The sequence below is a fragment of the Mesorhizobium sp. NFR06 genome (assembly GCF_900115245.1).
Lineage (GTDB): Bacteria > Pseudomonadota > Alphaproteobacteria > Rhizobiales > Rhizobiaceae > Mesorhizobium.
In genome coordinates, this window is sequence record NZ_FOVT01000014.1 from 1 (window position 1) to 183,318 (window position 183,318).

At 62.5% G+C, this 183,318-nt stretch carries 186 protein-coding genes, 2 tRNA genes and 3 pseudogenes; 123 read left to right on the top strand and 68 right to left on the bottom strand.

The window, feature by feature from the left end:
* The 35 genes and pseudogenes from tuf to F3H96_RS22270 form a co-directional block, all read left to right on the top strand.
* Positions 1–339, top strand: a pseudogene (gene tuf, locus F3H96_RS22100) (elongation factor Tu); the annotation flags it as partial.
* A gap of 69 nt (positions 340–408) precedes the next feature.
* Positions 409–717 carry a 30S ribosomal protein S10 gene (rpsJ, locus tag F3H96_RS22105; protein ID WP_006205468.1) on the top strand — a complete coding sequence of 103 codons (309 nt, stop codon included), beginning with the start codon at positions 409–411 and terminating at the stop codon, positions 715–717.
* 62 nt (positions 718–779) lie between these two features.
* Complete coding sequence (gene rplC, locus F3H96_RS22110) at positions 780–1,496, top strand: 50S ribosomal protein L3 (protein ID WP_149803839.1); 717 nt, start codon at positions 780–782, stop codon at positions 1,494–1,496.
* A complete protein-coding gene (gene rplD, locus F3H96_RS22115; protein WP_149803840.1) occupies positions 1,496–2,116 on the top strand; it encodes a 50S ribosomal protein L4 in 621 nt (206 codons plus the stop codon). Before rplC ends, rplD begins: the two co-directional genes overlap by 1 nt.
* On the top strand, positions 2,113–2,406 hold the full coding sequence (locus F3H96_RS22120) for a 50S ribosomal protein L23 (RefSeq protein ID WP_040983033.1): 294 nt from the start codon (positions 2,113–2,115) through the stop codon (positions 2,404–2,406). The genes rplD and F3H96_RS22120 overlap by 4 nt, the downstream gene beginning before the upstream one ends.
* Before the next feature lie 22 nt (positions 2,407–2,428).
* Entirely contained in the window at positions 2,429–3,262 is an 834-nt protein-coding gene (gene rplB / locus F3H96_RS22125; protein ID WP_149803841.1) for a 50S ribosomal protein L2, read from the top strand.
* Between the two features lie 16 nt (positions 3,263–3,278).
* Entirely contained in the window at positions 3,279–3,557 is a 279-nt protein-coding gene (rpsS, locus tag F3H96_RS22130) for a 30S ribosomal protein S19 (protein ID WP_006205463.1), read from the top strand.
* Positions 3,558–3,559: 2 nt separating this feature from the next.
* The gene (rplV, locus tag F3H96_RS22135; protein WP_010909277.1) at positions 3,560–3,949 is read left to right on the top strand and encodes a 50S ribosomal protein L22; all 390 of its coding nucleotides are present in this window, start codon (positions 3,560–3,562) and stop codon (positions 3,947–3,949) included.
* Positions 3,949–4,674, top strand: coding sequence for a 30S ribosomal protein S3 (gene rpsC, locus F3H96_RS22140; RefSeq protein WP_149803842.1), 726 nt, complete (start codon positions 3,949–3,951; stop codon positions 4,672–4,674). The genes rplV and rpsC overlap by 1 nt, the downstream gene beginning before the upstream one ends.
* A 27-nt stretch (positions 4,675–4,701) precedes the next feature.
* The gene (gene rplP / locus F3H96_RS22145) at positions 4,702–5,115 is read left to right on the top strand and encodes a 50S ribosomal protein L16 (RefSeq protein ID WP_027170364.1); all 414 of its coding nucleotides are present in this window, start codon (positions 4,702–4,704) and stop codon (positions 5,113–5,115) included.
* Between the two features lie 14 nt (positions 5,116–5,129).
* Positions 5,130–5,330, top strand: a complete 201-nt coding sequence (gene rpmC, locus F3H96_RS22150) for a 50S ribosomal protein L29 (RefSeq protein ID WP_042642190.1) — start codon at positions 5,130–5,132, stop codon at positions 5,328–5,330.
* A gap of 4 nt (positions 5,331–5,334) precedes the next feature.
* Positions 5,335–5,574 carry a 30S ribosomal protein S17 gene (gene rpsQ, locus F3H96_RS22155; RefSeq protein WP_023675136.1) on the top strand — a complete coding sequence of 80 codons (240 nt, stop codon included), beginning with the start codon at positions 5,335–5,337 and terminating at the stop codon, positions 5,572–5,574.
* An 82-nt stretch (positions 5,575–5,656) separates the two neighbouring features.
* On the top strand, positions 5,657–6,025 hold the full coding sequence (rplN, locus tag F3H96_RS22160; RefSeq protein ID WP_006205457.1) for a 50S ribosomal protein L14: 369 nt from the start codon (positions 5,657–5,659) through the stop codon (positions 6,023–6,025).
* A 12-nt stretch (positions 6,026–6,037) separates the two neighbouring features.
* The gene (gene rplX / locus F3H96_RS22165) at positions 6,038–6,352 is read left to right on the top strand and encodes a 50S ribosomal protein L24 (protein WP_128260681.1); all 315 of its coding nucleotides are present in this window, start codon (positions 6,038–6,040) and stop codon (positions 6,350–6,352) included.
* Positions 6,345–6,923 (top strand): 50S ribosomal protein L5, encoded by a 579-nt coding sequence (gene rplE, locus F3H96_RS22170; protein ID WP_149803843.1) that lies wholly within the window; start codon positions 6,345–6,347, stop codon positions 6,921–6,923. Before rplX ends, rplE begins: the two co-directional genes overlap by 8 nt.
* A gap of 26 nt (positions 6,924–6,949) precedes the next feature.
* Entirely contained in the window at positions 6,950–7,255 is a 306-nt protein-coding gene (gene rpsN, locus F3H96_RS22175) for a 30S ribosomal protein S14 (protein ID WP_140815879.1), read from the top strand.
* Positions 7,256–7,267: 12 nt separating this feature from the next.
* Positions 7,268–7,666, top strand: a complete 399-nt coding sequence (gene rpsH, locus F3H96_RS22180) for a 30S ribosomal protein S8 (RefSeq protein ID WP_066989600.1) — start codon at positions 7,268–7,270, stop codon at positions 7,664–7,666.
* Between the two features lie 90 nt (positions 7,667–7,756).
* Positions 7,757–8,290 carry a 50S ribosomal protein L6 gene (gene rplF, locus F3H96_RS22185; RefSeq protein WP_149803844.1) on the top strand — a complete coding sequence of 178 codons (534 nt, stop codon included), beginning with the start codon at positions 7,757–7,759 and terminating at the stop codon, positions 8,288–8,290.
* Positions 8,291–8,378: 88 nt separating this feature from the next.
* Positions 8,379–8,741, top strand: coding sequence for a 50S ribosomal protein L18 (gene rplR / locus F3H96_RS22190; RefSeq protein ID WP_149803845.1), 363 nt, complete (start codon positions 8,379–8,381; stop codon positions 8,739–8,741).
* A gap of 150 nt (positions 8,742–8,891) precedes the next feature.
* Entirely contained in the window at positions 8,892–9,461 is a 570-nt protein-coding gene (gene rpsE, locus F3H96_RS22195; protein WP_027046810.1) for a 30S ribosomal protein S5, read from the top strand.
* Between the two features lie 25 nt (positions 9,462–9,486).
* Entirely contained in the window at positions 9,487–9,684 is a 198-nt protein-coding gene (gene rpmD / locus F3H96_RS22200) for a 50S ribosomal protein L30 (protein ID WP_027170355.1), read from the top strand.
* A 22-nt stretch (positions 9,685–9,706) separates the two neighbouring features.
* Positions 9,707–10,180 carry a 50S ribosomal protein L15 gene (gene rplO, locus F3H96_RS22205; protein WP_149803846.1) on the top strand — a complete coding sequence of 158 codons (474 nt, stop codon included), beginning with the start codon at positions 9,707–9,709 and terminating at the stop codon, positions 10,178–10,180.
* Positions 10,181–10,371: 191 nt separating this feature from the next.
* Positions 10,372–11,712, top strand: a complete 1,341-nt coding sequence (gene secY, locus F3H96_RS22210; protein ID WP_149803847.1) for a preprotein translocase subunit SecY — start codon at positions 10,372–10,374, stop codon at positions 11,710–11,712.
* Positions 11,709–12,299: an adenylate kinase gene (locus F3H96_RS22215; protein WP_149803848.1), complete on the top strand. Its 591-nt coding sequence runs from the start codon at positions 11,709–11,711 to the stop codon at positions 12,297–12,299. Before secY ends, F3H96_RS22215 begins: the two co-directional genes overlap by 4 nt.
* 209 nt (positions 12,300–12,508) lie before the next feature.
* Positions 12,509–12,877: a 30S ribosomal protein S13 gene (gene rpsM / locus F3H96_RS22220; RefSeq protein ID WP_027170351.1), complete on the top strand. Its 369-nt coding sequence runs from the start codon at positions 12,509–12,511 to the stop codon at positions 12,875–12,877.
* A 158-nt stretch (positions 12,878–13,035) separates the two neighbouring features.
* A complete protein-coding gene (rpsK, locus tag F3H96_RS22225; RefSeq protein ID WP_006205444.1) occupies positions 13,036–13,425 on the top strand; it encodes a 30S ribosomal protein S11 in 390 nt (129 codons plus the stop codon).
* Between the two features lie 98 nt (positions 13,426–13,523).
* Positions 13,524–14,534 carry a DNA-directed RNA polymerase subunit alpha gene (locus tag F3H96_RS22230; protein WP_040994640.1) on the top strand — a complete coding sequence of 337 codons (1,011 nt, stop codon included), beginning with the start codon at positions 13,524–13,526 and terminating at the stop codon, positions 14,532–14,534.
* A gap of 143 nt (positions 14,535–14,677) precedes the next feature.
* Entirely contained in the window at positions 14,678–15,109 is a 432-nt protein-coding gene (gene rplQ, locus F3H96_RS22235) for a 50S ribosomal protein L17 (RefSeq protein ID WP_149803849.1), read from the top strand.
* Positions 15,110–15,422: 313 nt separating this feature from the next.
* A complete protein-coding gene (locus F3H96_RS22240) occupies positions 15,423–16,916 on the top strand; it encodes a DegQ family serine endoprotease (RefSeq protein ID WP_149803850.1) in 1,494 nt (497 codons plus the stop codon).
* Positions 16,917–16,955: 39 nt separating this feature from the next.
* Positions 16,956–18,266 carry a replication-associated recombination protein A gene (locus F3H96_RS22245; protein ID WP_149803851.1) on the top strand — a complete coding sequence of 437 codons (1,311 nt, stop codon included), beginning with the start codon at positions 16,956–16,958 and terminating at the stop codon, positions 18,264–18,266.
* Between the two features lie 287 nt (positions 18,267–18,553).
* Positions 18,554–19,381, top strand: a complete 828-nt coding sequence (locus F3H96_RS22250; RefSeq protein WP_149803852.1) for an aspartyl/asparaginyl beta-hydroxylase domain-containing protein — start codon at positions 18,554–18,556, stop codon at positions 19,379–19,381.
* A 116-nt stretch (positions 19,382–19,497) separates the two neighbouring features.
* The gene (locus F3H96_RS22255; RefSeq protein ID WP_149803853.1) at positions 19,498–20,484 is read left to right on the top strand and encodes an RluA family pseudouridine synthase; all 987 of its coding nucleotides are present in this window, start codon (positions 19,498–19,500) and stop codon (positions 20,482–20,484) included.
* Positions 20,481–21,401: a DMT family transporter gene (locus F3H96_RS22260; RefSeq protein ID WP_149803854.1), complete on the top strand. Its 921-nt coding sequence runs from the start codon at positions 20,481–20,483 to the stop codon at positions 21,399–21,401. Before F3H96_RS22255 ends, F3H96_RS22260 begins: the two co-directional genes overlap by 4 nt.
* A 10-nt stretch (positions 21,402–21,411) precedes the next feature.
* Positions 21,412–22,203 carry an ATP12 family chaperone protein gene (locus F3H96_RS22265; RefSeq protein WP_149803855.1) on the top strand — a complete coding sequence of 264 codons (792 nt, stop codon included), beginning with the start codon at positions 21,412–21,414 and terminating at the stop codon, positions 22,201–22,203.
* A gap of 304 nt (positions 22,204–22,507) precedes the next feature.
* The gene (locus F3H96_RS22270; RefSeq protein WP_149803856.1) at positions 22,508–24,397 is read left to right on the top strand and encodes an MFS transporter; all 1,890 of its coding nucleotides are present in this window, start codon (positions 22,508–22,510) and stop codon (positions 24,395–24,397) included.
* Positions 24,398–24,479: 82 nt separating this feature from the next.
* On the opposite strand, the gene F3H96_RS22275 is transcribed toward F3H96_RS22270, so the two are convergent.
* Positions 24,480–24,671, bottom strand: coding sequence for a DUF2735 domain-containing protein (locus F3H96_RS22275; RefSeq protein ID WP_149803857.1), 192 nt, complete (start codon positions 24,669–24,671; stop codon positions 24,480–24,482).
* Positions 24,672–24,982: 311 nt separating this feature from the next.
* Here F3H96_RS22275 and F3H96_RS22280 point away from each other — a divergent pair, with 311 nt between their 5' ends.
* A complete protein-coding gene (locus tag F3H96_RS22280) occupies positions 24,983–26,023 on the top strand; it encodes a glutamine synthetase beta-grasp domain-containing protein (protein WP_149803858.1) in 1,041 nt (346 codons plus the stop codon).
* A gap of 289 nt (positions 26,024–26,312) precedes the next feature.
* Here F3H96_RS22280 and glnA read toward each other — a convergent pair whose 3' ends face one another.
* Together glnA and F3H96_RS22290 are read right to left on the bottom strand one after the other, a co-directional pair.
* On the bottom strand, positions 26,313–27,722 hold the full coding sequence (gene glnA, locus F3H96_RS22285; RefSeq protein ID WP_149803859.1) for a type I glutamate--ammonia ligase: 1,410 nt from the start codon (positions 27,720–27,722) through the stop codon (positions 26,313–26,315).
* A gap of 46 nt (positions 27,723–27,768) precedes the next feature.
* The gene (locus F3H96_RS22290) at positions 27,769–28,107 is read right to left on the bottom strand and encodes a P-II family nitrogen regulator (protein WP_018428041.1); all 339 of its coding nucleotides are present in this window, start codon (positions 28,105–28,107) and stop codon (positions 27,769–27,771) included.
* 348 nt (positions 28,108–28,455) lie between these two features.
* On the opposite strand from F3H96_RS22290, the gene F3H96_RS22295 reads away from it, so the two are divergent.
* On the top strand, positions 28,456–29,973 hold the full coding sequence (locus tag F3H96_RS22295; RefSeq protein ID WP_149803995.1) for an NAD(P)H-hydrate dehydratase: 1,518 nt from the start codon (positions 28,456–28,458) through the stop codon (positions 29,971–29,973).
* A gap of 95 nt (positions 29,974–30,068) precedes the next feature.
* Here the strand turns inward: F3H96_RS22295 and waaF are convergent, their stop codons facing one another.
* Genes waaF through F3H96_RS22310 form a run of 3 tightly spaced genes read right to left on the bottom strand, consistent with a single transcriptional unit; the run spans position 30,069 to position 33,680 of the window.
* Positions 30,069–31,091 (bottom strand): lipopolysaccharide heptosyltransferase II, encoded by a 1,023-nt coding sequence (gene waaF, locus F3H96_RS22300; protein WP_149803860.1) that lies wholly within the window; start codon positions 31,089–31,091, stop codon positions 30,069–30,071.
* Between the two features lie 60 nt (positions 31,092–31,151).
* Positions 31,152–32,093 (bottom strand): glycosyltransferase, encoded by a 942-nt coding sequence (locus F3H96_RS22305; RefSeq protein ID WP_149803861.1) that lies wholly within the window; start codon positions 32,091–32,093, stop codon positions 31,152–31,154.
* A 54-nt stretch (positions 32,094–32,147) separates the two neighbouring features.
* Positions 32,148–33,680 carry an acyl-CoA carboxylase subunit beta gene (locus F3H96_RS22310; protein ID WP_149803862.1) on the bottom strand — a complete coding sequence of 511 codons (1,533 nt, stop codon included), beginning with the start codon at positions 33,678–33,680 and terminating at the stop codon, positions 32,148–32,150.
* 386 nt (positions 33,681–34,066) lie between these two features.
* Between F3H96_RS22310 and F3H96_RS22315 the strand changes: the two genes are divergently transcribed.
* Positions 34,067–35,521, top strand: coding sequence for a DEAD/DEAH box helicase (locus F3H96_RS22315; protein WP_149803863.1), 1,455 nt, complete (start codon positions 34,067–34,069; stop codon positions 35,519–35,521).
* Between the two features lie 56 nt (positions 35,522–35,577).
* Here F3H96_RS22315 and F3H96_RS22320 read toward each other — a convergent pair whose 3' ends face one another.
* The gene (locus tag F3H96_RS22320) at positions 35,578–36,567 is read right to left on the bottom strand and encodes an alpha/beta fold hydrolase (RefSeq protein ID WP_149803864.1); all 990 of its coding nucleotides are present in this window, start codon (positions 36,565–36,567) and stop codon (positions 35,578–35,580) included.
* 69 nt (positions 36,568–36,636) lie between these two features.
* Positions 36,637–37,485 (bottom strand): SDR family oxidoreductase, encoded by an 849-nt coding sequence (locus F3H96_RS22325; protein WP_149803865.1) that lies wholly within the window; start codon positions 37,483–37,485, stop codon positions 36,637–36,639.
* Positions 37,486–37,676: 191 nt separating this feature from the next.
* Between F3H96_RS22325 and F3H96_RS22330 the strand changes: the two genes are divergently transcribed.
* From F3H96_RS22330 to F3H96_RS22350, 5 genes are all read left to right on the top strand, one after another.
* Positions 37,677–38,711: a cysteine synthase A gene (locus F3H96_RS22330; protein ID WP_149803866.1), complete on the top strand. Its 1,035-nt coding sequence runs from the start codon at positions 37,677–37,679 to the stop codon at positions 38,709–38,711.
* Entirely contained in the window at positions 38,711–39,454 is a 744-nt protein-coding gene (locus tag F3H96_RS22335; protein WP_149803996.1) for an alanyl-tRNA editing protein, read from the top strand. The genes F3H96_RS22330 and F3H96_RS22335 overlap by 1 nt, the downstream gene beginning before the upstream one ends.
* A 139-nt stretch (positions 39,455–39,593) precedes the next feature.
* The gene (gene sseA, locus F3H96_RS22340; protein WP_149803867.1) at positions 39,594–40,445 is read left to right on the top strand and encodes a 3-mercaptopyruvate sulfurtransferase; all 852 of its coding nucleotides are present in this window, start codon (positions 39,594–39,596) and stop codon (positions 40,443–40,445) included.
* Positions 40,445–41,008, top strand: a complete 564-nt coding sequence (locus F3H96_RS22345; RefSeq protein WP_149803868.1) for a GNAT family N-acetyltransferase — start codon at positions 40,445–40,447, stop codon at positions 41,006–41,008. The genes sseA and F3H96_RS22345 overlap by 1 nt, the downstream gene beginning before the upstream one ends.
* A 284-nt stretch (positions 41,009–41,292) precedes the next feature.
* Positions 41,293–41,760, top strand: a complete 468-nt coding sequence (locus F3H96_RS22350; protein ID WP_149803869.1) for a DUF1203 domain-containing protein — start codon at positions 41,293–41,295, stop codon at positions 41,758–41,760.
* A 428-nt stretch (positions 41,761–42,188) separates the two neighbouring features.
* Here F3H96_RS22350 and ald read toward each other — a convergent pair whose 3' ends face one another.
* Complete coding sequence (gene ald, locus F3H96_RS22355) at positions 42,189–43,304, bottom strand: alanine dehydrogenase (RefSeq protein WP_149803870.1); 1,116 nt, start codon at positions 43,302–43,304, stop codon at positions 42,189–42,191.
* Between the two features lie 213 nt (positions 43,305–43,517).
* Between ald and F3H96_RS22360 the strand changes: the two genes are divergently transcribed.
* Positions 43,518–43,991, top strand: coding sequence for an Lrp/AsnC family transcriptional regulator (locus tag F3H96_RS22360; RefSeq protein ID WP_149803871.1), 474 nt, complete (start codon positions 43,518–43,520; stop codon positions 43,989–43,991).
* 6 nt (positions 43,992–43,997) lie between these two features.
* Here the strand turns inward: F3H96_RS22360 and F3H96_RS22365 are convergent, their stop codons facing one another.
* Positions 43,998–44,657 (bottom strand): 5-formyltetrahydrofolate cyclo-ligase, encoded by a 660-nt coding sequence (locus F3H96_RS22365; protein WP_149803872.1) that lies wholly within the window; start codon positions 44,655–44,657, stop codon positions 43,998–44,000.
* Positions 44,658–44,826: 169 nt separating this feature from the next.
* Between F3H96_RS22365 and F3H96_RS22370 the strand changes: the two genes are divergently transcribed.
* The 7 genes from F3H96_RS22370 (at position 44,827) to kdsA (ending at position 51,093) form a co-directional block, all read left to right on the top strand.
* Positions 44,827–46,092, top strand: coding sequence for an NAD(P)/FAD-dependent oxidoreductase (locus F3H96_RS22370; RefSeq protein ID WP_149803873.1), 1,266 nt, complete (start codon positions 44,827–44,829; stop codon positions 46,090–46,092).
* A gap of 140 nt (positions 46,093–46,232) precedes the next feature.
* A complete protein-coding gene (locus F3H96_RS22375; RefSeq protein WP_149803874.1) occupies positions 46,233–48,221 on the top strand; it encodes a bifunctional 2',3'-cyclic-nucleotide 2'-phosphodiesterase/3'-nucleotidase in 1,989 nt (662 codons plus the stop codon).
* 50 nt (positions 48,222–48,271) lie between these two features.
* Positions 48,272–48,778: a hypothetical protein gene (locus F3H96_RS22380; RefSeq protein ID WP_149803875.1), complete on the top strand. Its 507-nt coding sequence runs from the start codon at positions 48,272–48,274 to the stop codon at positions 48,776–48,778.
* Between the two features lie 8 nt (positions 48,779–48,786).
* Positions 48,787–48,915, top strand: coding sequence for a hypothetical protein (locus tag F3H96_RS31545; protein ID WP_280177786.1), 129 nt, complete (start codon positions 48,787–48,789; stop codon positions 48,913–48,915).
* Positions 48,916–49,015: 100 nt separating this feature from the next.
* A complete protein-coding gene (locus tag F3H96_RS22385; RefSeq protein ID WP_149803876.1) occupies positions 49,016–49,330 on the top strand; it encodes a Dabb family protein in 315 nt (104 codons plus the stop codon).
* A 45-nt stretch (positions 49,331–49,375) separates the two neighbouring features.
* The gene (locus tag F3H96_RS22390) at positions 49,376–50,251 is read left to right on the top strand and encodes a VOC family protein (protein ID WP_149803877.1); all 876 of its coding nucleotides are present in this window, start codon (positions 49,376–49,378) and stop codon (positions 50,249–50,251) included.
* The gene (kdsA, locus tag F3H96_RS22395) at positions 50,248–51,093 is read left to right on the top strand and encodes a 3-deoxy-8-phosphooctulonate synthase (RefSeq protein ID WP_149803878.1); all 846 of its coding nucleotides are present in this window, start codon (positions 50,248–50,250) and stop codon (positions 51,091–51,093) included. The genes F3H96_RS22390 and kdsA overlap by 4 nt, the downstream gene beginning before the upstream one ends.
* Before the next feature lie 11 nt (positions 51,094–51,104).
* On the opposite strand, the gene F3H96_RS22400 is transcribed toward kdsA, so the two are convergent.
* Complete coding sequence (locus F3H96_RS22400) at positions 51,105–51,743, bottom strand: hypothetical protein (RefSeq protein ID WP_149803879.1); 639 nt, start codon at positions 51,741–51,743, stop codon at positions 51,105–51,107.
* 192 nt (positions 51,744–51,935) lie between these two features.
* On the opposite strand from F3H96_RS22400, the gene F3H96_RS22405 reads away from it, so the two are divergent.
* From F3H96_RS22405 to F3H96_RS22465, 13 genes are all read left to right on the top strand, one after another.
* On the top strand, positions 51,936–52,142 hold the full coding sequence (locus tag F3H96_RS22405; protein ID WP_149803880.1) for a dodecin family protein: 207 nt from the start codon (positions 51,936–51,938) through the stop codon (positions 52,140–52,142).
* Positions 52,143–52,214: 72 nt separating this feature from the next.
* Positions 52,215–52,580: a PRC-barrel domain-containing protein gene (locus F3H96_RS22410; RefSeq protein WP_149803881.1), complete on the top strand. Its 366-nt coding sequence runs from the start codon at positions 52,215–52,217 to the stop codon at positions 52,578–52,580.
* Positions 52,581–52,962: 382 nt separating this feature from the next.
* A complete protein-coding gene (eno, locus tag F3H96_RS22415; protein WP_149803882.1) occupies positions 52,963–54,237 on the top strand; it encodes a phosphopyruvate hydratase in 1,275 nt (424 codons plus the stop codon).
* Between the two features lie 157 nt (positions 54,238–54,394).
* Positions 54,395–54,718, top strand: a complete 324-nt coding sequence (locus F3H96_RS22420) for a septum formation initiator family protein (protein WP_149803883.1) — start codon at positions 54,395–54,397, stop codon at positions 54,716–54,718.
* A gap of 175 nt (positions 54,719–54,893) precedes the next feature.
* A complete protein-coding gene (pdhA, locus tag F3H96_RS22425; protein ID WP_149803884.1) occupies positions 54,894–55,931 on the top strand; it encodes a pyruvate dehydrogenase (acetyl-transferring) E1 component subunit alpha in 1,038 nt (345 codons plus the stop codon).
* Positions 55,932–55,945: 14 nt separating this feature from the next.
* On the top strand, positions 55,946–57,337 hold the full coding sequence (locus tag F3H96_RS22430) for a pyruvate dehydrogenase complex E1 component subunit beta (RefSeq protein ID WP_149803885.1): 1,392 nt from the start codon (positions 55,946–55,948) through the stop codon (positions 57,335–57,337).
* Between the two features lie 18 nt (positions 57,338–57,355).
* Positions 57,356–58,732, top strand: coding sequence for a pyruvate dehydrogenase complex dihydrolipoamide acetyltransferase (locus tag F3H96_RS22435; protein WP_149803886.1), 1,377 nt, complete (start codon positions 57,356–57,358; stop codon positions 58,730–58,732).
* Positions 58,733–58,746: 14 nt separating this feature from the next.
* Positions 58,747–59,172, top strand: a complete 426-nt coding sequence (locus F3H96_RS22440; protein ID WP_149803887.1) for a hypothetical protein — start codon at positions 58,747–58,749, stop codon at positions 59,170–59,172.
* Positions 59,169–59,807: an SGNH/GDSL hydrolase family protein gene (locus F3H96_RS22445; RefSeq protein WP_149803888.1), complete on the top strand. Its 639-nt coding sequence runs from the start codon at positions 59,169–59,171 to the stop codon at positions 59,805–59,807. Before F3H96_RS22440 ends, F3H96_RS22445 begins: the two co-directional genes overlap by 4 nt.
* Before the next feature lie 27 nt (positions 59,808–59,834).
* Entirely contained in the window at positions 59,835–61,283 is a 1,449-nt protein-coding gene (gene lpdA / locus F3H96_RS22450) for a dihydrolipoyl dehydrogenase (RefSeq protein WP_149803889.1), read from the top strand.
* Positions 61,284–61,421: 138 nt separating this feature from the next.
* The gene (locus tag F3H96_RS22455) at positions 61,422–61,679 is read left to right on the top strand and encodes a GlsB/YeaQ/YmgE family stress response membrane protein (protein ID WP_149803890.1); all 258 of its coding nucleotides are present in this window, start codon (positions 61,422–61,424) and stop codon (positions 61,677–61,679) included.
* A gap of 131 nt (positions 61,680–61,810) precedes the next feature.
* A complete protein-coding gene (gene lipA, locus F3H96_RS22460) occupies positions 61,811–62,776 on the top strand; it encodes a lipoyl synthase (RefSeq protein WP_149803891.1) in 966 nt (321 codons plus the stop codon).
* A gap of 6 nt (positions 62,777–62,782) precedes the next feature.
* On the top strand, positions 62,783–63,238 hold the full coding sequence (locus F3H96_RS22465; RefSeq protein ID WP_149803892.1) for a type II toxin-antitoxin system RatA family toxin: 456 nt from the start codon (positions 62,783–62,785) through the stop codon (positions 63,236–63,238).
* Here F3H96_RS22465 and F3H96_RS22470 read toward each other — a convergent pair.
* Together F3H96_RS22470 and F3H96_RS22475 are read right to left on the bottom strand one after the other, a co-directional pair.
* Positions 63,235–63,723, bottom strand: a complete 489-nt coding sequence (locus F3H96_RS22470; RefSeq protein WP_149803893.1) for a CinA family protein — start codon at positions 63,721–63,723, stop codon at positions 63,235–63,237. The two genes, F3H96_RS22465 and F3H96_RS22470, sit on opposite strands and share 4 nt — an antisense overlap.
* Positions 63,720–64,949, bottom strand: a complete 1,230-nt coding sequence (locus F3H96_RS22475; protein ID WP_149803894.1) for a bifunctional 2-C-methyl-D-erythritol 4-phosphate cytidylyltransferase/2-C-methyl-D-erythritol 2,4-cyclodiphosphate synthase — start codon at positions 64,947–64,949, stop codon at positions 63,720–63,722. The genes F3H96_RS22470 and F3H96_RS22475 overlap by 4 nt, the downstream gene beginning before the upstream one ends.
* Before the next feature lie 140 nt (positions 64,950–65,089).
* Here F3H96_RS22475 and dusB point away from each other — a divergent pair, with 140 nt between their 5' ends.
* The 8 genes from dusB (at position 65,090) to hflX (ending at position 75,322) form a co-directional block, all read left to right on the top strand.
* Positions 65,090–66,118, top strand: a complete 1,029-nt coding sequence (gene dusB / locus F3H96_RS22480; protein WP_149803895.1) for a tRNA dihydrouridine synthase DusB — start codon at positions 65,090–65,092, stop codon at positions 66,116–66,118.
* Positions 66,115–67,254 carry a nitrogen regulation protein NR(II) gene (locus tag F3H96_RS22485; protein ID WP_149803896.1) on the top strand — a complete coding sequence of 380 codons (1,140 nt, stop codon included), beginning with the start codon at positions 66,115–66,117 and terminating at the stop codon, positions 67,252–67,254. The genes dusB and F3H96_RS22485 overlap by 4 nt, the downstream gene beginning before the upstream one ends.
* The gene (gene ntrC, locus F3H96_RS22490) at positions 67,251–68,711 is read left to right on the top strand and encodes a nitrogen regulation protein NR(I) (RefSeq protein ID WP_149803897.1); all 1,461 of its coding nucleotides are present in this window, start codon (positions 67,251–67,253) and stop codon (positions 68,709–68,711) included. Before F3H96_RS22485 ends, ntrC begins: the two co-directional genes overlap by 4 nt.
* A gap of 132 nt (positions 68,712–68,843) precedes the next feature.
* Positions 68,844–71,135, top strand: a complete 2,292-nt coding sequence (locus F3H96_RS22495; protein WP_149803898.1) for a PAS domain-containing sensor histidine kinase — start codon at positions 68,844–68,846, stop codon at positions 71,133–71,135.
* Positions 71,125–72,486, top strand: a complete 1,362-nt coding sequence (locus tag F3H96_RS22500) for a sigma-54 dependent transcriptional regulator (RefSeq protein WP_149803899.1) — start codon at positions 71,125–71,127, stop codon at positions 72,484–72,486. The genes F3H96_RS22495 and F3H96_RS22500 overlap by 11 nt, the downstream gene beginning before the upstream one ends.
* A 194-nt stretch (positions 72,487–72,680) precedes the next feature.
* Complete coding sequence (locus tag F3H96_RS22505; protein WP_149803900.1) at positions 72,681–73,544, top strand: D-amino-acid transaminase; 864 nt, start codon at positions 72,681–72,683, stop codon at positions 73,542–73,544.
* 143 nt (positions 73,545–73,687) lie between these two features.
* Positions 73,688–73,933 (top strand): RNA chaperone Hfq, encoded by a 246-nt coding sequence (gene hfq, locus F3H96_RS22510; RefSeq protein ID WP_006202172.1) that lies wholly within the window; start codon positions 73,688–73,690, stop codon positions 73,931–73,933.
* On the top strand, positions 73,934–75,322 hold the full coding sequence (gene hflX, locus F3H96_RS22515; protein WP_149803901.1) for a GTPase HflX: 1,389 nt from the start codon (positions 73,934–73,936) through the stop codon (positions 75,320–75,322). It begins immediately after the preceding gene.
* An 8-nt stretch (positions 75,323–75,330) separates the two neighbouring features.
* Here hflX and mazG read toward each other — a convergent pair whose 3' ends face one another.
* Positions 75,331–76,155, bottom strand: coding sequence for a nucleoside triphosphate pyrophosphohydrolase (mazG, locus tag F3H96_RS22520; protein WP_149803902.1), 825 nt, complete (start codon positions 76,153–76,155; stop codon positions 75,331–75,333).
* Positions 76,156–76,347: 192 nt separating this feature from the next.
* Positions 76,348–77,532, bottom strand: coding sequence for an amino acid aminotransferase (locus F3H96_RS22525; RefSeq protein ID WP_149803903.1), 1,185 nt, complete (start codon positions 77,530–77,532; stop codon positions 76,348–76,350).
* Positions 77,533–77,712: 180 nt separating this feature from the next.
* Between F3H96_RS22525 and F3H96_RS22530 the strand changes: the two genes are divergently transcribed.
* From F3H96_RS22530 to F3H96_RS22550, 5 genes are all read left to right on the top strand, one after another.
* Positions 77,713–78,234, top strand: coding sequence for a sigma-70 family RNA polymerase sigma factor (locus F3H96_RS22530; protein WP_244620107.1), 522 nt, complete (start codon positions 77,713–77,715; stop codon positions 78,232–78,234).
* Complete coding sequence (locus tag F3H96_RS22535; protein WP_149803905.1) at positions 78,231–79,004, top strand: anti-sigma factor; 774 nt, start codon at positions 78,231–78,233, stop codon at positions 79,002–79,004. Before F3H96_RS22530 ends, F3H96_RS22535 begins: the two co-directional genes overlap by 4 nt.
* A gap of 36 nt (positions 79,005–79,040) precedes the next feature.
* Complete coding sequence (locus tag F3H96_RS22540) at positions 79,041–79,757, top strand: Bax inhibitor-1/YccA family protein (protein WP_149803906.1); 717 nt, start codon at positions 79,041–79,043, stop codon at positions 79,755–79,757.
* A gap of 162 nt (positions 79,758–79,919) precedes the next feature.
* Positions 79,920–80,795, top strand: a complete 876-nt coding sequence (locus tag F3H96_RS22545) for an aldose 1-epimerase family protein (RefSeq protein ID WP_149803907.1) — start codon at positions 79,920–79,922, stop codon at positions 80,793–80,795.
* 3 nt (positions 80,796–80,798) lie between these two features.
* A complete protein-coding gene (locus tag F3H96_RS22550) occupies positions 80,799–81,209 on the top strand; it encodes a hypothetical protein (RefSeq protein ID WP_149803908.1) in 411 nt (136 codons plus the stop codon).
* Here F3H96_RS22550 and F3H96_RS31225 read toward each other — a convergent pair.
* From F3H96_RS31225 to F3H96_RS22595, 10 genes are all read right to left on the bottom strand, one after another.
* Positions 81,206–81,475, bottom strand: a complete 270-nt coding sequence (locus F3H96_RS31225) for a class I SAM-dependent methyltransferase (RefSeq protein WP_244620108.1) — start codon at positions 81,473–81,475, stop codon at positions 81,206–81,208. The two genes, F3H96_RS22550 and F3H96_RS31225, sit on opposite strands and share 4 nt — an antisense overlap.
* Positions 81,450–81,776, bottom strand: coding sequence for a hypothetical protein (locus tag F3H96_RS31635; protein ID WP_348530080.1), 327 nt, complete (start codon positions 81,774–81,776; stop codon positions 81,450–81,452). Before F3H96_RS31635 ends, F3H96_RS31225 begins: the two co-directional genes overlap by 26 nt.
* Positions 81,697–82,167: a VOC family protein gene (locus F3H96_RS22560; RefSeq protein ID WP_149803909.1), complete on the bottom strand. Its 471-nt coding sequence runs from the start codon at positions 82,165–82,167 to the stop codon at positions 81,697–81,699. Before F3H96_RS22560 ends, F3H96_RS31635 begins: the two co-directional genes overlap by 80 nt.
* Positions 82,168–82,209: 42 nt before the next feature.
* Positions 82,210–83,028, bottom strand: a complete 819-nt coding sequence (locus F3H96_RS22565; protein WP_149803910.1) for an MBL fold metallo-hydrolase — start codon at positions 83,026–83,028, stop codon at positions 82,210–82,212.
* A 3-nt stretch (positions 83,029–83,031) separates the two neighbouring features.
* The gene (locus F3H96_RS22570) at positions 83,032–83,826 is read right to left on the bottom strand and encodes a TatD family hydrolase (RefSeq protein WP_149803911.1); all 795 of its coding nucleotides are present in this window, start codon (positions 83,824–83,826) and stop codon (positions 83,032–83,034) included.
* On the bottom strand, positions 83,826–85,370 hold the full coding sequence (gene metG, locus F3H96_RS22575; RefSeq protein WP_149803912.1) for a methionine--tRNA ligase: 1,545 nt from the start codon (positions 85,368–85,370) through the stop codon (positions 83,826–83,828). The genes F3H96_RS22570 and metG overlap by 1 nt, the downstream gene beginning before the upstream one ends.
* A gap of 83 nt (positions 85,371–85,453) precedes the next feature.
* Positions 85,454–86,509: a DNA polymerase III subunit delta' gene (locus tag F3H96_RS22580; protein WP_149803913.1), complete on the bottom strand. Its 1,056-nt coding sequence runs from the start codon at positions 86,507–86,509 to the stop codon at positions 85,454–85,456.
* Positions 86,506–87,180, bottom strand: a complete 675-nt coding sequence (tmk, locus tag F3H96_RS22585; protein ID WP_149803914.1) for a dTMP kinase — start codon at positions 87,178–87,180, stop codon at positions 86,506–86,508. Before tmk ends, F3H96_RS22580 begins: the two co-directional genes overlap by 4 nt.
* A 72-nt stretch (positions 87,181–87,252) precedes the next feature.
* Positions 87,253–88,431 carry a D-alanyl-D-alanine carboxypeptidase family protein gene (locus tag F3H96_RS22590; protein WP_149803915.1) on the bottom strand — a complete coding sequence of 393 codons (1,179 nt, stop codon included), beginning with the start codon at positions 88,429–88,431 and terminating at the stop codon, positions 87,253–87,255.
* An 83-nt stretch (positions 88,432–88,514) separates the two neighbouring features.
* Positions 88,515–89,768: a septal ring lytic transglycosylase RlpA family protein gene (locus F3H96_RS22595; RefSeq protein ID WP_149803916.1), complete on the bottom strand. Its 1,254-nt coding sequence runs from the start codon at positions 89,766–89,768 to the stop codon at positions 88,515–88,517.
* 720 nt (positions 89,769–90,488) lie between these two features.
* On the opposite strand from F3H96_RS22595, the gene F3H96_RS22600 reads away from it, so the two are divergent.
* From F3H96_RS22600 to rimO, 5 genes are all read left to right on the top strand, one after another.
* Positions 90,489–91,139, top strand: a complete 651-nt coding sequence (locus F3H96_RS22600; RefSeq protein ID WP_149803917.1) for an outer membrane protein — start codon at positions 90,489–90,491, stop codon at positions 91,137–91,139.
* Positions 91,140–91,660: 521 nt separating this feature from the next.
* Positions 91,661–91,750, top strand: a tRNA-Ser gene (locus tag F3H96_RS22610).
* Positions 91,751–91,925: 175 nt separating this feature from the next.
* The gene (locus tag F3H96_RS22615) at positions 91,926–92,333 is read left to right on the top strand and encodes a DUF930 domain-containing protein (RefSeq protein WP_188131497.1); all 408 of its coding nucleotides are present in this window, start codon (positions 91,926–91,928) and stop codon (positions 92,331–92,333) included.
* A gap of 166 nt (positions 92,334–92,499) precedes the next feature.
* A complete protein-coding gene (locus tag F3H96_RS22620) occupies positions 92,500–93,186 on the top strand; it encodes a TerC family protein (RefSeq protein WP_149803918.1) in 687 nt (228 codons plus the stop codon).
* Positions 93,187–93,367: 181 nt separating this feature from the next.
* Complete coding sequence (gene rimO, locus F3H96_RS22625) at positions 93,368–94,681, top strand: 30S ribosomal protein S12 methylthiotransferase RimO (RefSeq protein WP_149803919.1); 1,314 nt, start codon at positions 93,368–93,370, stop codon at positions 94,679–94,681.
* Between the two features lie 206 nt (positions 94,682–94,887).
* Here rimO and F3H96_RS22630 read toward each other — a convergent pair whose 3' ends face one another.
* The 10 genes from F3H96_RS22630 to F3H96_RS22675 all read right to left on the bottom strand — a co-directional run bounded on the left by F3H96_RS22630 (position 94,888) and on the right by F3H96_RS22675 (position 106,306).
* Positions 94,888–96,816, bottom strand: a complete 1,929-nt coding sequence (locus tag F3H96_RS22630) for an adenylate/guanylate cyclase domain-containing protein (RefSeq protein ID WP_149803920.1) — start codon at positions 96,814–96,816, stop codon at positions 94,888–94,890.
* Positions 96,817–97,038: 222 nt separating this feature from the next.
* Complete coding sequence (locus tag F3H96_RS22635) at positions 97,039–97,482, bottom strand: hypothetical protein (protein WP_149803921.1); 444 nt, start codon at positions 97,480–97,482, stop codon at positions 97,039–97,041.
* 324 nt (positions 97,483–97,806) lie between these two features.
* The gene (locus F3H96_RS22640) at positions 97,807–98,874 is read right to left on the bottom strand and encodes a BMP family ABC transporter substrate-binding protein (RefSeq protein WP_149803922.1); all 1,068 of its coding nucleotides are present in this window, start codon (positions 98,872–98,874) and stop codon (positions 97,807–97,809) included.
* Between the two features lie 51 nt (positions 98,875–98,925).
* Positions 98,926–99,846, bottom strand: a complete 921-nt coding sequence (locus F3H96_RS22645; RefSeq protein ID WP_149803923.1) for an ABC transporter permease — start codon at positions 99,844–99,846, stop codon at positions 98,926–98,928.
* Complete coding sequence (locus F3H96_RS22650) at positions 99,846–100,976, bottom strand: ABC transporter permease (RefSeq protein WP_149803924.1); 1,131 nt, start codon at positions 100,974–100,976, stop codon at positions 99,846–99,848. Before F3H96_RS22650 ends, F3H96_RS22645 begins: the two co-directional genes overlap by 1 nt.
* A complete protein-coding gene (locus tag F3H96_RS22655; protein ID WP_188131498.1) occupies positions 100,973–102,550 on the bottom strand; it encodes an ABC transporter ATP-binding protein in 1,578 nt (525 codons plus the stop codon). Before F3H96_RS22655 ends, F3H96_RS22650 begins: the two co-directional genes overlap by 4 nt.
* A 309-nt stretch (positions 102,551–102,859) precedes the next feature.
* Positions 102,860–103,837, bottom strand: a complete 978-nt coding sequence (locus tag F3H96_RS22660) for a quinone oxidoreductase (RefSeq protein WP_149803926.1) — start codon at positions 103,835–103,837, stop codon at positions 102,860–102,862.
* A 136-nt stretch (positions 103,838–103,973) separates the two neighbouring features.
* Positions 103,974–104,792 carry a phosphatidylcholine synthase gene (pcsA, locus tag F3H96_RS22665; RefSeq protein WP_188131499.1) on the bottom strand — a complete coding sequence of 273 codons (819 nt, stop codon included), beginning with the start codon at positions 104,790–104,792 and terminating at the stop codon, positions 103,974–103,976.
* Positions 104,789–105,403, bottom strand: coding sequence for a DUF1326 domain-containing protein (locus F3H96_RS22670; protein ID WP_149803927.1), 615 nt, complete (start codon positions 105,401–105,403; stop codon positions 104,789–104,791). The genes pcsA and F3H96_RS22670 overlap by 4 nt, the downstream gene beginning before the upstream one ends.
* 12 nt (positions 105,404–105,415) lie before the next feature.
* The gene (locus tag F3H96_RS22675) at positions 105,416–106,306 is read right to left on the bottom strand and encodes a DUF2182 domain-containing protein (protein WP_149803928.1); all 891 of its coding nucleotides are present in this window, start codon (positions 106,304–106,306) and stop codon (positions 105,416–105,418) included.
* Between the two features lie 120 nt (positions 106,307–106,426).
* Here F3H96_RS22675 and F3H96_RS22680 point away from each other — a divergent pair, with 120 nt between their 5' ends.
* The gene (locus F3H96_RS22680) at positions 106,427–107,638 is read left to right on the top strand and encodes a UbiH/UbiF family hydroxylase (protein ID WP_149803929.1); all 1,212 of its coding nucleotides are present in this window, start codon (positions 106,427–106,429) and stop codon (positions 107,636–107,638) included.
* 179 nt (positions 107,639–107,817) lie between these two features.
* On the top strand, positions 107,818–108,141 hold the full coding sequence (hspQ, locus tag F3H96_RS22685; RefSeq protein ID WP_188131500.1) for a heat shock protein HspQ: 324 nt from the start codon (positions 107,818–107,820) through the stop codon (positions 108,139–108,141).
* Between the two features lie 122 nt (positions 108,142–108,263).
* Here hspQ and F3H96_RS22690 read toward each other — a convergent pair whose 3' ends face one another.
* Positions 108,264–108,884, bottom strand: coding sequence for an invasion associated locus B family protein (locus tag F3H96_RS22690; protein ID WP_149803931.1), 621 nt, complete (start codon positions 108,882–108,884; stop codon positions 108,264–108,266).
* 282 nt (positions 108,885–109,166) lie between these two features.
* On the opposite strand from F3H96_RS22690, the gene F3H96_RS22695 reads away from it, so the two are divergent.
* Positions 109,167–110,987 carry an extracellular solute-binding protein gene (locus tag F3H96_RS22695; RefSeq protein ID WP_149803932.1) on the top strand — a complete coding sequence of 607 codons (1,821 nt, stop codon included), beginning with the start codon at positions 109,167–109,169 and terminating at the stop codon, positions 110,985–110,987.
* A 39-nt stretch (positions 110,988–111,026) separates the two neighbouring features.
* Positions 111,027–111,710, top strand: coding sequence for a DsbA family protein (locus tag F3H96_RS22700; RefSeq protein WP_149803933.1), 684 nt, complete (start codon positions 111,027–111,029; stop codon positions 111,708–111,710).
* Positions 111,711–111,780: 70 nt separating this feature from the next.
* On the opposite strand, the gene F3H96_RS22705 is transcribed toward F3H96_RS22700, so the two are convergent.
* Positions 111,781–112,017, bottom strand: a complete 237-nt coding sequence (locus tag F3H96_RS22705) for a hypothetical protein (protein WP_149803934.1) — start codon at positions 112,015–112,017, stop codon at positions 111,781–111,783.
* 512 nt (positions 112,018–112,529) lie between these two features.
* On the opposite strand from F3H96_RS22705, the gene F3H96_RS22710 reads away from it, so the two are divergent.
* The gene (locus F3H96_RS22710; RefSeq protein WP_188131501.1) at positions 112,530–114,422 is read left to right on the top strand and encodes an ABC transporter ATP-binding protein/permease; all 1,893 of its coding nucleotides are present in this window, start codon (positions 112,530–112,532) and stop codon (positions 114,420–114,422) included.
* A 279-nt stretch (positions 114,423–114,701) separates the two neighbouring features.
* Positions 114,702–116,066: a magnesium transporter gene (gene mgtE / locus F3H96_RS22715; RefSeq protein ID WP_149803936.1), complete on the top strand. Its 1,365-nt coding sequence runs from the start codon at positions 114,702–114,704 to the stop codon at positions 116,064–116,066.
* 49 nt (positions 116,067–116,115) lie between these two features.
* On the opposite strand, the gene F3H96_RS22720 is transcribed toward mgtE, so the two are convergent.
* The 4 genes from F3H96_RS22720 to rpiA form a co-directional block, all read right to left on the bottom strand.
* Positions 116,116–117,261 carry a serine hydrolase domain-containing protein gene (locus tag F3H96_RS22720; RefSeq protein ID WP_149803937.1) on the bottom strand — a complete coding sequence of 382 codons (1,146 nt, stop codon included), beginning with the start codon at positions 117,259–117,261 and terminating at the stop codon, positions 116,116–116,118.
* Positions 117,262–117,285: 24 nt separating this feature from the next.
* Positions 117,286–118,674, bottom strand: coding sequence for a glutathione-disulfide reductase (gene gor / locus F3H96_RS22725; protein ID WP_149803938.1), 1,389 nt, complete (start codon positions 118,672–118,674; stop codon positions 117,286–117,288).
* A 119-nt stretch (positions 118,675–118,793) separates the two neighbouring features.
* A complete protein-coding gene (locus F3H96_RS22730) occupies positions 118,794–119,411 on the bottom strand; it encodes a DUF2059 domain-containing protein (protein WP_149803939.1) in 618 nt (205 codons plus the stop codon).
* On the bottom strand, positions 119,398–120,129 hold the full coding sequence (gene rpiA / locus F3H96_RS22735) for a ribose-5-phosphate isomerase RpiA (protein ID WP_149803940.1): 732 nt from the start codon (positions 120,127–120,129) through the stop codon (positions 119,398–119,400). Before rpiA ends, F3H96_RS22730 begins: the two co-directional genes overlap by 14 nt.
* 158 nt (positions 120,130–120,287) lie before the next feature.
* On the opposite strand from rpiA, the gene F3H96_RS22740 reads away from it, so the two are divergent.
* Both F3H96_RS22740 and F3H96_RS22745 read left to right on the top strand, forming a co-directional pair.
* On the top strand, positions 120,288–120,968 hold the full coding sequence (locus F3H96_RS22740; RefSeq protein WP_149803941.1) for a phosphoglycolate phosphatase: 681 nt from the start codon (positions 120,288–120,290) through the stop codon (positions 120,966–120,968).
* Between the two features lie 127 nt (positions 120,969–121,095).
* Positions 121,096–121,170: transfer RNA gene (locus F3H96_RS22745), tRNA-Val, on the top strand.
* A 146-nt stretch (positions 121,171–121,316) separates the two neighbouring features.
* Here F3H96_RS22745 and F3H96_RS31640 read toward each other — a convergent pair.
* Positions 121,317–121,718 (bottom strand): DUF4411 family protein, encoded by a 402-nt coding sequence (locus tag F3H96_RS31640; RefSeq protein WP_149803942.1) that lies wholly within the window; start codon positions 121,716–121,718, stop codon positions 121,317–121,319.
* Here F3H96_RS31640 and F3H96_RS22755 point away from each other — a divergent pair.
* The gene (locus F3H96_RS22755; RefSeq protein WP_149803943.1) at positions 121,717–123,468 is read left to right on the top strand and encodes an adenylate/guanylate cyclase domain-containing protein; all 1,752 of its coding nucleotides are present in this window, start codon (positions 121,717–121,719) and stop codon (positions 123,466–123,468) included. The two genes, F3H96_RS31640 and F3H96_RS22755, sit on opposite strands and share 2 nt — an antisense overlap.
* 87 nt (positions 123,469–123,555) lie before the next feature.
* Here F3H96_RS22755 and F3H96_RS31240 read toward each other — a convergent pair whose 3' ends face one another.
* The 4 genes from F3H96_RS31240 to F3H96_RS22770 all read right to left on the bottom strand — a co-directional run bounded on the left by F3H96_RS31240 (position 123,556) and on the right by F3H96_RS22770 (position 129,532).
* Positions 123,556–123,864 (bottom strand): terminase small subunit, encoded by a 309-nt coding sequence (locus tag F3H96_RS31240; protein ID WP_149803944.1) that lies wholly within the window; start codon positions 123,862–123,864, stop codon positions 123,556–123,558.
* 204 nt (positions 123,865–124,068) lie between these two features.
* Positions 124,069–124,239 (bottom strand): hypothetical protein, encoded by a 171-nt coding sequence (locus F3H96_RS30655; protein WP_188131503.1) that lies wholly within the window; start codon positions 124,237–124,239, stop codon positions 124,069–124,071.
* 99 nt (positions 124,240–124,338) lie between these two features.
* Positions 124,339–125,862 (bottom strand): MBL fold metallo-hydrolase, encoded by a 1,524-nt coding sequence (locus tag F3H96_RS22765; protein ID WP_149803945.1) that lies wholly within the window; start codon positions 125,860–125,862, stop codon positions 124,339–124,341.
* A complete protein-coding gene (locus F3H96_RS22770; RefSeq protein ID WP_149803946.1) occupies positions 125,855–129,532 on the bottom strand; it encodes a S8 family serine peptidase in 3,678 nt (1,225 codons plus the stop codon). The genes F3H96_RS22765 and F3H96_RS22770 overlap by 8 nt, the downstream gene beginning before the upstream one ends.
* Before the next feature lie 575 nt (positions 129,533–130,107).
* Between F3H96_RS22770 and F3H96_RS22775 the strand changes: the two genes are divergently transcribed.
* Positions 130,108–130,791 (top strand): Crp/Fnr family transcriptional regulator, encoded by a 684-nt coding sequence (locus tag F3H96_RS22775; RefSeq protein WP_149803947.1) that lies wholly within the window; start codon positions 130,108–130,110, stop codon positions 130,789–130,791.
* 60 nt (positions 130,792–130,851) lie between these two features.
* On the opposite strand, the gene F3H96_RS22780 is transcribed toward F3H96_RS22775, so the two are convergent.
* Positions 130,852–135,078, bottom strand: coding sequence for a cytochrome P450 (locus F3H96_RS22780; protein ID WP_149803948.1), 4,227 nt, complete (start codon positions 135,076–135,078; stop codon positions 130,852–130,854).
* Between the two features lie 119 nt (positions 135,079–135,197).
* A complete protein-coding gene (locus tag F3H96_RS22785; protein ID WP_149803949.1) occupies positions 135,198–136,979 on the bottom strand; it encodes an adenylate/guanylate cyclase domain-containing protein in 1,782 nt (593 codons plus the stop codon).
* 416 nt (positions 136,980–137,395) lie between these two features.
* On the opposite strand from F3H96_RS22785, the gene F3H96_RS22790 reads away from it, so the two are divergent.
* Together F3H96_RS22790 and F3H96_RS31245 are read left to right on the top strand one after the other, a co-directional pair.
* Entirely contained in the window at positions 137,396–137,653 is a 258-nt protein-coding gene (locus tag F3H96_RS22790) for a PepSY domain-containing protein (protein WP_149803950.1), read from the top strand.
* 273 nt (positions 137,654–137,926) lie between these two features.
* On the top strand, positions 137,927–138,124 hold the full coding sequence (locus F3H96_RS31245) for a hypothetical protein (RefSeq protein ID WP_244620111.1): 198 nt from the start codon (positions 137,927–137,929) through the stop codon (positions 138,122–138,124).
* A 59-nt stretch (positions 138,125–138,183) separates the two neighbouring features.
* Here the strand turns inward: F3H96_RS31245 and F3H96_RS22800 are convergent, their stop codons facing one another.
* Both F3H96_RS22800 and F3H96_RS22805 read right to left on the bottom strand, forming a co-directional pair.
* Complete coding sequence (locus F3H96_RS22800; protein ID WP_149803951.1) at positions 138,184–140,064, bottom strand: murein L,D-transpeptidase; 1,881 nt, start codon at positions 140,062–140,064, stop codon at positions 138,184–138,186.
* A 213-nt stretch (positions 140,065–140,277) separates the two neighbouring features.
* Entirely contained in the window at positions 140,278–141,024 is a 747-nt protein-coding gene (locus F3H96_RS22805) for a 3-oxoacyl-ACP reductase family protein (RefSeq protein WP_149803952.1), read from the bottom strand.
* 114 nt (positions 141,025–141,138) lie between these two features.
* Here F3H96_RS22805 and F3H96_RS22810 point away from each other — a divergent pair, with 114 nt between their 5' ends.
* The 3 genes from F3H96_RS22810 (at position 141,139) to plsY (ending at position 142,913) form a co-directional block, all read left to right on the top strand.
* On the top strand, positions 141,139–141,750 hold the full coding sequence (locus F3H96_RS22810) for a TetR/AcrR family transcriptional regulator (RefSeq protein WP_149803953.1): 612 nt from the start codon (positions 141,139–141,141) through the stop codon (positions 141,748–141,750).
* A 72-nt stretch (positions 141,751–141,822) separates the two neighbouring features.
* Positions 141,823–142,224, top strand: a complete 402-nt coding sequence (locus F3H96_RS22815) for a rhodanese-like domain-containing protein (protein WP_149803954.1) — start codon at positions 141,823–141,825, stop codon at positions 142,222–142,224.
* Between the two features lie 38 nt (positions 142,225–142,262).
* A complete protein-coding gene (gene plsY / locus F3H96_RS22820) occupies positions 142,263–142,913 on the top strand; it encodes a glycerol-3-phosphate 1-O-acyltransferase PlsY (protein WP_149803955.1) in 651 nt (216 codons plus the stop codon).
* A gap of 18 nt (positions 142,914–142,931) precedes the next feature.
* On the opposite strand, the gene F3H96_RS22825 is transcribed toward plsY, so the two are convergent.
* Positions 142,932–143,840: an alpha/beta hydrolase gene (locus tag F3H96_RS22825; RefSeq protein ID WP_149803956.1), complete on the bottom strand. Its 909-nt coding sequence runs from the start codon at positions 143,838–143,840 to the stop codon at positions 142,932–142,934.
* 47 nt (positions 143,841–143,887) lie between these two features.
* On the opposite strand from F3H96_RS22825, the gene F3H96_RS22830 reads away from it, so the two are divergent.
* Positions 143,888–144,340: a MarR family transcriptional regulator gene (locus tag F3H96_RS22830; protein ID WP_149803957.1), complete on the top strand. Its 453-nt coding sequence runs from the start codon at positions 143,888–143,890 to the stop codon at positions 144,338–144,340.
* A 37-nt stretch (positions 144,341–144,377) separates the two neighbouring features.
* Here F3H96_RS22830 and F3H96_RS22835 read toward each other — a convergent pair whose 3' ends face one another.
* Together F3H96_RS22835 and F3H96_RS22840 are read right to left on the bottom strand one after the other, a co-directional pair.
* Positions 144,378–144,989: a pyridoxamine 5'-phosphate oxidase family protein gene (locus F3H96_RS22835; RefSeq protein ID WP_149803958.1), complete on the bottom strand. Its 612-nt coding sequence runs from the start codon at positions 144,987–144,989 to the stop codon at positions 144,378–144,380.
* Positions 144,990–145,082: 93 nt separating this feature from the next.
* Positions 145,083–145,436, bottom strand: coding sequence for a DUF971 domain-containing protein (locus F3H96_RS22840; RefSeq protein WP_149803959.1), 354 nt, complete (start codon positions 145,434–145,436; stop codon positions 145,083–145,085).
* A 196-nt stretch (positions 145,437–145,632) separates the two neighbouring features.
* Here F3H96_RS22840 and moaA point away from each other — a divergent pair, with 196 nt between their 5' ends.
* The 13 genes from moaA to F3H96_RS22905 all read left to right on the top strand — a co-directional run bounded on the left by moaA (position 145,633) and on the right by F3H96_RS22905 (position 155,357).
* On the top strand, positions 145,633–146,628 hold the full coding sequence (gene moaA / locus F3H96_RS22845) for a GTP 3',8-cyclase MoaA (RefSeq protein WP_149803960.1): 996 nt from the start codon (positions 145,633–145,635) through the stop codon (positions 146,626–146,628).
* A gap of 53 nt (positions 146,629–146,681) precedes the next feature.
* Positions 146,682–147,176, top strand: a complete 495-nt coding sequence (locus F3H96_RS22850) for a hypothetical protein (protein WP_149803961.1) — start codon at positions 146,682–146,684, stop codon at positions 147,174–147,176.
* A 114-nt stretch (positions 147,177–147,290) separates the two neighbouring features.
* A complete protein-coding gene (locus F3H96_RS22855) occupies positions 147,291–147,647 on the top strand; it encodes a hypothetical protein (protein ID WP_149803962.1) in 357 nt (118 codons plus the stop codon).
* A gap of 124 nt (positions 147,648–147,771) precedes the next feature.
* Complete coding sequence (locus F3H96_RS22860) at positions 147,772–148,692, top strand: DMT family transporter (RefSeq protein ID WP_149803963.1); 921 nt, start codon at positions 147,772–147,774, stop codon at positions 148,690–148,692.
* Positions 148,693–148,697: 5 nt separating this feature from the next.
* A complete protein-coding gene (mobA, locus tag F3H96_RS22865) occupies positions 148,698–149,330 on the top strand; it encodes a molybdenum cofactor guanylyltransferase MobA (RefSeq protein ID WP_149803964.1) in 633 nt (210 codons plus the stop codon).
* A complete protein-coding gene (gene mobB, locus F3H96_RS22870) occupies positions 149,327–149,842 on the top strand; it encodes a molybdopterin-guanine dinucleotide biosynthesis protein B (RefSeq protein ID WP_149803965.1) in 516 nt (171 codons plus the stop codon). The genes mobA and mobB overlap by 4 nt, the downstream gene beginning before the upstream one ends.
* Positions 149,843–149,995: 153 nt before the next feature.
* Entirely contained in the window at positions 149,996–150,781 is a 786-nt protein-coding gene (locus F3H96_RS22875; RefSeq protein WP_149803966.1) for an ABC transporter substrate-binding protein, read from the top strand.
* Between the two features lie 77 nt (positions 150,782–150,858).
* On the top strand, positions 150,859–151,575 hold the full coding sequence (locus F3H96_RS22880; RefSeq protein WP_149803967.1) for an ABC transporter permease: 717 nt from the start codon (positions 150,859–150,861) through the stop codon (positions 151,573–151,575).
* Positions 151,572–152,396: an ABC transporter permease gene (locus tag F3H96_RS22885; RefSeq protein ID WP_149803968.1), complete on the top strand. Its 825-nt coding sequence runs from the start codon at positions 151,572–151,574 to the stop codon at positions 152,394–152,396. Before F3H96_RS22880 ends, F3H96_RS22885 begins: the two co-directional genes overlap by 4 nt.
* A gap of 211 nt (positions 152,397–152,607) precedes the next feature.
* A complete protein-coding gene (locus F3H96_RS22890) occupies positions 152,608–153,477 on the top strand; it encodes an NAD(P)-dependent oxidoreductase (RefSeq protein ID WP_149803969.1) in 870 nt (289 codons plus the stop codon).
* A gap of 6 nt (positions 153,478–153,483) precedes the next feature.
* A complete protein-coding gene (locus F3H96_RS22895; protein WP_149803970.1) occupies positions 153,484–154,188 on the top strand; it encodes a DNA alkylation repair protein in 705 nt (234 codons plus the stop codon).
* Entirely contained in the window at positions 154,148–154,726 is a 579-nt protein-coding gene (locus F3H96_RS22900) for a GNAT family N-acetyltransferase (protein WP_149803971.1), read from the top strand. The genes F3H96_RS22895 and F3H96_RS22900 overlap by 41 nt, the downstream gene beginning before the upstream one ends.
* A gap of 58 nt (positions 154,727–154,784) precedes the next feature.
* Entirely contained in the window at positions 154,785–155,357 is a 573-nt protein-coding gene (locus F3H96_RS22905; RefSeq protein WP_149803972.1) for a DUF3299 domain-containing protein, read from the top strand.
* 31 nt (positions 155,358–155,388) lie between these two features.
* Here F3H96_RS22905 and F3H96_RS22910 read toward each other — a convergent pair whose 3' ends face one another.
* From F3H96_RS22910 to F3H96_RS22925, 4 genes are all read right to left on the bottom strand, one after another.
* Positions 155,389–155,880, bottom strand: coding sequence for an Lrp/AsnC family transcriptional regulator (locus tag F3H96_RS22910; protein ID WP_006205209.1), 492 nt, complete (start codon positions 155,878–155,880; stop codon positions 155,389–155,391).
* A gap of 107 nt (positions 155,881–155,987) precedes the next feature.
* Complete coding sequence (locus F3H96_RS22915; RefSeq protein WP_149803973.1) at positions 155,988–156,626, bottom strand: uracil-DNA glycosylase family protein; 639 nt, start codon at positions 156,624–156,626, stop codon at positions 155,988–155,990.
* A gap of 9 nt (positions 156,627–156,635) precedes the next feature.
* Positions 156,636–157,247 (bottom strand): glutathione S-transferase, encoded by a 612-nt coding sequence (locus tag F3H96_RS22920; RefSeq protein WP_149803974.1) that lies wholly within the window; start codon positions 157,245–157,247, stop codon positions 156,636–156,638.
* Positions 157,248–157,293: 46 nt separating this feature from the next.
* A complete protein-coding gene (locus F3H96_RS22925; RefSeq protein ID WP_149803975.1) occupies positions 157,294–157,917 on the bottom strand; it encodes a thermonuclease family protein in 624 nt (207 codons plus the stop codon).
* A 76-nt stretch (positions 157,918–157,993) separates the two neighbouring features.
* Between F3H96_RS22925 and F3H96_RS22930 the strand changes: the two genes are divergently transcribed.
* Positions 157,994–159,517, top strand: a complete 1,524-nt coding sequence (locus F3H96_RS22930) for a HAMP domain-containing sensor histidine kinase (RefSeq protein WP_149803976.1) — start codon at positions 157,994–157,996, stop codon at positions 159,515–159,517.
* A gap of 112 nt (positions 159,518–159,629) precedes the next feature.
* Here F3H96_RS22930 and F3H96_RS22935 read toward each other — a convergent pair whose 3' ends face one another.
* The gene (locus tag F3H96_RS22935; RefSeq protein WP_149803977.1) at positions 159,630–160,625 is read right to left on the bottom strand and encodes a nicotinate-nucleotide--dimethylbenzimidazole phosphoribosyltransferase; all 996 of its coding nucleotides are present in this window, start codon (positions 160,623–160,625) and stop codon (positions 159,630–159,632) included.
* A 166-nt stretch (positions 160,626–160,791) separates the two neighbouring features.
* Here F3H96_RS22935 and F3H96_RS22940 point away from each other — a divergent pair, with 166 nt between their 5' ends.
* Entirely contained in the window at positions 160,792–161,022 is a 231-nt protein-coding gene (locus F3H96_RS22940) for a DUF1289 domain-containing protein (RefSeq protein WP_149803978.1), read from the top strand.
* 10 nt (positions 161,023–161,032) lie between these two features.
* Positions 161,033–161,737 carry a TIGR02281 family clan AA aspartic protease gene (locus tag F3H96_RS22945; protein WP_149803979.1) on the top strand — a complete coding sequence of 235 codons (705 nt, stop codon included), beginning with the start codon at positions 161,033–161,035 and terminating at the stop codon, positions 161,735–161,737.
* A 106-nt stretch (positions 161,738–161,843) separates the two neighbouring features.
* Here F3H96_RS22945 and dusA read toward each other — a convergent pair whose 3' ends face one another.
* A complete protein-coding gene (gene dusA / locus F3H96_RS22950) occupies positions 161,844–162,842 on the bottom strand; it encodes a tRNA dihydrouridine(20/20a) synthase DusA (protein ID WP_149803980.1) in 999 nt (332 codons plus the stop codon).
* A gap of 115 nt (positions 162,843–162,957) precedes the next feature.
* On the opposite strand from dusA, the gene F3H96_RS22955 reads away from it, so the two are divergent.
* Both F3H96_RS22955 and F3H96_RS22960 read left to right on the top strand, forming a co-directional pair.
* Entirely contained in the window at positions 162,958–164,019 is a 1,062-nt protein-coding gene (locus F3H96_RS22955) for a site-specific integrase (RefSeq protein ID WP_149803981.1), read from the top strand.
* A gap of 311 nt (positions 164,020–164,330) precedes the next feature.
* Complete coding sequence (locus tag F3H96_RS22960; RefSeq protein ID WP_149803982.1) at positions 164,331–164,978, top strand: hypothetical protein; 648 nt, start codon at positions 164,331–164,333, stop codon at positions 164,976–164,978.
* A gap of 307 nt (positions 164,979–165,285) precedes the next feature.
* Here F3H96_RS22960 and F3H96_RS22970 read toward each other — a convergent pair whose 3' ends face one another.
* The 4 genes from F3H96_RS22970 to F3H96_RS22985 all read right to left on the bottom strand — a co-directional run bounded on the left by F3H96_RS22970 (position 165,286) and on the right by F3H96_RS22985 (position 171,295).
* Positions 165,286–165,774, bottom strand: a complete 489-nt coding sequence (locus tag F3H96_RS22970; RefSeq protein WP_149803983.1) for a hypothetical protein — start codon at positions 165,772–165,774, stop codon at positions 165,286–165,288.
* A 252-nt stretch (positions 165,775–166,026) separates the two neighbouring features.
* Complete coding sequence (locus F3H96_RS22975) at positions 166,027–168,393, bottom strand: hypothetical protein (RefSeq protein ID WP_188131504.1); 2,367 nt, start codon at positions 168,391–168,393, stop codon at positions 166,027–166,029.
* Between the two features lie 2,150 nt (positions 168,394–170,543).
* Positions 170,544–171,014 (bottom strand): hypothetical protein, encoded by a 471-nt coding sequence (locus F3H96_RS22980; RefSeq protein WP_149803985.1) that lies wholly within the window; start codon positions 171,012–171,014, stop codon positions 170,544–170,546.
* Positions 171,014–171,295: a hypothetical protein gene (locus F3H96_RS22985; protein WP_149803986.1), complete on the bottom strand. Its 282-nt coding sequence runs from the start codon at positions 171,293–171,295 to the stop codon at positions 171,014–171,016. The genes F3H96_RS22980 and F3H96_RS22985 overlap by 1 nt, the downstream gene beginning before the upstream one ends.
* A gap of 352 nt (positions 171,296–171,647) precedes the next feature.
* On the opposite strand from F3H96_RS22985, the gene F3H96_RS22990 reads away from it, so the two are divergent.
* From F3H96_RS22990 to F3H96_RS23005, 4 genes are all read left to right on the top strand, one after another.
* On the top strand, positions 171,648–172,574 hold the full coding sequence (locus F3H96_RS22990; RefSeq protein WP_149803987.1) for an integrase family protein: 927 nt from the start codon (positions 171,648–171,650) through the stop codon (positions 172,572–172,574).
* 79 nt (positions 172,575–172,653) lie between these two features.
* Complete coding sequence (locus F3H96_RS22995; RefSeq protein WP_149803988.1) at positions 172,654–174,864, top strand: P-loop NTPase fold protein; 2,211 nt, start codon at positions 172,654–172,656, stop codon at positions 174,862–174,864.
* A gap of 115 nt (positions 174,865–174,979) precedes the next feature.
* Complete coding sequence (locus F3H96_RS23000; protein ID WP_149803989.1) at positions 174,980–175,375, top strand: hypothetical protein; 396 nt, start codon at positions 174,980–174,982, stop codon at positions 175,373–175,375.
* A 13-nt stretch (positions 175,376–175,388) separates the two neighbouring features.
* Positions 175,389–175,919 (top strand): hypothetical protein, encoded by a 531-nt coding sequence (locus F3H96_RS23005; RefSeq protein ID WP_244620112.1) that lies wholly within the window; start codon positions 175,389–175,391, stop codon positions 175,917–175,919.
* Here the strand turns inward: F3H96_RS23005 and F3H96_RS23010 are convergent.
* From F3H96_RS23010 to F3H96_RS23020, 3 genes are all read right to left on the bottom strand, one after another.
* Complete coding sequence (locus F3H96_RS23010; RefSeq protein WP_149803991.1) at positions 175,871–176,164, bottom strand: hypothetical protein; 294 nt, start codon at positions 176,162–176,164, stop codon at positions 175,871–175,873. The two genes, F3H96_RS23005 and F3H96_RS23010, sit on opposite strands and share 49 nt — an antisense overlap.
* Positions 176,165–176,957: 793 nt before the next feature.
* The gene (locus F3H96_RS23015; RefSeq protein WP_280177787.1) at positions 176,958–177,443 is read right to left on the bottom strand and encodes a helix-turn-helix transcriptional regulator; all 486 of its coding nucleotides are present in this window, start codon (positions 177,441–177,443) and stop codon (positions 176,958–176,960) included.
* 153 nt (positions 177,444–177,596) lie between these two features.
* Entirely contained in the window at positions 177,597–178,484 is an 888-nt protein-coding gene (locus F3H96_RS23020; RefSeq protein WP_244620114.1) for a hypothetical protein, read from the bottom strand.
* A 364-nt stretch (positions 178,485–178,848) separates the two neighbouring features.
* Here F3H96_RS23020 and F3H96_RS23025 point away from each other — a divergent pair, with 364 nt between their 5' ends.
* The 3 genes from F3H96_RS23025 (at position 178,849) to F3H96_RS23035 (ending at position 181,185) form a co-directional block, all read left to right on the top strand.
* Positions 178,849–179,229: a transposase gene (locus F3H96_RS23025; protein WP_244620115.1), complete on the top strand. Its 381-nt coding sequence runs from the start codon at positions 178,849–178,851 to the stop codon at positions 179,227–179,229.
* A complete protein-coding gene (tnpB, locus tag F3H96_RS23030; RefSeq protein WP_149803993.1) occupies positions 179,226–179,582 on the top strand; it encodes an IS66 family insertion sequence element accessory protein TnpB in 357 nt (118 codons plus the stop codon). The genes F3H96_RS23025 and tnpB overlap by 4 nt, the downstream gene beginning before the upstream one ends.
* Positions 179,583–179,652: 70 nt before the next feature.
* The gene (locus F3H96_RS23035) at positions 179,653–181,185 is read left to right on the top strand and encodes an IS66 family transposase (RefSeq protein ID WP_149803994.1); all 1,533 of its coding nucleotides are present in this window, start codon (positions 179,653–179,655) and stop codon (positions 181,183–181,185) included.
* A gap of 1,333 nt (positions 181,186–182,518) precedes the next feature.
* Here F3H96_RS23035 and F3H96_RS31250 read toward each other — a convergent pair.
* A pseudogene (locus F3H96_RS31250) lies at positions 182,519–182,704 on the bottom strand (IS110 family transposase); the annotation flags it as partial.
* A gap of 146 nt (positions 182,705–182,850) precedes the next feature.
* A pseudogene (locus F3H96_RS31645) lies at positions 182,851–183,318 on the bottom strand (hypothetical protein); the annotation flags it as partial.

A 183,318-nucleotide genomic window follows, 5' to 3' on the forward strand; every position in this document is an offset into this window, starting at 1 on the left:
GACCGTGAAGGCGTGGAGCGCGGCCAGGTTCTGGCCAAGCCGGGTTCGGTGAAGCCGCACAAGAAGTTCGTGGCCGAAGCCTACATCCTGACCAAGGACGAGGGCGGCCGTCACACGCCGTTCTTCACCAACTACCGTCCGCAGTTCTACTTCCGCACCACCGACGTGACGGGCATCGTGACGCTGCCGGCGGGCACCGAGATGGTCATGCCCGGCGACAACATCACCGTCGACGTCGAGCTGATCGTGCCGATCGCGATGGAAGAGAAGCTGCGCTTCGCCATCCGTGAAGGCGGCCGCACCGTCGGTGCCGGCATCGTCGTCACCATCAAAGAGTAATTTCGACTGAAACCGATCTGTCGCGGGCGCGGGAGTTGCCCGCGCCGCGCCAGAACAAGGAATTGACGCATGAACGGACAGAATATCCGCATCCGCCTTAAGGCGTTTGACCACCGGGTGCTCGACGCCTCGACGCGCGAAATCGTGTCGACCGCCAAGCGCACCGGCGCCAACGTCCGCGGCCCCATTCCGCTGCCGACGCGGATCGAAAAATTCACGGTCAACCGGTCGCCCCACGTCGACAAGAAGAGCCGCGAGCAGTTCGAGATGCGCACGCACAAGCGTCTGCTCGACATCGTCGATCCGACCCCGCAGACGGTCGATGCTTTGATGAAGCTCGATCTGGCCGCCGGTGTCGACGTCGAGATCAAGCTCTAAGGGAATTTGAGAGCGCGGTAAGGGGCGGTGCCCCTGGCCCGGAACTCTAAAGGATTGAACCGATGCGTTCAGGTGTGATTGCAAAGAAGGTGGGAATGACCCGCATCTACAACGATGCCGGCGAACACGTTCCCGTCACCGTTCTTCAGATGGAGAACTGCCAGGTCGTGGCCCAGCGCACGCAGGAGAAGAACGGCTACACCGCCGTCCAGCTCGGCGTTGGCCTTGCCAAGGTGAAGAACACGTCGAAGGCGATGCGCGGCCATTTCGCCGCCGCTTCCGTCGAGCCCAAGGCGAAGCTCGCGGAGTTCCGCGTCTCCGCCGACAACATGATCGACGTCGGTGCCGAACTCACCGTCGAGCATTTCGTCGCCGGCCAGAAGGTCGACGTCACCGGCACTTCGACCGGTAAGGGTTTTCAGGGTGTCATCAAGCGGCATCACATGGGTGGCGGCCGCGCGACCCACGGTAACTCGGTCTCGCACCGCACGCACGGCTCGACTGGCCAGCGCCAGGACCCCGGCAAGGTGTTCAAGGGCAAGAAGATGGCCGGCCACATGGGCGACACCCGCGTGACCACGCAGAATGTCGAGGTCGTCTCGACGGACGCCAACCGTGGCCTGATCCTGATCCGCGGCGCGGTTCCGGGAGTGAAGGGCGCCTGGATCCTGGTTCGCGACGCGGCCAAAGTTGCGCTGCCGGCCAACGCGCCGAAGCCTGCCGCGATCCGTGCCGCTGCCGCCAAGAACGAAGCCCCGGCCACTGAGGGAGCGGAATAATGGACCTCAAGATCACAACGCTAGGCGGCAAGGACGCCGGCAAGGTGAAACTCTCCGAGGAGATTTTCGGCCTTGACCCGCGCGAGGACATCCTGCAGCGCGTCGTGCGCTGGCAGCTCGCCAAGAAGCAGCAGGGCACGCACAAGGCCAAGGGCCGCGCCGAAATCGCGCGCACCGGCGCCAAGATGTACAAGCAGAAGGGTACGGGCCGGGCCCGTCACCACTCGGCTCGCGCTCCGCAGTTCCGCGGCGGCGGCAAGGCGCACGGCCCGGTCGTGCGCAGCCATGAGCATGAGCTGCCCAAGAAGGTGCGCGCGCTGGGCTTGAAGCATGCTCTCTCGGCCAAGGCCAAGAGCGCTTCGCTCATCATTGTCGACGAGCTGAAGCTGACCGAAGCCAAGACCAAGGCGCTGGCGACGAACCTAGAGACGCTGGGGCTGACCAACGCCCTGGTGATCGGCGGCGCCGAGCTTGACCAGAACTTCAAGCTGGCCGCGACCAACATTCCCAGCATCGACGTGCTGCCCATCCAGGGCATCAACGTCTACGACATTCTGCGCCGCGGCACGCTGGTCCTTTCGAAGGCCGCCGTCGAGGCTCTCGAGGAGCGCTTCAAATGACCGACCTTCGTCACTACGACGTGATCGTCTCGCCGGCGATCACCGAAAAGTCGACCATGGCTTCCGAGCAGAACCAGGTCGTCTTCAACGTCGCCAAGAAGGCGTCGAAGCCGGAAATCAAGGCTGCCGTGGAAGCTCTCTTCGGCGTCAAGGTGACGGCTGTGAACACGCTCGTCCGCAAGGGCAAGATCAAGCGCTTCCGCGGCACGGTTGGCCGCCAGGGCGACGTCAAGAAGGCGGTTGTGACGCTGGCCGACGGCCAGTCGATCGACGTCGCGACGGGTCTCTGAGCAAGGCCGCGAGGACAGGACAATGGCACTCAAGAAATTCAACCCGGTAACGCCGAGCACCCGCCAACTGGTCATCGTCGACCGCTCGGGCCTCTACAAGGGCAAGCCCGTCAAGGGCCTGACCGAAGGCCTGACCAAGTCGGGCGGCCGCAACAATTACGGCCGCATCACGGCCCGCTTCATCGGCGGCGGTCACAAGCGTTCGTACCGCATCATCGACTTCAAGCGTAAGAAGTACGACGTCGTCGGCACGGTCGAGCGTATCGAATACGATCCGAACCGCACCGCCTTCATTGCGCTGATCAAGTATGACGACGGCGAGCTGTCCTACATCCTGGCCCCGCAGCGTCTGGCTGCCGGCGACAAGATCGTGGCCGGCGAAGCGGTCGACGTGAAGCCGGGCAACGCGATGCCGCTGGCCGCGATGCCGGTCGGCACGATCGTCCACAACATCGAGCTGAAGCCGGGCAAGGGCGGCCAGGTCGCGCGTTCGGCAGGCGGCTACGCCCAGCTCGTCGGTCGCGACCAGGGCATGGCGATCCTGCGCCTGAACTCGGGCGAGCAACGCGTCGTGCACGGCTCCTGCATGGCCACCGTCGGCGCCGTGTCGAACCCCGACCACGGCAACATCAACGACGGCAAGGCCGGTCGCACCGTGTGGCGCGGCAAGCGCCCGCACAATCGCGGCGTGGCCATGAACCCGGTCGACCATCCGCACGGCGGCGGCGAAGGCCGCACCTCGGGCGGCCGGCATCCGGTTTCGCCCTGGGGCAAGCCGACCAAGGGCAAGAAGACGCGGTCCAACAAGGCGACCGACAAGTTCATCCTGCGCTCGCGCCATCAGCGCAAGAGCTAAGAAGAGGTAACGCCAAGTGACTCGTTCGATTTGGAAAGGCCCCTTCATCGACGGCTACCTTCTCAAGAAGGTGGACAAGGTTCGTGAAGGCGGTCGCAATGAGGTGATCAAGATGTGGAGCCGTCGCTCCACCATCCTGCCGCAGTTCGTCGGCTTCACCTTCGGTGTCTACAACGGCCAGAAGCATGTCCCGGTCTCGGTGAACGAGGACATGGTCGGTCACAAGTTCGGTGAATTCGCTCCGACCCGGACCTATTACGGTCACGGCGCGGATAAGAAGGCGAAGAGGAAATAATCATGGGCAAGGCCAAAGCTCCGCGCAGGCTTGCTGATAACGAGGCGCGTGCCGTTCTGCGCACGATCCGTATCAGCCCGCAGAAGCTGAACCTGGTTGCCGCGCTGATCCGCGGCAAGAAGGTCGCGACTGCGCTTTCCGACCTCGAATTCTCGGCCAAGCGGATTTCCGGCACGGTCAAGAAGACGCTGGAATCGGCGATCGCCAACGCGGAAAACAACCACGACCTCGACGTCGACGCGCTTGTCGTGGCGGAAGCCTATGTCGGCAAGTCGATCGTCATGAAGCGTTTCCACGCTCGTGGTCGCGGTCGCGCCAGCCGTATCGAGAAGCCGTTCTCGCACCTCACGATCGTCGTTCGTGAAGTCGAGGAAAAAGGGGAGGCCGCATAATGGGCCAGAAAGTCAATCCGATCGGGCTGCGTCTCGGCATCAACCGCACCTGGGATTCGCGCTGGTTCGCGAACACCGGCGAGTACGGCCAGCTGCTGCACGAGGACCTCAAGATCCGCAAGTATCTCGAGAAGGAACTCAAGCAGGCCGCGATCTCCAAGGTCGTGATCGAGCGCCCGCACAAGAAGTGCCGCGTCACCATCCACGCCGCGCGCCCGGGTCTGATCATCGGCAAGAAGGGCGCCGACATCGAGAAGCTGCGCAAGAAGCTGACCGAGATGACGAAGTCGGAAACGCACCTCAACATCGTTGAAGTGCGCAAGCCGGAGATCGACGCCACGCTGGTCGCGCAGTCGATCGCCCAGCAGCTTGAGCGCCGCATTGCGTTCCGCCGCGCCATGAAGCGTGCCGTTCAGTCGGCCATGCGTCTCGGCGCCGAAGGCATCCGCATCAACTGCTCCGGTCGTCTCGGCGGCGCCGAAATCGCGCGCATGGAGTGGTACCGCGAAGGCCGCGTGCCGCTGCACACCCTGCGTGCCGATGTCGACTACGGCACGGCCGAGGCGAACACGGCTTACGGCATCTGCGGCGTCAAGGTGTGGGTGTTCAAGGGCGAGATCCTCGAGCACGACCCGATGGCTTCGGAGCGTCGCGCCACCGAGGGTGATGCCGCGCATGGCGGTGGCGGCGAGCGCGAACGCGGCCGTCGTCGCGAGAACGCCTGAGACATTTGAGAATTTGGAGTTAGAACGATGCTGCAGCCAAAGCGCACAAAGTTCCGCAAGCAGTTCAAGGGCCGTATCCACGGTACCGCCAAGGGCGGCACCAATCTGGATTTCGGCGGTTTCGGGCTGAAGGCGCTTGAGCCGAACCGCGTCACCGCGCGTGAGATCGAGGCGGCCCGCCGCGCGATCACCCGTGAGATGAAGCGCGCCGGCCGCGTCTGGATCCGGGTTTTCCCGGATCTGCCGGTCACCTCGAAGCCGACCGAAGTGCGCATGGGTAAGGGCAAGGGTGCCGTCGACTACTGGGCGGCGCGCGTCAAGCCTGGCCGTATCATGTTCGAGATCGACGGCGTGAGCGAGGAGACGGCGCGTGAGGCGCTGCGCCTCGGCGCCGCCAAGCTCTCGGTCAAGACGCGCTTCGTACAGCGCATCGCAGAATAAGGACGGGCTGAATCATGAAAGCCGAAGACATCCGGACCAAGACCCAGGATCAGCTGACCGACGACCTGGCCGCCCTCAAGAAGGAGCAGTTCAACCTGCGCTTCCAGAAGGCCACCGGCCAGCTCGAGAAGACCGCGCGCGTGAAGCAGGTCCGCAAGGACATCGCGCGCATCAAGACCATCGCCGCGGAAAAAGCCGCGGCCAAGAAGGGTTAAGACCATGCCAAAGCGCATCCTGCAGGGCACCGTCGTCAGCGACAAGAACGAGAAGACGGTCGTCGTCAAGGTCGAGCGTCGCTTCACGCATCCCGTGATGAAGAAGACCGTGCGCATGACCAAGAAGTACAAGGCGCACGACGAGAACAACGCCCACAAGGTCGGCGACCAGGTGTTCATCCAGGAATCGAAGCCGATTTCGAAGGACAAGCGCTGGGTGGTCGTCTCTTCGGATCAGGCTTGATCCGGGCGAACGAACCGAATTTTGGACAGACCGGGGAGGGGTGAAGAACCCGTCCCGTTAGAAAAGAAGAAGGCGGCCAGTCATGATTCAGATGCAAACAAACCTCGACGTCGCGGACAATTCCGGCGCCCGTCGTGTCATGTGCATCAAGGTGCTGGGCGGCTCGAAGCGGAAGTACGCCTCCGTTGGCGACATCATCGTGGTGTCGATCAAGGAAGCCATTCCGCGCGGCCGCGTTAAGAAGGGCGATGTGATGAAGGCGGTCGTGGTTCGCACGGCCAAGGACATCCGCCGCCCGGACGGCAGCGTGATCCGTTTCGACAAGAACGCGGCTGTTCTCGTCGACAATAAGAAAGAGCCGATCGGCACCCGTATCTTCGGACCGGTTCCGCGCGAGCTGCGCGCCAAGAACCACATGAAGATCATCTCGCTCGCGCCTGAAGTGCTGTAAGGAGCCGGACCAATGCAAAAGATCAGAAAAGGCGACAAGGTCGTCGTGCTTGCCGGCAAGGACAAGGGCCGTTCGGGCGAAGTCCTGTCGGTGCAGCCGAAGGAAGACACCGCGGTCGTCCGCGGCGTGAACCTCATTCGCCGTCACCAGAAGCAGACCCAGTCCCAAGAGGGCGGGATCATCACCAAGGAAGCGCCAATCCACCTGTCGAATATCGCGCTGGCCGACCCCAAGGACGGCAAGCCGACCCGCGTCGGCTTCACTGTCCAGAAGGATGGCAAGAAGGTGCGCGTCGCCAAGCGTTCGGGAGAAGTCATCAATGGCTAAGGCTGAAACCAAGCAGGCGACTGCCAAGAACGAGCCGCGCCTCAAGAAGGTCTACAACGAGACCATCCGCAAGGCGCTGCAGGAGCAGTTCGGCTACGACAACGACATGCAGGTTCCGCGCATCGACAAGATCGTGCTGAACATGGGCGTCGGCGAAGCGACCGCGGACTCCAAGAAGCCTTCGGTCGCGGCCGAGGATCTTGCGCTGATCGCCGGCCAGAAGGCCGTCGTCACCCGCGCCCGCAACTCGATTGCCGGCTTCAAGGTGCGCGAGAACATGCCGATCGGCGCCAAGGTCACGCTGCGCAAGGAACGCATGTATGAGTTCCTCGACCGCCTCGTGAACATCGCGCTGCCGCGCGTTCGCGACTTCCGCGGACTGAACCCGAAGAGCTTTGACGGCCGTGGCAACTACGCCATGGGCATCAAGGAACACATCGTGTTCCCGGAGATCAACTACGACAAGGTTGATCAGGTCTGGGGCATGGACGTCATCGTTTGTACGACGGCGAAGACGGACGACGAGGCCAGGGCGCTGCTCAAGGCCTTCAACTTCCCCTTCCGCCAGTAACGGCAGCGAAAAAGGAAAAATCTGAAATGGCAAAGACCAGCTCAGTCGAGAAGAACAACAGGCGCCGCAAGCTTGCCGACCAGTACGGTCCCAAGCGCGCTGCACTGAAAGCGATCATCATGGATCAGTCCAAGCCGATGGAAGAGCGCTTCCGCGCCCAGCTGAAGCTTTCGGCGCTGCCGCGCAATTCGGCCAAGATCCGTATCCGCAACCGCTGCGAAGTGACGGGCCGCCCGCGCGCCTATTATCGCAAGCTCAAGCTTTCGCGTATCGCGCTTCGTGATCTCGGCAATACCGGCCAGATCCCGGGCCTGGTCAAGTCGAGCTGGTAAGGAGACACTGAGATGTCATTGAGCGATCCTCTCGGCGATATGCTGACCCGCATCCGCAACGCCTATGGCCGCAAGAAGTCGAGCGTCTCGACTCCGGCCTCGCGCCTGCGCGCCCGCGTCCTCGAAGTGCTGAAGTCGGAAGGCTATATCCGCGACTACAGCCAGACCGATTTCGAAAACGGCAAGTCGGAAATCGAGATCGAGCTGAAGTATTTCGACGGCGCCCCGGTCGTGCGCGAGATCGAGCGTGTCTCGAAGCCTGGCCGCCGCGTCTATGTCTCGGCCAAATCGATCCCGCACGTCGCCAACGGCCTCGGCATCGCCATCCTTTCGACGCCGAAGGGCGTCATGGCCGACCATGAAGCGCGCGAGCAGAATGTCGGTGGCGAGATCCTCTGCCAGATCTTCTGATCGGGCACGAGATTGATGAATGGGCTTCGGTTCTCGGGATCGCGCCCGGGAACTGGAACCTGAAACGAAAGAAGTGACGAGGACAACCAAATGTCTCGTATCGGAAAGAAACCCGTTTCGCTGCCGCAGGGCGTGACCGCGTCTGTCAACGGCCAGACCGTGACGGCGAAGGGCCCCAAGGGCGAGCTGAAGTTCGTGGTGAACGACGAAGTGCTGGTGAAGATGGAGAACAATGAGATCTCCGTCGAGCCGCGCGACCAGACCAAGAACGCCCGCTCCAAGTGGGGCATGTCGCGAACGCAGATCGTCAACATCCTGCAGGGCGTGAAGGACGGCTTCGAGAAGAAGCTCGAGATCACCGGCGTCGGCTATCGCGCGGCGTTGCAGGGCAAGAACCTGCAGCTGGCGCTCGGCTTCAGCCACGATGTGGTCTACGAGACGCCGCAAGGCATCACGATCGCCGTGCCGAAGCCGACCGAAATCACGGTTTCCGGGATCGACAAGCAGCAGGTCGGCCAGGTCGCTGCCGAGATCCGCGAATATCGCGGCCCCGAGCCCTACAAGGGCAAGGGCGTGCGCTATGCCGACGAGCGCATCGTGCGCAAGGAAGGCAAGAAGAAGTAAGACTTATGAACGCCGCGGGGAGCGGCCGCGGGAGGCTCGGCCTACCGCATAGGGTTGCCCCCGTCTTCTGAAGGCAAGGAATTCAACTATGGCTAGCCCCAAAGAAATCATCCAGCGCCGTGCGCAGCGCGTACGTCGCCAGCTCAAGAAAGTCGCCGGCGAGCGTCCGCGGCTTTCGGTGCACCGCACCTCGAAGAACATCTACGTCCAGGTCATCGACGACGCGAACGGCCACACGTTGGCTGCTGCCTCGACGCTCGAGAAGGATCTCAAGGGTTCGCTCAAGACCGGCGCCGACACCGCTGCCGCCGCTGCCGTCGGCAAGCTGATCGCCGAGCGCGCCGTCAAGGCCGGCGTCAAGGAAGTCGTCTTCGACCGCGGTCCGTATATCTATCACGGCCGCGTCAAGGCGCTGGCAGAGGCTGCCCGCGAAGGTGGCCTCAGCTTCTGATGCATGATACCCGACCGGGAGGTCGGCGCCGCGAAAAGGTGCAGACTTTTCGGACAAGATCATGCAAAGGAGAAATTCACCGCTGACGACCCAAAACGTGGCGTCGGCAAACAGCAACCCGTGCTTCCGGAAAAGAACAAGGACTAGGATATGGCACAGGAACGTAGAGAAGGCGGCCGCGGCCGAGAGCGTGAACGCGAAGAGCGTGACGACGGCATGGTGGACAAGCTCGTCCATATCAACCGCGTCGCCAAGGTGGTTAAGGGTGGTCGTCGCTTCGGCTTCGCCGCTCTCGTCGTCGTCGGCGACCAGAAGGGCCGCGTCGGCTTCGGCCATGGCAAGGCGCGCGAAGTGCCGGAAGCGATCCGCAAGGCGACCGAGTCGGCAAAGCGCGACATGATCTTCGTGCCGCTGCGTTCGGGCCGTACGCTGCATCACGACGTCGAGGGCCGCTGGGGCGCCGGACGCGTTCTGCTGCGCGCCGCGAAGCAGGGCACCGGCATCATCGCCGGTGGTCCGATGCGCGCCGTCTTCGAGACGCTTGGCATGCATGACGTCGTCGCCAAGTCGATGGGCTCGTCGAACCCCTACAACATGGTTCGCGCCACCTTCGACGCGCTGAAGAGCCAGATGCATCCGAAGGATGTGGCTGCCGCGCGCGGCATCAAGTACTCGACCCTTCAGGCCCGCCGCGGCACCGCCGTTGCGGCTGAAGAATAGTCGACGCTGACCAGGGATTTCGACCATGGCCAAGAAAGCTACCAAGACCATCACCGTCGAGCAGATCGGCTCGCCGATCCGCCGGCCGAAGGAGCAGCGCGCGACGCTGGTCGGCCTCGGCCTGAACAAGATGCACAAGCGGCGCACGCTGGAAGACACTCCTTCCGTGCGCGGCATGATCGCCGCCGTCCAGCACCTCGTCCGCGTCGTGGACGAGGCCTGAACGGAAGCGCAGGAGAAGCAACATGAAACTCAACGATCTGCGTGACAAGGACGGCGCCACGCACTCCAGGAAGCGTCTCGGTCGCGGCATCGGCTCCGGCTCGGGCAAGACCGGCGGTCGCGGCGTCAAGGGCCAGAAGGCCCGCTCGGGTGTTGCCATCAACGGCTTCGAGGGTGGCCAGATGCCGCTCTACCGGCGCCTGCCGAAGCGCGGCTTCAACAACCTGTTCGGCAAGAGCTTCGCGGTAGTGTCGCTGGCCAAGATCCAGGCCGCGATCGACGCCAAGAAGATCGATGCCAAGGAAACCGTGACGGCCGAGGCCCTGGTTGCCGCCGGTGTCATCCGCCGCGCCAAGGACGGCGTGCGCGTTCTCTCCGACGGCGAGCTCAAGGCCAAGCTCTCCTTCGACATCGCCGGCGCCTCCAAGGCCGCGATCGAGAAGATCGAGAAGGCCGGCGGTTCGGTGAAGTTGCCGGAAGCGGCCGCCGCCGAGTAACGGCGATTTGAAGTGCGGCCGACCGGAATGACTTCGCATTTTCCGTCGAACCGCGCTTTGTTCAGTTGAATTGGGCGGCCGCGTCAACGCGGCCGCTTGCATGTTTACGGTCCGGAGCTTATCTCGTGAGCTTCGGTGACACGCGCCGCCTGAGCTGCGGGCATCGAGCGTGACCCAGTGGAGAATCAGGCATGGCTTCGGCTGCTGAACAACTAGCCTCCAATCTGAATTTTGCGGCCTTCGCCAAGGCCGAGGATCTGAAGAAGCGCATCTGGTTCACGATCGGCGCGCTGCTCGTCTACCGCCTTGGCACCTATATCCCGCTTCCCGGCATCAACCCCGACGCTTTCGCCCAGGCCTTCTCCTCGCAGAGCAAGGGCGTGCTGGGCATGTTCAACATGTTTGCCGGCGGCGCCGTGCAGCGCATGGCGATCTTTGCGCTGGGCATCATGCCTTACATCTCCGCCTCCATCATCATGCAGCTGATGACCTCGGTCATCCCGTCGCTGGAATCGCTGAAGAAGGAAGGCGAGCAGGGCCGCAAGATCATCAACCAGTACACGCGCTACGGCACCGTGCTGCTGGCACTGATCCAGGCCTACGGCATTTCGATCGGCCTCGAGGGCGGCAACGGCATCGTCAACGATCCCGGCATGTTCTTCCGCATCTCGACCGTCGTCACCCTGGTCGGCGGCACCATGTTCCTGATGTGGCTCGGCGAGCAGATCACGGCGCGCGGCATCGGCAACGGCATTTCGCTGATCATCTTCTCCGGCATCGTCGCCGGCCTGCCGCGGGCGATCTCCGGCACGCTGGAACTCGGCCGCACCGGGGCTTTGTCGACCGGCCTCATCCTGGCGATCATCGTGCTCGCCATCATCGTCATTGCGCTGATCGTCTTCTTCGAGCGTGCGCAGCGTCGCCTGCTCATCCAGTATCCGAAGCGACAGGTCGGCAACCGCATGTTCCAGGGCGATACCTCGCACCTGCCGCTGAAGCTCAACACCTCGGGTGTCATCCCGCCGATCTTCGCGTCATCGCTGCTGCTGCTGCCGGCGACCGTTGCCGGCTTCTCACAGGCGACCAACCTGCCGGCCTGGGCAAGCACGATCCTGGCCTCGCTCGGCCACGGTCAGCCGCTCTACATGATCTTCTACGCAGGCATGATCGTCTTCTTTGCCTTCTTCTACACGGCGATCGTCTTCAACCCGAAGGACACGGCCGACCAGCTCAAGAAGCATTCCGGCTTCATCCCGGGCTATCGTCCGGGCGAGCGCACCGCCGAATATATCGACTATGTTCTGACGCGCATCACCGTCATCGGCGCCATCTACCTGGTGCTTGTCTGTCTGCTGCCGGAGTTCCTGATTTCGGCGACTGGCGTACCTTTCTACCTCGGTGGCACATCGCTTCTGATTGTGGTCAGTGTCACGCTCGACACGGTGGCGCAGATTCAGGGTCACCTGATCGCGCACCAGTATGAGGGGCTGATCAAGAAGTCGAAGTTGCGCGGGGGGAAGAGGAGCAGATGAGGCTGATATTGCTTGGGCCGCCAGGGGCGGGCAAGGGGACGCAAGCACAAAGACTGGTAGAAAAACACGGCATACCCCAGCTCTCGACGGGCGACATGCTGCGTGCCGCCGTCCAGGCCGGAACCGAGGTCGGCAAGCGCGCCAAGGCGGTGATGGATGCCGGTGAATTGGTCTCGGACGCGATCGTCAACGCCATCGTCGCCGAACGCATCGATCAGCCGGATTGCGCCAGGGGTTTCATCCTCGACGGCTATCCGCGCACGCTGGTGCAGGCCGACGCGGTCGAAGCCATGCTTGCCGAACGCGGCATTGCGCTGGACACCGTCATTGAGCTGGTCGTCGACGACAAAGCGCTGGTCGGCCGAATCGTCAAGCGCGCCGAGGATGCCAAGGCCGCCGGCCAGCCAGTGCGCAAGGACGACAACCCGGCGGTTTTCGAAGAACGGCTGCGCGAATACTACAAAAAGACGGCGCCGCTGATCGGCTACTACTACGCCAAAGGCAAGCTCAAGACTGTCGACGGCATGGCCGGTATCGATGCGGTGACCTCCGAGATCGGCAACGTGCTCGCCGCGGCGGCGAGGTAGGCCGGGCCGACAATTAAAGATTGCGCTTGACTGAAGTGGGCCGTTGGGGTATGGCGGCCCGTCTTCCTATCAGGCATGGACTTTGCTTGCCCTTGCGGGCAAGGCGGTCGCTTTGAACCAGGAAACTCCCGCAAGGGCCGGCCTCCACCGGACGCGGGGCAACTTCGATAGCGCCGGCTTGTCCGGCCCATATGGAGAAAGAGAAGAAAATGGCTCGTATAGCCGGCGTCAACATTCCGACCAACAAGCGCGTCGTCATCGCGCTTCAGTACATTCACGGCATCGGCAAGAAGTTTGCCCAGGAGATCGTCGACAAGGTCGGCATCCCGGCCGACCGTCGCGTCAACCAGCTGACCGACGCGGAAGTGCTGCAGATCCGCGAGACGATCGACCGCGACTACCAGGTCGAAGGCGACCTGCGCCGCGAAGTCTCGATGAACATCAAGCGGCTCATGGACCTCGGCTGCTATCGCGGCCTGCGTCACCGCCGCTCGCTGCCGGTCCGCGGCCAGCGCACGCATACCAATGCGCGCACCCGCAAGGGCCCGGCCAAGGCAATCGCCGGCAAGAAGAAGTAATTAGGGGAATATGGGAGTAGGGGAGTAAGGCAGTAGGGAATAGTCCGAGAATCGGATCGTTCATTTCCCTGCTCCCTTACTTCCCTATTCCCCTACTCCCTTACCAAGGTGGAGCCGCTGGCATTACGGCGGTGTAGAGATCAACTGAAAGGACTACCATGGCCAAGGAAGCCGCTCGTGTTCGCCGTCGCGAACGCAAGAACATCTCGTCGGGCGTTGCCCACGTCAATTCGACCTTTAACAACACCATGATCACCATCACCGACGCGCAGGGCAATTCGATAGCCTGGTCGTCGGCCGGCGCCCAGGGCTTCAAGGGTTCGCGCAAATCGACCCCGTTCGCTGCTCAGATGGCCGCTGAGGACGTCGCCAAGAAGGCGCAGGAACACGGCATGCGCATGCTCGAGGTCGAGGTCTGCGGACCCGGCTCCGGTCGTGAATCGGCTCTCCGCGCGTTGCAGGCGGCAGGCTTCACCATCACCTCGATCCGTGACGTGACGCCGATCCCGCACAATGGCTGCCGTCCGCGCAAGAAGCGCCGCGTCTGATTTTTTAAACGCCGCGCGAACGCCAGGGCGTTCCTCCGCGGTTTTCCGTGTCGCCCGCCACGATTGGATGGTGGCGGGGCAAAGGAAGGAAGATATTTATGATCCAGAAAAACTGGCAGGAACTGATCAAGCCGAACAAGATCGAGTTCTCGTCGAAGAAGAAGACGCTGACCACGCTGGTGGCCGAGCCGCTCGAACGCGGCTTTGGCCTGACGCTGGGCAACGCGCTGCGGCGCGTGCTTCTGTCTTCGCTGCGCGGCGCGGCTGTGACTGCCGTGCAGATCGACGGCGTTCTGCATGAATTCTCGTCCATCGCCGGCGTGCGCGAGGACGTGACCGACATTGTGCTCAACATCAAGGAAATCGCCATCCGCATGGAAGGCGATGGGCCCAAGCGCATGGTCGTTCGCAAGCAGGGCCCTGGCGCCGTGCTGGCAGGCGACATCCAGACCGTCGGCGACGTCGAGATCCTCAACCCCGACCACGTCATCTGCACGCTGGACGAGGGCGCCGAGATCCGCATGGAGTTCACCGTCGACACCGGCAAGGGCTACGTGCCGGCCGAGCGCAACCGCGCCGAGGACGCGCCGATCGGCCTGATCCCGGTCGACAGCCTCTATTCGCCGGTCAAGAAGGTCTCCTACAAGGTCGAGAACACCCGCGAGGGCCAGGTTCTCGATTATGACAAGCTGACCATGACCATCGAGACCAACGGTTCGATCTCGGGTGAGGACGCGGTGGCTTTCGCCGCCCGCATCCTGCAGGACCAGCTCGCTTTGTTCGTCAACTTCGACGAACCGCAGAAGGAAGTCGCCACCGAAGCCGTCACCGAGCTCGCCTTCAACCCGGCGCTGCTCAAGAAGGTCGACGAGCTCGAGCTTTCGGTGCGTTCGGCCAACTGCCTGAAGAACGACAACATCGTCTACATCGGCGACCTGATCCAGAAGACCGAAGCCGAGATGCTGCGCACCCCGAACTTCGGTCGCAAGTCGCTGAACGAGATCAAGGAAGTGCTGGCGGCGATGGGCCTCCATCTCGGCATGGAAGTGCCGGACTGGCCGCCGGAAAACATCGAAGACCTCGCCAAGCGTTACGAAGATCAATACTGAGCGGTGAATTGAGAATGGTGAAATGGTGAATGGTCGCCGGGTGGCGGCTTCGGAGAGGTAGAGCCCTTCCATTCACCATTCACCGTTGACCATTCACAAACGAAACAGCCGGGCCAACCGCCCACAACACCAGGAGAAGAGCCATGCGCCATGGTTTTAAGGGCCGCCGGTTCGCCCGCAGCATCAGCCATCGCAAGTCGATGTTCGCCAATCTCGCCGTCTCGCTGATCGAGCATGAGCAGATCGTCACCACCCTGCCGAAGGCTAAGGACCTGCGTCCGATCGTCGAGAAGCTGGTGACGCTCGGCAAGCGCGGCGACCTGCACGCCCGCCGCCAGGTGATCGCGCAGATCGGCAATGAAGGCGTCGTCAAGCGCCTGTTCGACACCATCGCCCCGCGCTACGCCACCCGCAACGGCGGCTATCTGCGCATCATGAAGGCGGGCTTCCGCCAGGGCGACAACGCCGCGATGGCGGTCATCGAATTCGTCGACCGCGACACCTCGGCCAAGGGGGCTGCCGACCGCGCCCGCCTCGAGGCGGAAGGCGCCAACGAGGAAGCCGCGGCCGCCTGAGGCCAAGCGTTTTCATCAATGACTTGAAGGGGCCTGCGGGCCCCTTTTGCGTTCGCGGTTAGCGAAGCATATCCAAATAGTCCTGGCCCGTGACCGCCAAACGAAGGTCCAAGGGAGACAAGCGTCCCGGCATGCCGGTCGTGAGAAAATCGCGAAACGAAGCAGGCTGCTTTTTGATCATATTGACGACGGCAGCCGATTGCAGATCCGGCGATAGCCGGTTACTGGCTGAAAATAATTCGATTTCATCGCCTTAGCCTTTCATTCCGCACAATCGTGGGGACAATGGCGCCCGATTTGGAAGGATTCGAAAATGCGCCTCAAACGACTGTTTCTTGTTGCGGTTTGCGCGCTGGCCAGCTTCGCCGCGACACCAGCCGCAAGACAGGCCTGGGCCGAGGATGCCGCCAAGCCGGCCGATCCTGGCCTCTCCGACGTGCTGACCGATCTCTTGCATGGTGTCGAAGGCGAGAACGGCACGTCCGGGCCCGACAAGCGCGTGCCGTTCGGCCGCGAGGAGGTGCAATTGTCCTTCGCGCCGCTGGTCAAGCAGACGGCGCCCGCTGTCGTCAACGTCTATGCCTCGCAGACCGCCAAGGTGGTCTCGCCATTCGAAGGCGATCCCTTCTTCGAGGAGTTCTTCGGCCGCGCCCAGCCGCGCGCGCAGTCTTCGCTGGGCTCAGGTGTGCTGGTCGATCCGAGCGGCGTGATCGTCACCAACTACCACGTCATCAAGGATGCCGATGAGGTGAAGGTCGCGACCGCCGACGGACGTGAGTTCACATCAAAGGTCATGCTCAAGGACGAGACGCTCGACCTCGCCGTGCTCAAGATTTCGGCCGACAAGCCGTTCCCGGTGATCGCCATCGGCGATTCCGACGCGCTCGAGGTCGGCGATCTTGTGCTGGCTATCGGCAATCCGTTCGGTGTCGGCCAGACCACCACCAGCGGCATCGTTTCGGCTCTCGCGCGCAGTCACATCGGCGTTTCGGATTCGGGCTATTTCATCCAGACCGATGCCGCCATCAACCCCGGCAACTCCGGTGGCGCGCTGATCAACATGGGCGGCCAACTGGTCGGCATCAATACGGCGATATACAGCCGCAGCGGCGGCTCTATCGGCATCGGCTTCGCCATTCCCTCGAACATGGTGCGCGCCTTTGCCGACGCCGCCAAGGCCGGTCTCGACTTCTTCGAGCGGCCCTATGTCGGCGCCGAGTTCGAATTGGTGACCCCGCAGATCGCTGAATCGCTCGGCATGGAGAAGCCGACCGGCGCATTGGTGTCGTCCGTGGACGCCGCGGGACCTGCCGGCAAGGCGGGGCTGAAGGCGGGCGACGTCATCCTGTCGCTCAACAACACCCCGGTCGAAAGCATCGAGGCGCTCGACTATCGCATGGCGACGCTGTCGATCGGCACCAAGGCGACCTTCGCCGTGCTGAGCAAGGGCCAGCAGGCAACGCTCGAAATCCCGCTGGAGCGCGCGCCCGAAGGCGCCAAGCCCAGCGAGGTGACCTTGCGTGGCCGTAGTCCCTTTTCCGGCGCCAAGGTAGCGGAACTGTCGCCTAGGCTTGCCCAGCGCCTTGGCCTTCGCACCGATCTCAAAGGCGTCACCGTGGTCGACATCAACCGCGATTCCCCGGCCGCCGATTTCGGCTTCCAGGCCGGCGATATCGTGCGCGAGGTGAACGGAACCACCATCGACACCGCGGCAACGCTGGCACAGGTCGCCCAGCAGGACACGCGCTGGTGGCGCTTTACCGTCGAGCGTGGCGGGCAGATACTGCGCCAGGTATTGCGTTATTGAGGCGATCCAAGGGATCGTCCTCCAGCTTCGAAGACGTGCATGGCGGATCTCTTCAGCGCAGATGAACCGGAAAAGCCGTCGCCTGGCCGGCCGCTTGCCGACCGGCTGCGCCCGAAGAACCTCGGCGAGGTCGTCGGCCAGGAGCATCTGACCGGCCCCGACGGCGCCCTGACCAGACTGATTGAGTCCGGCTCGCTCGGCTCGATGATCTTCTGGGGCCCGCCCGGCACCGGCAAGACAACGGTGGCCCGGCTGCTGGCCGGCGAAACCAATCTCGCCTTCGAGCAGATATCGGCGGTGTTTTCCGGCGTCGCCGACCTCAAGAAGGTCTTCGAGACGGCCAAGCTGAGGCGCGCCAACGGCCGCCAGACATTGCTCTTCGTCGACGAGATCCATCGCTTCAACCGCGCCCAGCAGGATGGCTTCCTGCCCGTGATGGAAGACGGCACAGTGGTGTTGGTCGGCGCCACCACGGAGAACCCGTCCTTCGAGCTGAACGCGGCGCTTCTGTCCCGCGCCCGCGTGCTCGTGTTCCGTTCGCTGGGCGAAGAAAGCATCGCCAAGCTTCTGGCGCGCGCAGAAGAGACCGAGGGCAGGGCGCTGCCGCTCGATGAAGAGGCGCGCGCCATGCTCATCCGCATGGCCGATGGCGACGGCCGCGCCTCGCTGACGCTGGCCGAGGAAGTCTGGCGCGCCGCCAAAAAAGGCGAAGTGTTCGGCCCGGAAGGCCTGCAGCGCGTCATCCAGCGCCGCGCGCCGATCTACGACAAGGGCCAGGACGGCCACTACAATCTGATCTCGGCGCTGCATAAATCAGTGCGCGGCTCCGATCCTGATGCCGCCCTCTATTACCTCGCCCGTATGTTCGATGCCGGCGAGGATCCGCTCTATCTCGGCCGCCGGCTGGTGCGCATGGCGGTGGAGGATATCGGGCTCGCCGATCCCCAAGCGCTTGTCGTCGCCAATGCGGCCAAGGACGCCTATGACTATCTGGGCTCGCCAGAGGGCGAGCTCGCCTTCGCCCAGGCCGCCGTCTATCTCGCCACCGCGCCGAAATCGAATGCCGTCTACACGGCCTTCAAGGCTGCGACCGCGGCCGCCAAGGAGTTCGGCTCGCTGCTGCCGCCGAAGCATATCCTCAATGCGCCGACCAAGCTGATGAAAGAGGAGGATTACGGCGCCGGCTATCGTTACGACCATGACGAGCCGGATGCGTTTTCGGGCCAGGATTATTTTCCGGAAAAGATGGGCCGCCGCACTTTCTACGATCCGCCGGAGCGCGGTTTCGAGCGCGATATCCGCAAGCGGCTGGAATACTGGGCAAAGCTGCGCGGCGAACGGAACGGCTGAGTTGCGCGGCCCGGCCGTCGGCATATTTCGAAGCGAGATTTCACCGTGGGCTTCGAATCCCTGGTCGGCAATCCGATCCCACGCAAAGATGGGACAGGCTCGGCCTGCCGGCGGCGCACTGAGTTGAAGTGGAGTTGCATACTCCAAATATTTGGCTAGCCGGCCGCCGGAGCCGAGCGACCGGCATTGTGCCGGGAAACAAAAAATCCTATCAAGGCGCACGGCTGGCGGGGGTCAGTGCCGTGATTGGCTCATGGAAACAGGATCGCGCACCCGCGCGCAACGCAATGACAAAGCAAACCGTCAAGACCCTTCGCAAGGCTGCGATTGCAGTCGTGGTTCTCGCGCTGGCCTTCTATTTCATCCCCATCCTGACGACGATCTGGGTCGTCTGTGGCTTGATCGACGTCATGCGCAACGACCAGAAGGACCGGAACCTTTTCGAGCGCTATTTCCTCGGCAACGGCCTGTTTACCTGGCTGCTTTCGCCGTTCAACCTGATCGTCGACCTGCTCTGCTACCGCAATCCCGGCGTGTGGAAGCCGGAGCAGTTTCCGGAGGATTATCAGCGCGAGATCAACGAGGTCTTGGGCGTCTTCAAGGCGCGCAAGGATGAGATCATCGCCGACATCGACGCCAATTTCGGTGCCGGCCGGCGCGGCATGTACGTCTACCAGTGGTACGGCAAGCACAAGATCGACAACGTTCCCGAATTCAACAAGGATTACAAATACATCAAGACGATAGCTGTATCGGTTTTCAGCAAGCGCGAATCCACGTCCTGGCATTTCGGTCCGCTCCGGCTCAGCCTGCGCATCCTCTACAATCTGATTCCGGTGAAGGCGGAGATATTCGTTCAGTGCGGCAGCAAGAAGAACTACTGGTACGACAACCCGCTGTTCATCTTCGACGACACGCTGTTTCACCGCTCGGTCAACGAATATGACGGCCGTCGCTACTGTGTCTTCGTCGACATCATCCGTCCGTCCCCGTTCCCGAGGCTGATCGCTGGCCTTCTCGCGATCGTCTCGGTCAGCGTCGAACGCATCAATTCCGTCTTCTACAAGAACTGGAAGATGATCGGCTCGTCCAAGCCCAAGGCAGCCGCCAACTGAGGCATCCGCGGCGCAGCAATGCTTTTTGGCGTGATCTTTGTACGGTTCTGGGTCTTTGGCTCGCAACCGGCCCGTCTTAGTGCTATGGCGCCGCTTTCAAATGGAAAAGCGTATCCATGGCAGGTGTTGAACAGATCACGGTGGAGGCCGGCGAGGCGGGCATGCGGCTCGACCGCTGGTTCAAGGTCCATTTTCCGGGCCTTGGCTTTGGCCATCTGCAGAAGCTTCTGCGCTCCGGCCAGGTCCGCGTCGACGGCGGCAGGGTAAAGGCCGATACGCGCGTCGAGCCTGGTCAGACGGTGCGCATTCCGCCGCTCGACGTCGACAAGAAAGGCGACGCTCCGCTCACCGGCCACTCGATCCGCAACCAGGGCGATGCCGACGTGCTCGCCAAGATGCTTTTGCACGAGGACCCGAAGGTCTTCGTCTTCAACAAGCCGGCGGGCTTGGCCGTGCAGGGCGGCTCGGGCGTCACGCGCAATGTCGACGACATGCTTGAGGCCTGGCGCAATCAGAAGGGCGAGAAGCCGCGCCTCGTTCACCGCCTCGACCGCGACACGTCAGGCGTGCTGGTCGTGGCCCGCACCCGTCTTGCCGCCATGAAGCTGTCGGAAGCGTTCCGGGCGCGCGAGACGAAGAAGACCTATTGGGCGCTGGTCAAGGGCGTGCCGCCGAAGCGCGAGGACAAGATCTCGACCTGGCTGATCAAGGAGGCGACGCCCGACGGCGACCGCGTGCGCGTGGCCGCGCATGGTGAAAAAGGCGCCGATCACGCCGTCTCCTACTACCGGGTCGTCGAGCAGGCGGCGCAGACGATGACCTGGCTGGAGATGGAGCCCTATACCGGCCGCACCCACCAGCTTCGCGTCCATGCCGCCTATATCGGCTGCCCGATCATCGGCGACCCGAAATATTTCGAGGCCGACACCAATTGGGATTTTCCGGGCGGCATTCAAAACCGGCTGCACCTGCATGCCCGCCGCATCGTCATTCCACATCCCGACAAGGGCATCATCGACGTGACCGCGCCGATCCCGCCGCATATGCGCCAGAGTTGGAACCTTATCGGCTTCGACGAGCAGGGCGCGGAGCACGACGGTTGAGCGGCTCCGCCGACACCCTCGACCGCCGCGATGCGGTCGACCTGGCGGCGGCGGCGATCATGGTCGGCCTGACCTTCTCCTGGGGGCTGAACTACGTCGCGGCCAAGGTCTCCTACGCCGGCTATGACCCGGTTTTCGTCTCGATCGCGCGTTCGATCATCGGCGGTTCCTGCGTGCTCGCCTGGTGCCGGCTGCGCGGCATCAAGCTGTTCGATGCGGACGGCACGCTAACCGCCGGCGTCGCCGTGGGTGTGCTCTTCGGCGTCGAATTCCTCTGTCTCTACATCGGGCTCGAATACACGACCGTTGCCCGCAACACGCTCTTGGTCAACACCATGCCGTTCTGGGTGTTGATCGGCGGCCATTTCCTGCTCGGCGAACGCATCAATGCGCGCAAGCTCGGCGGTCTTGTTCTCGCCTTTTGCGGCCTGGTAGCGGTGTTCTTCGACGGCATCGTCGCCGGCAACGACGCCACGCTGATGGGCGATCTGCTCAGTCTCGGCTCCGGCGTTCTCTGGGCGATGACCAGCATCGTCATCAAGCGGTCGAAGCTGGTCGAGACGAGCGCCGAAAAACTGTTGCTGTATCAGCTTGCCGGCGCCGCCATTGTCGGAATGCTGGTTATGCCTTTCGCCGGCCCGCCGATCCGAGCGGTTGCCACCTTGCCGACACTGGCGCTCATGTTTCAGTCTTTCTATATTGTGGCCTTCACCTATGTGTTGTGGTTCTGGCTGCTCAGGCGCTATCCGGCGGCAAGCCTGTCCAGCTTCGCCTTCCTGTCGCCGGTGTTCGGTGTGCTGTGCGGCGCGGTGCTTTTGGGCGAGCCGCCGACACTGAGGATTTTCCTGGCGCTTGGCCTGATCGCGGCCGGGCTGATGATCGTCAACCGGCCGTCGCGCAAACAGGTCCCTGCATAAGGAGTTCGATATGCGCGACATCCTCAACGACCTCGAAGCCGGAAAGCAGCTTTCCGATCCGGATCCCGTGCGCCGCGCACAGATCCAGATGAAGACGCCGCTGCCGAAGCGCTTCTACAAGACTGCTTCGGCTGTGCCGGTCGAAAATGGCTTTGCCGTGCATCTCGACGGCAGGCCGGTGCGCACGCCGGGCAAGGCCCTGATGGTGCTGCCGACCGAAAAGGCCGCCGAGCTGGTGGCCGATGAATTCAGGGCGCAGGGCGAGGTCATCGATCCCGTGACGATGCCGGTCATGCGGCTTGCCAACACCGCCATCGACGGCGTCGCCTCCGATCCGCAAGCGGTGCTGGAGGATGTCCTGCGCTTCGCCTCGTCCGATCTGCTCTGCTATCGGGCCGACGCTCCGCTAGGCCTGGTCGACCGTCAGAACAAGCTATGGGATCCGGTGCTGGACTGGGCGCGCAGCCGCCTCGGCGCGCGCTTCAACCTCGCCGAAGGCGTCATCCATGTCGAGCAGCCGCGCGAAGCCATCGCCGTCCTCGGCGCGCATCTTGACCAGCGTTCCGAGCCGATGCGGCTGGCCGCCATCCATGTCATGACGGCGCTGACCGGTTCGGCTCTGCTGGCGCTGGCTGTCGATTTCGGCGAGCTCGACGGCGAGGAAGCCTGGGCCGCCGGCCATGTCGACGAGGACTGGCAGATCGAGCACTGGGGCCAGGATGCAGAAGCCGTCGCGCGCCGCTCGGCCCGCAAACGCGACATGATGGCGGCGGTCAGCCTGCTCGAGGCGCTGCAGGCCTGAGCAATTCCAGGAATAGTGCGCAGTGGTCAGGCTCGGCGACCTCGCATCGACCTTCCGTCCGGAATTACGCGGAACAACCTGGGATGGATCATCGCCCACCAGCGCTGAGCATCTCCAGGCGCCGCGCGGCTTTCGCACTGCACCTAATACCAAAGTCATAATCCCATCGTCGCGGTGCCTTTCGCCCGCCCTTTCTGTCATTTTTTCCGTCGTTGGCTGCGGTTTTCGAGTCCGCGTTCGCAGGAGCGCGGACAGTGGCGCGCGGCCATCGAGGACAGACGGGATCTCACGGGAGGAAATTTCAATGGCAATGGCTTCAACCGCCGGCAGAACCAGCCGCGGCATGACGCGGGAGGAGAAGAAAGTCATCTTCGCCTCCTCGCTCGGCACCGTTTTCGAATGGTACGATTTCTATCTTTACGGCTCGCTGGCCGCGTTCATCGGCGCGACCTTCTTCAGCCCGACCATCCCCGAGGCAACCCGCAACATTTTCGCGCTGCTGGCCTTTGCCGCCGGCTTCCTCGTTCGCCCGTTCGGCGCGCTGGTGTTCGGCCGCATCGGCGACCTGGTCGGCCGCAAGTACACCTTCCTCGTCACCATGACCATCATGGGTCTGTCGACCTTCCTGGTCGGCCTGCTGCCGGGCTATGCCAGCTTGGGCATCGCGGCGCCGGTGATCCTGATCGGGCTGCGCATGCTGCAGGGCCTTGCGCTCGGCGGCGAATATGGCGGTGCCGCTACCTATGTCGCCGAGCACGCGCCCGACGACCGCCGCGGTTATTACACGTCCTGGATCCAGACGACGGCGACGCTCGGCCTGTTCCTGTCGCTGATCGTGATCCTGATCGTCCAGGGTTCGCTGAGCAAGGAAACCTATGCTGCCTGGGGCTGGCGCATTCCCTTCATAGTCTCGTTCGTGCTGCTCGGCATCTCGATCTGGATCCGGCTGTCGCTTTCGGAATCGCCGACTTTCCAGCGCATGAAGGATGAAGGCAAGGGCTCCAAGGCGCCACTGTCTGAAGCCTTCGGCCAGTGGAAGAATGCCAAGATCGCGCTTTTGGCGCTGCTCGGCCTCACCGCGGGCCAGGCCGTTATCTGGTACAACGGCCAGTTCTACGCGCTGTTCTTCCTGCAGAACGTGCTGAAGGTCGATCCGCAGTCGGTCAACATCATGATCGCCATCGCGCTCGCCGTCGGCTCGATCTTCTTCGTCGTGTTCGGCTGGCTGTCCGACAAGATCGGCCGCAAGCCGATCATCATGGCCGGCCTCGCTTTGGGAATCGTGTGCACCTTCCCGCTGTTCAAGGCACTGACCTGGGCCGCCAATCCGGCCCTGGCCACCGCCCAGCAGAACACGCGGGCGACGGTGACGGCGGCACCCGGCGACTGCAGGTTCCAGTTCAATCCGGTCGGCACGGCGAAATTCACCACATCCTGCGATATCGCGACCTCCTTCCTGACCAAGAATTCGGTGCCTTACGACGTCGTTTCGACGGCAGCACCTGGCACGGCGGCCACGGTCAAGATCGGCAACGAGACGGTGGAGTCCTACGACGCCGTCGCCGCCGGCGACCAAGCCAAGGCCAAGGAGGCCGTCTTCCAGAAGGCGGTCAACACGTCCTTGCGGGATGGCGGCTATCCGCTGAAGCGTGGAGCGGCCAAGGTGCCGGATCAGAAACTCGACGCTTTCATCGCGGCCAATCCGGAGTTGAAGCTCGACGCCGCAGCCATCCGTGGTGGCGAGAAGACGACGGTTCCGACAGACAAGGCGATCGCCGACAAGCTGCTGACCAAGGACGAGGCGGCCGGCGCGCCCGAAGTCACCGTCTACAACATTCCGGGCGGCGGTCCGTTCGCCATGGTCGCCGATCCGGCAGCCATCAACTGGCCGCTGACGATCGCCATATTGTTCATCCTGGTGGTGTTCGTGACCATGGTCTACGGACCGATCGCCGCGATCCTGGTCGAGATGTTCCCGACCCGCATTCGCTACACCGGCATGTCGCTGCCTTACCACATCGGCAACGGCTGGTTCGGCGGCCTGCTGCCGGCGACGGTGTTCGCGCTCAGCGCCTATAAGGGCGATATCTACTACGGCCTCTGGTATCCGGTGATCATCGCGGCGATGTCGCTCGTCATCGGCATGATATTCGTCAGGGACACCCTCGGTACTGACCTTCACGCCAAGCAGTAGCCGATCGACCCTCTGCAAACACAAGCCCGGCGTGAGCGATCACGCCGGGCTTTTTCATTGTCGAAACCTGAAAGAGGGGAGGTCAGCTTTTGCGCTGGCTTTCTTCCTCGATAGCCGCTTCGTGGTACCAGCCGTCGAAGTCCGCATGCTCGCCGCGGAGCGCAGCAAGTTCTGCCGCGAATTTCGCCTTGGCGCCTAAATTTAAGGCAGACTTGCGTGCTGCCAGCGGGAACATCAGGACTTTTGCCGACGGGCGCGGTTGCATGACTTGCATTGGCTGCCCTCCTTGCTTTCCAGGGGCCTATCGATTCAGCTTTCCGCCAAAATAGGTTCTGCGATTCCTTTAGGCAATATGCCTACGAAAAGATCATATTTTGCCTATGATTTAAGCAAAACCGTCGACTGAGCGATCCGAACGCATTGCTGAGATGGCTGAGCAAAATCAACGCCTTGCCAAGAACATTTTGCCGCACCCGCCGAGAGGCGAGTGGCATACGATTTGCTTTTTAACGATCGGCAGGCCGGCTTGGCCCGGCCATGCGTTGATGCCGCCATGGTGGCGTCCAAGCAACGAGAGGCACTGGAATGACCAAATACAAGCTCGAGTATATCTGGCTCGACGGCTACACCCCGACCCCCAATCTGCGCGGCAAGACCCAGATCAAGGAGTTTGCCGAGTTCCCGACGCTCGAGCAGCTGCCGCTGTGGGGCTTCGATGGTTCCTCCACCAACCAGGCCGAGGGCCGCAGCTCCGACTGCGTGCTGAAGCCGGTCGCGCTTTATCCGGATCCCGCCCGCACCAACGGCATCCTGGTCATGTGCGAAGTCATGATGCCCGACGGCGTCACCCCGCATGAATCGAACAGCCGCGCGACCATCCTCGACGACGAGGATGCATGGTTCGGCTTCGAGCAGGAGTATTTCTTCTACAAGGACGGTCGTCCGCTCGGCTTCCCCGAGAGCGGCTATCCGGCGCCGCAGGGCCCGTATTACACCGGCGTCGGCTACAAGAATGTCGGCGACGTCGCCCGCCAGATCGTCGAGGAGCATCTCGACCTCTGCCTGGCCGCCGGCATCAATCACGAAGGCATCAATGCCGAAGTGGCGAAGGGCCAGTGGGAGTTCCAGATTTTCGGCAAGGGCTCCAAGAAGGCCGCCGACCAGATCTGGATGGCGCGCTACCTGCTGCTGCGCCTGACCGAAAAATACGGCATCGACATCGAGTTCCATTGCAAGCCGCTCGGCGACACCGACTGGAACGGCTCGGGCATGCACTGCAACTTCTCGACCAAGTATATGCGCGAAGTCGGCGGCAAGGCCTATTTCGAGGCGCTGATGGCGCAGTTCGAAAAGAACCTGATGGATCATATCGCCGTCTACGGCCCGGACAACGACAAGCGCCTGACCGGCAAGCATGAGACCGCGCCGTGGAACAAGTTTTCCTACGGTGTCGCCGACCGCGGTGCCTCGATCCGCGTGCCGCACTCCTTCGTCAAGAACGACTACAAGGGCTATCTGGAAGATCGCCGCCCGAACTCGCAGGGCGACCCCTACCAGATCGCCTCGCAGGTGCTGAAGACAATCTCGCAGGTTTCGACCGACGCGAAGGTTTCGGCCGCCGCCTGATCGCTTTCATGGTTCGGGCTTGCAGGCCCGCTGCGTGATCGGAATGACAAAGGCCCCGGTGGAAAACGCCGGGGCCTTTTTTGGTTATCCTCGCCGAAGTGGCGCGACGCCTGCCGCTTTGAATCTGCGCAGAAACGTTCGCTCGCGGGCCTAGAGACGGATTCCGGGTCGATTCGACCTGAAATCAGCGTCCAGGAAAACACCACGGAGCGCGAAACCCGTCTCCGAAATGAAAAGCCCTTGGAGGCGGCTACCTCCAAGGGCTTGATTTCAGCGTCCGATCAGAAGCTTAGACCGAATAGTACATGTCGTACTCGACCGGGTGCGGGGTCATCTCGAAGCGCATGACTTCCGCCATCTTCAGCTCGATGTAGGAATCGATCTGGTCGTCGTCGAAGACGCCGCCGGCCTTCAGGAAGCCGCGGTCCTTGTCGAGGTTCTGCAGCGCCTCGCGCAGCGAGCCGCAGACGGTCGGGATCTTCTTCAGCTCCTTCGGCGGCAGGTCGTAAAGATCCTTGTCCATTGGCTGTCCCGGGTGGATCTTGTTCTTGATGCCGTCGAGGCCGGCCATCAGCATGGCGGCGAAGCCGAGATAGGGGTTCGCGCCCGGATCGGGGAAGCGGACCTCGACGCGCTTCGACTTCGGCGAAGAGCCGAACGGAATGCGGCAGGAGGCCGAGCGGTTGCGCGCCGAATAAGCAAGCAGCACCGGCGCTTCGTAACCCGGCACCAGACGCTTGTAGGAGTTGGTGAGCGGGTTGGTGAAGGCGTTGATCGCCTTGGCGTGCTTGATGATGCCGCCGATGTAATAGAGGCAGGTCTCCGACAGACCGGCATATTCGTTGCCGGCGAAGGTCGGCTTGCCGCCCTTCCAGATCGACTGGTGCACGTGCATGCCCGAGCCGTTGTCGCCGAACACCGGCTTCGGCATGAAGGTGGCCGTCTTGCCGTAGGCGTTGGCGACTTGGTGCACGACATACTTGTAGATCAGCATTTTGTCGGCGTTGCGCACCAGCGTGTCGAACTTGATGCCGAGCTCGTGCTGGGCGGCCGCGACCTCATGGTGATGCTTTTCGACGCGCACGCCCATTTCGGCGAGCACGGTCAGCATTTCAGAACGCATGTCCTGGCACGAATCGACCGGCGGCACCGGGAAATAGCCGCCCTTGATGCGCGGACGGTGGCCGAGATTACCGGTCTCGTAGTCGGTGTCGTCATTGGACGGCAATTCGGTCGAGTCCAGCCGGAAGCCGGTGTTGTACGGATCGGCCTTGTACTTGACGTCGTCGAACACGAAGAACTCGGCCTCGGGGCCGACATAGATGGTGTCGCCGATGCCCTCCGACTTCATATAGGCCTCGGCCTTCTTGGCGGTGCCGCGCGGATCGCGGTTGTAGGCCTCGCCGGAGATCGGATCGAGGATGTCGCACAGGATGACCATGGTCGACTGGGCGAAGAACGGATCCATATGGACGGTGTCGGTATCCGGCATCAGCACCATGTCGGACTCGTTGATCGCTTTCCAGCCGGCGATCGAGGAGCCATCGAACATGACGCCGTCGGCGAACATGTCCTCCTCGACCTCGACGACATCCATCGTCACATGCTGCAGCTTGCCCCGCGGATCGGTGAAGCGCAGGTCGACGAATTTCACGTCGTTATCCTTAATCTGCTTCATGATGTCTTTGGCTGTCGTCATGTTGTTTCTTCCCTGTGTGATGACGTCCGGAATGGTGAAGGGTCGGTCAGATGGCGTCGATGCCGGTCTCGCCGGTGCGGATGCGCACCACTTCCTCTATATTTGAGACGAAGATCTTTCCATCGCCGATGCGGCCCGTTTGCGCCGCTTTGCGGATAGCCTCGATGGCGCCTTCGACAGCCTCGTCGCCGAGCACCACCTCGATCTTCACCTTGGGCAGGAAGTCGACGACATATTCGGCGCCGCGATAGAGTTCGGTATGTCCCTTCTGACGGCCGAAACCCTTGGCCTCGGTGACGGTGATGCCTTGCAGTCCGGCCTCCTGAAGCGCTTCCTTCACTTCGTCCAGCTTGAATGGCTTGATGATCGCTTCGATCTTTTTCATGTAGAAAGTGGCCTCCACTGCCAAGAAGACGGGTTGTGTGCCCCGCTTGCGCCTTCATCTAGCACGAACTGTGCCAACCCAGAGGAATACAGACGGCGCAGGGCGTTTTCGATCCCGTGCCGCGTTCGGATGTAAATTCGCGTCATCCGCTGCATCGGATGCGTCATGGACGCCCAAACCTATTACATCGCTCCTCCCCGCGTCTGCGCAAAAAATGGGCAGACAGCGCAATTTCCAGGCAGAACCCCCCTCGGATGCGACCGTATTTGCAGGACGATGCGCGGTCGCGATGGTTTGCGTCGAACCGAAAACTGGACAATGCTTGATCGCATGATGATCGGCAATCCCATGCGCAATGAACTTCTGTCGCCAACCGAAATGGCCGAGGCCGACAAGTTGGCGATAGCGGCCGGGCCGCTCGACGGCTACGGATTGATGCAACGCGCCGGCGAGGCGGTCGCCGCGGTCGTGCTGGCGCGCTACCCAGGCGCGACGAGGGTGCATGTGCTGTGCGGCCCCGGCAACAATGGCGGCGACGGTTATGTCGTGGCGCGGTTGCTGGCCGAGGCCGGCGTCGATGTGGTCCTGTGGGCGTCGGGCGAACCGCGGACAGGCAGCGACGCCGCGCGGGCGGCCGCCGACTGTCGGATCGAGCGAAAGCCGTTATCGGCCTTTCAGGCGGAACCCGGCTCGCTCGTCGTCGATGCGCTCTATGGAGCCGGCCTGTCAAAGCCCCTCTCGGGCGATGCCGCCAAGGCGGTTCAGGCAGTGACGGAACTCGATCTGCCGGTGGTGGCCGTCGACCTGCCTTCGGGCGTTTCCGGCGACAGCGGCGACGTTCTCGGCTCGGCCTTTCGCGCGATCCTCACGGTGACCTTCGCACGAAAAAAGCCCGGGCACCTGCTTCTGCCCGGCCGCGAGCGATGCGGCGAGACCGTAGTGGCCGACATCGGCATTCGTGACGAGATTATCGACGAGGTCGCGCCACGTGCCTTCGAGAACCGGCCCGGGCTCTGGATCGCGAACTTTCCCGTGCCGGCGGTCGACGCGCATAAATACAAGCGCGGTCATACCGGCGTCTTTTCGGGCGGGCCATCGGCAACGGGCGCGGCGCGCCTTTCTGCGCTTGCGGCGGCAAGAAGCGGGGCAGGAGCCGTCACCGTGCTCTCGCCGGCAAACGCCATGCAAGTCAACGCGGCGCATCTCACCTCGATCATGCTGCGCAAGGTCGACGCGATCGAGGACGTCCACGACGTTATCGGCGATCGCCGGCCGTCCACCTTTGTCCTCGGCCCCGGCTTCGGCATCGGTGACAAGGCGCGTGATTTCACCCTTGCCGTGCTCGCCAAGAAACGCCAGGGCGGCCGCGGCGAGGGCCTTGTGCTCGACGCCGACGGCATCACGTCCTTTCGCAATGCGGCCTCGACGCTGTTCGAGGCAGCCGGCAGGCCGGACGCGCCGGCATTGATCATGACGCCGCATGAGGGCGAGTTCGGCAGGCTGTTTGCGGACATTGCCGGCGACAAGGCCCTATCGAAACTGGCCAAGGCGCGCGCCGCCGCGCAGCGCTCCAACGCCGTGATCGTCTATAAGGGCGCCGACAGCGTGATCGCATCGCCGGATGGTCGCGCGGCGATCAACAGCAATGGCGCTGCCTGGCTTGCCACGGCCGGCTCGGGCGACGTGCTGGCGGGCATTATCGCGGGCTCGCTTGCCCAGGGCATGCCGGCTTTCGAGGCGGCTTGCGCCGGGGTCTGGATTCATGCCGAAGCCGGCCGTCGCTTTGGGCCGGGTTTGATAGCCGAGGACCTGCCTCTGGCCATGGTGCCGGTTCTCCGCGAACTGATGGAGAGCACTGCCCGATGAGAGGTTGGTGTTCCTCGTCGCGGTCTTTCCCTTGGCCGCTTCGCTCAGACCGGAGGTGAATGCCGGCTTTGGCGAGGCCCCAGAGGATCGGGTTTTCAGGCTTCCTGCTTGCGGCGCGCCTGCGCAACAGCGTCGGCCAAAGCTGCAAGAACCCGTTCCTCGCTGACGCCGCGCGTATCGTAAACCCAGCTCGGCGTCGAAATTGGCGGCTCGAGAAACCTGACCTGGTCGTTCACCGGTCCGGTCTCATAGGAGCGGTTCGATCCGAAGATAAGCACACAAGGTCCGCCCAAAGCCGCGGCTGCATGGCACAGCCCGCCGTCGACGCCGAGGAACACGGTCGAGGCAGCAATCTGGCATATGGCATCGGTGAGTTGCGGTGTCGACGTGAAATCCACTGCCTCCGGGAACTCGGCGCGGATCCGGCCGGCGGCCTCGCGTTCGCGCGGACCGCCGACGATCCATACCGACCAGCCGCGCCTTGCGTGGTCCTGCGCTACCGATGTGAAACGCTCCGCCGGCCATGAGCGAAAGTTGGTGAACGCCGAGGTGTAAAGCGCCAGCGCCGGCCGCGCCGGATCGATCCCGTGCCGGGCGCGCCAATCCGAAACTTCCTCGGCCGAAACCGCCATTTGCGGCGGAGGCAGACGCATGTCGTCGGCAGGCTTCTCGCCCAGCATCGCGATCGCGCAGACTTGCTCGAACAATCTCGTCTTGCGCGGGCCGAACGCCACGAAGCTCTTCAGCCAGCCGGCCGGCAGGCGGTTGACCATGCCGAACTGGAACTCGCGCGGATAGCCGATGCGTTCGGGTATGCCGGCGAGCCATGGCACAAGCGCCGCCTTGGTGCTGCTGGTGAGCATGTAGGCTGCCTGGTAAACCTCCTCGCGAAGTTCACGCGCCAGGCGTGCCCGTTCTTTCAGCCCCGGCTTCCAATGTTTCTCCACGATCCAGGTCTTGCGAATATGCGGCATGAGCCGCGCCAGCGGCGCGGCAAGAGGCGAGGTGGCAACGTCGATCGGATGCCCAGGAAATTTCTCGGCGAGGATCTGGATCGCCGAGTGGCAACGGATGAAATCACCGATCGCCGGCAGGCAGAAGACGAGGATGGGACGCAACAAACGCTACCTTTTCGATCCGGAACAGTCGCTGCCGATGGCAAGCATGACGGTGATTTGTCACGGAAGCGCTTCGCCATCAAGGATGCGGGCATAGAGTTGCAGATAGGCTTTCGCCGCCTTCTGGATCGGAAACCGGTCTGCCGCGGATTCGCGGCATCTTTGCGCCGACAAACCGCCGATTTCGCCGAACCCGCGCGCGAACTCCTCGTCCGTGTCGAAGAAGCGCCCGGTATCGGCATCGACGGTTTCGGGCAGCGCGCCATGCGCCGTCGTCAAAACCGGCGTACCGCACAGCATGGATTCGACCGGCGCGTTGCCGAAAGGCTCTTCCCAGGAAATCGGGTTCAGAAAAGCCTTGGTCTCGCCCAACAGGCGTACCTTCGGTTCGCCGTCGACCATGCCGTGGTAGCGGAAGCGGGACGACAGGCTTTTGAAGAAGACGCCCTCGCGGCGGGTCTTGCTGCGGCCAAGCAGCTTCCAGCGCGAACCGCCGGCGATATCGAGCTTGAAATCATACTTTTTCGCGAGGTCCACCGCTCGGTTGAGGCCCTTTCCGGCCCGCGCGATGGCTGCCATGAAAAACAGATGGTCGTTCTTCGAAGGCGCCAGCCGATAGGCGTCCACCGGAAACCCATTGTAGACGAAGGTCTTGCGGCCATGCAGCTCGGCATGGCGGGCGCTGATGAAGCTCCAGTTCGGCTGCGGCCTCGGGTAATCCGGCAGATGGCCGCGTTCCGTATTGAGCGTCGGAAAGGGAACCTCAACCTTCCAGGCATGGAGATGGACGATGTCGGTGTCCCTGGGAACAGCCGCGCGGCATTCGTCATTGGTGACGGCGTGGCGGACCTCGCACATCGGATGCGACGATCCCGGGCCGGCGATCAACGTCACCTGATGCCCCATCTTGACCATCTCCGTGGTCAGCCATTCGACCTGCCGCTGGATGCCGCCATAGCCTTTGCACGGAATAAGGCCCTGGGCCGCAAGCGCTATTCGCATTTCGTCTCCGCGCTCATGTTAGCGGTTGTCATCCTTTCGGCCGATGGAGATATTTCACAAGGGAATGTTGTCGTGCTTCTTCCAAGGGTTCTGCATGTCCTTGTTGCGCAGCATGCGCAGCGCCCGCGCCAGGCGGCGGCGCGTCGAGTGCGGCATGATCACCTCATCGACATAGCCGCGTTCCGCGGCGACGAAGGGCGACAGGAAACGATCCTCGTAAGCCTTTGTATGAGCAGCGATCTTCTCCGGATCGCCGATGTCCTTGCGATAGATGATCTCGACCGCGCCCCTTGCGCCCATCACCGCGATCTGCGCCGTCGGCCAGGCGTAGTTCATGTCGCCGCGCAGATGCTTGGACGCCATGACGTCATAAGCGCCGCCATAGGCCTTGCGGGTGATGACGGTAATCTTCGGCACGGTCGCCTCGGCATAGGCGAACAGCAGCTTGGCGCCATGCTTGATCAGCCCGCCATATTCCTGTGCGGTACCCGGCAGGAAGCCCGGGACGTCGACGAAGGTGACGATCGGGATGGAGAAGCAATCGCAGAAACGCACGAAGCGTGCCGCCTTGCGGCTCGCATCCGAATCTAGCACGCCCGCCAGCACCATCGGCTGGTTGGCGACGAAGCCGACCGTACGTCCTTCGACCCGGCCGAAGCCGGTGACGATGTTTTTGGCAAAGCTCTGCTGGATCTCGAAGAAATCGCCTTCGTCGGCAACCTTCAGGATCAGTTCCTTGATGTCATAGGGCTTGTTGGCATTGTCGGGGATCAGCCGATCAAGCGAAAGGTCATGGTCCGTCACCGACTGATAGCACTCGATCTCAGGGATCTCGGCGGTATTGGACGCCGGCAGCAGGTCGACCAGCCGCCGCATCTGCAACAGCGCCTCGACGTCGTTGTCATAGGCGCCGTCGGCGATGGAAGATTTTGTCGTGTGGACCGAAGCGCCGCCGAGGCTCTCGGCGGTTACCGTCTCGTTGGTCACCGTCTTCACCACGTCAGGCCCGGTCACGAACATGTAGGAGGTGTCGCGCACCATGAAGATGAAGTCGGTCATGGCCGGCGAATAGACGTCGCCGCCGGCGCAAGGCCCCATGATCAGCGAAATCTGCGGGATGACACCGGAGGCGAGCACGTTGCGCTGAAAAATCTCGGCATAGCCGCCGAGCGCGGCCACGCCTTCCTGAATGCGGGCGCCGCCGGCGTCATAGAGGCCGATAATCGGCGCGCGGTTGCGCAGCGCCATCTCCTGAACCTTGACCACCTTTTCGGCATGCGCTTCCGACAGCGAGCCGCCGAACACGGTAAAATCCTTGGCGAAGAGATAGACCGGCCTGCCGTTGACGGTGCCCCAGCCGGTGACGACGCCGTCGCCGGCGATCTTGGTCTTCTCCATGCCGAAATCTGTCGAGCGGTGCTCGACATACATGTCGAACTCCTCGAACGAACCTTCGTCGAGGAAGACCGCGATCCGCTCGCGGGCGGTGAGCTTGCCCTTCTTGTGCTGGGCTTCGATGCGGTCCTTGCCGCCGCCCATGCGGGCGATCTCGCGGCGGCGCTCGAGTTCCTTCAGCACGTCTTTCATTGCCCGGTTCCCCGTTCGATCGGTGGTTTGTGGTAATCGCGAGGGCAGGGGAGCGCAAGCGCTGCCATCGGTCTGTTTTTGCTGCATTGCAACATGCGGCCCTTGCTTTTCGGGCCGGACTCGTCCATATGCAGCCCTATAGGCGCTTGGGCCGGACCTTCCGGCTTTCTCCACGAATGAGACTGGTTGCGTCTGTTTTCCCTCTTTCCGGTGAATCGGCAAGGTGGCGAAAGAGCCCCGGGGCATGATGCCCGCGGGCACGACAGCGCAGCCGCGCGGACACATCCAGTCCGCCGCCTTGTCGTTTCCTGATAATTTTTCGACGGCAGGTTGCGCCCTGCCGCCATTGATGTTTGCGGCCATGCGCCGCGTGAAAGAAGAATATTTTGACCAACGAAAACACTTTGCCCGGCACGGGCACTGCGGAACTCTCCGGTTTCGCCGCGCTTGGCATCACCGGTGCGCTGCTCAAGGCCACCATTGCCGCGGGCTTCACCGAGCCGAAGCCGATCCAGATGCAGGCGATCCCGCCGCAGTTGGAAGGCCGCGACATTTTCGGCATCGCCCAGACGGGTTCCGGCAAGACGGCCGCCTTCGCGCTGCCGATCTTGTCGCGGATCATCGGTCTGGGCACCAAGCGTCGGCCGAAGACGGCGCGCGCGCTGATCCTGGCCCCGACGCGCGAACTGGCCGTGCAGATCGAGGAGACCATTAAGATCCTTGCCAAGGGCGCGCATGTCTCGACCGCGCTCGTTCTCGGCGGTGTCTCGCGCTTCAGCCAGGTGAAGAAGATCGGCCCCGGCGTCGATGTCCTGATCGCCACGCCGGGCCGGCTCACGGACCTCGTGCGAGAGGGCGACCTCATCCTTGCCGACACCAAATGGCTCGTCCTCGATGAGGGTGACCGCATGCTCGACATGGGCTTCATCAACGACGTCAAGCGCATCGCCAAGGCGACCGCGCCGGACCGCCAGACGGCGCTGTTTTCAGCCACCATGCCGGACGAGATCGCCGAGCTCGCCAAGGGCCTTTTGAAGAACCCGGTTCGCGTCGAGGTCGCGCCGCAAAGCACGGCCGCCGCCGAGATCGTGCAGAGCTTGGTGCTTGCCCGCACCAAGCAGAAGCGGCAGGTGCTGTCGAAGATGCTGGGCGACGAGGCGATGCGCTCGGTGATCGTGTTCTCGCGCACCAAGCACGGCGCCGACCGCGTCACCAAGGACCTTGCCCGCGACGGCTTCAACGCCGCCGTCATCCACGGCAACAAGTCGCAGAACGCGCGCCAGAAGGCGCTCAACGATTTCCGCGACGGCGCGGTTCGCATCCTGGTCGCGACCGATATCGCCGCGCGCGGCATCGACGTGCCCGGCATCAGCCATGTCGTGAACTTCGACCTGCCGGACGAGGCGGAAAGCTACGTCCATCGCATCGGCCGCACGGGCCGCAACGGCAGGGATGGCATTGCCATCACGCTTTGCGATCCTTCGGAGAACGCCAAGCTGCGGCAAGTCGAGCGCATCATCCGCATGAAGCTGCCGGTCATCGCCGATCATCTGGGCAGCCCGGATCCGCAGCGCGATCCCCGGGAAAAGACCGAGCGTCATTTCGAACCGGCCAACGACCGCGAGCATCATGGCGGCCGTCGCGACGGTCGCCGCCCGGGCAACGGCGACACGAAGCGTTTCGCAAGCCAGCCGCAGGGCGAGCGCGGGCCGAAGCCGCAGGGCGAACGTACGGCTGCGGCCAAGCCGAATGGCGAGCGCAAGCCCGACGGCTTCAAACGCTTCAAAGGCAACAACAAGCGCCGCTTCGGCGGCAAGCGTCCGGCAAACCGGGCAGCTTGAGCTCGCCAGACGAGAGGAATGGAACGGCCGGAGCGGTGCTCCGGCCGTTTCTCGTTTCACTGGCCTGATTGCTGCTGCATCAGCGCCTTCACCCACACCACGATACGCTGGGTCAGGAAGGCTGTGGTCTGTGGCGACAGCGCATCGCCGGCAATGACGTGATCGTCCCGATCGCCGGTGTCGTCGACCGGCACCAGCTCGTGCGGACCACCCCAGCGCCCGGCGATCTCGCGCGTGCGGTCTGGCCGCACCACCTTGTCGGAATCCGAGAAGATGAACAGGGCGGGGATCGTCGCCTTCTCGACCGGCGCCTCATAGGCGAGATTGGTGAGCGCCGCCATCGGCAGCACCGCGGCCATCGGATATTTGGTGGTCCAGAACTTTTCATGCAGCGCATTGCGAGCACTGAAGCTGCGCTCCTTGCCGCCGACCAGCTCGGCGATCTGTTTGCCCCAGGGCAGGGTGAGGATCTCGGCGCCTGACGCCCTGACGCCGAAATTTGGCGAGATGAACGCGATCGCCGCGACGTCGTCGGATGCGCCTGCTTGTGTTGCGGCCCGTGCCGCCAGCGAGCCGCCGGTCGAGGTGGCAACAACGATCACCCTGTCGCCGATGGCGCGACCGATGGCCAGAGCCTCCTCATAGTCGTTGACCCAGGCATTAACGCTGCCTTCGGCCATGGCCGCGCCATCCTGGCCGTGACCGGTCAGGCGCGTGTAGAAGAGGTTGGCGTCCAGTTCATCGGCAATGTCGTCCGGCAAGGGGCGAACCTCGCCCTTCGAGGCTGAAAAGCCATGGATGTAGACGATGGCCAAAGGCGTCTTGGCATGAACCATCGGGTTCGCCCAGATGATCTCCTTATCGAGCCCGTCGCGGATGTTGGGCACGGCAGCCTCTTCACGCGCCAGATAGGCCTGCGGATCTTCGCCGATCACCGACGGATTGAAGCGGATTGTCGTATCGACCGGCACCCGCGGGCCGAGGAAGAACCCAGCGACCAGGATGACGGCAAGGCCAAGCACCGCAAGCACGATCCGTCGCCCCATCGCAGTCTCCAGGCAATCATTCTCAACCTATGGCCGTGCCCGCACGCAGGCAATCGCGGTTTCGCCGACTCATCTTGCCTTGTCGCGGGACGGATCTTTTGCGCCGTGCAGCTTGCGATCGAAATATAACGGCCGTCTCCACCAACTGGTGGTAGCTCCGATGACGAAGCGGCCGATCGGCCGCGGCAGCAGGCCAAGCAGCTTCAACGGCCAGCTTATGTGATACGGGAAGGTGACTTCGAAGCTACCCTTCCTGATACCGCGCGCCATGCGGCGCGACGCACGATGCACCGGCATGAGGCCTGGCATCGGCAGCATATTCTTTTCCGTCAGCGGCGTGTCGATGAACCCCGGATTGATCACCTGAACGCGGATGTTGAGCTTGTCGAAGTCGTATTTCAGCGACTCCGCCAGGATGTTGATCGCGGCCTTGGTGCCGCCATAAGCTGCTGTGGTCGGCCAGCCGGAATAGGCGGTGACCGATCCGACCAAAACGATATGGCCGCGTCCGCGCCCACGCATGTAGTCGACCACTGGCACCACACCGTTGACGATACCGAAATAGTTCACGGCGAAGGAGCGGTGGAAATCGCGCACCACCAGGTTCTCGCCGGGGGTGGCTATGTAGTTGCCGGCGTTGAACACGGCAAGCACGATCGGGCCCATCTGCTCCTCGATCGCGGCGACGGTGCGTGCCATGCCGTGCTCGTCGGTCACATCGCAGGGAAAGGACTTCACATGTCCCGACATTTGCGCCGTTTCGACGATCAGCGTGTCGACCGGGTCTTCCGGCAGGGCGGTCACCGCGACCGCATAACCTTGATTGGCGAGATCCTTGGCTAATGCGCGTCCAAGGCCGCTGCTGCCGCCCGTGATCCAGGCGACACCGTCCTTCGGATTGGCCCGGTAGAGTGTCATGCGATGCCTTGCGAATGTTCGCGCTTGCTGTAGCGGTGCAGAAATCGAATGAAAAGAGCGGTTCGTGCGCTCAGTGTTAAATGATCGCGAGCAATGCAGCGTCCGGAATGCGACTGGACCAGGCAAAATCTTGCCTTGAAACCGCAGCGCCCGGTTTCTAGGGTCTCGCCGCACACATGAAGGAATCCCGCATGCCCCGTTCTGTGATCGAAGCGATCGGCAACACGCCCCTGATCCGGCTCAACAAGGCTTCGGAAGCGACCGGCTGTGAGATCCTCGGCAAGGCCGAATTCATGAATCCGGGGCAATCGGTGAAAGATAGAGCCGGCCTGTTCATCATCCGCGATGCCGAGCAGCGCGGGCTCCTGAAGCCCGGCGGGGTCATCGTCGAAGGCACTGCCGGCAACACCGGCATCGGCTTGACGCTGGTCGCCAAGGCGCTCGGCTACCGCACCGTCATCGTCATCCCCGACACGCAGAGCCAGGAAAAGAAGGACGTGATCAAGATCCTGGGCGCGGAGCTCATCGAAGTGCCGGCCGTGCCCTACAAGAACCCCAACAATTACATAAAACTGTCGGGCCGCCTTGCCGAGCAACTGGCGCGCTCCGAACCCAACGGCGCGATCTGGGCCAACCAGTTCGACAATGTCGCCAACCGCGACGGTCATATCCGCACGACTGCGCAGGAGATCTGGGCCCAGACAGGCGGCAAGATCGACGGCTTCGTTTCGGCGGTAGGCTCCGGCGGCACGCTTGCCGGTGTCGCGCTCGGGCTGAAGGGCCAGAACAAGGACGTCAAGATCGCGCTCGCCGATCCGCTGGGCGCCGCGCTCTACAGTTTCTACACCAGCGGCGAGTTGAAGTCCGACGGCAACTCGATCACCGAAGGCATCGGGCAGGGCCGCATCACCGCCAATCTGGAAGACTTCACGCCGGACTTCTCCTACCAGGTCCCGGACGAGGAAGCATTGCCGATCATCTTCGACCTGATCCAGGAGGAAGGGCTCTGCGTCGGCGGCTCGACCGGCATCAATATCGCCGGCGCCATCCGGCTGGCGCGCGACCTCGGACCTGGCCACACCATCGTGACGATCCTTGCCGACTACGGCACGCGCTACCAGTCCAAGCTCTTCAATCCGGAATTCCTGCGCGGCAAGAACCTTCCGGTACCGGGCTGGATGGAAGAGAAGACCGATATTTCGGTCCCGTTCGAAAAGGTGGCATGATGGCACGGACGACCGAAGCGCTGTTTCGCGACGACGCCTATCAGAGGACGGCGCAGGCCGAGGTCGTCTCGATCAACGATCGTGGCGGCATCCTTCTCGACCGTACAGTCTTTTACGCAACGTCCGGCGGGCAGCCGGGCGACACCGGGACGTTCGAGCGCGAAGGTGGCGGCCGCATCGCGATCGCCGCCACCATCACCGGCGAGACCAAGGACGAGATCATCCACGTGCCGGCGTCGGACCAGGCGCTGCCCGCGGTCGGCGAAAGACTGAAGCTGTTGATCGACTGGGAGCGGCGCCACCTTCTGATGCGCATGCACTCCGCCTGCCATCTGCTGACGGTCGTCTGCCCGTTCCCGATCACCGGAGCGGCCGTTGCCGAGGATGACAGCCGTGTCGATTTCGACATTCCCGACGCTTCCTTCACCAAGGAGGACGTGACGGTTCGCCTGATGGAGCTGGTGCGCGCCGATCATCCGATCTTCACCCGGCTGATCACCGACGAGGAGCTCGCCGCCAATCCCGGCCTGGTCAAATCGAAGAACGTCCGTCCACCCGTCGGCACCGGCAAGATCCGCCTGGTCTGCATCGGCGGGAACGGCGCGATCGACAGCCAGCCCTGTGGCGGTACCCATGTGAAGTCGACCGGCGAAGTCGGTGAGATCCATATCGGCAAGATCGAGAAGAAGGGCCGCGAGAACCGGCGCTTCCGCCTCCGCTTCGGACCGATGCCGGCGAATTGAGGCTAGAGCTGGATGATTTCGGGTCGAACGACCCTAAATCTGAATCGGTCTCTAAATCAAAGAGATAGAGTATGATGCCGCCCGAAAACCGTTCCACACTTTTCGACGTCATGCTCTAGGGCCGGGTAGGGAGAAAAGAATGGCGCAGGACAGTCCTTTCATCGTCGACGCCGACTGGCTGCAGAAGCGGCTTGGCGAGCCCGGCCTCACCATCATCGACGCCTCCTGGTATCTGCCGGCGCAAAAGCGCGACGCCCGCGCCGAGTACGATGCCGCGCATATTCCCGGCGCGCGCTTCCTCGATCAGGATGCGGTTTCCGATCCGGATTCGAAACTGCCGCACACCCTGGCGTCGCCGCAGCACTTCGCCCAATATGTCGGCGCCATGGGCGTTTCTGCCGACGACACCATCGTCGTCTATGACGGTCCGGGCCTGTTCTCGGCGCCACGCGCCTGGTGGATGTTCCGGGTCATGGGCGTCGTTCAGGTCTACATTTTGAACGGCGGCATTGACCGCTGGAAGGCCGAGGGACGACCCGTGACGGCTCAGCCGACAAAGATCGCGCCGAGCGTTTTCTATGCCGATTTCGATGCGGGCCGGGTCGTCGGCCTCGACGAGATGCGCAGAATCGTCGCCGCTCGCGAGAGCCAAATCGCCGACGCGCGCTCGGCCGGCCGCTTTGCCGGGACCGATCCCGAGCCGCGCCCAGGCGTCCGTTCGGGCCATATGCCCGGCGCGCATAACATTCCGGTTACGGCACTTGCCGAGAATGGCGAGCTGTTGCCCAAGGACCGCCTGCGCAAGGTGATCGAGGATGCCGGCATCGACCTGTCGAAGCCGGTCGTCACGTCCTGTGGCTCGGGCATCACGGCGGCCGCGATCACATTGGCGCTCGAGACGCTTGGCCATACCGACAACCGGCTCTACGACGGTTCCTGGACAGAATGGGGCGGTCTCAGCGACACGCCGGTGGTGACGGGGAAAGAATGATGGAAAACGGCGAGCAAAAAGATATCGACGTCACCGTCACGTTCCTGGAGATGCATGCCGCGCCGGCGGTATCTCCGCCAATTCCCTACAACCGTCAGATCGCGCTGTTGAAGACAAAAGACATTCCGCTCCATTTCTACCGCTATCTGATGGATCGCGTCGGGCGCAAATGGCATTGGGTCAACGTGCTCAGGCTCAGCGATGAGGAACTTGCCGCCGGCCTGCACCGGGAGGACCGTGATATCAGAGTGCTCTATCTCGACGGTGCTCCCGCCGGCTTCTTCGACCTCAAGCCGCATCTGCCGGAGGAAGTGGAGCTCGCCTATTTCGGCATGATGGAACATGCGCACGGCCAGGGTATCGGCCGCTGGTTCCTTGGCGCGGCCATCTCGGCGGCTTGGGCGCATGGGCCGAAGCGCGTCACCGTGCAGACCTGCACGCTCGACCATCCGGCGGCTCTTCCGCTATACCAGAAACTCGGCTTCACCCCGGTGGCGCAGAAGAAGGAAGTCGTGCATCCGCTGACCTTCGCTGAGCGCGCGGCCAGCGTCATGCGACCCTAAAGCGGGTCGCGCTGAAACGGATTCAGGCGATGCGTCTTAGATCTTTTGTTTGATGCAAGTCGTTGTCCCGGAACCGCCGCACACTTCTGAGCGACATGCAGTAGAGCCGGCGAAGGCGCCGAGCCCACTCCGCTACACACCTTTTCCGGAATTGCTCTGAACCTGAACATGCCACGGCTCCAACGCAACGGGGCTTTCGTATGCGCTGGCTGCCAGTCAGGAATCGGGTGGGAGTCACAAAGGCAGAGGCATATTTTCCGGACCTCGACACCGGAGATTTTGCCATGAGCATCCAGTTCAAAGCCTTGCCGACCGAAGCCGTGCGTGCCTTGCAGCGGGGAGGGCCCGATGCCTATGGCCGCACCCCCGAGCACCGGATTTCCGACGGCGACGGTGTCCCTTGCAGGCACTGCATGAAGAACGTTGGCGAGGGCGAAGGCTACCTCATCCTTGCTTATCGGCCATTCCCGGACCTGCAGCCTTATGCCGAAACCGGCCCGATCTTCCTGCATGCCGAGGAATGTAAGCGCGCCACGGAAGCGGATGCGCTGCCGGAGATGCTAGCAAGCAGCGACTATATCGTCAGGGGCTACGGCAAGGACGATCGCATCGTCTACGGCAGCGGCGCCGTCACGCCGACGGGCGACATCGTCGCGCGTGCCGAAATGCTGCTTGGGCGCGACGACATCGCCTACATCCACGTCCGCTCGGCGCGGAACAATTGCTATCAATGCCGCATCGAGCGCGCATGACCCAAAAAAAAGCCCGCCGATAATCTGGCGGGCCGTTGGAGGGTCTTTGACAGAAGCTGTCGGCAAGCGCTGTCCGGGCCGGGCTGGCCGTCCCGGCAAGCAGCTCAGGCCGCCAGTAACGGTGCGTGTCTAGGCGTCTTTCGCGCCGAGCGAATGTGAAACATTTCACACAAGGACGTATAATGGTCGCCGAGATGGGACCGGGCGCGTTTCAAGACTGTCGTATTCTCGTCGTACTACTGCGCTAAAAATCAATCGTTGATGATTTGTCGACCGCGGATGGACTGGCGGCAGATCGCAACACCGAGGAAGCGGGGCTTTTGCTCCGCTTTTTTGTTGCCCGGATTTTTTCGGTCCAGTTTTCGCAAAACGAAAAAGCCCGCCGGAATGACCCGGCGGGCGCGACTTGAGGAAGCTCTGCGGACCCGTCAGGCGGCAAGCACCGCCTTCGGCTCGACCATTTCGTAGCCGAGCGCTTCGGCGACGGCACGGTTGGTGATCTTGCCCTTATGGACATTGAGGCCGTTGCGAAGGTGATGGTCGTCGATCAACGCCTTCAGACCCTTGTCGGCGAGCTGCAGGCCGTAATGCAGCGTCGCATTGTTGAGCGCGTGCGCCGAAGTGACCGGCACGGCGCCAGGCATGTTGGCGACGCAGTAGTGGATGACACCATCGACCTCGTAGGTCGGATCGGCATGGGTCGTGGCGTGCGAGGTCTCGAAGCAGCCGCCCTGGTCGATGGCGACGTCGACCAGCACCGAGCCCTTCTTCATGCCCGAGAGCATTTCACGGGTGACGAGCTTGGGTGCGGCGGCGCCCGGAATCAGTACGGCGCCGATGACGACGTCGGCCGAGAAGCATTCTTCTTCCAGGGCTTCGACCGTCGAGTAGCGCGTATGGACGCGGCCGCCGAAAATGTCGTCGAGCTGGCGCAGGCGCGGGATCGAGCGGTCGATGATGGTGACGTCGGCGCCAAGGCCGGCGGCCATCTTGGCGGCATGCAGGCCGACGACGCCGCCGCCGAGCACGGTGACCTTCCCGGGCAACACGCCGGGCACGCCGCCGAGCAGCACGCCACGGCCGCCATTGGCCTTCTGCAGCGCCGTCGCGCCGGCCTGGATCGACAGCCGGCCGGCAACTTCCGACATCGGCGCGAGCAACGGCAAGCCGCCACGGTCGTCGGTCACGGTTTCATAGGCAATGGCGGTGACGCCTGAGGCGAGAAGACCCTTGGTCTGCTCCGGGTCCGGAGCCAGGTGGAGGTAGGTGTAGAGGATCTGGCCGTCGCGCAGCTGCACCCATTCGTTGGGCTGCGGCTCCTTGACCTTGACGATCATGTCCGACTTGGCGAACACGTCGGCGGCCGTCTTGGCGATGGTGGCGCCGGCGGCGCGGTAGGCGTTGTCGTCGGCGCCGATGCCGGCGCCGGCGCCAGTCTCGACCAGCACTTCGTGGCCATGCGCGACATATTCGCGGACCGAGCCGGGCGTCAGTCCGACGCGATATTCATGGTTCTTGATTTCCCTGGGGCAGCCGACGCGCATTGTTCTTCTCCTGTCCGGCCCTTGAGAGGGCGCTCTCCCTGTCATTTCATGCATGGCATCGGCCCGGAAACCGCCGCGCGACTTCCGGCGACATGCACTAGACGCAGTCAACCACGAATCGTTCCGTATGTGTTTGCGAATGCACTTGCGGCATTGGCCGTTGTTCGATAATCGTTGCGCAGAATGTCAGAATATTCGCAGGATTCACGAAAAATGCGGCTCGACAGGATCGATATCGCCATTCTGGAAACTTTGCAGAAGGATGGCCGGATCCCCAACGCGGCGCTTGCCGAGAAGGTCGGCCTTTCCCAATCGGCCTGTTCGCGCAGGCTCGACAATCTGGAGAAAACCGGAACCATCCGCGGCTATCACGCGCGGCTCTCCAACTCCGCGCTTGGCCATCAGATGACGGCGATCGTGCACATATCGCTGTCGGGCCAATTCGAAAAGACGCTGTCGGATTTCGAGGCGGCGATCAAGCGCTGTCCGAACGTGCTGTCCTGTCATTTGATGTCAGGCGAATACGACTACATCCTGCGCATCGCGGCCAAGGACCTCGTCGACTACGAACGCATCCATAAGGAGTGGCTGTCGGCCATGCCGCATGTGACGAAGATCAACTCGTCCTTCGCGCTGCGCGAGATCGTGGACCGTACGGCGGTCGGACTGCGGCCGGAGATGGCCTAAGTGTTGCTAAGCGCCGGCCGCCTCCGTCACAACCGCGCTCATCGGGATGTCGTGCGGCTGCGGATAGATGGTGGCGATGCGCTGCAGTTCGTAGCCGACGCCGATGATCAGCGGCTTGAACGGCATGGCGGCCAGCGTGCGATCGAAGAAGCCGCCGCCATAGCCTAGACGATAATTTGCCGGATCAATGCCGACGATCGGCGAGATGACGATGTCCGGTAGCACCGGATCGCCCTCGGCCGGGATCGGAATGTTCCAGATGCCCTTTTCCAACCGGTCACCCTGTTTGTAGGCACGGAAGATCAGGGGGCGTCCTTTCTCCACGACGATGGGCAATGCGGTGCGACCGCCGCGCTCATTGACGGACGCCATCCATGGCCGCAAATCCGGCTCGCCGCGGAACGGCCAGTAAAGACTCACCATGCGGTCGACTATGTCACCGATCAGCGCATCGAGGCGATCCGCAATGCGCGCCGACATTGCGGAGCGGGCGTCCGCCGAAACCGCAAGTCGGGCACCGATCAGTCTCTCGCGCTCCGCCTTGCGCCAGCGCCTGACATCGGTCCAGTCGGTGAGCGGCATCTGATAGGCCGGGTCGAGCTCGTGCATGAAACAAGGTGGCGAGGCGTATTGGGTCGGGCCTTCGTCATCGCAGTGGTCGGTCATGCTGCACTCCTGTCATTCTGCTCCACGCTATACCCGGTGCTCCGAAAGCGACATGCGCGTTCACGACACCGGGCGACGACTCCGGGGCAGGGGAGCGGGCAACAGCAATGTTGTTGCAGTGCACAACAACGCTTACATTCTGGACAGGTTGGTTTGGCGAGGTGACCAAATGGAAGAAGCCAAGCATAACGTCGTTGTGGTCGGCGCCGGCTTCGGCGGCCTCGAACTCACCCGCGCGCTGGCCGGAGCGCCGGTGCGCATCACGATGATCGACAAGCGCAACCACCATCTTTTTCAGCCGCTGCTCTACCAGGTCGCAACCACGTCGCTTGCAACTTCGGAGGTCGCCTGGCCGATTCGCCATCTGCTGCGGAGGCGCAAGGACGTGACGACCCTTCTGGGCAATGTCACCGGCGTCGACCGCGCCGGCAGGCGCGTGCTGCTCGAGGACGGCAGCTCTATTCGCTACGACACGCTGGTGCTCGCCACCGGCGCGCGCCATGCCTATTTCGGCCACGACGAATGGGAGCCCTACGCGCCGGGGCTGAAGACGCTCGAGGATGCCACGACGATCCGGCGCCGCATCCTGCTCGCTTTCGAACAGGCGGAGCGTGAACCCGACCCGGCCAGGTGGCAGGCGCTGTTGACGCTGGTCATCGTCGGCGGCGGGCCGACCGGCGTCGAGCTCGCCGGCACCATTGTCGAGCTCGCGCATGACACGTTGCGCGGCGAGTTCCGCAACATCGACACGCGGCAGGCGCGGGTCGTGCTGATTGAGGCCGGCGACCGGATCCTGGCCAATTTTGCGCCGCGGCTTTCCGACTATGCCCGCAAGGCGCTGGAGCGGCTCGGCGTCACGGTCGAGCTCGGACGGCCCGTAACTCAACTGGATGCCGACGGCGTCGTCTTCGGCGACCAACAGCTTCCGGCAAGGACGATCATCTGGGCAGCGGGCGTTGCCGCTTCGCCGGCCGCCGAATGGCTGGGGGCGCCGGCCGATCGGGCGGGCAGGGTGCTGGTCGAGCCCGACCTCACCGTGCCGGGCAGCCCCGACATTTTCGTCATCGGCGATACGGCGCATCTGTTGCGTCCCGACGGGAAGCCGGTGCCCGGCGTGGCGCCGGCGGCCAAGCAGGAAGGCAAGCATGTTGCCACGACGATCAAGGCCCGGCTTGCCGGCGATACGGCGTCCCGCCCGTTCCGCTATCGGCACGACGGCGACCTGGCGACGATCGGCAAGCGTGCCGCCGCGATCGATTTTGGCTGGATCAAGCTCACCGGCTGGCTTGCCTGGTGGCTCTGGGGCATAGCGCACATCTATTTCCTGATCGACTTCCGCAACCGCCTGGCGGTCTCGCTTAGCTGGCTATGGATATATTTTACCGGTCAGCGCAGCGCGCGGCTGATCACCCAGGGCACCGACGACAAGAGCTGATTTGATCGCCGTCGCCGGCTTCATCGACGCGTCACCTTCTCGTGATCGAAAGGTTTTCCGCGCGCATGGACTCAAGGCGCCGTCAGCGCCATGCTCCGCCGTGGGGCAGGGGTTATCGCGTTGTCGAAGTGGAGAAGAAAATGTCGCGACTGCCCGCCTTCCGCCCCGAATTCTCCCGTCGCGAATTCCTGGCCGGTGCGGCCGCGACCGGGGCGCTGATCATGCTGCATCCGTTCTCCGCCCACGCCGCGGACGATCAGGCGCATCTCAGGATCATGGAGACGACTGACATCCATGTGAACCTGCTGCCTTATGATTACTACGCCGACAAAGCGAACGACACGATGGGTCTGTCCCGAACGGCCTCGCTGATCGGCGCGGTGCGCAAGGAAGCGACCAATTCAATGCTGATAGACAATGGCGACCTTCTACAAGGCAGCCCGATGGGCGACTATGTCGCCTATGAGAAGGGCATGAAGGACGGCGACCTGCATCCGGTCATGAAGGGAATGAACCTGCTCGGCTACGAATGCTCGACGCTCGGCAACCACGAGTTCAACTACGGCCTGTCCTTCCTCGACAAGGTTCTGGCCGGCGCCAATTTCCCCTTTGTCTGCGCGAACCTGATCCGCGGCACCACGCTTGCCGCGAACCCGCGCGACGACAAGCTCTATCTCAAGCCCTATGTCATCCTCGACAGGAAGATCAAGGACGGGTCGGGGGTCGAGCGGCCGATTCGGATCGGCGTCATCGGCTTCGTGCCGCCGCAGATCATGGTCTGGGACATGAAGAACCTCGAAGGCAATGTTCAGACGCGTGACATCGTCGAGGCGGCCAAGGCCTGGGTGCCGCAAATAAGGGAAGAAGGCGCCGACATTGTCATCGCGCTTTCGCATTCGGGCATCGACATCAAACAGGGCGACAAGATGGAGAACGCCTCCTTCTTCGTCGCCGGCGTCGAGGGGATCGACGCTGTCTTCACCGGCCACCAGCATCTGGTCTTCCCCGGCAAGAAGGATTTCCAGGCGCTCGAAGGCGTCGATACCGAAAAGGGCACGCTGCAAGGCAAGCCGGCCGTCATGGGCGGTTTCTGGGGCTCGCACATGGGTCTCGTCGACCTGCTTTTGGAGCGCGACGGCTCGAAATGGCGGGTCGTCTCGGCGACGTCTGAGGCACGGCCGATCTATGAGCGCGTCGACAACAAGAACAAGGCAACGGTTGGCGACGACAAACGCATCATAGCGGCGCTCGAGCAGGACCATCAGGCAACCCTTGCCTATGTACGCCGCCCGGTCGGCAAGACATCGGCGCCGCTCTATTCCTTTTTCGCCCTGGTGGCCGACGATCCGTCCGTGCAGATCGTCAACCGGGCGCAGAGCTGGTATCTCGAGGAGATATTGAAGCGCACGCAATGGAAAGACGTGCCGTTGCTGTCGGCGGCGGCACCCTTCAAGGCGGGCGGACGCAACGGCGCCGACTACTACACCGACGTTCCCAAGGGCGATATCGCCATCAAGAACGTCGCCGATCTCTACCTCTATCCGAACACGGTGCGTGCGGTCGAGATCACCGGCGCCCAGGTGAAGGAATGGCTGGAGATGTCGGCCGGCATCTTCAACCACATCGAGCCGGGCAAGGCGGATCAGTCGCTCATCAACACCGACTTCCCGTCCTACAATTTCGACGTCATCGACGGCGTCACCTACCGGATCGACCTTTCGCAGCCGCCGAAATACGATGCCAAGGGTGGCGTCGCGAACGCCGGCTCCAATCGCATTGTCGACCTGAAATTCAACGGCAAAGCTATTGATCCGGCAGCAAAATTCGTCGTTGCCACCAACAATTACCGCGCTGGCGGCGGCGGCAATTTCCCCGACATCAACGCTTCGAAGATCATCTACGAGGCGCCGGACACCAATCGTGACGTAATCGTGCGCTACATCATCAGCGAGGGCACGATCAACCCGTCGGCGGACGACAACTGGTCGTTTATGCCGCTGCCCGGCACCAGCGTGGTCTTCGAGACCGGGCCGAGGGCCAAGGATTTCATAACCGAGGTGAAATCCCTCAAGATCGAGCCCGCAGGCGACGTCGAGGCAGGCTTTGCCAAATACCGCATAGAGCTTTGATGCCCATAGAGCGTTGGCGCGGCCGTCCGCAGCGCCAAAGTTAGGGCGAAGTGTCGGTGATTGGCCGGCCCTGGAAACGCCGGTTGGATCGACGTGCCGAGCAGATCGTTGGCGACCGTTGGCCACGGTATTCCTGCTTCAGCGGCGCTGCCGAGATTGCGGCAAGCGCCGGCGCCGTTGCGATGACGGCACGTTTCATGGAAGCCTCGCACGCCTGGGCCTGTCGGCGCTTCAAAGCCCCGCCGGCATTGACTGCAAGCGAAATGCCTGCCGCGCCCCCTGTTGCCAGGGCTCGCGCCAGTGGCGCTGCCGAGATTGCGGCAAGCGCCGGCGCCGTTGCGATGACGGCACGTTTCATGGAAGCCTCGCACGCCTGGGCCTGTCGGCGCTTCACTGCCGCGCCGGCATTGACTGCAAGCGAAATGCCTGCCGCGCCCCCTGTTGCCAGGGCTCGCGCCAGTGGCGCTGCCGACGGAAAATCGGCCCTCGCGCAAAAAGCAGTGAAATGGGACAATCGCCGCCGCCCCGCTCTGGTTCCAGCGATCCGCATGCTGTAGTTTCAGCCATGCGCTATGTGATCGTCATCGTCGCCGTCACCTTCTTCCTGATCTGGGACGGCCTCTACCATCATGGCTACTATCTCGATGCGACCGTGCGCGAGATGTCACGCATCGTGCGCTACGTCATGGGGTAAATTTCGCTCGTCTCGCACCGCGGGCGCGACATCGTTGCCGGTTGACGCTCGGGCATTGCTCCCACAAAACACCGCTGGACCGACGATCAGGGAGGCTGGATTGATCCGGCACATCGTTTTCTTCAGCGTGCGGCGCAGGGAAGATGTCGAGGCCGTACGCTCGGGCCTGCAGGCGCTCGGCACGATTCCGCATTCGACGCATTTCGAAGTGACGCTCAACACCAAGGTCGATCTCTTCTCCAACGCGATCGACGTGGTCGTCTACGCCGAGTTCCAGGACGAGGCGGCCCTTGCCGCCTACAAGGCGCATCCCATCTATGCAGACACCACCAGCAAGGTGAAGCCGCTGCGCGAACTGCGCTATTCGGCGGATGTCGTAGCCGCGCCTGAGCCAAAGGCAATTCGCTTCGCTTAAGCCGGGCCTTGAACCGGTTTCCGGAATGGGGCACACCGCGCCGGTATGATCGAAACTTCGACCCATCCGCTCGACCATCTGGTCCTGCCCACGCTGAGCCTCGAGGTCGCAAGGCAGCGCCTCTCGCTGCTCGGCTTTGTCGTCGCGCCGACCGGCGTCCACCCTTTCGGGACAGAGAACGCTTGCGTTTTTTTCGCCGACGGCACCTATCTCGAGCCGTTGGCCATCGGCGATGAAAAAACAGCCGGCCAGGCGATAGGCGAAGGCAATGTCTTCGTCGCGCGCGACCGCCTTTACCGCAACAGGCTTGGCGACGAGGGCTTTTCGGCGATCGTGTTCGGGACCGCCGATGCCGATGCCGATCATGCGCGCTATGTCGAGGCGGGAGTATCGGCGGGAGGCATGCTGAGCTTTTCGCGCGCCTTTACCGACGCCACGGGCAAAAGCGACATGGCATCGTTCAAACTGGCTTTTGCGGCCGATCGAAAGGCGACGGACGCTTTCCTGTTCGCCTGCCAGCGCATCAACGCGCCGAGGATCGACCGCACGGCCCTGCAAGCGCACGCCAACGGGGCGACCGGCATCGCCGAGATCGTTGCGGTCAGCGACAGGCCGTCGGGCCAGGCCGGCCTGCTATCGACCGCCGCAGGCCAGGGCGCGAACGACGGTGACGAGATTCTATTGCCCAACGCGACCCTGACCGTACTGACGCCCGACGCTTTTGCCTCGCGCTTTGGTTTTTCGCCAGGGCGCGCCCCGGACCTGCGATTCAAGGCCGTGGTTTTCGCGGTCCGCAGCATCGCCGCCGCCACACGCCTACTTGCCGCCGCGGCGATCGATCACAACATGAGCGGCAAAGATGTCGTCGTTGCGCCGGCGCCCGGTCAGGGCGCCACCTTCATCTTCCGGGAGATCCCATGAGCAAGCCCCTGGCGCCCAATTCATCGGTAACCGTCGGCAAGGTCGTTTTCGCCAACGATGCGCCGCTGTCGCTGATCGCCGGCCCTTGCCAGCTTGAATCGCGCCAGCACGCCTTCGACATGGCCGGCGCGCTGAAGGAACTGACGGAACGGCTGGGTATCGGCCTCGTTTACAAGACCAGCTATGACAAGGCCAATCGAACCTCTCTGTCGGCAACGCGCGGCAGCGGTCTCGATGCTGCGATGCCGATCTTCGACGATCTTCGCAAGGCGTTCTCGCTGCCGGTGCTGACCGACGTCCATACCGAGGAGCAATGTGCGATCGTCGCTCCCCATGTCGATGTCCTGCAGATCCCGGCCTTCCTGTCGCGGCAGACCGACATGCTTGTCGCCGCGGCCAAAACCGGCAAGGTCATCAACGTGAAGAAGGGCCAGTTCCTTGCGCCCTGGGATATGAAGAACGTGGTCGCCAAGATCACCGGCTCCGGCAATGCGAACGTGCTGGCCACCGAGCGCGGCGTCTCCTTCGGCTACAACACGCTGGTCTCGGACATGCGCGCGCTGCCGGTCATGGCCGAGATCGGCGCGCCGGTGATCTTCGACGCGACCCATTCCGTGCAGCAGCCGGGCGGGCAGGGCGGCTCCTCCGGCGGCGAGCGGCGCTTTGTCGAAACGCTCGCGCGCGCGGCCGTTGCCGTCGGCGTCTCCGGCGTCTTCATCGAAACCCATCAGGATCCGGACAACTCGACGTCGTCCGACGGGCCCAACATGGTGCCCCTCAAGGATATGCCGGCGCTGCTGGAAAAGCTGATGGCCTTCGACCGCATCGCCAAAGGGCGCTAAATCTCGCCCCCTCATTCGTTACCGCTGTCACCTTGCATGTCGATTGCGAAAGCGGCGTAGTAATTCAGCCCCGGCATGGGTGCGCTGACGGTCAGGATCCATCGCACATTGCCGTGCACCCGTTCGTATATCGGTGGCCCTTTGGAGGCCAGCGCATCGGGCGGTATCTGGAAGGCGAAGGGAATGCCTGCGCTCGACCGGACAGACGCGCATGGCACGACGATCTTCTCCTGCCACCTGAGTTCTTCCTTGTAGGTCGATCTCTGGGTGCCGCTGGTGTTCACAACCGGCCCGCCGACCCGGTAGGTGCGGATGCACCTCAGTTGCACCGTGTAGTCGCCGCCCGGTGCCGGGTCGCGGCTTGATCGCAGCAAACCTTCAAAGCGCCTGCCGGCCGTTGCGGGGCCGACAACGAGTGTCGTCCGGCCGAACTTGCGAACCCGCAGCGTGTCGCGGATCGCCTTCGACAGCGAGTATAGCGCGATCAGAATGAATAGGACCGGGACGAAGATCAGCGGATTGAACTCGCGATCGTTGAGGTCGAAATCGAGCGGAAGCGCGAAGTACCAGACGATCAATATGCCGATCAGGCCCATGCCACCGGCAAAGAAATATCCGCTGGATGCATTGGCGGCGTTGGCGTCGATCATTGGCGCCGGCGCTTGCGCCGTAACTTGCCGCCGATTGCGTTTTCCGCCCATCCGCCAACCCCTGGCGCGACACTGCCATGCAGCGCGGCCGGATGACAATGGCAACCTGGCCGCAATCTCTCACTGCTTGTGGCTGCAAAAGGTCGGTTGTAGGCTCGCCTTTGCAACTGAGCGCCTTGGCAGGAGGAAGCCATGTCTGTCGCCCGCGTCACCGAGATCACGTCGTCGTCCAACAAGAGCTTTCAGGATGCGATCGAGAAGGGTATCGCCCGTGCCGCGAAAACCCTGAAGAACGTCGAGGGCGCGTGGATCCAGGACCAGAAGATCGTCGTCCAGGACGGCAAGATCGCTGCCTATCGGGTCAACATGAAGGTCACCTTCATCCTCATGGACAGCTAAGCGGAAGTCGGGAACCTTCACCCGCTCCTCTCATTGTCCATTGAGGCACATCAACCCGAGAGGAGTTCCACCATGACCACCCCGTCAGGGCATACCGAAGCCATCGCTGCGTCGCGCGTCATTGGCACGACCGTCTATAACACCGAGGGAAACAGGATCGGCAGCATCGAGGATGTCATGCTCGACAAGATGTCGAACGGCATCATGTTCGCAGTGATCGGCTTCGGCGGCTTCCTTGGCATGGGCGAGAAATACCACGCGGTGCCGTGGGCGACCCTCGACTATGACGAGGACAAGGGCGGCTACGTCGTCCCGTTTACGAAGGAGCAGCTTCAAGCCGCGCCCGCATACTCGATCAAGCAGTTGACCGGCGCTGACGGCGAAGCGGCCCGCGACGCCTCTTTCCAATATTATCACGTGAAGCCCTATTGGCACTGACCGGCCAAAGCAGGAATCGAAAAGGCCCCCGGCAAAGCGGGGGCCTTGAGGTTTTGGCGCTACTGCACCACCTGGAGGGTCGATAATTCTACCGAGCTTTGCCGGGACTTCTGATCGTCGCATGACGTCAAAAACGCCGCCGCAATCAGGAACAAACTCACGATACCGCTCAACTGGGACATGGCGAAACTCCTCCTGTTTCGCCCCGCGCGAATGCAACCATAGACGAGAAGGTCGCGCGGCGCGCATGACTTATGATGACAGAAATTTGCGCTTCGTGAATCGGGCTCTCGGCAATAATTGCGGGCCCGCCGATTGCCTTTTGCTCCGCTTTGGCTAAGAGGGGCGCGACGCTTCAATCGATCAATCGGGGACATCGCAAATGACCGCCATCATCGACATTGTCGGGCGTGAAATACTGGACAGCCGTGGCAATCCGACCGTCGAGGTCGACGTGGTGCTGGAGGACGGCTCGATGGGCCGCGCCGCGGTGCCGTCGGGTGCGTCGACCGGCGCGCATGAAGCGGTCGAGGTGCGCGACGGCGGACCGCGCTATCTCGGCAAGGGGGTGCAGCGCGCGGTCGAGGCCGTGAACGGCGAACTGTTCGAAGCAATCGGCGGCATGGAAGCCGAGAACCAGATCCATATCGACCAGACGATGATCGAGCTCGACGGTACACCGAACAAGAGTCGCCTCGGCGCCAACGCCATCCTGGGCGTGTCGCTGGCGGTCGCCAAGGCAGCCGCGGAAGCCGCCGGCCTGCCGCTCTATCGCTATGTCGGCGGCGCCAAGGCGCAGGTGCTGCCGGTGCCGATGATGAACATCATCAATGGCGGCGCGCATGCCGACAACCCGATCGACTTCCAGGAATTCATGATCCTGCCGGTCGGCGCGCCGACGCTGCGCGACGGCGTGCGCTGGGGCTCGGAAATCTTCCACACGCTGCGCAAGAAGCTCAAGGATGCCGGCCACAACACCAATGTCGGCGACGAGGGTGGTTTCGCCCCCAACCTGAAGAGTGCGCCCTCGGCGCTCGATTTCATCATGGAATCGATCGAGAAAGCCGGCTTCAAGCCGGGCGAGGATGTCGCGCTCGGCCTCGACTGCGCGGCGACCGAATTCTTCAAGGACGGCAACTACGTCTATGAGGGCGAGAAGAAGACGCGCGATCCGAAGGCGCAGGCGAAATACCTTGCCAAGCTCGCCGCCGACTATCCGATCATCACCATCGAGGACGGGCTTGCCGAGGACGACTGGGAAGGCTGGAAGATCCTGACCGACCTGATCGGCAAGAAGACCCAGCTCGTCGGCGACGATCTCTTCGTCACCAATACGGCGCGGCTGCGCGACGGCATCCGCATGGGCGTCGCCAATTCGATCCTGGTCAAGGTCAACCAGATCGGCTCGCTGACCGAGACGCTGGACGCCGTCGAAACCGCGCACAAGGCCGGCTACACCGCCGTCATGTCGCACCGTTCGGGCGAGACCGAGGACTCGACCATCGCCGATCTCGCGGTCGCCACCAATTGCGGGCAGATCAAGACCGGCTCGCTGTCGCGCTCGGACCGCACCGCCAAATACAACCAGCTCATCCGCATCGAGGAAGAGCTCGGCAAGCAGGCCCGCTACGCCGGCAAGTCGGTGATCAAGGGCTGATCCGGCTTCATTCGAGCAATTCGAGAGGGCGGGTTGTTCCCGCCCTTTTCATTTTCTGCGCGCCTCGAACCAGCCGACCGTAACCGTCCATTAAGCACAATTGGGCGAAATAGGACTCAGATGGTCGCTTGCGTTCGCGGCCGCGAGGGTTCGGGTGATGTGGACACGTCAGCACAAGCAGCGAAACACCGGCAGGTTGATCATTCCCTCGCTTTGCGCGCTCTTCCTGGCCTATTTCGGCTTCCATGCCTATCACGGCGAGTTCGGCATCTATTCCAAATACCGGTTTGAGGCGCAGAAGGTCGAATTGCAGGCTCAGCTCGACGCCGTCAAGGCGCGCCGTGTCGACTTCGAGCGCCGCGTCCAGCTGTTGCATGAAGGCACGCTGGAGAAGGATATGCTTGACGAGCAGGCCCGAAAGGCGCTCAATCTCTCGCAGCCGGACGAAATCACCATCATGCTGCCCGCCTCGACGAAATAACCGAATTTCGGTTAATCGATTTTATTTGCAACGATTCTAATCGCTTAGATGCATGTCTGCCATGCATTTTTCAGCATGGCGCAATGCATCCTTGCGTGTTAGCTTCCCTCAAATCGGTGGGGAGGCGATCGATCTCCCTGAATGTCCGCAAAGAGACGCCAACAGGGAGTGACGCATGGCCACCGCCGCCAAAAAAGCGCCCGCCAAATCCAAATCCGACAAACAGCCAAATCTGTCAGCGCCCAAGCCGGCTGATTTCACCAAGGAAGAAGAGCTGTCCGCCTACCGGCACATGCTCTTGATCCGCCGCTTCGAAGAGAAGGCCGGCCAACTCTACGGCATGGGCTTCATCGGCGGCTTCTGCCACCTCTATATCGGCCAGGAGGCCGTCGTCACCGGCATGAAGATGGCGCTGATCGAAGGCGACCAGATGATTACCGCCTATCGCGACCATGGCCACATGCTGGCGATGGAACTGTCGCCGCGCGGCGTCATGGCCGAGCTCACCGGGCGCCGCGGCGGCCTGTCGAAGGGCAAAGGCGGCTCCATGCACATGTTCTCCAAGGAGAAGCATTTCTATGGCGGCCACGGCATCGTCGGCGCGCAGGTCTCGCTCGGCACCGGCCTGGCCTTCGCCAACCGCTACCGCGACAACAAGAACGTTTCGCTGACCTATTTCGGCGACGGCGCCGCCAACCAGGGCCAGGTCTATGAAAGCTTCAACATGGCCTCGCTGTGGAAGCTGCCGGTGATCTACATCATCGAGAACAACCGCTACGCCATGGGCACGTCGGTGTCGCGCTCGTCGGCCGAGACCGACTTCTCGCATCGCGGCGCTTCGTTCAAGATTCCGGGCATCCAGGTCGACGGCATGGATGTCCGCGCCGTGAAGTCGGCGGCCGATCTCGCCACCGAATGGTGCCGTGCCGGCAATGGCCCGCTGATCCTCGAGATGCAGACCTACCGCTATCGCGGCCATTCGATGTCCGACCCCGCGAAGTATCGCTCCAAGGAAGAAGTGCAGAAGATGCGCTCCGAGCACGACCCGATCGAGCAGGTCCGGGTGCGGCTGCTCGACAAGAAGTGGGCGAGCGAAGACGAGCTCAAGGCCGTCGACAAGGGGGTTCGCGACATCGTCGCCGACGCCGCGGAATTTGCCCAGAACGACGCCGAGCCGGATCCGTCCGAGCTCTGGACCGACATCGTGCTCTAAGGGAGGGCAAGGACATGCCGATCGAAATTCTCATGCCCGCGCTCTCGCCGACGATGGAAGAGGGCAATCTTTCCAAATGGCTGAAAAACGAAGGCGACAAGGTGGTCGCCGGCGACGTCATTGCCGAGATCGAAACCGACAAGGCGACGATGGAAGTCGAAGCCGTCGATGAAGGCACTCTTGCCAAGATCGTGGTGCCAGCCGGCACCGAAGGCGTGAAGGTCAACGCGGTGATCGCCGTGCTTGCGGTCGATGGTGAAGACGTCGACAAGGCCGGCGAAGGCATTGGCGAGGAGCCGGCCATGGCCGAAACAGCCGCTCCGGCGCCCGCGCCTGCCGCGGCCAAGAGCGACGCTGCGGCCGCCGTTGCTGCCGCGCCCAAAACCGAAGTCGCCGCCGATCCGGACATTCCGGCCGGAACCGAAATGGTCTCTACCACCGTACGCGAGGCGCTTCGCGACGCGATGGCCGAGGAAATGCGCCGCGACGGCGATGTCTTCGTCATGGGCGAGGAGGTTGCCGAGTACCAAGGCGCCTACAAGATCACGCAGGGCCTGCTGCAGGAATTCGGGCCGCGCCGCGTGGTCGATACCCCGATCACCGAGCACGGCTTTGCCGGCGTCGGCGTCGGTGCCGCGATGGCCGGGCTGAAGCCGATCGTCGAATTCATGACCTTCAACTTCGCCATGCAGGCGATCGACCAGATCATCAACTCGGCGGCGAAGACCCTTTACATGTCCGGCGGCCAGATGGGCGCGCCGATCGTCTTCCGCGGCCCGAACGGCGCGGCCGCCCGCGTCGCTGCGCAGCACTCGCAGTGCTATGCCGCGTGGTACAGCCATATCCCGGGCCTGAAGGTGGTGATGCCGTATACGGCGGCGGACGCCAAGGGCCTGCTCAAGGCGGCGATCCGCGATCCGAACCCGGTCATCTTCCTCGAGAACGAAATCCTGTACGGCCAGTCCTTCGACGTGCCCAAGCTCGACGATTTCGTGCTGCCGATTGGCAAGGCACGTATCCACAAGCAGGGCAAGGATGTCACCTTGGTCTCCTTCGGCATCGGCATGACCTACGCGGTCAAGGCGGAAGCCGAGCTGCGTGGCATGGGCATCGATGCGGAGATCATCGATCTCAGGTCCATCCGTCCGCTCGATTTCGACACGATCATCGCCTCGGTAAAAAAGACCAACCGTCTTGTGGTGGTGGAAGAAGGTTTTCCGCAAAGCTCGGTCGGCGACCACATCGCCAACCAGGTCTCGCAGCGCGCCTTCGACTTCCTCGATGCGCCGGTGATCACCGTCGCCGGCAAGGACGTGCCGATGCCTTATGCGGCGAACCTCGAAAAGCTGGCCTTGCCCAATGTCGGCGAGGTCGTCGAGGCGGTCAAAGCCGTCACCTATCGCTGAGTCGGTCGGGAGGGAAAAATGCCAATCAACATCACGATGCCGGCCCTCTCTCCGACCATGGAAGAGGGCAATCTTTCCAAGTGGTTGGTCAAGGAAGGCGACAAGGTCTCGCCGGGCGACGTGATCGCCGAGATCGAAACCGACAAGGCGACGATGGAAGTCGAAGCCGTCGATGAAGGCACGGTCGCCAAGCTGGTGGTTCCAGCCGGCACCGAAGGCGTCAAGGTCAACGCGCTGATCGCCATCCTGGCCGGGGAAGGCGAGGATGCCGGAGCCGCGGCCAAGAGCGGCGGCGACGCCGCGCCCAAGGCTGAGGCCGCCAAGACGGAAGCACCGAAGGCCGATGGGCCCAAGGAAGCGCCCAAGGCGGCGGCCGCCGCGGCACCTGCACCGGCGAAGGCCGGGCCCGCTCCGGTCGCCAACGGCCACGCCGCCGGTGAACGCGTGTTCGCGTCGCCGCTCGCCCGCCGCATCGCCAAGGATGCCGGCCTCGACGTGGCCGCGCTGAGCGGTTCCGGTCCGCATGGCCGCGTGGTGAAGGCTGATGTCGAAACGGCGATTTCCTCAGGCGGCGCCAAAGCCGCTCCCGCGGCGAAGGCTCCGGCTGGCGCGCCCGCGGGTGCTCCGGCCGCTGCAGCGAAAGCGATGTCGGACGACCAGGTGCTGAAACTGTTCGCCGAAGGCTCCTACGAGCTCGTGCCGCACGACAATATGCGCAAGACCATCGCGCGCCGCCTGGTCGAGGCGAAGTCCACCATCCCGCATTTCTATTTGACGCTCGACTGCGAGCTCGATGCGCTGCTTGCGCTGCGCACGCAGTTGAATGCGGCAGCGCCGATGAAGAAGACCGACAAGGGCGAGGTTCCGGCCTACAAGCTCTCGGTCAACGACATGGTGATCAAGGCCATGGCGATGGCGCTGATGGCGGTGCCGGATGCCAATGCCTCGTGGACCGACAGCGCCATGGTCAAGCACAAGCACGCCGATGTCGGCGTCGCCGTGTCGATCCCCGGCGGCCTGATCACGCCGATCATCCGCGATGCCGACGAAAAGACGCTGTCGGTCATCTCCAACGAGATGAAGGACCTGGCCAGCCGCGCCAGGAGCCGCAAGCTGAAGCCGGAGGAATATCAGGGCGGTACGACGGCGGTGTCCAATCTGGGCATGTTCGGCGTCAAGGACTTTGCCGCCGTCATCAACCCGCCGCATGCCACGATTTTGGCCGTCGGCGCGGGCGAGGAGCGGGCGGTGGTGAAGAACGGCGAGATCAAGATTGCCACCGTCATGTCGGTGACCTTGTCCACCGATCACCGTGCCGTCGACGGCGCGCTCGGCGCCGAACTGCTCGGCGCCTTCAAGCGCATGATCGAAAACCCGATGGGCATGCTGGTGTAAGAAGGAAAAAGGCGGTGCGGAAATTCTTCACCAGCCTTTTCGCCTTCATCCTTTCCGGTTTCGCCGGCGGGCTGGTGGCTGAGGAACTCGCCGTCGCCACCGGCGCCGAGGAAGAATACATCGTCGTTTTCATGGTCTCGGTGTTGGTGACCCTTGTCGTCACCGTCGTCTTCTTCATGGCGCAGTTCATGGCCGATCCGGCCATGGCCGTCGCCAAGGCGGCAAAGTGGTCGCTGATCGTGTTTGCCGTGCTGCTCACTCTGGTGGTCGGCGCGGTGCTCTACACCGACGCCAGCACACAGGTGATCAAGCGCGACGTGCCGATGGTGGCCGGGCTGCTACTGCCCGGCATCGTCACGATCGTCGTGCAGTGGCTCTTCGTGCGCTGGCGGGTGGGGCGCGCCCACACAGGTTTTGGTAGAAGCGGGGCAAACGCGTGAAGACAATTCTGTGCTACGGTGACTCCCTGACCTGGGGCTATGACGCCGCCAGCCTCGGCCGCCATGCGCTGGAGGACCGCTGGCCGAGCGTGCTTGGGGCTGAGCTTGGTGACGACGTCGAGGTCGTCGCCGAAGGTCTCAACGGCCGCACCACGGCCTTCGACGACCATCTGGCCGGCGCCGATCGCAACGGCGCCCGCATCCTGCCGACGATCCTGACGAGCCATGCGCCGCTTGATCTCGTCATCGTCATGCTCGGCTCCAACGACATGAAGCCGTGGATCCACGGCAACCCGGTCGCCGCCAAGCAGGGCATGGAGCGGCTGATCAACATCGTGCGCGGCCACGACTATCCGTTCGACTGGCCGGCGCCGCAGATGCTTATCGTCGCGCCACCCGCCGTGACACGCACCGACAATGCCGAGTTCAAGGAAATGTTCGCCGGCGGCGACGACGCCTCCAAGCGCCTGGCGCCGCAATACTCCCTGCTTGCCGACGAGGCCGGTTGCGGCTTTTTCGACGCCGGCACGGTCGCTACCACCACGCCGCTCGACGGCGTCCATCTCGACGCGGAAAACACGCGGCGGATCGGCGCGGCGCTGGCGCCGCTCGTGCGCGTCATGCTCTCACTCTAACCCTCAGAAAGATCAGGGAGAAAACCCGTGGCTGAATCCTACGACGTCATCATCATCGGCTCCGGCCCCGGCGGCTATGTCACGGCGGTGCGTTCCGCCCAGCTCGGCTTCAAGACGGCGATCGTCGAGCGCGAGCATCTTGGCGGCATCTGCCTCAACTGGGGTTGCATCCCGACCAAGGCGCTGCTGCGCTCGGCCGAGATCATGCATTATTCGGACCACCTCAAGGATTACGGCCTGAAGCTCGAAGGCGGCAAGGTCAGCCCCGACACGGCCGCCGTGGTCGACCGTTCGCGCAAAGTGTCGCTCAGGCTCAACACCGGCGTCGGCTTTCTGATGAAGAAGAACAAGGTCGACGTCATCTGGGGCGAGGCCAAGCTTTCCAAGCCGGGCGAGGTCGTTGTCTCCAAGTCGAGCAAGAAACCGATGGAACCGCAGCCGCCGGTGCCGAAAGGCGTCAAGGGTGAGGGCACCTATACCGCCAAGCACATCATCCTGGCGACCGGCGCCAGGCCGCGCGCGCTGCCCGGCATCGAGCCGGACGGCAAGCTGATCTGGACCTATTTCGAAGCGATGGTGCCGAAGGAAATGCCGAAATCGATGCTCGTCATGGGCTCGGGCGCCATCGGTATCGAATTCGCCTCCTTCTACCGCACGATGGGTGCGGATGTGACGGTGGTCGAGCTGCTGCCGGCGGTGATGCCGGTCGAGGACGCCGAGGTCTCGAAATTCGCGCAAAAGCAGTTCGAGAAGCAGGGCATGAAGATCATCCTGGAAGCCAAGGTGACCAAGGTTGAAAAGGGCGCCAATTCGGTCACCGCGCATGTCGAGATGAAGGATGGCAAGGTCGAGAAGATCACCGCCGACCGCATGATCTCCGCCGTCGGTGTGCAAGGTAACATCGAGAACCTCGGCCTCGAGGCGCTGGGCGTCAAGACGGAGCGCGGCTGCATCGTCGTCGACGGCTACGGCAAGACCAACGTGCCGGGCATCTATGCCATCGGCGATGTCGCCGGACCGCCAATGCTCGCGCACAAGGCCGAGCATGAGGGCGTGGTCTGCATCGAAAAGATCGCCAATTTCCCTGGCGTGCATGCCACCGACAAATTGAAGATCCCGGGCTGCACCTATTGCAACCCGCAGGTCGCCTCGGTCGGTTTGACCGAAGCGAAGGCCAAGGCCGAAGGCAAGGATATCCGCGTCGGCCGTTTCCCCTTCAGCGCCAACGGCAAGGCGATCGCGCTCGGCGAGGACCAGGGCTTCGTCAAGACCATCTTCGACAGGAAGACCGGACAGCTTCTCGGCGCCCACATGGTCGGCGCCGAGGTGACCGAGCTCATCCAGGGTTTTGTCGTGGCGATGAACCTGGAGACGACCGAGGAAGAGCTGATGCACACGATCTTCCCGCACCCGACGCTGTCGGAGATGATGAAGGAGAGCGTGCTCGACGCCTATGGCCGCGCTTTGAACGCATGATGAATCGCCAACCGGTGATAGATTGCCAATCCATGCTAACTTGGTTGCGCGAGACTCATACGCGGCAGCCGGAAGGTCCTGACGGCAAGGCAGCTCGTTTCCGGCTGCATTTTCATCTGACACAGGAGGACTTGGCACATGCATTTGAATGGCGTCGGCTGGATCGCAGCCATCATCGTCGGAGGCTTGGCGGGCTGGCTCGCCGAGATGATCATGAAGAGCAACACCGGCATCTTCATGAACATCATCATGGGTGTCGTCGGCGCGGTGGTGCTGAACGCGATCCTGCAGGCTCTCAACATCCAGTCCTTCGGCGTCGGCTGGGTGGCTTATCTGATCACCGGCTTCATCGGCGCCTGCCTGCTGATCTTCGTGGGTCGGCTGGTGCGCCGCTGATCGCCGGCAGGTCCTGCTATGCGAAAAAGGCCGTGGCGGCATGCGCCGGCGCGGCCTTTTTCTTTGCCTCGAAAAGTCCTAGATGACGAAAGACAGCCGGCTGCCGGAAGCGCGGCCGCGAAGGGTTTGAGATGGTCACAGTCGTAGACACGATCGCCAACCGGCCGCGCCAGCGGCATCCCGAGAAGGCGCACAGGCCCGACCAGGAAGTGCTGCGCAAGCCGGACTGGATCCGCGTCAAGGCGCCGGTCTCGAAGGGCTATGCCGAGACGCGCGAGATCGTGAAGTCGCACAAGCTGGTCACGGTGTGCGAGGAGGCCGGCTGCCCGAATATCGGCGAATGCTGGGATAAGAAGCACGCCACCTTCATGATCATGGGCGAGATCTGCACGCGTGCCTGCGCCTTCTGCAACGTCGCGACCGGCATCCCGACCGCGCTCGATCCGGACGAGCCAACGCGTGTGGCGCATGCCGTCAAGCAGATGGGGCTGAGCCATGTCGTCATCACCTCCGTCGACCGCGACGATCTTGCCGACGGCGGCGCGCAGCATTTCGCCGACGTCATCCGCGCCATCCGCGCGGCAACGCCATTGACAACGATCGAAATCCTGACGCCCGACTTCCTGCGCAAGGATGGCGCGGTCGAGATCGTCGTTGCGGCCAAGCCCGACGTCTTCAACCATAATCTCGAAACCGTGCCGTCGAACTATCTGACGGTTCGGCCCGGCGCCCGCTATTTCCATTCGATCCGGCTGCTGCAGCGGGTCAAGGAACTCGACCCGTCGATCTTCACCAAATCCGGCATCATGGTCGGCCTCGGCGAAGAGCGGAACGAGGTACTGCAACTGATGGACGACCTGCGTTCGGCCAATGTCGACTTCATGACCATCGGTCAGTACCTGCAGCCGTCCAAGAAACACCATCCGGTGATCCGATTCATCACGCCGGACGAGTTCAAATCCTACGAGACGGTCGGCAAGACCAAGGGCTTCCTGTTGATGGCGTCGAGCCCGCTGACGCGCTCCTCGCACCATGCCGGCGAGGATTTCGCCAGGTTGCGGGCTGCGCGCGAGGCGCAGCTCAAGAAGGCCAGCTGACCTTCAATGCCGAAATTCGAGGCGACACGCCGCGTCGCGCATACGCCGCAGGAGATGTTCGCGCTGGTGGCGGACATCGAGACCTACCCGCAATTCCTGCCGCTTTGTGAATCGCTCTCCGTGCGCTCGCGCAAGGAGCGGGACGGCCGCACCATCCTCGTCGCCGACATGAGCATCGGCTACAAAGCGATCCGCGAGACCTTTACGACGCAGGTGCTGCTCAATCCGGCCGAGCATGCCATCGACGTCAAATACATCGACGGCCCGTTCAAATATCTCAGCAATATCTGGCGCTTCGATCCCGCCGAAGGCGGCTGCGAAGTGCATTTCTTCATCGACTACGAATTCAAGAGCCGCATCCTGGGCGCGGTGATGGGAACGATGTTCGACCGTGCCTTCCGCATGTTCTCGGAGGCCTTCGAGAAGCGCGCCGACATCATCTACGGGGCAAAGCCGACCTAATCCTTGCCAAGTGCACGCAACCCGAGTTGCAGCGCGTGCCGCACCGTCTCGTGCCGGATGAATTCGCGGCCCTTGTGACCGAACAACTGCCGTTCCGCGACGATCGGCTGTCCCGCAAGCGCTATTCCGAACCAGACGAGGCCGACCGGCTTTTCCGCCGAGCCGCCGCTCGGACCGGCTATGCCGGTAACCGCAAGCGAGAGGCGCGCTTGCGAATGCGCGAGCGCTCCAGCCGCCATCTCCGCCACCGTCTCGCGCGAAACCGCGCCATGCGCGTCGAGCGTGGCGGCGGAGACGCCGAGCATCTCCATCTTGGCTTCGTTGGAATAGGTGATGAAGCCGCGATCGACCACCGCGGAGGACCCGGCGATGTCGGTCAGCGCGGCGATGATCAGGCCGCCGGTGCAGCTTTCGGCCGTCGCCAGCATGATGCCGCGCTGCTGGCACGCCTCGAGCAACGCGACAGCAAGTTCGGCGTTGCTCATGCCGGCACCTCGCCCGGATAGACGACGCTTGCCGTGGCGATCGCCGCGATGCCTTCGCCGCGCCCGACAAAGCCGAGCTTCTCGTTCGTCGTCGCTTTCACCGAAATGCGCTCGGCCGCAATGCCGAGCATGGCGGAAAGCGCTTCCGTCATTGCCGCGCGGTGCGGCCCGACGCGCGGCGCCTCGCAGATCAGCGTGATGTCGGCATTGGCGATGCGGCCGCCGCGCTCGCGCACCAGCCTCGCCGCATGCTCGACGAAGATCTTCGAGGCCGCACCTTTCCATTGCGGGTCCGATGGCGGGAAATGCGTGCCGATGTCGCCTGCGCCGCAGGTGGCGAGCAGCGCATCGGTCAACGCATGCAGCCCGACATCGGCGTCGGAATGGCCGGAGAGTTTTCGCTCATAGGGAATGGCGATGCCGCAAAGCGTCACGTGGTCGCCGGGCTCGAAAGCGTGCACGTCATAGCCGTTGCCGGTGCGGATGTCCGGGAAACGCTGTTGAACGCTGGAAAGCCGCTGGTCGGCCAATGCGATATCCCTTGCCCAGGTGAGCTTGACGTTGTCCGGTGATCCAGGGACGATCTTGACTGGAATATGCGCCCATTCTGCAATGGCAGCATCGTCGGTGAATTCGGTTTTGCCCAGATGATGCGCCTTCTCGTGCGCGGCGAGCAGCGGCCAGAACGGAAAGCCTTGTGGTGTTTGCGCGGCGTGAAGGCCGGCCCTCGACACCGTCTCATCGATCATGCCGGCAGCTGATTCCCGTTTCAGCGTGTCGGCAACCGGGAGCGCCGGCAGCGCCCCCTGGCGCTCGCCGATGGCTTCGATCGTGCGGTCGATCAGCCCGGCGTCGACGAACGGGCGCACGGCGTCATGGACCAGCACCTTTCCGGGCGCCTTGTCCCTCAGCGCCAGGAGCCCAAGCCGGACGGAGGCCTGGCGGGACGAGCCGCCGACGACGGTGATGAGACGTTCGGCGTGTGCGCCCACCGCGCGCTGCAAAAGCTCGGCATCGTCGGCATGGATGGCAACGACAACGGGACCGATGAGCGGATGCGAGAGGAAAATGTCCAGCGTATGGGCGATGACGGCACGGCCGCCGATGCGCTGATATTGCTTCGGGCCGTCGGCCTGTCCGGCGCGCGCGCCACGGCCGGCGGCGACGATCACCACCCCAATTCCGCCGCTCGGGCCAGACGCCTGTTTTTCGCTTGCCTCGCTCATTCCGATCGGTCCTAGTCGGGGTGATGGCCGAAGGCCAGCATTTTCCAAAATGCGCCTTAATGTGACGTCATTGCGCGTTGCACAATGCGATACTTCTGGCTAGAGAATGTGCAACGATCGAACATGCTTGGTTTTTGTGCATGGCTGAACTGTCCATATTGGCATCGCCACTCGACATCGGCGGCGTGAGAATCCGCAACCGCGTTTTTCTAGCGCCGATGTCCGGCATCACCGACGAACCGTTCCGGCGCCGCGCCCACGCGCACGGCGCCGGGCTGGTCGTGTCGGAAATGGTGGCGAGCGGCGAACTGGCCAAGGGCAGGGCAGGCTGCGACTTGCGCATCCGCCATTCCGGCCTGCCGGTGCATATGGTGCAGCTCGCTGGCCGCGAGGCCGCTCATATGGGTGAGGGCGCAAGAATCGCGGTCGGCGAGGGCGCCGATATCATCGACATCAATATGGGCTGCCCTGCGAAGAAGGTCACCGGCGGCTACGCCGGTTCGGCGCTGATGCGCGATCTCGACCATGCGCTGTCGCTGATCGAGGCGGTGGTCGGTGCGGTCTCGGTGCCAGTGACGGTCAAGATGCGCCTCGGTTGGGACGAAAGCGCGCTCAACGCGCCGATGCTGGCACGCCGCGCCGAACAGGCCGGCGTCCAGATGGTGACCGTGCATGGCCGCACGCGCTGCCAGTTCTATCAGGGCAGGGCCGACTGGCGTGCGATCGCTCGCGTCAAGGAAGCCGTGTCGATTCCAGTCGTGGCCAATGGCGATGTTGGCTCGCCGGAAGAAGCGGCGACGATACTCGAACAGTCCGGCGCCGATGCCGTGATGATAGGCCGCGCCCATTACGGCGCGCCATGGATAGCCGGCGGCATTGCCACGGCCGCGGCCGGAACCGGCGCACAAGGCATTCCGCAAACGCCGCAGGCGCTCGCCGACTACATCATCGAGCATTACGAGGACATGCTCTCGCTCTACGGCATCGAAAGCGGGCTGCGCCAGGCGCGCAAGCATCTGGGATGGTATCTCGACAGTCATGCTCCAGTTGTTTGTGCAGAACAGCGCAAATGCATGCTTACGTCCTTCGAGCCGGACGAAGTCGTCGCCGGGCTGCGCCGCTTGTTCGCTCACGGCTCGTCATCGATCAGCCTGCGGAGCGCGGCATGAAGGCAAACGTCCCGCAGCCGACCGATGTGGCGGATGCCGCCAATATCGTGCTCAACACCATCCGCCGCCCGGTGATCATGGTCGATCCCGACGGTTTCATCACTTTCGCCAATGCGGATGCCGAGGATTTCTTCCGCTCCAGCGCATCCATGCTCGCCCGCAACACGCTCTCCAAGCTGGTGCCGTTCGGCAGCCCGCTGCTGACGCTGGTCGACCAGGTGCGCGAGCGCCGCGCGCCGGTCAACGAATACCGCGTCGACGTGTCGTCGCCGCGCCTTGGCATCGAGAAGATGGTCGACCTCTACGTCGCGCCGGTGCCGGAGTTTCCGGGTTCCGTCGTCGTCATGTTCCAGGAACGGTCGATGGCCGACAAGATCGACCGCCAGATGACGCATCGCGGTGCCGCGCGTTCTGTCACCGGCCTTGCCGCGATGCTGGCGCATGAGATCAAGAACCCGCTCTCCGGCATCCGCGGCGCCGCCCAATTGCTCGAGCTTTCCGCTTCCGACGAAGACCGCGCGCTGACCCGTCTGATCACCGACGAGACCGACCGCATCGTCTCGCTTGTCGATCGCATGGAAGTGTTTTCCGACGAGCGGCCGATCGAGCGCTACCCGGTCAACATCCATGTTGTGCTGGATCATGTGAAAGCGATTGCCAAGAACGGTTTTGCCAAGCGGATCAAGATTTTGGAGGAATATGATCCATCGTTGCCTCCGGTCTTTGCCAACCGCGACCAGCTGATCCAGGTCTTCCTCAATCTGGTCAAGAACGCCGCCGAGGCGATCGGCGCCGACCCTCAGGGCGAGATCATGCTCTCCACGGCCTTTCGGCCCGGTATCCGCGTTTCCGTGCCTGGCACGCAGGACCGTGTCTCGCTGCCGCTGGAATTCTGCGTGCACGACAACGGGCCCGGCGTTTCCGAGGACCTTCTGCCGATCCTGTTCGATCCGTTCATAACCACCAAGCCGAACGGCTCCGGCCTTGGGCTGGCCCTCGTCGCCAAGATCGTCGGCGAGCATGGCGGCATCATCGAATGCGATTCGACGCCGCGCGGAACCACCTTCCGCGTTCTGATGCCGGCCTGGAAGGAGGCCCCGCACGGCACCGACGAAGCTGAAGGAGACCGCAAATGACTGCTCGCGGCAATATTCTTGTCGCCGACGACGATGCGGCCATCCGCACCGTGCTCAACCAGGCGCTGTCGCGCGTCGGCCACGAGGTGCGTGTCACCTCGAACGCCTCGACGCTGTGGCGCTGGGTGGCGGCGGGCGAGGGCGATCTCGTCATCACCGACGTCGTGATGCCGGACGAAAACGCTTTCGACATGCTGCCGCGCATCAAGAAGGCGCGGCCCGAATTGCCGGTCATCGTCATGAGCGCGCAAAACACCTTCATGACCGCCATCCGCGCCTCCGAGACCGGCGCCTATGAATATCTGCCGAAACCGTTCGACCTGACGGAACTGCTCAACATCGTCAACCGGGCGCTGGCCGAGCCAAAGCGGCCGAAGCTCGATTCGCGTGCGGAAGATCAGCCCGAGACGATGCCGCTGGTCGGCCGCTCAGCCGCCATGCAGGACATCTACCGCATGCTGGCGCGCATGATGCAGACCGATCTCACGGTCATGATCAGCGGCGAGTCCGGCACCGGCAAGGAGCTGGTGGCGCGTGCGCTGCACGAATATGGCCGCCGGCGCGGCGGCCCGTTCGTGGCCATCAACATGGCGGCGATCCCGCGCGACCTCATCGAATCGGAGCTGTTCGGCCACGAGAAAGGCGCCTTCACCGGTGCCCAGAACCGCTCCAGCGGCCGCTTCGAACAGGCCGAGGGCGGCACGCTGTTCCTCGATGAGATCGGCGACATGCCGATGGAAGCGCAGACCCGCCTGCTGCGCGTGCTGCAACAGGGTGAATATACCACGGTCGGCGGCCGCACGCCGATCAAGACCGACGTGCGCATCGTCGCCGCCACCAACAAGGATCTGCGCACCCTGATCAACCAGGGCCTGTTTCGCGAAGACCTGTTCTATCGCCTCAATGTCGTGCCGCTGAGGCTGCCGGCGCTGCGTGAGCGTTCCGAGGACATTCCCGATCTGGTGCGGCACTTCTTCAAGCAGGGCGCCAGCGAGGGCTTGCAGACCAAGCGCATTTCCTCCGGCGGCATCGAGCTCATGAAGCGCTATCCCTGGCCGGGTAATGTGCGCGAACTGGAAAACCTGGTGCGCCGATTGGCCGCCCTCTACTCGCAGGACGAGATTTCGTCAGAAATCATCGAATCCGAGCTGAAGACCGGCGAAAGGCCGGTCGTGCCGGACGGCGGCGCGCTTATCCCCGACGATCTGTCGATCGGTCAGGCGGTCGAGCATTTCCTGCAGCGTTACTTCGCCTCCTTTGCCGGCGAATTGCCGCCGGCCGGGCTGTACCAGCGTATTCTTGCCGAGGTCGAATATCCGCTGGTTTTGGCCTCGATGACGGCCACGCGCGGCAACCAGATCAAGGCTGCGGAGCTCCTGGGCCTCAACCGCAACACGCTGCGCAAGAAGATCCGCGAGCTTGGCGTCAACGTCTACAAATCGTCCAGGCAGCCGTAACGTCACCTTTCGGTGAGTTGGCTCCTTTGGTCGAATTGGCGGGGGAAAGATTTTCGTCCCGGCCACACTTGTTGCATAATCGCCACAATGCGTTGCATACATCCGACGCAATGACCGACTCTGTACCGCGACATGGCAGCTGAGGCTCCGACCCTGAACCAAACGCTTTTCAGCCAGACCGGCACACGTGACGGCCGGCGGTTGCTGGCGCTGCCCGGCGTGGTCGCTGTCGCCGGCGCGGTGATCACGGCGGCGATCTCGTTTGCGATCCTGGTCGGCGCGACGCCGATCGCGCCGACCGCAGGCACGACCTGGACCCTGGTCGCGGCCAATGCAGTCTTTGTTCTGTTGCTGATCGCGTTGATCGCTCGCGAGGTGCGTCGCATTGTCCTGGCGCGGCGCCACGGCAGGGCTGCCTCGCGGCTGCATGTGCGCATCGTCGCGATGTTCGCCCTGGTCGCCGCCATTCCGGCGATCCTGGTGGCGATCATTGCATCGATCACGCTCGATATCGGCCTCGACCGCTGGTTCGAGCTTCGCACCAAGACCATTGTCAATTCGTCGCTGTCGATCGCCGACGCCTATGTGCAGGAAAACGCGCGCAATCTTCAGGGCACGACCCTGTCGATGGCCTATGACCTCGATTCCTCGCGCACGCTTTACGGCCTCGACCGGACCGGCTTCCTCGATCTCATGAACAAGGAGGCAGTCGGCCGCTCGCTGGCGCATGCGGCGCTGATCAAGCCCGACGGCTCTTTCGTCATGAGCGCCAAGACCGACGCCGACTTCGCCATGCCGGAGCCGCCGCCGGGCGCGGTCGAGACGGCCGCCGACGGCAAACCGGTGCTGATCGAGCCGCGGACCCGCAATATCATGGGCGCCATCGTCAAGCTGCGCGAGATCGAGGGCCTTTACCTCTACACGATCCGGCTGGTCGATCCCGAGGTGATCAGGGCGCGCCAGATCGTCAAATCCAACACCGACGAATACCGCAATCTCGAAGACAACCGCCGGACCTCGCAGATTGCCTTTGCGCTGCCTTATCTGTCGCTTACCCTGATCATCACGCTGTCGGCGATCTGGACCGGCATTGCGGTTGCCGATCGGATCGTGCGGCCGATTCGCCAGCTGATCGGCGCCGCCGATGAGGTGGCGACCGGCAATCTCGATGTTGCCGTTCCGGTGCGCCAGTCCGATGGCGACGTCGCCTCGCTCGGCGAGACCTTCAACAACATGATCCTGGAGCTCAAATCGCAACGCAACGAGCTCCTGTCGGCCAAGGACCTGATCGACGAGCGCCGGCGCTTCTCCGAGGCGGTGCTCGCCGGCGTCACCGCCGGCGTTATCGGCGTCGACCCCTACGGCATCATCACCATCGTCAACCGCTCGGCCGAAACCATGCTGGCGATTTCGGCGAATGCGACGCTCGGCCAGAACCTTTCCTCGGTGCTGCCTCTTGTCGGCCGCGTCTTCGAGATAGGGCGGCAGTCCGGCAAGCCGGTCTATCGGGAGCAGGTGACCTTCTTCCGCACGGGTCTGGAACGCACGTTCAATGTCCAGGTCACCGTCGAGTCCGGCGACGACGGCGAGGAAGAGAAGTCCTATGTGGTCACCGTCGACGACATCACCGACCTCGTCCAGGCGCAGCGCTCGTCGGCCTGGGCGGACGTGGCGCGGCGCATCGCGCATGAGATCAAGAACCCGCTGACGCCGATCCAGCTCTCGGCCGAGCGCATCAGGCGCCGCTACGGCAAGGTCATCACCGAGGACCGCGAGGTCTTCGACCAGTGCACCGATACCATCATCCGCCAGGTCGAGGACATCGGCCGCATGGTCGACGAATTCTCGGCCTTTGCCCGCATGCCGAAGCCGGAGATGAAGGCGATCGACCTGCGTGAATCGCTGCGCGAGGCGTCCTTCCTGGTCGAGGTCAGCCGCTCCGACATCGCCTTCCAGCGCGACTTCGGCAGCGAACCGTTGAAAGGCACCTTCGACAGCCGCCTGATGGCGCAGGCCTTCGGCAACGTCATCAAGAACGCCGCCGAGGCGATCGACGGACTTGATGCGCAAGACCGTTCGGACGGCACAATCCGGATTCAAGCCGGGCGCCAAGATGGCGCCATACGAATCGACGTTATGGACAACGGCAAGGGGCTGCCGCGCGAGAATCGCCAGAGGCTTCTCGAGCCCTATATGACGACGCGAGAGAAGGGCACGGGGCTTGGTCTCGCTATCGTCAAGAAGATCGTGGAGGACCATGGCGGACGTCTCGAATTGCACGACGCGCCTGCGGATTTCCACGGCGGCCGGGGCGCGATGATCTCGATCATCCTGCCCCCGGCAACGGTCGTAGCCGCGCCGCCACGCGGTGAAGGTCGAAGCGAACACGAAAGAGAAACTGAAAAGGTCGGTAATGGCGTCTGACATTCTCATCGTCGATGACGAGGAAGACATCCGCGAACTTGTCGCCGGTATATTGAGCGACGAGGGTCACGAAACCCGCACTGCACATGATGCCGACAGCGCGCTTGCGGCAATTGCCGACCGCGCGCCGCGGCTGATTTTCCTCGACATCTGGCTGCAGGGCTCGCGCCTCGATGGCCTGGCGCTGCTCGACGAGATCAAGACCATGCATCCGAGCATGGCGGTGGTGATGATCTCCGGTCACGGCAACATCGAAACGGCGGTTTCAGCCATCCGGCGCGGCGCGTACGACTTCATCGAGAAGCCGTTCAAGGCCGATCGCCTCATCCTGATCGCCGAGCGCGCGCTGGAGACGTCCAAGTTGCGGCGCGAGGTCTCCGACCTCAAGCAGCGCAGCGGCGAAACCTTCGACCTGATCGGCATGTCGTCGGCGATGAGCCAGTTGCGGCAGACCATCGAGCGTGTCGCGCCGACCAACAGCCGTGTGATGATTGTCGGCCCGTCCGGCTCCGGCAAGGAACTGACGGCACGCGCCATCCATGCGCTTTCGTCGCGCAAGGCGGGTCCGTTCGTCACTCTGAGTGCCGCCACCATCACGCCCGAGCGCATGGAGATCGAACTCTTCGGCACCGAATCGAACGGCACCGAACGCAAGGTCGGCGCGCTGGAAGAGGCGCATCGCGGCATCCTCTACATCGACGAGGTCGCCGATATGCCGCGCGAGACGCAGAACAAGATCCTGCGCGTGCTGGTCGAGCAGCAATTCGAGCGGGTGGGCGGCACCAAGCGCGTCAAGGTCGATGTCCGCATCATATCCTCGACCTCGCAGAACCTCGAAGCGATGATCGCCGACGGCCGCTTCCGCGAGGACCTTTACCATCGCCTTGCGGTGGTCCCTGTCATCGTGCCGGGGCTTGCCGAACGGCGCGAGGACATTCCCTATCTCGTCGACAATTTCATGAAGCAGATCGCGCGCCAGGCCGGTATCAGGCCGCGCCGCATCGGTGACGATGCGCTGGCCGTGCTGCAGGCGCACAACTGGCCCGGCAACGTTCGCCAGTTGCGCAACAATGTCGAGCGATTGATGATCCTGGCGCGCGGCGAGGAAGCGGATGCGCCGATCACCGCCGACCTTTTGCCCTCCGAGATCGGAGATGTCATGCCACGCACGCCCAACCAGTCCGATCAGCACATCATGGCGCTGCCGTTGCGCGAGGCACGCGAACAATTCGAGAAGGACTACCTGATCGCCCAGATCAACCGCTTCGGCGGCAACATCTCGAAGACCGCCGAATTCATCGGCATGGAACGCTCGGCGCTCCACCGCAAGCTGAAGTCGCTTGGTGTCTAATGCTTGATGCCGAAAAGTATGAAGCGGTTTCCGGGCGCCATCATGCTCTATCTTTTTGATTTGGAGCCGGATGATTCCATGTCTGCTCGACCTGAAATCATCCGGTTCTAGGGGGTCTCTCTTGGCCCACGTGATTGTCCATTACGGCCGCGGCGGAATCGCCTAAGAAAGCCGGACGTTTTCCCGAGGGGCCCATGCCGCGCATTGCCTATGTCAACGGGCGCTACGTCGTCCACGCTCAAGCCAGCGTCCACATCGAGGACCGCGGCTACCAGTTCGCCGACGGCGTCTACGAGGTCTGCGAGGTGGCGCGCGGCCATATCGTCGACATGCCGCGCCACCTTGCCCGGCTCAAACGTTCGCTGAAGGAGCTGTCGATCGCCTGGCCGGTCTCGGAAGGCGTCCTGCCGATGCTGGTGCGCGAGGTGGTCAACCGCAACGGCGTGGTCAACGGCCTTGTCTATGTGCAGGTTACGCGCGGCGTTGCCAGCCGCGAGTTCGTGTTTCCGCCGCCTGGCACCCGGCCCGCCCTGGTCATAACCGCCAGGAAAGCCGACCCGGCCGCGGCGGCGAAGCGGGTGGAGACCGGCATCAAGGTCATCACGGTGCCGGAGAATCGCTGGGACCGCGTCGACATCAAGAGCACCGGCCTTTTGCCCAATGTGCTCGCCAAGCAGAAAGCCAAGGAAGCTGGCGCCCAGGAAGCCTGGTTCGTCGACGTCGACGGCAACGTCAAGGAGGGCGGTTCGTCCAACGCCTGGATCGTCACCCGGGACGGCGTCCTCGTGACCCGGCCGGCCGAGCATGGCATCCTGCGCGGCATCACCCGCACGACGCTCTTCGATGTCGCAGCCAGGCTTGGCCTCAAGATCGAGGAGCGCGGTTTTTCGGTCGCTGAAGCCAAGGCGGCCAGGGAGGCGTTCATCAGCTCGGCGACGACAATCGCCATGCCGGTGGTCGAAATTGACGGCATGCCGATCGCAAATGGCCATCCGGGTTCCATGACACTTTCGTTGCGGCGGGCCTTTTTTGACGTTGCGGAAAAAAGTCCAGCCTGATAACCGCACAACTGGAATGAACCTCAACTATCTCGTTCTGCTTGCCTTTGTATCGGCAAGAGGGGGTTTGCGCGCTTGACAGGTGCCGCGTAATTTGGCGCATTGGCCCGCAAACCGAAGGGGATCGGCGAAAGACAAGAAAAATGGCGGAACGATCGCAAAACCTTCAGGACCTGTTCCTGAATTCAGTTCGCAAGAGCAAAAATCCACTTACCATCTTCCTCATCAATGGCGTGAAGCTGACGGGCGTCGTCACTTCGTTCGACAATTTTTGTGTGTTGTTGCGGCGTGACGGGCACTCCCAGCTCGTCTACAAGCACGCCATTTCCACGATCATGCCGAGCCAGCCGGTTCAGATGTTCGATGGCGAGGAAAGCCAGGGCGCCTGATTGGCACGTGACAAGGACGCGGACCGCAGCGTTCGCGGAAAGCCAGGACATCAACTCGGGCCGGAAGCCAAGGATCCGACCCGAGCCGTTGTCATTGTGCCGGTGCTTACCCGCCAGCCGCGCGGCGATGAAGAAACGAGCCGTCCGCGTCTGAGCCGCTCGGCGGACGCCCGCCACGACGAGGCGGTCGGGCTTGCCAGCGCCATCGACCTCAATCCGGTTCATACCGCGGTCGTGACGGTCGCCGACCCGCGGCCGGCGACGCTCCTCGGCAGCGGCAAGGTGGCCGAATTTGCCGACATCGTGAAGGAGCGTAGGGCGGAATTGGTCATCGTGGACCATCCGCTGACGCCGGTGCAGCAGCGCAATCTCGAGAAGGAACTGAACGCCAAGGTGCTCGACCGCACCGGGCTGATTCTCGAGATCTTCGGCGAACGGGCGCGCACCAAGGAAGGCACGCTGCAGGTCGAGCTCGCGCATCTCAACTACCAGAAGGGCCGGCTGGTTCGGAGCTGGACCCACCTCGAGCGGCAACGCGGCGGCGCCGGTTTCCTCGGCGGTCCTGGCGAAACCCAGATCGAATCCGATCGCCGCATCCTGCAGGACAAAATCACCAAGCTGAAGCACGAGCTGGAAACGGTGCGGCGCACACGCGACCTGCACCGCGCCAAGCGCAAGAAGGTGCCGTTCCCTGTGATCGCGATCGTCGGCTACACCAATGCCGGCAAGTCGACGCTGTTCAACCGGCTGACCGGGGCAGGGGTGCTGGCCGAGGACATGCTGTTTGCGACGCTTGATCCGACGTTGCGCCGCGTGCGGCTGCCGCACGGCACGCCGGTCATCCTGTCGGACACGGTCGGCTTCATCTCCGACCTGCCGACGCATCTTGTCGCCGCCTTCCGGGCGACGCTGGAAGAGGTGGTCGAGGCCGACCTGGTGCTGCATCTGCGCGACATCTCCGATCCCGATACGGCCGCCCAGGCGGAAGATGTCGAGCGCATCCTCGGCGATCTCGGCGTCGATGCCGCGGACACGAACCGCGTGATCGAGGTCTGGAACAAGATCGACTTGCTCGACGAAGGCAACCGGGAGCGGCTGCTTGCCGAAGGGGCAAGCGGCAAGGCGCCGCCAATTGCCATATCCGCAGCGACCGGCGAAGGGATCGACACGCTGAAGGCCGTCATCGAGACACGCGTGTCGGGTGAGCTGGAAACGATGACGGTGACGTTGAGCCCGGCCCAGCTCGGTCAGGTCGACTGGCTGTACCGCAACGGCGACGTCGTTTCGCGCACCGACAATGAAGACGGCAGCGTCACCCTTTCGCTGATGGCCACGCACAGCGCCAGGCAGGAAATCGCGAGCCGCCTGCATCGCAAGAACAGCAGCTAACCGGCTGTCTATTTTGCGCTTTTGGCCTGCTGCCAGAGCGCTTCCATTTCGTCGAGCGTTGCCTTCTCCAGGGAACTCCCCGACGCTTCCAGGGCTTGCTCGACATAGTGGAAGCGCGAACGGAACTTTTCGTTGGTGCCGCTGAGCGCAGCTTCCGAATCGAGCTTGAGGTGGCGGCCGAGGTTGACGATGGCAAACAGCATGTCGCCGAATTCGTCCTTGATGGGTGCCGCATCGCCCCCAGCCAGCGCCTCGCGCAACTCGCCGATCTCTTCCTCGATCTTGTCGAGGATGGGTGCAGCCTCGCTCCAGTCGAAGCCGACGCGCGCGGCTTTCTCCTGCAGCTTCAGGGCGCGCGTCAGGGCAGGGAGCGCTACCGGCACGCTGTCGAGATAGCCCTTGCCGTGATCCTCGGGATCGAGCCCGCGCGCGAGGCGGGCGTCGCGCTTCTCGGCTTTTTCGACCGCCTTGATCTTCTCCCACATGCCCTTGGCCATACCGGCGCTGCGCGCCTTCTCGTCGCCGAAGACATGCGGATGGCGGCGAATCATCTTGGTGGTGATGGCTTCGACGACATCGCCGAATCCGAACTCGCCGATCTCCTCGGCCATCTGCGCGTGATAGACGACCTGCAGCAACAGATCGCCCAGTTCCTCGCGCAGATCGTCGAAGTCGCCGCGCGCGATCGCATCGGCCACCTCATAGGCTTCCTCGATCGTATAAGGTGCGATCGTCGAGAAATCCTGCTCGATATCCCAGGGGCAGCCGGTCTTCGGCGCCCGGAGCGCCGCCATGATCTCGATCAGCCGGGAAATGTCCTTGGAGGGCGTCATGGGTCGAGTCTATCGCGCGGCCGGCGCACGACCAATCCTGGTCGGACGCTGAAGCGGGTTGTCCACAGCAGTTGGGGACCAGAGCATGATGCCGAAAAGTGTGAAGCGGTATTCGAACGACATCATGCTCTATCTCTTTGATTTAGAGCCGGCTTCAGATTTCAGGTCGATTCGACCTGAAATCATCCGGCTCTAGTCGAGCACCGAGACGATCGCCTTGGCGAGATCGTCCATGCCGTCCTCCGGCAGGCCAGCCACGTTGATGCGGCTGTCGCCCACCATATAGACGGCGTGCTCGGTGCGCAGGCGTTCGACCTGCGCCTCGGTCAGCCCAAGCCTGGAAAACATGCCGCGATGGCTGGCGACGAAATCGAAGCGGTCGGAGTTCGATTGACGCCTGAGCGCTTCGGCGAAGGCGACGCGCAGCCTCAGCATACGCAGGCGCATCTCCTCGAGTTCGGTCTCCCAGTCTTTCTTGAGCGCGGCGTCTTCGAGCACCATGCGCACCGCCGCCGCGCCATGATCAGGCGGCATCGAATAAAGCGCGCGCGCGGCCGCCAGCATCTGGCTCATCGCCACATCGGCCTGGGCGCCGTCCTTGGCCAAGATCATCGCAGCACCCACGCGGTCGCGATAAACGGCAAAGTTCTTCGAACAGCTCGAGGCGACGACCATTTCCGGCACCTTGTCGGCAAGGAGCCGCAGACCCGCGGCGTCGGCGTCGAGCCCCTCGCCAAAGCCCTGATAGGCAATGTCGACGAACGGCAGCAGTCCGCGCTCCAGCAGCACATCGGCGACCTTGGCCCATTGCGCGGTAGCGAGGTTGGCGCCGGTCGGGTTGTGGCAGCAGCCATGCAGCAGCACGACATCGCCGCTGCGGGCCGTCTCGAGCGCCGTCAGCATCTCGTCGAAACGGACGGCACCCGAAGCGGCATCGAAATAAGGATAGTCGCGAACCTTAAGGCCGGCGGCGCGCATCACCGGCAGATGGTTCGGCCAGGTCGGATCCGACAGCCAGACCGTCGCGCCGGCCCGCGTGCGCTGCAGAAGCTCGGCCACCAGCCTGAGCGCGCCCGATCCACCTGGCGCCTGCGCGGCACGGATGCGCGAATGGTCCGCCTTGTCGCCAAAGGCAAGCTTGATCATGGCGGCGTTGAAAGCGATATCGCCGGCAAGGCCGAGATAGGTCTTGGTGTCCTGGCTCGCCAGCAGCCGCTTCTCGGCCTCGCGCACGGCGCGCATCACCGGCGTCCTGCCGTCGATGTCCTTGTAGACGCCAACACCGAGGTCGACTTTGCCGGGCCGCGGGTCGTTGCGATAAAGGCCGATCAGGGCAAGGATCTTATCGGCGGGTGCGGGCTGCAAGGTCTCGAACATCGATAGCACTCCAATGGCGGCGGAGTGATACGCAAATCTGTCTTGCTTCGCCAGCATTTCCTCCGGTGGTTGCCCGTACGCGCTTAGGCAGGGTCCGGCGCAACGTCCGCCAGGCCGAAAAAGAAATAGGGCAAGGATTAAAATCCCCACATGCTCCGTAAACAGGGCATGAAACGGTCGATGGCACGCTTCGATATTGTCGGGCAGTTGGGATCGCTGCGGCGTTACGCGCGCTCGCTGACGCGCGACGGCACTGACGCCGAGGATCTGGTCCATGACGCGCTGGTGCGCGCCTATGAGCGGCGCGCGACCTTTCGCTCGGGCGGCAATCTGCGCGCCTGGCTTCTGGCGATCGTGCACAACATCTTCATCGACCGCATGCGTTCGCGCCGCTCCGAGGCAGCGCGCATCGAACAGGCCGGCCTTGTCGCCGACCAGAGCATGCCGGCATCTCAGGACCACTCGGTGCGCCTGTCGCAGGTCCGGGAAGCGTTTCTTTCGCTGCCGGAGGAACAGCGCTCCGCCCTGCATCTCGTCGCCATCGAAGGGCTTTCCTATCAGCAAGCCGCCGAAGTCGTCGGCGTGCCGCTTGGAACCTTGATGTCGCGCATCGGCCGCGCGCGTGCGGCGCTGCGCGAGATGGAGGAGGGCGCGCCGCTGAAAGCCAGGTCCCATCTCAGGATCGTGGGAGACGATCAATGACTGCCATGGTCGATCCCGTGACCGATGCCGACCTCGACGCCTATGTCGACGATCAGCTGGACGTCGCCCGCCGCATCGAGGTCGAGGCGTTCCTGTCGGCGCGCCCGGAAGTGGCGGCGCGTGTGATGTTCGATCTCAGGACGCGCGACGAACTGCGCGTGGCGCTTGCCGGTCCCGTCGGCATGGCGCGTCCGGCCACCACCGAAGCGGCGCGACGGCTGGAAAGAGCGCTTGCCAGGGGTCGCATCCTTGCCGTGCTGCAGCGAGCCGCGGCCGCCGCCGTGCTGGTCGCGGCAGGCTGGCTGGCCAACAGTATGTTCGGGCCGATCGCGGTGACCAAGGTGGTCGCCTCGACGCAGCCGCCGGCCTATGTCGAGGATGCGGTCAGGGCGCACCGGACGACTTTGGTGCGCGAGACGATGCCCTCGCAGCAGGAAGCGCCAGGCTACAATGCCGATGAGATCCGCGCCGCGACCGCGATCGTCATGCCGTCGCTGCCCGACGACTGGAAGATCCGCGACGTCCAGGTCTATCCCTCGCAATTCGGGCCAAGCGTCGAAGTGGCGGTCGAGACCAAGGACCTCGGTCTTGTCTCGCTGTTCGCTATCAGGCCGGGCACGTTCGATGTGGTGAAGCCAACGGTCGCGCCCTCCGACGACATTTCGTCGGCCTATTTCCAGATCGGCGAGGTTGCCTATGCGGTGGTCGGACGCAGCGACGCCGGCAATCTCGACCGTGCCGCCGAGAAACTTGCCAAAACTCTTTACTGAGAAACCGACGCTCTACTGAGAACCAAGGAGAACCAAATGAACACCCCCAATCTGGGTTACCGCGTCGGCGCCGGCGCCCAGGCCGGAGCCGTCTATGACGAAGGCCTGCGCAAACACATGCTGCGCGTCTACAACTATATGGGCCTCGGCCTTGTCGTCACCGGCCTCGTCGCCTTTTTCGTGGCCTCGACGCCAGCACTCTATGTGCCGATCTTCTCCAGCCCGCTGAAATGGGTGGTGATGCTGGCGCCGCTGGCCTTCGTCATGCTCTTCTCGTTCAAGATACAGACCATGTCGGCTGCGAGCGCGCAGGCGATGTTCTGGGCCTTCTGCGCGGTCATGGGCCTGTCGCTCGCCTCCGTGTTCCTGGTCTTCACCTCGACCAGCATCGCGCGCACCTTCTTCATCGCCGCCACGATGTTCGGCGCCACCAGCCTCTACGGCTACACGACCAGGCGTGACCTGACGCAGTTCTCGTCCTTCCTGATCATGGGCCTGATCGGCGTGGTGATCGCGAGCCTGGTCAACCTGTTCCTCGGTTCGACCGCGCTGCAGTTCGCCATCTCGGTGATCGGCATTGCCGTCTTCATCGGCCTCACCGCCTGGGACACGCAGACGATCAAGGAGCAGTATGCGGAGAACTTCGATGCAGAATCGCAGCAGAAGCTCGCCGTCTTCGGCGCCTTCTCGCTCTACCTGAACTTCATCAACATCTTCCAGCTGCTGCTGAATTTCACCGGCGAGCGCGAATAACCCGGACCGTAGCAGGCAACACTGCTGATCTGGCGTGGCCGGAGGGGAACCTCCGGCCATTTTTTGGGGCGGCTACAAGGTTGCGCGGCACGCCCTAAGCCTTGAGTTCATGCTCGGGCATTTGCTAGCCTTGCCGGCACGCCACCAGCCTCGCGAGGATCCATGGAACAGCTGACGCTTCAAGCTGAGGGCATTTCGGCGACCATCGTCGGGCAGGGGGCTGAGCTGGTCTCGCTGCGCGATGCGGACGGCACCGAGCTTCTGTGGCAGGCAGGCTCCGCCTGGCGCCGTCATTCGCCGGTCCTGTTCCCGATCGTCGGCCGGCTGAAGGGCGATCGGCTGCTGCATCGCGGGCAAAGCTATCCGATGACGCAGCACGGCTTTGCCCGCGACCGGCGTTTTGATTGGGCGGAGCAGGGGCCGACCTCCTGCACATTGGTGCTGACGGATGACGCCGAGACGTGGACGCACTACCCGTTCGCCTTTCGCCTGGCCATCGGCTACGACCTGAAACCCCGGCAACTCGGCGTCACCTTCGACATCGCCAACACCGGAGACCAACCTTTGCCGGCCTCGATCGGCGCGCATCCGGCATTCAACTGGCCGCTGCTGCCCGAACTGCCCAAGGAAGCCTATCGGCTGACCTTCGCCGACGATGAACCGGCGCCGGTCCGCCGCCTCAAGGACGGCCTGCTGCTGGCAACACCGCAACCTACGCCCATCGAGGGAAAGACTCTCCCACTTTCCGAGAAACTGTTCGACGACGACGCGGTCATCCTCGACCGGCCGGCCAGCACCAGCGTGCGCTATGGCGCTGATCGCGGGCCGGCGATCGAAATATCATGGCAGGGATTCAACGAGCTGGGTATCTGGTCCAAGCCCGGCGGCGCGCCGTTCCTGTGCATCGAGCCCTGGCACGGCGTCGCCAGTCCCGTCGATTTCGACGGCGAATTCGCCGATAAGCCGGGCGTGATGATGATCGAGCCGGGCGCCCAGCGCGTGCTGAGCTACCGGATCGGCCTCAGCCAGGAGCCATAAGGCATGGCATATGCCATCAAGGCCGAGATCGATGAACCGCAAGCCGAGACGTTCGTCTTCGCCGCCCACAAAACCATGTATGGCGGCAAGCACATCGCCGAAGGCGACGTCATCTTCCTGTTCGCCAGCGAGAACGAAGGCGGGCAGGGGCTTGTCGCGCGGGGCGTGGTGACCTCTTCCAAGGCAATTGCAAAACGACCGGACCTCGAGCGCCAGACGCCATTGGTCAGCGTTTCTATCCGCCGCACCGTCCTGGCGATCAAACGGCTGGGCCGTGACGAGCTCAAGCGGTTCAAGGATTGGAAGGACGGACGGCCGGAGACCGAACTCAATTTCAAGTTCTATCGCCAGGCGACGAACAAGATCGTCGGCATCGCGGACGAGACGGCGGCGTTTCTCGAAGGGTTTTTCTAGGACCGCAAGCCGCAACCCAATTCGATTTCCTTCAAAGGATCGCCACCATCGATGAAGAGCCTGCCGCCCGGCTTCAGCGCGGCCTTGATCCGCTTCAGCGCCGCCTGGCTTGCTTCAGGGTGACGCCCGTCAAGCGCGCCGACCCGCATGGCAAAGGCGATGTCGAAGGGAGCGTCACCGGAATTCAAGGCGAAATCCTCGATCGCAACACACCTGAAATCGAGGCTGCCTGCGGCCATTTCATTGGACGATCCCGCCCGCGCCAATCGGACTGCCTTCTCCGAACGATCGAATCGCCAGGACGAATCCGTCACCGATCCGCTTCGCGACGGCACGAGCGGCAACGCCAGGGCCGCACCCGATCTCCAGCACCCGAAGTCCCGCCTCCAACGGAAGTGCTTCGATGAATTCAGATATCCGTGCAGAGATTTGAGGAGCCATGAGGAAAGCCGGATTTAGGCCTGCCGGACGATCGTGCCGATCACGTTCACGAGTAGCCGGGCAGTGCGCTGATGCGCAAGAGCTCGGTGCGGTTGAGGCAAGGGGCGGCGTGACACATCCATCCATCTTCGCAGCCCATATAGAAAAGTCGCATAAGATAGATTATGGAACTATCGTATCTCGCACGAGAGCGAATGAAGATCTTGCGGCCCTCCGGATCGGACGCGATCATGCTGCGCGGACCTGAGGCAGGATCGATATCTCGCAACACCGGAATTTCGGCCCTAAGCAGTTTGTCGCGCACCTCGTCGAGATCGGCGATATCGACGCCGATCATAACCCCCGGTGAGACGGCGTCATCACCCGGATATATTTCAAGCACGATCCCGACATTGGTGGCTGCCAGGTGCGATCGCCCGGAACCATGTTGCTCCTGGGTGAAATCGAACCCGAGCCGGCGATAGACCTCTGCCGTGAGTTCGACGTCGCGGGCAAAGAGCGTCACAAAGCTGATCATTGTCCGGGTTCGTTTGTTTAGCTGACTGGCTGATCGGCTCCATCACTTTGATTCATAAGGGATTTCAATCACCATGCCGTCATAGGCCGGCACCACGTGCTCCGGAGTCTCGGCCATCACTGCGGCATAGTCCAGCGGCACATGCATGTGCGTCAGCACGGCATTTCTTGGCGCCAGCTTCTCAATCCATTCCAGCGCCTGACCAAGCGACAGATGGCTGGGATGGGTATGGTACTGAAGCGCGTCGATCACAAGTGTGTCGAGGTCGCGCAAGCGCTCGGCGGTGGCGGCCGGGAAGTCGCTGATATCCGGGCAGTAGGCAAGCCCGCCGGCGCGGAAGCCAAGCGAAATGATATCGCCATGGATCTGCGGCAGCGGCTCGAGGATGAGGGCGCCCCCCTCGCCATCGATCACCACTGGACCCGCGTGATCGATGATGTGAGGCTTGACGATCGGTGGATACGAGCTGCCCGGCGGCGTCTCGAAGCAATAGCCGAAAGCCTGGCGCAGCCGTTCCATCGTCGGTTCGTCGGCGTGGATGTCGATGCGGCGCCGCTGCTCGTGCACATAGCCGCGCAAATCGTCGATGCCATGGATGTGGTCGGCATGCGGGTGCGTGTAGACGACCGCATCGATGCGCTTGACTGAGGCGAGCAGCATCTGCTCACGGAAATCCGGGCCGGTGTCGACGACGACCGTGGTGCGCGCGCCATTGGCGGCAATCCGCTCGACCAAGGCCGCCGTGCGCATGCGCCGGTTCTTCGGATTCTTAGGATCGCAATTGCCCCAGTCGCCGGTGATGCGCGGCGTGCCGGGCGATGAGCCGCAGCCAAGAACCGTAAAGCGCAGCCGGTCGCTCATGGCTCAGCCGGCCGCCATGTCAGCACGCGGCATCTTGGTGAACAGCCTAAAGAAGTTTCCGGTGGTGATATCGGCGATGTCGGCCTCGCTGACGCCGACGGTCTCGGCAAGCACCTTGGCGGTGTTCGCAACATAGGCCGGTTCGTTGCGTTTTCCCCGATGCGGGATCGGCGCGAGGTAGGGCGCGTCGGTCTCGACCAGCAGCCGGTCGCGCGGCACGTCGGCCGCGATGGCGCGCAGCTCTGCGGAATTCTTGAAGGTCAGGATGCCGGAAAAGGAGACATAGCCCCCCAGCGCCACCCCGACTTCGGCCAGCCTGCGTCCGGACGAAAAACAGTGCAGGATGAACGGGAAGGCGCCCTTCCCTGTTTCGTCCTCGAGGATCGAAGCCATGTCGTCGTCGGCATCGCGTGAGTGGATGACCAGCGGCAGGCCGGTCCGGCGCGCGGCGGCGATGTGGGTGCGGAACCCTTGAGCCTGCGCATCGCGCGGCGCGCGATCGTAGAAGTAATCGAGCCCGGCCTCGCCGATCGCCACCACCTTGGGGTGGCCGGAAAGCCGCACCAGCTCGTCAGCGGTGACGTCGAGCTCTTCCGCCGCATTGTGCGGATGGGTGCCGACCGAGCAATATACTTCATTGAAAGATTCCGCGATTTCAAGGATTTGCTGAAACTTCCTTACGCGCGTCGAGATCGTCACCATGCGGCCTATCCCGGCGGCGAGGGCACGGGCGACGACAGCCGCCCGCTCCTCGGCGAAGTCCGGAAAGTCGAGATGGCAATGGCTGTCGACCAGCATCAGGCGTCCTGCTCGACATAACGCGGAAACACGCCCTCGGGCGCCGGCAATGCCGTACCGGGCACCAGCGCGTGGTCGGCATGGATGTGCGCGAAATCGCGCCTGCCCGCGGGCACGGCGAGAAGATCGAGCAGCTTGGCGGCCGATCCAGGAATGAAGGGCTGGCAAAGCACGGTCACCCGGCGCACGACCTCGGCCGTCGTCCACAGCACCGTTTCCATGCGCTTCGGATTGGTCTTGCGCAGCGCCCACGGCTCCTGGGAAGCGAAATACCGATCCGCTTCCGCCACCACGCCGAAGATCGCAGCCAGCGCCAGGTGGATGCCCTGCTCCGCCATCGCCCGGCGCGAGATGGCGAGCGCCTCGACGGCCTGGTCGAGGATCGCCGTGTCGGCTTCGGTAAGGTCGCTGCGCGCTGGCACCTTGCCGCTGCAGTTCTTGGCGATCATCGACAGCGAACGCTGCGCCAGATTGCCGAGACCGTTGGCAAGGTCGGCGTTGGTGCGGTTGACGATTGCTTCATGGCTGTAGTTGCCGTCCTGGCCGAACGGCACCTCGCGCAGGAAGAAATAGCGCACCTGGTCGACGCCGTAGTGCTCCACCATGGTGAAAGGATCGATGACGTTGCCGACCGACTTCGACATCTTCTCGCCGCGGTTGAACAGGAAACCGTGGCCGAAGACGCGCTTCGGCAGCGGGATGCCCGCGGACATCAGGAAGGCCGGCCAATAGATGGCGTGAAAGCGCACGATGTCCTTGCCGATGATGTGCGCGTCGGCTGGCCAGAACCGCCATTTCTCATCTTTTTCATCGGGATAACCGACGCCGGTGATGTAATTTGTCAAGGCATCGACCCACACATACATCACATGCTTTTCGTCGCCCGGCACGGGCACGCCCCAGTCGAAAGTGGTGCGCGAGATCGACAGGTCCTTCAGCCCCGACTTGACGAACCTCATCACCTCGTTGCGGCGCTCGGCCGGACCGATGAAATCGGGCTGGCTTTCGTAAAGGGCGATGAGCTTGTCCTGATAAGCGGAAAGCCGGAAGAAATAGCTTTCCTCCTCGACCCATTCGACAGGCGTCCCTTGCGGTCCATAACGCACATTGTCGGCGCGGACTTCGGTCTCTTCCTCGCCGTAATAGGCCTCGTCGCGCACCGAGTACCAGCCGGCATAGCCGCCCTTGTAAATGTCGCCATTGGCGGCCATCGCCTTCCAGAGCGCTTGCGAGGACGCATAATGCCGCTCCTCGGTGGTGCGGATGAAATCGTTGTTGGAGGCGTTGAGCGCGGTTGCCATGCGACCGAACTCGGCCGAGTTGCGGTCGGCGAGCTCGCGCGGCGAAACGCCTTCCTTGCGCGCCGTCTGCAGCATCTTGATGCCGTGCTCGTCAGTGCCGGTCAGGAAGAACACGTCCTTGCCGTCGAGCCGCTGGAAGCGGGCAAGCGCGTCGGTGGCGATCAGCTCATAGGCATGGCCTATATGCGGCTTGCCGTTCGGATAGGAAATCGCTGTCGTGATGTAGAATGTGTCGCGTGACATGGATGAACCGTCATGAATGTCTGAATGTGAGTTGTGGCGGTGGATATCGCATCGGGACGGCGATTGCCATCCTGATGAGGCCGTCACATTCGCATCACAGAATTCAGGCGGTCGATCATGGTCAGGGCGTGCTGCTTCTTGTCGAGATTGTAGGTCTCGGCCTCAGATATCGTGTTCAGCGCCTCGTGCCAAGCCTCCGACAGGGTTTTGGCCCTGGCGAGATCGCCGGCCAACGCCGCTTCGCTGGCGGCGGCCGAAAGCAGATCGAGCGCGCGGCGGTTGAAGATGTCGAACTGGATCGCCTGATCGCGTCCCGCCACGGCCTCGGCAAGGCGGTGGGCGCCGGCAATGTCCGGCTTCCTGGCCGCTACCAGCGCATCGAGCGCGCCGGCGATCTCCAGCCCGCCATATTGGGTGAGCAGGATCGCGTTACGGGCGCTGCCCCCTGCCCGCTCGGCAAGTGCCGCGCGCGCTGCCGGATCGTCCGGCGGCGGCGGTTCGACATTGTCCAGCACCGCCATCAGCTCGTCGGCGGCCAAAGGCGCCAGCCGCACCATCTGGCAGCGCGAGCGGATCGTCGGCAACAGGCTGCCCGGCGCATGCACGATCAGGATGAACAGCGTGCGCGCCGGCGGCTCTTCGAGATTCTTGAGCAAGGCATTGGCGGCGTTGGTGTTCATGTCGTCGGCCGGATCGACGATGACGATGCGGTAGCTGCCGTCATGCGAGGTCATCGACAGGAAGCGGCTCACCCTGCGGATCTCGTCGACGGTCAGCACCGTCTTGAAGCTCTTGGTCTTGTCGTTGGCCGGACGGGTGAGATGCAGCACCGAAGGATGCGCGCCCGTAGCGATCTGGCGAGACAGAGAGGAAGCCGGATCGGGAATGGCGAGCCTGTCGGGCGCCACCTTGAAATCCGGATGCCTCAGAAGATGGTGCGCCAGGTGGAACGCTAGCGTCGCCTTGCCGATGCCGTGCGGCCCGGCAAAAATCAGCGCATGCGGCAGCTTGCCCGAACGGTATGCGGCGGCAAGCATCGCCGCAACGGACGCGTGGCCGATCAGCCGCGGCGTTTCAGCCGGTTCGGGCACGCCGTCCAGCGTGTCGTGCTGTTCTGGGGCAATGCGTTCGAAGATCATGCCGGCGCCGTCTGCTTCCTTTGCGTCGGCACCCGCTTTTCCAGCGCCGCGAAGACGGCGGCGGTGACGACGTGCTCCACCGTATCGGGATCAGCGGAGGCGTCGACGACGATGCAGCGCTCCGGCTCCGCCTCGGCGATGGCTAGGAAAGCCTCGCGGCGACGCCGGTGAATGGCCAAAGTCTCCTTTTCAAAGCGGTCGGCGGCGTCACCGGCGCCGCGCCGCGCGGCGGCCCGCTTCAGGCCTTCCGCGGGATCGATGTCGAAGATCAGCGTCATGTCCGGCATCATGCCGTTGATGGCGACCGCTTCCAGCGCCTGCATGAAATCGGTATCGAGGCCGCCCGTGACACCCTGGTAGACGCGCGAGGAATCGATGAAGCGGTCGCACAGCACGATCGAGCCGTGCTCGACCGCCGGCCGGATGACCTGCTCGACATGGTCGGACCGAGCGGCGGCAAACAGGATTGCCTCCATCTTCGGGCCGAACGGTTCGGCGGCGCCGGACAGAAGCACATGCCTTACGGCCTCGGCCCCGGGCGATCCGCCCGGTTCGCGGGTGACCAGAACTTCGTATTTCTTGGCGCGCATGCGCCGCGCCAGCCGCGCGATCTGCGTCGACTTGCCTGCTCCTTCGCCGCCCTCGAAGGTGATGAAAAATCCGCTCGCCAATCGAGACTGCCTTTGCCCGTTCTGGCCGCTGTCATAGCTCCCGTCCGACAAAAGGTCCACGAACTTGCCCGATCACAAATGTTTCTGTCGCAGCCAGCCGACAGCGAGTTCCTTGGCCGCGTCGAGCGCACGCTGCGGCAGCGTCCCAACCTTCACCGACTCGGCGGCATAAAGCGGCGTCCGCTGGCTGAGCGTGTCGCCTATCCAAACGCGCAGCTCTCCGACAGGTTGCCCCTCCTCGACCGGCGCCGCCACCGGACCCTCGTAGACGATTTTGGCGGTCAGCTTGTCGCGGTTGGCGATCGGCAGAAAGATGTCCACCGCACCCTTTGCTTTCAAGGCCAGGCCGGACTTGGCGCCGCCGAAGACCTGGGCTTCGCCGACCACCTCGTCCTTGGCGAAGATCTCGGTCTTCTGGAAGGAACGCGAGCCCCAGTCGAGCAGCTTGCGCGCCTCCTCCGAGCGTTCGCGGTCATTCGCCAGGCCGGTGAGTGCGGCGATCACGCGCGTGCCGTTGTGGCTGACGGTGCCGACTAGGCCGAAGCCCGCCTGCTCGCTGGCGCCGGCCACGAAGCCGTCTGCTTCGATGCCCATGGCGATCAGCGGATTGCGGTTCCTCTGCGAGATCTTGTTCCAGGTGAAATCCGGCTGGCCGTAATAGTGGAAGAACTCCGGATAGTCGCGCCACAGATGCAGCGCCAGCATCGTCAGCTCCCGCACCGTGGTCTGCTGGCCGTCGGCCGGCAGGCCGGTCGAATTGACGAAGGTCGATTTCGAGAGGCCGAGTTGGCGCGCGCGATCGGTCATCTGCGCGGCGAAATTCGCTTCGGATCCTGCAATGCCCTCGGCGAGCACGATACAGCCGTCATTGGCGGCCTGCACCGTCACGCCCTGGATCAGGTCCTCGACGCGGACATCGGATTTGAGCTTGGCGAACATGGTCGAGGTCCCGGACGGCGCGCCGCCGGTGCGCCAGGCGTTTTCGCTGACGACGAAAGTGTCGTCGAGCGTGATGCGCTTCGACTTGATGGCGTTGAAGACCATTTCCATCGTCATCAGCTTGGCCATCGAAGCCGGCGGGATCGGCTTGTCCGGGTCCTTGGCGAAGAGCACCGTGCCGGTGTCGGCATCGATCATGAAGGCTTGCGTCGCCTTGGTCTCGAAAAGCTGCGCGCTCGCCGGAACGGAGCAAATGAGCATCAGCACCAATCCCAGAAGTGCGGCGAAAGGCGGAAGAGCGCGCAACAGCATGAAATATCGACCCGTTAGCCGCATTTGGCCCGGTCAGGCTATCAGGGTTTTTTCAGTCGAACCAACCGAGCGCGCGAAATTGATCAGTTTCGCACAACCAAAGCGTCCGGCGCCCCGTGCGACCAGGCTGCCTGCAGCAGGTCGTCGATGCTGCCATGGCCATCCGGATAGACATTGACCGCATACCAGTCATTGCCGTCGAGTTCGGTCCGCTGGATTTCAGTCTTGCCGAACGGCTCGAGCGCCGCAGCCACGCGCTTTGCTTCGGCGGCGTCATCGAAGGAGCCGGCCGCGACATAGTCGAGAGCCGGCGTCTGCTCCTGCCGGTTCGATTTCTTCCACGACTGCAGGATGTCGGCCGGCGACATGCCACTGCTGTCGAGGACGGCGAAGACGTCGGCGCGATTGACGCGCTCATCCGCGTAAGACAGCGAGGCCATGGCAAAGGGCGAGTTCGGCGGCAGCCTGAACTGCGGCCGCTCCGGCACGATCGGCCCGAAATCCGGCAAAGTGACGTCGCTGGCGCCCGGCGCCTGCGCCGACATCGCCGGTTGCTCCGACAGCCCCGGCTGCGCGGCGAACGCCTGGCCCGAATTGGTCAACTGGCCGGGGAACGGCACGGCTGCCGGAGGCGCGTCCGTCTGCATGCTGGGCGACGGACCATTCATGGCGACCATCACGCCGGTCGGCAGGCCGTCGGACGGATCAGGCCGCCTATTGCCCGGATGGTAGGATGCCATCAGATACTGGTCGTCATTGCCATCGAGCGGTGCCCGGCCGACATATTCGACCTTCACCTTTGCGGTGCCGACCTTGTCATAGTCGAGCATTTGCGCGGCTCGCTCCGAGACGTCGATGATGCGGCCTTCATGATAAGGGCCGCGGTCGTTGACGCGCACGATGACCGAGCTGCCGGTCTCCAGATTGGTAACGCGGGCGTAGCTCGGCAGCGGCATGGTCGGATGCGCCGCCGTGAGTTGGGCCGTGTCATAGACTTCGCCATTGGCGGTCAGCCGGCCATGGAAGGCATCGCCGTACCACGACGCCAGGCCGACTTTTGCGTACTTCCTGTCTTCCTTGGGATAGTACCACTTGCCGCGCACCTGATACGGCTTGCCGAGCTGGTCGCGGCCGCCGCCGCGCCGCATGAACTGGACACGCGGGCTCGCCTTCACGCCATATTCGGATTCGGCAAAATATTCCTTGGAGCGGGGCCTCTTGTCGACCATCCCCTTCGGTTGAGGTTGCGACGCACAGGCAGCCAGCAGCAGGCCCGAAAGGGCGCACAGGGCGAAAGCAGAAGCGCGACGAAGACGCGGGCGCGCCGAAGTCTGCATGTTTTCGATTGTCCCCTACAGTCTCGCCGCCATCCTACGGAGCAAAAGGCCCACGACACGAAGCCGGCAACACCTTGATCCCCAATCCCTTTGTGCACAGGAATTGCTTATCACGATGTTAATCGATTATGGCCGCAACAGGGCGAGATTATGGCGCGGATGTAGGCAGGAGGATTGCCGAACAGCGAAGCTCGTTTCCAGGCGTCACGACGCTCACGACCGTCAGGCGTCCGGGCCAACCCGATCGAGTTGCCGGCGATGCCATTTAGTGCCGCCCCGTCCGTAGCATTTAGTTGCAAAGCGTAGCAGCCTGTTCACCGGCCGTTCTCTGCCTAGACTGAAAAAGCCCGCCACCGTGAGGCAGCGGGCGCGAGTTCGGGAGGAGTCTAAGGGGCAGCGTCCCCTTTTTGCCCCTCGACGATGGTACGCCTCGGTTAGCTGGATAAAAGCTCGCAGCGGTTGAAGCCCGGCATATTCAAGCTGCGTGACTTTTCTGCCACAGAGAATTTTAGCAACTTGCGAAACAAGCCCTCCTGTCGGCGTTTGTCGTGCAGCCCTCCGCCAGCGGCAGCACGAACGCGGTGCTCCGCTGTGGCCTCCGCGCATCTCTCGAAGGGATAATTGCATCTTCCGATTGTGTCGCGTTGACAATTGGCAGATCCGGAAGCTAGCCATCCCTCACCTGAGGCAATGAACTCATGGGCAACTTAGGGGCTACCAATGAAACAGATTATTCTTGCTACCGCGCTCGTCCTCGCCACCGGCACGGCCTATGCAGCTGACGTACTTCAGGGGGCGCCGGTTGCTGCTTCCTTTGACTGGACCGGCGCCTATATCGGCGTGAACGCTGGCGGTGGTTTCGGCACCTTCAAACACGAGGTCACCGGCAGCCCCACGAGTATCGATGTCAGCTCAAGCGGCTTTTTGGGCGGTGTTCAGGCCGGCTACAATTGGCAATCCGGCCAAGTGGTTTATGGCGTAGAGACCGACTTCCAGGGCGCCGACATCAAAGGTGATCTTTCCTTTCCTGTCACCCTCTTGAAGACAAAGGTCGATTGGTTCGGCACGCTGCGTGCTCGCATAGGCTTTACCCCTGTCGACCGCTTTATGGTTTACGGTACCGGCGGTCTCGCCTACGGCCATTTTGAAACTGAGATTAACAATGGAGCAATCAGCGGCTCCAAGACCAAGGCCGGCTGGACGGTCGGTGCCGGCGCTGAATACGCCATCAATACCAACTGGACGATCAAATCCGAATATCTCTATACCGATCTCGGCAAGGCAGATGTTATCGACCTTGGCCCCCCCAACACTTTGACGGACAAGATCGCCTTCCACACCGTTCGCGTCGGCCTGAACTACAAGTTCTGATCTCTTCGCCGATCACGACAAACATGGAGCCCCGGTATCGCCCGGGGCTTTTTGTTGCAGGGGCGATATCAAAGGCGAAGCTGTACCTGTGGTAGACCATGAATGCACAAAGGCGACATGGCCGGAAATCCCCCAACATTGCCTGGAGCGCGTAGAGGCGAAGTCGTCGTCCTCCGCAGTCGCAATGACATCCCAGCAATAGAGAAGCCCGCCACCGTGGGCAGCAGGCCGTCTTTTTGACGTTGCTCGACCAGCCCAAGGACGGCTCCTGGTCGTCGCCACGGCCGGCGTTCACCCGAAGGTGGCGAGCGAGCGCTTGGGAAACTCGACGGTTGGCATCACGCTGGACCTTTATTCACACGTCATGCCGGCAATGCAGGCCGACGCCACCGAGCAAGTTGACGCCGCGTTGCAGGCAGCTATAAGCAGCGATCGAAAAGCCAAATAGTTGCAAGTTGCGTAGTAACCGCCCATTTCAGCCGTTTAGCCAAGGCTGAAAAGCGCAATCAAAGCAACGAGTTGGAGGGATGGCCGAGCGGTTTAAGGCACCGGTCTTGAAAACCGGCGTGGGCGCAAGTTCACCGTGGGTTCGAATCCCACTCCCTCCGCCAAACACCGCCAGTTATCCTCTCTAGCCCGCTGTTACCGCAGATCACCGCGCGCACACCAAGCGGCATAGAAAGCCGCCGATTCTAGCTACAGCCCGATATATCTTGATGTTCGCCCGCGCGGCACTTGCAGTCAACGATCGGTGAAACAGCGTTTATTTGATTTCTCAGACAAAATATGCTGCTTCTCGCGCCCATGAAAAAGCTCTGCCTGATGGCTCTGGCGTCGTTGGCGCTGGTTTGGCCGGCCAAGGCGATGGACAACGCGTTGCGCGCCGGCCTCTTGAAACTCGATCCGCAGACTCGTCTCGAGCAGCGTTGCGACGCCGAGGTGCTCGACCGGATCAGTCACGACGACCGCAACTACAAGGCCGACCGCGTCGTGGCCTACGCCTTCGCCACGCCGCAGATGAGCGCCGACGCCATCAGGAGTTCTGGCGCCGCCTTCCGCAGCAAGGGGCAATGGTACCGGCTGAACTTCAAGTGCCAGACGGCGCCGGACCACATGGAAGTGCTGCAATTTCGCTACAAGATCGGCGACGAGATCCCTGAATCGGATTGGGCGAAATACAATCTCTACGACTAGTTTTTCGACGTTCCATGATCGGTCGCCGATCGGGAAATCCTATTTCCCCGCTCGTCACGAGCCATTTTCGGATGATGCCGAAACCTGCGTCTTGACGCCCGCGGACCATGCCTTTAGGGCCGTCTCGGTACAGGCGACGCTCATTTCAGGCAAGGATTTCTAGTCTATGGAAATATTCACTGCCACGGGCCTTTCAGCTCTCTTCCAGGTCGTCGCAATCGATCTCGCGCTCGCCGGCGACAACGCGATTGTGATCGGCCTCGCGGCGGCCGGCCTTCCCGCCGACCAGCGCAAGCGCGCCATTCTTGTCGGCATCGCGGCAGCCACTGTCCTGCGCATCGTCTTTGCCCTGATCACGCAATGGTTGCTGAGCATCGGCCCGATGCTGCTCATCGCCGGCGGACTTCTGCTTCTGTGGGTGTGCTGGAAAATGTGGCGCGAACTGCGCGTCAGCCACGAGGAAGAGCGCGACGCGACCGAAGCGCTGTCCAACGGCGACTACAACAAGGATGGCAAGATCGCCGGCAAAGCGCCACGCAAGAGCTTCTCGCAGGCCGCCTGGCAGATCGTCATTGCCGACGTTTCGATGTCGCTCGACAACGTGCTCGCCGTCGCGGGCGCCGCCATGAAGCATCCGACGGTGCTGGTCATCGGACTGGCTTTGTCGATCGCGCTGATGGGGTTTGCCGCATCCTTTGTCGCGCGCCTGCTGCATAAATATCGCTGGATAGCCTATATCGGCCTGCTGATCATCCTCTACGTCGCGGTGAATATGCTTCTGGGCGGCGCCGTGCAGCAGTTTCCCGACCATTTTGCTTTCCTGGCGCCATGGTTCGGATCGAACGGCCACTGACGCTTTTTCAAGGCGAGAGGCTGCCGCGCCGCCTCAGCGCTGGTCGACAGGCAGGTTTGCTTCTCTGCCGAAGCATGCTATTGCGCCGCGCGAAATGGCTCGAAGCCACGCGCCGTAGATCGATCTGCAGAGCCTGAGGCTCAATCCTCGATCTCGCTCTCACCTCTTGGAAAACAAGTTCATGTCCGCCCCACGCGTCAGTTTCGTCAGTCTTGGATGCCCGAAGGCGCTCGTCGATTCCGAGCGCATCATCACGCGGCTGCGCGCCGAAGGTTACGAGATCGCGCGCAAGCATGACGGCGCCGACCTTGTCGTGGTCAACACCTGCGGCTTCCTCGATTCCGCGCGCGACGAGTCGCTCAACGCCATCGGCTCGGCCCTTTCGGAAAATGGGCGTGTCATCGTCACCGGCTGCCTCGGCGCCGAGCCCGACGTGATCCGCGAGAAGCATCCGAACGTTCTCGCGATCACTAGCCCGCAGGCCTATGAGAGCGTGATGGCGGCCGTGCACGAAGCGGCTCCGCCCAGCCACGATCCCTATATCGACTTGCTGCCGCCGCAGGGCGTGAAGCTCACGCCGCGCCACTACGCCTATCTGAAGATTTCCGAAGGCTGCAACAACCGCTGCACCTTTTGCATCATCCCGGCGCTGCGCGGCGATCTCGTCTCGCGCCCCGCTGCGGATGTGCTGCGCGAGGCCGAGAAGCTGGCCAAGGCGGGCGTCAAGGAGATCCTCGTCATCTCGCAGGACACCAGCGCCTACGGCGTCGACATCAAATATCAAACCAGCATGTTCGGCGACCGCGAGGTGCGGGCGAAGTTCCTCGACCTTGCCGAGGAGCTCGGCAAGCTCGGCATCTGGGTACGCATGCATTATGTGTATCCGTATCCGCATGTCGCAGACGTCATTCCGCTGATGGCGGAGGGAAGAATCCTCCCTTATCTCGACATCCCCTTGCAGCATGCCTCGCCGCAGGTGCTGAAGAACATGCGCCGCCCCGCCCATGGCGAAAAGACGCTGGAGCGCATCCGCGGCTGGCGCGACGTCTGCCCCGACCTTGCGATCCGCTCGACCTTCATCGTCGGCTTTCCCGGCGAGACGGAAGACGATTTCCAGCTGCTGCTCGACTGGTTGGACGAAGCGAAAATCGACCGCGCCGGCTGCTTCAAATACGAGCCGGTCAAGGGCGCGCGTTCCAACGATCTCGGCCTGGAGCAGGTGCCGCAGGAGGTCAAGGAAGCGCGCTGGCACCGTTTCATGCAGCGCCAGCAAAAGATCTCGGCATCGCAGCTCGCCAAGAAGGTCGGCAAACGCCTGCCGGTGCTGATCGACGAGGCGAACGGCACCTCCGGCAAGGGTCGCACCAAATACGATGCGCCGGAAATCGACGGGTCGGTGCACATCCAGTCGCGGCGGCCGCTGCGCGCCGGCGACATCGTCACGGTCAAGATCGACCGCGCGGATGCCTACGATCTTTACGGATCGGCGGTCTGATAGCCGGAGAGCACACACTTCTAACATTGTGGCTAATTAAACGGCGCGCCATGATCGCCGTTCGAAGCGTCCGCTAAGCGCCACGTCCCGCCATTCATCGTTTGGCCAGTGAACTGTCGCTTTCGACGTACGGCGGTCTTTCCTAGCTACGCGCGCCGTTCGCGCTGGCGATCAGCGGCTCACGTCTCCCTATGCGCCGAGCTGTCCTATGGCTGTCCGAGAGGCTGCGCCTCCCCCGTCTCGCATTCCGGCAGTCGCACTGGTTTGGCCAGCTTTGCCAGTGCCTCGGGCTTGGCGCAAAGCGGAAAGCCGGCGAGCGGCATTATCTCGATGAAACGACCGCGCTCCGTCTTGCTCAAGCTGTATTCATTGACCATGCCCTCGACGGTCAGGTCCGGATACCGTTTGAGGGTTTCCTTGACCGAAGCATTCGCCTCATCGATTCGATCCAGAGCCGCAAAGGAGCTGCTACGCATCATCCACTCCCATTTGCCGTAGTTATCGGTCGTCTTGCGCTCCAGCATCTTCAAGGCGTCCTCATAACGGCCAGCCATGAAATAGGCAGTGGAGTAGAAACCGGTTGCCCACATCGGGTAATTCGGGTCGAGCCGTATGACTTGGTCGACCAACTGAGCGCCGCGTTCGGGTTCGTCGAAGGCTGACGCAAAGCCGGAATAGAATGTCAGGATTTCGGCCGAACCGGGAGCGAGGCGGAGGGCCGTGTCCAGCTCGACCTTGGCGCGGGCGTTGTCGCCCTTGTCTTTGAGGCTCATGCCAAAAACCGCGTGCGCCTCGGCGTCGCTCGGATCAAGCCGCACCGCGCGTTCGGCCACATCGGCAGCCGCCTTGATCTCGCTCTCGGGATTGATACCGAAGCCAGCCAATATGTTATGAGCATGATAGAGTTCCACCCAGGCGCGGGCGAACTCCGGGTCCAGCTCGACAGCGAGGTTGAGCAGCCTGATGGCCTCTTCCTCATCCGCTACGGTAATCTTTTCAATCCTTTCGGTTCCGAGCAGATAGTAGTCATAGACAGTCAAGTTGTCCGGCCGTTTGCGCTTCGCTGCAGCCCGCCCCGCTCCTTGAATCAGCCCCACGCCGTTGCCGAGGCGGTTGGTGACCTGCTCGGCGATCTCGGTTTGCACGGCGAATACGTCCTCAGCAGGTCTGTCCCATCGCTCCGACCACAGATGGCTGCCGGTTTTTGCATCGATCAACTGCGCGGTGATCCGCAGCCGATCGCCTTGGCGCTGGATCGAGCCTTCCAGCACATAGCCGACGTCGAGCGCGCTCGCGACCTGGCGGACATCCACCGACTTGCCTTTGTACGCTTGCGTCGAATTGCGTGCCACGACGTCGAGTTCGGGAAACTGCGCGAGATCGGTGATGATGTCTTCGGTGAGGCCATCGGCCAGACGGCCGGTGGCCTCGTCGCCGCCAAAGTTGTTGAAGGGCAGCACTGCGACCGACGGCTTGGCACCCAGAGCAGCTGAATGAAAGAACCACCATATCCCGCCGCCGCCCAGCAGAGCAAGTAGCACGATGGCCGCCGCCGCCCCAACCCTGCCCGGCATCGCCTCACGCAAGGTCCAGCGCGGCAGCTTGTTATCGAGCCTCAGCCGGTACATCCGCACCGGACGGGTGATATTCTTTACTTGTTGCTCGCCAGCGAAATCGAGGGACCAATCAAGTTTGCCTTGCAGATGGTCAAAGGCTGTGCCCGACACGATGACGCCGCCAGCATCAGCGAGTTGCTGCAATCGCGCGGCGACATTGACGCCATCGCCATAGACATCATCGTCCACCAGCGCCACATCGCCCAGATTGATCCCGATACGGAAGACAGTGCGCTCAGGCTCCGGCATTCCCGCATTGCGCGCCGCCGCCGCGCTTTGGATCTGCGCTGCGCAGGCAACCGCGTCGACCACGCTCTCGAAGACAACCAGCGCGCCGTCTCCCATCAGCTTGATGAGGCGGCCATGGTGCTGGGAGATGGCGGGGTCGAATAGCTCGGCACGAACTGATTTCAATCGCTCAATGGTGCCGGCCTCATCGGCCTCCATCGCCTTGGAGTAGCCGACCATATCGGCCGCCAGGATCGCCAGCAGCTTCCGATTGAGAGGGGGAACCGCCATATGCGCCTCTTTATGGCAGAACCCTACACCCATGGAAGCGCCGGAGCCAGAACGCGCCGTTGGCCGCGCGGTGAATGACCGCTCGTCAGCCGTTCCTGACTTTCGACCGGGTGCGGATGAACGTCTTCAACGTCAAAGCTGACACTTAGCCGGCGGACGACCCATGCTGATGGAGAGGGCGCCCTGCGGCGCCCTCAGCCCTTTGGTTCTGGCAGCGTCTCGTCAGAGCTTCATCGCCTCGATTGCAGCCAGGGAACGGTCGATCACCTGATCGAGTATCTCGTCGAGGCGCTTGCCGGTCGAGTCGGCCGCGACCGCCGACAGCCGCGCGGCAAATCCTAAATGGTAGTCGACGAACCACTCCGGGCGCGGCTCCGGCTCCGGAAACGGTCCCCACCACGGAGGAAGCTTCGGGATCTTCGGTCGCGTGGGGCACCAGTCGTCGAGATCGCTCACCAGCGCCTTCATATCGAGCCCGCCTCGCTCGGCCACCCAGGCGTAGCGGACAAATTCCTCAGCGACCGCGGCGCCCAGTTCGTGCGGCGGAAGCGGCTGCGGGTTGAGTGCGACCCGCACAAGTCCAGCCTGTGGTCCGCGCGGGATGACATCGTAGATGGCGGGAAAGCGTTTTCCGATAATTGCCAGAAGTTTTTTATTCAATTGCATAAGACCTCCTTCTGCGAGCGAGTGTCACGCCAGCTGATTTCGTCTGATTTGCACGATCATCGTGGAAGTAAAGGTCACTGTCGTATGTGAAAGCGGTCACGGATCCGCCACCGAATATTGGGCCGATCTCTTAGCGGCGCGAATTCATAAAAATATGAAGTGATTTTTATCTTAATACCTGGCGTTCAGGACCTCTGCGTTCCTTTGTCGGCTGGCAAAAAGGCCAGCTCAGCTCCGCCTTGGCAGGAAAATCTTGCCGATCGATATTGCAAACGAATGAGGGCGCCATGAGGCGCCCTCTCCAGTTCGAAACATCCGCGCGGCCTATTGCGGCAGCTTGTCGTCGATGCCTTTGACATAGAAGTTCATGCCGAGCAGCGTGCCGTCATCGGCAACCTCGCCGTCCTTCAGCCACGGCGAGCCGTCCTGCTTGGACACCGGACCGGTGAAGGGGTTCCAGCCGCCGGCGATCTTCTTCTCCGTGGCCTCCGCCATCGCCTTCACATCGTCGGGCATGTTGGTGAACGGAGCGAGCTTGACCGCGCCGTCCTTGATGCCAAGCCAGACATTGTCCGGCTTCCAGGTGCCGTCGAGAGCAGCCTGGACGCGGCTGATATAATACGGGCCCCATTCGTCGGTCAGCGCGGTCAGCTGCGCGTTCGGCGCGAACTTGATCATGTCCGACGACTGGCCGAAACCGTGCAGCTTGCGCTCTTCCGCAACTTGCAGGGCGGCCGTGGAATCGGTGTGCTGGACGATGATGTCGGCGCCCTGGTCGAACAGCGCCTTGGCGGCGTCGGCTTCCTTGCCCGGATCGAACCAGGAGTTCACCCACACGATCTTGACCTTGAAGTCGGGATTGATCGACTGCGCGCCGAGGATGAAGGAGTTGATGCCCATCACCACTTCCGGGATCGGGAAGGAGACGATGTAGCCGGCAAGGCCCTTCTTCGATTCCTTCGCCGCGATCTGGCCAAGCACATAGCGGCCTTCATAGAAACGGGCGTTGTAGATGCCGAGATTGGGGCCGGTCTTGAAGCCGGTGGCATGCTCGAACATCACTTTGGGGAACTTCTTGGCGACCTTCACCTCGGCATCCATGAAGCCGAAGGAGGTGCCGAAGATGATCTTGCAGTTCTCGCGCGCCAGACGCTCGAAAGCGCGGTCGGCGTCGGGACCTTCCGAGACGTTTTCCAGATAGGCGGTCTCGACCTTGTCGCCGAGCGCTTTCTCGACCTCGAGACGGCCCTGATCGTGCTGGTAGGAATAGCCGAAGTCGCCGATCGGACCCGTATAGACCCAGCAGGCCTTCAGCTTGCCGGCGGCCTCGGCGGTTGCCGCCAGCGACAGCGCCGCAGCCGTGGTCATCAATGCAATAAGCAGTTTTTTCATTGTGTTACCTCTCTGAGTTAAGCCTTGGAGCTTCCCGTCTTTTTGTTGTCGTCAACGATCCGGAACGAATGGCTGCCCCAACGAAGCCGGCGTGTTCATCATCGTCAGCCGCTTGTTGCGCGAGATTAGAACGAGAACCACGATGGTTGCCAGATAGGGCAGCGAAGAAAGAAACTGCGAAGGCACGGGAATGCCAAAAGCCTGTGCATGAAGTTGGCCGATCCAAACCGCGCCGAAGATATAGGCGCCGGCCAGCACCCGCCACGGACGCCACGAGGCGAACACCACCAGCGCCAGCGCGATCCAGCCGCGGCCAGCGCTCATGTTCTCTACCCATTGCGGCGTGTAGACCAGCGACAGGTGCCCGCCGGCAAGGCCGGCGCAGGCGCCGCCAAAGATCACGGAGAGATAACGGTAGCGGATGACCTTGATGCCGAGCGCGTGCGCCGACGTATGGCTGTCGCCGATCGAGCGCAGGGTCAGGCCGGTGCGCGTCTTGAACAGGAACCACATCACCGCCGCGGTGAGTGCGATCGAGATGTAGAAGACCGGATCCTGGCCGAAGATCAGCCTGCCGACGACCGGGATCGAGCTGATCCCTGGAATGTCGAGATTAGGCAATCTCACGCCCGGCTGGCCGACGAAGCTGGTGCCGATCATGCCCGACAGGCCGAGACCGAGCAGCGTCAGCGACAGGCCGGTCGCCACCTGATTGGTCGCCAGCGACAGCGTCATGACGGCAAACAGCAGCGAGAACAGCGCGCCGACAATGATGGCGGCAAGCAGGCCGATCCAGGGCGATCCGGTGAGGTAGCCGGCGCCGAAGCCGCCGACCGCACCCATGATCATCATGCCCTCGACGCCGAGATTGAGCACGCCGGAGCGCTCGACGACCAACTCGCCGATCGCCGCGATCAAAAGCGGCGTCGCGGCGGTCGCGATGGTCAAAAGGATGTTGACGGTGATGTCCATCAGCGGGCCTCCTCGAGCTTCGGCGCTGCTTCGAGATCGGCCGCGCCATTCGGCTTCGTCAGCGCCAGGCCGACCAGGCGGATGCGGTAGTGGATGAGGGTGTCGCAGCCGAGCACGAAAAACAAAAGCATGCCCTGGAAGACGCGCGCCACCTTGTCGGAGATGCCGAGCGCGCTCTGCACCGCTTCGCCGCCGAGATAGGTCAGCGCCAGCACCAGGCCCGCGGCCACGATGCCCAGCGGATTGAGCCGACCGAGAAAGGCGACGATGATGGCGGTGAAGCCGTAGCCGGGCGAGATCACAGGCTGCAGCTGGCCGATGGCGCCGGAAACCTCCGAGATGCCCGCCAGGCCGGCCAGCGCCCCGGACAGAAGGAAGGCGAAGAACACCATCCGGCTGAAGCCGAAGCCGGCGAAGCGCCCTGCCCTTGGGCTCGACCCCAGCACGCGCACCTCGAAGCCTTTCAGCATGCGGCTCATCATCAGCCAGACCAGCACGGCGGCAACCAGTGCGAAGACGAAGCCCCAGTTGGCGCGGCCGGCATCGGGCATCAGCTCCGGCAGCACGGCCGAATCGCCGAACTGGATGGTCTGCGGAAAACCGTGGCTTTGCGGATCGCGCCACGGGCCGCGCACCATCCAGTCGAGGAAGAGCTGCGCGACATAGACCAGCATCAGGCTGGTCAGGATCTCATTGGTGCTGAAGCGTGTCTTCAAAAGCGCCGGGATGGATGCATAGAGCGCGCCGCCAAACATAGCGAGCAAAAGCATCAGCGGCAGCACCAGCGGGCCTTCGAACCCGGGAAACAGCACCGGGATGATCGAGCCGAAGATGGCGCCGAAAATGAACTGGCCCTCGGCGCCGATGTTCCAGATGTTGGCCCTGTAGCAGACCGACAGGCCGACCGCGATCAGGATGAGGGGTGCTGCCTTGATCGCCAGCTCATGCAACTGCCAGACCTGGCTGACCGGCTCGACGAAATAGATCTCGAAGGCACTGAACGGATTGACGCCGAGCAATGCGAAGAGAACCGCGCCGGCGATCATCGTCAGCACGAAGGCGATGAAAGGCGACAGCACCGAGAACAGCGCCGAGCGCTGCGGACGTTTGATCAGTTCGATGCGCATCATGCCACCTCCAGGCTGTGTTCGGCATGGCCGGGCTCGGCGCCGCCCATCAAGAGGCCGACCTTCTCGAAAGTCGCCTCGGCGATCGGCAGCGGGGTCGACAGTTCTCCGTTGTGCATGACGGCAATCGCGTCCGACAGTTCGAACAACTCGTCGAGATCCTGGCTAATGACGAGGACCGCGGAACCGCTGCGAGCAAGCTCGATCAGCGCCTGGCGGATGTGAGCGGCGGCGCCGGCATCCACGCCCCAGGTCGGCTGGTTGACCACCATCACGCTCGGCTTGCGGTCGAGCTCGCGGCCGACGATGAATTTCTGAAGATTGCCGCCCGATAGCGCCGCCGCCTCAGGGTCCGGCGCGCTCTTGCGCACATCCATGGCTGTGATGATGCGCTGGGCGGCGCTATAGACGGCGCCGTTCTTGACCATGCCGCCCGAGCCAACGAAAGCCTTGCCGTCGGTGGCGTGGCGAGAAAGCAGCAGGTTCTCCGAAAGCTTCATGCGCGGCGCAGCACCATGGCCGAGGCGCTCTTCCGGCACGAAGGCTGCCCCCATCAGCCGGCGGCCGGTGATCGACAGGCCTCCGGCGTCCTTGCCACGAATGCGCACGGAACCGGCATCCTGCTGTAGCACTTCGCCGGAGACGGATTCGAAGAACTCGCCCTGGCCGTTGCCGGCGACGCCGGCGATGCCGATCACTTCGCCGGCACGCACGGCGAGGTTGATGTTCTTGAGCGGAATGGCGAAGGGCGTCGCCGGCTTGCGGGTAAGGCCGCGGATCTCCAGCAATGCCGGCGCGGTGTCGATGCCTTCCGCCGGCGCGCGCACCACGGCCTTCACCTCACTGCCGACCATCATGCGGGCCAGCGATGCGGCGGTCTCCTGGCGCGGATTGCAGTGGCCGACAACCTTGCCGTGGCGCAGCACCGTGGCGTGGTCGCAGATGCGTTTGACCTCTTCCAGCCGGTGCGAGATATAGAGGATCGACTTGCCTTCCGAGCGCAGCCTTTCCAGCGTTTCGAACAGCTTGTCGGCTTCCTGCGGCGTCAGCACCGAGGTCGGCTCATCGAGGATGATCAGTTGCGGCGTCTGCAGCAGGCAGCGGATGATCTCGATGCGCTGGCGTTCGCCGACGGAGAGGTCCCCGACCAGCGATTCCGGATCGAGCGGCAGGCCGTAGCTGAAGGAAAGCGCCCTCGCCTTCGCGGCAATCGTGCTGATCGGCGAACCATCATTGAGCGAAAGCGCGATGTTCTCGGCCGCCGTCAGCGCCTCGAACAGCGAGAAATGCTGGAACACCATGCCGATGCCGAGCTTCTTCGCCACGCCCGGGCTGGTGATCTTGACCGGCATGCCGTCCCAGAAGATCTCGCCCGCATTTGGCTCGAGCGATCCGAACAGCATTTTGACCAGCGTCGACTTGCCGGCGCCGTTCTCGCCAAGCAACGCGTGGATCTCGCCCCTGGCAATGTTCAGATCAATGTGATTGCACGCGGTCAGCGTGCCGAAAATCTTGGTAAGGCCACGAACCTCGAGCAGGTTCGCCCCGTCATGATTTGCACTCACAGTGCCTCCCATCCAGTTTCCCGGACATGTTCTGTGTTCCCGAAAGCATGGTATGCGCGGCCGGCTCCCATCGGAAAGCAGCACCCTACTTGAAAGAGCTTCAAGAATTTCAGCGGAAACTCAAGGGGTAACATAGCCCTGTTGAGAACGCCGGCAAAGCCGGAGCGGTTTTTCAGGTGAGCTGCGCCTTCTGACGCGGCAAGCCACTGAAAAAAAGGCAGTCGGCCGGAGCATGATGCCGAAGAGTGTGAAGCGGTTTTCCGTCCGGAATTGCAACAGAATAAAGGGATTTGAGCGTTTCACCGTGAACGGTGAAACGCTTTAGGGAATGAGGATGCTCGTTCCCGTCGTCTTGCGGGCCTCGAGATCCGTCTGCGCCTTTGCCGCGTCCTTCAGCGCATAGCGCTGGTTGATCTTGATCTCGACGGCGCCGCTCTTGACCACGTCGAAAAGCGCTTCAGCCGACTTCACAAGATCCTCGCGCCTGGCGTTGTAGACGAAGATCGTCGGCCGGGTCGCATAGAGCGAGCCTTTCTGTGCCAGCAGCGATACGGAGAAAGGCGGGATCGGTCCGGACGACTGGCCGAAGCTGACGAACATGCCGAGCGGCCGCAGGCAATCGAGCGATGCCGGGAAAGTGTCCGCGCCAACGGAATCGTAGACGACATCGCATTTTTTGCCGCCGGTAAGCGCCGCAACGCCGGCGACGAAATCCTGCTCCTTGTAGTTGATGACGTGATCGAAGCCATGCGCCCGGGCGAGCTCGATCTTCTCGGCGGAGCTCGCGGTGCCGATGACGGTCGCGCCGAGATGCTTTGCCCATTGGCCGAGAATCAGGCCGACGCCGCCGGCAGCCGCATGGTAGAGGATCGTGTCGCCGGCCTTCACGGGAAACGTGCGGCGCAAGAGATATTCGGCCGTCATTCCCTTCAGCATCATCGCCGCGGCCTGCTCGTCGCTGATGCCGTCCGGCACCTTGACCACGCGCTCGGCGGCGATCACCCGTTGCTCGCAATAGGCCCCGACATTGACGGCATAGGCGATGCGGTCGCCGGGCTTCAGCCAGTCGACGCCGGTGCCGAGCGCCACGACGACGCCCGCCGCCTCGCCGCCTGGGATCAGCGGAAAGCCGCCTGGCGGCGGATAAAGCCCGGAACGGTGGTAGACGTCGATGAAGTTGAGGCCGATCGCGGTGTGCCGGATCAGGATCTGGCCTTCTCCGGGCCGGCCGGGGTCGGCATCCTCGTAAGTCAGGACCTCAGGGCCGCCGTGGGCGTGAATGCGGATTGCCTTGGACATCGCTCAACTCTCTGGAGGGTACGGACAGGATCTGGGGCATGATCCCGAAAGGGAGAACCGATTTCGGAAAAGATCACGCTCCGATAGACAGCTAGGTCAGCATGACGATGCAATCAAAAATTATCCTGATCCAGGGTCAGGACTTCTTGGCGCCAAGATTGGGAAACATCTGCATGACGCCCCCGATGCAGGCGAGATAGAGCCCGGTGATCGTGATGCCGATCTTGGTAAAGTCGCCGACCTGCTCGCCGAGCACGCCGATCTTGTCATAGAAGGCAGCAAGCGCCGCCTGCGCCAGGGCCAGCGCGCCGAAGGCGCACCACAAAAGCGTCATGCCGAGATTGAGCGGCCTGAGCCGAACCACGCGCACCGGATGGATGAAGTTGATCGGCAGGAAGGTCAAGATGCCGGCAACCACCACCACGGCAAAGGAAACCCATTGCCCCGGCTCGATGACGAAGAGCGTGAAAACCACCATGTTCCAGACGACCGGGAATCCTTTGAAAAAGTTCTCCTTCGTCTTCATGCCGGTGTCGGCATAGTAGATCGCGCTGGAGACGACGATGATGGCCGCCGACAGGAAGGACAGGTTCTCGCCCATGAAGCCGCGCTGATACAGCGCGAAGGCGGGAATGAGCACGTAAGTGACGTAGTCGATGATGTTGTCGAGGAGTTCGCCCGACCATGTCGGCAGGATCTCCTTGACCTCGAGCTTCCTGGCGATCGGGCCGTCGATGCCGTCGACGAACAGGGCCAGTCCCAGCCACCAGAACATCGCCGTCCAGCGCTCTTCGCTCGCCGCCACCAGCGACAGGAACGCGAGGAACGATCCTGACGCGGTAAGCAAATGCACGGAGAACGCGCGCGCCTGCGGCCACGTCACCTTCTTTTTCGGCAGCGGGAGCCGCTCCGCGAACTTCTTCGCCGCCTTCCTGGCCCCTGTGTTCTTGCTCACGGTCCCCGCCAGTCCAGCTTGCAGATTTCGGCCGAGCGGCCGGCAAAATTCCAGTTGCGGCCGAAGGCGCGCATCTTGCTCTTGTCGGACTTCGCCACGATGATTTCCGGCGCGATCCAATATTCGGAATTGGTGATCACCGTTTCCTTCTCGCGGTCCTTGCCTTGTATAGGCGTCACCGCGCCATCGATGATCTTCGGTATCTGGAAAACGCGCGTCTTGTCACGCGTCTCGTAGGTGATTGGCACCTGCTCGACGCCGAGGAATTTGCCGACCAGGATCGAAAGCAGCGACGTGGTGCCGCCGGCCTTGCCGGTGAATATCTTCGTCAACGCCTTCACCGCGTACACCGAGGCGCGCTTGTCGATGAACAGGCCGGCGCTCCAGTTGCCGCGGCTCATATAGCCGGGGATTTCCATCACCAGCCCGAGATTGAGGCCCGAAAGGTCGACCTCGCCGAAATGCCCCGCGTCGATGCGGAATCCCGCCCAGGTCTGGCAGTAGCCTTCGGTCGGCGGATGGCTGCCGAGCGACAGCACACAGGGACAGAAAACCGTGCAATTGCAGGAGAGTACCAGCTCCCCTTTCATTGCCCAGCTTTGGTCGGTCATCGAATTCTCCCCTTACGCCGAAACTAATAGCAGGGCAGCCGCCCACACAAGCAGTATCGCACCGGCAACCCGGCTGGCCACCCTGCCGGTGGTCTGTTTTTCGATCAGGGTGAAGAGGCCGATCAACGCCATCCAGAAGACGTTCATCGCGCCGACGGCAAACATCACCAGCATCAGCGCCCAGCAGCAACCGAGGCACCACACGCCCTGCTCCACGCCCAAACGGAAGATGCGGCCCGGTTTGGCGCTCCAGTTGGCGAACAGGATCGAGAACGGGTTGCGGCACTTGTCCAGGCATGCCTGTTTCAGGCCGCTGAATTGATAGAAGCCGGCAACGATGAGCGTGGCAGCGCCGGCGAAGCCGACGGCAGGATCGAGCATCCGGCCGGAATTGGCAAAGGCGTAGACCGCGAGTGTCAACACTGCGAAAGCCACGGATGCGCCAAGCCAGGTGGTGAGGTATCCGCAAACAAGCACCAGCGGATGAACGCTCGGCTCGCCCTTGATTCTGGCCGTGTCGGCGATTTCGCAATAGGTGCGGATCAGCGGCGCCGCCGAAGGCAACATCGTCGCCACGGCCATCAGGAACCACAGCAGCACAAGTGCTGGCGCTTGCATGCCGGTCGGGCCGGCAAGCGGCGACGGCGCAAGGCAAAGCGCGAAGAACCGGTCCAGAAAATCCGGCAACGGCAGACTCGGCAGATTTTTCAGCAGCGTGTCGCCCGGTGCCCCGACAAGGCGACTTTCAGCGCCGCGGATCGCCATCGCGCCGAGAAGAAACCAGGCGAAGGCGATGCCGATGCCGATTGTAAGCATGACCGCGAAGCGTGGGTTGCGCGCCACGCCCGCCGTCGCGCGGCCGGCGCGGTCGAGATGGCTGAAATCATGCTCCTGGCTGCTCATTGCAATCGAATGGGCTGAATCGCCACGTTGATCAAGCCGGCTGATCTGACCTATATCCGCGATATAGGCTCGACGGGTGGTCTCTCCCGACGGGTCTGCCTCTTATCGTGGAAGCCCGGCGTGGAGCACAACGACAAAGCCCGCATCCTGGTTGCCGGCAGCGGTCCGGCCGGCCTGATCGCGGCGCTCGGCTTCGCCGGAGCCGGCTTCGACGTGGCGCTGGTCGGCCCGGATGCCAACAGCGCCGATGGCCGCACCACGGCCCTCATGAATCCGGCGCTGAAAGTCCTCGACCGGCTGGGCGTTCTCGCCGAACTGGCGCCGCAGGCCGCACCGCTCAAAGTGATGCGAATCGTCGACGCCACCCGGCGGCTGATCCGAAGTCCAACCGTGACATTTCGCGCCAGCGAGATCGGCGAGGAGCAGTTCGGGCTCAATCTCCCAAACAAAGTTCTTATCCCCATCCTCGCCAGGGCCGTCTCAGCTCATGGCGGCGTCAAATGGCTGAAATCCATCGTTGAATCATGGCGCCTCGACGCCGATCGGGCCCATGCCCGGTTGGCCGACGGCAGCGAAGTCTCCGCGTCGCTGGCGGTCGCAGCCGACGGTCGCCTGTCTCCGGCTCGGGAAGCCGCCGGTATCCGCGCCTCCGCGCGGCCCTATCCGCAGTCGGCGCTCGTCCTCAATTTCGGCCATCGCAGTGAGCACGGCTTCGTTTCGACCGAATTCCACACCGAGATGGGGCCGTTCACGCAGGTGCCGCTGCCGGGCAGGCGCTCGAGCCTCGTCTGGGTGGTGAAACCGGAGACGGCACAGGAACTTGCGGCACTCGACGACGCAACCTTGTCCGGACGTATCGAGGAGCAGATGCAGTCGATGCTTGGCCGGGTTTCGGTGGAGCCTGGTCGCCAAGTCTATCCCTTGTCGGCGGCTTCGCCCGGCCGCTTCGCGCAAAACCGTGTGGCGCTGGTCGGAGAGGCTGCGCATGTGTTTCCGCCAATCGGTGCCCAAGGCCTCAACCTTGGCATCAGGGATATCGACGATCTGATTGGAATCGCCAGCGAAAACCGCGACGACCCCGGCTCGCGCAGGGCTCTCGCCGCCTATGATATCAGGCGCCGTCCCGACATTTGGGCGCGCAGCGGCGCGGTGAACCTGCTCAACATGTCGCTGCTGTCCGACATGCTGCCGGCGCAACTGGCGCGCAGCGCCGGTCTCAATGCGCTGGGCTCCTTCGCGCCGCTGCGCGCCTTCTTCATGCGCGAGGGATTGCGGCCCGGCAGCGGCTTTCGCGCGATCGCCGGCGGTTGGCGCAGACAGGCCGGGCATTAGAGCAGAAGCCGAAACGTGTGAAACGGTTGGCTCGGCGCCTTCGCGGCGTTGAATTGAGGCAGCGCCCGTGCAAATAGGCAACACCCAAAAGTCGGAGTCGATTTTTGGCGGCAGAGCGCGTAATTTCAAGATGTTAGGGGGCTTTTTGCGTCGAGCAAGGGCGCCCGATGGTGAGCGATATGAAAACGGCCAAATTCGCAATCGGACAAGTGGTTCGCCACAGGCTGTTTCCGTTCCGCGGCGTGATCTTCGACGTCGATCCCGAATTCGCCAACACCGAGGAATGGTACGAAGCCATTCCCGCCGACGTGCGTCCGCGCAAGGACCAACCATTCTACCATCTTCTGGCGGAGAATTCGGAGACCGAATACATCGCCTATGTGTCCGAGCAGAACCTGCTCGAGGACCGGTCCGGCGAGCCGGTGCGGCACCCGCAGATCGGCGAGATGTTCGACAAGTTGCCGGACGGCCGCTACGAGCCCAAGCGTCAGTCGAAGCACTGAAGCTCTGAAACATTGCCGGTGTGAACGGCTTTCCGTTCGCGTCGAGACATCGGACGTGGCGGCGACAATAAAAAAGCGGGGCGACCTGCCCCGCTTTTTCTTTCCCGGAAGGCGCTCGGCGATCAGTTCGCGGTCTTGGCCTTGTTCTGCTCGTCCTTGAGCTTCTTGGCGAAATCCTGATTGTTCTTGGCAACGAAGTCCTGCAGCTTCTTCTGCCGGTCCTCGATGTCCGATTGCTGCAGCGGCGGGCCGTCATAGGCGCCGCTGAAGCCGCTGAGCGCGATCTTGATCGGATTTGGCTGGTTCTGGAAGTTGATCGACGTCAACGTGATCCCCTGCCCCTTCTTGAAGGACGCGATGAGCTGGTCGCTCAGCGGCACTTCCGCAACGCAACGATCCGGGAAGCAGATCACATAGTCGAGCTTCTGCGCCTTGCCGGCATCGATCTGCAGGGCGATGCCGGGGGGAACGAGACGGCCGGTCGGAACCGTGACCTGGAAGACCTTGCGGTTCACCTTGCCCTTGAGCTCGATTAGGCTGACGCCGGTGACGAGCTGGCCGTTGCCGGCGGTGACGATGTTCTGCACATTGCAGATGTCGACGTCTTCCTGCTTGGTGCAGGCCTTGAACCAACCCTGGGGGATCTGTGGCTGCTGCTGAGCCGAGGCGGTGAAAAGCCCGGCGCCCAGAACGCCGACCACGCCTGCGGCCAGCACCGAAAGGCGGTACGCGTTGATCGTCATATGGTGCACTTTCCTCTCAAATGATCCCGGGGACCGGCTTCTTCGTGCCGTGTGGTCCAGCTACCTGTTGCCCAAATGAGGCAACAGGATGACTTCGGAGCGCGTGTTACACTGCCGGCGGCCCCGAATCCAGCCCGGTTTCCGCGATTTCTTCGTGGTTTCATACCCCGACGGCGAGCGTCACCGGCCGAACCCGATTCGCTTTGGCCGCCGATTCAATCGGGTAACGAAATGCTCTAGGGTGCATGGCGAATCACAAAGCCGCCCGGCAAGGAGATGGTCATGGACCGCGTTCTCGTTCGGCTGATCGCCGCGACCTCGTTTCTGGCTCTTTCGCTCCTTCCGGCACAGTCGGAGCCGAAGCACGGCATCGCCATGCAAGGCGAGCCGGCGCTGCCGCCCGACTACCAGCATTTCGACTACGTCAATCCGGACGCCCCGAAAGGCGGAAACGTCACCTATTGCGTCGTCGGCTCTTTCGACAACCTCAACCCATTCATCCTGAAAAGCCTGCGCACCACGGCGCGCGGCATGATCGACACCGTTTACGGCAATCTCGTCTTCGAGCCGCTGATGCAGCGCAACTATGACGAGCCTTTCAGTCTCTACGGACTGCTTGCCGACAGCGCCGACATGGATCCGGAGCGCAAGAGCATCGAGTTCCACCTCAACCCCAGCGCAAAGTGGTCGGACGGCCAGCCGGTGACGCCGGAGGACGTGCTGTTCACCTATGACGTTTTCAAAGACAAGGGCCGCCCGCCCTACAGCGACCGCATGAGCATGGTCGCCAAGCTGGAGAAGACCGGCGACCACAGCGTGAAATTCACCTTCAACGACAAGGCCAATCGCGAATTCCCGCTGATCATCGCGCTAACGCCGATCGTCCCGAAGCATGCCTTCGACAAGGACACGTTCGACAAGACGACGCTAAAACCACTGATCGGCAGCGGGCCCTATGTCGTCGACAAGATGCAGCCAGGCCAGCGCATCGTCTTCAAGCGCAATCCTGACTACTGGGGCAAGGACGTGCCGTCGAAGCGCGGCTTCGACAATTTCGACCGGATCACCATAGAGTACTTTCTCAACGCCAATGCCAAGACGGAGGCATTCAAGAAAGGAATCTGCGCCCTCGATGACGAGACCGATCCCGTCAAGCGCGAGCGCGACATCGACTTTCCGGCCTTCCGAAGGGGCGATGTGAAGGAAGAATATTTCAATACCGGCATTCCCCCTGTCGTCACCGGCTTCCTCTTCAACACCAGGCTGCCGAAGTTTTCCAATCCGGTCGTGCGGCGCGCGCTCGGCATGCTCTACGACTTCGAATGGGCGAACAAGAACCTGTTCGGCGGCAAGTTCAACCGCACCATGAGCTATTGGCAGAACTCCGAGCTGTCCGCGCTCGGCCATCCGGCGGACGAACGGGAGAAGGCGCTGCTTGCCCCCTACCCCGGCCGCGTGCCGCCGGACGTGATGGATGGAACCTGGCGTCCGCCCGTGACGGATGGTTCGGGCCAGGATCGCAAGGTGCTCAAAACCGCCTTCGAATTGCTGAAGAGCGCGGGCTTCCACGTGCAGGACGGCAAGCTGCTCGACCCGCAGGGCGACCCTTTCGGCTTCGAGATCCTGACCTCATCGCAGGATGAGGAGCGGCTGGCCGCCATCTACCAGCGCACGCTGGAAAAGATCGGCATCGATGTCGGCATCCGCACGCTCGACGGCGACCAGATCCAGTCGCGCAAGCAGCGCTACGACTTCGAGGTGCTGATCGGCACCAGCGGCTTCAGCAATTCGTTGTCGCCCGGCAGCGAGCAGGTCGGCCGCTGGGGATCGGTCGCCGCGAAGACGGAAGGATCGTTCAATCTCGCAGGGGTCGCCGATCCGGCGATCGACGCGTCGATCGACGCGATGCTGAACGCCCGCACCAAGCAAGACTATGTCGCTGCGGTGCGCGTCCTCGACCGGCTGCTGATCTCGGGCAACTATATCGTGCCGATGCAATACAACACCCAGCAATGGCTCGCTTACTGGAGCTATCTGGAACATCCGCAAAAGACCCCCATATTCGGCTATCAGCTGCCGACCTGGTGGCGAAAGCCCAACTGACGCAAGCTCAACCCAACCGCGACCAAACAGGAGACGAGCATGAGCGCCGAGAACTCCATCACCGTCGATGTGGTGTCCGATGTCGTCTGCCCCTGGTGCTTCATCGGCCAGAAGCGGCTGGACAAGGCCATTGCCGCCGCGAGCGACGTTGAAGTGCATGTCCGCTGGCGCCCATTCCAGCTCGATGCGACCATCCCGCCCGGCGGCATGGATCGCCGCCAATATATGCTCGGCAAATTCGGCAGCGAGGAACGCGTCCGCCAGATCCATGCCCGCATCGAGCCGCTTGGCGAGGCTGAAGGCATCAGCTTCGCCTTTGGCGCCATCAAGGTCGCGCCAAATACCCTCGACGCGCATCGGGTCATCCGCTGGGCGGGCGCTGCCGGCGAGGGCGTGCAGAACCGGCTGGTGCGTCGCCTCTTCCAGCTGAATTTCGAGGAAGGCGCCAATCTCGGCGACCATGCGGTGCTCGCCCAAGCCGCCGGCGCGGCCGGCATGGATGCATCGGTGGTCGAGACGCTGCTGCCGACCGATGCCGATGTCGAGGCCGTGCGCAACGAGATCGCCACCGCCTCGCGCATGGGCATCACCGGCGTGCCCTGCTTCTTGCTTGAAGGCAAATATGCCGTGATGGGCGCGCAGGATGCCGACACGCTCGCCGACGCCATTCGCCAGGTCGCCCAAGCCAAGGCGCGCGGCGAACTGGAAACCGCCGCGGGCTGAGTGTTATCGCGCCATTCAGAGTCGCCGCTCGCTTTCCTGTCAATGCGCCGCCGCCCTCGGGGCCCCATTGTCATTGTAGCGCCTGTCCGCCGAGGGCGGCGTCTTTCACCCTGGCACAGACGATGCAAATGGCCGGCAAGCGGATTTTGAACCTGTCGGGAACCGAACAGGGCTCGCCGACCCTGACTTTCAATTCGATGCTGGCGCTGAAGGCCCGAACGACTTTGCCGGCAGCTATCAGCTCAAGACCGGGTCCAAGGCGAACAGCGCCAATTTCAACCTCGATTCCGGTGCCATGGTGGGCCATGTCCGCTTCAGCGGCGGCGAGGTTGTCATCGACAAATACGACGCGACGACCAAGACAATCTCAGGCCATTTCGCCGCCTCCGGGATAGTCGAATCGGGCAAGCCTGAAGAGCTGACGGCCGGTAAATTTTCGGGCATTCGGTAACGGCGCAGTAGTCATTGAGGCCGACCAGCACCTCTTTTTCGTTCACAAACCCGTGTTTTTCCCTTCCCTAAGGGAAGCTTGCCGCTGGTTGGCTCAATCGCCTTTAACGCGCTGGAATAAAAGCCGAAATCAGCGTGACAGGCGCGCCGCTCGGCACCGACTTCTGTGGCCTTCATGCCACGGCGGGTAACCCTGTTCACATTCACCGGCAGAAAATTAATGGAAAATGATCAATTGGTGTTACCCTGTGTAACAAAACTAAGAAAGGTTTGGGCGGGATCGTGACTGGGGTCGGTAGACCGCGACGTACAGTACCGGAGCAAACAACCAACGAGGCAAAGACCTCGTCCCTGACGCCGGTATCGTCGATGCGTACATTCTGGGGGCTGATGCGAGCCTACTGGTTCTCCAACCGGTGGAAGGAAGCCTGGACGCTCACCCTCGTCATCGCGCTGTTGACGGCACTTTCCAGCAAGGCCGGCGTCTGGTTCGCAGTGGCGTTGGGCGAGCTGGGCAATTCGATCGCCTTCCTCCACGATGCGGCCAACACCCACCCGTTGCAGACAATCCTGACCAATGCCGGCATACTGGTGCTGCTGGTTGTGCTGAAGGATGCCGGTTTCACCGGCGTGCGCAATCTCGTTTCAACGACCTTGCACCGGAAATGGCGCGGCTGGCTGAACAACCAATTCAACCAGGCCCTGCTCGACGGCAACCATACCCATTTCCATGCCCAGCATGGTTCGGCCGCGGGCGGCATCGTCGCACCCGATAACATCGACCAGCGCATCCAGGAATCCATCAAGGACATGACCGGCGGCGCTATCGGTCTCGCCATGGGCGTGCTGGGCGTGGCGACGTCGCTCTACTTTATCGGCGAAAACCTGATCGGGTCCTCGGTCGAGGTCAAAGGGCTGGAATTCCTGGGCAGCTACGGCACCGCGGTGCTGGCTTTCCTTGCCGTCGCCACTTACGTGCCGCTGAACACCTGGATCGCGGTCAAGCTCGGGCGTCTGCTCGAGCGGCTCAATGTCCGCATGCAGCAGGCGGAGGGCAGCTACCGCAGCGAACTGACGACATTCCTGCGCCGCAGCTTCCACGTCGCAGCCTCGCATGGCGAGGGCGTGCAAAAGTCGATGCATGACAGGCTCTATGTCGATATCGACAAAACTTGGGGGCGGCTCAATATCGTCAACACCAGCTACACGTCGTTCGAGCTGATCTACAATTTCGTCGGTGCCCGTATTGTCGCCTACGGACCGGGGCTCGTGTCGTTCATCCACAACCGCTTCGACTACAAAGGTTATATCACCGGCTCCGAAATGGTCGCTCAGCTCATCAGCCAGTGCTCGTGGTTCATCCATGTGATGCCGGCGATTGCGACGCTGCGGGCCAACAGCCAGCGCGTGACCGAACTCGCCAACGCCATCGAGAACGTCCAGCGCCCACGCGAATTCTATCAGCAGACCGGCCGCTCCGACTTCAGCTACGCCACCCAAAACCCTGTCTTCGGCCTGACCATCCAGAAGCTCGAACTGGCGCATCAGGGCGAGGACGCAACGCCTTTCCTCAGCGCCGCGAACCTGCGCTTCCGCCGCGGCGAATGGACCTTCCTCAAGGGCGAATCCGGCTGCGGCAAGACCTCTTTGATCAAAGCGATCAATGGCCTGTGGCCTTACGGCCGCGGCACCATCGTATTCCCCGAAGGCGTGACGAGCTTCTATGCCGCGCAGGAGGTCAAGCTGCAGCAGGTCTCGCTGAAGCAGCTCGTCTGCCTGCCGGGTTCCGAAAGCGATCACAGCGACACGCTTGTGGCGGCGGCGTTGCACAAAGCCGGCCTCGGCGACTTCATCGAACACCTGGCCGACGAGAGCCGCGAAGGCAAGATCTGGGATCAGGTGCTTTCGGGTGGCCAGAAGCAGAAGCTCGTGGTTGCGCGCATCATCCTGCAGCAGCCGGGGCTGCTCTTCCTCGATGAAGCGACCGGCGCGCTCGATCCCGAAGGCAAGATCGCCTTCCACCAGGCGATCAAGGACAATTGCCCGCACGTCACCGTGATCAGCGTGATGCACGAAGCGGTGCCGCCACGCTCGCTGTCCGGCGAGGAATTCTACCACAGCGTGGTCTCGATCGCCGATGCGGTCGCGACCAAGAAGCCGCTCGCCCCCAGCCTGCCGCGCGAGCTCACGACCATCCTCACCCAGCCGCCTCGCCCAGCCGAGGACAAGTGGCTGCGCTTCCGCCGGCTGAAGCAGAAATAGCAATCAGGCCAAGCCCTTGGGCGGAGTTGCGACTCTGCGTCCGGCGCTCTTGATCACAGTATCGCGATCCCCCCGCGCTGCGCCCGTTTTGGCGCTCTTTGCGATTGACTCGGCGGAAACCGCTCCTATGTTGCGCTCGCTCGCAGAATTCCCAAACCGAAACCCGCGAGCAGAAAGGTCAACCCGCCATGCCTGGCGACAGTCACAGTCGAACGCAACCGCCGTCCGCCCTGACGTGACCTGACGGCTCACGTCCTGCCGGACGGCAAGGAGTGAGCCATGAACGAATTCGCCCCCGTATTGGACGACGAAGCTGTCGCCGTCGCCCGTGTACTCGCCAACGACCACGTCGCCGACGTCGTCGAGGCCCTCAACCACGAACCTCGCGAGACGGCCATCGAGCTGCTCTGCGCGGTGCCATTCGAGCGGCTGGTCGAGATTTTCGACCAGCCGGAACTCGAAGCCGCGCCGGAGCTCGCGGAAGCCCTGCCGCGTCCGAAGGCGAGCAAGCTTTTGACCGCCATGTCGGTCGACCGCGCCGCCGACATTCTGCGCGAGCTGGACGAGCCGGCCCGCTCGGAGCTGCTCGGCGCTCTGGCCCCGCCGCTGCGCACGACGCTGCTTTCCATCCTGGGATATCCACAAGGCAGTGCCGCCTCGATCATGACGACGGAATTCGTCAGCGTGCCTTCGGATTGGACCGTCGGGCGCACGCTCGACTACATCCGCAAGGTCGAGCGCACGCGCGAAACCATCTACGCCATCTACATCGTCGATCCGGAGACGCAGCTTCTGCTGCGCTCCACCGGATTGCGCCGGCTGATCACCGGCAACGCCGAGGATTCGATCCTGTCGGTGGCGCCCGATCGCATGCCGGTGACGGTGACGCCGCTGACCGATCGCGAGAACCTGGCCCAGACCATCTCCAAATACGACCTGCTCGCCCTGCCGGTGGTCGACCACGGCAAGATCCTCGGCATCGTCACCATCGACGACATCATCGACACGATGATCGAGGAGACGACCGAGGACGTGCATCGTTTCGGCGGCATGGAAGCGCTCGACGAACCCTATATGAAGATGGGTTTCCTCGCCATGATCCAGAAGCGCGCGGGATGGCTCTGCGCGCTGTTCCTCAGCGAGATGCTGACGGCCAACGCCATGCAGAGCTACGAAGGCGAATTGGAGAAGGCGATCGTGCTGACGCTGTTCATCCCGCTGATCATGAGCTCCGGCGGCAATTCCGGCTCGCAGGCGACGTCGCTCGTCATCCGCGCGCTGGCGTTGCGCGAGATCGGCCTTGGCGACTGGTGGCGGGTGGCGTTGCGCGAGTTGCCGACCGGCCTTGTGCTCGGCTCGATCCTCGGCGTCGTCGGCATCTGTCGCATCACGCTCTGGCAGTATTTCGGCTTCTACGACTACGGTCCGCACTGGCTGCTGATCGCCGCAACGGTGGGCGCGGCGCTGATCGGCATCGTCACCTTCGGCTCGCTGTCCGGATCCATGTTGCCCTTCGCGCTGAAGCGCATCGGCTTCGACCCGGCGAGCGCCTCGGCGCCATTCGTCGCCACGCTGGTCGATGTCACCGGGCTGGTGATCTACTTCTCGGTGGCGCTGGTGATCCTCCGCGGCACGCTGCTTTAGCCTGAATTCGAACCGTCGCCGGCATACCCGCGGCGGTTCGCTCATCGTTCTAGACGCCGTAAATCGCGTCGCGCACCGCATCCGGAAACGCACCGGCCATGCCGGCGATCGCGGTGTTGGTAAGCAAGACCACGGTCAGGTCGCGCGTCGGATCGACGAACCAGGAATGACCATAGACACCGCCCCATCGCCATGTGCCGCGGGCCTGCGGCGTCTGCGCGGCGGCCGGGTCGCGCAGGACAGCGAAGCCCAGCCCCCAACCCCAGCCGGCTCTTGTCGTCTCGATGCCGGCGATAGCGTCGGCCGTCATTGCCCTGGTGGTTTCCGGGCGAACGACGGCCCCTCCGCCGGTTCGAATCGTTTCGAGGAATGTCAGCACATCGGCCGCGGTGCCATTCATGCCGGCGCCGCCCGAAGCAAACGACGCCGGGTCGAAGGTACGTGCCGGAGCCAGGGAGATCAGGCCGTCGCCAAAAGGCACAAGATGATGTTCGCCCATCCTGACAGGTCCGGACGGATCGTCCGCGTAAGGGGTCGCCAAACGATTCTCGTCGCGCACGCCAAAGCCGCTGTCGCTCATGCCGAGCGGTTCGACGACCAGGCGATCGACGAGATCCGGCAGCGAGACCCCGGCTGCCCTGGCCATGATCTCACCCAGCACGTCTATCGCCACTGAATAGGCCCAGCGCGTGCCCGGCGCATAGGCGAGCGGCACTGAAGCGATGCGCGCGAGGTTGTCGGCCATGGACAGTCCAGGCTGGTCCAGGCCGTCCGAGACGCGGGCGCGCTCATAGGCGTTTCCGGTCGGCTGGGCGAAGCCATAAGCGAGGCCAGCCGTGTGTGTGAGCAATTGCCGAACCGTGATCACCTTCTCTTCGCCGTTCGGCATTCTGGGGCGAAATTCGGGGACGAATTTGGCGACCGGATCGTGAAGAGCGAGCCGGCCGGCCTCGACCAACGCCAGCGCCGCCACGGCGACAATCGGCTTGGTCACGGATGACAGCCGGAAGATGGTGCCCTCGGTCATCGGCTTGCCCTGCTCGCGGTCGGCGAGGCCGAAGCCGCGGCGATAGAGCGTGTCGCCGCGCTGGGCGACCAGGATCACACCGCCAACGACGCGCTGCTCTTCGATGGCCGCGTCGATGACGCAGTCGATGCGCCGGCCGAAATCGCGGTCGAGCGGGGCGGCAGACATGGTCGACGACTCCGAAGTATGCTCCTACACGCGTTCGCCGTTCTTCACGCGGTAGGTCGGCTTGTAAATCGTCACCAGTTCCTCGGCCGCGGTCGGATGCACGGCCATCGTGCGGTCGAAATCGTCCTTGGTCAGCCCCGCCTTCAACGGGATGCCGAGAAGTTGCGCCATCTCGCCGGCATCCGGCCCCAGGATGTGGGCGCCCAACACCTTGCGTGTCGAGCCATCGACCACCAGTTTCATCAGCATCTTCTCGTCACGGCCGGAGAGCGTGTGCCGCATCGGACGGAAGGAGGCGCGATAGATCTCGACGTCCGAATAGCGCCTGATCGCGTCGTCTTCCGACAGGCCGACAGTGCCGATCTCCGGCTGCGAGAACACCGCCGTCGCAATCGTCTCGTGATCCGGCGCGGTCGGGTTGTTCTTGAAGGCGGTCTCGATGAAGCACATCGCTTCGTGGATGGCGACAGGCGTCAGTTGCACGCGATGGGTGACGTCGCCGATCGCCCAGACATTGTCGAGATTGGTGCGCGAATATTGGTCGACCATAATTGCGCCCGTCTTGCTGAGTTCGATGCCGATACCTTCCAGGCCCATATTCTCGGTGTTGGGGATTCGCCCGATTGCCAGCATCACCTGATCGACCGCCAGCGTCTGCCCAGTGCTGAGCAGCACGTCCAACCTGCCCTGCGGTGTCTTGCGCACCGATTCCGAAACCGCGTGGCAGAGGATCTTGATGCCCTTCTTCTCCATGGTTTCGTGCAGCGAGCGGCGCAGGTCCATGTCGAAACGGCTCAGGATCTCCTGGCCGCGATAAACCAGCGTGGTGTCGACGCCCAGGCCGTGGAAGATATTGGCGAATTCGACGGCGATGTAGCCGCCGCCTTCTATCATGATCGCTTTCGGCAATTGCTTGAGGTCGAAGGCCTCGTTGGAGAAGATGCAATATTCGTGGCCGGAAAGCGCCGGGTGCGGCGCCGGGCGCCCGCCGGTGGCAATCAGGATCTTGTCGGCGCTGACGGTGCGGTCCTCGGCGGTCAGATATATGGCATGCTGATCCACCAGCACGGCGCGCGAGTGAAAGGTCTCGCCGCCCACGCCTTCGACATTCTCCTTGTAGATCGCTTCGAGCCGCGCGATCTCCTTGTCCTTGTTGGCAACCAGCGTCGGCCAGTCGAAGCTCGCCTCGGGCACGGTCCAGCCGTAGCCGGCGGCGTCGGCGAAGTGTTCGGGAAATTGCGAGGCGTAGACATAGAGCTTCTTCGGCACGCAGCCGCGGATGACGCAGGTGCCGCCGAAGCGATATTCTTCCGCGATGGCGACGCGCTTGCCCAGCGCCGCCGCCATCCGGGCAGCCCTCACCCCGCCGGAGCCGCCGCCGATGACGAACAGATCATAGTCATAGCCGGCCATCGTGATGGGCTCCTGCGGATGAGAAAGACGGGGCACAGGTAGGCTGCAAAACGACAAAAGAAAAGCCCGGGCAAACCCGGGCTTTGTGGTCCAGTGGCAGCCGGCAGGTCTGAAGCCGGTCAGTTCGCGGAATTGTCGGCCGGCGCCGATCCGTCAGCCGGGGCCGAATTGTCGGCCGGCGCGGAACCATCGGCGGGAGCGTTGGCATCCGGAGCCGGCGCTGCCGGCGCCGCCGCCTTGGCGGCGGCCGCGAGCGTCTCGCCAACCTGCTGGGCGAGATCGCGGGCAACACCGTTCTGCCAGATGTCGGCCGCCTTCACCAGGTCACGCGTCACCTTCGGACCGCTGTCCAGCAACTTCTTGCCGGCGTCCGAATTGTAGAACGCGGCGATGTCGTTGAGGTCCTTCTCGGAGAACACCTTGGCGTATGCGAGCGCCGCTTCCTTCTCGAGGTCGGCGCGGCGCGAGGCCAGAGCGAGCGCCTTCTCGGTCACGGTCTTGCCGATCAGCTCCTGCATGTCGGGGTTCTTCTGGATAAGCTGCGACTCCAGAGCGGCGGCAGCCTGCGGCAGGATGTTGTCGAACGAATCCGTGGCATGGATCGCCGCGACAGCCGCGCGCGCGGCCTTCAGGTGCGATTCGCTGACGTCCTGAGCAAACACCGGCGAGGACAGCGCAAGCACTGCCGAGGCCGCCAGAAGCATCGAAAGGCGGCGAACCCGTTTATGCAACATCATGGTCGATAGAACTCCCTGGTTTTCGGGCGGCATGGACGGTTTGGATGCCGTCGCCGCCGGCGATGATGGCCGTTGACGCCAGCCCGATGAAAAGACCGTGCTCGACAACGCCTGGAATGGCGAAGAGAGCTTTCGAAAGCGCTCTTGTATCCGGAATGCGGCCAAAAGATGCATCGAGGATAAAGTGGCCGCCGTCTGTAACAAATGGCTGGCTTCCCGTCATCCTCAATGTCACCGGGCCGGAAAGGCGGAGCTTCGCCGCGGCGGCGCCGATCGCGATCTCCGTGGCGCGCAGGCCGAATTTGTTGACCTCGATCGGCAGCGGGAACCGGCCGAGGGTCTCGACCATCTTGGACTTGTCGGCGATGACGATCATGCGGTCGGACGCCGCCGCGACGATCTTTTCGCGCAGCAGCGCGCCGCCGCCACCCTTGATCAGGGTCAGATCCGGATCGACCTCGTCGGCGCCGTCGACGGTGAGGTCGAGCTCGGGCGTCTCTTCGAGCGTCGACAACGGCACGCCGAGCTCGCGGCAGAGTGCCGCGGTGCGCTCCGAGGTCGGCACGCCCACCACCTCAAGGCCGGTCGCGATCTTCTCGGCCAGCAGCCGCACGAACTCTTCCGCTGTGGTGCCGGTGCCGATGCCGAGCCGCATGCCGCTGCCGACATGGGCAAGCGCTGCCCTCGCGGCCTCGACTTTCAACTGCCTTGCGTCCATCCGGAGCCTCGATTTTGCGGGTTTCGCGCGCCTCCTAGCATTTTTGCCTGTCCCGTCAAAGGCCATCAAAGGCGCCGCTGTGGACCGATCGAGGCTTCTTGCTTGAACCCGGTCCAACCTGTATCGGCTGCGGCAACCCAACTGCCGCAGGACCGCCCATGACCCGCCCGATCATCGTGTTCGACCTCGACGGAACCCTGGTCGATACGGCGCCGGACCTGCTCGACAGCCTCAATCACAGCCTGGCGGCAAGCGATCTGGCCGCTGTCGACGAGGCCGGCTTCAGGCGCTTCGTCGGCCATGGCGGCCGCGTCATGATCGAACGCGCCCATGCCGCGCAAAACAAGGCGCTGGTGGCCAAAGAGCACGACCGGCTGCTGAAGCTGTTCCTCGACCATTACACGCTGAACATTCCCGGCAAGTCTCGCCCCTACTCCGGCGTCATTGCCGCGCTCGACCATCTTCAGGCCGCCGGCTACTTGATGGCGATCTGCACCAACAAATATGAAGCCAATTCCGTGGCGCTGATCGGCGCGCTTGGCATGTCGAAATACTTTGCCGCGATCTGCGGCCAGGACACGTTCGCCTTCCGCAAGCCCGACCCGCGCCATCTCACCGAGACGATCAGACTGGCCGGCGGCGATCCGCACAACGCCTTGATGGTCGGCGATTCGCAGACCGACATCGACACCGCCAAGGCCGCCGGCATTCCCGTCGTCGCAGTAGATTTCGGCTACACCGACCGCCATGTGCGCGAATTCGAACCGACGCTGGTGATCTCGCATTTCGACACGCTGACGCCGGAAACGGCGCAACGGCTGATCATGGCGGCGCGGTGAGTGGCGGTTCGGGTTGGGCCGTAAGAAATCCGCAAACCGACCCGCGCGATAAGGTTGCCGCATCGCCTTGACTTCGCGCACCCGCCTCCCTTATATCGCGGCTCGCTTTGGCCTTCGGGCTACGGGCGGGCGATTAGCTCAGCGGGAGAGCACACCCTTCACACGGGTGGGGTCGCAGGTTCAATCCCTGCATCGCCCACCATCCAACTTTACCAAATAAATCAAGTACTTGATGGCACTAGCCAAGAGGGCCAAAACCGGGGTAGCTTTCGCTAATGTCGGCACCGGGTCGCCACTAGTTTTCCCCACCGCGACAGCCTGCCGCACCCTCAGATAAGTTAGCATCGACTAAGCCCGCCTCCATGACGTGGAGAAGTCGAGCGTTCGGATCAGCTCAAAGCTGTCAATCCAGCGAAGGCCGAGACCGTTGCAAACATCAGGGATTTTTCGGTTTGCTCGTTGAGCGGCTGGTTTCGAGACCTCTACCGTCACGACAAGCCGCCCAACGAACAGGCTCACTTTAATGGCTGCGATCAGGCGCATACCAGTTATTCGTGATCGTCGAGTTTTGACCCAAAGTAGCCTTCGGCAGCACCGCGGACCACAAACCACGCCATGTGAGGAATGGCCAAAGGGACGTGGTAAGTTGACCGCTGCCGGCGCCGGCACTGCACGCTCGCATTCGAGGTAGGACTGGAATACGCTCGCCGCCCGGAGCTTCGACCTATGGGAGAGGCAGGACACGAGCATGGAGCGACGCCTCACCGCAATCCTTGCTGCCGACGTCGTCGGCTACAGCCGCCTCATGGGAGCCGACGAGGTTGGCACGCTTGCACGGCTGAAGAGGCTTCGCGCCGAAGTGATCGAGCCCAAGATCACAGAGTCGCACGGACGCATCGTCGGTTCCGCTGGCGACAGCCTTCTTGTCGAATTCGCCAGCGCAGTCCACGCGGTGCAGTGTGCGGTCGAAGCCCAGGAGGGATTGGCCGCTCACAATGCAAGTTTGCCCGAAGGCAAGCGCATGACTTTCCGCATGGGCGTGAATTTGGGCGACGTGATTGCAGAGGACGATACGATCTACGGTGATGGCGTAAACATCGCCGCGCGGCTCGAGAAGCTTGCAGAACCTGGCGGCGTCTGCGTCGCGAGCAACGTTTACGAGCAGGTCAAAGGCAAACTGGATTATGCCTACACCGACCTCGGTAGCCAGCAGGTCCACAACATCGTGGACGCGGTGCGCGCCTATCGGGTCAGTCGAGCAAAACCCACTTCGGAATTCTCGAAAAGGGATACGCTGGCGCTTCCCGAAAAACCGTCCATCGCGGTCTTGCCATTCGACAACCTAAGTGGCGACCCCGAGCAGGGCTACTTCGCTGACGGCATGGTGGAGGAGATCATCACCGCGCTGTCCCGGACGCGCTGGTTGTTCGTCATCGCGCGCAACTCGAGCTTTACCTACAAGGGCCGGGCAGTGGACATTAAGCAGGTCGGACGCGAGCTTGGCGTGCGCTACGTGCTTGAAGGGAGCGTGCGAAAGGCGGCAAGCAGGGTTCGCATCACCGGGCAGCTTATCGACGCGACAACGGGAGTACATCTATGGGCCGACCGTTTCGATGGCGGGCTGGAGGACGTTTTTGACCTGCAGGAGGAAGTGACCCGCAGCGTCGTCGGAGCGATCGGTCCGAAGCTGGAACAGGCAGAGATCGAGCGGGCCAAGCGCAAGCCGACCGAGCACCTTGACGCTTACGACTACTATCTGCGCGGCATAGCAAGTCTTCATCAGTTGACCAGGGAATCCAACGCAGACGCCCTTCAGTTGTTTTACAAAGCCATCGAACTCGACCCTGAATTCGCCTCGGCATACGGCATGGCCGCGTTGTGTGCCGTCATGCGCAAGGCGAACGGCTGGGTGGCCGATCGTGAGCAGGAAACCGTCGAGACAGAACGCCTGGCTCTGAAGGCAGTGGATTTGGGCAGGGATGACGCGATCGCGCTCTCACTCGGCGGGGAAGCGCTCGCGTTTGTCGTGGGCAACTACAATAGCGGGGCAGCGTTCATTGATCGCGCGCTTGGGCTCAATCCGAACCTGGCTACTGCGTGGCTATTCAGCGGCTGGGTAAGAGCCGACCTCGGCGATACGGAAACCGCCCTCCAGCACCTGGCCACTGCGATACGCATGAGCCCAGTCGACCCGTTCATGTTCGATATGCTTAATGCGGTTGCAGTGGCTCATCTGTTAGCTGGTCGATTTGAGGAGGCATCATCTTGGGCGGAAAGGTCGTTGCGGGAAAAGCCGGACTTTTTGGCGTCGTTGCGCTTTGCGGCTGCAAGCTATGCTCACGCTGGCCGAACCGAGGATGCGCAAAAGGTGGTGAGCCGAATTCTCGCCCTCGATCCTAGCCAACGAATTTCCAATCTTGCCGACGTCGTTTCAATCAGGCGTGCGGCCGATATGGCTCTGCTTTCAGAAGGTTTGCGAAAGGCTGGCCTGCCGGAATAGCGCTGCCAGGCTGGCGCATCGATCGCGAGTTGGGAAACGCACCGAGATCGCAAAGACCGCACCGTGGGTGGCCTCGGCCCTCGCACGCTAACGATGTGCACAAATCGCCATAGGGGGCGCTGATGGGTTTTTGGTGTCGCGCGCCAGCTTGAGCATAACATCGAGTTCAGCAACCAGATCGTCGACCGTGATCTCCGAGCGCCTCGCAGCCGCAGCCTGCAACTCGCCGATCCGCGATTGAACCTGAACATTTCTGAACAAGCGTGCGGCTGCAGCCTCGGCCACGTTTCCGCGCGAAGCATAGCCAGCCTCGATGTAAGCGCGAGATTTTGGGAGGCCCTCGGCGAGGGCAAGACAGAAGCGCTCTTGTCTGATGTTCAGGTTGCTCTTGCTCATAATACCGCAGGTGGCGAATGGCCGGGGATCTTGCGCTGGATGATCGACGGCTACCTTGACTGGCAACCTAACGGCCTTGTACAGCCCGCCAGCGTCGTCAATCCCTGCATCGCCCACCATCCAACTTGCTGAATATGTTGGATGATCCAGCCCACGAAACTCACAAGCATCGCTGCCGGCGCGGTTGGGCATGGATTGCCGTGCCTAGATCAGCCCTCTCCTCACATTCATTCGCGTCACCGCCGTCACCAGAATGGCGCCGGTCATGAAATAGAGCGTGGCGACGATGTGGCCCTGATGGAAATGCAGCCCGGCGAACAGCAGGGCCATGACCACGGCAAGGAAGGCGATGACGCGGGAGAATGCATCGGGCATGGGGCGACCTATCAAGCAAAGTGGATGGCCGCCCTCATTCAGCCGATCGCTCCATAGATCGATTTTCGATTTTTCGCAATCGTCCGGTGCCCGCCACGCTCAGACCAGATCCACTTCGACCCAAAGTCCACCCGGCCCCCGGGCAGGATCGCGCGGAACACTGCGCACCGCCTGGATCGAACCGGACGGCGCGGCAAAAGCCGGCTTCCCGTTGTTGTCCGCCAGCCAGGCATCGTCGGCGCGGATGACGCGCCCCTTGGTCTTTGTCTCGAGCGCGGTCAGGATGCCGTCATAAGGCATCTCGCCCCAATGCACTTTCACCGCGTCGATCTTGCTGGTGGGGATGAAGGCCGACAGGTCGGCGCTTGTCAGCAGGTCAAAACCCTGTTTCTGCGGCGTGGCGTTCTGGCTGCCGTGATGGGCGACCTTGAGATAGACGGTGCGCGCCAGAAGATCGGCTGACGTGACGGTGCCCTGCTCCACCGGCCATTTCAGGTCCTTCCAGCTCAGCCAGTTGCCGATCTGGGCGTCGCCCGGGAACAGCAGCACCCGGCCCGTATCGATGAATTCGAAGGCAAGCACCAGGCTGGTGTTGTTGACGCCGCGGTCGAGTTGCAAGGCAAGGTCGGCGGCAATCCCCATCCAGTCGGCGTCGATGCGCCGCCAGGACTGGTCGCGGTCTTCCATGGGGGCCGCGGCCGAAACCGGCCCGGAATAATGCTTGCGGACATAAATGCCGATATCGATGGCGGGGTCGCTGCCCTTGTCGCCGTTCAGGGCCGCGGAAAGCGGCGTGCCGACATTGCGTTCGAACGGACTGAGTTCGTCGACACAGCCGGTGTCGGCCGCCTCGTTGATCTTGAGGGCGCTCATCAGGGCCCGCGCGAACGGGCCGCCGTCGGCAAGGGGAAACATCTCGCTCGCCTTCTCCTCCAGCCGAAGTGCTGCCTTGTCGCGCGGCGGGCCGAGCACGTAGATGCGAAGGTTGGGCAATCCGTCGACCGACAGCGGCGGCCCGCCGGGCTCGAAATAGGTTGGCGACCGCTTTTGCGAAAGCCTGGCCGCCGCGTCGCGGGCCGAGCGCACCCGCTCGCCGGCGGCGCCGAACTGGAAGCCGAGCACGGATTGCAGGCCGTCGCGGACGCCGGCCATGTAAGGGCTGAGCTGCTGCATGCCGTCGAGCTTCTGACCCACGCCTTGCAGCGCGGAGAGCGCCTGGCCCTTGAACTTGTCGAGTTCCGCGGCTTCGGCGTCTGCGGGATTTTCGGTCCACGCCATCCAGACATCGCCGACGACGAAATCCTCGAAAAGGTCCTTCGCGGTCAGGAACCCGGAAACATGGTCCCAGTGTTCGTGGGTGACGACGAGAATGTCGATCTTGCCGCCGGTCTCTTTCCTGAGATCGGCGACGATGTCGCCGACCAGCGTCGGGCCGCCGGTGATCGAAACATGGATGCCGCAATCGATGAGCATGCGGAATGGCGTTCCGTCCGCCTTTTTGAAGGTGAGCAGATGGCAATCGCCGATGCCCTGGCAGTAGTGCCGAACGGTGACACCCGATGCCTGTGCCGCCGCGGGAGCCGTTTTTGCCGGCCTGGTCCTCGTCACTGCCCGTTTAGACATGGTCCTCATCTCCGTCGCTGGCATGCAGCAGGGCAAAGGGCTCCGACACTTCGCCGCCGAAATAGAGGGCCCTCAGCGGTGACAGATAATTGGCCGCCATCGTCCCGGCCTGACGTTTCTGCCGGTCCGCGCTGCCGGTATTCTTGATGACCGAGTAGCGGATTTCCTCGAAGCCCTCGCGCGGATCGATGATGATCGTGGCGCCGCCGCGGAACCAGAAGAAGCCGTCGCCGTTCGTCATGCCTTGCGGCATCGGCGTACCGTCGAGCGAGACCGGAATGCGCTGCTGGATGACGGTCACGACCTCGACGCGGAACGAGCCGTCCGGCTCGACGCGGCGCGTCGGGCGCACGCTGTAGATGTCGAAGGTCGTCTCGCCTTTCTTCGGCGGGTGCATGACGGTGCCGTCCTCGTTGTAGCGCGGCAGATCGGGCAGCAGGCCGAATTGCTTGTAGAGGTCCGGATTGGTGGCGAAGGCCTTGTGCATCGCCTTCCACAGTGTGTAGCGGTTCTTGTCGTTGAGCGCGAAGATCTCGGCCCGCTTCAGTTTCTGGTTCCAGCCGAGGTCGATCTTGCTGAGCAACCCTTTCAGCCAGACCGGCGACGGATCCTCGGGGGCGCTCCAGGCGAGCGTCTCCTCCGAGATGGTGCGAACGTCGCGCGGCAAGAGCTTCCATTTGCGGAACGATTCCAGGAAAGCCAGGCGGTAGTGCAGCGAATCGTCGGGATAGGCGTCGCGGTCGGCGGTGATCAGCGCGCGCAGATATTCGCCGAAGGTGATATCGACGGCCGGGCAATAGTCGAGCGCGCGGATGCACATGGTCAGCATCTGCTTCGCGGTCTTGGCGACCTCGTCGGTCAGGCGCTCGACCAGGCTCGGATGCAGGGTTCCCGCCGGCAGGATGCCGGAGCCGCCTGTGGCAAGCTGGATCAGGTCGTCGGTCCGCCGATCGGCGATCGCGAGGAAGGCCTGGTAGACGGCGAAGACCAGGATCGAGCCGCGGTCATGAGCTTCGAAAGTCTTGTCGTAGTCGAGATCGGCCATGCCGGCGCCGCCATATTCGCGCAACGGCCCGGCCCGGCCGCTGCCTTCCCCGAACTGCTTGGCGATACCCGAAAGCAGCGACGCTGCCGACAATTCGCCCCTTGCCTTGCCGATTTCGAAGCTGACCAGTTCCTTCAGGGTGAAATGCTGGAACAGCGCGACGATATCGGCGAAGGCCTCGTGGAAGGCCGGCACATCGGGGTTGGATGCTTCCTGGAAGCGGCGATGCAGCCCGTCGAGCAGCGCGTGCGACATCTCATGCGCGACGATGTCGCTGGACAGGCAGGAAAAGACCGTCGTTCCGGGCGTGGTGACGTCGCCCTGGTTGCTGGTCGCCGGGAAATAGCCGAACAGCAGCGCCTTCTTTTCCGGGCTGTAATAGGCATTCTCGGCGCGCAGCGCATGCGGATAGATGCGCAGGCGCGGCACATAATGCGCCTTCACCGTCATGTCGCCGCCGCGGCCGCGCGCCTCGGCGTAGTGCGGCGCCCACAACGCCCGTCGGCCAAGCGCGCGTTCGAAATGGCCGATCGTGGTCATGGCGACAGCGTAGACCATCTGCTGGTGAAATTGCGGATTGCCCTCCGAAGGCGGCAGGCCGTCCTGCGCCAAGAGCATTTTGCCGTTGAGGTCGACCGGGTCGTAGACGCGGTCCGACGCGGGATCGACATCGACCACCTCGAGATATTCGCCGATCGGGCCGGGCAGCAACGGCCTGTCGGTCGCCGGCTCGTCGTCCCACGGCACGGAAAGCGTCGCCTGGTAGACGGAAACCGAATCCAGCCGCTTGGCGACCGATGGATCGAGCGCGTAAATGCGCAGGCGGCGTTGCGGCGGCGGCAGCGGTCGCGGCTTGCGCTTGATGGCCGGCGCAGGGCTGATGACCGGCGCCGGAACGGCCGCGCCGGCGCCCGGCCGGCCGAGCCACCCTTCCAGAAAGGCCTTGAGCGGCTTTGACGGGTTGCCCTGGTCGAGCGCCGCTTCGAGATAGCGGTTGCGCGCCGCGGCCGGGATCTTGTCCGGATCGCCGTCCGGATCGGCAATCGCTTGTTCGATTGCCGCCGTGCCTTGCGCCATCTGCGTCAGTTCCAGCGCAAACATCATTCGCTGCCGTTGCGTCGCCGGCGGTGGCGGCGCCAACGAGTTCCCTCCGGTCAGCAAGTCCAGCCAGCTCCACGTGTAGGTGGCGGGCGCGAGCTTCGCGAGGTTTGCCGCCGCCGGCGGCTGAAAGTCCAGCGCATCGAGAGCCCGCAACACCCCCTGCCCGATCTTCTGCCTTGTCTCCGCCGCATTCATTTTGGCCGTCGATTTCAGGGCGTTGGCGAACAATGCCTTGCGTACCGCCTCGATACGCATCCAAGGCTGGGGATAATTCTTCACCACCTCCCAATGCTCGGCCAGCCAAAGCGCGGCAGCGGCAGCGACCTGCGGGGTCGCTGCCGAAGTGCCGCTGCCGTCCATGTCGACCACCTTGCGACAATCGATCTCGGCCCAGGGCACGTTTGGCGTGTAGGCTCCCAGCGCCGTGTCCATCTTGGAGGGCGGCCCGTAATTGCCCTGCATTGTGCCGATGCCGAGGCCGGTGTAGGCGCGGCCGTCGCCCATCACGCCGCATACCGCGAGCACGCGGTTGTAGCGCGCGGGATAAACGATGCTGCGCGGTGTGATGGCAAAATTGTTGCCGGCCGCCGTGACCATGACCAGGCCGTGGTCATAGGCAAGGTTGACGGCGTCGACGAGAGCCTGCGAGGCAAGACCGCCCATGCTCATCGACAGCACATGCGCGCCCTGCTGGCGCGCATAGTCGATGCCTTGCACCATGGTGCCGGTGGTCAGCCGCACCACCCAGTCGGCGATGCGCACCGGCAGGACTTTCGCCAGCGGCGCGCCGCCGATGAAATCGGTGAAGCCCGGCCAGTGCGGCGACGTGCCGTCGAGCTTGTTGCCGGCAAGCAGGCTGAGCGTTCCGGTGCCGTGGCCGCGGTTGCTGGTCAGCGTGCCGGCCGGAGCATGGTCGGCGGCATTGTTCGGACCGGTTCCGTCATCGACGAAATTGCGCTGCTGCGCCGCGAGAAGCCCGGCCGGAATGGTTTGGTGCCCCGGATCGAAACCTGTATCGAGATGGGCGATGGTGATGTTGGCCTGCTTGGCGCCCACCCTGTTGCGCGCCGCCATCAACTGGCTGAAGTCCGGCGCGGCATTCCAGGCGACCCTGCCCGCGACCGTCGCCTGGTCCCCGCTCGGATCCTGATCGTCGAAAATGCATGCCGGAGCCGCGCTTGCCGCCATGCCACGGTCGCCGCCGCTGTCCTTGTAATCCCATTGCTGCAGGATATCGGGCTCAACCGCGAGCACTTCCGCGCCCGCGGCTGCCAGCACCGGGTTCTGGGCGATGAAGTCGTGGGCGTGGTCCCAAGGATTGTCGGTATCGGCGGCCTGCGTGGCCAACCGCAGCCAGGTGGCGCCGCGGCCCGCGGCCGCGGCCTGATTTGCGCCGCCGGCGCCAGGCGGGAGGGAGAGGATCGGTTCGGCGTCGATCCCGCCGATCCGGGGCGGCCCGCCTCGCACCGACAGCCCCGCATCATCGCCAAGAACCTTTACAAGGAGTCCCTTCACGGCTGCCATGGCGTGCCCCCTCCCCTAAGGAAACCATGGCGCCGACCGGCCGTTATAGTCAAGCCAAGGGTTCCTGCCATACTTCGTTTGATCTCTTTGCCAACTAGGCAATCATGGCGATTGTCTTTCAACGCAAAGACTGTCGCTACGTGAACTACACGTCTCTAAAATAACAATCCCTCCGCCCGACACGCATATCTGTGAGCATCTTCACAGACGCCGACCGGTTTTTCGCGCGCAGATGCCCTCACGGCGGTGGCGACGGCCTCTGTTGCCGGACTCCAGCCGATGCGGATTTTTTGAGAGGGATTTTCGATCACCTAGCCATTTTCAGATTTGCTGTCCGCGCGCCGGGTACCTCCCGCCCAGGCGCGTGGACGGCGTTTCCAAGGATCGGCCCGCAACCGCCAGTGCGCCCGGTCTCCTTACAGTTTGCCGGCTGATCTAATTTTCGGCGAGCCGGGACATCGGAAATGCTGTCCCCCGCCCGCCGAATTCGGCCAGCCACCATAGAAGGAGACGACGCTTTGATCGAGCACGCACTTATCCTACAATTTCCGCTTAACGAGAGGCGGAATCGTATCATGGCTACAAACGGCGCGGACGATAGCAACCTGCCGCGCCTGGCGCGCATCGACCCGCGCCAGTTCGATCTGCTGTTCGCGGGCTGCAAGCTGGAGCGCTATGCCGCCGGCCAGCATTTGTTCGTCCAGGAGGACGCGTCCGACCGCATCTATGGCGTCATGAGCGGGACTGTCGAGATTTCGATCTATTCGCCGGGCGGGCAGAAGCTGGTGGCCAATATCGAGCTGTCGCGCAGCCTTATCGGGGAGATCGGGGCGCTGGACGGACGTCCGCGCACGGCAACCGCCATCTGCCTCACGGCATGCGAGCTGGTTTCGCTGAGCCGAACACAACTCTTTGATCGCATTGAGAAAAACCCACCACTGGCGCGCGCCATGATCGAGCTTCTGTGCACGCGGTTGCGCTGGGTCAGCGGCGAGCTTGGCGATCAGGCCTTCTTCGGCATCGAGGCCAGGCTGGCGAAGCGGCTGGTGTTCCTGAGCGGCGTCATGGCCGACTCCGCCGGCTGGATTCCGATTTCGCAATCAGAGCTCGGCGAATTCCTCGGCGCGACCCGCGAATCGGTCAACAAGACGCTCAACGACTGGCGCAGCCGGCAGATGATCGCCATCAAGCGCGGCGGGCTGCGCATCACCAATGCCGCCGCGCTCGCCCAGATCGCCGAATCGCAGGACGACGACTGAGCGATTTCAGGATGGTTCGTCGATTCCACGAAACCACGGACCGCTTTGAGCGCCCCTCGATCAGAGCCGCGAGATCAGATAGCGCAGCGCCGAGCGGCTCGGCATGAAGAAATAGCCCCCGCCCTTCGTGGTAACGAACTGCGGCACATCCTTGAGCACGGTGACCTTTTCCCAGGACGGGATCGAGAACCGCCCGCCGCCGCCGCGCGCGCCGATCGTCGGGTCCGTCTCGCCCACCAGGCCCTGGAACGAGTTCGACGAGACCCATGTCTGCTGGATGAACTCGTATTGGCGCTCGATGTCGGCGTTGAGACACATGAACAGCAGGCCCCTCTCGATCTTTCCGCCTTTTTCCTTCTTCTGATAGGTGCGGCCGACGCGCAGGATGCGGTGGCGCTTGCCGATCCTGATCTGCGTCTCGCGATCCTCGCCGAGCGAATCGCGCGGGTTGGAACGGCGAATGTGGGAGCCGAGCGGACAAGCATGCCCTTGCGGATCCTCGGCGCCGAGCGCGAAATCATTGTCGACGCCGCGTCCCGGGCGTCCATTCGGATTGCGCACCAGCGAGCTCCCGTCCTGCCAGCGGCCGAGCATCTTTGCCGCCACCCAATGCGGTGTGACGGCCGCGTCGCCGGTTTCGTCGCCGACCTGAACGGCGGCCTTCCTGCAATAATCGTCAAACAATTCGACATGCTGTTCGAACTGGCGCATGACGAGGAAAGTGCCGTTGCGGCCGAAATCGCGCGGCGGAGGCGGTTGCCCCGGTATCTGACGGTTGCGACGCACCTGCGACAGGATGCCGGTGCGGTCCAGCACCGCCTTCACGGAGGGCGAAGCCGGGTAGAAGCCATGCTCGTCGCGATAGCCGAACAGGAACTCGCCGGGTGCCAGCAGATGCATTGGCGCGGCTCCTTTGGCGGCGCGCTGCGTGCCGCGAACGATCGGCTGCGAGACGCCGTCGACGAAGCCGAAATGCTCGACCGCCCGCTTGCCGTCGCGCCGCACCATCAGCGGCAGCTCGGCAGCCACGGACATCCCGGCGCCTATCGTCTGTCGCTTCATGGCCGCGACCTCGGCTTTCAACGCAGCCGGCGTCTCGGCGTAGCAGACGATGACCACGTCGACGGGCTTGTCGGGCGAGCCCCACTGCCATTTGTCGGGGGCGTCAGGGCCGGTGTCGTTGAGGATGCGGCTGCGCTCGGGCGTGCCCATGCCTTGGCGGAAGGCAACCGGGAACGTGTCCAACGGTTGGTCGTCGACACCACCTTCCAGTCCGAGCCGCCGCAAGCCGTTGGGGCCGAACGCCACGGTCATCGCGCGGCCGGCGGGCACGCCGTCGCCAAAGCTGGTTTTGTCGATGACGACGTCTAGCCAGGCCTTGCGCTTCGTTGCCGGCAAACCTTCCGGCACCTGGATCGCAAGCATATGCGCATGGCCGAGCGCGCCGAACGGTCCGAAGAAGATGGATTGGATTTCTCCGGATTCCAGTTCCTCGAGGGCCGAAGACGGAGGTTCAGGCAGGCTGGTCGCGTCCGCCGGCCGCGCTTGCGGGCGCGGCAGGGAACCGAACAGGCTCAGCCAGTCGCGCGCCTCGTTGCCGGTGGCCGAAGCGATGCCGCGCCTGATCCTCGAGTTGATGCGGATGCGCGTTGTGTTGAGGTGCGGATAGGCGGTGTACCAGAACAGCGTCGGCACTTGCTGGCGCCGCGCCCAGCGCTTGAAGCGATCGCCGTCGCGCGCGCCGTCCAGAAACAGCCAGCGCGTGCGCGGATAGCCTTCGGTGTTGCTCCACACGCCGGTCAGGCCAGCCGAGGCCTTGGCAATGAAATCCTCGAGATAGCTTTCCCAACTGCCTCCGTAATTGGAGAAGAACACCAGCCGGTCGGTGCCGGGCAGCAGCACCCAGCGGGCGAAATGAATAGTGTTGATGGTGGCGAGAAAGCCGGGCTTGAACACCTTCTGCGCCGATATCGAGATCAGGTAGAAGGAGAGCCTCAGCGCCAGCCTTCGTAAGATGCCCGGCTTCATCGTCGAGATCGCCGTCAGGTTGTTCTGCGCGGTGTGATCCTCGTTGGCGAGGATCTTCTCGAGCGCGCGAATGTCGACCGGCGTGCTTGCCGGTTGGTCCTTGTCCTCGAGCCGCCGCAACGCCAGGAAGCAAAGGCCCACGACCAGCGCGAGAATGGCCAGCAGGCCGAGCACCGAAAGCAGAAGCGCGGTGCCGGCGATCGCGATGTTGGTGAAGGTGACGCCATGCGGATTTCCGAACACCAGCACATAGGTCATGCGCCAGCAGGCCAGGACGACGATCGCGACGGTGGCGAACATCGCAGGCGTCAGCAGCGTTGTCGTCAGCGCCCGCGACCAGTGACCGGGTGGCCTTTCCAGCAGGCTTTCGGCGGGCTCGAACGCCCAGCCGAACTGCCCGAGGCACCGGACATGCCGGCGCGCCTCGGCAAGCACATCCATCGCATTGCCGCTGCCCGTGCGCGGCTTTTCGACGATCTCACGCACGCTGTCGGCGAGCCTAGCTTCAGCAAGGATGCGGCGCACCGAATGCCCCGGCGTGCCGGAAAAAACCAGCCCGGCGGCGCTGCCGAAGGACGGCGATATCTCGATATGGTGCCTCTTGAGAAAGTCCTCCAGCGAGCCGCCGTCCGCCAGGCCGCACGCATCCCTGAAAATCGGCCACAACCGGTGGCCGATGGTTTGCGCGATGGCGGCAATGACATCGTCGGAGCTGCCGTCGCCGGAGATTTCGAACACCAGCGCGCCGGTTTTGAGCCCCGATTTTTGATCCTTGCCTGTCGGAGCGACGGCCAGGCTGGTGAAATGAATGGTGCCGACCTTGTCGAGCGCGCCGCGCAACTCGCCGATCGCCGGATTGCCGAGGCCGGCGACCTTGTCGCGCACGGCATCAAGCGGCATCGAACGGTCGATCGGGCAGACCACGGTCACCATCGACTGGTCGGCGGTGCGGCAAAGCTGCGAGCGTTCGAAATCGACCTTGAGGCTTGCCGGGTAGGCGCCGACATTGACCGTCTTGCCGGCCCTGCCCCGCGCGCGGGCCAGCTTCGGCTTGCTGAACAGGGCGCGAACGCATTCGCCGATCTGGATGCGGGCGATTTCGGCGCCGATGCACAGGTGGATGCCATGGCCGAAGACCATGTAGTCGCGGTGCGGGCGCGATGTATCGAATTCGTTCGGGCGCTGCACGATTTCGGGATCGAACATCGCTGAAAGCGTCGCCGGCATCACCACCGTTCCGGCCTTCACCAGACGCTCGCGGCGCGTGCCCTTGCCGATGACCGCGTCACGCCTGGTATAGCGCCAGGGCCCGATCCAGATCGGTTTGAAACGCATGGCTTCCATGATCGCCCGGTCGAGCTTGCCGGTATCGCCGGCGGCGATAGCCTCATCCACGGCCTGCCGCGCATCGGTTCGCGACAGGATCACATCCAGGCAATTGCCGCCTGCCAGCACATTGGTCGGCACGAAGCCGGCGACCATGCCGAGCATGATGGAATGAATGTCGGGCAGCGACAGGCGGCCCTGGTCCATCAGCGCGACAAGGCGTGCCAGCGGCCGGTCGTCCTCGCCTGCCTTTTCCCTGACCGCGGCGATCGAGCGGTCGATGACTTTGATCAGCCGGTCGCCGGCCACCACGGCAAGCTGGCGCGTGGTGGGGTTTGCCGTCGGATCGGAAAAGAACAGCGCGCTGAGCGCGATCGACCAGTCGGCGAACTCGATTTCATCGTCGATCGCCAAGCCGAAATAATCGCGGCAGATGCGCACCGGCACGATCTTCATCAATCCGGCGATGGCATCGAAGCCGGGGCTGGCGCGGGTCATGATGTCGCGCGAATGGCGCTCGGCGATCGGCCTGACGGCGGCTTCGACTTCGGCCGGCGGAAAAGCGCTCAGCACCGCCGATTTCATCTGCCGGTACGCGGCGCCGTCCTGCATGCCAAGAATGAAATTCGAGCCTCGGGCCAGCTCGGCCATTTCCGGCCCGTAGGGCGTCTCGAACTCGTCCCCGCGCTCCAATATGTCGCGAACATCCGCGCCCTTGGTGACGAGCAGGAAGTTGCCAAAGCCTAGATTCGGCCAGAAACGGCGCAGCAGCGCCAGCAACCAGCGCGGATCGCCGAGAAGAAGGCCGGCGATGCGGGAAGCAATTCCGTCCTTGGAGCGCAATCGATCGATGTCGAACGGCGGCATCTCGGCGACCGGGCGCTGGCTCTTCTGGGCGGCCCGGACGGCGTCGAAATACTTCATGGTGATCATGCGCGCTCAAGCCCCCCGGCTGTCCACGTCGATGCAATGCCGGCATCTGTCTGGCCTAGGTTTGCATCGGTCCGACGTATGTGAATTCGGTCACAGTCATCTGTTGTCGGCCCCGGCGATCATGCGTAGGACTTGGCCCGATCGAAATTGGCGATCAGGAAATTGTTCCTTGCCGGGTCGACGAACGGTATCCAGCGTATCCTCTGCTCGGAAAAATCGGGATGCCTGGTCATGAAAATGGCGAGCTCCCGCGCCGCCTCGTCGCGACGGCCGCTTCTCATCAGGGCGCCTATCTTCAGGAATCTGGCGTAAAAATAGCCTGGCGACAGGTTGAGCGAGCGCTCGGCGGTGGCGATCGCGGCCGGCCAGTCCTCGACGAAGCAATAGGCGGCGGCCAGTTCCCCCAGATTGTGGAACCGATAGAGGTCGAACGGGCTCAACCGCTCCGTATCGAGGAAAAAAGGGATGGCGCCGGTCGCGTCGCCAAGCAAAAGGCGCGCGCTGCCCATGGCCGAGCGGGCGAAGGCGAAGCTCGGATTGATGTGGATCGCCTCAGTGAGGTGTTCGGCCGCCAGCGCCGGAAGGCCACGCATAATGTCGGCCGCGCCGAGATACGCATGCGGGCGCGCATCGAGGCTGTCCATCAGAAGCGCCTTGCGCGCCAGCGTCTCGACTTTCTCCAGGTCGTCGCTGTCGCCGAAGCGCAGCCAGGCCCGCCAGAAATACCACCATGCGAGTTCGTTCAGCACGGCGCTCGAATTCGGGTCCTCCCGATAGGCTTTTTCGAAGAATTCGAGCGCGAGATCGGTGTCGCTTCGGGTGCGCCGGTTCATGTGCCAGCGGCCGCGCCTTACCAACTGCCAGGTTTCCAGGCTTTCCCACGGCACCTGGAAGGTGCGGGCCTGCTCGGCGCGATCGACCTCCTTGTCGAGGATCGAGACGATCTCGCTGCCGATCTGGTCGCGCAGGCTGAAGATATCGACAAGATCGCGGTCGAAGCGTTGCGACCAGACAAGGCGCCCGTTCGAGGTATCGGTGAGCGATGCGTTGAGGCGGATCTGCCTGTCCTGGTGCGCCAACGTGCCGCCGACGATGTAGCGAGCGCCGAGCGCGTTGCCGATGAGCTTTGTGCCCAGGCTGTCGTCGCGAAACTGAAAGCTGGAACCCTTGGCGATGACCGAAAGCCAACGCGTGTTGGAAAGACCGTAAATGATGTCCTCGGCGATACCGTCCGCCATGTAGCCGACGTCGGGTTCGCTGCCGTTGCCCTGGAACGGCAGCACCGCGATCGCCGGAGGCCCGATGGGACCGGGCTTATAGTGACCGGGCGCGCTGGGGATGGAAACGAAGGAAGCCGCCGCGACAGGCCCATTGCCGCCGCGACCGGCTATCAGGACCCGCACCGGCAGGGCGATGTTCTTCAGGCTGAACTCGCCGAGATCGGTGAAGACCGCCGCGGTCTTGTCCTTCACGTGGTGCCATGTCGTCGCCGAGATGGCGACGCCGTCATGCGGCGCGAATTCCTGAAGCCGGGCGGCAATGTTGACGTCGTCGCCGTAGAGACGGCCCTCGCGGACAATGACATCGCCGGTGTTGATCCCGGCGCGAAACGGCATGCGCATTTCCTCGGCGACCGTGGAATTCAGCGCCATGATCCGGGCCTGAAAATCGAAAGCCGCCCGCAAGGCTTCGATCGGGTTGCCGAATTCGGCCATGATGCTGTCGCCGGCATCGCCGAACGTTCGTCCGCCAAATGCGCCGCAACTGCCGGCGATGATGTCGCGCCTCTCCTCGAAGGCGGCGACAGCCAACTCGTCGTCGATGCCCATCAGCCGCGAGAACCCTACGGCATCGATCGAAATGATTGTCGCAAGCTGACGGGTATAGTTCCGTTCAGCCATGATTGAGCCCCCAGTCCCCGCTTCCAGTCCAGAGCAGGCGACCTGTGCTCAAAAAACACACTCGCCGCCCGCCGACGGATGTCCCCCGGCAGGCCGGCGCTAAGTTGCCACCCTGTTATGCTCGGAATTCTATCAGGGTCTTGCGGAAAGCTCTACCACGAACAGCTAATGTGGCGAATCCGCGATCCGGCGCATGGTTAGTCATTCCTTCCGTCGACTGGCGCATTCGCGCCACGCTGCTACTTCTTGAAATTACGCATTCTTTCGCATCTGAAAATACTGAATCGGTTTCTGCCCGGCGAAGTTCGGCCGCATCGAGGCCGGCGCTTTGCGGGGCGTTTTTCTACGCTGCGGAACCAATCCTCCCGCATGCGAGTTTCTCAGCGCATCCATGCCAACGAGATTTGAGGGCTCTCATGCGCACTGTTGTTTTGGCAACCGGTATCGCGGTTCTCCTTGCCGACGGGCCGGCCCTCGCGGCGGATGACCAGCCAGTGCCGCCGCAAAACGCCAAGAAACTCTCGGACATCATCGCCAAGGTCGAGCATCGTAACGACTTTCGCTACGTGAAGGAGGTCGGTTGGGATAGCGACGGTTATACCGTCACCTACTACACGACGGACAAGGCCAAGGTCCAAATCACCTACGATCCGATCACCGGCGAGTCCAAGTAGCAGGTCTTGCGGTCGTCATGGCATTCCGAAGGGCCGGTATTCCGCGTCTCTGCGGCGGGCCTGAGTCGACGCCGCCGTGACACCGGCCTCCCGCACTTGCATCGCCAAGACTTTGGTGGCTGACTGCGCGCGGTGATTGCGGGCACGGTGCACGGCAATGATCGGCCACGTCCTGAAGCGCATCCTGATGGTGCTCGCCGGCTATCTGGTCGCGGTGCTGGTCGGGTTGATCCGCAGACGCTGGTCTTCGCCTTGATAGCCGAGTTCTTTTCGTTGCGAGGCTTTTGGCTGCACATGCTGTTCGGCGCTGCCGCGGCGGCTGCCGGTTTCATGCTGATCTTGCCAGACGCCGCCGATGATCCCGAACGCTGGGGCGACATGGGCATCATCGCCGGCGCCGGCCTCGTGGCCGGCCTGATCTACTGGCTGATCGCCGGGCGAGACGCCGGCTTCCGCCGGCCACTCGTTTAAGCGTCAGGCTCGGCGGCTTCGCCGTAGCCTGCCGTCCGCAATTGCATGAACAACAGCGCTCAGCTTGACGGCGTGCGCACCGCTTCGGTCGCGTCGAGCGCCTGCATCAACTTGGCGTCGCGGCCATAGACGTCGTCGAAATACTCGACCTTGCCGGACATATCCGGCCATGCGGTGAAATAGGCGACATAGACCGGGATGACGCGCGTGACATTCTCTGTCGAATGCCCGTGCTTCAGCTTCTCGGCAATATCGTCGACGGAGGTGCCGAGCACCGCAGCGGCCATGCCGCGCGGATCCTGCAGACGGACGCAGCCATGGCTGAGCGCGCGCATATCGCGCGCGAAGAACGACTTTTGCGGCGTGTCGTGCATGTAGATGGCGTGCTTGTTGGGGAAGAGGATCTTCAATTCGCCCAGCGCGTTGGCCTCGCTCGGCTGCTGGCGCACGCTGAACGGGATGTTGGCGCCGTAGGCGCCCCAATCGACCGCCGAGGACGGGATGCGCTTGCCACGCGAATCCGTCACCTCGTAGCCGGCGCGGTCGAGATAGCCGGGATCGCTGCGCAGCCTCGGCAACATCTCGTTGACGATGATCGACTGCGGCACGCCCCAATAAGGATGGAAGTCGACCTGCTTGATCTGGTTGTAGAAGAAGGCGGTCTGGTTGGTGACCCGGCCAATGACTGCACGGGTCTTCAACTTCTCCTCGCCATTGTCGATATAGCTGGCGGTGAAAGCGGGCTGGTTGATGAAGACGCGCGGACTGCCGAGGTCCGACGGCAACCAGCGCAGTTCTTCGAGCGCCACCTTGACCTTCGCGATCTTGTCGGCCTTTGACGTGCCGGCCAGCGAAGCCACCGTGCGCGGGCCGATGACGCCGTCGCCCTTCATGCCGGCCCGCTGCTGCACTGCCTTGATCACCGGCACCAGATCGGGTTCGTAGACTTCGCTCTTGCCCAGCCTGGCAAGGACCTCGCCATAGTTGCCGCCCATCGCGTCGTCGAGATTGCGGGCAATCAGCGTCAGCAACTTAGGCAGTTCAGGGCTGCTCTCACCGGGCTTGAGCAGCAGCTTGGGATCGACGACGATCTCGTTTTCCTCGCTGGCCTCGAGCGCTTCCAGTTCGACGCGCAGCGCTTGATACTCGGCGTTCTGCGGGTGCCGCGATTCCAGATAGGTGCGAACCTCCTGGGTATGCGCCAGCGTCTTCAGCACGCCCTCGAAATCGAGCGGCTTGGCCGGAAAATCATAATAGCCGGTCATCCGGTTGGGGTCGACGCGACCGCTCTGCGCGTCATGGGCATAGCGCAGCACGCGCGCCGACAGCGCCATCTCGAAGTGGACCAGTTCCTTGGTGCGCTCTGCCGGCGTGGCGGACGTCGCGGCAGTTGGAACATCGACGGAGTAGTCGGCCGGCGACAGGCCATAGCTTGCCGCCTCGCCCAGGACGCGCACCGCATCCTGCGCCCTGCTGTTGGCGGCATTGTCGCTCACCCAGATGAAATCGGGATTGGCTGAATAATAGGCAATCAGAGCCTTGGCGATGTCGGGCTCGGCAAACAATTCGTAGTCGCTCAAGCCGACCACGGCATCGTGGAAGCCATTGCTCGTCACCGAGGACACAAAGGCGGCGTCTTGCGCGGTCGCGGGTTGCGGTGCCGGCAGCAGCGCCTTGAAGTCGACGCGCACAAGCCTGTCGGCCCTGTAGGTGCTGTAGGTCGGGCTGCTGATTCTGGCGCCGCCGTCACCTCCTTCATCGCCGGGTCGAATCTTGCGCGGCTTCGGCGGCGGCGGAAATTCGCCCTGCGGATCGTGCCGGATGCCGCCACCGAACAGCAAGTCGAAAAGCCCTTGCGCGCTTGCCTGCTGCTGCCCGAAGGCAAGCGTCGCCGCGATCGCAATCGGCGCGAGGGCCTTTTTGTTCCCGAGGATTTTCATGCTTCACCCGCACCGGTTGAAACCGGTTCCCGTTCCGCGCCGCTGGACGGTCCCGCCCTCCGCATGGCGGATGTATGACGTGACTATACCGATTCATACTGATTTCGTTAAGCTTCCATAAATTTGCGAGGCCGTGTTGCAGAACGGTTTCACATCATCGTGAGACCCGAAGCAGCGCCGGGTTTCGCAAGCTCGCCAAAGCATCGAGGACAATCAGGCGTTGGCACCGCCGTCTATGGTCAACGAGGCTCCGGTGACGAAGCGGCCTTCAGGGCTCGCCAGCCAGGCCACCATTCCCGCGATCTCCTCCGCCTCACCGAATCGCGGCACCGCCATTTTCCGGCGCTGGTGCTCCGCATGCGGCCCATCGGCGGGGTTCATGTCGGTGTCGGTCGAGCCCGGATGGACGATGTTGGCGGTGATGCCGCGCGGACCGAGATCGCGTGCCAGGGCCTTCGTCAATCCGATCAGCGCCGCCTTGCTGGTCGAATAGGCGCTGAGACCTGGATCCGTCACGCGCTCGGCCAGGTTGCTGCCGATCGAGATGATCCGGCCGCCATCCGCCATATGCCGCGCGGCGGCCTTGGAGGCGACGAAGGGGGCCCTGAGATTGACCTCCATGCTTTCATCGAAATCGGCGAGCGACAGCGTGCCGATCGGTGCAGCGCGCCAGATGCCGGCGCTGTTGACCAGGATGTCGAGCCGCCCAAACGCATCCATCGCCTGGTCGATGGCGCGCTCGATCGCCTGGGCATCGCGACCATCGGCCCGGATTGCCATGGCGCGCCCGCCAGCCGCCTCGATCTCGTCGACGACGGCGCGCGCCTGCGCCTCGCCGTTCACATAGGTCAGCGCGACGCTCGCGCCGTCACGCGCGAGTCTTTTCGCGACCGCCGCGCCGATACCACGGCTGCCGCCGGTCACGAATGCGGCCTTGCCGCGCAACTGGTTGGATGACATCCGATTCTCCTATTCTGTAACGATCGATACATAATTATCTGCCAAGCTTGCCCGGTACCGTCAAGTAATTTATGTATCGATCAACACAGAAATGAAGCGAACCAGAAGGACAGCATGTCGGAAAGAGGCCGCCCGCGAAGCTTTGACCGAGCCTCCGCCTTGCGCCGGGCGATGGTGGTTTTCTGGGCCAAGGGCTATGAGGGCTCCTCGCTCAGCGATCTGACCGCGGCGATGGGCATCAATTCGCCCAGCCTCTACGCCGCCTTCGGCAGCAAGGAGGCGCTCTTCCTCGAAGCAATCGACCTCTATACGCGCAGCGAGGGTTCCGACATCTGGTCGACGCTCGAAGAAGCCCCGACCGCGCGGCTTGCGATCGAGGGATTTTTGACCCAGACGGCCAAGGCCTATTCACAGACCGACCGCCCGCAAGGCTGCCTGATCGCGCTTGGCGCCCTGCATCAGGACTCAAGCCAGGGGCTGATCTGCCAGGATCTGCGCCGCCGTCGCGCCGAAAACCACACCGCGCTCGAAAGGCGCCTGCAGCGGGCCGTGGCGGAGGGAGAGTTGGCCGAGAATTTTGATTGCAAGAGCGCGGCTACCTTTTTCGCCACCGTTCAGCATGGCATGTCGATCCAGGCGCGCGACGGCGCAACGCATTCGGCGCTCATGGCAACCGTCAACGGCGCCATGGCGGCATGGACAGCGATGGCCGGCCCTCACGCTTGACCCCGTGACAAACGGAAGGCTTTGTGATCGAAATTTCGGCGGTCGCGAGGACCGTGGCCAGGAGGGTTTGCCGTGAAGAAAGGTTATCGCCAGCTTCTCGACGAGGCGAATGCCGAGATCGAAGTCGTCTCGCCGGAGGAAGCGGCGGGGCTGCTTGAAGACGACGATACGATCTTCGTCGATCTGCGCGATCCTCGCGAGGTCGAGCGCGACGGCAGGATTCCCGGCGCCAGGCATGTGACGCGCGGCATGCTGGAATTCTGGATCGATCCCGAAAGCCCCTATCACAAGCCGTTCTTCGCCTCGGGCAAGACCTTCGTCTTCTTCTGCGCCGGCGGCTGGCGCTCGGCTTTAGCCACCAAGACGGCGCAGGACATGGGCCTGACGCCAGTCAAGCACATCCTCGGCGGCTACACCGCCTGGAAGGCGGCCGGCCTCCCGGTCGAGCCTGGGCAGAAGAAAAAGGCCGACTGATCTCGGTTTTCCGCAACGCCTGGAAACGATCGACGCCAATGGTTTTCTGGATAGCGAGTGCGGTTGGCCTAGCGGTCGCTTACCTCCTCGGCGCCACGCCCTCCGGCTATCTGGCCGGCAAATTGCTCAAGGGCATCGACATAAGGGAGCATGGTTCCAAGTCCACCGGCGCGACCAACGTGCTCAGAACGTTGGGTAAATGGCCCGCGCTGGCGGTGCTGCTCATCGATGTGCTGAAGGGCGCGGCCGCCATCGTCCTTGCCCACTGGTTTTATCCCTTCGTAATATCGTCCGCCACGTCCCCGACGGCGCTTGACCCGCGGATGCCCTGGGCTGTTTGCCTAGCCGGGCTTGCCGTGTTGCTGGGGCATGGCCGGTCGATCTGGCTGAATTTCACAGGCGGAAAATCCGCCGCGACGGGCCTGGGCGTGTTGCTGGCGATGTCCTGGCCGGTAGGATTGGGCGCCGCGACGGCATTTGCCGTCACGCTCGCACTCTTCCGAATTGTGTCCCTCAGCTCGATGCTGGCGGCACTTACGGCGGTCGTGCTTGTCTGCACGCTGGAACAACCCCTGCCCTATCGGCTGCTGGTGGTCGCGGGCAGCCTCTACGTGATCGCACGCCATCGCGCCAATATCCAGCGGCTGCTGGCCGGGACAGAGCCGCGCCTTGGCCGCAGCCTGGGATAGGCGCACCTCGCACCTAATTTAGTGCAGGGTCGCTTCCCGCTGCCCGCTCACGAAATCGACCGCACGCGCGACGACATCCCTGTCGGCGAGGATGCGGCGGTGGCCCAGTCCATCGGCCCAGTGCAGGTGGACATGCTCGCCCGCGCCCGCATAACGCCTCGCATGGTCGGCATGGACCTCGCGATCGTCCGGCGCGTGGATGATCAGCGTCGGCACCGGCGCCTCGGCAAGCTGGCGATCGCCGGTGAATTCGCTGAGCGGCCGACCCGACAGATGCTTCACCCGATCGGCCATGGCGATGCGCGAGCGTGGCCCGACATTAAGCTTGTGGCTGAAATCGTCGAAGATCGCGGGGAGCGAGCTCGGCGCAGCGATCAGCACCAGCTTTTGCGCCGCCAGCGGCGGCACGCCCTTGACCGATGCCGCCACGGCATTGGCGGCAATCGCGCCGCCGAAGGAATGGCCGACGACAGCGGCAAAGGGGCCGAACCACTCGCCGGCCACTCGCGCTGCATCGACCGCTGTCACCATGTTGAGATGGCGGCCGAGCGAATGGCCGTGCCCGGGCAGGTCGAGCGAGACGACCTTGTAGCCTGCGCGACGGAACCCTTCGATCAGGGCGCGCATATATTCGGTGCGCGAGCGCCAGCCGTGGATGACAAGCACGGTCCCGCGGGATTCCCTGCCCGGCTCCGGCCGGAATTCATGCACGGCGACGCAATCCGTCCTGGTCTTCAGCCGGTGATGACGCGCTTCTGCCATGAAGGATGAGGCACGCTCCACGGCGCGGCGTTCGCCTTCGCTCAGCGCCCTGACATTGGGAGTGCGGCAAAACAATTCGAACGCGGCGCGCCCGCCGAGACGCGGCGCGACATGCTCGGCCGCACCAAAAACGCCCCGGATGACCTTCATTCCAAATGATGCCATATTGGCAGTCCATCCATTCGTTCAAGCATGAACATAATAGTTCAAACATGAACATTAAGCAAGAGCTGCCCTGGGACAACCCGCGTTTTCGCAACTGGGTCGCGGTGGCGCGCGCCTGCCATGTGCTGGAGCGAACGCTGGCGATAAAGCTCGCCCCGCTCGACCTCAAGCCGGCGCAGCTCGACGTGCTGATGAACCTCTACCGCCATCCCGGCATGTCGCAGCACGATCTTGCCCGCAAGCTCTTGGTCGGCCGCTCCAACATCACCATGCTGTTGCCGCAGCTTGAATCACGCGGCCTGCTGCTCCGCGAGGGCGACGAGAAAGACAAGCGGGTGCTGCGGCTGAACCTGACCGAAGCCGGCGAAGCGCTGCTGATGAAGGCGCTGAAGGTTCACATGGCGCTGATCGAGAAGGCGATGAGCCAGTCGACGCCGGAACAATGCGACATGATCGGCGAGCAGATGCGCAAGATCGCCGACGTTCTGAAGGAAGCCTGACGCGGGCGTCCGCCGCCTGATTCGAATATCAATGCACTTACCACATCGTCTTTTTCGCCCGCTCCGGCCATTCCCTGTCGTAGGTCTCGCCGTCGATGTTCTTGCGGCTGGTAACCTCGAGGATCTGGCCTGGCGTCGGCAGCGACTTCTGGTCGACGTGCTTGGCCGGATTCCACAGCTCGGAGCGCACGATGGCGCGGGCGCATTGGAAATAGACCGTGTCGACGTCGATGACCGTGACCGAGCGGGCCGGTTTGCCGTCGACCATGAAGGAAGCGCAAAGCTCGGCATCGGTCGTGATGCGGGCGCGGCCGTTGACACGCAGCGTGGTGCCCGAGCCGGGCACCAGAAAGAGCAACCCGACGCGTGGATCGCGAATGATGTTCTTCAGCGAATCGGCGCGGTTGTTGCCGCGCCTGTCGGGCATCATCAGCGTCTTTTCATCTACAAGCCGCACGAAGCCGGCAAGGTCGCCGCGCGGCGAGCAGTCGAGCCCCTCCGGCCCGCTGGTCGCCAGCGCCACGAAGGGCGACGCTTCGATGAAGGCGGCATATTCGGGGATCACGTGGTCGAGTTCCTTGACGACCGAGGCTTCACCTGGCAGCCCGTAAAGGGCCTCGAGTTGTTCGACCGACGTGATGAGCGACATCTTTCGCCTCCTGACTCTTTTGCCGGCGCTGCTCTATGTCCATGACGCTTTGACGACAGCCGGATCGCCGCAATTGGACTTCCACACGCCAGGCTAGCGATCGCGGCTGAGCCCCTTTTCGGTCAGCTCGGCGAGATAGGCGTTCCAGCGTTCCTCCTTCTCGTGGCCGAGCGTGTGAAGATAGTTCCAGGTGAAGATGCCGGTGTCGTGGAAATCATCGAAGGTGATGCGCACCGCGTAGTTGCCGACCGGCTCGATCTTTAGGATCGCGACGTTGCGCTTGCCGGGCACGGTCACCCGCTGCTCCGGCGAATGGCCCTGCACTTCCGCCGATGGCGAGACCACGCGCAGGAACTCGGCCGGCAGCTCGAATGCCTGGTGACCCGGAAAGGTCACGGTCAACAGCTTGCGGTCCTTCGAGACCCTGAGTTCCTTCGGCGCCGTCATGTTTTTTCCTGCACAAGATTGCGCCCTTCCCTACGCCGCTTCGCGCGCCACGGGAAGGTGATGGATGACAGCCGACACGCGATGTCGGTCGGGGAATGTTACCAAAGATCAAGACCTTCTATCTTGAATGCGGGACTGGATCGTATCACATAGCCATATATAACGAAGCTGCTCAGGCCACGGGAAACGCTTGCAAATGGACATGATCGACCCCTTCGGTCGCACGATCAGCTATCTGCGCGTGTCGGTTACCGATCGCTGCGATTTCCGCTGCACCTATTGCATGGCCGAGGACATGACCTTCCTGCCCAAGAAGGATCTCCTGTCGCTCGAGGAGCTTGACCGGCTCTGCACCGTTTTCATCGAAAAGGGCGTGAGAAAGCTCAGGCTGACCGGCGGCGAGCCGCTGGTGCGCAAGAACATCATGCATCTGGTGCGCCAGCTGTCGCGCCATCTCGATAGCGGCGCGCTGGAAGAGCTGACGCTCACCACCAACGGCTCGCAACTGTCGCGCTTTGCCGCTGAGCTCGCCGATTGCGGCGTGAAGCGCATCAATGTCTCGCTCGACACGCTGGACACCGAGAAATTCCACCAGATCACGCGCTGGGGCAATCTCGGCAAGGTGATGGAGGGCATCGACGCCGCGCAAAAGGCCGGGCTCAAGGTCAAGCTCAACGCCGTGGCGCTGCGCGACTTCAACGACGCCGAGATCCCCGAAATGTTGCGCTGGGCGCATGGTCGCGGCATGGACCTCACCCTCATCGAGACCATGCCGATGGGCGAGATCGACGCCGACCGCACCGACCAGTACCTGCCGCTGTCGCTGCTGCGCGCCTCGCTGGAGCGCCAGTTCACCCTTTCCGATATCCCCTACAAGACGGGCGGCCCCGCCCGCTATGTCCATGTCGCCGAGACCGGCGGCCGGCTCGGCTTCATCACGCCGATGACGCATAATTTCTGCGAAAGCTGCAACCGCGTGCGCCTGACCTGCACCGGCACGCTCTATATGTGCCTTGGCCAGGAGGACGCCGCCGACCTGAGAGCCCCGTTGCGTGCCTCCGAAGGCAACGAGCTGCTCGATGCGGCAATCGACGAGGCCATCGGCCGCAAGCCCAAGGGTCATGATTTCATCATCGACCGCCGCACCAGCCGTCCCTCGGTATCGCGCCACATGAGTGTCACCGGCGGCTGATTTTTCCTCTGCGATGGTGCATGATCGCCTCCGGTCATCGGCCAAGAGGGATTATGCAACGTCTTCAGCGCATCGGCTGGTCGTCACTGGTGGCTATTGTGTCCCTGTCGACAGTCATGACGATAGCGGCAACCGCCAAGCCGTTCACTTACGTGAATGCGCGGTTCGGCCAGTCATGTACACTTCCGGAAGAAATCTTCGACAACGCGATGCCCGAGCCGGAAAATGGCGACGGGCAACAATGGCTTAGCGCCGATGGCGCAAGCTTGACCTGTTCCGGCATCTACAATGTCGACAACGACACCCCGCAGGGTTTCGTCGATGAGGAGAAAGCCAGCACCGAACCGGGCTACAGGATCGCCTACAGCAAGACCGGCAAGAACTGGGCGGTGCTTTCAGGCACCAAGGATGGCAGGGTCTTCTACGAGCGGCGCCTGTTCGGAAAGGACGACGTCATCCGCACCGTCTGGATCGAATACCCGGCCTCGCTCAGGACAAAATACGATCCACTGGTCGACGCCATCGCCAAGAGCCTGCGCGGCCCTTGAGGCAGCCGGGGTCACACTGCAAATAAAGCCCTCCCGCAGGCTGCCGCCCGATTTACCGCACGCTGGTTCCGGCCTAGCCTCCAAGCGCATTTTTCGCTCTTAGGGGGAGTACATATGCGCGCCTTGGTGCTTTCACTTGCAATGCTTGGAGTTGCTTCCATGCCGGCCGCGGCTCAGTCGATCGGCGGCACCTATACCGTCATCGGCACCAATTTCGACGGCTCGAAATATGGTGGCGAGGCGACGATCACGCTGACCAGCGACACGACCTGCACGATCCACTGGGAAACCGGCGGCTCTACCTCGGACGGTATCTGCATGCGCAACGACAATGCGTTTTCCGCCGGCTATGCCATGGGCAAGGAAATCGGTCTCGTCGTCTACAAGATCGAGAAGGACGGGTCCCTGCATGGGCTGTGGACCATCGCCGGCCAGAACGGCAACGGAACCGAAGTGCTAACGCCCAAATAAGCCTCGGGATCTCGGCAGATCGATCGTTTCAGGCCGCGCAGAACTTCGTGGCCCATGTCTTTGCCGTTGCTGTTTTCCGGTCGCCTGCTAGACGCTTGAGCCAAAATAAAATCCGGAAACGCCTTTGCCCCTCTCGCCAAATCTGCGCGGCGCGCTGTTCATGGTCGTTGCCATGGTCGGCTTCACCTTGAACGACGCGATCACCAAATTCTCTTCCGAATCGATGAACATGGCGCAGGTCATGCTGGTGCGCGGCGCCTTCGCGTCGCTCTTCGTCGGCCTGCTTGCCTGGCGGCGCGGCGCGCTGGCCAATCCGGCCGCCATGCTGCAGCCCATGGTGGCGATGCGCGTGGCGGGCGAAGCCGGCGCGACGGTGTCGTTTCTGATCGCACTTGCGCATTTGCCGATCGCCAATGTCTCGGCCGTGTTGCAAGCGCTGCCACTGGCGGTGACCATGGGCGCGGCGTTGGTGTTCAGCGAAGGTGTCGGCTGGCGACGCTGGATTGCCATTGCCGTCGGCTTCGCCGGCGTGCTGATCATCGTGCGGCCCGGTTTCGAAGGGTTTAGCGTCTACTCGCTGCTGGCATTGACCAGCGTTGCCTGTTGCGCGGTGCGCGACCTTGCCACCAAACGCATCCCGCAGGCGATTCCGACCATGCTGGTGTCTGCCGCGGCCGCGCTTGCCATGACCATGCTGGGCGCGCTGCTGTTGTCGCCGATGGGCGGCTGGACGCCGATGAGCGGCCGGGCGACCGCGCTGCTGGCGCTGGCTGCGGTGCTGGTGCTGATCGGCTATCAGTTCATCATCATGGCGATGCGCTCGGGCGACATCTCCTTCATCGCGCCGTTCCGCTACACCGCGCTGTTGTGGTCGATCCTGCTCGGCCTCGTCATTTTCAGTGACATGCCCGACCCGCCGATGATCGTCGGCGCCGCCATCATCATCGGCTCCGGCCTCTATGCGCTCTACCGTGAGCGCATCGTTGGTCGCAGGCAGCCTGCGGCGGAAAGCGCTGGACCCGACATGGCGCCGGACGGCATATAGGCCTGATGGACCGAAGTGTCGCAGGGATCATTCTGGCGGGAGGCAAGTCGCGTCGAATGGGCGGCGGCGACAAACCGTTGCTTTCGTTGGGCAAAACCAGTCTTATCGACCATGTCGCAGCGCGATTGAGGCCACAGGTCGCGACCCTGGCGCTCAACGCGAACGGCGATCCGGCGCGATTTGCCGGCATGCAGCTGCCGGTGATCGAAGATACGGTGCAGGGCTACGCCGGGCCGCTGGCAGGCATTCTCGCCGGTCTGGAATGGGCTGCCGGACAAGCAGGCTGCCAGCGGCTGGTGGCTGCCGCCGGCGACACCCCCTTTTTCCCAGGCGATCTCGTCGACCGGCTCGCCGCGGCAGTACAGCGGCAACCGCACGCGATCGCCGTCGCCAGTTCGGGCGGCAGACCACACCCCACCTTTGCGCTCTGGCCTCTCGGCCTGCGCGACGCCTTGCGGCATTTCCTGGTCGACGAGGACAACCGACGGGTTTCGGCCTTCATGGAGAGCCACGGCCATGTCGAGGTGGAATTCCCCATGATCGAGGCCGGCGGCCAAAAGATCGACCCGTTCTTCAACATCAACACGCCGGACGACCTTGCGACGGCGAAAACTCTGTTGCAAAGCCTCCGGCCATGACACGCGTGTTCGGCATTACCGGCTGGAAGAATTCCGGCAAGACGACTTTGACGGAAAAGCTGGTCACCGAACTGGTGGGGCGTGGCTGGACGGTGTCGACGGTGAAGCACGCTCATCATGACTTCGATATCGACAAGCCGGGTGCCGACAGTTTTCGCCATCGCCAGGCTGGCGCGACGGAGGTCGCCATCGTGTCCGACCGGCGCTGGGCGCTGATGCACGAATTGCGCAACGAAGACGAGCCGACGCTGGACGATATCCTCGCCCGGTTGGCGCCAGCCGACATCGTTCTCGTCGAAGGCTACAAGCGCGAGGCGCATAAGAAGATCGAGGCAAGGCGGATGGAGGCCAAGGACCGGACGCCGCTTTCAGCCAACGATCCCAACATTGTCGCGATCGCCGCCGACTTTGGCGTCGAAGGCGAAAAGCTGCCGGTCTTCGATCTCGACGACACGAAATCGATTGCCGACTTTGTCGAGCGCAGCACAGGCCTGGTGGCTCGAACCAAGTAACGCTGCGGCAGACGGCGATTGTCGTTTGCCGTTGATTTGCTGTTGCTTTTTTCTCGCAAAGAGTGGGAGTATCCGCTGCAGCGGGGCGGTCAAGAAACCGCCGCCCACAAGAGCCGCACGGGACAGCGGCCATGACACTATGAGAGGATTATCATGCGTATTGCACTGCGTATCGCGCTCGCCGCTTCGGCCGCGCTGCTGACACTTGGCGTCGCCCAGGCTCAGGAAAAGACCCTGAGGATCGGCACCGAAGGCGCGTACCCGCCCTTCAACAACCTGACTTCGGACGGCCAGCTGGTCGGCTTCGACATCGATATCGCCAAGGCCCTTTGTGACGAAATGAAGGTGAAATGCACCTTCGTCGCGCAGGATTGGGACGGCATCATCCCGGCGCTGCAGGCCGGCAAGTTCGACGCCATCGTCGCCTCGATGTCGATCACGCCCGAGCGCCAGGAAAAGGTCGACTTCACCCACAAATACTACAACACCCCGTCGGCCATCGCCGTGCCGAAGGATTCGCCGCTCAAGGGCGTGACGAAGGAAGACCTCGCCGGCAAGAATATCGGCGTCGCCACCACGACCACGCACTACAACTATGCCTCCAAGACCTACACGGACAGCACCATCAAGGGCTATCCGAGCAGCCCCGAGGAACAGGCCGACCTCGCCAATGGCCGTCTCGACGCCATCGAGGACGATATCGTCGTGCTGCAGCAGTGGCTGGATACGCCGGACGGCGCCTGCTGCAAGATCCTCGGCCAGCCCTCGCCGCAGCCGGTGGAGATTTTCGGACCGGGCGCCGGCATTGCCGTGCGCAAGGGCGAGACCGATCTGGTCAACAAGCTGAATGCTGCCATCGACGCCATCCGAAAGAACGGAAAGTACAAGGAAATCAACGACAAGTACTTCAAGTTCGACGTCTACGGCGCCGAATCCTGATCGATAAGCCAAGGGCGGCGAGAAACCCTCGCCGCCCTTAAATCCTTCCGGGATCGCCACGGAGACACCACCCGTCAATGCCGGCCCAAAGCATTTGGACACTTCTCAGCTGGGGACCGGATGGCTGGAGTGACGACATTGCGTCTGGCGTTCTGGTCACCATTGCGCTGGCGCTTGCCACGTTGCCGATTGGCCTGGTGATCGGCTTTTTCGTCGCCTTCGCCAAGCAGCATGAAGAGCCGTCGCTGCGCTTGGCCGGCAACATCTACACCACGGTTTTTCGCGGACTGCCCGAACTGGTGACGCTGTTCCTGTTCTTCTTCGGCATGCCGCTTCTGCTGCAACATGTCGTGCGCCTGTTCAATCCGGAGGCGACGATCGACGTCAACAGCTTCGTCGCCGGCATGATCGTGCTGTCGCTGATCTTTTCCTCCTACGCCAGCGAGGTCTTTCTCTCCGCGTTTCGTGCCATTCCAAAAGGCCAATATGAGGGCGGCTATGCCATTGGCCTGTCGAAATGGCAGACGATGCGGCTGGTGGTCCTGCCGCAGTTGATACGCATCGCTTTCCCCGGCCTGGAAAATTGCTGGCTGAGCTTGCTCAAGGACACGTCTCTGGTCTCGGTGGTCAATCTCGCGGAGACCTTGCGGCAATCGGGCGTCGCGGCGCGCGTCACCAAGCATTCCTTCCTCTTCTACAGCGTTGCGGCGCTGATCTTCCTGGCGCTGGCCGTCCTGTCGTCGATCGCCACGGGCTACATATTGCGCTACCTCGGGCGGAGGGAAGCGCGATGAGCGTCACCCAGGCCATCGCCATCGACAAGCCGCCTCCGCCGGCGCGCGGCTGGCCGCGCGCCCGTATCCTCGGCTACGCACTGGTCGGTTTCTGGGTTCTTTTCGGCGCCGGCATCGTGGCCTATCTGGTCTATGCGTGGAACGCCGAGTTCTTCGCCAGATACACTCCAGCCTATCTGCAGGGCCTTGGAACCACCCTGTCTCTGGTGGCCATATCGATGGTCCTAGGCGCAGCCCTGTCGCTTGCGGTCGCCTATGGCCGCATGTCGAAGAACCGGATCCTGTCCGGGCTCGCCTACTGCTATGTCTATTTCTTCCGCGGCACGCCGCTGCTCGTGCAGACCTACCTGGTCTATTACGGCGTCGGCTCGTTCCGGCCCGAGCTCGAAACCGTCGGGCTGTGGTGGTTCTTCCGCGAAGCCTTCTATTGCGCTGTCTTTGCCTTCTCGCTCAACACCGCTGCCTATCAGGCCGAAATCCTGCGCGGCGCCATAGAAAGCGTGCCGCGCGGCCAATGGGAAGGGGCTGCCTCGCTTGGCCTGCACAAATTGCAGACGCTGCGCAAAGTGGTCCTGCCGCAGGCGATCATCGTCGCCCTCAGGCCCTACGGCAACGAACTCATCCTGATGATCAAGGCATCGGCGATCGTCGCCATCATCACGGTCTATGACCTGATGGGCAACGCCAAGCTCGCCTACGCAAAGTCCTTCGACATCCAGGCCTATATCTGGGTGGCGATGGTCTATCTGGTGATGGTCGAGATCCTGCGCCACGGCGTCGAATGGATCGAGCGCCGGATCACCATCCACCTGCATCGCTAAGCAATTCCAGGAAAAGTGTGACACGGTTTTCCGTCCGGAATTGCGTCAAAACAAGGAGATAGAGCGGATTTCCGTTTCCGTGAAACGGTAGAACGCTCTGGTGCTGTGCATCGGCCTGCACCAGTCGATACGGCTCTCCGCGCCTTGACGAATTTTTCGCATGGCCTAGACCTTGCGCCACTGAAATCTCTGATTGTTGGAAGGCAGGTTTATGGCATCGGTTGCATTTCTCGGTCTTGGCGTCATGGGCTATCCGATGGCCGGGCACCTCAGGAACAAGGGCGGTCACGACGTCACGGTCTACAACCGCACCAAGGCAAAGGCCGAGCAATGGGCGGCCCAGCACGGCGGCAAAGTGGCGCTGACGCCGGCCGAGGCGGCCGAGGGCAAGGACTTCGTCTTCTCCTGCGTCGGCAATGACGACGATTTGCGCTCGGTGACGACAGGTCCGAACGGCGCCTTCGCCGCAATGAAGAACGGCGCCGTCTTCATCGACAACACCACCGCGTCGGCCGAGGTCGCGCGCGAATTGGCCGAAGCCGCCGAAAAGGCCGGCTTCTCCTTCCTCGACGCGCCGGTGTCAGGCGGCCAGGCCGGCGCCGAGAACGGGGTGCTGACCGTCATGGTCGGCGGCTCACAGGCCGCCTTCGACAGGGCCAGGCCGGTCATCGACGCTTATGCCCGCATGGTCGGCCTGATGGGCTCAGCCGGCGCCGGCCAGTTGACGAAAATGATCAACCAGATCGCCATCGCCGGTCTCGTCCAGGGGCTGGCCGAAGGCATCCATTTCGGCAAGAAGGCCGGGCTCGACATCGAGAAAGTGATCGAGGTGATCTCCAAGGGCGCCGCCGGCTCGTGGCAGATGGAAAACCGCCACAAGACGATGAATGCCGGAAAATACGATTTCGGCTTTGCCGTCGACTGGATGCGCAAGGATCTCGGTATCTGCCTGGCGGAGGCCAACCGCAACGGCGCCAAGCTGCCGGTGACGGCACTTGTCGACCAGTTCTACAAGGATGTGCAGGACATGGGCGGCAAGCGCTGGGACACGTCCTCGCTGCTTGCGCGCCTGGAAAAATAGACGACGATGGCCCTGCCCGACCCGAGCTGGAGCGCCGACGACGTCGTCGCGCATTTGCGCTCGATCGGCACCGAGAAGAACCGAGCGGGCATGGCGCGCTTTGGCATCAACACCGCAAATGCGCTCGGCGTCGGCAATTCCGACCTGCGGCCGCTGGCGCGCAGACTGAAGAAGAACCACGAGCGATCGCTGCTGCTGTGGAATAGCGGCGTTCGGGAAGCGCGGCTGATGGCGGCCTTCACCGGCGAGCCGAAGAAAGTCGACATCGGTCAATGCCGGCGCTGGGCCGCCGATTTCGACAGCTGGGAGATCGTCGACACCGTCGCCGACCTGTTTGCCGAAACGCCGTTCTGGCGCCAACTGATTGACGAGTTTGCCGAGGACGAACGTGAATTCGTGCGGCGTACCGCCTTTGCCATGCTGGCCTGGAGCGCGGTGCATTTGAAGAAAGAGCCGGACGCTACCTTCCTCGCCTATTTGCCGCTGATCGAGAAACATGCCGGCGATCCGCGCAATTTCGTCCGCAAGGCGCTGAACTGGGCGCTGCGGCAGATCGGCAAGCGCTCGATGAGCTTGCACGCCCCTGCTCTTGCGCTGGCCGGAAAGCTGGCGGCATCGTCGGACAAGACGACGCGCTGGATCGGCAAGGATGCGGTGAAGGAACTGACGGATGCCAAACAACTCGCAAGGCTCGCAGCCGCAAAAGCCTGACCTTGCCGGAATCCGCTTTGTCGAGGTGACGCAAACGACACGAGGCCGTTTTGAGGACCTGTTCGAGCAGCCCGGTGCGCCGAAATATTGCTGGTGCATGGCCTGGCGCCACTCCGGCCGCGAGCATATCCAGAACGATGAGAAGAAGCGCATGATGATGGCGCTGATCGAAGCCGGTACTCCGGTCGGCATCGTCGCTGAGCTCGATGGCAGAACAGCCGGCTGGTGTTCGGTCGCGCCGCGCGAGACCTATCGCAGGCTTTCGAAACGGCAGGACGACAGCGAGACCGGCATCTGGTCGATCGTCTGCTTCTATGTGCCGAGGGCACTGCGCGGCGGGGGGCTGGCCTCCGCGCTGCTCGATGCGGCGATCGACCATGCTTTCGCCAAGGGCGCGCGCATCGTCGAGGCCTATCCCGTCGACGAGGCCGCGCCGAGCTATCGCTTCATGGGTTTTCGCGACATGTTCGCCGCCCGTGGGTTTCAAGAGATCGGCCCGGCCGGCACACGACGGCATGTGGTGCGGCTGAGCCGATGATGCTGGCCACGACGCTTTTACTCGATTCGGCATAGGGACTGGCGGAGGATGGAGGACCATGAACAAGCGTTTCAGATCCTGTGCAACGCTGATGGCCATGCTCGTCTTTGCTGCCACCGGAGCCGATGCCGCGGGCGATGTCGCGCACATCTTCTGGAAGGATCTGCGCCCCGCGACGCAGGCCGTCGCCGAGGACGCGAACCTGCCGATGATCGCGGCAAAACTGCCCGACCACGGCGAGACGCTGTCGCTCAATCTGCAGGACAAGACCATTCAGATAGCCGGCTATGCATTGCCGGTCGATCGCGACGGCGATCTCGTCTACCAGTTCCTGCTGGTGCCATGGATCGGCGCCTGCAGCCACATGCCGACGCCGCCGCCGAACCAGATCGTGCTGGTCACGCCGGCGCATCCCTACAAGATGGCGAAAGCATACGAGCCGGTTTCAGTCACCGGCGTGCTGCAGCCCGGCCTAGAGAAGAGCCAGCTTTTCATCCTCGATGGCGTCTCGATCGTCCAGTCCGGCTACACGGTGCGCAAGGCTGAGGTGGCAGGTGTCGACACCGTGCCGGACACCGTCACGTTGCCGGTCAACTCGCCGTGGAATTTCCTCAACAAAAAGAAGAACTAAACTCGCCGCATCACACAGTTGCGCGAAGCGATCACGCGGCGTTTGCGCCCGATTCCTTGTCGAGCACCATGTAGTCGAGCGGGATTTCCGTCGTGTATTTGATCTGCTCCATGGCGAAGGAGGACGACACGTCGCGGATCTCGATCTTGGCGATCAGCCGCTTGTAGAAGGCGTCGTAGGCGGCGATGTCCGGCACCACCACGCGCAGCAGATAGTCGACGTCGCCGCTCATACGGTAGAACTCGACCACCTCCGGAAACTCCTGGATGACCTCGGAGAAGCGCCGCAGCCATTCGTGGCTGTGCGAATTGGTGCGGATCGACACGAAGACGGTGACCCGCACATTGACCTTCTCATGGTCGAGGATGGCGACGCGCCGCTTGATGACGCCCTCTTCCTCGAGCTTCTGGATGCGCCGCCAGCACGGCGTGGTCGAGAGGCCGACTTTCTTGGCAACATCGGCGACCGCGAGCGTCGCGTCCTCCTGCAGGAGGCGGAGAATTTTTCTGTCGAGGCGATCCATGGGAAGCTCCAGGGGAATAGTTTGGCTATAGTCCCTTTTATCGGAGCCTTTCACAAGAAAGAAATTCTGCCAGTGGCGGCAAAAGCGAGTGATTTCTTGCAGGATGCCTATTCGATGCGATAGCGGATTTCCGACCTCAGGAAGGGCAGCAAATCCATTTCGAACCAGGGATTCTTCTTCAACCATCCGGTATTTCGCCACGACGGATGCGGCAGCGGCAGCACTTTCGGGCCACCGCCCTGCGCATCCCAAACGTTGCGCCAGTTCCTGACCGTTTCCGTCAATGACGCGCCGCGCGCGGCGGCCATATGCCAGGATTGCGCATAGCCGCCGATGGTCAAGATCAGGTCGATCTGCGGCATCAGCGCCATCAGCTGCGCACGCCAGGCCGGCGCGCACTCGCGGCGTGGCGGCAGGTCACCACCCTTGGCGTCCTGGCCCGGAAAGCAAAAACCCATCGGGACGATGGCGAAGTTTTCGGTGTCGTAGAACTCCTGCGCGCTGACCCCGAGCCAACTCCTCAGCCGATCTCCCGAGGCATCGGTGAACGGCATGCCGGAGAGATGAACCTTGGTGCCTGGCGCCTGACCGGCCAACAGGATGCGCGCGGTCGAGGACGGCAGCAACACCGGTCGTGGCTCATGCGGCAAAGGGCTCCCGATCGGCTGCTCGGCGCAGATCCGGCAGGCCCGCACCCTTGTGGTGAGAGTCTCCAGCGCTTCGCGCGTGTCAGGCAACCTGTCCAACTCTGTCGCTCAGGCCGTTGCGCTTGGCCGGCTGGTCAGCGCGCCATACCAGCGCAGCACATTGGTGCAGTCCTCCGGCACCTTGATGCGCGCCGGTTTCATGAAATCGATGGCGATCATGCCGGTGATATCGGCGACCGAATAGGCATCGCCGGCGGCGAATTCCCGCGCCGCCAACTCATTGTCGAGCAGGTGCAGGAATTCGATTGCCTTCGGCTTGTTGGCTTCGCCCCATTCCGGAATTTGCGGCACCTCCCATTCCTTCATCGCCGGATGGATATGCCGGAACGCGGCGGTGACGCTGGACATCAGGTTCAGCTCCATGCGTCTTTGCCACATCTCGACCATGGCTTTGCCGAGCCCGCCCTTGCCGAACAGCGCGGGCTCGGGGTGCAACTCCTCGAAATAGCGGCAAATGGCGATCGATTCGGTGATGATGGTGCCGTCATCGAGCTCGAGCACAGGCAGGCGTCGTAGCGGATTGCGCCGTGCCACCTGTTCGCCGCGATGCTCCAGCGCGCCCATGTCGACAGGCACCAGCGGAACCGTAAGCCCCTTCTCCGCGAGGAAGACGCGCACGCGCCTGGGATTTGGCGCGCGACCACCGTCGAACAGCTTCATTCCATCCTCCAGGTTCTTCGCCGATCATAGAGCGCGGGGCCATCCATCACCAGAAGTGAAAAATTTCGCGCAACGCATCGCCGAACGAGGCCAGCATGCCGTGCTTTCGCTCGACCGGCGCATCGTGATGGCTGTCGCGCCAGTCCTGGGGCACCGCGAAGATGCCTGCCCAGATGCCGGCCTTGGCCGCTCTGGCCGCCGCTTCCTCGGTCTCGAAGTCGCCGAAGGCAACCGCCCACCCGGCCTGCACCTGGGCGCGGTTGAGGTCGGTGTCACCAGCCCTGCAGTCGCCGAGCAGGCGGCCGTAGCGGTCGCGCTGCCAGCCGCTGCAGGAAACGGGCCGGCCCGCGATCAGCCGCACCAGCGACTGCCGGGCCAGCTTGCCGCAGGGATAGTCGGCGCCGGCCTTTTGGCAAGTCTGCTGATATTCCGGAGCGTCGATGCCGCGCATGCGGATGCGCTCGGCCGCGAGCGTCATCGAATCGCCGTCATTGACGATCGCCGTACCTTGCTCCTTGCGCGTCTCGAAGCGGTCGAGGCGTGCCGCCACCAGGATCAGCAGTCCGAGCACAAGGACGGCCAGTCCGTAGTCCAGCAGCCTGCGCCATAGGCTTCGCGGCGGGCTTGCCGCATAGCGCCGGCGCAGTCCGCGCGGCCCGAAACGGCTCATATGGCAAACAGTCTCTTAATCATTCGAACGTAGCTTAACGAACTGAAAATCGCTGCGCGCAGAAATTGAACTTGGCATGCCTTTGCTACGCTCGAACACAGCGGATAAATTCATTGTGGACCGTCGCAAACCGCACCGCAACAGCGATGTGGCGCGCGCGGTGCGCAAGACGCGCGACCGACTTTCGCAGCAGGCAGGCAGCCTGGACTTCGACCGTGAACTGCTGAAACTGCATGCGCGCGCCATGGTGGTCAGCGCGGTCGCGATGCCGCTGCTCGTGCTTGCCGTTGCGGCCATCGGCCGGCTGGCGGGCCTGGACGACCAGATCACCATCTGGGCCTTGTCGACGCTGCTTTGCTACGCGATCGTCGCTTTCATGGCGCGCCGCGTGGAGCGAACCGAAGCAGCCGAACTCGAGCCGGCGCAAACGCGCCGCGACTTCCTGATCGGCCATTTTCTGTGCGGCCTCGGCTGGGCATGGTTCGCCTGGATCGGCTGCGACACATGCCAGATCGACCAGTTCCACGTGGCCAAGGCGATGGTGCTCCTGATCGCCATGACGACGACCGCCGTGATGGCCTCCTCGCTTGGCGGCGCCCTGTTCGCGACCTTCGCCATTCCCGTTGCCGTTTACGTCTACACCATCGCGCGCCAGTGGACGCCGATCGAAGCCACGATGGCGGCGCTCCTCATCGCGGCACTTCCTTTCTTCGGCTATGTCGCGCGCCATCTCAATCAGGCCTCGTTGATGGTGCTCTCATTCCGCTCGGAGAAAGACGCGCTGATTGCCGAGGTGGAGACGGCGAAATCGATGTCTGACGAGGCAAGGCGGCGCGCCGAGGACGCCAATCTGGCCAAATCGCGCTTTCTCGCCTCGATGAGCCACGAACTCAGGACGCCGCTCAACGCTATTCTTGGCTTCTCCGAGGTGATGGCCAATGAAGTGCTGGGGCCGATGAACAATCCGACCTACCGCGACTATGCCCATGACGTGCATGAGTCCGGCCAGCATCTGCTCGACCTGATCAACGAGATCCTCGACCTCTCGCGCATCGAGGCCGGCCGCTACCAGCTCAACGAGGAGCCGGTGATCCTGCTGACGATTGTCGAGGATTGCTGCCACATGATGGAGCTGCGCGCCCGCAACAAGGACATCCGCGTCATTCAGGAATTCGAGGAGACGCTGCCGCGCCTGTTCGCCGACGAGCGCGCCGTCAGGCAGATCACGCTCAACCTTCTGTCCAACGCGATCAAGTTCACCCCGTCAGGCGGCGAGGTGCGCGTGCGCGTCGGCTGGACGGCTGGCGGCGGCCAGTACATTTCGGTCAGGGACAACGGCCCGGGCATACCGGAAGAGGAGATCCCGGTCGTGCTCTCCGCCTTCGGCCAGGGTTCGATCGCCATCAAGAGCGCCGAACAGGGAACCGGCCTCGGCCTGCCGATCGTGCAGGGCCTGCTTGCCATGCATGGCGGCGAGTTCGAGCTCCACTCCAAACTGCGCGAGGGCACCGAGGCGATCGCCATCTTCCCGCTGAGCCGGGTGATGGAGGAACTGCCGGCGTTGCCGACCAAAGCTGTCGTCACGCGCGGGCGCCGCTGATCCGCCGGCTCTAGAGCAATTCCAGGAAAAGTGTGATACGGTTTTCCGTCAGGAATTGCGTCAAAACAAAGAGATGGAGCGTTTCGCCGTTTCCGTGAAACGGTAAAATGCTCTAACGCCGGACAGCCACCGCCATGCCGGAACTGGTCAGCGCCGCGGCCTTGACGATACCGGCGGCGAGCGCAGCCCCTACCCCTTCGCCATGACCGATCCCGAAATCGAGCAGCGGCCGCAGTCCGAGCTTCACGGCCGCCTTGGCGTGTCCGGGCTCGGGCGACAGGCTCGCAAGCAGACAATGATCGAGCGCGCCGGGATTGGCCGCATGCAGGACGGCGGCGGCGGCGGTCGCCGCGAAACCGTCGAGCAGGACGGGGATCTTCTCCATGCGGGCGGCGAGAATGGCGCCGCAGATCGCCGCGAACTCGCGTCCGCCCACCCGTCGCAAGGCCTCGAGCGGATCGCCGAGACCGGAACCATGAAACGCCAGCGCCCGGTCCACGACCTCGGCCTTGCGCGCCATCATCGCCGCATCGGCGCCCGATCCGGGACCAACCCAGTCGACGCCATTGCCGCCGAACAGGGCGGCGCAAAGCGTGGCGGCGATGGTTGAATTACCGACCCCTAGATCGCCGAGACACAGAAAGTCGGCGCCGCCGGCGACCGCCTCCATGCCGAAGGCCATGGTCGCCGCGCAACCGCGCTCGTCGAGCGCGGCCTCCTCGGCAATGTCGCCCGTGGCAATATCCAGTGCCAGGTCGAAGACTTTCAGGCCGAGATCGTTGGCGATGCAGACCTGGTTGATCGCGGCCCCGCCAGCGGCGCATAGCTCGACTTCATTGGCGGTCGCCGCGACGGGCCGCGGCGAAATGCCGTGCCTGACGGCGCCGTGATTGCCGGCGAAGATCGCCACCAGCGGCCGGTTGATCGCCGGCGGCGCGCGCCCGCTCCAGGCGGCAACCCAGGCCGCGATGTCCTCGATGCGGCCGAGCGATTCTTTCGGCTTCTCCGATTTGGCAAACAGCGTGCGGACACGGGAATCCGCCGTGTCATCGGCGGGCGGCAGCGCCGCCAGAAGGCTTCGGAAATCGTCGAAAGGCGTTGCGGTCATTTATGTCGGTCGCAGGTTCGTTGCGGAAGTCGCAAGCGGCATAGCCGCCTTCTCCGGCCGGCACAACCGCTTGCCGATGCCGCGAAAGCGTTGCCTTGCGGCGCAATGCGAAGGGCTTGCATTGGTGTTGCGGTTGCACCATGTGGAATAAAGGCAAGAGAACAGCATGACCGCCATCGAATCCCCCTGCATCCTGGTCTGCTCGATCGACATGAAAACCGGCTTCTGCTTCGGTTGCGGCCGCACGCGCGACGAGATTTCCGGCTGGCTCACGATGACCCCCGACATGCGCCGGACGGTGATGGCCGACCTGCCGGCACGGCTGGAAACGGTCGAGCGGCGGCCGCGCCGCGAAACCCGGCGTACCCGCATGGCGCGCGAGCGCGGCGTTTTGTGAGAAAGAACCGATGAACCGGCTGTTCTGGATCGTGATGGCGGTGCTCGGCGTCGGGCTGGTGCTGCTCATGCTCAACAATTCCGCCGGCCGCACTTTCGGCATCGACAACAATGATTTCGGCCGGCTGATCTGGGTCGGCGTGCTGGTCATGGTGATCGGCGCGAGCCTGCTCCGCTCCGGCCGGCCGATGGGCGACATGGCGCGCAATCTGGGCGTCTGGGCCGCGTTCGTGCTCGTGCTCATCGCCGGCTACCAGTATCGCTACGAGCTGCAGGACGTCGCCAGCCGCGTGACCGCCGGCCTTGTCCCGGGCAGCCCGCTGGCCCTGGGCGTGGAGAATGGCCGCCCGACCGTCACGCTCGATAAAGCCGGCAATGGCCATTTCGAGGCCCGCATCCTGGTCAACGGCACGCCGGTGCGGGCCGTGGTCGACACCGGTGCGACCAGCACCGTGCTGATGGCCGAAGATGCGCAAGCGGCGGGTTTCAACCCGGCGGCGCTCAGCTACAGCGTGGACGTCGCCACCGCCAACGGCATGGCGCGCGCGGCGACGGTCAAGACCGACGAGGTGGCGATCGGCGGCATCGTGCGCAAGGATATGCTGGTGATGGTCGCCGCGCCCGGCATGCTCGAGCAAAGCCTGCTCGGCATGAACTTCATCGGTTCGTTGTCGGGCTTCGACGTGCGCGGCGATCGCATGATCCTGCGGGACTGATGCTACAACGAGCAACGGCTTTGGGGTGCCATGCATCAAAGCAAAGACATGGAACATGAAGCGCGCCGCCCGACGCTGTTTCAGCGCGACGCGCTTCGACGGAAACTCAGGCCGCTTCGGCTTCCACCGCCGCGAAATCGATCGCCGACAGCGCGGTCTTCAACACTTCCGCCCCGGCGCCTGGCTTGTTGGCGTCGGTGGAGAGTATCTGCCGGAAGCGGCGCGCGCCGGGCAAGCCGTGGAACAGTCCGACCATATGGCGGGTGATGTGACCGAGCCGCCCACCCTGTTCGATGTGGCGCGTCGCATAGCCGGCCATGGCGTCGATCAGCGCTGAATAGTCGAACGCTTCAGCCGCCTCTCCGTAAAAAGCGGCATCAACGCCGGTAAGGATGCCGGGCGTATGATAGGCGGCGCGGCCGAGCATCGCGCCGTCGACATGCCCGAGATGCGCCGACGCCTCACTGAGCGATTGAATGCCGCCGTTGATGCCGATGAATTCGTTCGGCTTTCTGGCCTTCAACCGGTAAACCCGCGGATAGTCGAGCGGTGGAATTTCGCGGTTTTCTTTGGGGCTCAGCCCCTCCAGCCAGGCCTTGCGGGCATGCACCCAGAGCGCGTCGGCGCCCGCTGCGAGAACGCCATCGGCGAGACTGTCGAGAGCAGCCTCCGGGTCCTGATCGTCGACGCCGATGCGGCATTTGACCGTGACGGGGATTTTCACCGAAGCCTTCATCGCCGCGACGCACTCGGCGACCAGAACCGGCGTCTGCATCAGGCAGGCGCCGAACGTTCCCGACTGGACGCGGTCGGACGGGCAGCCGACATTGAGGTTGATCTCGTCATAGCCGAAGGCTTCGCCGATCCGCGCTGCCTCTGCAAGCTTTGCGGGGTCCGATCCGCCGAGCTGCAGCGCGACCGGATGCTCGACATCGTCGAAACCGAGCAGTCGTTCGCGCGCGCCATGGATGACGGCGTCGGCCACAACCATCTCGGTGTAGAGCAGCGCCCGACGCGTCAACTGGCGGTGGAAGAACCGGCAATGCCGATCTGTCCAGTCCATCATGGGCGCCACGGCCAGTCTATGGTCTTGATTTTTCAGCATTTTTTCTTTAACATCAAATCGTTAGAACCTGCCGAGTGCACACGAATTTACGCCAAAATACGACCCTTTTCGCCACGTTTCGATCTCTCAGTGCACACGGAGCGCACACGAAAAAATGGCCACCTACACAAAGCTTTCGTCCGGTTCCTGGCGCGTCCAAGTCCGTCGCAAAGGTCGCTACGTCAGCGAGACCTTCCTGCGCCGAGACGACGCACGGCGCTGGGCAACCGAAACCGAGCGCCAAGTCGATCGCGGTGAGACGCCGACCAAGTCCCGTATAGCGCGCCTGAAAACTTTCGGCGAACTCATCGACCTTCATATCGACGACATGTGCGATGTAGGCAAGTCCCCTCGCCGCTCCAAGGCCGCAGCCCTCAATATGCTCCAGAGACATCTGGGGAAGTGCAACATCGCAGCCCTTGATCGCGAACGGCTCATTCGTTTTGGTCGCGATCGGGCCGCCCAAGGTGCCGGACCGATGACTCTCGGTATCGACATCGGCTTTGTAAAACTCATTCTGGCTCATGCCGCTGCGGTTCACGGCCTGCCCGTCAAGGTCGAACCGGTGGATCTCGCGCGTATCGCCCTGAAGAGGCTTGGCCTGGTTGGGAAGGGCCATCAGCGCGATAGGCGGCCGACGCAGGATGAACTCGACAGGCTAATCGGTCACTTCGATGCGAACGCTCGGCAAATTGCACCGGTTAGCCAAATCATACGTTTCGCCGTCGCAACCGCGATGCGCCAGGAGGAAATCTGCAAGGTGCGTTGGTCCGACTTGGACGCCCGCACGCGGATGCTTCTCATCCGTGACCGGAAAGACCCGCGAAACAAAAACGGGAACAATCAACGCATACCCTTGTTCGCGGCAACTGGGTACGATGCATGGGCCATTGTCGAGGAACGACTGGCCAAGCGAAGCAATGACGACGATCGAATTTTCCCGTTCAACCATCGGTCAGTCGGCACCGCCTTTCGCCGAGGGTGCGCTGACCTGGACATCCACGACCTTCATTTTCACGACTTGCGGCACGAAGGAACGAGCCGCCTGTTCGAAGCTGGGTTCACAATCGAACAGGTAGCGTTGGTTACAGGGCACAAAGATTGGAAGATGCTGAGACGCTACACACATCTAAAGCCCGAGACGCTTCACGCTATCCACGCGGCGAATGCTGCATAGTTGAGGTGAGCCGGCGTCGGCTGGGTCGAGCGCTATGATCGTGCAACTAAGGGAGAAAGCTTCGAAGGTGCTGCGGTTTTGTAAACCGAAGGTCGGCGGTTCGATTCCGTCCGGGGGCACCAGCCTATCAGGTGTAAGTCGTTATTTTTCCTGAATAATTTGGCATGCCGAAAAATACCGGCAACTGCCAATGAGCGCTCGATCGCACATTTGTGTAAGGGTTTGTGTAACGGATGCTGGCCTTCTTCGCCAGAATCTTGGATGCCGGTAGCTGTGATAATGTCCTCTCTCAAAGAACGAGAGGGCGTTGCATGGCTATCCCACACAGACTGGCCGCAGAATATCCAAGCCGGTATCTCCAGCTGATCAATGCCGTTGAGGGATTTGCGCGGGAGCAGCGCTTGGTCGGATCATTCTCCCTGTTGGCGGCTGCGGCCGTCCTGACTATTCCGTTCGAGCGCGCCCAAGCGCGTCATTTCCTGCATCGGGAGCGGGACGATCAGATGATGGCCGCGATAGGCCAACTCAGCAAGGTAAAGTTTGTCGAGGCACCTTTCTGGCAAGGGGAAAGCCCGGGCGACTGGCGGCAGTCGCATATCGTCAAGAGCGCAGACTCCGTCGAACACTGGGTTGCGCGGGATGGCAAACACCCACTGGCAAAGGATGCCGAAGATTTTCTGCCGAGAAAGAGGGCCGATGAGGTGTTGCGGGCAATCCGGAATGCACTGGCGCATAGGAACATCGTCTATCTCAACAAGGATGGTGAGGAACGCGAGGGGGATCAGGTGCATTACCTCGCTTTTCTTTCACGCTATGAGGAAGGCGCCGATCAGCAGGCCAAAGCTGAAACCTACCGGGTGGTCGTGACGACAGAGGACGAGTTCCTGCGTTTCATTAGGCTCTGGGCGGCGTGGATCAGCGGCCCCGCGATTAACGACCGCGAAATGCAGGCGGCATGAACCTCCATTGATCTTATGATGACTCTCTGCTGGTCGGAGCAGGCGCTTATTAGAAATTGCCGAAGACCCAGGCTTAGCGACGCGCATGGAGAGACCGAGAACCGGCCCGACTGTCAGGGCGGCATGCCGTGCTGGCGGTCAATCTTGCTGGGGCAATGGCTACTTTTCTGGTTCACACTTGGAGGGAGCGGCGTCCGTAGCTTGCTCGAGTTGCCTCTGCGCGGTATCGCTCTCCGAAGGGCTCGACGCAGAAGCGTTATTTGCTTCGATCAGGTTATGTCGAGCCAATATCTCGTCCAGTTCGTCCCTACTGATCGAGAGTTTGTCGGCCAGCTTTCTCGAAATGTCTTCGATTGCGGCTTGCGATTCCTTTCGCAAGACGATGTCTTCGTCTTTTGCGTGCAGTGGGCCATATAGCCGGCGTCTTCTCAGGGCTGAAACGGAACCCTAATTTCAACTTGGCGATCTCGTCATCATCGTGCCGATGCGTGTCCACCAAGGGGCTATAAAGCGCGGCCAGTTTCTTCCAGTGCTGTGCTTCAGCGATCTGCCCGGCCAAAAGGACGATGACAGCATTCTCGACGATGTGCCGATCGGCCGTGACGTTGAAATCCAGCGACACCGCAGGTTCTTGCTCAAATTGCGTTTCACCGCTTAGTCCGTTTGGCAGACGAAGCATCGCTCCGGTCACTCTCCTCCCGAAGAGGATCGCTACCAGGGCGTGCCCTGCCTCGTGAACGGCGGCGGCTTTTCGTCTAATCTCTATAGGGATTTCATGGGCGGGAGTGAAAGCCATTGCAGAAGTTCTTTTTCGTGGGGGCCGATTTTTGGAACCAGGACCCCCTATGTCACAATTCAAAGCCCACGCGCTACCGCCCTACTCCTTCAAAAGATCGTCGACCTGTTCCGGCGTTGCCTTAAGCCCATCAAAATGCTCTCGCCTTTGAAATTGGTTTCCGACCAGCCAATAAACAGAGGTGATCGAACGCTCCCCGCCGTACCCGCGGTCGTGCCGCCCACCATGGACGCTCTTTTCTCCGTTGATGACTCAAACCGCGGCAAGCCCTTCTCGCCTCAAGAAGGCGAGGAATGCATCATGGTCAACCAGTGCAGCACTGGGACCAGGCTCCTTTGTCGAAGGGTCGAAAAACCGAACGATGCCTTCGGCGTCGGAATAGGTTAGTTCGTTGCCGTTGGACAGATGGAGATTGAGGCCGGTGATCAAGCCAGGGCTCGGCAGGTCGAAATTGAAAGTCTCCTCGATCGAGTAGTCGTGACCGCTGCGCTCCGCAAGGTAGTTCGTCACCAGCGCCTGGGCCGCCACAGGCAATCCATTCCATCCCCCAGCGGGCATCCAAGAAACGATATCAGAATAGACGGGATGCCAAGGAAACTCGCCGAGATAACCCCGGAAAGGCATTTCGATCTTCGGTAGATCTCGTTGGTTCAGCGACTTGCCCGAAAAACTGTCGACAAGAGCGTTGAGGTCAGCGTCCTTCGTTAGAATGCATTGTAAATGAAACCACGTTTTGCGTTCGAGGCGCCTATCCCCTTGCCGCACACCATATTGGGTCCAGAGTGCGAATTCCTCAATCACGAACCATTTTCGCCCGGTTTTTGGGTCCAGCGCTCTGATGAGAGCTTCGCTACTTACCAGATCGTCGGGGCTGTCGAGCCAAAGCAGCCGTGCCGCCGGCTCCATTGGTCGGAGTTTAACGACCGCCGGCATCCACCAAGTTCGATCCCACTGCCGCCATTGGTCCCCATGCGAATTCGTCGCAAGGAGAGACGGGTCCATTTCGCGGCTGAGGGCCTGCCATGGGCCCTCGAAGATGCCGATCGGGTCATCAAAATGTTCCTTGAAGGCTAGATGGTCGGCCAACTGCGCAACGATCTGGTGAAGCGCGATCCACTGGTATTTCTTGCCAATTCTCTCGACTCGGTGATCGTGCCTGTCGCCACCAAGATTGCGATCAACCTTGCCGAAGCGCTCCGGCGTCCAGCCAAGATCGTGGGCTCTTTTGCATATCAAACGCCGCATAGCTCCCCTGTTAGGGCGAGGCGGCCATTCATATAGACGCCGGCGCCAAGGCATGTCGGCGTGCACATGAGCCTGGCCGAGAAGCTGATAGTCATGCCACTCGGCATCGCTCATGACCGAATGCAGCTTCTGCTCCGCGCGATCTAGCCTTTTTTCAAGCTTGGTCAATTCGGGCGAGAGTTTATCCTTGCTCTTTCGCGCCCTCTTTCCTGTCTCAACAAGCTCGAAGCTGAATATCGGCGGCCCAAGCCGCTCATAGGCTTGTCGCAACGCTTCGGCAGCCGCGAGCAAATCGTCAAGCAGCTTGCCGCTCCCTGAGTGCTTGGACAGGAACCCATCCCGCCACCTCGCGAAGATTTGTTCCCGAGTATATCCCGCCCATTCAATGCCTAGCGCAGTCCAGTTGCCAACGGCGTGGTCAGAAACATAGCGGGCAAAATCACCGTCGTTGACGGTGGAACTGACGATGCTGTCCGTGTAACGGCCACTCGGATACTCGTCTGTGTAGGTCTCGATTTGTGCCTCGGAAACGTCTTCAAGCGGCCATTCGCTTTGGTACGGAGGCCTTACCTTTGCTAGATCCACGCCGGCAGGAAGAGCATTGAGCGCAATCGCCAGTTCGATGATGCCGCGCGCATAATCGCGCGTAAGAACATGTACCGGAGGCCGACCGTCCTCGAATATGGACTCGTATGTCGCGCGGGCCAGTTCGGCCAGGCCCGAACTATGAACTCCTTGTAGCGCTCCTCCATAGGCAGAAGCAAGTACCCGATCCAACACGTAAGGGTCATCGACGTGACGAAACCTGCGGATCAGGTTTGCAGCGATTTTGAGTCTGGGCGCAAGCAACGCCGATAGCGATTTGGTTGCGCGGTCGCGAACAGCCCGATGGCTGGTAGAAAACATCCAACTCAGAGCAATTGCCGCCAACTCGGCACGACTATCTTCGATGGCATTTAGCCCGTTGCGCAGCGACCACGCGATAAGGGTTTCCACTGGGCTGCCGTCCCCCTCGCCCTCGTCGACAAGGAATAGCGACCAGATGCTGTCGCGCGCCGGCATTTTCAATTTCATGAGCCGCTTGTGGAGAAACAGCACATTGAACTGATTGTCCGGCTCGGTCGAAATCGCCACCAACGTCCGCAATACCTGGTGCTGATCGCGTTGCGAATTGCGTTCAAGCAGTTGGAGCGTGCGTCGGGTGAAGCATTTTTGATCGCGCCAGAGAACACTCTTCTCAAACGCATCGTGCACGAGCCAGCCATTGAAAGCGGGAGCTCGTACCAGATCGGGCAGTTCTTGACCGCAACGCTCGGGCAGTTGAACCGCAAGCGCTTCCACCACCTCCCGCGCGCTCATATGCTCTTTCGCCAAGAATGCACTCGTACAAGACCGAACCAGGCTCGAACGAGTTCGGTGGGTTCTCTGTGTCAAGGTGAGTGTCCAGCAGAAGGGTTGCGATCCTGTGATCGCTGAATCGCTCGAAGGTAAATCGCACAACCTCTGTGACCGACCCGTCCTCGTCGGTAGTCGGCTCAATCGCTAACACCCCTTCGCTTTCGAGCTGCGTCAAAAGGCTTCGATCGACCGTCCCATCTGGCGGAAGTAGCTTGTCGAGCATCGCGTTGGCCGTCGAAACGTCGGTATAGCCCCGATAGCCTTCATCAAATGCACTGGCGAGCTTTTGGAGCGCCTGAGATACGATGCGTCGGGTGCGATCGAGTTTCAAACGCCCTTCGATGGTTCTCGCGATCGCCTGGCTATAGAACTCGAAAATCGAAGTAACACCGGTGAGGCCGCGGGGTAGCTCACGCTGCCCTTCCCGCTCGAGGAAATCACAGCAGGTTTTCAGAAAGAGCGGATTGTAAAACTCTGGGATGAGGTTCGGGGCGGCCACCCGGATGATGCCGCGCCGATCGAGATATTCGTTGGCCGCATTTGGGTTGCCGGCAAAACCCACGTGTTCGACACGCGAGAGGCCGCTGATAGGTCGATCATCTGGAATGATGTACCGCAAATAGGTCGATCTGCACGAGAGAGCGGTGGCAACATGCGGAAACGCCTCTATCGACTTAAGGAACAATGGCAGCCGAGCGGCCCAGAGATCGATCCCGTGCCGCTCATTTATCGCGTCAACGAAAATGACAGTGCGCGTACCCGCTGCCTGCCCAGCCGCGTCAAGTGCTCCAAGGAGCGTTTCGGTAGAAATACCCTGAAGATGGAGGGCCGCAATGATCTGGGACCAGGGATCGCCTTCAACTAATGTCCCGCTCAGTATGAGGACAGCCGGCCATTCTCGAGCGACCTGATGCTCAACAACATCCCCAAAGAGATGGGACTTGCCAACCCCGGCCTCCCCATTGACGAGCAAGCGGCGACTGTTTGCAATCTGCCAACGATCGCTCTTCAAGGCTTCAGCAATGTCCTCAAGCACATCGGACAGGCGGCGTAGGCTGCTTGCTGCGTATTGAACGTTGTCGCGCCCCTTCGCATTGGAACGCTCATGGTCCCACAGCACGTGCTCACAGTTCGCACTTTCCTTCCGCATTGCCCTTGCGGCGCCCAGAATTTCCGCGATGGGAAAGATGTAGTCGGGATCCGCTGACGTTCCTGCCAGAATACGAAGGAAGTCGCGCATCGTCGCGGCAAGCTGATCGGTCGCGATGGGCTGCAAGCCCTTCTCATCGAGCCGCTTGAGTGCCTCTACGGATCGATATCCAAATTCGTTGACCTTGCCAGACCAGGCTTCCAGTTCTTCCACCATCGCAGGGTCGCGGCAAAAGCCCTGCATGGTCCGACGAATGGGCAGCTCGATGTTGGTCTCTGGGACGTAACGAGCTCCGAGGCCTTCTCTGGCTTCGGCAAATCTCTCTCTGAACCAATCCGGCGTGAGAACCGTCGCATCGAACCAGAACGCCAATCGGCCCGCGTACTGAGGCGCTCTGCGGCTCAACCGTTCGGTCAGGGAGTTGGCTGCCCAAAGTTCAATTTCAAGCGATCGGGATGCCTGTTTCGCTTCGCGTTTCCAGCGCTGCACCCACCTTTCCCATCGTTGCAGTTCCGTTTGCTGGCTGGCAATTCGGGAGTCCCTGAGGTCGAATGGAAGCCCCACGATGAAACGGTTCAGCTTCGGATGCTTTTCCAACGCCTGCTTGATAGACTTATTGAGCTGTCCGAGTTGCGAACTACCCAACTCAAAAAAGTACTTCGCCTGCCAGCCTGTCTCAGTGCCGTCGCTGTTGCGCAAGAAGCATTCTACGCCCCCATCGGCTCCGATTCCTTTGCGATAAAAGATGGCCCCCGGCTCACGTGGCTCAAGGGATGCCAGCTGACAAAGCAGCTCTTCAAATCCTTTGTCTTGACCACCGCCATGGGAGCGAATCTGTCTAAAATCTATTTGGTTCCGCATCTTCGGAGCTTAACTTATTGTTACAAAATGAACTACAAATGGATGACAAACAGGTAATGGCAGGGCTGGGAGAATACGGATCGGGGCGTCCATCGTCGACCGTACTGAGTGCTAATCAGAGAACCGGCGTAAGTTCCTTTTCACGGTTCGTCCCCGATTCATCGTCCCATACAAGCTTAATGTGAGCCCGATTGGGCGACTGCATATGCCTCGAAACGATTAATTCGACCGACTGATGCTGTTCAAGAATCGGCACCGGAAATTTCCGGCCGATGTCGCTGCTCATAAACAACTCTTCGCCATCCAGGATTTCAATACGGACATTGCGCGCCGTACCTCGGCCGCGATTGAATACCTTCAATCGTTCGCCTTTGCCGATGGCTATGAAATTTGCCGAGATATCCGCCTTCCGCAATGACTCGTTCTCAAGCGACTCCTTTTCGATGAGCAACTGGTTGAGCCGTTCATTCGTCTCAATGAACTCATTTTGACGTTTGTTGAAATCGAAAGTCTTTTTCATCGACCAGGCCGATAAGCCTAGCGCCAACAAGGCAACGATATCGCCGAGGTCGATCTGGAGGCCCATCAGCGAACCTTGATGAACTTCGAACCTTGGAACGCCTTTTTGAGGCCGGCCTTAAAGTCCTTCGTAATATCGTTGATAATTTCTCTCGACATTTCATCAACACTAGCCGAGACCACCTCACCATTCTCGTGGATCAGCTCCTCCTTCGTGAAAGTACGATCACACGAGGGGCAACGGATCGAGTTGACGTTGTGGTCTGAGCCTTCGAACTCAAACTGGGTGTTGCCGCACGTAGGGCACAGCAGGGTAACCGAGCGCGCATATTTGTCTGGACTGATCATGATCATCTCCTTGATTCAGGGTACTTTAACATCGAATCGAGGTGTTCGTCCCGCTCCTGAACGCCCGAAAATTCGCAGCAGCGGGTCCTGGCGAGCGCCCTGGTTACACGAATGTTACATGACCGCTGTTTTTACCGCGATCCAATCGTGTAAACCACTGAAATTCATGGTGCTGTTGAGAAGGATTGAACTTCCGACCTCGTCATTACCAAGGCGATCTGGCTAATATTCTCATAATAGTAAAATATATAATCATTTGTTATTGCGTCATTTTTTTGACGTTACGCATCACTCTATATTGTACTTCTCATGTAACATTTGCTATAAAACGGTTACATGGAAGTGACATGAAATGCCCAAGATATTTTTGACTGACGATGTTGTTTTCGATGCGATTTGCCCGGCTGACAAGGACCAGGAACTCTATTGGGACTACGCGGTAGCCGCCAAGGGCCAAATCCGCAATGGCTCCATTGCCGGCCTTGGGCTGCGCGTCACGGCGCCGGGCCACAAATCCTTCGTTCAGTTGAACGGCAAGCGCTGCCGCAAGGTTCTCGGCTCAACCGTAGTCCTCAGCGTGGCGTCCGCCCGTCTGGCGGTGATCCAGCGCGAGCAGGAGCTCAGCCTCGGTAAGGACCCCGACATCGACCGCGTCGATCCCTCCATCGAAGTGCTCCCAGAAGTCGACCACCTGGAGGGCTTTGCCAAGCGCGATATGGCGCTGACCAAGGCGCGGTTGGTGACGGCCAACGACCAAATGCTGGAACTCTGCAATTTCAGGGGGATCCTGTTCCTGACGATGGCCCGGCCAAGCGACCTGGCAAAAGCCGAATTTGAACATTTCGAACTAGAGACGCTCGTCTGGCATAAGCACAACACCAAGGGCATCAAGCTTTCGCGATCACTTTACGAGTACGCCTACCGCTCAGTGCCGATCCACTCCCGGGTTGCCGCGATGGTGCGGGCCCAGCGCCAACGCTGGCCTGACAGCAAATTGCTGTTCCCCTCCCATACCGACCAGAGCCAGCCCCGCGACAACTTCCGAAAGAGCCTGGACCGATTCAAGGCCCTCCCCGGCGTGCCGAAGCATTTCCAGCTGTACGACCTCAAACGGATCGCGATCTCGCTGATGCTCACCGGCCAAGGCGTCTCGCACGAGGCCATATCCCACTACGTCGATCACAAAGGAAACCTTGAAACCACGATGATCTACGATCTTGGTTTGGTTGACCCGTTACGCCCAGTTACCGAGCGACTTGGTGCCCTGCTCGGCATTTAACCGGCGCTTCAATACACTAGCCACTTTGACGCACAATGAAGTAAACTGAATATCTTTGAAATATTTGGAAATACGGCCCATGGCACCTAAAGAAAACGATGCAGTACGAGGCGATCGCCCCTTGGGCGAAGGCGACCAGGATAAACTTGGCTACCGCGAAGTAGCAAAGCGCATCGCCACATCCTTGGTCGACCGGACATCAGAGGACGGATTGGTAGTCGGGCTTGAAGGAGAATGGGGGTCTGGAAAGTCGAGTTTGCTGTTTTTGGTCGGGGACGAACTCAGCAAACTACCTCCCGCGGCGAAGCCGACGGTCATCCACTTCCGGCCTTGGCTGATTGGCAAAAGAGACGCCCTTATTACCAGCCTTTTTGCCGAGCTCTCCAACCAGTTGGATCAGGTCACCCTTGCGGCCGGGGACGCGACGCGGATTTCAGTCACAAAGGCTAGAAAAGCTGGCAAAGCATTACGAAGCTTTATGTCCGCGTTGAGCAAAACGGGGGGAATAGTTGAATTGGCAGGGGATGTCGCCGGGGTCGGCGCGGTCAAATTGGCCGGAAAGGGCCTGAAAGCCGCCGGCGAAATGGCCACAGGAACCCAAGCGTCCCCCCAGTTGGCGGATCTCAAGGATCAGCTTGTCAAATCGTTGCGCGAGCTCGGCCACCGTTTCGTAGTCACCATCGACGACGTGGATCGACTGGAGCCAGGCGAAATTCTGGAAATCCTTCGCCTAGTGAGGTCGGTCGTCGATCTCCCAAACGTAATCTATCTACTCTGCTACGACAGTGAGGTGTTGGCGCATAGCATTAAGGCAGCCGCTAGCGTCCAGAATGGTCGGGCTTTCCTTGAGAAGATCATTCAGCTCACGGTAATGGTGCCCAGGCCGGAAGCTTTCCAATTGCGCCAGTGGTTTGCTGAGGCATTGCAGGAAATTGGCACGGCAAAGAATGAGGACGAGCGCGAGCGGCTTCGCCAGGTCATCGATCAGGAGGGCGGCCGGCGATTGCGAACCCCCAGGTCTGTAGTTCGGGCACTGGATTCAATTCGCTTCTTTTGGCCGCCTCTCCTGGAAATTGACGCCGATTTGGCGGACCTGGTCTGGCTGCAGCTGATCAAAGACGGCAACACGGCGCTGTATCGATGGATCGAAGAATACTGTGGCACGGCGGCGGCTCTGTCATTGGGAACAGCTCGGGTGGAGGAGGCGGAGAAAAGCCAGCAACTGGCTGCACTTGACGCTGCAGCCGGCGAACACATATTCGACGACCATCTCTACCGGCATTCTTTCTCGGCACAACTTGCTGGGGTTACGCCGAACTTCTCGCAAAGCGGACCTGCATTCCAGCTTTTCGAGAGGGTCGATGAACGAACGAGAGATGAGGCAATCCAAAGCCGGCGTCTGGCGAGCCCCGACCACTACAGGCTGTACTTTGCGATGGCCGCCCCCTCGCACGCCCTGACGCAGAGCGATTTCGACACCCTGCGGGACGCGCTGGCAGCTGGGCCGGATCAAACGGCGGCCGTGCTCTTAACGCTCCTGCGCCAAAATGCGGTCGGTACACTTACAAAAGCTGACTTGATGATCGAGCGGTTAAAAGGCGGCGCCTACGAATTGCTCGACGGGAAGCAGTGTCGAAACCTCTTGAGGGCTTTGTCAAACAGTATGGACGACGCCTTCCGTCTTCGCCCCTTCGACGGGTTTGTTTTCAGTTCCCTTTGGGACAGGACGCTGCCACTCGTAAGCTTGCTTTTGGCGCGGCTAAGACCGGCTCAACGCGATATCGCAACCCGCGACGTGTTCGCAAAGGGGGCTGCAATCGGGTGGCTTACGTTTGTGTTTCGACATGAGATCTTTGCCCATGGCCGGTTCGGAGACCGGGGTCGTCACAACAGCGATTGGGTGCTGGCCACTGAGGCGCAGCTGGACGATGTGATCCGCATCATGGTCTCGCGCTATAAGGCAATGACCCTAAAAGAAATTCAGCAATCCCCTCGCCCGTTAAGCCTTCTCTTCGCATGGCAACAAGCCGGCGATGAGGATGGCCCCCGGCGGTTGTTGGGTGATCACAGCAAATTGGATGAGGGGCTTCTAGAAACCTTAGAGGAGCTCACGTCGCAGATCAACACGAGCAATAGAGGTATCGTCACCGTTCTGGCTCGACAAAATATCGAGCCGTTTCTTGATTACGACGAGGCAGAAAAGCGCGTAAAGGAGCTGGCGAAGAAACCTAAATTCAAGGGGAAAGCTACTAGGATCATGAAGCTTATCGACGAGGGGAAGCAATTCTGAAACGCCTTTTGGTTGAAGCCCTTTGTCAGATCAGTGCTTGACGTCATTTTTCGGCCGTGACGCAATGAACCGGCGCCGACCTCTCGGCCCCCTCCCGTCAAAGAAAGTCAGGTCTATGGAAGCCCTTCAGGCGATCGTGCTGTCGAGCGCGCAACTGCGCGATATGTTGACCGAGGCCGCAAGGCTAGGCGCAGCGCCGGCCGTCCGGGAACTCCGTGCGGACCTCCACCAGGCACCGGAAGAAGCCACATTACAGAAGCTTCGTAGCTACCTGGCCGACCCTGCTTCCCGTCCCAACCCGCATGAGCATTGGGCGGACAGCGGAGTCATTCGCCGGATACAGACCACAAGCTCGGGCAAGCGAAAGTCCACGGCTTGGTTCATGAAATTCCAAAGGGAAACTGGATTGACCGGATGCGCCACCCGCCAAAGTCCTGCCTACGGCCGGCGACGGGAATGGACGTTTGCGGACATCAAGCTGGCATGGGATGCTTACTACCGAAGACGCTAGGGGGGTGGTAGACGTGGCGATTGGGGAAGACAAGTATCCGGGCGAGTTGGCATCGCCCCAGCAAATTCACGAGCTTGCAGAAGAATATCGAAAGGCTGCACATCACCTTCTAGAACTCGGCCGACCCGGCAAACCCCTTAGCCGAGCGCCGTTCAGGCTGTCAGCAATTCACGCGATCGAACTCTATCTAACCGCGCTGCTGCTCCATCGCGGTCACAATCCCAACCAAATCCGCAAACTGCAGCACGATCTGTCGGCGCGGACAGAACAGGCCTTGGAGGCAGGCCTTCGTCTTCGCGCAAAAACGGCAAGCCATCTTCGGTCCCTCAGTCAAAACCGAGAATATCTCGTAACCCGCTACGGCCCCGAGCTCGTCGAAAACGTCTCGCAGGTCAACCGCCTCACCGCCACCCTTGATCAGGTGGCGGCAAAGGTCTCGGTATTGATCGCACAGTCGCCCAAGCGGCTGGTAAAACCAGCTGCAGCCGGAGAGGTTCAAGGTCGAGACTTAGCTGCCTCTTCGTCTGCGGCGCCCGCCAGTTGAGCGACATGTGGCATGAGAATTACATCAACGAGGTACGCGGCGTAGTCCAGTGAGATCGGCAGCATGGATGCGGTGATTTCGTTGTCGACATAACTCTCGGCATCCCAATAGCTTCGAGTCAGCTCCTCATTGGCAGGCTCCATCCGGCCAATAATCCTTTCGAACGCTGCATTGGCGGCATTGATCAGCACAGTACGGTCGGTCCCAGTGACTGGCAGGGACGCAATAACGGCATGGGAATCCATGAGAGGATCATCCTGCTTGGAGTGGCGTTCGTGACATCAGCCTGTCGGTCGCCATCCGACGGTGGTTCTTATTGTGGTGGCCTATCAAGGCGCCAGGCGCCACCTTATGCTCACATGCGCACAGGCAGAATACGCGGGATTTTCGCGGATGCAATTCAAAGCAGCAGGATTGCACCGGTATGCGAGCTCACACGCGCCTCTCAGCCACCTCCAACGGACGACGAGGCGATAGTGGCAGCCATGGAAAAACACGGCAAGGACGCTACCGTACCTCGGTCGCCTATTGTGCCCTGGAAGTGTCTGGCAATGGCGAAAATCCCGAATACCGGCTCTGGTTCGATCTGTTTCTGAGGCTCTCCAAAAAGGATCATGTCGGATGGGCTTAGCTCAACCAGCGAAAATGGCCTCCCAGCAGTTCTATGACCTGGCGGAAGAGCACCGCAAGGTGGCAACCCTGCTCCTCAACTCGACTGACCAGGCAGCGTGCTCAAGCGGTTGGCCTGGCGTCGCCATGATCATGGCCCCACTCCCATGAAGACTGAACATCCCGACGCCGGCGCTCTTTTTGAAGCCGATTAGCTGCCGTCGCTGAGTCTCTCTCTTGACGTTACCAGGGCGCAATTTTCCGACATGCTGCCGCGCTTCGAGGCGAAACGATTCAGGGATTTTCACTTCACGTAGAGGAAAAGGAGAGAGGCAACAGATGGCCGGTGCGAAGCTGGGGCATGGGAACTGCCCTGCTTTGAATACCCGCTGACGAACCCGCGTCTTGCTACGAAACCGCCGCAGGCGTCTAACAACCAGTCTGGCGGGCAGCAGACGTGGGTTCGTCGCTCGCCTTGGTGTTCGTTTCCGCATCGAGAGTTGCCAATTCCTCCCCCAATGCGGCGATTACAGCCGCTACGCGAGCACGCACCCGTGGAGGAAGCTGCATCAGCCCCTCGATCAGGCGCCGGCCTTCAGCACTGGCGATAAATTCGATGCGCTGGTCGACCGGCAGAGGCAGAACCACGCGGGTGGTCTCGTTGCCAGGTAAGCCTTCGAAGAAGCGACTGACTGGGACGCCAAGCGACGTAGCGATCTCGTAGAGCATGGATGCGCTCACCCGGTTCCTGCCGTTCTCATATTTCTGAAGCTGTTGGAAGCTGATGCCTACGGATCGGGCAAGCTGGGCTTGCGATGCGTCCGACTGGACGCGAACCATCGCGATTTGCCTGCCGACGTGCTGATCTGCGGGATGCGGGCTACACTCGGTTTCGGGCTTTGGCCATGCCTGAATGACGCGAGGGCGTGTTGACGCCACCAATGCTTTTCGCAATTGCATCACTCCCTTACAGAAGAAATTGGTCGCGGCAGGCTCCCCCTCGCGAGACTCGCCAAACCTTTGGAATTGATACGGGAGCTGCCAAGTGCTTGAAACGGACTTGTGTATTCACCTTAGCTTTGTCTGACCACCGATCCGACCAATATCCTCCAGGACCAATCGGATTTGAGCCCAAGGAAACTCCGCATCGTCCTTCGACGGTTGCCCCTCCCTGAGTATGGCATCAAGTTTCGCTGCCACCCCGGCAAGGGAGATAGCCGGCGTTTCTGACAATGCTTCAAGGAACGCCTCCGCCCGATCAGCGGCCTGACTCTCAGCGCGCAACGTGGCGGAATACCCAATCGTCCGGTCAGAGGCGTCCCAGCGCGCCTGATGAGCCGCCAAATCGGCCTCTGCCTTCGCTCCGACCGCCACGTCTACAGAACCGACGCAGATCACATCGCGAACCGCCTCAAGGGAGTGTAGCGTAACGGTCCTACCCTCGGACAATTTGATCATCACGTTAGGAAAACCGACTGTCTCTACCAGCTTCCGTTCCAAACGCTGCTGCTCACGGCTTAAACGTTCAGTCTCTTCCTGAGCAGCTTGCCATTCGCGCCAGGCTGCTACCGCAGGGTCAGCAGGTTGGTCTCTTTCTAGATCGTTACGGGCAAGGGCTTCCGCCTGCGATCCAACCATTTGAGCCGTTGGTGCGCGAAATAGTTCGCTGCGGGTGACGAAAGACAAAGGCGTGCTATTGTCGGAATCAGCCATGATCCGAGCTCTCAACAGCTTGGGTGTGGTCAGGTCGATCAGAGTGTTCGCGCACTCCGGTCGACCGCTGCACGTGCCCCGCAATTGCATTGCACGTGCTTTCTTATGCATCTTTTTGGAACCAAGTGCAAGCCGCATGGCGAAAACGACGAAGAAGCCTTTCACGACGCGTTTGGATCCGTCTGTGCTAGCGATGGCTGAGCACCTTGCAGCGGTCGAACGTCGCTCGGTGACGTCTGTCATAGAGCTCGCATTAATCGAGTATGCCGACCGTCGCGGTCTAAAGCCGGAAGATGTCGATAACGCTCAGTAGGAGGGGCAAGCCCTGCTGATCGATAGCTTTTCCAACACGATCGGCTTCGAGCCGCAGTGTAGGTATAGCCAATGCTCCACGCTGCGAAATTCTTCCGGAGCGCCTTTGCTACGCACCCTAGCCACCGCGTTGAACGCCTTACGTTGCGCTTTTTGAGTAAGCGGTGTTTCGGGGCCACCTTTCGGGAGTGATCGCGATCTGTGAGGTTGCCGATCCTGTATTGGGATCGGAGATAGGCTTGTGTCTGGACTTGACCTTACGCTTGACCCGGAGCGGCAACCCCGGCGTTTCGAGGTGATCAACGGCGCTGGCGGCCGGCGTCGCTGGTCGATGGATGACAAGGCGCGGATCGTCGCGGAGACGCTGGAACCGAACGCAATCATTTCCGAAGTCGCGCGGCGTTACGGTCTAAGGCCACAGCAGGTGTTCGCCTGGCGGCGCGAAGCGCGCAAACAGGCCGCTTCGGCGCAGCAGGAATCCCCGACCTTCGTGCCGGCGGTGGTGACGCCTCCGGAGCCCGCGCCGCCGCGTCGAGCAGGGCCGCGGCGGCGGAAGATAGCCCCCGACGCTGGCGTGATCGAGATCGAGATCGACGGCATCACAATGCGGGTTGGCCGCGGCGCCGACGCCAAGACGGTTGCGGCGGTGATCCGTGCGCTGAAGGCAACGTCGTGATCGGACCGACAGGCACCGTCAAGGTCATGGTGGCGACGAAGCCGGTCGACTTCCGCAAGGGAGCGGAGGGGTTGGCTGCGTTGGTGCGCGAGACGATGGGCGCGGACCCGTTCAGCGGCGCAGTCTATGTCTTCCGCGCGAAACGAACGGATCGGATCAAGCTGATCTTCTGGGACGGCACCGGCGTCTGCCTCTATGCGAAGCGTCTGGAGGATGGCGAGTTCCGCTGGCCGAAAGTGCAGGATGGCGTGATGCGGCTGACGGCCGCTCAGTTGTCGGCGCTGCTTGAAGGGCTTGATTGGCGGCGTGTTCATGAAGCCCGCCGGACGCTCGCTCCGGCGCAGGCGGGTTGATCCGCGACCAAGTGAATCAGCCTCGATTCCGCTGTCGCCTGGTACCCGACGAATATGGTCTCATTCGGTCATGGCGATGACGGCGGACCAGCTTCCCGACGATCCGGATGTGCTGAAGGCGATGGTCCTGGCGCGCGATGTCGAGAATGCTCGCCTGACCCAGATCATTAAGGAATTGCAGCGTCATCGCTTCGGCCGCCGCGCCGAGAGCCTGCCCGAAGATCAACTGCTCCTTGGCCTCGAGGAGGCCGAGCAGATCGAGGCGGCCGGCGAGGAAGAGGCCGAACGCGCCGATCCGGCCACGCACAGGGAGCGCACCGCTAAGCGGCGGGCGAACCGGGGCGCGCTGCCGCCGCATCTGCCGCGCATCGAGATGGTCGTCGACATCGAGGACCATGCCTGCCCATGCTGCCGCAACGGACTTCATCGGGTCGGCGAAGACGTCAGCGAACGGCTCGACATCGTGCCGGCGCAGTTGCACGTGATTGTCGTGCGCCGGCCCAAATATGCCTGTCGTGCCTGCGAGGACGTGGTCGTGCAGGCTCCGGCGCCCGCCCGGCTGATCGAAGGTGGTCTGCCGACCGAGGCGACGGTGGCCCAGGTTCTGGTCTCCAAATATGCCGATCACCTGCCGCTCTATCGCCAGGCGCAGATCTACACCCGGCAGGGCATCAATCTGGACCGCTCCACGCTCGCCGACTGGGTCGGCCGCGCCGCCTGGCATCTGCGTCCAGTCCACGAGCGGCTGCTGGAGAAGCTGAAAGCCTCACCAAAACTCTTTGCCGACGAGACCACAGCGCCGGTGCTCGACCCCGGCCGCGGCAAGACCAAAACCGGGCAGCTCTGGGCTTACGCCCGCGACGACCGGCCGTGGGGCGGGAACGACCCACCGGGCGTCGCCTATGTCTATGCGCCGGACCGAAAGGCCGAGCGGCCGATTGCCCATCTGGCGGGCTTTGCCGGAATCCTGCAGGTAGACGGCTATGGCGGCTATCGCGTGCTCGCCGAGAAGAACGGCGCAACGCTCGCCTTCTGCTGGGCACACGTTCGCAGGCGCTTCTACGAACTCGCCGCGGCCGGCCCAGCGCCGATCGCCAGCGAGGCGCTCCGGCGCATCGCCGAACTCTATCGCGTCGAAGACGAAATCCGCGGCCAGACTGCGGATGCACGCCATGCCGTGCGCCAAGAAAGAAGCCAGCCGATCCTGGCCGAGCTCGAGCCGTGGATGCGCCAGAAGCTCGGCCTGATCAGTCAGAAGACCAAGCTCGCCGAGGCGATCCGCTATACGCTGTCACGCTGGGAGGGGCTCACGCGCTTCATCGACGACGGCCGCATCGAGATCGACAGCAATACCGTCGAGCGTTCGATCCGCCCCATTGCCCTCAACCGCAAGAACGCACTCTTCGCAGGCTCCGACGGCGGAGCCGAGCATTGGGCCGTCATCGCTTCTCTGATCGAAACCTGCAAGCTGAACGACGTCGAACCGCTCGGCTACCTCGCCGATGTGCTCACCAGGATCGTCAACGGCCACTCCAACAGCCAGATCGACGATCTCCTGCCTTGGGCCTACATCCGCGCTCCTGAGTTCAAGGCCGTGGCCTGAGAACACCGCTTACCTTTTTGAGACTGAACATACGATCAGTAGTCCATGTTGGCATGCCGTTGCCTTCGAACTCCCAACAACGAATGAATAGCCCCAAACCTTCCTCACCAGCGGCCATCGCCGGAGCGTAGCTCTTGAGCGAACGCGCATCGAACGACGGATCGATGCCGGCATCCATTATCCGATGGCGAAAAGGAGACAGAGCCGACCGGTCCAGAGCGACTTACCAAGGTATTGCAGCGATGTGCACCGAATTTGGATCCGAGGTCGAGCCTGCGCTCGGCCGCCTTCCTACGGCCGACGCTGGCGACGTCGGCTTTCAGGGCCGCGGAGAAGACCGCTGCGGCAGCCATGCCGACCGTCGATCGCTAGTCGCCGCAAGTCAGGTCGACGAGATCCTTAACGTTGAATATCCACCAGTTCAGATGCCTGCCGACCAGAGGTCCCCAGGGACACGCGTCCTCTTCAGAGAACTGGGTTTTCTGTCGAGCATCTCGCTGTCGTTTCTGACCATACCCCTTCCCGGCCCCCGCCTCCTCAGCTGCCGGGCCTAAACCGGCGCACGTTGCATTAAGTCACGGATATAGCTAAGAAATCACTGTTGAAGCAACGTGCCGTGAACATTCACACGTTGCAAAATCACCTCCTAACTTATTGAAAAACAACTGCCCAACCGCAGCGCAATGTGCGCCCTTTTATCCTGCCATCTTAATCGGTTGTGTTTGCGGTGATCTTTTCGACATCGTCGTTCCTCTCCTTTGGTGCGGTAATATACGAATTTATTCTCTTCGCTGCGACGCCGCGTTCTGACGTCAAGTTCCGATGCGCCGTGCAGTCTTCCGCACTCTGCGACGGGGTCTACCGGCTGCATGAAAGCAGCACTGGAACCGTCGTGGTGCATTTTTTCATCGGACTGACAGAGCATCGTCACGGCAATCCGGCGCGGTCCGGCCGTTTCGCGATCAGCGCGGCCGCAGGCAGTGTCTGGCCCGCCCCGTCTGCAAGCGGAATGTTTTGAGTGGAACAACCGGTCTGCACCAATGTATCCGGCCTCGACGCTTCAGGCGTCCTGCCAAGATGGAGATTCGCGCGCCCGGCTCCTAACAAGATACACGACCTCGAAAGGGCCGCTGCCTGCCGACAGGTTTGCCGAACGCCGATCAACCGTTGGGCCATCTCTAGATACATCCTCCCGCAGACTTCATGCGGCCGAGCAGTTGCCGGCACGCGCCCGCTCGACAGACTCGTTACCCTCTGGAGGCCATCACGGCTTCGTAGGGGCGCTGGTTTGACATCACGGCCCAGGCGATCCGCGCCAGCGCGAGGCAAACTCACGAGCGAGGTGATGAGCGCTGCAGCACGCCTCCATGCCAATGATGCAGCGCGGTTGCTTTTCGACGAATGCAGCAAGGGATGGCCGGAGCATCCGACGAGGCAGCACTACCGCTCCTTCGCGGTCGAGGCCGACTAGGCTGCAGAGCGTCTTTCCAAGATCGATTCCGAGAACGGCGATATTCATCTTCCTTACTCCTTTTGACATGGACTGACAGTCTGTCCGGAACCGGAGGGGCGGCCATCTCATAAGATAACGTGCGCTCCGTCGTCCCTGCTCTGCATCGGTCCGCATCCGCCGGAGCGGATTACGCTTGTATCAGATGGCGCCCGTCAGGGCGCAGGCGCCGTGCGTTTAACTGTCGGCCTTCTGCTCATTGATACGCTCCCAAAAGCTTGCGGGCCTTGTAGTACGCGCGCCGGCCGGCGCCCGCCTTGGCTTGCCGCCGGATCGCCGACGCAAGATGTGCCGTCGCTCCAGAGCGCGTGCATGATCACCGCCAGCTTGCGCGCCACCGTCACGCAGGCCATGCGGTCACAGGAGCGCTTGGCGATCGTCTGGCCCCAGCTCTTGACCTTGTCGGAGCCCTTGAAGCGCGTCATCAGCCCCGACGCCGCCTCGTAGCGCGCGCACCGCACGTCGGCGTCGCCGGCCTTCGAGATGCGGCCCTGGACATTGATTGAGGTGCCGGACTGCCAGCGCCGCGCGACCAGAGCTGATCCTCCTCCGGTCCGGTGGAAAAGATCGAGAGCGCATAGCCATTCTCGGAGGCCGCAAGCGTCATCCCCTCGATAAGCGGG

Coding starts and splice junctions, on each gene's coding strand:
- F3H96_RS22540 (WP_149803906.1), top strand. CDS start 79,041: ATGAACACCCCCAATCTGGGTTACCGCGTCGGCGCCGGCGCCCAGGCC.
- F3H96_RS22455 (WP_149803890.1), top strand. CDS start 61,422: ATGCATTTGAATGGCGTCGGCTGGATCGCAGCCATCATCGTCGGAGGC.
- F3H96_RS22330 (WP_149803866.1), top strand. CDS start 37,677: ATGCCCCGTTCTGTGATCGAAGCGATCGGCAACACGCCCCTGATCCGG.
- F3H96_RS22620 (WP_149803918.1), top strand. CDS start 92,500: ATGGAAATATTCACTGCCACGGGCCTTTCAGCTCTCTTCCAGGTCGTC.
- F3H96_RS22940 (WP_149803978.1), top strand. CDS start 160,792: ATGACCGCCATCGAATCCCCCTGCATCCTGGTCTGCTCGATCGACATG.
- F3H96_RS22570 (WP_149803911.1), bottom strand. CDS start 83,826: ATGCTGGTCGACAGCCATTGCCATCTCGACTTTCCGGACTTCGCCGAG.
- rplP (WP_027170364.1), top strand. CDS start 4,702: ATGCTGCAGCCAAAGCGCACAAAGTTCCGCAAGCAGTTCAAGGGCCGT.
- F3H96_RS22895 (WP_149803970.1), top strand. CDS start 153,484: ATGGCCCTGCCCGACCCGAGCTGGAGCGCCGACGACGTCGTCGCGCAT.
- F3H96_RS22890 (WP_149803969.1), top strand. CDS start 152,608: ATGGCATCGGTTGCATTTCTCGGTCTTGGCGTCATGGGCTATCCGATG.
- hfq (WP_006202172.1), top strand. CDS start 73,688: ATGGCGGAACGATCGCAAAACCTTCAGGACCTGTTCCTGAATTCAGTT.
- F3H96_RS22775 (WP_149803947.1), top strand. CDS start 130,108: ATGGCTACAAACGGCGCGGACGATAGCAACCTGCCGCGCCTGGCGCGC.
- F3H96_RS22500 (WP_149803899.1), top strand. CDS start 71,125: ATGGCGTCTGACATTCTCATCGTCGATGACGAGGAAGACATCCGCGAA.
- rpsC (WP_149803842.1), top strand. CDS start 3,949: ATGGGCCAGAAAGTCAATCCGATCGGGCTGCGTCTCGGCATCAACCGC.
- F3H96_RS22245 (WP_149803851.1), top strand. CDS start 16,956: ATGGCGGATCTCTTCAGCGCAGATGAACCGGAAAAGCCGTCGCCTGGC.
- F3H96_RS22435 (WP_149803886.1), top strand. CDS start 57,356: ATGCCAATCAACATCACGATGCCGGCCCTCTCTCCGACCATGGAAGAG.
- F3H96_RS22310 (WP_149803862.1), bottom strand. CDS start 33,680: ATGAAAGACGTGCTGAAGGAACTCGAGCGCCGCCGCGAGATCGCCCGC.
- rplR (WP_149803845.1), top strand. CDS start 8,379: ATGGCTAGCCCCAAAGAAATCATCCAGCGCCGTGCGCAGCGCGTACGT.
- F3H96_RS22390 (WP_149803877.1), top strand. CDS start 49,376: ATGATCGAAACTTCGACCCATCCGCTCGACCATCTGGTCCTGCCCACG.
- F3H96_RS22370 (WP_149803873.1), top strand. CDS start 44,827: ATGGAAGAAGCCAAGCATAACGTCGTTGTGGTCGGCGCCGGCTTCGGC.
- rplD (WP_149803840.1), top strand. CDS start 1,496: ATGGACCTCAAGATCACAACGCTAGGCGGCAAGGACGCCGGCAAGGTG.
- F3H96_RS22905 (WP_149803972.1), top strand. CDS start 154,785: ATGAACAAGCGTTTCAGATCCTGTGCAACGCTGATGGCCATGCTCGTC.
- F3H96_RS22825 (WP_149803956.1), bottom strand. CDS start 143,840: ATGGCATCATTTGGAATGAAGGTCATCCGGGGCGTTTTTGGTGCGGCC.
- F3H96_RS22275 (WP_149803857.1), bottom strand. CDS start 24,671: ATGCAAGTCATGCAACCGCGCCCGTCGGCAAAAGTCCTGATGTTCCCG.
- F3H96_RS22305 (WP_149803861.1), bottom strand. CDS start 32,093: ATGCGAATAGCGCTTGCGGCCCAGGGCCTTATTCCGTGCAAAGGCTAT.
- F3H96_RS22955 (WP_149803981.1), top strand. CDS start 162,958: ATGGCCACCTACACAAAGCTTTCGTCCGGTTCCTGGCGCGTCCAAGTC.
- mobB (WP_149803965.1), top strand. CDS start 149,327: ATGACACGCGTGTTCGGCATTACCGGCTGGAAGAATTCCGGCAAGACG.
- F3H96_RS22885 (WP_149803968.1), top strand. CDS start 151,572: ATGAGCGTCACCCAGGCCATCGCCATCGACAAGCCGCCTCCGCCGGCG.
- ald (WP_149803870.1), bottom strand. CDS start 43,304: ATGCGCGTCGGCTGCCCCAGGGAAATCAAGAACCATGAATATCGCGTC.
- F3H96_RS31240 (WP_149803944.1), bottom strand. CDS start 123,864: ATGAGCAAGAGCAACCTGAACATCAGACAAGAGCGCTTCTGTCTTGCC.
- F3H96_RS22720 (WP_149803937.1), bottom strand. CDS start 117,261: ATGTCTGCCGCCCCGCTCGACCGCGATTTCGGCCGGCGCATCGACTGC.
- F3H96_RS22485 (WP_149803896.1), top strand. CDS start 66,115: ATGAAGGCAAACGTCCCGCAGCCGACCGATGTGGCGGATGCCGCCAAT.
- F3H96_RS22655 (WP_188131498.1), bottom strand. CDS start 102,550: ATGGGAGGCACTGTGAGTGCAAATCATGACGGGGCGAACCTGCTCGAG.
- F3H96_RS22375 (WP_149803874.1), top strand. CDS start 46,233: ATGTCGCGACTGCCCGCCTTCCGCCCCGAATTCTCCCGTCGCGAATTC.
- rplN (WP_006205457.1), top strand. CDS start 5,657: ATGATTCAGATGCAAACAAACCTCGACGTCGCGGACAATTCCGGCGCC.
- F3H96_RS22565 (WP_149803910.1), bottom strand. CDS start 83,028: ATGAGCGACCGGCTGCGCTTTACGGTTCTTGGCTGCGGCTCATCGCCC.
- F3H96_RS22925 (WP_149803975.1), bottom strand. CDS start 157,917: ATGAGCCGTTTCGGGCCGCGCGGACTGCGCCGGCGCTATGCGGCAAGC.
- rpmC (WP_042642190.1), top strand. CDS start 5,130: ATGAAAGCCGAAGACATCCGGACCAAGACCCAGGATCAGCTGACCGAC.
- F3H96_RS22645 (WP_149803923.1), bottom strand. CDS start 99,846: ATGGACATCACCGTCAACATCCTTTTGACCATCGCGACCGCCGCGACG.
- rpsQ (WP_023675136.1), top strand. CDS start 5,335: ATGCCAAAGCGCATCCTGCAGGGCACCGTCGTCAGCGACAAGAACGAG.
- F3H96_RS23035 (WP_149803994.1), top strand. CDS start 179,653: ATGGCGATGACGGCGGACCAGCTTCCCGACGATCCGGATGTGCTGAAG.
- F3H96_RS22900 (WP_149803971.1), top strand. CDS start 154,148: ATGCCAAACAACTCGCAAGGCTCGCAGCCGCAAAAGCCTGACCTTGCC.
- rpsN (WP_140815879.1), top strand. CDS start 6,950: ATGGCAAAGACCAGCTCAGTCGAGAAGAACAACAGGCGCCGCAAGCTT.
- F3H96_RS22755 (WP_149803943.1), top strand. CDS start 121,717: ATGGAGCGACGCCTCACCGCAATCCTTGCTGCCGACGTCGTCGGCTAC.
- ntrC (WP_149803897.1), top strand. CDS start 67,251: ATGACTGCTCGCGGCAATATTCTTGTCGCCGACGACGATGCGGCCATC.
- F3H96_RS22230 (WP_040994640.1), top strand. CDS start 13,524: ATGATCCAGAAAAACTGGCAGGAACTGATCAAGCCGAACAAGATCGAG.
- F3H96_RS22405 (WP_149803880.1), top strand. CDS start 51,936: ATGTCTGTCGCCCGCGTCACCGAGATCACGTCGTCGTCCAACAAGAGC.
- F3H96_RS22945 (WP_149803979.1), top strand. CDS start 161,033: ATGAACCGGCTGTTCTGGATCGTGATGGCGGTGCTCGGCGTCGGGCTG.
- F3H96_RS22525 (WP_149803903.1), bottom strand. CDS start 77,532: ATGTTCGAGACCTTGCAGCCCGCACCCGCCGATAAGATCCTTGCCCTG.
- lipA (WP_149803891.1), top strand. CDS start 61,811: ATGGTCACAGTCGTAGACACGATCGCCAACCGGCCGCGCCAGCGGCAT.
- kdsA (WP_149803878.1), top strand. CDS start 50,248: ATGAGCAAGCCCCTGGCGCCCAATTCATCGGTAACCGTCGGCAAGGTC.
- F3H96_RS22335 (WP_149803996.1), top strand. CDS start 38,711: ATGGCACGGACGACCGAAGCGCTGTTTCGCGACGACGCCTATCAGAGG.
- F3H96_RS23000 (WP_149803989.1), top strand. CDS start 174,980: ATGGAAGCCCTTCAGGCGATCGTGCTGTCGAGCGCGCAACTGCGCGAT.
- F3H96_RS22990 (WP_149803987.1), top strand. CDS start 171,648: ATGCCCAAGATATTTTTGACTGACGATGTTGTTTTCGATGCGATTTGC.
- F3H96_RS22290 (WP_018428041.1), bottom strand. CDS start 28,107: ATGAAAAAGATCGAAGCGATCATCAAGCCATTCAAGCTGGACGAAGTG.
- F3H96_RS22800 (WP_149803951.1), bottom strand. CDS start 140,064: ATGAAAATCCTCGGGAACAAAAAGGCCCTCGCGCCGATTGCGATCGCG.
- F3H96_RS22850 (WP_149803961.1), top strand. CDS start 146,682: ATGCAACGTCTTCAGCGCATCGGCTGGTCGTCACTGGTGGCTATTGTG.
- F3H96_RS31635 (WP_348530080.1), bottom strand. CDS start 81,776: ATGGATGGATGTGTCACGCCGCCCCTTGCCTCAACCGCACCGAGCTCT.
- F3H96_RS22580 (WP_149803913.1), bottom strand. CDS start 86,509: ATGATCTTCGAACGCATTGCCCCAGAACAGCACGACACGCTGGACGGC.
- plsY (WP_149803955.1), top strand. CDS start 142,263: ATGGTTTTCTGGATAGCGAGTGCGGTTGGCCTAGCGGTCGCTTACCTC.
- F3H96_RS22700 (WP_149803933.1), top strand. CDS start 111,027: ATGAGCGCCGAGAACTCCATCACCGTCGATGTGGTGTCCGATGTCGTC.
- F3H96_RS22615 (WP_188131497.1), top strand. CDS start 91,926: ATGCTGCTTCTCGCGCCCATGAAAAAGCTCTGCCTGATGGCTCTGGCG.
- F3H96_RS22970 (WP_149803983.1), bottom strand. CDS start 165,774: ATGGCTTTCACTCCCGCCCATGAAATCCCTATAGAGATTAGACGAAAA.
- hspQ (WP_188131500.1), top strand. CDS start 107,818: ATGAAAACGGCCAAATTCGCAATCGGACAAGTGGTTCGCCACAGGCTG.
- F3H96_RS22880 (WP_149803967.1), top strand. CDS start 150,859: ATGCCGGCCCAAAGCATTTGGACACTTCTCAGCTGGGGACCGGATGGC.
- F3H96_RS22770 (WP_149803946.1), bottom strand. CDS start 129,532: ATGGCAGCCGTGAAGGGACTCCTTGTAAAGGTTCTTGGCGATGATGCG.
- F3H96_RS22250 (WP_149803852.1), top strand. CDS start 18,554: ATGACAAAGCAAACCGTCAAGACCCTTCGCAAGGCTGCGATTGCAGTC.
- F3H96_RS22930 (WP_149803976.1), top strand. CDS start 157,994: ATGCCTTTGCTACGCTCGAACACAGCGGATAAATTCATTGTGGACCGT.
- rplV (WP_010909277.1), top strand. CDS start 3,560: ATGGGCAAGGCCAAAGCTCCGCGCAGGCTTGCTGATAACGAGGCGCGT.
- F3H96_RS22325 (WP_149803865.1), bottom strand. CDS start 37,485: ATGACACTCTACCGGGCCAATCCGAAGGACGGTGTCGCCTGGATCACG.
- F3H96_RS22600 (WP_149803917.1), top strand. CDS start 90,489: ATGAAACAGATTATTCTTGCTACCGCGCTCGTCCTCGCCACCGGCACG.
- F3H96_RS23020 (WP_244620114.1), bottom strand. CDS start 178,484: ATGACAGACGTCACCGAGCGACGTTCGACCGCTGCAAGGTGCTCAGCC.
- eno (WP_149803882.1), top strand. CDS start 52,963: ATGACCGCCATCATCGACATTGTCGGGCGTGAAATACTGGACAGCCGT.
- F3H96_RS22675 (WP_149803928.1), bottom strand. CDS start 106,306: ATGAGCAGCCAGGAGCATGATTTCAGCCATCTCGACCGCGCCGGCCGC.
- pdhA (WP_149803884.1), top strand. CDS start 54,894: ATGGCCACCGCCGCCAAAAAAGCGCCCGCCAAATCCAAATCCGACAAA.
- F3H96_RS22980 (WP_149803985.1), bottom strand. CDS start 171,014: ATGGGCCTCCAGATCGACCTCGGCGATATCGTTGCCTTGTTGGCGCTA.
- F3H96_RS22780 (WP_149803948.1), bottom strand. CDS start 135,078: ATGATCACCATGAAGTATTTCGACGCCGTCCGGGCCGCCCAGAAGAGC.
- F3H96_RS22410 (WP_149803881.1), top strand. CDS start 52,215: ATGACCACCCCGTCAGGGCATACCGAAGCCATCGCTGCGTCGCGCGTC.
- F3H96_RS22360 (WP_149803871.1), top strand. CDS start 43,518: ATGCGGCTCGACAGGATCGATATCGCCATTCTGGAAACTTTGCAGAAG.
- F3H96_RS22740 (WP_149803941.1), top strand. CDS start 120,288: ATGACCCGCCCGATCATCGTGTTCGACCTCGACGGAACCCTGGTCGAT.
- F3H96_RS22400 (WP_149803879.1), bottom strand. CDS start 51,743: ATGATCGACGCCAACGCCGCCAATGCATCCAGCGGATATTTCTTTGCC.
- F3H96_RS22640 (WP_149803922.1), bottom strand. CDS start 98,874: ATGAAAAAACTGCTTATTGCATTGATGACCACGGCTGCGGCGCTGTCG.
- F3H96_RS22855 (WP_149803962.1), top strand. CDS start 147,291: ATGCGCGCCTTGGTGCTTTCACTTGCAATGCTTGGAGTTGCTTCCATG.
- rpmD (WP_027170355.1), top strand. CDS start 9,487: ATGGCCAAGAAAGCTACCAAGACCATCACCGTCGAGCAGATCGGCTCG.
- rimO (WP_149803919.1), top strand. CDS start 93,368: ATGTCCGCCCCACGCGTCAGTTTCGTCAGTCTTGGATGCCCGAAGGCG.
- F3H96_RS22785 (WP_149803949.1), bottom strand. CDS start 136,979: ATGGCTGAACGGAACTATACCCGTCAGCTTGCGACAATCATTTCGATC.
- F3H96_RS22530 (WP_244620107.1), top strand. CDS start 77,713: ATGGCACGCTTCGATATTGTCGGGCAGTTGGGATCGCTGCGGCGTTAC.
- F3H96_RS22550 (WP_149803908.1), top strand. CDS start 80,799: ATGGCATATGCCATCAAGGCCGAGATCGATGAACCGCAAGCCGAGACG.
- F3H96_RS22465 (WP_149803892.1), top strand. CDS start 62,783: ATGCCGAAATTCGAGGCGACACGCCGCGTCGCGCATACGCCGCAGGAG.
- F3H96_RS22595 (WP_149803916.1), bottom strand. CDS start 89,768: ATGCAGACTTCGGCGCGCCCGCGTCTTCGTCGCGCTTCTGCTTTCGCC.
- F3H96_RS22475 (WP_149803894.1), bottom strand. CDS start 64,949: ATGAGCGAGGCAAGCGAAAAACAGGCGTCTGGCCCGAGCGGCGGAATT.
- F3H96_RS22840 (WP_149803959.1), bottom strand. CDS start 145,436: ATGACGGCGCCGAAGGAACTCAGGGTCTCGAAGGACCGCAAGCTGTTG.
- F3H96_RS22270 (WP_149803856.1), top strand. CDS start 22,508: ATGGCAATGGCTTCAACCGCCGGCAGAACCAGCCGCGGCATGACGCGG.
- F3H96_RS22985 (WP_149803986.1), bottom strand. CDS start 171,295: ATGATCAGTCCAGACAAATATGCGCGCTCGGTTACCCTGCTGTGCCCT.
- secY (WP_149803847.1), top strand. CDS start 10,372: ATGGCTTCGGCTGCTGAACAACTAGCCTCCAATCTGAATTTTGCGGCC.
- F3H96_RS22810 (WP_149803953.1), top strand. CDS start 141,139: ATGTCGGAAAGAGGCCGCCCGCGAAGCTTTGACCGAGCCTCCGCCTTG.
- F3H96_RS22710 (WP_188131501.1), top strand. CDS start 112,530: ATGCGTACATTCTGGGGGCTGATGCGAGCCTACTGGTTCTCCAACCGG.
- rpsE (WP_027046810.1), top strand. CDS start 8,892: ATGGCACAGGAACGTAGAGAAGGCGGCCGCGGCCGAGAGCGTGAACGC.
- dusB (WP_149803895.1), top strand. CDS start 65,090: ATGGCTGAACTGTCCATATTGGCATCGCCACTCGACATCGGCGGCGTG.
- F3H96_RS22295 (WP_149803995.1), top strand. CDS start 28,456: ATGCGCAATGAACTTCTGTCGCCAACCGAAATGGCCGAGGCCGACAAG.
- F3H96_RS22560 (WP_149803909.1), bottom strand. CDS start 82,167: ATGATCAGCTTTGTGACGCTCTTTGCCCGCGACGTCGAACTCACGGCA.
- rpiA (WP_149803940.1), bottom strand. CDS start 120,129: ATGGACGCAAGGCAGTTGAAAGTCGAGGCCGCGAGGGCAGCGCTTGCC.
- F3H96_RS22690 (WP_149803931.1), bottom strand. CDS start 108,884: ATGACGATCAACGCGTACCGCCTTTCGGTGCTGGCCGCAGGCGTGGTC.
- F3H96_RS22875 (WP_149803966.1), top strand. CDS start 149,996: ATGCGTATTGCACTGCGTATCGCGCTCGCCGCTTCGGCCGCGCTGCTG.
- F3H96_RS22920 (WP_149803974.1), bottom strand. CDS start 157,247: ATGAAGCTGTTCGACGGTGGTCGCGCGCCAAATCCCAGGCGCGTGCGC.
- F3H96_RS22910 (WP_006205209.1), bottom strand. CDS start 155,880: ATGGATCGCCTCGACAGAAAAATTCTCCGCCTCCTGCAGGAGGACGCG.
- F3H96_RS31545 (WP_280177786.1), top strand. CDS start 48,787: ATGCGCTATGTGATCGTCATCGTCGCCGTCACCTTCTTCCTGATCTGG.
- F3H96_RS22670 (WP_149803927.1), bottom strand. CDS start 105,403: ATGACCGACCAAAGCTGGGCAATGAAAGGGGAGCTGGTACTCTCCTGC.
- rplC (WP_149803839.1), top strand. CDS start 780: ATGCGTTCAGGTGTGATTGCAAAGAAGGTGGGAATGACCCGCATCTAC.
- sseA (WP_149803867.1), top strand. CDS start 39,594: ATGGCGCAGGACAGTCCTTTCATCGTCGACGCCGACTGGCTGCAGAAG.
- F3H96_RS22630 (WP_149803920.1), bottom strand. CDS start 96,816: ATGGCGGTTCCCCCTCTCAATCGGAAGCTGCTGGCGATCCTGGCGGCC.
- F3H96_RS22660 (WP_149803926.1), bottom strand. CDS start 103,837: ATGTCCAAGGCAATCCGCATTCACGCCCACGGCGGCCCTGAGGTCCTG.
- rpsM (WP_027170351.1), top strand. CDS start 12,509: ATGGCTCGTATAGCCGGCGTCAACATTCCGACCAACAAGCGCGTCGTC.
- F3H96_RS31640 (WP_149803942.1), bottom strand. CDS start 121,718: ATGCTCGTGTCCTGCCTCTCCCATAGGTCGAAGCTCCGGGCGGCGAGC.
- F3H96_RS22960 (WP_149803982.1), top strand. CDS start 164,331: ATGGCTATCCCACACAGACTGGCCGCAGAATATCCAAGCCGGTATCTC.
- F3H96_RS30655 (WP_188131503.1), bottom strand. CDS start 124,239: ATGCCCGATGCATTCTCCCGCGTCATCGCCTTCCTTGCCGTGGTCATG.
- F3H96_RS22805 (WP_149803952.1), bottom strand. CDS start 141,024: ATGTCATCCAACCAGTTGCGCGGCAAGGCCGCATTCGTGACCGGCGGC.
- F3H96_RS22545 (WP_149803907.1), top strand. CDS start 79,920: ATGGAACAGCTGACGCTTCAAGCTGAGGGCATTTCGGCGACCATCGTC.
- F3H96_RS23010 (WP_149803991.1), bottom strand. CDS start 176,164: ATGGATTCCCATGCCGTTATTGCGTCCCTGCCAGTCACTGGGACCGAC.
- F3H96_RS22420 (WP_149803883.1), top strand. CDS start 54,395: ATGTGGACACGTCAGCACAAGCAGCGAAACACCGGCAGGTTGATCATT.
- F3H96_RS22830 (WP_149803957.1), top strand. CDS start 143,888: ATGAACATTAAGCAAGAGCTGCCCTGGGACAACCCGCGTTTTCGCAAC.
- F3H96_RS22320 (WP_149803864.1), bottom strand. CDS start 36,567: ATGGGGCGACGGATCGTGCTTGCGGTGCTTGGCCTTGCCGTCATCCTG.
- F3H96_RS22705 (WP_149803934.1), bottom strand. CDS start 112,017: ATGGCCCACCATGGCACCGGAATCGAGGTTGAAATTGGCGCTGTTCGC.
- F3H96_RS22430 (WP_149803885.1), top strand. CDS start 55,946: ATGCCGATCGAAATTCTCATGCCCGCGCTCTCGCCGACGATGGAAGAG.
- rplX (WP_128260681.1), top strand. CDS start 6,038: ATGCAAAAGATCAGAAAAGGCGACAAGGTCGTCGTGCTTGCCGGCAAG.
- F3H96_RS22280 (WP_149803858.1), top strand. CDS start 24,983: ATGACCAAATACAAGCTCGAGTATATCTGGCTCGACGGCTACACCCCG.
- F3H96_RS22730 (WP_149803939.1), bottom strand. CDS start 119,411: ATGATGTTGCATAAACGGGTTCGCCGCCTTTCGATGCTTCTGGCGGCC.
- F3H96_RS22255 (WP_149803853.1), top strand. CDS start 19,498: ATGGCAGGTGTTGAACAGATCACGGTGGAGGCCGGCGAGGCGGGCATG.
- F3H96_RS22535 (WP_149803905.1), top strand. CDS start 78,231: ATGACTGCCATGGTCGATCCCGTGACCGATGCCGACCTCGACGCCTAT.
- rpsH (WP_066989600.1), top strand. CDS start 7,268: ATGTCATTGAGCGATCCTCTCGGCGATATGCTGACCCGCATCCGCAAC.
- rpsK (WP_006205444.1), top strand. CDS start 13,036: ATGGCCAAGGAAGCCGCTCGTGTTCGCCGTCGCGAACGCAAGAACATC.
- rplE (WP_149803843.1), top strand. CDS start 6,345: ATGGCTAAGGCTGAAACCAAGCAGGCGACTGCCAAGAACGAGCCGCGC.
- glnA (WP_149803859.1), bottom strand. CDS start 27,722: ATGACGACAGCCAAAGACATCATGAAGCAGATTAAGGATAACGACGTG.
- F3H96_RS22350 (WP_149803869.1), top strand. CDS start 41,293: ATGAGCATCCAGTTCAAAGCCTTGCCGACCGAAGCCGTGCGTGCCTTG.
- F3H96_RS22265 (WP_149803855.1), top strand. CDS start 21,412: ATGCGCGACATCCTCAACGACCTCGAAGCCGGAAAGCAGCTTTCCGAT.
- gor (WP_149803938.1), bottom strand. CDS start 118,674: ATGGCCGGCTATGACTATGATCTGTTCGTCATCGGCGGCGGCTCCGGC.
- moaA (WP_149803960.1), top strand. CDS start 145,633: ATGGACATGATCGACCCCTTCGGTCGCACGATCAGCTATCTGCGCGTG.
- rplO (WP_149803846.1), top strand. CDS start 9,707: ATGAAACTCAACGATCTGCGTGACAAGGACGGCGCCACGCACTCCAGG.
- F3H96_RS22495 (WP_149803898.1), top strand. CDS start 68,844: ATGGCAGCTGAGGCTCCGACCCTGAACCAAACGCTTTTCAGCCAGACC.
- rplQ (WP_149803849.1), top strand. CDS start 14,678: ATGCGCCATGGTTTTAAGGGCCGCCGGTTCGCCCGCAGCATCAGCCAT.
- F3H96_RS22345 (WP_149803868.1), top strand. CDS start 40,445: ATGGAAAACGGCGAGCAAAAAGATATCGACGTCACCGTCACGTTCCTG.
- F3H96_RS22650 (WP_149803924.1), bottom strand. CDS start 100,976: ATGATGCGCATCGAACTGATCAAACGTCCGCAGCGCTCGGCGCTGTTC.
- F3H96_RS22765 (WP_149803945.1), bottom strand. CDS start 125,862: ATGTCTAAACGGGCAGTGACGAGGACCAGGCCGGCAAAAACGGCTCCC.
- dusA (WP_149803980.1), bottom strand. CDS start 162,842: ATGCTGAAAAATCAAGACCATAGACTGGCCGTGGCGCCCATGATGGAC.
- F3H96_RS22995 (WP_149803988.1), top strand. CDS start 172,654: ATGGCACCTAAAGAAAACGATGCAGTACGAGGCGATCGCCCCTTGGGC.
- rplF (WP_149803844.1), top strand. CDS start 7,757: ATGTCTCGTATCGGAAAGAAACCCGTTTCGCTGCCGCAGGGCGTGACC.
- F3H96_RS22365 (WP_149803872.1), bottom strand. CDS start 44,657: ATGACCGACCACTGCGATGACGAAGGCCCGACCCAATACGCCTCGCCA.
- F3H96_RS22790 (WP_149803950.1), top strand. CDS start 137,396: ATGCGCACTGTTGTTTTGGCAACCGGTATCGCGGTTCTCCTTGCCGAC.
- F3H96_RS22935 (WP_149803977.1), bottom strand. CDS start 160,625: ATGACCGCAACGCCTTTCGACGATTTCCGAAGCCTTCTGGCGGCGCTG.
- F3H96_RS22470 (WP_149803893.1), bottom strand. CDS start 63,723: ATGAGCAACGCCGAACTTGCTGTCGCGTTGCTCGAGGCGTGCCAGCAG.
- F3H96_RS22240 (WP_149803850.1), top strand. CDS start 15,423: ATGCGCCTCAAACGACTGTTTCTTGTTGCGGTTTGCGCGCTGGCCAGC.
- rpsJ (WP_006205468.1), top strand. CDS start 409: ATGAACGGACAGAATATCCGCATCCGCCTTAAGGCGTTTGACCACCGG.
- F3H96_RS22215 (WP_149803848.1), top strand. CDS start 11,709: ATGAGGCTGATATTGCTTGGGCCGCCAGGGGCGGGCAAGGGGACGCAA.
- F3H96_RS22695 (WP_149803932.1), top strand. CDS start 109,167: ATGGACCGCGTTCTCGTTCGGCTGATCGCCGCGACCTCGTTTCTGGCT.
- F3H96_RS22635 (WP_149803921.1), bottom strand. CDS start 97,482: ATGCAATTGAATAAAAAACTTCTGGCAATTATCGGAAAACGCTTTCCC.
- F3H96_RS22590 (WP_149803915.1), bottom strand. CDS start 88,431: ATGCTGTTGCGCGCTCTTCCGCCTTTCGCCGCACTTCTGGGATTGGTG.
- mazG (WP_149803902.1), bottom strand. CDS start 76,155: ATGACGCCCTCCAAGGACATTTCCCGGCTGATCGAGATCATGGCGGCG.
- F3H96_RS22835 (WP_149803958.1), bottom strand. CDS start 144,989: ATGTCGCTCATCACGTCGGTCGAACAACTCGAGGCCCTTTACGGGCTG.
- rplB (WP_149803841.1), top strand. CDS start 2,429: ATGGCACTCAAGAAATTCAACCCGGTAACGCCGAGCACCCGCCAACTG.
- mobA (WP_149803964.1), top strand. CDS start 148,698: ATGGACCGAAGTGTCGCAGGGATCATTCTGGCGGGAGGCAAGTCGCGT.
- F3H96_RS22505 (WP_149803900.1), top strand. CDS start 72,681: ATGCCGCGCATTGCCTATGTCAACGGGCGCTACGTCGTCCACGCTCAA.
- mgtE (WP_149803936.1), top strand. CDS start 114,702: ATGAACGAATTCGCCCCCGTATTGGACGACGAAGCTGTCGCCGTCGCC.
- metG (WP_149803912.1), bottom strand. CDS start 85,370: ATGTCACGCGACACATTCTACATCACGACAGCGATTTCCTATCCGAAC.
- F3H96_RS22120 (WP_040983033.1), top strand. CDS start 2,113: ATGACCGACCTTCGTCACTACGACGTGATCGTCTCGCCGGCGATCACC.